The following is a 222052-nucleotide window of genomic DNA, read 5'->3' on the forward strand; positions in this document are numbered from 1 at the left end:
ACCGAGCAGCATCCATGTCGCCAGCATTCGCTCGTGTCCTGCTCAGGTCAGGCCCGGATGGCCAGGCGACGCCTGCGCGGGGCAGGCGTCGCTGGCGTGGTGCGAGGCATCGGAGGCGTTGACCACCAGTTGCGATACGTCATGCAGTTGGCGCGCGGTACCGGCGATTTCGCGAGTCGACTGGTGTATGCGCCCGCTCAGCCAGTTCTGGGTGTTGCTCGCGGTGACCTCGCCCATTTCCTGCAGGTAGGACTTCAGGTCCGCGCGGATGGCATTGCGCTGCAGGGAGTCGTTGTACAGCGTGAAGAGGGCAAGGGCGGCAAAAACCACCAGGGAAGCGGCCAGCAGTATTTTGTGGCTGAACGTCAGGTTCTTCATCATCGAGTCGTCCAGGAGGGGCCAGTGGTTGACGGGCTCGACGGTGAGCCCGAGTTCCGTGTTGGGTCCGCGCGGGGTGGGCGGCGGAGGTGGCCGGTCATGCGGGTGGCGGCCGGCCGGGTTGGCACTCTTGGCCGCGAAGCCCTTGTCCAGGGCTGGGGGGCCGGCTATTCGCGGCCTCCAGATTAGAAGTCGGCATTTTCTGTCAGAAGCTTTGGGTAGGTGGACGAACGGTAGCGGGCAGAGCTGAAGTGCAGAGAAAAGCGTTCGCGAGAACGAAGAGCAGATTCACCCGTTCCGAAGAAGGACGCGACAGTGTGAGAACACCCCACACACCGCTATTTCTCGTTACCGAACACCCCAGTGCCGAAAAGGCGCCCCTCTGATTTTCTTCGAGCATTTAAAAATACTATATTTTTCAATAACTTAATATTTATTGATGGTATGAATTCCGGCTGGCCCTTTATTTGCACATACTTGTATGTACATGTATAAATTTGAGATGCAGGGGGAACGGCCCCTTTGGGAGCCAGGTTCATGCCGCTTACCGCATGGAGTCCTCCTGCCGATGTGCATCACAAGGACCCCGCCCCTTGGCGGCCTATAAAGGAGACCCCTGATTTGGAACTTCACCTGACTGCCGGCAACCTTCAGCTAAGTGACCTGCGCAAAGCCTATCGCCAGCCTCTACGGGTTGTACTGAACGCCTCCTGCAATAACGCCATCAATGCCAGCGTTGCATGTGTGGAAGACATCATCGCCCAAGGCCGGACGGCCTATGGAATCAACACCGGGTTTGGCCTTCTAGCCTCGACGCGTATCGCCTCCGACGAGCTTGAAAAGCTGCAACGCTCATTGGTGCTCTCGCACGCCGCCGGCGTGGGCGAGGCACTGGATGATGCCATGGTTCGGCTGATCATGTTGCTGAAGGTGAATAGCCTTGCCCGGGGCCTCTCCGGCATCCGTCGCAAGGTGATCGATGCCCTGGTCGCGCTCATCAATGCCGAGGTGTACCCGCATATTCCCTTGAAAGGGTCTGTTGGAGCATCGGGCGACCTCGCGCCTTTGGCACACATGTCCCTGGTGCTGCTTGGAGAAGGCAAGGCGCGTTATCGGGGACAATGGTTGCCAGCGTGCGAGGCACTCGCCATTGCGGGCCTGGAACCCATGACACTCGCTGCCAAGGAGGGGCTCGCGCTGCTTAACGGAACGCAGGTTTCGACGGCATACGCCCTTCGAGGCTTGTTCGAGGCCGAAGATCTGTATGCGGCCGCTACTGTCTGTGGGGCGCTGAGCGTGGAGTCCATGCTCGGCTCGCGAGCGCCATTCGATGCCCGTATACACGATGCTCGAGGCCAGCCAGGCCAGATTGATGCCGCCGCGGCATATAGAAGCCTGCTGACCGAGAGCAGCGAGATCGGCAGCTCTCACGCGCAGTGCGAAAAGGTTCAAGACCCGTACTCTCTACGTTGCCAACCGCAAGTCATGGGGGCATGCCTGACCCAGCTGCGCAATGCCGCCACGGTCCTGCAGATCGAGGCCAACGCGGTTTCAGACAACCCTTTGGTGTTTGCCGAGCAAGCCGAGGTAGTTTCCGGCGGTAATTTCCACGCCGAGCCGGTGGCGATGGCCGCCGACAATATAGCCTTGGCGCTTGCCGAGATCGGCGCACTGTCCGAGCGGCGTATCTCCTTGATGATGGACCGCCACATGTCCCAGTTGCCGCCGTTCCTCGTCGAGAACGGTGGGGTCAATTCCGGGTTCATGATTGCCCAGGTCACCGCGGCAGCGCTTGCCAGCGACAACAAAGCACTCGCTCACCCCGCCAGTGTCGACAGCCTGCCCACTTCCGCCAACCAGGAGGACCACGTGTCGATGGCTCCGAACGCCGGCAAGCGGCTCTGGAGCATGGCGGAGAACGTCCGCGGAATTATTGCCGTCGAATGGCTTGGCGCGTGCCAGGGGCTGGACTTCAGGGAGGGCCTGAAGTCATCCCTGCCGCTCGAGGAAGCCCGTAGGCTCCTGCGGCACGAGGTTCCGTATTACCAGGAGGACCGCTTCTTTGCTCCTGACATCGAGGCTGCAAGCAGCTTGCTTGCCAGCGGCTGCCTCAATGCGCTGATGCCGGCAAAGCTTCTGCCAAGCCTCTAGGACTGACTGGCGCCCGCGAGGGCGCCTTGCAACCCTGTCCCATAAGAACAATCAGGAGAGCAAGGGAATGACAGCAAAAACTGAACTTCAACGTGGTCTGAGCGCCCGCCACATTCGCTTCATCGCCTTGGGGGCGGCGATCGGTACTGGCCTTTTCTATGGTTCCGCCTCGGCCATTCAGATGGCCGGCCCCGCCGTATTGGCTGCCTATGTCATAGCGGGCATCGCGGTATACATGGTGATGCGCGCACTGGGGGAGATGGCGGTTCGCAATCCCGCACCGGGCTCATTTGGCGAGTACGCCAGCACCTACTTGGGGCCACTGGCGGGTTTCATCACGGGGTGGACCTACGCTTTCGAGATGGTCATCGTTTGCCTGGCCGACGTGACGGCATTTGGGATCTACATGGGCTTCTGGTTTCCAGAAGTGCCTCGATGGATCTGGGTGCTGTCGATCATCTTCTTCATCGGGGCGTTGAACCTTTGCACCGTGAAGGTATTTGGTGAACTCGAGTTCTGGCTATCGCTCGTGAAGGTGGGGGCCATCGTAATGATGATCCTCGCCGGCCTCGGCATCATGCTCTTTGGTTACGGCCTGGCGGAGTCGGCAGCGGCCACCGGCGTCCAGAATCTTTGGGTTCATGGCGGCTTCATGCCCCATGGGATCGAGGGATTGATAGCTTCCTTCGCCGTTGTGGTGTTCGCCTTTGGCGGAATCGAGATCATTGGCGTAACGGCGGGAGAGGCCCGCGACCCGCAGCGCGTTTTGCCACGAGCCATCAACGCCGTGCCGGTGCGAATCCTGCTTTTCTACGTCCTGACGCTCTTCGTGCTGATGTCGATTTTCCCCTGGCCGCAGATTGGCACGCAGGGGAGCCCCTTCGTACAGATTTTCAGCGGGCTGGGCATCAACTCTGCAGCGGCGATACTCAACGTTGTGGTGATATCCGCGGCGGTGTCGGCGATCAATAGCGATGTTTTCGGGGCGGGGCGCATGCTTTATGGGATGGCCAAGCAAGGGCAAGCGCCCGCGGTATTTGCGCGGGTGTCCCGAAAAGGTGTGCCCTGGATGACCGTTGTCGTGATGGCGATTGCGCTGCTGCTTGGCGCAGTGCTGAATTACCTGATCCCGGAGAATGTTTTCCTGCTGATCGCCTCCACCGCCACATTCGCCACTGTCTGGGTGTGGCTGATGATCCTGCTGTCGCAGGTGGCGATGCGCAGGAGCATGAGCGCTCAAGAAGCCAAGGCACTGAAATACCGCGTGCCTTTATGGCCGTATGCCCCAGCTGCCGCAATCGCTTTCATGTTGTTCATCTTCGTCGTGCTGGGAGCCTTTTCCAAAACGCAAATGGCCTTATGGGCAGGGCTCGTATGGCTTGCGATCTTGACGGCCATTTTCTGGTTCCGCCTGCGCCCAGGCAACGCAGGGGAAGGCATTACCGATTGAGCCTGCTTTATCGCCGCCTGCCTTAGGCGCGTGAGGTCTGAAAAGCACGACGCCTGCACAGGGCAGGCGTCGTGAATGGGGCAGGCGTCGGCGGGGCCGTCAGTAGAAGCGCGAGGCCAGCCAGAACAGGCCGGCGGCCAGGGCCATGGAGGTGGGCAGGGTGAGGATCCAGGCCATCAGGATGTTGCGCACGGTGCCGCCCTGCAGGCCGCTGCGGTTGGCGACCATGGTGCCGGCCACGCCCGAGGACAGCACGTGGGTGGTGGACACCGGCAGGCTGTAGAGGTTGGCCATGCCGATCGCCGCGGTGGCGGTGAGCTGGGCGCTGATGCCCTGGGCGTAGGTCATGCCCTGCTTGCCGATCTTCTCGCCGACGGTGAGCACCACGCGCTTCCAGCCGACCATGGTGCCCACGCCCAGGGCCAGGGCCACCGCGATGATCACCCAGAAGGGCGCGTATTCGGTGGTGCTGGTCAGGTCCTTGCGCAGCTTCTCCAGGTCGGCCTTCTCGCGCGCCGGCAGGCTGTCGAGCTTGCCGACCTTCTTCGCGGTGTCGTCCAGGCACAGCAGGTAGCGGCGCACCTGCACGCGGCTGTCGGCGGACAGCTCGTTGTAGCTGGAGATGCCCTTGATGTCGCTCAGCAGGCCCTTGAGGGTGGATTCGGTCTGCTTCGCTTCGCAGCGGTACAGCTCGGGCATCTCACCGTCGGCGCCCTTGCCCAGGGCGAGCATGTCGCCGAGCACGTCGGTGTGGCGCTGGTAGAACTGGCTGAGGTGGATGGCGGCGTCGCGGGTGCGTTCGATCTGGTAGGTGGTGCTGTTGAGGTCGAGGACGAACTTGGCGGGGACGATGCCGATCAGCACCAGCATGATCAGGCCGATGCCCTTCTGGCCGTCGTTGGAGCCGTGGACGAAGCTCACGGTCATGGCCGAGAGCACCAGCACCAGGCGGTTCCAGAACGGCGGGTGCTTCTTCTCGTCGACTTCGCGGCGGGTTTCCGGGGTCTTGTGCATCTTCGACAGCGGGTACATCCACTTCAGGCCGATCAGCACCAGGGCCGCGACGATGAAGCCGGCCAGCGGCGAGAAGATCAGCGACATGGCGATGTCGATCGCCTTCTGCCAGTTCACCCCGTCGGCCAGCGGCACGCCGGTGATGACGGCGTTGGCCAGGCCCACGCCGAGGATCGAGCCGATCAGGGTGTGCGAACTGGAGGCTGGGATGCCGAAGTACCAGGTGCCCAGGTTCCAGGCGATGGCCGCGGCCAGCAGCGAGAACACCATGGCCAGGCCGTGGCCGCTGTTGACGTTGATCAGCAGCTCCACCGGCAGTAGGTGCACGATGGCATAGGCCACGCCGACGCCACCGAGCAGCACGCCGAGGAAGTTGAAGATGCCGGAGAGGATGACCGCGCGGTAGGGCGACATGGCCTTGGTGTAGATCACCGTGGCCACCGCGTTGGCGGTGTCATGGAAGCCGTTGATGAACTCGAAGGCCAGGACGAAGCCCAGCGCCAGCACCAGGCTGATGCCTACCCAGAGGTCGAGTCCGCTGAAGAGATCGAACATGAAGTTTCTGTGACCGGTCGGTGACGGGGCGGCGATTATGCCAGAAGCGATAGGATGTCGTCTGAAACCTGAAGCGATTCTCGGAATCCAGCGACACCCGGTCGCACGGGGCTTGCAGCGCTGCGGGCAATGCGCTGCAACGTTTTCGGGGGGCCGTCGCGGCTCAGTTCGCGTCCTGTTCGGCCTGGCGTTGCTGGGCCTTCTGCAGGTCGGTCTGCATCTTCTCCAGTTCCCGGTCGAAGGCCTTGTCCTGCACGGTCGGGCGCTTGCGCCAGGGCTTCTTGTCGGGGTCGGGCTGGGCGGCGTAGAGGGTGACCTCGCCGCCATAGACATCCTTGTAACGCTGTTCCTGGCGCTCCAGTTCGGCGCGCAGTTCGTCTTTCGTCACCTGTGTTCCTGATGGCGTGTGGCTGATGGGGGGATATGCGGGGAAAGCATAGCAGGCGCGATTATAACCGCTGGCGGGGCGCTGTCAGCCGTGACCGGGGCACGTGGGTGGGCTCGCACAAATGTAACAGCAGGCTACGCTCAGGAAGCGATCAACATTCGAGGAGACCGCTCCATGATCAAGCTCCGCCTTCCCCTGCTGCTGTGCGCGCTGTTGTTCTCGGTGCAGGGTTTCGCCGCCAACACCGCCCAGCAGGAAAAGATGAAGACCTGCAACGCCGACGCCACCGCCAAGTCGCTCAAGGGCGACGAGCGCAAGTCCTTCATGAGCACCTGCCTGAAAGCCGGCGGCGGCGACACCGGCAAGAAGCTGACGCCGCAGCAGGAGAAGATGGCCCAGTGCAACAAGGACGCCGCGGCCAAGGCGCTGAAGGGCGATGAGCGCAAGACGTTCATGAGTGGGTGCCTGAAGAAATAGCGGGGGCGGGGCGCAGGTGTGGCCGGGGCGTCCGGCGTGGCCGGTGAACCCGATCGCGGACAAGGTCCGCTTCTACGCCGGTAACCGTAGGAGCGGACTCCGTCCGCGATTCGGCGGATAACGCCGTACGCCAAGCCCACCGTAGGGCGTATAACCGTTCGCGGTTATCCGCCGCCACACCCAAGCCCCCAGCCAACGCCCAGGCCAGCCCCGGAGCCGCCGGGCGCCAAGGCCAAACGGCGGATAACGCGGAGCGTTATTCGCCCTACGGATTTCCAGAGAAACATCCAAGCGCACCGGAATGCCCCTTCAGAAGGCCGAGCGAAACCGGCGCTCAGGAGGTCATGCGACATGGATGTCGCGAGAGCCCCGATGGGCTACATGGACGTACCCTCGGGGCGGGCCTCCGTGGCGGGGGAGTTCGCGAGGGTAGCCCGACTCTGTCGGGCCCGTATGCGGGGCAAGCCTTTTTGGTTCCTTTTGTGGCGATTGACAAAAGGGACTCGCCCGAGGGGGCGAAACAAAAAATCTCCGCAGTCTCGGAGCGGCGCGCTACACCAAGCCCCCAAGCCACTGGCTTTCCACGTTCGCGGGAATAGCGAGGTGGGCGGTGCGAGAGGCCAAGGGCCACTCGTTCAAACCCCCGAACACAACAACCAGGCCACCGCCAGCAGATAGAACAACACCGACCCATCTTCGCTCAACGGCGACTGGACGTAATGACGTGCGTTCATGCCTTCACCTCCGCCGACCAGTAGCCCTGGGCATTGCGGAAGGGCTGCCGGGCCATCTGCTCCGGGCGGGTGATGCCGTTGGCGCGCAGGGCGTTGACCAGCGCCGAGAAGGACTTCGCGGTATAGCTCATGGCGGGCTCCTTGCGTTCCGTCAGTGGGGGACGGAGCTATGAAAACGCAACGGCCACCATCAACGGAAATGGAACTTCCTGCTTTCGACTATTGATGAAATCGATGAAAGACCCGGCTCACCAGTCCAACTGCAACTGGCTGTCGAACTGCCGCGGCCGGCCCGTCAGCGGATCGTCGAAGGCCAGGTGCCGGGCCAGCAGCTGCAGCGGGCGGGAATAGTCGTCGCTGCGCCGCTGCTCTTCCGGCAGCAGCTGTGGATAAAGCGGATCGTTGCGCAGCGCCGCACCCAGGGCGGCCATGTGCACGCGCAGCTGGTGGCGCTTGCCGCTCACCGGGTAGAGCGCGTAGCGCCACCAGTGCTCGCGGCGCCCCAGCACCTCGATGCGGGTTTCGCTGTTGATCGCGCCCTCGGCCTCGCGCATGAGGATGAAGGGCTCGCCGTCCACCAGGCGACTGCGCCGCACGTGAGGGAAGTCCAGCTGCGGCAGCGGCGGGGCGATGGCCTCGTAGCGCTTGTGCATGCGCCGCTCGCGGAACAGCGCCTGGTAGGCCGCGCGGCTGGCCGGGTTGGCGGAGAACAGCACCAGCCCGGCGGTAGGCCGGTCGATGCGGTGCAGCGGCACCAGCAGCGGGTTGTCCAGGCGCCGGGCCAGGCGCGCCAGCAGAGTCTGTTCGACGTACTGGCCGGAGGGCGTCACCGGCAGGAAGTGCGGCTTGTCGGCCACCACCAGGTGCTCGTCGACGTGCAGGATGCGTTCTTCGAAGGGGATCGGCGTTTCCGCCTCCACCTCGCGGAAGTAGTGCACGCGCAGGCCCTCGCGGTGCGGTGTGCTGGCGTCCAGCGGCTTGCCCTCGGCGTCCAGCACGCGGCCGCGGGCCAGGCGCTGCAGCCAGGTCTGGCGGGGGATCGCCGGGAAGCGCGCGCACAGGCAGTCGAGCACCGTCGACCAGGGCCCGGCCGGCAGGTGCAGGGTGCTGGCGCGGTGCTGGGCGGCGGAAAACGGCTTCTCGGACATGGTCGGCGGTGGCGGTCGGGGGCGTGCATTAGGCCGCAGATGGGAGTCGCCGTCAAAGGCCGCCCGGCGCTCAGTGGGACAGCCGCGCGGCCAGTTCGTCGACTTCCTCGGCCCAGTCCGAGTCCTCTTCCAGGGCCTCGCGGATGAAGGCCGCCTGGGCCTCGTTCCAGAAGGGCGCGTCGGCCAGGGCCTGGTCCGCGGGCAGGCGGTGCGCGGCGAGGAAGGCGTCGATCTCCTGGCGGCCGCTGGGCAGGCCCAGTTGCTTGAACAGTTCGGCGAAGGTGTGGGGTGTGGTGTCCATGGCGGGCCTCCTGTGGTCGGTCGTGCATCAACTATAGGCGTTCGGCGCGGGCCGGTCGGCCGCGGAATCGATAGGTGGCTTTCAATTTTCCCGGCATCGGGCAATGATGGCGCAGTCCCTGACATCCCCTCGCGCCAGGCCCGTTCATGAGCTCTCCCGAGCAGCGTCCGCACGCTGTCACCCTGCAGATCGTCTCGATCGTCGGTTTCACCTTCCTGCTGTTCCTGTGCATCGGCTTTCTGCTGCCGGTGCTGCCCGGCTTCGTCCACCACGACCTGGGCTTCGACGCCACCACCGCCGGCCTGGTGATCGGCGCACAGTACCTGGCGACCCTCGCCTCGCGGCCGCTGGCCGGGCGCCTGACCGACACCCTGGGGGCCAAGCGCGCGGTGATCTACGGCCTGTTCAGCCTGGCCGGCGGCGGGGCGCTGGTGCTGCTGGCCACCAGTCTGCAGGCGCTGGCCTGGACGAGCCTGGCGCTGCTGCTGGGCAGCCGCCTGCTGATCGGCTTCGCCCAGGGCCTGATGGGCATCGGCACGGCGAGCTGGGGCATCGCCCGGGTCGGCGCGCAGAACACCGCGCGGGTGATCTCCTGGAACGGCATCGTCTGCTACGGCGGCATCGCCCTGGGCGCGCCGCTGGGCGTGGGCATGGCCGCGCAGCTGGGGCTGTGGAGCCTGGGCGCCGGCATCCTGGCGCTGGCCGGGCTCGGCCTGCTGCTGGCCCGCGGCAAGGCGCCGGCGCCGATCATCGCCGGCACGCGCATGGCCTTCTTCGCCGTGCTCGGCCGGGTGCTGCCCTACGGTATGTGCGTGGCCCTGGGGTCCATCGGCTTCGGCAGCCTGGCCACCTTCATCACCCTCTACTACGGCAGCCGCGGCTGGGCCGACCCGGCCTGGTGCCTGAGCCTGTTCGGCATCAGCTTCGTCGGCGCGCGGCTGCTGCTGTCCTGGACCATCAACCGCTTCGGCGGCTTCAACGTGGCGGTGCTCTGCCTACTGGTGGAAAGCGCCGGCCTGCTGCTGTTGTGGCAGGCGCCGAGCCCGGCCTTCGCCCTGCTCGGCACGGCGCTGACCGGCGCCGGGCTGTCGCTGGTGTACCCGGCGCTGGGCGTCGAGGCGGTGCTGCGCATCCCCGCCGCCAGCCGCAGTTCGGCGCTGGGCGCCTACGCGCTGTTCTTCGACCTGGCCCTGGGCCTGGCCGGCCCGCTGATGGGCGCGGTGGCCGCGCACTCGGACTACGCCAGCATCTTCCTGGTGGCCGCGCTGCTGGCCGCCTGCGGCTTCCTCATCTGCCTCTGGCTGCTGCGCTTCACCCGCCAACGCCACGAGGAACTGGACTTCGACTAGACTGCGGCATCCCCCGCCGTGACCGCTTCCCATGGACATCGAACTGGCGCGCACCTTCCTGGAAATCGCCCGTGGCGGCAGCTTCGTCGCCGCCGCGCAGCGCCTGCACGTGACCCAGACCACGGTCACCGCGCGGGTGCACAACCTCGAGACGCAGTTGGGCTGCCGGCTGTTCCAGCGCAGCCGCGCCGGCGCCCGGCTGACCGATGACGGCGAGCGCTTCCTCGGCTACGCCAACCAGCTGGTGCAGACCTGGGACGCGGCGCGGCGCGACCTGCCGCTGCCGGCGGGCTACCGCGAGGTGCTCAACATCGGCGGCGAGCTGAGCCTGAGCAACCCGCTGATGCTCGCCTGGACGGTGCGCCTGCGCCAGCGCATGCCGGCCCTGGCCCTGCACGCCGAGATCGGCAGCGGCGAGCGCCTGCAGAAGCAGCTGGAGCTGGGCGTGCTCGACGCCGCGCTGGTCTACCGCCCGGACTACTGGCCGGGCATGCAGGTGGAGCAGTTGCTGGAGGAGAAGCTGATCCTGGTGCGCTCGACGCAGCAGCCGGAGCCCTACATCTACATCGACTGGGGCGAGGAATTCCGCCGCCAGCACGACGCCGCGCTGCCCGACCGGGCCCACGCCGCCACCAGCTTCAGCCTCGGCCCGCTGGCCCTGCAGCACCTGCTGCAATGCGGCGGCAGCGGCTATTTCCGCACGCGGGTGGTGCACAGCTACCTGCAGGCCGGGGTGCTGGAGCGGGTGCCGCTGGCGCCGGAATTCATCTACCCGACCTACCTGGTGTATTCCCGCGAGAAGGACTCGCCGGCGCTGCAGAACGCCCTGGCCATCCTCCGCGAGGTGGTGGCCGGGGACATCGACTGGTCGCAGCGCTGGGACTACGAGGCCTAGACCGCCACCTGCAGGGCGCGCTCGGCCTGCACCTGCGGCTGCAGCCAGAGGTGGCGGAAGGCGGCGATCAGGTCGGTCTGGCTGAGCATGCCGACCAGCCGGCCGGCGCCGTCGACCACCGGCAGGCAGTGGCGGCCCTGGTCGGAGAGCAGCTGGATCAGCTCCGGCAGCTGGGCGTCCTCGCGCAGCGATTGCACGCGGTGCGTCATCAGGTTGCCGACGCGCTGGCCGAAGGGCGAGCGCAGGCGGCGCTGGCCGCGGAACAGGTCGCTCAAGGTGAGGATGCCCACCAGGTGGCCGCGGTCGAGCACCGGCAGGGCCTTGAGGTGGTGCTTGTCGAGCAGGCCCCAGGCTTCCTCGATGCGCGCGTCCGGGCTGACCGAGCGGATATCGCGGGACATGATGTCGCGCGCGCGGATGCCGCCCAGCAGGCGTTCGCTGGCGTGCTTCTCGGCGGCCAGCAGCAGGCGTTCGAGGTCCTCGGGCGTCACGTCGACGAAGCCGCCGGCGCTGGCCAGGGCGCTTTCCAGGTCGTCGGCGTGCAGGCCCAGGCGCTCGCCGGGCAGCGGGTCGGCGGTCAGGTGCGGGTTGCTGGCCGGGACGGCGAGCTTGCGCGGGTAGGGCGCGCGGGTGAGGTTGTTGTAGACCAGGGCCACGCCGATCAGCGCCAGCGAGGCCACGCCTACCGGCAGCAGCAGGTGCAGCAGATGCTGGTCCACCAGCGGCCCGCCCACGGCCAGGCTGAAGGCCATGGCCGTGCTCGGCGGATGCAGGCAGCGCAGGCCGAGCATCAGCAGCACCGCCACCACCATGGACAGCGACGCCTGCGGCCAGCTGTGGCCGAGCCAGTGGCCGAGCAGCAGGCCCACCAGCGCGGCCACCAGGTTGCCGCCCAGCAGCGACCAGGGCTGCGCCAGCGGGCTGGACGGCACGGCGATGGCCAGCAGAGCCGAGGCGGCCAGCGGCGGGCCGATGCGCAGCATGGTGTCGACGCCGAACAGCCAGGCGCACAAGGGCATGCACAGGCCCAGGGCGAACCCGCAGCCGAGCACGGCGCGCAGCCAGTCGCGGTTGGACGAGGGGCCGGCGCAGGGCGCCAGGCGGTGCAGCCAGGCGCCGAAGGCAGCGGCTTTCATCGCGGCACCTCGCGGGAGGCGCCGGGAAGGGGGGCAGTCAATGGATGCATGTCACGCAGGCACCGCGCATCACGATTCCGGGCTGGGCCGGTCGGGCGGGCGCTTCCTTATGGTTGGTCGAGCGGCGTTCTGTCGCAGGGGCGAGGCCGACGGCCATCCTAGACAGCGTGACGATCCATATCCAATGAATGTTATTGCTGTTTGAGTGCAATATCGGTGAAGTGTGGGCTCGCCCGCGCGGGCCTCACACCGGCGGGAAGGCCTTGAACGCCTCCAGTGTCTCGGCATGGGCGGTCCAGTCGCGCAGGGCCGGGTAGTCGCCGGCGGCCACGCGCTCGGCGTGCACCAGCTGGATGAAGGTCCAGGCCACGGCGGCGCTCAGGCCGGCCTGGTCGAGGCGGCCGTCGCGCGGCAGCGGCTGCGTCAGCAGCTCCAGCTCCAGGCCCGCGCAGGCGGCGCGCAGCTGCTGGTCCACCCGGGCGTACCAGGCGGCGTCGCGGCGGACCTCGTCGCGCTGCAGCTCGTAGTACAGCTGCACGGCCTTCTCGCAGGCCGCCAGGGCCAGGCCCAGCAGGCGCGTGGCGCGCACCCGCTCGGCCGGCTCGGCGGGCATCAGGCTGCGCCCGGCCTGGTGTTCGGCCAGGTCGATGATCAGGCTCGAATCCATCAGCACCTGGCCGTCGTCCAGCACCAGGCTGGGCGCCTTGACCACCGGGTTGATGGCGCGGAACTCCTCGACGTGGCGAAACACCGAGAGCGAGCGGTGGCTGAAGTCGACGTCCAGCAGGCGCAGGCTGATGGCCACGCGGCGGACGTAGGGCGAGTCGAGCATTCCGATCAGTTGCATGGAGGCATCCTGTTATTGGAGATTACATGGGGTGGCCGGCCGAGAAGGCCGCATGGCTGCGCTGTTGTCGCTAAATCTAGCGGCTGGAAAGGCCGGAAAAAATCGACGATTTATAACTGCAAGGGTTAGCAGAACTTATATGAGCGCCTATCCACCCCTGTCCGCGCTGCGCAGCTTCGAGGCCGTAGCCCGGCTCGGCAGCGTGACCCAGGCCGCCGCCGAGCTGCACGTCACCCACTCGGCGGTCAGCCAGCAGGTACGCCAGCTGGAGGAACTGCTCGGCGTCACCCTGCTGCAGCGCGAGGGCCGCGGCCTGCGCCTGAGCGAGGAGGGCCGCCTCTACGCCCTGCAGGTGCGCCGCGCCCTGCGCGACATAGCCGAAGCCACGCGCCTGGCGCGGGCGCGGCCCAGCGAAGGCGAACTGGTGGTGGCGGTGCTGCCGTCCTTCGCCCAGCAATGGCTGCTGCCGCGCCTGCCGGGCTTCCGTCAGCGTCATCCCGAATACCGCCTGCGCCTGCTGGCCAGCCTGGAAGTGATCGACCTGCGCCAGGGCCTGGCCGACGTGGCCATCCGCATCGGCCAGGGGCACTGGGAGGGCCTGGCCCAGCAACGCCTGTTCGACGACGAACTGCTGGCGGTCTGCGCCCCGCACTTCAACGGCGGGCGCCTGCCGCGCACGCCGCAGCAGATCCTCGCCGGCCCGCTGATCCACGGCTTCGAGTCCTGGCTACCCTGGTGCCAGGCGGCGGGCGTGGCGCTGCCCGAAGGCGACGGCCTGTTCACCGTCAACGACTCCAACCTGGTGGTGGAAGCCCTGCGCCTGGGCCTGGGCATAAGCGTCGAACGCCGCAGCCTGGTGGCCGGCGCCCTGGCCCGCGGCGAACTGGTGCAACTGGGCGAGGTCAGTGCGCCCTACGCCTACCCCTACTGGCTGGTGTGGCCGCAGCGGGAGGAGACGCGGACCAAGGTGGCGGTGTTTGCCCAGTGGTTGGCGGAGGAGGTGGAAGAGTACCTGGGGCGGGGTGATTCGCGTCCATCGTAGGGCGGATAACCGTTCGCGGTTATCCGCCGTTTCACCCAGCTCATGCCCGGCTTCGCGGTCGAGCCCGGAGTGCCCGGAAGCAGGTGCTTCGTGGCCCAACCCGAAGCGCACCTGGGGTCGAGGTCAAACGGCGGATAACGCCGTAGGCGTTATGCGCCCTACGCCTGGCCCAGCCTTGGCGTAGGGCGAATAACCGTTCGCGGTTATCCGCCGTTTCACCCAGCTTATGCCTGGCTTCGCGGTCGAGCTCGGAGTGCCTGGAAGCAGGTGCTTCGTGGCCCGACCCGAAGCGCGCCTGGGATCGAGGTCGAACGGCGGATAACGCCGTAGGCGTTATGCGCCCTACGCCTGCCCCAGCCAAAGCACGCGCTTCGCGACACAGAACGTCGCCCCACCCCGATAAAATCCCCCCTCGCAGGAAAAACCCTCCCACCCCACCCCGGCTTCTGCTCAAATTGCCGGGCCCCCCGGCAAACCTGGAGAAACGATGAGCGAAGCCCTGAGCCCCGGCCTGATGGTCATCCACGGCAACCACCCCGAGGCGCTGCGCGACCTGCTGGTGGCCTGGATGGCGCGCTACCCGCTGGCGCCGCTGGAAAGCGAAACCATCCTGGTGCAGAGCAACGGCATCGCCCAGTGGCTGAAACTGGCCCTGGGCCGCGACGTCGCCGACGGCGGCTGCGGCATCACCGCGGCGCTGGACGTGCAGTTGCCCGCGCAGTTCCTCTGGCGCGCCTACCGCGGCGCGCTGGGCAAGGACCAGGTGCCGGAAGTCTCGGTGCTGGACAAGGCGCCGCTCACCTGGCGCTTGATGCGCCTGCTGCCGGCCCTCCTGGCGCGCGAGGAGTTCCAGGCCCTGCGCCGCTTCCTCGCCGACGACGCCGACCTGCGCAAGCGCTACCAGCTGGCCGAGCGCCTGGCCGACCTGTTCGACCAGTACCAGGTGTACCGCGCCGACTGGCTGGAGGACTGGAGCGAGCACCGCGACCAGCTGCGCACCGCCGGCGGCAACCTTCGCCCGCTGAACGACGACGAACGCTGGCAGGCCGAGCTGTGGCGCGCCCTGCTGGCGGAAGTGGGCGAGGACGGCCTGGCCGGCAGCCGCGCCGGCGTGCACCGGCGCTTCCTCGAACGCCTGCGCGAAGGCGCGCCGCCCAAGGGCCTGCCGCGCCGGGTGGTGGTGTTCGGCATCTCCGCCATGCCGGCGCAGACGGTGGAAGCCCTGGCCGCGCTGGCGCAGGTGGCCCAGGTGCTGCTGTGCGTGCACAACCCCTGCCGCCACCACTGGGCCGACATCGTCGCCGACAAGGACCTGCTGCGCCACGAGTACCGCCGCCAGCAGCGCCGCCCCGGCGTGCCGCTGCAACTGGACGACGACCTCCAGCACCAGTATGCCCAGCCGCTGCTGGCCGCCTGGGGCAAGCAGGGCCGCGACTACATCAACCTGCTCGACCAGTACGACAACCCCGAGAGCTACCGCAGCCGCTTCGGCGAGGTCAGCGGCGGGCGCATCGACCTGTTCAGCGAAGAGTCGCCGGCGCACCTGCTCGGCCAGTTGCAGGACGACATCCTCGAACTGCGCCCGCTGGCCGAGACCCGCGCGCAATGGCCGGCGCTGGAGCCGGCGCGGGACCGCTCCATCCGCTTCCACCTGGCCCACAGCGCCCAGCGCGAGGTGGAGGTGCTGCACGACCAACTGCTGGCGCGCTTCGACGCCGACCCCACGCTGCGCCCGCGCGACGTCATCGTCATGGTCCCCGACATCGACGCCTACGCGCCGCACATCCAGGCGGTGTTCGGCCAGCTCGGGCGCGACGACCGGCGCTTCATCCCCTTCACCCTGGCCGACCAGGGCCAGCGCGGCCGCGAGCCGCTGCTGGTGGCCCTGGAGCATCTGCTGCAGCTGCCCGACAGCCGCTTCGCGGTGAGCGAAATCCTCGACCTGCTGGACGTCGGCGCCCTGCGCGCGCGCTTCGGCATCGGCGAGGCCGACCTGCCGCTGCTGCAACGCTGGATCGACGGCGCCGGGGTGCGCTGGGGCCTGGACGGCGGGCAGCGCGAAGACCTCGGTCTGCCCGCCGCCGAAGAGGCCAACACCTGGCGCTTCGGCCTGCGGCGTATGCTGCTGGGCTTCGCGGTGGGCGAGGGCGAGGCCTTCCAGGGCATCCAGCCCTACGCCGAGATCGGCGGCCTGGACGCCGCCGTGCTCGGCCCCCTGGCCGGCCTGCTGCAACGCCTGGCCGAGGCCTGCGAGCGCCTGGCCGAGCCGGCGCCGCCCGAGGTCTGGCGCGAGCGCCTGCGCCAGCTGCTCGACGACTTCTTCCTGACCCGCGACGAGCACGACGAACTGCTGCGCCAGCAACTGCTGCAACTGCTCGAACGCTGGCTGGAAACCTGCGGGCGCGCCGCCTTCGGCGAACCGCTGCCGCTGTCGGTGGTGCGCGAGGCCTGGCTCGGCGGCCTCGACGCCGGCGGCCTGAACCAGCGCTTCCTGGCCGGCGCGGTGAGCTTCTGCACGCTGATGCCGATGCGCGCCATTCCCTTCCGCGTGGTCTGCCTGCTGGGCATGAACGACGGCGACTACCCGCGCCAGCAGCCGCCGCTGGACTTCGACCTGATGCGCAACGACTACCGCCCGGGCGACCGCTCGCGGCGCGAGGACGACCGCTACCTGCTGCTCGAAGCCGTGCTCTCGGCGCGCGACCAGCTCTACGTCAGCTGGGTGGGCCGCAGCATCCGCGACAACAGCGAGCGCCCGCCCTCGGTGCTGATCGGCCAGCTGCGCGACCACCTGGCGGCCGGCTGGTCGCTGGCCGGCCAGCCTGGCGACGGCAAGGCGCTGCTCCACGCGCTGACCACCGAACACCCGCTGCAACCCTTCAGCCGCCGCTACTTCGAAGGCCGGGGCGAGGGCGTCGACGGCTTCTACACCTACGCCCGCGAATGGCGCGAGGTGCACCGCGACGACGAGCCGGCGGCACAGGCCGAGGCGCCGCTGCCCGAACTGCTGCCGGACGCGCCCATCGGCCTGCGCGTGCTCGCCGACTTCCTCGCCAGCCCGGTCAACGCCTTCTTCCAGCAGCGCCTGAAGGTGCGCTTCGCCGAGGAAGACCTGACCGGCCACGACGAGGAAACCTTCGCCCTCGACGGCCTGCAGGTCTGGCAGCTGCAGTTCGAACTGTGCGAGCGCCTGCGCCCGTGGATCGAGCAGCACTGGGCCGACGGCGAACTGCCCGGCCGCATCGAGGGACAACTGGCGCGCCTGCGCGGCGAGGGGCGCCTGCCGCTGGCGGCCTTTGGCGCCTTCAGCGCCCGCGAGTTGAGCGCGCCGCTGGGCGAACTGCTGACGCGCTACCGCGAGGAACTGGAGCACTGGAGCGAGGCCGAGGAAGGCCAGCGCGAGCTTATCCACAGCCATGCGGCCAGCGGCGTGGAGCTGGGCGACTGGCTCGGCGGCCTGCGGCGCAACGCCGAGGGCCAGTGGGCCAGCGTGCAGCTGGTCAGTGGCAAGCTGCACGAAGGCCGCGGCTACAAGTGGCACAGCCTGGTACGCCACTGGGTGCGCCACCTGGGCCTGCAACTGTGCGGCGCGCCGGTGCGCAGCCTGCTGGTCAGCCAGACCGGCACCCTGGAACTGCCGCCGCTGTCCGTGGACATCGCCCGCGGCCACCTGGACGCGCTGATCACCGCCTGGCTCGAAGGCCTGCGCCGGCCGCTGCCGGTGGCCTGCAAGGCGGCCTTCGCCTGGCTGGGCGCCGCCGGTGACGAAGCCCGCGCCGCCAGCGAGGCGGCCAAGCGCTACGACGGCGGCTTCGGCAGCAGCGGCGAGGCGGCTTCCTCGCCGGCCCTGGCGCGGGTCTACCCGGACTTCGCCAGCCTCAACGCCAGCGGCGAATTCGCCACCTGGGCCGAGAACCTCTACGGCCCGCTGTACCAGCTGTTGCAACGCCGCGACGACGAGGAGCAAGGCCAATGAGCCGCGAACTGCGCGCCCTGGAATTCCCCCTGCACGGCAGCCGCCTGATCGAGGCCAGCGCCGGCACCGGCAAGACCTTCACCATCGCCCTGCTGTACCTGCGCCTGGTGCTCGACCACGGCGGCGAACTGGCTTTCGGCCGGCCGCTGAGCCCGCCGGAAATCCTCGTGGTGACCTTCACCGACGCCGCCACCCAGGAACTGCGCGAACGCATCCGCGCGCGCCTGGGCGAGGCCGCCAGCTGCTTCGCCGAGCCGGCGCTGCAGCACGACGCGCTGCTGGTGGAGCTGCGCGCCAGCTACCCGGAGCAGCGCTGGCCCGGCTGCGCGCGCCTGCTGCGCCTGGCCGCCGAATGGATGGACGAGGCCGCCGTGTCGACCATCCACAGCTGGTGCTACCGCATGCTCCGCGAGCACGCCTTCGACAGCGGCAGCCTGTTCACCCAGGACCTGATCACCGACCAGAGCGAACTGCTCGCCGAAGTGGTGCGCGACTACTGGCGGCGCAACTTCTACCCGCTGCCGGCGCCGGCGGCGAAGGTGGTCGGCGACATCTACAAGGGCGGCCCCGAGGCCCTGGCGCGCCTGCTGCAGCCCTTGCTGGCGCAGCAGGAGGCCGGCTTCCGCTATGCCGACCAGCCGCTGAGCGCGCCCGGCTCGCTGCGCGAGCTGCTGGAGGAAACCGGCGCCTTCTACGCGCGCCTGGACGAACTGGAGCAGCAGGCCCGCGCCGCCTGGGCCGCCGACGCCCAGGGCCTGCGCCAACTGCTGATCGACCTGCGCCCGCAGCTCAACGGCAACAGCTACCGCAACAAGGACGACGACGCCGTCTTCGAAGGCTGGCTGCAGGCGCTGGAAGCCTGGAGCCTGGGCGGCGTGGCGCCGGAAAACCTCCACCGCTTCGGCCAGACGCGGATCAAGGTGAAGGGCAAGACGCCGGTGCCCGAGCACGCCGCGCTCCAGGCCATCGATGCCTGGCTGGAGGCCGCCGAGCAGCAGCCGGACATCGCCCCGCAACTGCTGCTGCACGCCCTGGGCGAAGTCAGCCGCGCCCTGGAGGCGGAGAAGCAGCGCCGCGCCGAACTGGGCTTCGACGACCTGCTGGCGCGCCTGGACCGCGCCCTGGCCGGCCCCGGCGGCGAGCACCTGGCCGAGCGCATCCGCCTGCAGTTCCCGGTGGCGCTGATCGACGAATTCCAGGACACCGATCCGCTGCAGTACCGCATCTTCGAGCGCATCTACCGCATCGCCGACAACCCTAGGGATTGCGGCCTGTTCATGATCGGCGACCCCAAGCAGGCGATCTACGCCTTCCGCGGCGCCGACATCCACACCTACCTGCGCGCCCGCGCCGCCACCGCCGGGCGCCACTACACCCTGGGCACCAACTACCGCTCGACCCTCGCCGTGGTGGAGGCGGTGAACCACTGCTTCGCTTTCGCCGAGGGCCACGAACGCGGCGCCTTCCGCTTCGCCGCGCAGGGCGACAACCCGGTGCCGTTCCAGGCAGTGGCCGCCAAGGGCCGCGACGAGCGCCTGCTGATCGACGGCGAGGAAGCCGCGGCGCTGACCCTCTGGCAGCTGGAGAACGACGGCCAGGTGGTCGGCAGCCGGCTCTACCGCGAGCAGATGGCCGCCGGCGCCGCCAGCGCCATCCGCCACTGGCTGAGCCTGGCCCAGCAGGGCCGCGCCGGGCTGTACCAGGCCGATGGCACGGGCCGCGCGCTGCGTCCGGCGGACATCGCCATCCTGGTGCGCGGGCGCAGCGAGGCCGAGGCGGTGCGCGCGGAACTTGCGGCGCGGCGCCTGGCCAGCGTCTACCTGTCCGACCGCGACTCGGTGTTCGACAGCCCCGAGGCCGGCGACCTGCTGCACTGGCTGCGCGCCTGCGCCGAGCCGGGCAACGACGCCCTGCTGCGCAGCGCCCTGGCCACCCGCACCCTGGGCCTGGGCTGGCAGACCCTGGAGCGGCTGAACCAGGACGAACAGTTCTGGGAAGGCATGCTCATGCGCTTCCGCGACTACCGCAGCCAGTGGCAGCAACAGGGCGTGCTGCCCATGCTGCGGCGGCTGCTGGCCGACTTCGAACTGCCGGCGCGGCTGCTGCGGCGGGCCGACGGCGAGCGCAGCCTGACCAACCTGCTGCACCTGGCCGAATGGCTGCAGCGCGAGGCCGCCGAGCTGGACGGCGAGCACGCCCTGCTGCGGGTGCTGGCCGAGCAGCTGGCCAGCCCGTCGAGCGAGGAAATCCTCCGTCTGGAAAGCGACGCCGACCTGATCAAGGTGGTGACCATCCACAAGTCCAAGGGCCTGGAATACCCGTTGGTGCTGCTGCCGTTCATCTGCAGCTGGAAGGAGCTGGACGGCAAGAGCCAGACGCCGCCCAGCTTCCAGGGCGAGGACGGCAAGGTGATCGAACTGGCGCGCGGCAAGGACCTGGCCGAGGCGGCCTACCGCCTGGCCAACGACGAACGCCTAGGCGAGGACATGCGCCTGCTCTACGTGGCCCTGACCCGCGCCCGCCACGCCCTGTGGCTGGGCGTGGCGCCGCTGGTGGCGGGCAACGCGAAGAACCCCGAGCTGCACAAGGGCGCCTTCGGCTACCTGCTCGGCGGTGGCGCGGCCATCGCCCTGGACGGCTTCGCCGGCTGCCTGCAGGCCCTGGGCGGCGGCTGCCCCGGCATCCGCATCGAGCCCGTGCCGGCGGTGGACGCCACGGCCTACGACGAGGCCCGCGCCGGCCTGCTCGGCCAGGCCCGCGAGCCGCAGCGGCGGGTGGCGGAGAAATGGTGGATCGCCAGCTATTCCGCGCTGGCCACCCTGGACGCCGAAGGCGACGCCCCGGCACCGGCCAGCGAACCCATCAGCGCCGAGGAAGCCACCCTGCGCGAAGGCGACGCCGACAGCGCCGCGGCCGAACTGGCCCAGGCCGCGCCGGCCGCCGGCAGCCTGCACGCCTTCCCGCGCGGGCCCAACCCCGGCAGCTTCCTCCACGGCCTGCTGGAATGGGCCGCCGACGAGGGCTTCGCCGCCGTGGCGGAGCAACCCGAGGCGCTGCGCGACCTGATCGCCCGGCGCTGCCAGCTGCGCGGCTGGGAAGCCTGGATCGAGCCCCTGGCGCAGTGGCTGCCGGCCTTCCTCCAGGCCGAACTGGCGGTGCCCGGCGCGGCGCCGGTGCAACTGGCGGCGCTGGCCAGCTACCAGAAGGAAATGGAGTTCTGGTTCGCCGTGAAACCCACCGACAGCACCCGCCTCGACGCCGCAGTGCGCGCCCACGTGCTGCCCGGCGAGGCGCGCCCGGCGCTGCAGCCGACGCAGCTGGGCGGCATGCTCAAGGGCTTCATCGACCTGGTCTTCGAACACGAGGGGCGCTACTACGTGGCCGACTACAAATCCAACTGGCTCGGCCCCGACGCCGCCGCCTACACCGCGCCGGCCCTGCGCGCGGCGGTGCTGGAGCACCGCTACGACCTGCAGTACGCGCTCTACCTGTTCGCCCTGCACCGCCTGCTCAAGGCGCGCCTGGCGGACTACGACTATGACCGCCACGTGGGCGGCGCGCTCTACCTGTTCCTGCGCGGCGGCGAGCACGGCGTGTTCCACGAATGCCCGCCGAAGGCGCTGATGGAGGCGCTGGAAGCGCTGTTCAGCCAGCACGCCGAGGAGGTGCCGGCATGACCCGCGAGCAACTGCTGGAACTGCTCGGCCAATGGGCCGGACGCGGCTGGCTGCGCGAGCTGGACCGAGCCTTCGCGGCCTTCCTGGTGGAACAGGCGCCCGACGCCGAGCCGCTGCTGATCCTCGCCGCCGCCCTGGCCAGCCACCAGCTGGGCCGCGGCCACGTGTGCCTGGACCTGGCCGCGACCCTCGCCGACAGCCGCTTCGCCCTGTCGCTGCCGCCGGACGGCGAACTGGAAGGCACGCCGCTGACGCTGCCCGGCGAACTGCTCGACGGCCTCGACCTGGCCGCCTGGCAAGCCGCCCTGGCCGACCCGCGCCTGGTGGGCGAGGGCCCCGGCGCCACGCCGCTGGTGCTGGCCGGACCGCGCCTGTACCTGCGCCGCTACTGGCAGTACGAACGCGAGGTGCGCGCCGGCATCGACCAGCGCCTGGCCCGTGGCGAGGCCCTGCGCGCGGCGCTGCCGGCGGATGCCCTGCGCCAGGCCCTGGACGCGCTCTTCCCGAAACAGGCGAATGCCCCGGCGGACTGGCAGAAACTGGCCTGCGCCCTGGCCGCCGGCAACGCCTTCGGCATCGTCACCGGCGGCCCCGGCACCGGCAAGACCACCACCGTGGTGCGCCTGCTGGCGTTGCTGCAGAGCCTGGCCCTGGGCGGCGAGGGCGGACGGCCGCTGCGTATCCGCCTGGCGGCGCCCACCGGCAAGGCGGCGGCGCGGCTCAACGAATCCATCGCCAACGCCGTGGACCGCCTGGACCTCGGCGCCTTCGCCAACGGCGAGCAGATACGCCAGCAGGTGCCCAAGGAAGTCACCACCCTGCACCGCCTGCTCGGCAGCCGCCCGGACAGCCGCCAGTTCCGCCACCACCCCGGCAACCCGCTGGCGCTGGACCTGCTGGTGGTGGACGAGGCCTCCATGGTCGACCTGGAAATGATGGCCGCGCTGCTCGGCGCGCTGCCGGACAAGGCGCGGCTGATCCTGCTCGGCGACAAGGACCAGCTGGCCTCGGTGGAGGCCGGCGCGGTGCTCGGCGAACTGTGCAGCCGCGCCCGCGAGGGCCACTACCGTGCGGCGACCCGCGACTGGCTGGAGGCGGTCAGCGGCGAGCAGGTCGACGACGACCTGCTCGACGCCCACGGCCAGCCCCTCGACCAGGCCGTGGCCATGCTTCGCCACAGCCACCGCTTCAGTTCCGCCAGCGGCATCGGCCAGCTCGCCGAGGCGGTCAACGCCGGCGACGTGGCGGCCATGCGCGCGGTCTGGGAACAGGGCTACGCCGACCTGGCGCGCCTGGCCCTGGACGCCCGCGACGACCGCGGCCTGCGCGAACTGGTGGTGGAAGGCGGCGGCCGCTACTTCCTCGACGCCGCCGCCCGCCCGGATGTGGCCCCGCCCCAGGGCTACCGCCACTACCTGCAGGTGCTGCGCGACACCCGCCCGGCGCCGGACGCCGCCCAGGCCGAGTTCGACGCCTGGGCCGGGCGCGTGCTCGCCGCTCACGGCCAGTTCCAGGTGCTCTGCGCCCTGCGCCGCGGCCCCTGGGGCGTGGACGGGCTGAACCTGCGCATCGCCGACCTGCTGCAGGACGAGGGGCTGATCCAGCCCCACGGCGGCGCCTGGTACCTCGGCCGCCCGCTGCTGGTCACGCGCAACGACTACGGCCTGGGCCTGATGAACGGCGACATCGGCATCACCCTGGCGCTGCCGCGGGAGGAGGGCGGCGAGCGCAGGTGGCCGCTGCGGGTGGCCTTCGCCGACGGCCGCGGCGGCATCAAGTGGGTGCTGCCCAGCCGCCTGCAGGCGGTGGAAACGGTGTTCGCCATGACCGTGCACAAGTCCCAGGGCTCGGAGTTCACCCACGCCGCCCTGGTGCTGCCCGACGCGCTCAACCCCATCCTCACCCGCGAGCTGGTCTACACCGGCATCACCCGCGCGCGCAGCTGGTTCAGCCTGGCCTGCGCCGGACGTGGCCAGTGGGTGCTGGAGGCGGCCATCGAGCGGCGGGTGCAGCGGGCCAGCGGGTTGCTGGAAGCTTGAGGGGCAAAATTGCGATAGGCATCACAATTAGAATTGTCTGATGTCAGATTGAGGTCATTGCCTACAAGCTGGCGGAATGAAGTTAGGACAATTCCTTCGTCCGCTGGACGCCTCCTTTTCCACTCCCAGCGCCGCCCGCAAACTGCTGCGCCTGCTCAGCGGCGCGCTGCTGCTGTGCCTGCTGTGCAGCCTGGCGTTCGCCCTGAGCATGGCGTTCAACCATGAGGTGTCGATCCGCCGCCGCGACATGAACGCGGCCATGTACGAGGCGCAGCTGTACTTCAGCCAGCGCGAGTCGCTGCTCGACTACCTCGGCCGCGGCCATGTGCCGCTGGCCACGCCCGTCACCGCGGCCACGCGGCTACCCGCCTGGCCCGGCGAAGGGCCGGCGCCGTTGCTGCTGCCGCTGCCCGGCGCCGTGCGGGCGCTGCTGCTGTTCCCCGGCGACCTGGCTGAGCTGCGCGACAAGCGCCTGGGGCTGATCCACGTGGCGTCCGGCGCTACGCCGCAGGTCAGCCGGCTCAACGAGGCGGGCCACCCCGACGCCGCGCTGCCGGCCGGCGTGCTCGCCGCCCTGGCGGGCAGCTCCGGGGCGGGGCCGGGCACGCGCTGGCTGGCCGACCCCGGCGACCCGCTGGGGCGGCTGTTTCTGTTCAAGCGCCTGGATGACGGCTGGCTGGGTCTGGAAATCCGCGGCGACGACCTCGACGCGGCGCTGCAGCGGCCCGAGGCCGGCGACTACCTGCTGCTGGACCGCCGGCACCGGGTGGTGTTCTCCAGTCCCGCCGAAAGCCCCGACGGCGAAGTGTTCCGCAACCTGTGGAATGGCGACTGCTTCGACTTCGTCGGCCTGGGGCCGATTCCCCAGCAGGTGGCCCTGCTCAAGCACCTGGGCGCCTCGAACTGGGCGCTGGTCTACCACCAGGGCGTCGGCCAGCTGCTGGTTGCCCTCTGGTTGCCGATCCTGCTGGCCAGCGGCCTGGCGCTGGCCGCCGGCCTGCTGCTGCAGCGCCTGGGGCAGCGCATCGACCAGCGCCTGATCCGCCCGGCGCAGCAGCGCCTGGAGGCGCTCAAGGAAAGCGAAGCCTTCTCCCGCGCGGTCATCCGCGCCGCCCCCGTGGCGCTGTGCGTGCTGCGCCGCGCCGATGCCGCGGTGGTGCTGGAGAACCCCCAGGCCGAGCAATGGCTGGACGACGGCCAGGTGATCCCCCGCGATGGCGCGCGCTGGATCGCCCAGGCCTTCGCCAGTGACGGCGGCGCGGCCTGCGAGGAACTGGCGGTGGGCGGCGGGCGCCACCTGTACCTGAGCTACACGCCGACGCGCTACAACGGCGAGGACGTGTTGTTCTGCGCCTTCAGCGACATCAGCGCGCGCAAGCAGGCCGAGGCCGAGCTGTCCCGCGCCAAGCAGCTGGCCGACGCCGCCAACCAGGCCAAGACGCTGTTCCTGGCCACCATGAGCCACGAGATCCGCACGCCGCTGTACGGCGTGCTGGGCACCCTGGAACTGCTCGGCCGCACCCGCCTGGACCTGCAGCAGACCGGCTACCTGCAGGCCATCCAGCGTTCCTCCTCGACCCTGCTGCAACTGATCAGCGACGTGCTCGACGTGTCCAAGATCGAGGCCGGGCAACTGGTGCTGGAGCCGGAGGAATTCTCGCCCCTGGAGCTGACCGAGGAAGTGGTCCAGTCCTTCGCCGGCGCGGCGCGGGCCAAGGGCCTGCAACTGTTCAGCTGCATCGACGCGCAGCTGCCCCTGCGCCTGTCCGGCGACGCCACGCGCATCCGCCAGATCCTGGGCAACCTGCTGAGCAACGCGCTGAAGTTCACCGACAGCGGCCGCGTGCTGGTGCGCGTGCGCCAGCGCGGCGAGGAGGGCGGCAAGGCGATCCTGGACTGGCAGGTGATCGACAGCGGCTGCGGCATCGCCGCCGAGGAGCAGGTGCGGCTGTTCGAGCCCTTCTACCAGGTTGGCGGCAGCGCCCGCCAGGTGGGCGGCACCGGCCTGGGCCTGTCGATCTGCAAGCGCCTCACCCGCCTGATGCACGGCCGCCTGCGGGTGGTCAGCGACCTCGGCCTGGGCAGCAGCTTCACCCTGAGCCTGCCGCTGGAGCCGGTCGAGGCCGCGGCGCCGCAACCGATTCTGGAGGACGGCCCGGTGCTGGTGCTCTCGCCCATGCGCGAGCTGGGCGAGGCGCTGTGCGGCTGGATCGCCCGCTGGGGCGCGCGGGCGCGGATGGCCACGCCGCAACTGCTGGCCGAGGCCGACGACCAGTCGGTGCTGGTGGAGGTCCGCCTGCACGGCCCGGCGGCGCCGCCGCTGGAGGGCTGGCCGGGCTGCCGCGTGGTGCTCAGCGCCGAGGGGCACCTGCAGCCGGCGCGCCTGGGCTGCGACTGGCTGGTCGGCCTGCACAGCCTGGGCGCCCTGGGCCGGGCCATCGGGCTGGCCCAGGGCTGCCTCAGCGGCGGCGCCCAGCGCGAACGCCCGGCGGGTGCCGCGCGCGACCTGCAGGGGCTGCGCGTGCTGGTGGTGGAGGACAACCAGATCAACCAGCTGATCCTGCGTGACCAGCTGAACGCCCTGGGCTGCCGCGTGGAACTGGCCGGCAACGGCCAGGAAGCCCTGCAGCGCGGGCGCGCCGAAGACATCGACGTGGTCCTCACCGACCTCAACATGCCACGCATGGACGGCTACCAACTGGCCAGCGAACTGCGCCAGCGCGGCTGGCAGCAGCCGATCATCGGGGCCACCGCCAATGCCATGCGCGAGGAGCGCGAGCGCTGCCTCGCCGCCGGCATGGATGACTGCCTGCTCAAGCCGGTGGACCTGGAGACGTTGTACCGCTGCCTGGCGGCAGCGAAGGAGATTTCATGAACCCCCTGCCTTACCGGGTGCTGGTCGTCGAAGACCAGGCCTTCCAGCGCGAGTACCTGCTGGAGCAACTGCGCACCCAGGGCGTGTGCTACCTCGAGGCGGCCGCCGACGGCGCCGAGGCCATCGAGCGCCTGGAGCGCCAGCGCTTCGACCTGGTGCTCAGCGACCTGCTGATGCCGGGGATGGACGGCGTGCAACTGATCCAGCACCTGTCCACCCTGGAGTGGCGCCCGCAGCTGGCGCTGATGAGCTCGGCGCCGCAGCGGGTGCTCGGCGGCGCCTGCCAGGCGGCCCGGGCGCTGGGCCTGACGGTGCTCGACCTGATCGCCAAGCCGGCGCCGCCGGCGGCCATCGCGCGGCTGCTGGAGCGCCTCGGCCAGCGCCAGGGCGCCGCGCGCGAACCGGGCCGGCAGGCGACCTGCTTCAGCCGCTCGCAACTGCTGCTGGCCCTGGCGCGGGGCGAGCTGCAGGCCTGGTTCCAGCCGAAGAAGTCGCTGCGCGACGGGCGCATCGTCGCCGCCGAGGCCCTGGTGCGCTGGCTGCACCCGGAGCACGGCCTGCTGCTGCCCGGCGCCTTCATCGACGACCTGGCCCGCCACGGCCTGGAGCAGGTGCTGCTGTGGACCATGATCGAGCAGTCGCTGCGCGCCCAGGCCGGCTGGCGCCAGCAGGGCTACCGCATACCGGTGTCGGTGAACCTGCCTACGCACCTGCTGGACGACCCCGGCCTGCCCGACCGCCTGGCCGACTTCGTCGTGTTGCAGGGCGGCGAGCCGGCCTCGCTGTGCTTCGAGTTGACCGAAAGCAGCACCACGCGCCGGCCCGGCAACTACCATGCCGGGGCCTGCCGCCTGCGCATGAAGGGCTTCGGCCTGGCCCAGGACGACTTCGGCCAGGGCTACAGCTCGCTGTACAACCTGGTGTCGACGCCCTTCACCGAACTGAAGATCGACCGCGCCCTGGTGCACGGCAGCGTCGAGGACGAATCCCTTGCCGCGGCCCTGGAGAGCACCGTGGCCCTGGGCCACCGGCTGGGCCTGGAAGTGGTCGCCGAAGGCGTGGAGAGCACCGCCGAGCTGAGCCTGCTGCGGCGCCTGGCCTGCGACCGGGTACAGGGCTTCCTGATCTCCGAGGCGGTGTGCGCCGAGGCCTTCGACCGCCTGCTGCACGAAGACGGGCCGGCGGGGGCTCCCTGAGCCTCGTCCGGCGCCGCGCCGGCGGCGCAGCCTCGCGGGCTCGCCCGGGGCCATCTACAGTCAGCGAATCATGTTCTGCATGTTTCATGCGCGGAGCCCATTGCACCTTGGAACACAACGAAGGCTCGATCGGCAAGCTGGCCCGCAGCTCGCAGCGCCTGAACTTCTGGCTGTTCGGGCTGCTGGCGCTCAGCCTCGGGCTGGTGGGCGTGAGCTTCTGGGCGATCAAGCGCGTGCTGCAGGAGGAGTACGACAAGATCGACTTCCACTTCTCCCGGCTGATGGGCGACATCCGCGAGCACGAGGCGTTCCTGCTGCGCATAGCCCAGCAGAGCGACGAGGCCACGCGCAAGCGCGACCAGGACGTGGTGCCGCTGCAGCTCTCGCTGCAATGGCGCGAGGGGCCGATGGAGGTCTACGAGGGCCGCGAGTTCTCCTTCGCCATGCCCTTCACCCTGGCCGCCCGCGACCACGCGCCGGCGGACGGCGTCTCCACCGGGCCGTTCTCCCTCGGGGTGATGCTGGCGAACTTCTACTCCAGCGTCTGGAGCACTTCCAGCTACCCGGCGCCGCAGGCGCTGCTGTTCGACCTGGACGGCACCACCAGCATCGCGGTGCCGGCCCTGGCCAGCTCCCCGGGGCGCGGCGGGCTGGCCCGCGACACCTTCCTCGAAGTGGCCGCGCGGGTCGCCGCCGGCGTGCGCGAGCGCCCGCCCCCCGCGCACGACTACCAGGTGCACTGGGGCCGCGCCGACACCTACCACGGCGACAGCCGCGCGCTGCTCGGCTACGTCACCGTCGACCTGCCGGACAGCCTGTGGTGGGAAGGCGAGCGCGAGCGCCAGGTGATCGCCGCCAGCCTGCTCGACCTGGACCGCATCAACGACTACGAGCAGACCCTCCTGCGCCCGCTGTTCGGCCAGCTGACCCTGCTGGCGCCGGACGGCCGCCAGCTGATGGGCCCGCCGCGCCCGGCGGAGCTGGACGACGGCCTGAGCCTGGGCAGCCGCGGCATGCTGTTCAAGCTGCGCAGCCAGCCCCACGGCGGCTGGGTGGCCGTCTACGGGGTGGACTACACGCTGTTCTTCCGCAACCTGGAGTGGCTGTTGCTGAGCCTGCCGGCGCTGGTGCTGACGGGCGTGGGCATCGGCCTGTACAGCGTGCGCTGGTACGCGCGGCGGGTGGTGGGGCCGGCCAGCGCGGCGCACCTGCGGGTGGTGGAGAGCGACGCCTTCAGCCGCACGGTGATCGACACCGCGCCGGTGGCCCTGTGCGTGCTGGGCCGCCACGGCCAGCAGCTGATCATCCACAACCAATTGGCCGCGCAGTGGCTGGGCAGCGAGGCCGACATCCTCGCCCTGGCCCGCGACTGGCGGCTGTTCGACGGCGGCTGGCAGCACGGCGAGCTGTGCATCCGCAACGACGGCCTGTACCTGCAGGCGGCCTTCGCCGCCACCCGCTACCACGGCGAGGAAGCGCTGCTCTGCGTGTTCCGCGACATCACCGCCTACCACCAGGCCCAGGGCGCGCTGGCCGAGGCCAAGCGCGCGGCGGACTCGGCCAACGCCGCCAAGACGCTGTTCCTGGCCAACATGAGCCATGAGATCCGCACGCCGCTGTACGGCGTGCTGGGCACCCTGGAACTGCTCGCCCTCACCAGCCTGGACGTGCAGCAGCGCGGTTACCTGCAGGCCATCCAGGGCTCCTCGACGACCTTGCTGCAACTGATCAGCGACATCCTCGACGTGTCCAAGATCGAGGCCGGGCAGATGCTCCTCACCGAGGAGGACTTCAGCCCCCTGGACCTGGCCGAGGAAGTGATGCGCGGCTTCGCCGTCGGCGCCGCGGCCAAGCACCTGCAGTGGTACGCCTGCATCGACGCCGAGGTGCCGGCGCGCCTGCACGGCGACGCGGCGCGCCTGCGCCAGGTGCTGAACAACCTGCTGAGCAACGCGCTGAAGTTCACCGACGTCGGCCGCGTGGTGCTGCGCCTGAAGGTGCTCGGCCACGATGGGCCGCGGGTGCGCCTGCAATGGCAGGTCACCGACACCGGCATCGGCATTCCCGAGCACCTGCAGCCGCGCCTGTTCGAACCCTTCTTCCAGGTCACCGAGGGCCACGGTAGCCTGGGCGGCACCGGCCTGGGCCTGGCCATCTGCTCGCGGCTCACGCAACTGATGGGCGGCGAGCTGCGCCTGGTCAGCGAGCCGGGCCTGGGCAGCAGCTTCTCGCTGTTCCTCGACCTGCCCGAAAGCGGCGAGGGCGGCAGCGCCCTGGCCGAGGTGCAGCTGCAATCCGGGCCGGTGTACCTGCGCGGCGCCGTGCGCGAGCTGGCCGGCTGCCTGGAGGCCTGGCTGCAGCGCTGGGGCTGCCTGGTGCTGCCCGGCGAGCCGCCGCCCGGCAGCGAGGCGACGACGGTGCTGCTGGAGCTGTTTCCCGATGCCCTGGAGCGCTGCGACTGGTCGGGGCCGCGGGTGCGCGTCCTGGCCGAGGCCGCCGGCCAGCCGCAGTTCGAGCGCGGCGCCTGGTGCGTCAGCCCGCTCAGCCTGCGCGGCATCGCCCGGGCCCTGGCGCTGGCGCAGAACGGCGAGGAGCAGCTGCCGGCGGTTGCCGAGCCGCCGCGCTTCGGCAAGCTCGGCCTGCGGGTGCTGGTGGCCGAGGACAACCCGGTCAACCAGGTGCTGCTGCGCGAGCAGTTGGAGGAGCTGGGCTGCCAGGTGCGCCTGGCCGGCGACGGCCGCGAGGCGTTGCGGCAGTTCGAGGGCGAGACCTTCGACGTGCTGCTCACCGACGTCAACATGCCGCACTGCAACGGCTACCAACTGACCCGCGAATTGCGCGAGCGCGGCCTGGCGCTGCCGATCATCGGCGTGACCGCCAACGCCATGCGCGAGGAGGGCGAGCGCTGCCGGGCGGTGGGGATGAACGCCTGGCTGGTCAAGCCGCTGAGCCTACAGGTGCTGCACGACACCCTGCGCGCGCTGGCGGCGCCCGGCGTGGCGCCCGGCGCGGTGGCTGGCACTGCGCAGGCGCCGCAGGCCGCGGCGGGGCTGCAGGTGCCGGCGCACATGCTGCGGCTGTTCGTCGACACCATGCGCCAGGACCTGGAAAGCGCCGCCCAGGCCCGCCAGGCGGGCGACGCGGCAGCGCTGTGCCAGGCCCTGCACCGCATGGCCGGGGCCCTGGCGGTGGTGCGCGGGCAGGCCCTGGTGCGCAGCTGCCGGCTGCTGGAGGAGGGCCTCGGGGAAGGCCGCGTGGACTGCGACGATCCGCGGGTGGAGCGCCTGCTGGCGCGGATCGACGAGGCTCTGCGCAGCCTCTGAGGGCTAAGCTGAGAAGGACGGCCCGTCGCTGCGGCGGGCAACAGGCATGACCAAGAGACCGTTATGGAAAAACTCAGAATCGTGGTGGCCGATGATCATTCGATCGTACGGATGGGCGTGCGCGAAGTGGTGCAGGGGGACCCGCGCTTCTCCATCGTCGGCATGGCCGCCAACTCCAGCGAACTGGTGCGCCTGTACGGCGAGCTGGCGCCGGACATCGTCATCGCCGACTACAACATGCCCGGCGACGAGCAGTACGGCGACGGCCTCAAGCTGGTCGGCTACCTGCTGCGGCAGTTCCCGGGCACCCGCGTGCTGATCTACACCATGCTCAGCAACAACCTGATCTTCTCCAGCCTCTACGACCTGGGCGTGGCCGGGGTGGTGCCCAAGAGCAGCGACCCGGAGGAAATCCTCGCGGCGCTCGACGCCATCGCCGGCGGGCGCATCTACCGTGGCGCCTGCATGCAGGACCCGAACAGCGTGCTGCCCGGCGGCGACGACATCGAGGGGCGCATCGCCAGCCTCTCGACCAAGGAGTACGAAGTGCTGCGCCACTTCGTCTCGGGCCTGAGCGTGCGCGACATCGCCCGGGTGCTCAACCGCAGCGTGAAGACCGTCAGCGCGCAGAAGATCGCCGCCATGCGCAAGCTGGAGGTGGACAGCGACCAGGCGCTGCTGACCTTCTGCATCAAGGCCGAACTCTTCCAGTAAGAGCATGTAGGAATCTTCTCATTACATACATAGGAATAGTTGGAAATTTCTTTGAGATTCGTCTGATTAAAGCATTCTCGAGCACTCCCTAAAGTATGCGGCGTCGAGGCTGCCGGCCCTCCATCGCCACTGCGCTGGAAGGCGGTGGCGAGGAACCTTCGAGTGGCTCGGGTTCCTCGGGCGGGCCATTGCCGCTCGGCAGGCAGCCAGCGCAACCGCATTCAATTGGAGTTCGATCATGCACAAGAACCTGCTCGCCGCCCTGATCGTGGCCGGCGCCGGCCTGTCGCTAAACGCCCAGGCGGCCCAGACCGGGCAGATCCAGATCACCGGCAAGGTGGTGGACACCACCTGCTCGGTGGACGCCGGTTCGGGCAATGTCCAGGTGACCCTGCCCAACGTCGACAAGTCGCTGCTGCAGAACCCGGGCAGCAACACCGGCATCACCCCGTTCTCGGTCAAGGTCTCCGGCTGCACCGGCAGCTCCGGCGCTGGCGCCGACGTCGTGTCCGTCGCCTTCGTCCCGGATGCCAACGTCGACATGAACGGCAACCTGGTCAACACCGGCGGCGCCAGCGCCGTGGCGGTGCAGCTGCTGGACAAGAACCAGCAGCCGATCAACATCCACAACGACAGCTACAGCGCCCAGGTGGCCCGCGGCGAGTCCACCGACGTGTCCGGCGGCGACATCAACCTGAACTACTACGCCCGCTACTTCTCCGCGGCCGGCGGGGCTGGCGCGGGTGACGTCGCGACCCAGGCGAACTTCCAGCTGATCTACCAGTGATCCACCCGTGATCGACCTGCCCGAGGCTCCGCCCCGGGCATCGAGGTACCCATGAAACAAGTCTTCCCCTCGCTGCGGCCGGCCTGGCTGCTGGCCGGCCTCCTGCTGCTCGCCTTCGGCGCGCCCCTGGCCCGCGCCGGGGTGGTCATCGACGGCACGCGGGTGATCTACCCGGCGAAGGAACGCGAGGTCACCCTGCGCCTGACCAACCAGGGCAAACAGCCGGTGCTGATGCAGGTCTGGGCCGACCGCGGCGACGAACGCTCCACGCCGCAGACTGCCAACGCGCCCTTCCTCATCACGCCGCCGATCTTCCGCCTGGACCCGCAGAAGGGCCAGAGCGTGCGCCTGATGTTCACCGGCGAGAAGCTGCCGCAGGACCGCGAGTCGCTGTTCTGGTTCAACGCCCTGGAAGTGCCGCCCATGCCCCAGGGCGCCGAGGCCAACTACATGCAGATCGCCGTGCGCTCGCGGCTGAAGCTGTTCTACCGGCCGGCCGGGCTGCCCGGCGACGTGGGCAGCGCGGTGGGCCAGGTGCGCTGGCAGCTGGTGCGCCAGGGCGCGGGCTATGCCCTGCGCGGCGACAATTCCAGCCCCTACCACCTGTCCTACAGCGGCCTGACCCTAGTCCAGGGCGGCCGCGACTACAAGGCGGCGGGCGGGATGATCGCGCCCTTCGCCAGCCAGACCTTCGCCCTCGACGGCTTCGCCGGCGGTACGGGCGCCGGGCAGGTGCGCTACCGCTGGATGAGCGACTACGGCGCCGCCCCGGAACGAACCGCCAGCCTGCATTGACCCCGGCCGCGCCTGGCGCGCGAGGGCCGATCCGACAAGGTACATCGATGTCTCGTCATTCCCGCCGTATTCCGGCCGCGCGCCGGCGCGCCTGGCCGTGCCCGGGGCCGCTGGCCCTGGCCATCGCCGCGGCCTGGGCCGCCTTCCCGGCGGACGCGCCGCGGGCCGCCGAGGACGCGCTCTATGCCGCCTTCAACCCGGCCTTCCTGCGCGGCCCCGACGGCCGCCCGCTGGACGTCACGCGCTACGAGCACGGCAATCCGGTCACCCCGGGCAGCTACCGGGTGGACGTCTACGTCAACCAGACCTGGACCGGCCGCCAGGAACTGCGGGTGCGCGGCGGCGAGGGCGACGCCCCGCCCAGCTACTGCTTCAAGCGCAGCCAGTTGCCGGCCCTGGGCCTGGACAGCGCCCGGCTGCCGGACGCCAAGGCCACCGCGCGTGCCCTGGAGGACGCCGACTGCGTGGACGTGGTGCGCCTGGTGCCCGGCGCCCGCGCGGACTTCGTCCAGGGCGACCTGCGCCTGGACCTGAGCATTCCCCAGGCCTACCTGGGCCGGGTGTCGCGCGGCTACGTCGACCCGCGCGACTGGGACCGCGGCGTCACCGCGGCCTTCGTCGACTACAACGCCAACGCCTACCGCACCGAGGCCGGCGGCACCCAGGACCAGTACTACGCCGGCCTCAACGCCGGGCTCAACCTGGGCGACTGGCGCCTGCGCCACAACGGCAGCTACAGCCAGAGCCAGGGCGACCGGCAGAAGAGCACGCGGCACTACGACGCGATCAGCAGCTACGCCCAGCGCGACGTCACCGCGTTGAAATCGCAGCTGACCCTGGGCGAATACTTCACCCCCGCCGACCTGTTCGACAGCGTGCCCTACAGCGGCGTCCAGCTGGCCTCGGACGACCGCATGCTGCCCGACTCGCAGCGCGGCTTCGCCCCGGCCATCCGCGGCACCGCCGAGACCAACGCCAAGGTCACGGTGCGCCAGGGCGGCAACGTCCTCTACGAAACCAGCGTGGCGCCCGGGCCCTTCGTCATCGACGACCTGTACAACTCCGGCTACGCCGGCGACCTGGAAGTGACGGTGACCGAGGCCGACGGCCGCGTGCGCCAGTTCACCGTGCCCTTCGCCAGCGTCGCGCAGCTGCTGCGCCCGGGCGTGTCGCGCTACAGCGTCACCGCCGGCAAGTACCGCGACGACCGCCTGGACGACACCCCGAACTTCGTCCAGGGCACCTACCAGCGCGGCATCTCCAACCTGTGGACCGGCTACACCGGCAGCATAGTCGCGGAGAACTACCTGGCGCTGCAGGGCGGCCTGGCCCTGAGCACGCCGGTGGGCGCCTTCGCCTTCGACGTCACCCAGTCCCACGCCAGCGGCCTGAAGGCCGGCGACCAGGGCGGCAGCGCCAGCGGCCAGAGCTTCCGCCTGAGCTACAGCAAGCTGCTGGAGTCCACCCGCACCAACTTCGCGGTGGCGGCCTACCGCTTCTCCAGCGACGGCTACCTGAACTTCGCCGACTTCGCCTACGCGCGCTCGCCGGAAGACGCCAACTACGTCGCCTGGCGCCAGCGCAACCGCTTTCAGGTCAACCTCAGCCAGCCCCTGGGCGAACGCCTGGGCAGCCTGTACCTGAGCGGTTCGGCGCAGAACTACTGGAACACCGGCAAGGGCAGCGACATGAGTTACCAGGCCGGCTACTCCAACAGCTTCAGCTGGGGCAGCCTGAGCCTGTCGGCCAACCGCACCCGCGCGCTGTCCGGCGAGACCGACACCCAGTACATGCTCAACCTGTCGCTGCCGCTGGGGCGCTCCAGCCACGCGCCGTACCTGAACAGCACCACCACGCGCAACAGCAACGGCGATATCAACAGCCAACTGAGCGTGGCCGGCTCGCTGGGCGACTACAACCAGTTCAGCTACGGCGTGTACGGCTCGCGCAGCCGCATCGACGGGCAGAGCAGCAACACCGGCGGCGCCAACGTGCAGTACCGCGCGCCGCAGACCAACCTGTCGGCCAGCTACAGCGAAGGCGAGGGCTACCACCAGTACGGCCTGGGCCTGTCCGGCAGCGTGGTGGCGCACCCGGGCGGGATCAACTTCAGCCAGGCCCAGGGCGAGACCCGCGCGGTGATCGAGGCCAGGGGCGCGGCCGGCGCGGCGCTGGTCAACAGCAGCGGCGGCGCGGTCGGCGGCAACGGCTACGGGGTGGTCTCCAGCCTGATGCCCTACCGCGAGAACCAGGTGGCGCTCGACCCCAAGGGCCTGCCCGACGACGTCGAGCTGCAGACCACCGCGCAGAACGTGGCGCCGCGCTACGGCGCGGTGGTGATGCTCAAGTACCCCACCGTCAGCGGCCAGCCGCTGCTGCTGCGCCTGCTGGACGAGCAGGGCAACAGCCTGCCGGTAGGCGCCGAGGTGCTCGACGCCCAGGGCAATAGCCTGACCCTGGTGGGCCAGGGCAGCCGGGTGTTCCTGCGCCTGCGCGACACCAGCGGCGAGCTGCAGGTGCGCTGGGGCGATGGCCCGCAGCGGCAATGCCGGGCGCGCTACCAGGTGCCGGCCGCGGCCGGCGACGGCAAACCCTTCCTGCAGGCCGAGGCGGTGTGCGTGCGCCCGTCCGCCGGCGGTGAACTGGCGGCCCGCTAGGCGGCCGCGTTCGACGAGGTATCCATGAAGAAGATTTTCCTGTTCTGCCTGCTGCTGTTGCTCGGCGGCCTGTCGACCATGGCCTGGGCGAGCTGCAGCTTCGACTCCGGCTACATGACCTCGCAGCTGAACATCAGCCTGCCGGCGACCATCAGCGTGCCCGTAGACGCCACGCCGAACACCGAGCTGTGGAGCAGCGGCTGGGTCTCCGCCAGCGGCAACAACATCAGCTGCAACAGCACCGGCGTCGTCTCCGGCGTGCTGGCCGGCGGCATCGGCGCGGCGGTGCCGGGCTTCACCAACAGCAGCGGCTACCCCTCGGTGTTCAAGACCAACATCGACGGCATCGGCATCTCGGTCTACTGGTGCAACAACGCCAACTGCAACCCGAACTACAACAACGTGACGCCCATCGCCAGCCTGGCCTGGCCGGTGAGCGCCACCCAGTACCCGCTGAAGAACTCCTGGTGGGTGCGCCTGGTGAAGACCGGGCCGATCCTCAACGGCGGCCAACTGCAGGTCAGCGGCACCTCCACGGTGTCGTACCAGAACCTGCAGGTGGCGCAGCTGACCTTCACCGGCGCCACCGCGGTCACCTCGCGGGCCTGCGAGATCAACCCCGACAGCCAGGGCATCACCGTGCCGCTGCCGACCGTGCTCAAGAGCGACTTCCCCGCCGGCCCCGGCGTGCTGGCCGACAACGGCAAGGCCCGCGCCTTCCACATCAACCTGCGCTGCGACAGCGGGGTGCAGGTCTGGTACCGCATCGACGGCGCCAGCAGCGGCAACCAGGTCCTCGACAACGCCAGCGGCGCCGGCATGGCCGGCGGCGTCGGCGTCCAACTGTTCTATGGCGACGTCAGCAGCACCCTGGTGCAGCCCCTGGCCACCCGCGCGCTGCAGACCACCACCACGGGCGCCGGCCAGGCGGTGAGCATCCCGCTGGCGGCCAAGTACTACAAGACCGCCAGCACGGTGACGGGCGGGCAGGTGGCGGTCACCGCGACCTTCACCATGACCTACGAATGAGCGACCGTTCGTCCGTTGGCGGGGGATAAAACCGACCTGCTGTCGATCCCCTCCGGCCTGGCGCGACTATAGGTATCTGCGTCCCACCGCCGGAGGAGCCGAGGATGAAATACCTGTGCCTGATCTACCTGGACGAGAAAGCCGCCGCGCAGCTGCCCGCCCATGACTACCGCGCCGTGGTGGAAGAGTGCCTGGGCTACGAGCAGCAGCTGCGCGAGCGCGGCCAGCTGCTGGCGGTGGAGGCCCTGCAGTCGGTGGAGAACGCCACCACCCTGCGCCACCGCGACGGCCAGCTGTCGGTCACCGACGGGCCCTTCGCCGAGACCCGCGAGCAGCTCGGCGGCTTCTACCTGATCGAGGCGCGCGACCTCAACGAGGCCATCCAGATCGCCGCGAAGATCCCGCCGGGGCGCCTGGGCTGCATCGAGGTGCGGCCGATCCGCGACTGGGAGCAGCACTTCGCCGCCCAGGGCTGAGCCCCGCCATCCGCCGCGGCGGCGAGCCGCGCGAAGAGGAGAGCCAAGCATGAGCATCGACAACTTCACCCTGCCGCCCGTGGTGCCCCGCGAAGACTGGCTGGCCGCGCGCAAGCGCCTGTGGCAGCTGGAGCGCGAGGCCACCCACGCCCGCGACGCCCTCAACGCCGAGCGGCGCAAGCTGCCGCTGGTGCGCATCGACAAGGACTACCGCTTCGAAGGCCCCAGCGGCCCGCTGCGCCTGCTCGACCTGTTCGAGGGCCGGCCGCAGCTGATCGTCTACCACTTCATGTTCCACCGCGACCGCGGCGAGGGTTGCGAGGGCTGCTCCTTCCTGGTCGACAACCTCGGCCGCCTGGAGCACCTGCACGCCCGCGGCACCACCCTGGCCCTGGTGTCCCGCGCGCCGCTGGCGGAGATCGCGCCGTTCCGCGCGCGCATGGGCTGGCGGCTGCCCTGGTATTCGTCCTTCGGCAGCGACTTCAACTACGACTTCCACGTCACCCTCGACGAGAAGGTGGCGCCGATCGAATACAACTACCGCGACCTGGACGAGCTGCGGCGCCTGGGCCAGGACTACCACATCCAGGGCGAGCAGCCGGGGATGAGCGTGTTCCTGCGCGACGGCGATAGCGTCTACCACAGCTACTCCGCCTACGGCCGCGGGCTGGAGGCGCCGCTGTTCACCTACCACCTGCTCGACCTCACGCCCCTGGGCCGCGGCGAGGGCTGGGGCGGCATGGCCGACCTCGACGGCAAGGGCATGAACTGGCTGCGCTACCATGACCGCTACGACGACGAGCAACCGCCGCATGGCTGCTGCGCATCCTGAAGAGGAGGAATCGCCATGGGAAGTCCCATCGACCCGGCCATCCAGCGCCTGCTGGACGGCTGGCTGGAAGCGGTACAGGCCGGCGACGTGGCGGCCATCGTCCGCCACTACAGCGACGACGTGCTGGCCTTCGACGCCGTGGCTCAACTGCAGTTCGTCGGCCGCGAGGCCTACGCGCAGCACTGGCGCGCCTGCCTGCAGGCCTGCCAGCAGACGCGTTTCGAGCGCCACCACCTGGCGGTGGAGCAGGGCGGCGACGTCGCCTTCGGCCACTACCTGTCGTACTGCGGCGGCAAGGACGAGAAGGGCGAGGAGAAGGCCTCCTGGGTGCGGGCGAGCTTCGGCCTGCGGCGGGTGGACGGGGAGTGGAAGATCGTCCACGAGCATTTCTCCATTCCCTTCGACATGCACACCGGGCAACTGCTGTTCGACGCCCAGCCATGAGCCGGCCGCATGCATGACTACGCGCCGCCTTCGCTGCGCGATACGGTGGATGAAATCTACCGCCGCGAATCGCGGCGCGTGCTGGCCACGCTGATCCGCCTGCTGGGCGACTTCGACCGCGCCGAGGAGGCGTTGCACGACGCCTTCGCCGCCGCCGTGGAGCAGTGGGGGCGCGATGGCCTGCCGCACAACCCGCGGGCCTGGCTGGTCTCCGCCGGGCGCTTCAAGGCCATCGACCATCTGCGCCGGCGGGTGCGCTTCGACGCCTCGCTGGAGCAGATCGCCCGCCAGCTGGAGATCGACGCCCAGGGCGAGGAGGAGGCCGAGTACGAGGGGCTGGAGGACGACCGCCTGCGCCTGGTGTTCACCTGCTGCCACCCGGCGCTGGCCGCCGACGCCCAGGTGGCGCTGACCCTGCGCGAAGTCTGCGACCTGCGCACCGAGGAAATCGCCCGGGCCTTTCTGGTGCAGCCCGCGACCATCGCCCAGCGCATCGTCCGCGCCAAGCAGAAGATTCGCGATGCGCGCATTCCCTACCAGGTGCCGGAGCCGGCCGAGTTGCCGCAGCGCCTGGCCAGCGTGTTGCGCGTGGTGTACCTGGTGTTCAACGAGGGCTATGCGGCCTCCAGCGGCGAATCCCTGACCCGCGCCGAGCTTTCCGCCGAGGCCATCCGCCTGGGCCGGCAACTGCTGGAGCTGCTGCCGGAGCCGGAAGTGCTGGGCCTGCTGGCGCTGATGCTGTTGCAGGAGTCGCGGCGCGCCGCGCGCAGCGACGAGCACGGCGAGCTGGTGCTGCTGGAGCATCAGGACCGCTCGCGCTGGGACGCCGGGCTGATCGCCGAGGGCCAGCGCCTGGTCGGCCTGGCCCTGGCCAGCCGCCGCTTCGGTTCCTACACCTTGCAGGCGGCCCTGGCCGCGGTGCACGCCGAGGCGGCGGACCTGGCCAGCACCGACTGGCCGCGGATGGTGGCGCTGTACGACGCGCTGCTGCAACTGCAGCCCTCGCCGGTGGTGGAACTCAACCGCGCCGTGGCCCTGGCCATGCACGACGGCCCCGAGGCCGGGCTGGCAGCGGTGGACGCCATCCTCGCCCGCGGCGAACTGGCCGACTACCACCTGGCCCACGCCGCCCGCGCCGACTTCTGCCGACGCCTGGACCGCCCCGCCGAAGCCCGCGAGGCCTACCAGCGCGCACTGGCGCTGACGCGCCTGGAACCGGAACGACGCTTCCTCGAACAGCGCCTGCGAGAGTTGGAAACGTAACCGCGCCAAGCCCGACCACGACGTAGGGCGCATAACGCCTACGGCGTTATCCGCCGTTTGACCGTGGTCCAGGCGGCTCCAAGGCTGACCTTGGCGTGGCTGTGACCTGGGCCAAACGGCGGATAACCGCGAACGGTTATACGCCCTATGCCCAGCCCATCATTTACGTTTGCGCCGCCATCTCCCGCAGCCGCTCCAGCGAGACGATGCGCAGTTGCCGGTAGCCCAGCTCCAGCGCGCCGCCGGCCACCAGCTCGCGCAGTTCCAGGGACAGCGTCTGGCGGCTGATGCCGAGCATCATCGCCAGCTCGTCCTGGCTGATGCGCACCAGCTGGCGCTGCTCGCCGTCGATGCTGCCGTCGCCGCGCGCCAGCTGTTCCAGGCGGCTGGCGATGCGGGCGCGGGTGGAGCGCAGCATGGCGTCTTCCAGCAGGCGGTAGACCAGGCGCGTGTGCTGCGCCTGGAGCACGCAGACGGCGCGGGCGAAGCCGTTGTCGAGCATCAGCCGGTCGAAGGTCGCCTGGTCCACGCCCAGCACCTCGCTGTCGCGGCTGGCGAGCACGTCGTGGGTGCGCGGCAGGCCGTCGAGCATCGAGGCCTCGCCGAACCAGTGGCCGGGCTCCAGCACCGCGAGGATCGCCTCCTTGCCGTCCTCGCGCAGGGTCGAGGCCTTCAGCTTGCCCTGCAGCAGGGTGAGGAAGTGCTCGCCGCGGTCGCCCTGGCGGAACACGAACTCGCCGGCGCGCAGGCGCAGGCGCCGGCCCTCGGCGGCCAGGGCATGGCGCACCGCGGGGGCGAGGCGGGCGAACCAGGGGTTGGCGTCCAGCTGTTGCAGCAGCGCTTCGGTGTCGGTCATGGGGCGGGTTCGGGCAGTGGGTCGAGGCACTTTGACCGCCTTGCCCGGCCGCTGCAAGCCATGGCAATTGTCGGGTTTCCGGCAGTCCTGCGCCACGCGCTGGCCTAGCCTGCCTGGCAACGCGGGCGGCGTGCGCCCGCAGGCCAAGGAGAACAACAAGATGAGTTTCGCAGCCAAGGTAGTGTGGATAACCGGCGCCTCTTCCGGCATCGGCGAGGCGCTGGCGCTGGCATTGCTGGAGCAGGGCGCCGAGGTGATCCTCTCCGGCCGCCGCGTCGAGGCCCTGCAGGCGCTGGCCGGACGCGCCCCGCAGCGGGCCCTGGTGCTGCCCTTCGAAAGCACCGACTACGAGCGCCTGCCGGCCCTGGTGGAGCAGGCCTGGGCCTGGCGCGGGCGCATCGACCTGCTGGTGAACAACGCCGGCGTCAGCCAGCGCAGCCTGGCCCTGGACACCGGCCTTGCGGTCTACCGCCAACTGATGGAAGTGGACTACCTGGCCCCCGTGGCCCTGACCCAGGCCCTGCTGCCGCGCCTGGTGGAACAGCGCGGCGGGCAACTGGCGGTGGTCAGCTCGGTGGCCGGCAAGGTCGGCGCGCCGCTGCGCACCGGCTACTGCGGCGCCAAGCACGCGGTGGTCGGCTACTTCGAGGCGCTGCGCGCGGAAGTGGAGGCGGCCTACGGCATCGGCGTCAGCGTGATCCTGCCGGGCTCGGTGCGCACCGCCATCGCGCTGAACTCCCTGGAAGGCAACGGCACCCAGCGCGGCCGTTCGGACACCAACATCGACAACGGCATCGACCCGGCGGTGGCGGCCCAGACCATCCTCGCCGGCCTGGCTGCGCGGCAGCATGACATCGTGGTGGCCGAGGGGATGGAGAAGCTGGCCTTGCAACTGCGGCAGGCTGATCCGGAGAAGCTTTTTGCGCTGGTTGCGCAGGAGGGGGCGCGTCTGGCGCAGCAGCGGGAGGCGTTGGGGGCTGGGGCGTCTATCGATCCGGGGGATGTGAGTCGGTTGCAGGGGTGATGTTGTCTTGCTCGCGAATGGTGCTTCCAGGGGAGTGGGTGGTTGGGTTCTAGAGCGCCCTCTCCCCAGCCCTCTCCCTGAAGGGAGAGGGGGCTTGTCCGTGCCGGCGGAGAGAATGGCGTTCGCCGGCTGACTCAGGAGTACCCAAGCATGCCGAACGGTCCCCTCTCCCTTCAGGGAGAGGGTTAGGGAGAGGGGTGGAGCAAAACCACAGCACCGAACTCACCAGCAAGCACCAACCCCCTACACCCCCAACCTCTTTGCTAAGCTGCCGGGCGCCGCAATCCATTCGAGGTCCCGCCATGCGCCGTTCCCCCCTGTTCGCCACCCTTGGCCTGCTTGTCCTTCTCAACGCCCCCGCCGTCTTCGCCCACGCCCACCTGAAGAGCGAAACCCCCGCCGCCGACAGCACCGCCGCGCCCCCCAAGGAGCTGCGCCTGACCTTCTCCGAAGGCGTCGAGGCGAAGTTCACCAAGGTCACCGTCACCGCCGCCGACGGCAAGGCCGTGAAGGTGGCCGGCATCGCCACCACCGAGGGCGACGCCAAGGTGCTGGTGGTGACCTTCGACCAGCCGCTGCCCGCCGGCGAGTACAAGGTGGAATGGCACGCCGTTTCGGTGGACACCCACAAGAGCAACGGCAGCTACGCCTTCAAGGTCGCGCCCTGAACCATGAGCCGCATCCGCCATGGATGACGCCCTGGTCTTCTGCCGCTTTCTGCACCTTTCCCTGACCCTGACGCTGTTCGGCGTGGCGCTGTTCCGTGCGGTGCTGCGCCGCCAGGAGCCCGCCGTGCTGGCGGCGCTGGACGGCCGCGTGCTCGCTGGGCAACGCATCGCCGCCGCGCTGGCGCTGTTCAGCGGCCTGGCCTGGCTCGGCCTGGTGGCGGCGAGCATGGCCGGCGACTGGTCCGCCGCGCTGGACGGCCCGACGCTGCGGCTGGTGCTGGGGCAGACCTTCTTCGGCCAGATCTGGGCCTGGCACCTGCTGGCGAACGTCGCGCTGCTGGTTGCGCTGTGCCTGCCGCTGTCGGTGGACAACCCGCTACGCGTGCTGCTGTCTGGCGCCGTGCTGGCCAGCCTGGCGCCGGTGGGCCATGGCGCCATGCTCGACGGCTGGGCTGGTGTCGGACTGATGCTCAACCAGGCGCTGCACCTGCTCTGCGCCGGCGCCTGGCTCGGCGGCCTGCTGTTGCTGGCGGCGCTGCTGTACCGCGCGCCGGATTCCACCCATGGCGAGGCGCTGCGGCGCTTCAGCGGCGTCGGCTACCTGTTGGTGACCGGGGTTGCGGCCAGCGGGTTGGTGAACGTCTGGGCGCTGGTCGGGCAATGGCCGGACCCGCGCACTTCCACCTTCGGGCTGGTGCTGACGATCAAGCTGCTGCTGGTGGCGGGGATGCTCGCCCTGGCCCTGCTCAACCGCGTGGCGCTGGCCTTCCGTGAGAAGCGCCTGCTGGCGCTGCGGCGCAGCGTGGTGCTGGAGTGGGTGTGCGGGCTCGCGGCGGTGGCCGTCGTATCGTTGTTGGGGACGTTGTCACCGGCGGGGTAGAGGGACGCCAAGGTTGGCTCCGCGCGATGCGGGGCCAAGGTCAGGCGGCGGATAACCGCGAACGGTTATTCGCCCTACGTCAAGGTCGGGCCTGGCGTAGGGCGCATAACGCCTACGGCGTTATCCGCCGTTTGGCCTTGGTTCCCGGCGGCTCCGGGGTTGATCTGAGCGTTGGCTGAGGCCCCGGTGTATCGGCGGATAACCGCGAACAGGTGTTTCAACGCGCCGGCAGGATGACTCCGCGGCACTCGCCGAAGCCGATGCGCGGGTAGCCTTCGCGTTCGCACCAGGCGCGGAAGATCACTTCGTCGCCGTCCTGTAGGAAAGTGCGCTGCTCGCCGCCGGGCAGCTGCAGCGGCTGCTTGCCGCCGAAGGTGCTCTCCAGCAGGCTGCCGAAGGCTTCCGGCGCGGGCCCGGAGAGGGTGCCGGAGCCGAACAGGTCGCCGGCCTGCAGCTTGCAGCCGCCGACGCTGTGGTGGGCGACCATCTGCGCCACCGTCCAGTACATGTTCTGCGTGTTGCTCAGCGCCAGGCGCAGCGGCTCGATGCCCTGCTCGCGCATGGCGGCGGTCTGCAGCAGCACTTCCAACTGGATGTCGAACGCGCCATGGGCCTGGTCGTGCTCGTCCAGCAGGTAGGGCAGCGGCTGCGGGTCGCCTTCCGGGCGCGCCGGCTGGGCCTTGCGGAACGGCGCCAGGGCCTCGGCGGTGACCACCCAGGGCGAAACGCTGGTGGCGAAGTTCTTCGCCAGGAACGGGCCCAGCGGCTGGTATTCCCAGGCCTGCACGTCGCGCGCCGACCAGTCGTTGAGCAGGCAGTAGCCGGCCACGTGCTGCTCGGCCTGGCCGATGCCGATGGCCTCGCCCATCTCGTTGCCCGGGCCGATCCAGATGCCCAGCTCCAGTTCGTAGTCCAGCCGCTTGCTCGGGCCGAAGCCCGGGGCCTCGGCGCCCGGCGCCAGAGTCTGGCCGTTGGGCCGGCGCACCGCGGCGCCGGAGGCGACCACGGTGGAGGCGCGGCCGTGGTAGCCGATGGGCACGTGCTTGTAGTTGGGCAGCAGCGGGTTGTCCGGGCGGAACAGGCGGCCGACGTTGTTGGCGTGGTGGATGCCGACGTAGAAGTCGGTGTAGTCGCCGACCTGGGCCGGCAGGTGCAGCTGGCAGTTGGCCTGGGCCGGCAGCAGGCTGGCGCCCAGCTCCTGCATCCGCGCCTGCTGCGGGCTGCCTTCGGCCAGCAACGCCTGCAACTGCTCGCGCAGCACGCGGCGCGGGCCGGCGCCCAGGGCGAAGAAGGCGTTGAGGCTGGCGCCGCTGGCGGCTTCGGCGGCGTGGCGGGCCTCGGCTTCGAACAGGTCGGCGGCCAGCGCCGCCTTCAGGTCGAGGATGTGCTCGCCGATGGCCACGCCGCCACGCGGTTCGCGGCCGGGGCTGCTGAACACGCCCAGCGGCAGGTTCTGCAGGGGGAAGTCGGGGTGGCCGTTGGCGGAGTCGAGCCAGCTGCGGCGGGTGTCTGCCTGGTTCATGGGTTCAGTTCCTCTGGAAGGTCTTGGCCATGCCGCTCCAGCAGGCGTCGTAGTCGCGCTGCAGTTGCGGGCATTCGAGAGCGTAGCGGCTCGGGCGCAGCACGCGGCCGGTCTCGAACATGAAGGCCATGGTGTTTTCGATCTTGTGCGGTTTCAGCTCGGCGGCGATGGCCTGCACGGTGCTGGCGTTGTCCGGGCCGTGGGCGCTCATGCAGTTGTGCAGCGAGGCGCCGCCGGGGGCGAAGCCGTCGGCCTTGGCGTCGTAGGCGCCCTGGAGCAGGCCCATGAATTCGTTCATCAGGTTGCGGTGGAACCACGGCGGGCGGAAGGTGTTCTCGGCCACCATCCAGCGCGGCGGGAAGATCACGAAGTCGACGTTGGCCATGCCGTGGGTGTCGCTGGGCGAGGTGAGCACGGTGAAGATCGACGGGTCCGGGTGGTCGTAGCTGACCGTGCCGAGGGTGTTGAACAGGCGCAGGTCGTACTTGTAGGGCACGTTGTTGCCGTGCCAGGCGACCACGTCCAGCGGCGAGTGGTCCAGCTCGCAGGCCCACAGCTCGCCGAGGAACTTCTGCACCAGCTGCACCGGCGCGTCGATGTCTTCGTAGTGGGCCACCGGGGCGAGGAAGTCGCGCGGGTTGGCCAGGCCGTTGCTGCCGATCGGGCCCAGGTCGGGGATGCGCAGGGCGGCGCCGTGGTTCTCGCAGATGTAGCCGCTGGCGGTCGCATCCAGCAGTTCGACGCGGAACTTCATGCCGCGCGGGATCACCGCGATCTCCAGCGGCTCGACGTCCAGCCGGCCCAGCTCGGTGGCCAGGCGCAGGCGGCCCTGCTGCGGGACGATCAGCAGCTCGCCGTCGGCGTCGTAGAACACCCGGTCCATGGAGCGGTTGGCGCGGTACAGGTGCACGCTGACGCCGCTGGCCTGCTCGGCGTCGGCGGTGGCGGCGAGGGTCAGCAGGCCGTCGAGGAAGTCGGTGGGCTCGCCGGGGATGTCCTGGGGGTTCCAGCGCAGGCGGTTGGGGTTCACCTGGCCCGGCTCACGGCCGGGAATCTGCCGCGCCAGGCGCTCGAAGCGTGGGTGGCTGGCCGAGGGCTTGATGCGGTACAGCCAGGTGCGCCGGGCCTCGCTGCGCGGCACGGTGAAGGCGGTGCCGGAAAGCTGCTCGGCGTAGAGCCCGAAGGGCACCTGCTGCGGCGAGTTCTGCCCCTGGGGCAGGGCGCCGGGCAGGGCTTCGCTGCTGAACTGGTTGTTGAAACCCGACAGGTAGGTGAGCGATTCGGCGGACGACATGGCGACCTCGTTGTTTTTGTAATCGAATTACGAATAACGTAATTTGAACGCCGGAAGGGGTCAAGCTATAACAGCGCCTCCATCGACGAACGAGTCATTGCATGGCCATTCCCAGGGACACCGGCGACGCGCCGAAACGCCAGAAAGTGCAGGCCGCCGAAGTCGGCACCGACATCCTCAAGGGCCTGGCCGACCTGGCCCCGGCCACTTCGCTGTCGCGCCTGGCCGAGCACGTGGGCATGCCCGCGGCCAAGGTCCACCGCTACCTGCAGGCGCTGATCGCCAGCGGCTTCGCCGAGCAGGACGCGGCCACCAACCACTACGCCCTGGGCCCGGAGGCGCTGTTCGTCGGCCTGGCCGCCATCGGCCGGCTGGACGTGGTGCGCGCCGCCACGGCGCACCTGAGCGCGCTGCGCGACGAGCTGAACGAAACCTGCTTCCTCGCCGTGTGGGGCAACAAGGGGCCGACCGTGGTGCAGGTGGAGCAGCCGCTGCGCGCGGTGACCCTGGTCACCCGGGTGGGCTCGGTGCTGCCTCTATTGGGCTCGTCCACCGGCCTGGTGTTCAACGCCTACCTGCCCGACGGCGAGACCGCGCCGCTGCGCGAGGAGGAGAAGGGCATGCCTGGTGCGCTGGACGATGCGGAACTGCACAAGCAGACGGCGGAAATCCGGGCTTCCGGCTTGCACCATGTGCATGGGCTGTTGATGCCGGGGGTGAATGCGCTGTCGGCGCCGGTGTTCGCGGTGGGTGAGCAACTGGCTGGGGTGGTGACGGTGGTGGGGGCGGCGAGTGCCTTCCGCGCCGAGACCCAGGGGCGGGCGGCGGAGTTGCTGAAGGACGCGGCGGCCGCCATCACCGCGCGGATGGCGGGGCGTAGGCCGGAGTAGGGCGGATAACCGTTCGCGGTTATCCGCCGTTGGCCGGAACACCGTTGCCGGGGACGATGGCGGATAACGCCGTAGGCGTTATGCGCCCTACGGGGCCAAACAAAGCTCCGTAGGATGGGTTGAGCGAAGCGATACCCATCACCGTGGCCCGATGGGTATCGCAAGCTCAACCCATCCTACGAGAGCGCTTCGGAGCGGTGGGTCTGGCTCACTTCGTCTCCAACACCCCACGGCGGATCTGGTCGCGCTCGATCGACTCGAACAGCGCCTTGAAGTTGCCTTCGCCGAAGCCGTCGTCGCCCTTGCGCTGGATGAACTCGAAGAACACCGGGCCCATCAGGGTTTCCGAGAAGATCTGCAGCAGCAGCCGGCGGCTGCCGCCCTCGGAGGTGCCGTCGAGGAGGATGCCGCGGTTGCGCAGTTCCTCCACCGGCTCGCCGTGGTTGGGCAGGCGCTCTTCGAGCATCTCGTAGTAGGTCGCCGGCGGCGCGGTCATGAAGCGCATGTCCAGGCCCTTGAGGGCGTCCCAGGTCTTCACCAGGTCGTCGGTGAGGAAGGCCACGTGCTGGATGCCCTCGCCGTTGAACTGCATGAGGAATTCCTCGATCTGCCCGGCGCCCTTGGAGGACTCCTCGTTGAGCGGGATGCGGATCATGCCGTCCGGCGCGGTCATGGCCTTGGAGGTCAGGCCGGTGTACTCGCCCTTGATGTCGAAGTAGCGGATCTCGCGGAAGTTGAACAGCTTCTCGTAGAAGTCCGCCCAGTAGGCCATGCGCCCGCGGTACACGTTGTGGGTGAGGTGGTCGATGATCTTCAGGCCGGCGCCTTTGGGGTGGCGGTCCACGCCTTCGATGAACTCGAAGTCGATGTCGTAGATCGACGAGCCCTCGCCGAAGCGGTCGATCAGGTACAGCGGCGCGCCGCCGATGCCCTTGATCGCCGGCAGGCGCAGCTCCATCGGCCCGGTGGGGATTTCCACCGGCTGCGCGCCCAGCTCCAGGGCGCGGGCGTAGGCCTGGTGGGCGTTCTTCACGCGGAAGGCCATGCCGCACACCGAGGGGCCGTGCTCGGCGGCGAAGTAGGCCGCCAGGCTCTTGGGCTCGTTGTTGAGGATCAGGTTGATCTCGCCCTGGCGGTACAGGTGCACGTCCTTGGAGCGGTGGCTGGCCACCTTGGTGAAGCCCAGGCTGGCGAAGATGGGTTCCATCACGCCGGGGGTGGGGGAGGCGAATTCGATGAATTCGAAGCCCATGAGGCCCATGGGGTTGTCGAAGAGGTCTGCCATGTTCGTGTTCCTCGCGGTGGACGCGCTTCTGGTATGCGTCCGGGATTCGGAAAGTCGTGGGGAGTCAGCTACGCGGCTGGCGCGGCGGCGAGCAGGGCACGCCGCGTACGCTGCGGGCGAGGAAGTCGCCGATGGTGACTTTGAATCCGAGGCTTTGCATGGCGCGCTCCTCAGGCCGGCTTGTCGGCCTGGACGTCCGGGTGGGCCTGGCGGAAGGCCGGGTGCTCCAGGGCCAGGCGCTCTACCCTGAGTATGCGCGGGAATGGGCTCAGGTCCACCTCGAAGCGGCGGGCGGCGTACAGCTGCGGTAGCAGGTAGACGTCGGCCAGGCCCGGCTGCGGGCCGCAGCAGAAGCCTTGGTCGCCGATCAGCGCTTCCACGGCCTTCAGCCCTTCGCCGATCCAGTGGGCGATCCACTGGTTCACGCCGTCCTCGTCTATGCCCAGGGCGCGCAGGCGGTTGAGCACGGCGACGTTGTGCAGCGGGTGGATGTCGCAACCGATGAGCGCCGCCACGCCGCGCTGGTGGGCGCGCTGCAGGGCGTCGGCCGGCAGCAGGGCGGGCTCGGGGTAGCGTTCTTCCAGGTATTCGATGATCGCCGGCGACTGGATCAGCAGTTCGCCTTCGTCGGTGCGCAGGGCCGGCACGCGGCCTTGCGGGTTCAGCGCCAGGTAGGCGCCTTGGCGGTGCTCGCCCTGCAGCAGGTTGACCGGGACGTGCCGGGGCTGCAGGCCCTTGAGGGCCAGGGCGATGCGCACGCGGTAGCTGGAGGTGGAGCGGTAGTAGGTGTAGAGGTCCATGGACTCTCACTCGCAGGCAGCGTGCGCGTCGTGGCGGGCACTGTTGTTTTCGTAATTGCCTTACACTCTGCGTAATTTTTCCGCCGAGGGCAAGCCCCCGCGCTCCTTCGGGGGCTCGCCGCGCTGTCTTCAGTCGATGCGTTCGAAGGGCAGGCCGACGTAGTTCTCGGCGATGCAGGTGCGCCCGGCCTGGGAGTCGAGGAAGTAGGCCAGTTCAGTATCGAGCATCTTCTGGGTGAAGGCGTCGTTGTCGGGGAATTTGTGCAGCATGCTGGTCATCCACCAGCTGAAGCGCTCGGCCTTCCAGATGCGCCGCAGTGCAACTTCCGAGTAGCGCTGCAGCAGCTCGACGCGGCCTTCGCCGTAGACCTTGACGAGGATGCGGTACAGGGCGTCGACGTCGCTGGCCGCCAGGTTCAGGCCCTTGGCGCCGGTGGGCGGGACAATGTGCCCGGCGTCGCCGACCAGGAACAGCTTGCCGTATTGCAGCGGCTCCACCACGAAGCTGCGCAGCGGGGCGATACTCTTCTCCAGCGACGGGCCGGTGACCAGGCGCGCGGCGGCGTCGGCCGGCAGGCGGCGCTTGAGTTCGTCCCAGAAGCGCTCGTCGGACCAGTCCTCGACCTTCTCCTCCAGGCCCACCTGCAGGTAGTAGCGGCTGCGGGTGGCCGAGCGCATGCTGCTGAGGCTGAAGCCGCGCTCGCTGCTGGCGTAGATGAGTTCGTGGTTGACCGGCGGGGTATCGCTGAGCAGGCCGAGCCAGCCGAAGGGGTAGACGCGCTCGTAGATCTTCAGCTTGTCGGCCGGGATGGTCTGCCGCGACACGCCGTGGAAGCCGTCGCAGCCGGCGATGTAGTCGCAGTCCAGGCGCGCTGTCTCGCCGTCCTTGCTGAAGGTGACGTAGGGCTTCTCGCCCTGCACCTCGTGCAGCTGCACGTCGCCGGCTTCGTAGATGCTCAGGGCGCCGCTGGCCTGGCGGGCTTCCATGAGGTCGCGGGTGACTTCGGTCTGGCCATAGACCATCACGTTCTTGCCGCCGGTCAGGCCCTTGAGGTCGATGCGCTCGCGGCGGCCGTCCAGCACCAGTTCGAAGCCGTCGTGGGGCAGGCCTTCGGCGTCCATGCGGGCATTGGCGCCGGCCTCGCGCAGCAGGTCCACGGTGCCCTGTTCCAGCACCCCGGCGCGGATGCGCCCGAGCACGTAGTCCGGGCTCTGGCGTTCGAGGATGACGTTGTCGATGCCGGCGCGTTGCAGCAGTTGGCCGAGCAGCAGGCCGGAAGGGCCGGCGCCGATGATGGCAACCTGGGTTTTCATTGTTGTTTTCCTCGTCGTCGCGGGCCGGGGCCTGGTCGTAGGCACGCCCCCTGGCCGCGTAGTTGTTATTGGCACCTGCATTTTTGGTGGATGAATCGCCGCGCAGAAGGCAATATCCAACAGATAACCTGGATTTTTCGTGGATAGCCCCGGCGGCCTATAAATGCACAAGACGCCCGCTTCGAATCCGGTCCCGGTGTTCCAGCTGTACGGCGAGACCCACGCCTGGCCGACACCCGACCCCCTGCACTGCGAGACCATTCCGTCGCGCAGCAGCCTGTACGACTGGGAAATCCGCCCGCACCGCCACGCCGACCTGGTGCAGCTGCTCTACGTGCGCGCCGGCGAAGCCGAGCTGGAAGTGGAGGGCAGCGTCACCCGCGTGCGCGAGGCCACAGTGCAGGTCTCGCCGCCCCTGTGCGTGCACGGCTTCCGCTTCACCGCGCAGATCGACGGCTACGTCCTCAGCCTGGCCCAGCCCTTCGCCGAGGAACTGCTGCGCCAGTTCGACCGCGCCGTGCTGGAACAGCCGCAGTGCTACGCGGTGGGTGAGGACGAGCGCTACCTGAGCACCCTGTTCGACTCCATCGAGCGCGAATACGCGCGCCAGGAGCCGGGCCGCGAGCTGATGCTGCGCTCGCTGGTCAGCGCCCTGCTGGTGTGGCTGGGGCGCCGCCACCTGCAGGCCAGCCACGCCGCCAGCGCCGCGCCGGACCGTGGCCGCGAGCACCTGCAGGCGTTCCGCCGGCTGGTGGAGAAACACTTGCGCGAGCACCTGCCGATCGAGCGCTACGCCGAGCGCCTGGGCATCAGCGCGGCGCACCTCAACGCCCTGTGCCGGCGCCTGGCCGGCGTCTCGGCGCTGCAGCTGATCAGCCAGCGCCTGCTGCTGGAGGCCAAGCGCAACCTGGTGTACACGGACATGACCGTGCAGGAGGTCTCCGACCAGCTGGGCTTCTCGGAGCCGGCGTACTTCTCGCGATTCTTCAAGCGCGGCACCGGGCAGTCGCCCAGGGCCTTCCGGGGTAACCGATGAACATCGACTCACGCATCAAGTTCCGCCACCTGCTGTGCTTCCTCGAAGTGGCCCGCCTGGGCAGCCTGGCGCGCGCCGCCGACCGCCTGGCGGTGAGCCAGCCGGCGGTGTCGAAGACGCTCAAGGAGCTGGAGGAAGTGCTCGACGCCAGCCTGTTCGAGCGCGGCAAGGGCGGCGCCGTGCTGACCGAGGCCGGCATCGCCTTCCTGCGCTATGCCGGGCCCTGCGTGCAGGCTCTGCGCGACGGCGTGGAGAGCCTGCGCGGCGGCGAATACGCGGCCAGCAGCGCACGCCTGGGCGTGCTTTCCACCGTGGAGGGCGCCTTCCTCCCGGAAGTGGTGCGGCGCCTGCACGCGCGCCACGGGGCGCTGGTGGTCAGCGTGGTCACCGGGCCCAGCGCGCACCTGCTCTCGCAACTGCGCGTCGGCGAGCTGGACCTGGTGGTCGGGCGCATGACCGACAGCCCGCAGATCCAGGGCCTGACCTTCGAGCACCTGTACAACGAGCCGCTGACCCTGGTGGTGCGCGCCGGCCACCCGCTGCTGGGCCGGCCGCTGGACGCGGCGGAACTGGAGGAATACCCGCTGGTGCTACCCACCGCTGGCACCACCATCCGCAAGCGCGTCGACAGCCTGTTCGTCGAGCACGGCCTGCGCCAGTCGTCGCGGCGCCTGGAAACCCTCTCGCTGAGCCTGAGCCGGCGCTACGTCGACGACAGCGACGCGGTCTGGATGGCGCCGCTGGACGCGGTGCGCGCGGCCCTGGGCAAGGGCGAGCTGGCCGAGCTGGCGCCGCAGCTGCAGGAGGCCGGCGGCTCGGTGGGCATCTGCAGCAACGCCTCGCTGCCGCTGTCCCTCGGCGCGCACTGGTGCCAGGAGGTGCTGCGCGAGGTGGGGCAGGAGTACCGCGAAGGGGTTTATCCATAACCAGTTGGTTAAGGATGGCGGGCAGCTTTTCAATTTTCCTGCGCGTCGAGCTGGCGGAAACTGCGGAGCACATGCCTGGTGCTCTACAGGCTCCTATAACTCCAACAACAGGAGACCGCCATGTCCGAAGTGGACAGCAGCCGGTTCGTCATCCGTGACCGCAACTGGCACCCCAAAGCCCTCACCCCCGACTACAAGACCTCCGTCGCCCGCTCCCCGCGCCAGGCGCTGGTAAGCATCCCACAGTCGATCTCCGAGACCACCGGCCCGGACTTCTCGCACCTGAAGTTCGGCGAGCACGACAACGACCTGCTGCTCAACTTCAACACCGGCGCCCTGCCCATCGGCGAGCGCATCGTCGTCCACGGCCGCGTCGTCGACCAGTACGGCAAGCCGGTGCCCAACACCCTGGTGGAAATGTGGCAGGCCAACGCCGGCGGCCGCTACCGGCACAAGAACGACCGCTACCTGGCGCCGCTGGACCCGAACTTCGGCGGTGTCGGCCGCGCCATCACCGACAGCGACGGCCGCTACATCTTCCGCACCATCAAGCCCGGCCCCTATCCGTGGCGCAACGGCCCCAACGACTGGCGCCCGGCGCACATCCACTTCTCCATCAGCGGCCCGTCCATCGCCACCCGGCTGATCACCCAGCTGTACTTCGAGGGCGACCCGCTGATCCCGATGTGCCCCATCGTCAAGTCGATCGCCAACCCCGAGGCGGTGCAGAGCCTGATCGCGCGCCTGGACATGGGCATGGCCAACCCCATGGATTGCCTGGCCTACCGCTTCGACATCGTCCTGCGCGGCCAGCGCCAGACCCACTTCGAGAATCGCTGAGGAGGTTCGCCATGCCCGTTCAACTGCTCCCCGAAACCCCCTCGCAGACCGCCGGCCCGTATGTGCACATCGGCCTGGCCCTGGAAGCGGCCGGCAACCCGACCCGCGACCTGGAAATCTGGAACCAGATGGCCAAGCCCGGCGCCGCCGGCGAGCACATCCTGCTGCTGGGCAACGTCTACGACGGCAACGGCCACCTGGTGCGCGACTCCTTCCTGGAGTTCTGGCAGGCCGACCACGAAGGCAACTACGACAGCCGCTACGATGCCGAGAAGGCGTTCAACGGCTTCGGCCGCACCGCCACCACCTTCGATGCCGGCGAGTGGACGCTGAAGACCATCAAGCCGGGCGTGACCAAGGCCGCCGACGGCCGCCCGCAGGCGCCGCACATCAACGTGTCGCTGTTCGCCCGCGGCATCAACATCCACCTGCAGACGCGCCTGTACTTCGAGGACGAGGCCGAGGCCAACGCCAAGGACCCGGTGCTCAACCTGATCGAACAGGCGCCGCGCCGCGAGACCCTGGTGGCCCGCCGCTGCGAAGTGAACGGCCAGCTGGCCTATCGTTTCGACATCCGCATCCAGGGCGAAGGCGAGACGGTGTTCTTCGACTTCTGATGCGTTCCGACGCCTGAACGGGCGGGCCGCGCGAGCGGTCCGCCCGTCGGCGTTCACGGCATGGCGTAGGCTGTGCCTGATGACGAAGAAAACTGGAGCCCTTGCGTGAGCAACCGACTTTTCGACGCCTACTTCACCCAGCCGGCGATGCGCGAGCTGTTCTGCGACCGCGCGCGCCTGCAGGGCATGCTCGACTTCGAGGCCGCCCTGGCCCGCGCCGAGGCGCGCTGCGGGGTGATCCCGGCCGCCGCGGTGGCGCCCATCGAGGCCGCCTGCCGCGCCGAGCTGTACGACTTCGACGCCCTGGCCACGGCCATCTGCAGCGCCGGCAACTCGGCCATCCCCATGGCCAAGGCGCTGGGCCGGCAGGTCGCCGCGACGGACGTGGAGGCCGAGCGCTACGTGCACTTCGGCGCCACCAGCCAGGACGCCATGGACAGCGGCCTGGTGCTGCAACTGCGCGCCGCCGTCGGCCTGCTGGAAGACGACCTGGCGCGCCTGGGCGCGGCCCTGGCCGAGCAGGCGCGCCAGCACGCCGACGTGCCCATGGCCGGGCGCACCTGGCTGCAACACGCCACCCCGGTGACCCTGGGCATGAAGATCGCCGGCTGGCTCGGCGCGGTCACCCGCCACCGCGAGCGCCTGGCCGAACTCAAGCCGCGCCTGCTCAGCCTGCAGTTCGGCGGCGCCTCCGGCAGCCTGGCGGCGCTGGGCGACGACGGTTTCGCCGTGGCCGAGGCGCTGGCCGAGGAGCTGCGCCTGCAACTGCCGGAACAGCCCTGGCACACCCAGCGCGACCGCCTCGTCGAGTTCGCCGCCTGGCTCGGCCTGGTGGCCGGCAGCCTGGGCAAGCTCGGCCGCGACCTCAGCCTGCTGATGCAGACCGAGGCCGGCGAAGTCTTCGAGCCCTCCGCGCCGGGCAAGGGCGGCTCCTCGACCATGCCGCACAAGCGCAACCCGGTGGGCGCCGCCGTGCTGATCGGCGCCGCCACCCGCGCGCCGGGCCTGGTGGCGACGATGCTGAGCGCCATGCCCCAGGAACACGAGCGCAGCCTCGGCCTGTGGCACGCCGAATGGGAAAGCCTGCCGGAGCTTTGCTGCCTGGTCTCCGGCGCACTGCAGCAGGCGCTGCTGGTGGTGCCGGGCCTGGAAGTGGACGCCCAGCGCATGGCCCGCAACCTCGACCTGACCCGCGGCCTGGTGCTGGCCGAGGCGGTGAGCATCGCCCTGGCCCGGCGCATCGGCCGCGACGCCGCGCACCACCTGGTGGAGCAATGCTGCCGCCAGGCCGTAGCCGAAGGCGCGCACCTGCGCCAGGTGCTGGGCGGCAACGCCGAGGTCTGCGCGCAATTGAGCGAAGCCGAGCTGGACCGGCTGCTGGATCCGGCCCACTACCTGGGCCAGTGCCGCCGCTGGGTGGAACGCGCCCTGGAAGAACACGCGCGCCTCGGCTGAGGCGCGACAGACAAGCGAGAGAGAACCCGATGGACGAGAAACAACGCTACGAAGCCGGCATGCAGGTCCGCCGCGCGGTGCTGGGCGACGCCCACGTCGACCGCAGCCTGCAGAACCGCACCGCCTTCAACGAAGAATTCCAGGAAATGATCACCCGCCACGCCTGGGGCGACATCTGGACCCGCCCCGGCCTGCCGCGCCACACCCGCAGCCTGGTGACCATCGCCATGCTCATCGGCATGAACCGCGAAGGCGAACTGAAACTGCACCTGCGCGCCGCCCGCAACAACGGCGTTAGCCGCGAGGAGATCAAGGAAGTGCTGCTGCAGAGCGCGATCTACTGCGGCATCCCGGCGGCCAACGCGACCTTCCACCTGGCGGAGGAAGTGTGGAACGAGCTGGGGACGGAGTCGCTGGAGGGGGGAGCCCGATCTAACGGCGTATAACCGCGAACGTTTATACGCCCTACGTTATGGCGCTTTTCGTAGGAGCGAGCTTGCTCGCGAATGGAGTTTGTCGGTGGCTGCGGTGTTGGGTTCAAGAGCCCCCTCTCCCCAGCCCTCTCCCTGAAGGGAGAGGGGGCTTGTCCGTGCCGGCGGAGGCTATGGCGTTCGCCGGCTATTTCCGCAACTGCCGGCTAACTCCAGCGTTCCCGTTTCTGCCCAACGGTCCCCTCTCCCTTCAGGGAGAGGGTTAGGGAGAGGGCGCTCTTGAGGGTGCACGCCGAACCGCCCGGTAGAACTCCATTCACCAGGCGTAGGGCGGATAACGTTCCACGTTATCCGCCGCTTGGCCATGGTTCCCGGCGGCTCCGAGGCTGACCTTGGCGTTGGCTATGGCTTCGGCGTATCGGCCTATAACCGCGAACGGTTATACGCCCTACGGCATCCGATCTGCCACGAAATCCGCCTCCGAACGCGCCTCCAGCTGCCCCTTGCGACAAGCTCGCTGGAACCGCTCGAAGTCCCGCTCGTTCTGCAGCGCGTAAGCCTTGGCGTAATGCACCAGCGCATCGTTCAGCGCATCGCTCTTGCCGATGTAGCCGGCGATCCTCGCCGCCTGCCCGCCGGACTTGGCGTGGGCGCAGGCCAGGGCGCGGCCGCACACGCGGGCGTAGGCGAGGAAGGCGTTTTCGTCGAAGGTCTCCAGTTCCGCCGAGACCTTCATGTCGCGCAGCTGGCGCACGTAGAAGTGGCGGCCGCCGGGGCCGGTGGTCCAGCCGAGGAAGAGGTCGCTGGCCGACTGCATCAGGCGCTGGCCGTCCACCACCCGCTGGCCCTGGTGGCGGGTGCGCAGCTTGCTGCGCACGTAGCCGGCCAGCACCGAGGGACGGGCTTCCTTGTACTGCAGGAACAGCGGCTGTTCCTGGGCGTCGATCAGCAGCGCCACCAGGCAGCGGGTGCCGACGCTGCCCACGCCTACTACCTTGAACACCAGGTCCTGCACCTCGAAGCGGTCGAGCAGGTCGCGGCGGTCGGCCTGCAGGGTGGAGCGGTAGTCGCGCATGAAGGTGTCGTGCAGGTCCTGCCAGTGCTCCAGGTCCATCCAGTCGTCGTCCTTGTCCAGCAGCGAGGTCGAGGCGTGCAGGTGGAAGATTTCCGGCAGGTCGTCGCGGATCTGCAGGCGGCCCTTGGCGTCGCGCTCGGCGATCTTCGGCAGCAGCTCGGCGTGGGTGCGCCGGTTGGCCTTCTCGATGGCGCGCTGCACGTGCTCGCGCAGGTCCTTTTCCTTCTCCTGCTCCAGCGCCACCTCGTAGTCGATGCGCCCATACCACAGCTCCAGGGCGCCCATCTCGGCGCACTCGGCCATGTTCTGCTGGTAGGAGGCGACCAGCTCGTGGCAGGCGTTCTCTTCCACGCTCTCGCCGTGGCGCAGGTCGCGGGCGGCGATGAGGAAGCTCGCCACCAGGCGCTTGAGGTCCCATTCCCAGGGGCCGGGGTGGACCTCGTCGAAGTCGTTGACGTTGAACAGCAGGTTGCGCTCGGGGGAGGCGAAGCCGCCGAAATTCATCAGGTGGCAGTCGCCGCAGATCGGCAATTCCATGCCCATGTCCGGGGTGCCCGAGAGGTCGTGGGCCTGGAGCAGGGCGCTGCCGCGGAAGAAGGTGAAGGGCGACACCAGCATGCGCCCGTAGCGCAGCGCCACCAGCGACTGCACGCGGCCGGCGCTGGAGGCCTCGATCAGCGGCAGCGGGTCGCGGTCGATTTTCCCGGGTTCGGAGTGGCTGCTGCGCGGGCACTTATCGCGGGCGTCCTTGCCCTGCTTGCGGAGTTCCTTGATGTCCATCGTTCACCTCCAATCCCGGGGCCATGAGTTCGAGCTTAGAGGCTGGCCAGGGGCCTGCAAGTCGGCGCCTTGGGCTGGCCTGGAAAGGGCATTTCTGCGATGGTCGCGGCGTCTCGTCGTCAGGAAGCGTCCATGTCCGCCATCGCCATTGTGCTCGCCCGTCCCGCCAAAATGCCCTGGCGCGCCCTGGGCATCGCCCTCGGCCTGCTGGCCCTGGCCGGCTGCAGCTCGCAGTCCGCCCGCCAGGCGCCGGAGCCGACGCCGGCGCAGGTGCGCGCCACCCTGGCGCAGTTGCTGCCGGCCAAGGCGAGCGACCGCAGCGGCTGGGCCACGGACATCCAGGCGGCCTTCGCCGCCCAGCGCATCCGCCCGAGCACCGAGAACCTCTGCTCGGTGCTGGCGATCACCGAGCAGGAATCCAACTTCCAGGCCGACCCGCAGGTGCCGGGCCTGGGCCGCATCGCCCGCGGCGAGATGCAGAAGCGCGCCGCGCGCCTGCACATCCCCAACTTCCTGCTCGACGCCGCCCTGGCGCTGAAGTCGCCCACCGGCAAGAGCTACAGCCAGCGCCTGGACGCGGTGCGCAGCGAGCGCGAGCTGAGCGCCATCTTCGACGACTTCATCGGCATGGTGCCGCTCGGCCAGCAGCTGTTCGGCCGCTTCAACCCGGTGCGCACCGGCGGGCCCATGCAGGTCAGCGTGGCCTTCGCCGAGCAGCACGCCGAGGGCTACCCGTACCCGCTGAAAGGCAGCGTGCGCCAGGAAGTGTTCAGCCGCCGCGGCGGCATGTACTTCGGCATCGCCCACCTGCTGGGCTACCCGGCGGACTACCAGCGGCCGCTGTACCGCTTCGCCGACTTCAACGCCGGCTGGTACGCCAGCCGCAACGCCGCCTTCCAGCGCGCGGTGAGCCTGGCCACCGGCATCCCGCTGGCGCTGGACGGCGACCTGATCCGCTACGACTCCAGCGCCGCCGGCGCCACCGAACTGGCGGTGCGCACCCTGGGCCCGCGCCTGGGCCTGAGCGACAGCCAGATCCGCCGCGACCTGGAGCAGGGCGAGCGCGCCGAGTTCGGCGAGACGAAGCTCTACGCCAAGGTCTTCGCCCTGGCCGAGAAGAACGAAGGCAAGCCCCTGGCCCGGGCGGTGCTGCCGGGCATCACCCTGCACAGCCCGAAGATCACCCGCAACCTCACCACCGCCTGGTTCGCCCAGCGTGTGGACGAGCGCTACCAGCGCTGCCTGGCGCGCGCTGGCAAGCGCTGACCGCCGCAGGCCGCCTTGCGCTGGCCACCCGGCGCCGCGAATAATCCCGGGCCCACTCCCGACGAGGCGCCCAGTATGCCCGCATCCTTCCCTCCCGTCCTGCTCGATGCCCTGCGCCAGGCGCGGCACCTTGTGGTGTTCACCGGCGCCGGGGTTTCCGCAGAGAGCGGTATCCCCACCTTCCGCGATGCCCTGAGTGGCCTGTGGCAGCGCTTCGATCCCGCCCAGTTGGCCACCCCTGAAGCCTTCGCCGAAGACCCGGCTCTGGTCTGGGGCTGGTACGAATGGCGGCGCATGAAGGTGCTGGCCGCGCAGCCCAACCCGGCGCACCGGGCCATCGCCGAACTGGCCACGCGGGTACCGCGCCTGAGCCTGGTGACGCAGAACGTCGACGACCTACACGAACGCGCCGGCAGCCCGGCGGTGATCCACCTGCACGGCAGCCTGCACCAGCCGCGCTGCGTGGCCTGCGGCCGGGCCCACGACGGCCTTTCGACGAGCCTGCGGGAACCGGAAGAGGGCCGCCGTCTGGAACCACCACGCTGCGTCCATTGCGGCGAGCGGGTGCGCCCCGGCGTGGTGTGGTTCGGTGAAATGCTCCCGGAAGCCGCATTGGAGGAAGCCTTCGCCGCCGCCAGGGCTTGTGACTGCCTGCTCTCCATCGGCACCTCCGGCGTGGTCCAGCCCGCCGCGATGATTCCGCAACTGGCCGCGGAAAGCGGCGCCGTGGTCGCCCACGTCAACCCGCAGCCGGTGAGCGTGCGCGGGCCGCGGCAGTTCAGCCTGGAAGGGCCTGCCGGGGTGGTGTTGCCGGCGTTGAGCGAGGCGGCTTTCGGTTATCGGAGGCAGGTCTGAAGGAGGGGGGGCTTCGGGTAGCTACCAGGAGTCATAGGGAATGCCGTGCTGGTCGATATAGTCCTTGGTGGCTGGCTCCAGGGATGGCCATGCATACTGCCCGTTGGTCTTGCCTTGCGATGGGCCGAGTTTTTCAATCACCGCCTTGTAGCGGCCGATTTCCTTCTCTTCTAGGCAGGGGCCGCCGACCCAGGCCTTGGCGATGCCGCCAGGGGCCATGCCAATGGAGATCATCTTTCGGTAGTCGGTTTCCCAACTTTTGGTGCCCAGGCAGTAGGCCTGCTGGGGTTTGAGCATCTCATCGCGGACCCACTGCGGGATGTTGATGCGCACGTTGTAGGTCTGGGGTTCCACGAGGGACTGCCAGCGGACGAAGATGATTTCCGGCAGATCGACGCCCATAACGGGCTTCATCTTGCCGCTGCCGTTCCACCAGCCCGCGGTCTTGTTGTTGTAGGCCACGACGCCGGCATGAACGCGTTCATAGGCCAGCCCGCGCCTGTCCACCACATCGACGCTTTCGACCCAGACTTCCATGTATTTCGGCGCACCTATGCCGACGTACCAGGCGTTGTAGGGCAGCTTGGGGCGACCTTGGCTTGTGCTGCAGCCCGTAAGCGTGGCTGCTGTAATGCAGAGCAGGAGCGCGTTCGTGATGAGGGGTCTCCTTTGACGCCGATTACCAGGAGTCATAAGGAATGCCTTGTTCTCGAATATAGGCTTGGGCGGCTTCGGTCGGCGGGCGGTAATAGATCCCCTTTGAATGCCCTTCATAGGGGCCCCGCTTATCGATGACTCCCTTGAAACGCCCGATTTCCTTCTCCTCGAGGCAGGGGCCGCCGACCCAGGCCTTGGCGATGCCGCCAGGGGCCATGCCGATGGAGATCATCTTGCGGTAGTCAGTTACCCAACTCCTGTCGCCCAGGCAGTAGGCCTGCTGGGGTTTGAGCATCTCATCGCGGACCCACTGCGGGATGTTGATGCGCACGTTGTAGGTCTGGGGTTCCACGAGGGACTGCCAGCGGATGAAGATGATTTCCGGCAGATCGACGCCTGTTACCGGCTTCAATTTGCCCATGCCGTTCTTGGGCCAGCCGACAGGGCTTCCGCTGTAGCCGACGACCCCCCCATGTACGTGTTCGTAGGCCAGCCCGCGTCTGTCCACCACATCGACACTTTCGACCCAGACCTCCATGTATTTCGGCGCACCTATACCGACGGACCAGGCGTTGTAGGGCAGCTTGGGTCGACCTTGGCTTGTAGCGCAGCCAGTAAGCGAGACTGCAATTAGGACGAATAGGAGCTTTCTCATTCCGGGTAACCCTGCTGCGGTTTGTTGCTATAGGACAGCCGCCGATTCGGTGCGGGTTTGTTGACCATCACTCCGCTGCTGGGAGTCCAGTGGGCCGACAGGTGTATGTAGCGTATCCGTAGCAGGCGATTGTCTTCCTTGCTCAAGCGAAGAGGGGCGCCTTGGGCATAGGCCTGGATTTTGGTGGCGATAGAGTGAAGCTCGCCGGGTATTTCAAAGCGGCGATCTTCGGCGTTGAGAGTGTCGAAAGGTGCACCATGTTGTAAGGCCAATTCACGCATCACCCGAAGCGCCACCCGTGACAGTTCGCCTCGTACCCGACGCTGAATGGCTATGGCAACCAACGCCCTTTGCGACACGTCATGTTCATTGGCGTTGGGGAAATGCCAGCCGACCGGCTCCATCTGGCCATCGCCGGGCAGTCCGTCCAGTTCCAGCCGGGCGACTTCAAGCTGGGCCTCCCGCCATACCGAGCTGCGTTCCAGGGGCATGTTGGGGCTGACCCGGGTGGCGCGTGGCCGGCTCAGCAACAGTTTCTCCTGCATCAGGGCCGGGTAGCCGCCGCCGATGTCCGAATGTGCGCCGGGCAGGGAAATCTCCTGGTGGTGCGGGGCTACGCTTGTCAGGGGAAAGTTCCAGCGGCGTTCGTCGGCCGCGGTCAGTTGTACGACCTTGCGCGCGCAACCGGGGGGCAGGTAGAGGTTGATGCCGGGGTTGAGGTCGTTGGCTGGGCTCCAGTCGCCGCGCAGTGGGTCGACGATGGCGGCCACGGTATCGAACAGGCCGATGAAGTTGATGCGGACGTCGGTAGTCCAGTCGAAATCCGCCAGCAGGCCGAACTGCCCGGGCTTTAATACTTCGCCCAGGATGCCGCCATCGGGCTTGAGCACTTCGTTGGCGAAGTGGCGGGCTGCCGCCGCGCCGCGGCTGAAACCGAAGAGGTCGAATTCGAGACGGGCTATACGGGGGGCTGGGTTGGTTCTTATGAACAGCCGTAGTTGCTCTTTGATCGTTGCGGGGCTTTGTATTACGCGTTGCAGTACGCCGGTTTCTCCCAGCCCCGTTGCTTGGCTGACGCGTGAGTCCGGCGCGCCGCTGGTGGTGCCTATGCCTTCGATGTAGAAAGGCACGAAAGCCATGGTGGCATCGGGTTCTAGTGGGTCCCGTGCATGGTCTGGGTAGAGTTCGGATAGCAGGGCCACATTGCTCGGTGCATTCCCGTAGCTGTCATTCGGATGGCTCTGGAAGACGCCATGCTCGTCCGGGGCGCTGAAGCCGAAGCGTTCGCAGATGGCGATGGTGTCCAGCAGGGTTTCCTCGCCGAGCTGCTGACGGTCGTCTTGGCGGCAGCGCTCGGTCAGTGCCGCGTTGGCCAGGTTGTTGCCGGTGCCGTCGAAGAAGGCTGCCAGGCGCAGGGTCAGGCCTGGCGTCTCGTCCAGCTCTTCTTCTTCGTCTTCCTCTTCCGGTTCTTCCTGGTCAGTGGCTACTCGCACGGCCTGGCCGTCGAGCTCGAGTTGCTGGAATGCCTGCAAGGCCTCCAGGCTGGGGAAGCGCAGGTGTACGCCGCTGGCCATTTCGCCTGGCGGCTGCCAGTCCAGGCCGACGCTTTCCTCGGCCATCAGGGTGTGGGTCTGGCTGGCGATCAGTCGATGGCTGCCGGGCGGGCAGCCGCAGCTGACTACATGGTCATGGCCGGCCACCGGTTCACCGTTGGCCAGCCAGGTAGGGTTGCCTTCTGCGATCAGCCCGACGCTGCCACATCTCGGACAGCGCACCGGGTCGTTGCGCCGCGCAGCGAGGCGATGGCCGATGATCAGGTCAGGGGAGCCGGCGAGCACCTGGCCGCCGGTGGTAGTGCTGTCGTCCTTGCGAACGACGAAACGCTGGCCCATGTTGCAACTCCTGCAAGCATTCGGATGAGTCCGGCTGGCAGGAAATGCCTTTGTCGAGGGTTTGGCTGTCGGTGGTTTCTTGGCTGGGTGAGAGGCTTTTCCGGTTGCTTGCAGATTCGATCACAGTGCTCAGGCAATGCCGTCCGGCCGGGCGATTTCCAGCTCCGGCAGCGGTTTGCCCAGCAGCCCCGACCAGTACGGCGAACGCCAACGCGGCCACGCCGGCGACGGCCTTGCGCAGCAACCGGGCGCTGTGCGCGGCGAGCATGCCGATGGCCAGAGTCGGTGCTGCGGCGCATCAGCCAGCCACGGGAGAACTACCGGCGCTTCGAGAAGGCGCCGGCAGTGGCGCGCTACATCGAGCGGGTGCGCCTAGCCGCGGCCCAGGCGCGTCAGTAACGCGGCCTTCACCGCCGGCCATTCGTCGTCGATGATGCTGAAGCGCACCGAGTCGCGCTTGCGCCCGTCGGGCATGATCCGTTCGTGGCGGACGATGCCTTCCTGCACCGCGCCCAGGCGCAGGAGGGCGGCGCGGGACTTCTCGTTGAGCACGTCGGTGGTGAACTGCACGCGCACGCAGTGCATGACTTCGAAGGCGTATTCCAGCAGCAGGAACTTGGCCTCGGTGTTGATCGCCGTGCGCTGCGCCGAGGCGGCCAGCCAGGTGTGGCCGATCTCCAGCTTGCGGTTGGCGCGGTCGATCTTCCAGAAACGCGTGCTGCCGACGATGCGCCCGCTGCGCCGGTCGCGGATGGCGAAGGGCAGCACCGTGCCGGCGTCGCGCCCGGCCAGGGCCTTGTCCAGGTAGGCGTCGATGCTGTCCGGCCCCGGCACCACCGTGACCTTGAGGCTCCACAGCTCGCCGTCGGCCGCCGCGGCGAGGAGTTCGCCGGCCTGGTCGCGGGCCAGGGGCAGGAGTTCGGCGTGCTCGCCGGTGAGGCGTGGCTGGGGCTCGGGGGCGGTCATGGCGGTTTCCTTGGCTGGGCCCCCGAGCTTGCCGCGTTCGGGCGCGGAAGCAAAGCCGCACGCTAGACGTGGCTCAGCTGCAGGTCATGGATGATGCACACCGAACCGTCCGTGGCCAGGGTGGCGCTGGTGTAGTCGACCTGGTTGTACACCCCACCGTGGAAGTCGAAGGCGTGGCCGGCCCAGTCCGGGTCGAGGGTCATGGGCGCGAGGTTGGAGGTGCGCCCGTTGCAGCTGGCCTGCACCGTGATCACGGCCGAGGCGGTGGCGTGGATGAGGATGCTGAAGCGCGCGCCCAGCGGCACCTTGTCCAGCACCGTGCTGTTCACCGGGTCGGGCTGGTCGAAGTGCTGGCGAAAGCCCAGGGTGATCTTGCCCTTGTTCCAGAACACCTTGACCACTGGGCTGTCGTCGTTGAGCACGTGCATCTGCGAGATCACCACCTTCTGCGCCGAGTTCACCCGCGTCAGCGTCATCTCCTGGCGGTTGCTGTGCTCGCGCGCGCTTTCCAGCAGCCAGTACTTCGCCTCCTTCCATTCGCAGCGGGTGCGCTGGGTGCCCTTGCTGGATGCGCCGAGGGTCGGCGCGGTGAACTGCACGCTGCCGTCGGGCTGGCGCGTGACCAGCTCTGGGTACTGCTGCAGCGCCTGGCTGCCGGGGATCTCCAGGGCCACCGGGTTGGTGGCCGAGCGGGGGACGGGCAGGCCGATGGTCAGGTTGTCGATGTTCACGCTCATGTCGTCAGTCCTCTGCTGTGGGAAGGGCGCAAGCGAAAAGGCAGGCGCGGGGCCTGCCTGATGGATGCGACTGACGACGGCGGCGAATGCTCAGGATTTCCGCATGAGCGGTAGCCCGGGGCAGGGCGTCGCCCTGCCCGTGTGGCGGCTCAGCGCCCGCCCAGCTGGCCGCGGCGGTATTCGCCCTGGCGCTCGAGCATCCAGCCGGGGTACTCGGCCGGCAGCGCGCTGACCTGGGCGAGGGTGGCCAGTTCTTCGGCGTTCAGCTCGACCTGGGTGGCGGCGATGTTGTCCTCGAGCTGCTCCAGGCGCTTGGCGCCGATGATCACGCTGGTCACCGCTTCCTGATGCAGCAGCCAGGCCAGGGCCACCTGCGCCACCGACACGCCCTTGGCCTCGGCGATGCCGCGCATGGCGTCGATGCAGTCGTAGGCGCGTTCGCGGTTCACCGGCGGGAAGTCGAACTGGGTGCGCCGGCTGCCGGCCTCGGCCTGCTGGTCACGGCCGTACTTGCCGCTGAGCAGGCCACCGGCCAGGGGGCTCCAGACCATCAGGCCGACTTTCTCGCTGCGCAGCAGCGGCACCAGTTCGCGCTCCAGGTCGCGGCCGGCGATGCTGTAGTACGCCTGCAGCGACTCGAAGCGGGCCAGGCCGAGGCGCTCGGCGGTGCCCAGGGCCTTCATGATCTGCCAGGCCGCCCAGTTGGAGACGCCGACGTAGCGCACCAGGCCCTGGCGCACCAGGTCGTCGAGGGCGCGCAGGGTTTCCTCGATTGGCGTGGCCGGGTCGAAGCCGTGCACCTGGTAGAGGTCGATGTGCTCCAGCTGCAGGCGCTCCAGGCTGGCCTGCACGCCGCCGGCGATGTGGTAGCGCGACAGGCCGCGGGAGTTGGCGCCGCGGGTGCCGGTCTCGCCGAACACCTTGGTGGCGATCACCACGTCCTCGCGGGGCACGCCGAGGTTCTTCAGGGCCAGGCCGGTGATGACCTCGGAGCGGCCCTCGGAATACACGTCGGCGGTGTCGATGAAGTTGATGCCGGCCGCCAGGGCCGCACCGACCAACTGCTCGGCCTCGGCCTGCTGCAGCTTGCCGATCTGGCTCCACAGCTGGCCTTCGCCGCCGAAGGTCATGGTGCCCAGGCAGAGTTCCGAGACGAACAGACCGGTGTTGCCGAACTTTCTGTAGCGCATGGCGAGCAATCCTCGGGAAGGGGCAGGGAAGGCGCCGCTGCCTCGCGCAGCGGCGGACGCCACCAGTATGGGCGCCGCGCCCTGGAAGGACGGCGCTCGATGCTGCCGCATTCTTGCCTATTGCTGCCGGCGCCCGCCTCAGGCCATGGGCGGCAGGCGGCGCTTGACCGGGGTCTTCTTGACGATGGCGGTGCTGGTCTCGGCGTAGGCGTTGAGGCGGTCGAGCAGGGTGTCCAGCTGCTCCATGTCGCGCACGCACAGGCGGGCGACGAAGCAGTCGTCGCCGGTGATCTTGTCGCACTCGGTGAACTCGGGGATGGCCTGGATCTGCCGTTCCACCTCGTGCAGCCGGCCGGGCAGCGGGCGCACGCGGACGATGGCCTGCAGCAGGTAGCCGAAGGCCTTCGGGTCCACCTCCAGGGTGTAGCCGCGGATCACCCCGCGTTCCTCCAGCTTGCGCAGGCGTTCGCCGACGCTGGGCGCGGAGAGGCCGCTGACCTGGGCCAGGGCCTTGAGCGACAGGCGCGAGTCTTCCATCAGGGCGGCGATCAGCAACTGGTCGATTTCGTCGGTCATTTTTGGCCCGTTAGGCGATTGCGGGTGGATGCCTTGATAGTAAAGGCGATATTTGGCGGATGCCTTCCGTTTGCGATGGAAGGACGGGGTGACGCCTTGCCATGCTGTAGGCACTCCTTGCAGGAGGAAGCCCCATGGACAAGTCCCTTCAACGCGGCACCCTGGAGATGACCGCGGCCATGCTGATCTGCGGCACCATCGGTTGGCTGGTGCTGGTGTCCGGCCAGCCGGTGCTGGACGTGGTGTTCTGGCGCTGCGTGTTCGGCGCCGCCACCTTGCTGCTGGCCTGCGCCCTGCTCGGCCTGCTGCGCCCGGGCGTGCTGAGCCTTGCCGCCTTCGGCCTGGCGCTGCTCAGCGGGGTGGCCATCGTCGGCAACTGGGTGCTGCTGTTCGCCTCCTATTCGCGGGCGTCCATCGCCATTGGCACCGCGGTGTACAACACCCAGCCCTTCATGCTGGTGCTGCTGGCCGCGGTGTTCCTCGGCGAGAAGCTCAGCGCGCGCAAGCTCGGCTGGCTGGCGCTGTCCTTCGCCGGCATGCTGGCCATCGTCAGCGCCCACGGCAGCGGCGGGCCGGGCAGCGACTACCTGGGCGGCATCGCCCTGGCCCTGGGCGCGGCGCTGCTGTATGCCTTCGCCGCGCTGATCGTCAAACGCCTGCAGGCGGTGCCGCCGCACCTGATCGCGCTGGTGCAGGTATGCAGCGGCGTGTTGCTGCTGGCGCCCCTGGCCAACCTCTCGGCGCTGCCGCAGCAGCCGTCGGCCTGGGCCTGCCTGGCCACCCTCGGCATCGTCCACACCGGGCTGATGTACGTGCTGCTCTACGGCGCCATTCAGAAACTGCCGACGGCGCTGACCGGCGCGCTGTCGTTCATCTACCCGGTGGCGGCGATCCTGGTGGACTGGGTGGTGTTCGGCCACCGCCTGGGCCTGGCGCAGTGGCTGGGCGTGGCGGCCATCCTCCTGGCCGCGGCGGGCATGCAGCGCGACTGGGGGCTGCCGCGGCGGCTGGCTGCGCGCTTCGCGCTGCGTGGGACGGATTACGGAAAGCGCTGAGGTATGGGAATTTTTCCCTTAGCGCTGACTCAAACTCCCACCAAGTCACGCCATGGGTGAATGATGAACTACAAGCTGTTGCCAATGATCGGTGTCGCGGTGCTGCTCGGCGCCTGCGGCGGCAAGGAAGCGGAAGTGTGCGCCAGCAAGGACATGCGCGACCAGTTGGTGAAGGTGTTCACCGACGGCCCGCTGTCCGGCCGCGGCGACCTGCTCAAGGACGTGGAGCTACGCGACGCGGCCATCCTCGAGAAGGACCCGGACAGCGGCGTGCTCGAATGCGTGGCCACCTTCCGCGTGCCGGTGGGCCAGCAGGTGGTGCAGGGGCCGCTGGAGTACCGCATCGCCCCGGCGGCGAAGTCCGATCATGATTACCTGTTGCTGTTCACCAAGAGCGAGCGGGCGTTGGCGCTGGCCGATCGGATTCAGCGGGTGTTCCCGGCGGCGGGGACGTCGCAGTGATGATGGGAGTGTAGGAGCGAGCTTGCTCGCGAAGGGTGCTTCCTTGCGACTGCGGTGTATTCGGTTGACTCCGTTCCCTCACCCCAGCCCTCTCCCGGAGGGAGAGGGGGCCGTTTGGCGTGAGTGGTGAATCCAGAGTCAGCCTGAAATGCCTGTCTGTCCCTGCGTTCGCGGGAATGGTGAAGGTAGGAGCGAGCTTGCTCGCGAAGGGTGCTTCCTTGCGACTGCGGTGTATTCGGTTGACTCCGTTCCCTCACCCCAGCCCTCTCCCGGAGGGAGAGGGGGCCGTTTGGCGTGAGTGGTGAATCCAGAGTCAGCCTGAAATGCCTGTCTGTCCCTGCGTTCGCGGGAATGGTGAAGGTAGGAGCGAGCTTGCTCGCGAAGGGTGCTTCCTTGCGACTGCGGTGTATTCGGTTGACTCCGTTCCCTCACCCCAGCCCTCTCCCGGAGGGAGAGGGGGCCGTTTGGCGTGAGTGGTGAATCCAGAGTCAGCCTGAAATGCCTGTCTGTCCCTGCGTTCGCGGGAATGGTGAAGGTAGGAGCGAGCTTGCTCGCGAAGGGTGCTTCCTTGCGACTGCGGTGTATTCGGTTGACTCCGTTCCCTCACCCCAGCCCTCTCCCGGAGGGAGAGGGGGCCGTTCGGCGTGAGTGGTGAATCCAGAGTCAGCCTGAAATGCCTGTCTGTCCCTGCGTTCGCGGGAATGGTGAAGGTAGGAGCGAGCTTGCTCGCGAACCTCCTGGCGGTTGCGGTGTATTCGGTTGACTCCGTTCCCTCACCCCAGCCCTCTCCCGGAGGGAGAGGGGGCCGTTTGGCGTGAGTGGTGAATCCAGAGTCAGCCTGAAACGCCTGTCTGTCCCTGCGTTCGCGAGAGTGGCGAAGGGGAAGGATGGTGCCTGACCTCCAGGCCGCTCAGGACAGCCCCCTCTCCTGCTTGCGGGAGAGGGTTGGGGAGAGGGTGCTCTTGAGCCTGGCACCTGCGCCACCGGCAGCTTCCATTCGCGAGCAAGGACCAGGCGTCCCCCTTGCTCCTACGAAAAGCCGCGCTCGCCTGCAACGTAGGCGCAACTGTCTTGGCGGCTGCGCCGAAGCGCGCCTCAACGGATGGGTTGAGCCTTGGCGAAACCCATGCGGTGGTGGTGATGGGTATCGCTTCGCTCAACACCATCCTACGAAAAGCCATGCTCGCTTATCCGCGAATCACGCCGATATCACCGGCTATCGCGGACGCGCAGGCAACTGCCAGCCTCTGCAGTGGCCCGAACGCCGCACAAACGAAAAAGCCGCTCCCCCATGAGGAGGAGCGGCTTTTTCATCAGCGCCTTTCGGCGCCCGCTCAGGCAGCGTTGCCGTAGCGGGCCTGTTTCTTCTTGACCTGCTGGCGGCACGCGTCGCCGAAGGCCTGGAAGATCTTCACCGAATCGGGGTTCTTCAGCGCCTGCCATTCCGGGTGCCACTGCACCGCGAAGAGGAAGGGCGACAGGCTCGGCGCGTGGACCGCCTCGACCAGGCCGTCTTCGGCGTGGGCGATGGGCTCCAGGCCCTTGCCGAGGGTCTTCAGGCCCTGGCCATGCAGCGAGTTGACCTGGATCGAGTCGGTCTGCAGCAGCTTGTGCAGCCAGGTGTTCTGCGCCACGCGCACGCTGTGCGCCGGGGCGTACTGCACCTCGACCGGGTCTTCGGGGTTTTCCCGGTGGTCATTGAATCCGGGCTCGGCGTAGACCTTCTGGTAAATGTCGCCGCCCAGCGCCACGTTGATTTCCTGCATGCCGCGGCAGATGCCGAAGATCGGCAGGCCACGGGCGATGGCGGCCTTGATCAGGGGCAGGTCGAAGAGGTCGCGCTGCTTGTCCTGGGCCTTGCCGGGGGTTTCGTTTTCCTGGCCGTAGAGGGCCGGGTCGATGTTGCTGCCGGCGCCGGTGAGGTAGACGCCGTCGGCCATGTCGAGGTACTGCTCGAGATCGTCGGTACCGCAGCAGGTCGGCACCAGGACCGGCACGCAACCGGCGATGTCGGTGATCGGGGTGATGTACTTGTGGGTCATCACCTGATAGTCGTGGCCCTTGCGTTCCTGGGCGCCCATGGACATCAGGACGACGGGCTTGCGGAGTTTCTGATTGTTATTGCCAATGTTGCTGTTGGACATATGTCACCTTGGGACAGGCTCGGCCTGTCGTTTATGTGCAGGCGCGGCCGGGAGGGCGCTACCTGGGGCTCCGAGCACTGCCGTAGCGGGGCTGGAAGCGCCCGCAAACGGTCGAAGCCTGCCCACCAGCCTGCCAGAGCCGTAAAATATGTCAAACAATTTCGCTTTCGATCGTTAAAAATAATGGCCGAAATTCATGGCGATTTCATTTTCAACTCACTGTATTTAAAGGATTTTCTCTTTAATTCGATAAATATCGGTCCATTATTTTTTACGGACCAGGCCTTTTCGTGAAAATTATACTGAACATTTTCACGGAAGATCGCCGGGCACGCGCCGGCCGTGCCCTTGAGCGGGTGCCGCGTCTGAAGCTTTCCTGCGGGGGGCGCTGGCGCCCGGCCCGTCAGCCGGGCAGTTCGACCTTGCCGGGCGGCAGCGGCGCCTTGGCCGGGTCGCCGCTGAAGGCTTCCACCCGGTTGCGCCCGCCGTGCTTGGCGGCGTACAGGGCCACGTCGGCGTTGCCCACCAGGGCTTCCTGGCTGGCCACCGGGCCCTGGGCGGTGGAGGCCACGCCGATGCTCACCGTCAGGTGGCCGCGGGCGGCCCAGGCGTGGGGCAGTTGCAGGGCCTCGACGGCGGCGCGGATGCGCTCGCCGATGGCGCAGGCGCTGGCCAGGTCGGCGCCGGGCATGACCACGGTGAACTCCTCGCCGCCGAAACGCGCGACGAAGTCGCAGTGCTCGCGCACGTTGTCGCGGATGGCCTCGGCCACGCGGCGGATGCCGACGTCGCCGGCGAGGTGGCCGTAGCCGTCGTTGTAGAGCTTGAAGTGGTCGATATCCAGCATCAGCACGCTCAGCGGCTCGGCGTGCCGCGCGCAGCGGTGCCATTCGCGCTTGAGCGTCTCGTCCAGGTGGCGCTTGTTGGCGATGCGGGTGAGGTCGTCGGTGCGGCTGAGCACCGCCAGCTCCTGGTTGGCCAGCGCGTACTTGTGCGCCAGCACCTGGTGTTCCCAGGCCAGCTTGAGCGCCTCGTTGAAGCGGATCTGCAGGCGCCGGCCCATTTCCGCGATGAACGGGCAGACCACCCAGGCGGAGACCGCCAGGAAGGTCGCCTGGGGTTCGGGGTCGCGGAAATAGGCGATGCCCAGGAAGAAGAACATGGGCACGTGGAAGGCCAGGTGCGCCGGCCAGTAGGACACGTTGCTCATGGCCACCATCACCGAGGCCAGGGCGATGCAGCCGTAGATCACGTCCTCGTAGGGCGTGCCGTAGCTCATCAGCCAGATGGCGCCGATGCCCCAGGCCAGCCCCACGGCGCCGCACTGCAGCATGGTCAGGCGCGCCCAGGTCTGCGGCGCCAGGCGCTGCGGGTTGCGCCGCCAGGCGTACACCAGGCCCAGGCGCACGCTCATCAGCAGCACCAGCACGGCGAGCCACAGGCAGCGCCCGAGCAGGGGCGCGCTGGCATGGTAGACGCCGAACACCATGGTGCCGGAGAACACGTTGCCCACCGCGGTGGACGGGCTGGTGGAGAACAGCGTGGCGACGCGCTCGGCCAGGTAGTCCTCGGCGGGGCGCTCGGGCAGCGGTGGCGGGTTGGTGTCGGGGTAGGCGGTCATGCCTGGGCTCCTGGGTGCGCCCCGGGACGGTGCGGCGGGGGCGGGCGCAGGCACGCGCCGGCCCGGCGCGCTGGCGCCTCGGTCCATGGCGGTGCGCTTGCCCGGCCCGACCGATGGCTTCCGTTGCGCGGGAAAATGCAGTGATGTCTCGACGCCATCATGCCTGGAGTACGATGGGAATTCGAGCCCGCGGACGACGGAAGGCAGCGCCGCCGGGCGGGAAGCGGAAAGCGAGACGCCCCCTCTCGCTGGGCGAAAAGGGGGCGTTTTTCTTGCCATTGCACCATCCTGGTGCGTTATCTCCCGGGTGCGGCTTACTTGCCGGTCTTGATGGTGGTCCAGCTGCGGGTCATCAGGCGCTGGGTGTTGGCCGGCAGGTCCGGGAAGGCGTACAGCTTCTTCATCACCTCTTCCTTCGGATAGATGCCCGGGTCGTTGCGGATTTCCTCGTTCACCAGCGCGGTGGCGGCAGCGTTGCCGTTGGGGAAGGAGGTGACGTTGCTGATCTCGGCGATCACCTGCGGCTCGAGCAGGAAGTTGACCCACTGCAGCGCGCCTTCGGGGTTCTCGGCGTCCTTCGGAATGGCCACGGTGTCGAAGAAGGCGCCGGCGCCTTCCTTCGGAATGTTGTAGAGCACGTGGACGTTGTTCTTCGCTTCCGCGGCGCGGGCCTTGGCCTGGTAGACGTCGCCCGAGTAGCCGACGGCGACGCAGATGTTGCCGTTGGCCAGGTCCGAGATGTACTTGGAGGAATGGAAGTAGGTGATGTACGGGCGGATCTTCTGGTACAGCGCGGTGGCCGCCTTGATCTCCTTCGGATCATTGCTGTCGGGCTTGTAGCCCAGGTAGTGCAGGGCCGCCGGCAGCATCTCGGTGGGCGAGTCGAGGAAGCTCACGCCGCACTGCTTGAGCTTCTGGATGTTCTCGGGCTTGAACACCAGGTCCCAGGAATCCACCGGGGCGTTGTCGCCGAGCACGGCCTTGACCTTGTCCGGGTTGTAGCCCAGGCCGATGGTGCCCCACATGTAGGGGATGGCGAACTTGTTGCCCGGGTCGCTGATCTCGAGGGTCTTCATCAGGTCCGGGTTGAGGTTCTTCCAGTTCGGCAGCTTGGACCTGTCCAGCGGCATGTAGACGCCGGCCTTGATCTGCTTGGCGAGGAAGTTGTTCGACGGCACCACCACGTCGTAGCCGGACTTGCCGGCCAGCAGCTTGGCTTCCAGCACTTCGTTGCTGTCGTAGACGTCGTAGACGACCTTGATGCCGGTGGCCTTGGTGAACTTGTCGACCGTGTCAGGGGCGATGTAGTCGGACCAGTTGTAAACGTGCAGCACTTTGTTGTCCGCCTGCGCCATACCAGCCACAGCGCCCGCCAGAGTCACGGCGAGCAGGGTCTTGCCGAAGGTCTTGAACATGCAGGTTGCTCCGATTTTCTTCTATCCGTGCGTAAGTTGGGTCTTCCGCACGGATCGACAGCAAGAACCATTCCCGATAATGGCCCCCGGCCATTTACCGGCGGCCGGCCCCCGGTGGCTCTAGCCTGGCGCCAAGGGGCGGGAGGAGGGCAGGCGGGCGCGGCGACGGAATCCCGGCGCGGGCTGTTACAAGGCGTACCGTCGTGCCAGGTGGCTCAATCGAGCCGGTAACGCGCGAGGTCCTGCGCGGAAAGCACGCGCATGCGCCCCGGCTCGATGGCCGCCATGTCGTCCAGCAGGGCGACGGGCACATCCATCTCGCGCAGGTAGGCGGCCGGGCTGTAGCGGCTGGCGCCGTCGGCCAGCCAGGAATCGCCGCCGGGGAAGTAGGGACGGTGCAGGCCGACATAGCCGCGCACCCGGCGCGCATGCCCGGCGGCCAGCAGGTAGACGCAGGTGCCCTGGCACACGCTGTTGCGCGGCACCCAGGTATCGAACCCGGCCTCGCGCAGCAGCCGGCCCATCTTGATGGCCTCGCCCAGGCTGCCGCCGATGGAATCGAGCAGGGCGATCTTGCGGGCGAACTTGCCGGGGTTGCGCTTCAGCCCCTGCAGCAGGCGCTCGTAGTCCCCCGGCGCGATGTCCTCGGTGACGCGCACCGCCAGGGTGAGCCCCAGCGACTTGTTCTGCACCGGCGCAACCTCGACCCGCGCGAGAGCCGCCGTCGAACACAGCACCGAAAGACCGAGCACGGCCGCGCGCACCAGGGTATTGCCCATGAACCTGCCTCGCCTTGAACCCAGCGGGAAATCGATGGGAGCGGAAGATACCGCCGATGCTGGCATTTGGCATCCCCCGGCACAGCCGAATCGGCGAATGCCCCGAAGTGCAGCACCAAGGCTTCACTCCGCCCGCGCCTTCTGGTAAAAAGGCACCCCCAAGCGGGCGTCGTATAATGGCATTACCTGAGCTTCCCAAGCTCATGACGAGGGTTCGATTCCCTTCGCCCGCTCCAGATTCCACGGGCTTCTCAGCGGCCCAGCGAGACCTTCGCGAACAGCTGGGGGCCGTTTCGGGGGCCGTTTCTGTGAGTCTGTGCCAGCGTGCGCCGGTGTGTGAGCGCGGCAGAGTGGACCAGGCTTACAACCCAGCGGCCGAAGGCATGACCTTCGTTTTATGTTGACCCATCGAAATTGGGTAATTTTGGTAATTTCATTTTTGAAATGCCGTTTTTCCATTTGTTTTCAATGGGTTGAAACGATTTCTTAAAGGTAATAATAGGGTAATTTTAGGGTAATCGAATTACCTTTCCCCAAGGTAAGTTTTCGGTTTTATCAAGCCCTTGTAAATCAATCACTTACAGAAAAATTACCTTTCCAATTACCTCAAATTACCTTTCAAGGTAATCGTCCAAAGCCAGTAACGACGCGGCTTCCAGGGATGTTCGAACCCCGAATTACCAAAATTACCTTTTTCCGAGGCCTCAACCGAAAACACGGCCTGGGACAGCCCTCTGCCGCGCCCAGGAAAAGGGGCTCCGGTGCAGGGATTCGCAGGTATTCCCCACCGCCGAAACGTGCAGCCAGCGCCCTGCCTGGGCCGCCTGGAGGGCTGCGCAGGGGTGAAGAAAAAGTGCCCCCTTTAGCCCGCAGGCGTGGCGGGGGGACGACTGCGCGCGCCGGGTGCTGCCAGGCCCTGTCCGGCCGGAAATACTGGCTGTCCATACAGTGCTTTTCCGCCCCCTCATGGCCCCCACCCTGCCCCGACCTGGCCCGCTGGCACCGGCTGCTCAACGATGCCGGCGAGCGCATGCGCAATCCCCCTGGTGTGACACACACCACTGGTCGCCAGCCCAGTAAAGACGGGGCTTTCAGCCCGTTTCTGCTGGCCTGGGAATGGTGAAAGTGGTATGTTTTAGTGGGGTTTTTCGTATTGCTGAACGGCGAAAATCCTCGCCTGCAGGACAGAAAAAAGCCGCCTCGAGGGCGGCTTTGTCGTTTCAGTCTGGCGCTACGCTGGCAAGGCGGACTCGCGGAACCGCATCACCTCTTCCCCCACCCAGTCATTCACCTGGCGCAGCCGCGCCTGCAGCGGCGCCAGTTCGTTCGCCTCCCACACCGCCGTCGCGGCCGTGATCGAGCCGAAGCCGCCGGCATTCTGCGGCACCACACCCAGCAGCTGCGGGTAGACGCGCAGCGCGGCGAGCTGGTCGTCGCGACTGATGTTCTTGATCGCCCCGAAGTCGTCCTTCGCCGCCACCTCGCTGACCGGGATCAGTTGGATCCCCTCCTTCTTCCCGTTGGGCGCGTAGATGAACAGGTTGCGGAAGTTGCCCGGGCCCTTTGCGTTCTTCAGTGCTGTGCGCAGGTTGTCGATGTCTGCCTGGTCCTGTGCGGCGTCGGTCATGTAGAGGATGAAGCCGGCGTGACTGCCGTTGTCAGACTTGATGAGCGAAGCGGCGCCCGCGCCGGCAGCGGTGATCAACGCCTGCGATCCCAGGTACTGCTGGGCGTTGCTGCGGCGCTCGCCCGAGACGCACGGGATGCCGTAGGGATCGCTGATCCAGCTCAGGCCGTCCAGCAGACTGGTGCTGTCCTGGCTTCGACTGCGCTTGCCGTCTTCCTCCGGCACCGTGCGGATGGTGCCGTCGCTGAACACGAAGGTGATGGAGCGGACCTGCCCACGCACGCACGAGAGCGTCCAGTCGCCCGAGGCCGTGCCGCTGACCACCGCACCGGCCACGTCGGGAATCTCGATGCCGTTGGCCGCCAGGTTGTCGGCCCCGATCAGCACCTTGAAGGGAAACGGGTCGTTGACGGTGCCGTCGATGGGAATGCGCCCGATCAGCGCGGTCATGGCGACCGAGCCCATGAGTGTGGCATTGGCGGGCACCGTATAGACCGCCCGGGTGGTGTCGGCAACGGCCTGCGCCGTCCTGTCTCAGCAGCCACTTCAACAGGGGATTACTCCTCATCGGACGTCCTCCCCGCAGCGGCGGCCGGCGGCAAGTTCGTGCCGGCATCGATGGGGCTGAGCACCGGCATCAGGGACTCGGCCAGGCCGCGGCCGCGCGTGACCAGATAGACCATCGTGGTGTCGGTCGAAGCGCCCGCTGGCCCCAGGTCGGGATGCTGGAAGGTCGCGGCCACGAAGTCGCCTTGCAGCGCCCTTGGATCGAGATCGATACGGTGAGGCGAGGTGTTGGTCAGGCGCACCGCGGTGACCCACTGGTCTTCGAGTCGCCAGGCTGCCAGCGCCCGCGCCTTGAGCGGCAGCGTTGGCAGCAGTGTGTCCAGCGCGAGCGGGCGCCGCAGCGGCACGCGCCCGATGCCGGCCACGGGCTCGACGGTGCGCAGCGGTGCGTAAAGGTTCTGCGCAGCGTAGCGCGTCAGGACAACGGCTACCGGCGTCTGCCGACGCTTGGCGGGTTGCGCTGCTTGGCTCGGACCGGCGGCGGTGTCTTTGCTGGCCTCCGCGGCGGCGTCCTGCAGGACGATGCGTACAGGCTCCAGCGGCTGCTCGCCTTCCCGGGCGTCCGTGGCGGCGATGTCGACCAGCACGATGGCACCGGATTCCACGTCCTGCAGTTGCAGCCGCGTCGGCGCGATGGTCTCGCTGGCGCGCAGGTAGATGGCTCCACCCGCGCTCTGCACGCGCAGCCGCTCGCCCAGGCTCGGGGGCAGGCCGACACGCACGTTGCGGTCGATGAAGACCACGCGCTCCTGGCCGACGACCAGCGGGACGGCCAGCGGCAGCCGCTGCCAGCGCAGGATCTCGATGGCATGGCTGTCCGGTACCAGGCCGAAGCCAAGGGCCAGGCTCGCCACGATGGTGAAGACGTGGTGTTTCAAGGGTTGCCTCCCTGCGAAAGGCCGCCGCCGGGCGTGCCGGACGGAGGCACTGCCTGCGACGGTGCCTCGATCCGCTGCGGCGCGCCGTCATAGCAGTCCAGCGCAAGGCCGAAGGGGTTGCGCGGGGGATCGACGTCCAGCCGCACTACTTTCAGTGGATAGCGCACCAGGGCCCGCTTGACCTGCTCGGCGCCGTAGTACTCGTCCGCGCTGACATCGAGCGTGACGATCCAGTCGCGACTGGAAACCGTCTTTACCCGCATCGTGGGGTTGTCGCCGAAGCCGCGCCCCGGAATCTCGTAGATGCCGCGCACCCGCTGGCGCAGTTCGCCGCTGCTGCGCCGGTGCTCGTAGTCCTGGCGCAGGAAGGCCTGGCAGGCCGGTGTGAAATAGGCCGACAGCGCGTGGAGGTTGCGCGGGTAATCCTGTTCGCCATCCGTCGGCCAGCGCTGGACCTGCTGCCAGACGTAGAAGGCGAAGGCATAGACACTCTCGGGCGGCACATCCCACCAGGCGCGGGTGCTGCCCGAGCGCAGATCGGGGGGCACATGGATCGTCAGTTGCCTCCCTGGCGCCCGAGCAGGGTGAACAGCCGGCTCAGGTTCATGCCGATCAGCCAGTCGGCGCGCGATCGGGCGAGTGCGGAGAATACAGTGGCAGCGTCTCGGCGGACGGTTTGAGCGCGCCCAGCGCCTTGCGGATCGACACATCGTTGAGCGCCGACAGCCACAGGCGCTGAATCGGCCCGTGGTAGCCGCACAGGTCGATGATCTCGCGGACGATCATCTCGCCCTCGCGGTTGGCGTCAGTCGCGATCACCAGTTCGCTTGCCTTGGCGACGAGTTGCCGCACGACCTTGAATTGCGCCGCGGTCGCCGCCTTGGGCTCGACACGCCAGCGCTCGGGAAGAATGGGCAGTTGCTCGATGGCCCAGCGCTTGTATTGTTCGCCGTACCCTTCGGGCGGAACCGCCTCGACCAGATGACCGATGCACCAGGTCACGACGACCGCGGCACCGCTGTAGCAGCCGTTGCCGCGTTGGCCAGCGCCCAGCACACGGGCAATGTCCTTGCCCTGGGACGGCTTCTCGCACAGGAATACGCGCATGAAGCCTCCTCGGAAATATGCGGTTCATCGGATGGGCGTCAGCTTGGCAGGGCCAGGAGATGCCGGCAGCAAGGAAGCCGATTGAAGCAGGCGCCGCTTTGTGATCGGCAGGCAGTCCGTTGCCGCAGCGGTGCGCATAGACCGCAGGATCTGGCGCAGCAAGGACGTCGTTTCGGGAGGGGCGGCTGGAACTCCGTGGACGACCTTGGAGCCCCCCTGGGGATGGCTCGCTGGTGCATCGCGGGCGCATGACGGTTGCTACAGCCGCCCTCGGGGGAACGGCTATGGGCGAATTACTGTCCGGCGGCGGGCCTGGCGCTGAGCGCCACCGACTCGATGCGGTACGGCAGGATGCCCACGCGCCGCGCCTCGACCTTGAACGTGACGCGCTCGTTCTCGTCGGCGTCCTCCCATTCGTCGCGCACGGTGCGGCCCTCGACCAGCACCCGCATGCCTTTCTGGTACAGCGTCTTCCAGTGCTCGGCGTCGCGATGCCACAGCTCGACCGGTGCCCAGTAGCCGCCGCGATCTTCGTACTCGCCGTCCTTCTTCGGGATCGGGTTGTCGAAGTAGACGTTCAGGCGAAGCAGCCGGCGCGGCTCGTCGTTGCCGTTCGGAAATTCGCGATAGTCCGGCGCAGAACCGATGTTGCCCTCGCCGACGAAGTGCGTGCTCATGGTGACTCCTTGGTGGTGGGTGGAACGGCCGCGGTATGCCCGTGGACACGCCGCAGGTAAGCCGCTTCCGCCTGGGCGGCCTTGCTGGCGCATTCCAGGGCTTGGCGAGCGATGCTGTGGGTCAGGCTGATCTGCATGTTCAGCACGATGCGCTGCAGTTCCATCGCGTACAGTTCGTCGATCAGCGACGCCGGCGTCGCGGGGTTGGCCAGCAGGGCCTCCCACAACGACACGCCCATGGAGGAACGGTCCAGATTGCGCCAGCGCAGGAAGGTCGTCCCTGCGCCAGTGGCCTGCTGGGCCAGTTGCACGTCGAGCAGGCTGAAGGGAAGGCCTTTTAGGTAGCCTGCGTGTTCCAGCCGCTGGAAGTCCGCCTGTTCCAGCGCCACGAAGCGCGTGGAGTGGCTGATGGGGGGCGATGCGGTCATGCGCCAGCCCCCTTGTCGCCCGCCGCACCATCGGCTGCGCCGTCCGTGGGAACCGGCGCATCGGGCTCGATGGCAGGCGTAACAGGCGGCATTCCGGGCTTGGTTGTCCGCCGCGCGATCGGTGGCGCGAAGCGCGAGCGGCGCGTGCCTTCCAGCACGTCCTGCGGCAGTTCGCCGAACTTCTCCAATGCCGCTCTCGCCGCGGCGTTCTTCGCCGCGAAGTCGTCGCGCGTCGTGCCCGAGTAGCGGTACTGCTGGGCCAGCGAGAAAAGGCTGCGCAACGCGTGCGCGCCATCATTGAGCCAGCGCTCCAAGGTGCTGCGGTCGATCAGCGCCGTGTGGTGCGCCAGGATGAGTTTGCGTGCCAGGTCGTAGTAGTCGGCCAGCAGGTACACCGCCATGAAGCCGAGTTGGGCGTTCACGAACAGCGGCAGCTTCACTGGCTGCACGTTCATGTTCTCGCCCAGCGACAGCGCCGGGGGTACATCGGCCAGCGCCTGGTCCACCTGCTCGCGCAGCGCCTGCAGCGTACTCTTGGTCTGCTCCAGCTTGTCTTCGATACGCAGCATCCAGAAATCGGAGTACGGATCATCCTGCTCGGAACCGCGCTTCATCTTGTTCATCGCGCTGATGAAGCCGTTGAGGCCGATGATGCCGGCGCGTCCCTCCGCCGGTGCGCGGCCGTGCCAGATGCGCGAAGCGTGATGAGTGTGCAGCGTCAGCGACATCGCGCTGCGCAGCGATCCGAGATTCAGTTGCAGGGGTTCTGTGCGTTCGTTGGCCATGGGAGCGACTCGCGGTGAAGGGGCGAGTCGCCAGCATCGGCATCGGCAGGAAGGCCGTCAGTCAACAAACCGCAGCCCATGCGCGCCCGGTTTGTTCCGCATGGAAGGCTGTGTGTGCCGGCTATCCCCTGGGGATAGGTGTGCCGCAGGAGGTGCCGGTTATTCCCAGGACGCCTCGGGGTCGAGGTGTCGTGCCAGCTCCATCGCGTCGTGAAGCACACGACCGACGACGGTCACGTCGGTCTCCGTGCGGTAGATCAGGAAATGCCGCGGCCGACGTACGATGCCGCTATCGGTGCGGCCACGCTCCCGGCTCAAGTGCAGATGCCAGGAGCGCACGCCGTCGCCAAGCTCCGGTCGTTCGATACTACCGGGCCGGTCAGGTTGGGCGGAAACATCGCGCAACGCGGCCACGATCAACGCCTCGTAGCGCTTGCGTGCTACGTCGCCGAAGTGTTCGTGCGTCCAGGCCAGGATGTCGATGAGGTCTGTCTGTGCCGCAGCGGATAGTCGATATCGCGCCATCAGCGAGCTGTCTGCACCCGACCGGCGGCTTGTTGCCCCAACTGCCCGATGAAGTCTTCGAGCTTGTCATCGTCCACATCCGTATAGCGGCCGGCGGCCACATCGGCCCAGCCCGTCTTGGCGGCTTTCTGCAGCGCCTTGAGCTTGGTTTCTTCGAGTTGCTCGCGCCGCTCGATCAGGCGCAGGCCTTCGCGCAGCACTTCGCTCGCGTTCTGGTAACGCCCGGACTGAACCAGGGCCTCGACAAAAGCGTGTTGATGCTCACTGAGCACCACATTGCGGGTGGGCATGGTCTTGGCCTCCACGATGAAACAGCGTCAGAATAGCAGTGTTGGCATTTTATGCCAATGAGCCTCCCGGAAGGCTCCCTGTCCCAGCCATCCCCTGGGGATAGCCCGCTCGGTCAGGGGTCGCGCAGCGCCGCCCGCAGCCGTGCCAGGTGGGCACGCACCACCTCGGGGGATGCCGGTGCCGGTGCCGGTGCGGATGGCGGTGGACGAACTGCTGGCGCTACTGTGGCACCGTCGCCCGCCCACGCCTTGAACTCCCCGCGGATCGCCTTCTGGATGATGCCGAAGAGATAGCCGGCCGGGTTGCGCACCGCGCCGTTTCGGCAGCGTGCCGCCCACTCGTCGAGTACGGCCTGCCGCTGGGCCTCGTCCACCTGCTGCAGTGCCACCAGCGCACCGGCCTGCTGCTCGTCCTTCAGGCGCAGGAAACGCTCGGGTAGCCGCAGGTTCTGCAAGGCCCTTGCGCGCGGTACTGTACGTACTTCATTTATACGATCACTACGTACTGTACGGTCCTCCTTCGGAATCCGAAGAGAGCCGTCCGGCGCGGGTTTCGGCCCTGCTTCGGATTCCGAAGACGGGCGCGCAGCATTCCGAAGATGGGCTTCCTGGCCTTCTTCGGATTCGTGGTCCGCACCCTCCTGTGGATAACCTGGCGTCGTCCGGCCATGCAGCGCCATGCGCTGCGCCAGCACCTGCAGGCGGGTCGGCAGCGTGCGGCCGCTGAGCAGCGGGTCTTCGGCAATCTCCTTGAGCGTGTTCATGCCCACGATCTGCACCGCCTTGGCGGCGTGGGTCAGCGCCTGGCTGACCAGGCCGAGGTAGTCGGCATCGAGCTGCATCGCCTCGAAGGGCGACAGCGGTTCGTCGTGCAGCACATAGAGGTTGCCTTGGATGCGGCCGGTCTTCGGGTCGCGCCGTCGTCGCACCAGGCTCAGCCAGCGCGTCAGCCGCAGCAGCGTCAGGGCGCGCGCCACGGTCTCGTGCGATGCCTGCGCCGCGCAGGGCATCGAGGCCAGGTAGGGGCGCAATTGGTCGTAGGTGGGAAAGGCGGTCACGCCGTCGTCGTTGAGCTGCAGGCGGAACACCTGCCAGGCGTTGCGCTCCAGCGGGGTCAGGCGCCGGTCGAGGAACAGTCGGCGCGGCACGCTCTCATGGCGGTTGCCGCTGTAGAGAAACCCGTCCTGGCTTGGCGCCGTGCCCTGCGCCGGTTCCTTCGGCTCAAGGTGCCGCAGCGCCTCGTCGAACACCGCCTTCGCCTGGCCCACAATTGGCGTCGCGCAGACGAATCCGATGCCGCCGACACTGGCCTCGATGTGGTCGGCGACCGCCGCTTCCTCGCCGATCTCGCGCGCGAACTGCGCGATGTGCACGCGCAGGCGATCCGGCGCGTCCAGCCCCGGCTCGATGTACCAGACATCCGAGATGGGAAAGAGACCCCCTGCCTGCACGGGGACAGCGCGCAGCGCGTCGGTCTCGAAGTCGGGCAGCTTGTCGCCGAGATGGTCGGCGACCAGCCCCGTCCACTGGATGGCCGCCTCGATCGGACGGTAAAAGACCTTGGCTTGGGGGCCGGATGAAGGTGGCTTTCGCATGGCTGCTCCCTGGTAACCGGATTCAGGACATCTGTTTCCCTCGTTGATTGGAATCGCTGCCGGCACGCACCTTCACGGCGCGAGACGGTGGCGGCTTGGCTTGTGGGAAAGGCCGGGATGACGGATGTTCACCAGAGCAGCCGCCTGTCGATATGGCACTTGTCCACCAGCACCGAGCCTCTGCGTGGCGGTATGCTTCAAGGGGTTGACTGCTCATGGCAGGATGGCTCGATAACGAGGTTTTGCTACAGACGCCATCAAGGCGAAAGACGGATTCGGTCTTCTCGCGTTAGAGCCTGGTCGTCACCGGCATGCAAGACAGCGACGGTCTGTCAGCAGACGCGGTTCGGGCGGAATCAGGTGTAGTGATGCCGCTTAGACGGGGTGCGACGAGGTTTCGGGCAAGACTCCAGCGGTCTGCCTCCAGATCGACAAAGCATGCCCCCCGTTTCTCGCACGCGTGCGAAAGAGCCGTTTGGTGGCTCCTGCAACGCAATCGAGCGGTGAAGAGGCGAGATCACCCGTCGGATTTCAAATGGTGCTGGCAGCCCGTTGTTACCTCCCCCGAACAGGACCGCTCGCAATGGAACAGCGCGGTCACCGGAACTGCAAGGGGCAGGCATGGGCTGGATTGACCGCCCTCCATTTTTGCGTTCAAATATGAACGATTATTTGGTAAATAAGCTCATATTTGAGGCCGTAAAAGATGTCTTCTTCCGAGCAAAAGCGTTCTGGCGCGCAGGTGGCGATGCCGCAGCCTGTCGCGCGCGCATTGCGCCGCCTAGGGCAGGACATCTCGGCGGCGCGGCGCATGCGCCGCCTGAGCCAGGAAGACCTTGCTCAACGCATCGGCACGTCCCTGAGCACCGTCAGGCGCATGGAAGATGGCTATCCCGGCACCGCGCTGCACACCTTCCTGCGCGCGCTGCACGTGCTGGGCCGGCTCGATGAACTGACCCAGGCGATGACCCTGGAGAACGACGCGCTCGGCATGGAACTGGTGCGGGAGCAACTGCCGCAGCGGGTACGCACCTCTGCCGGCAGGAAGCGGCAGGCAGCCCCCGTCGTCGACAAAGGCGATGTGCCCGCGCCGGCCGATGACCTGAAGGGATTCTGATGGCAGCGCCTCGGCCCACACGACGTCCGGACCTCGAAGTCCACCTGGGGGCGAGCGGCCTGGTCGTGGGGCGCCTACATCTGGGCAGCGGCCGGCGCAGCGCGTTCAGCTACGACGAAGGCTGGCTGCGGGATGCCCGTTTCTTCACGCTGTCGCCCGATCTCCAGCCGGTGGCCGGCGTGCAGCACCCCCGGCAGGTGTTCTTCCTCGCGCTGGAGGACACCGCGCCCGACGCCTGGGGCGAGCGCGTGATCCGGCGCGCCCATGCGAAGCTGCGGCAGGAAGACCGCGACACGCCCGCCCTGGACCCGGTGGACTTCGTGATGTGGGTGGATGACGAGGCGCGCATCGGCGCGCTGCGCCTGTTCGATCCGCAATCTGGCGCCTACCTGCGCGCCGGAGGAGCGAATCGGCGTGTACCGCCCCTGGTGGAACTGGACAAGGTGCTCCACGCGGCCCGCGCCCTGGAAGACGGAACGGAAAGCGTGCAGGACCTGCGCTACCTGCTGGGGCAAGGCACCTCGCTGGGTGGTGCCAGGCCCAAGTCCACGGTGCGCGATACCGATGGATGCCTGGCGGTCGGCAAATTTCCCAGCCAGGCGGATCGGCGCGACGTGATCCGGGGCGAAGTGCTGGCCATGCAACTGGCGGACGAGGCCGGCATCCGCGTGGCGCCGGCGCGCGTGGAAGTGATCGGCGGCACGGCGGTCGCCGTCATCCGGCGTTTCGACCGCACCGACGACGGCGCTCGCATCCCCTACGTGTCGGCTGCGACGATGCTCCAGTCCGATGGCCGAGACGCGACGCATGCCTACACCGAACTGGTGGATGTGCTGCTCCAGACCGGCGCCGATCCGATTGCCGACATCCATGAGCTGTGGCGCCGGCTGGTCTTCAATTTCCTGATCTGCAACACCGACGACCACCTGCGCAACACCGGCTTCCTGTACGACGCGCGCCAGCGCGGCTGGCGCCTGTCGCCGGCCTTCGACCTGAACCCGATGCCGGGCGACCGTCGGGAGAGCAAGACCTGGCTGACCGAGGATGCGGGCGTCATCGATAGTCGGGACATGCTGATGGCCGCGGCGCCGTATTTCAGGCTGGATCCAGCGCAATCGGGAGCGATCTGGAACGAGGTGGCCCAGGCCGTGGCGGGCTGGCGCGCGGTGGCCCGGGGCTTGGGCATGCGCGGCACCGACCTGCTGGACTTCGAGCCGGCGTTCGTCGAATCGACCACGCCCTGACAACGCCGGCAGGAAATGCCGCTACGGCCGGAAATCGTCCCGGACTGTTGCGACCAACGCCGCGCACAGCCAGCGATAGCCGATGCGTTCCTGTTCCAGCCGCAGTTGTGGCCGGATTCGATCACCGCGCAAGTCGTCGTAGAGAGCGGGTTCATCATCGACCAGTCGGGACAAGGGCAACGTATGGCGTTTGTCGAGGGGCTCCTCACCCCATTGAAGTGCGTGGGCCATCAGGGTGGAGCGGTCCATGAGAAACGAAGCGGCCAGCGGGAAATACTTGCGCAGGCTGTCCAGAATGGCAAAGCCATGGGTATCGATGTCTCCCCAATAGTGCAGAGAGGCGCGATGCAGCCAGTCGGCCCGGGCGAGCGCTCCCCAGCCATAGCCAGCACCGAACACGACGATGGCACCGGACACCGGCGGAAAGGCCAGGAAGTTCACCTCGTTTTCGGTGATGAAGACACGCTGCGCAGGCAGTGCGAGCGCGGCGAAGCTGTCCTCATCCAGGGTGATGTCGGTCAGGCCGGTGCAGCCGGGAAGTTGGGGCAGTTGCGGATCGAGCAAGCGCAGGCGGATGCGAACGGGCTTTTCCAGAAAGCCGTAGCGACGGGCAAACCCGGTCATCCCGGTTGCAGCAGGCTCAATGGCTTCAGTCGGCAAGGCCAGGTCCAGCCACTGAGCCAGCGTACCGCGATGCGCTTCAATGAACTTGCTGTCCACGCCCGGAGCATCGACCTGCCGAAGATAGACGCCGGGGCGCGGATGGGTTTGCACCCAGGCCACCACGGCCAGCAGGCGCGGCCAGTGTTCGGCCAGTGCCAAGGTCTGCAACGGTGCTCTGTGCAGCCACGGCAGCAGTGCGGGTTGCGCTTCGGCAGTTTGCTGCCAGAGCGCCTGGAATCGGTGGGCATCGCCGGTCTTACCGATCATCGCCAGCGCGTCTTCCAGCGTATCGATCCAGAGCGTATCCGGCAGGCGCTGCCGTCCCTGCACCCGGTGCGTCCACTCGCGCCATTCGATGCGCACGAGTGGCATGGCGCTGATGTCGCGCACCCAGCCGCGCGCGGCATCGAAACGGTTGCTGAGATCGGCGGCGGACGGCGATTTCAGCGACAGACGCAACGGCCAGCCCAGCGTGCCGTCGCCGACCACGGCACGCAGCAACTCGCCGCGCTGCCACAGCCGTTCGATCTGCGCGCGAAGGTCGGCGGGCTGGCTCCATGTCATACAGCGCCGCCCCTGGCGGCAGCCTTCTGTGCCCGGTATTCCTCGATGCTCAGGCTGCGCAGCCGCGACTCACGGCCGCCTTCGTTGTGCACGAAGCCGACGCTGGACACGTATGGCTCGATGATGTGGATCTTCTGCAGCGGCGTGATGATCAGCAGTTGCAGGTTGAGCTGGCGGAACAGTTCCAGCCCATACTGGGCCGATTCATCCGAGCCGCGCCCGAAGGCTTCGTCGATCACGACAAAACGGAACGAGCGAGAGCGCACCGCCCCCCATTCCAGGCCGAACTGGTAGGCCAGGCTGGCGGCCAGCACGGTATAGGCCAGCTTCTCCTTCTGCCCGCCGGATTTGCCGCCGGAGTCGGAATAGTGTTCGTGCTCGGCATCGTCCTCGCGCCAGCGCTCGCTGGCGGAAAACAGGAAGCCGTTGCGCACGTCGGTCACCTTCTGCATCCAGCGCCGGTCGATCTCGGCCAGTCCCTCACGCCCCCGGAAGCGGTCGATGATGGCTTTGACCTGCAGGAACTTGGTCTCGGAATACTGTTCGTCTTCCGAGCCGCTCAGCGCGCCTTCGGTGCAGGCACGCAGATCCTGCAGGAAGTCGCGGATCTCCGCATCGGGGCTGGGTTGCGCCAGCAGCCGGATGTAGCGTCCGGGGTTGTAGTCGATCACCTGCAAGGATTGGTTGATGACATCGACCCGCTCCTTGATCGTTTCCCGCTCGCGCGCGAGCTGGGCATTGAAGTTGGCGATCTCGTTGATGGTATTGACGTTGAGCAGTTCCTTGAAACGCGCTTCGAAGCGCGGCAGGTCGTCGTGCTGCAAATCCTTCATCAGTCGCTCGAACTCGGGCAGCGCGGCCAGGCTGATGTCGATCTCGGCGGTCTCTGCCTTGAAGGCCTCCTTGAAACCGCGCATGGCGTTGATGATGCGTTCGGTCAAGCGTGAGAGACGCTTGTCTTCGGCATCGATGCGCGCCTGCAAGCCATTGCGCACGTCCTGTTCGCGGTTGTCGCAGGATTCCACCGTGAGCTGGTGGTCGCCCAGGACTTCGGCGCGCCAGCCCTCAAGAGATTGCAGCAACATGTCGTCGAGTGCGGCTTGCGTCTGGATTTCGAGAGCCTGCGCATGCTGTGCCTGGGCAGTTTCGTGTTTGCTGCGGATTTCTCCGCGTTTGCCTTGTGCCTCGCCAAGATCGTCTTCGATCTCCTTCAGGCGCTCAACGACCTGCGCCAGTTGGCTTTCCAGTTCCCGCAGGGTATCGGAGGCCGCCTTGAGGCGGTCGCGTTCCTCGGTCAGCCGGGCAATCTCGCGTGCCGGTGCCTGCCAGTCGATTTCGCTGTAGCGGGTGAAGACTTCGAGCTTGGCCAAGGCCTCCAGTTGCGCCTGGCATTGCCCGCGCAATCGCTGTGTGTTGGCAATGCGCAGACCGATGTCGCCCAGTTGCTGTTCCAAGCCCTCGCGTTCGTCGCGCAAGATGCGCAGCTTGTCGGCGTTGCTCCAGCCCAGCACGTAGCGGCTGCGGTCGTCGATGCGGCGGCGGTCGTCCTTTTCGTGGCGTCCGCTCGGGTCCTTGATCTGTCCGGCGCGGGTGATGGCGCGGGTCTCGCGGCGGAACTGCTCGGTGTTGTCGCAGCAGGCCAGGTCGAAGCGGTGGTGCAGTTCGCGTTCCAGCCAATCGTAGTGCTGCGTGTCGGGCTTGATGAGCAGCTTGCGCACCAGCGACTGGGGGGGCAGGCTGACGGCCTGCGTGGACTTGCGCGCACGCACGTGGAAGTACACCAGACGCGTGCCAAGGTGCTGGCGTTCCACCCAATCGGCCACGTCCTTGTAGTGCACATCCGGCACCAGCAGGGACAGGCCGAAGCCATGCAGCAGGCGTTCGGCCGCGCCCTCCCAGTCGCGTTCGTCCTCGCGCACCTGGATCAGTTCACCGGCAAAGGGCAGGTCTTCCTCTGCGATGGACAGGGCGGTGCACAATGCCTCGCGGATACGCACTTGGGCCGCGTCGATATTGCTCTTGCGACGCGCAAGGCTGTCGATCTCGTCGCTGAGCGCTTTGTGTTCTTCCTGACCCCGCCGCAGCGCATAGCCGTCTTCATTGATCTGCGTATCGTGGTCCGCAATGCTTGTACGCAGCGCTTCGGCGTGTTCTCCGATGGTGGATCTTTGTGTCATGAAAGCAGCTTCGTCTCCCGGCGCTGCTTCGCCAATGCGCGTCAATAGCGTGGTGTACGCGTCGGCTTTCTCCTGCCGTTGCTGTTTCTCGGCCTCCTGCTGCTGAATGGCGGCAGCGAGTTGTTGCAGCCGGTCGCCGCCGTTCTCGCGCAGTGCGCCTTCGAGTTTCCCCTGCTCGATTCGGGCGTTGTCTCGTTGCTCTCCCAATTGCTTGATGCGGGCATCCCAGCGCGTCGCATCCTGAGTCAACAATTCCAGGCGCCTCTCCAGCAATGCTGCCTTCAAACCGGCAAAGTACGGGCGTAATGCATCGCGTCCTTGGCGCAGCGCCTGGATCTCGCCGGTGATTTGCCCGTGGCGAAGGCCATCCTCCACCAGCGGAGCCAACAACTCGATCTGGCGCTTGGCCTTGAGTACCGACTGGTGGGCGCGGTCGAGGTCATCGAAATGGCCGAGCAGTGCCTCGATGCGGCGCCCTACGTCGAACGGTTCGAGCATGTGGCTGCGCACGAAATCGGTCAGATTGCCAACCGATTTCATGGAAACCGTCTGATGGAACAGTTCCAGTGCCTGCTCGTGCTCGATGCCGAAGCGGCGGCGGAACCAGGCGCCGTAGGGCGGGAAGCTGTCGTTCAGTTCGCAGCCCATCGCGCGTAACTTCTTGCGCAGGCCGTTGATGTCGCTGCCGAATCCGGAAAAGTGCTCGGTGATGGACAGTTCCCGCTCTACAGCCACGAACAAGCGCGCAGGCTGGCCCTGTGGTTCGCGAAACCAGAAGACTTGCGCCAGTGTGACCGCCTGGCCGTAGCCTTCGTTGCGGAATACACCCAGGATCACGCTGTAGCTGGTGGTGTCGCGTAGCGCCACCGGGCGGGTGCTGCCGGTGGTTTCGTTGCGCTCGCTCTTGTAGTGGCCCAGCACGTAGGACCGCAGTGATCGTTCACGCGTCTCGGCGCCTGCAGCCTTGTTGTAGGCGATGCGTTGCGCCGGCACCAGCAGCGTGGTGACGGCATCGACCAGGGTGGATTTGCCCGAACCGATGTCGCCAGTCAGCAGGCCGTTGCGCCCATCGAGTTCATAGCGCCAGACACGCCGGTCGAATGTGCCCCAGTTCAGGACTTCCAGCCGCTGCAGGCGAAAGCCGACGCGGCTGTCGTCGGCCACGAAATCGAGCTCCTGTGGCGAAAAATCGTTCATCGGCCGGCTTCCTTGTCGCGATCGGCACCTGACAATGCGGTGCGATAGCCCTCCAGGCGTGCATCGAAGTCGGCCAGCCACTGTGCATCGACGAACGCCTTGAGGATGCGCCGTACCTCGTAGCGAGTTGCCTGCTGAGCTGCGCCAGCAGCGGGCTTGAGCTTGCGCAGATAACCCAGTTCCACCACCTTGGTGATGGTCGAATCCACTTGGTCGATGAGGCGCGCCTCGTTGGTGCCGTCCGGCAGGAACACGCGCATCAATTCGGCGATCTCCTCGCGCGACAGCACCAGCCGGGTATCGCCGCCGCTGGCGTCGGATTCGGCCATGCGCTTGCGCAGCAAGGCCAGCATCAGGCTGACCGGGTAGGACAGCGGCCGTCGCGCGATCAGGCGTGGCGGACGGGGTGTGGCGTCCGCATGCTCCGGCTCCGGCTGACTTTTGAGGAAGGCGTAACCCTCGGCTTCGTCCAGTACCAGATCCAGCAACAGCACCGCCGCCTGCTCCCGCACCCGCGCTTGCAGGCTCAGCAGGCTGGCCCACAGGCGCTCGTCGTCCTGACGGTACAACACGCCTTTGAGCAAATGCACCATCAGTTGCGAGAGTTCCGCGACAACGGGCGGGCGGGACTCGGTACTGCCTTCTGGATCATCCTGGTGCATGTCGTTCATGGCTCTTCGCTCTATCCGTCGCAGCTTGCATTCAACGCGCAAAAATAACGCGGGGCATTCGCGCCCGCCGTCGTACCGTTGAGCCATCGCTGTCCTGCATGGCCCATTCGACGATCTCCTGCACATCGTCATCCACCGTGGCCCTGAGGCCATCCAGCCCGCGGCTGCCCGCGTGCGCCAGTTCCAGCCAGGTCACCAGCTCGGCCAATCCCTGTTGCAGCGGCTGCGTCTCCAGCAACGCGCGCAAGCTGATCTGCGACTGCTGCCGCAATGCCTGCCGCAGGGCCTGACGCAGGCGGGTCTTGTCCACGACGTGCTGGTCGAACAGGCGTGCGGTGTCGATGTCGTCGTCACCGTCCTCAAGGACCAGTTCCGCCAGGCGTGGCTTGGCATGAAGCGCGAACAGGGGGCGTTCCTGCGGCAAGGCGATGTCCGCGCCCATCTCGTCGAGGCGTATCACGTCGCCGGCCGGAGGCATGTCGCGCAAGGCCAGCGCCTTGGTTTCGATGCCGTGCAAGAGTTCGAGGATGCGGCGGTTTTCCTGGAAGGCCCGGTCATCCAGGAAGCGGCGCAGTTGTTGCGACAACTGCGCTACCGTGCGTTGGGTATGTTCGCCCGCTTCCAGCCAATCGTGGTGCACCCGGCGGGTGCGCGGCTCCGGCTTGAGCGCAACCACGGCGGGCAGGCCGAGGATCTGGTCGAGCCGTGCGGACAGTTCTTCCTGGCGACGGCTGGACATCAGGAAGTCCCAGAATGCACGGAAGCTGCGCCCCTGGTCGGAATCCCCGATGGCGTCGCGCTCGCCCATGACCTCGTCGAGCAGCGCCCCCTTGCTCCCGTCCCACAACGCGATCTTCTCGCGGACGCTGCGGTCGAGTTGGCGGAAGTTGTGTTCCACCTGGCGAAAATCGCTCAGCAGTTCGCGCGCCAACTGCTGGAATTGCAGGAAGCGATCCTTGATGGCCGTGTCATCCATGAGCGGCACATCGCCGGACAGGACGCGGCCAATCTCGGCGTCGATCTCATCGCGCTTGCGGCGCAGTTCCTCCAGGCGCTTGGCTGGATCGGCCTCGCTTCCGGTGCTGATCTGCTCCAGCAGCGCGAACAAGGTCAGCAGGCGCGATTCGGTACCGACGAAAGGCCGTTCGGTCAGCGACACCAGCCAGGCGATGGCCTTTTCCGTGGCAGGGGTGAGATCGAACTGGGCCTCGTCGGTGCCGGGCTTGTAGAATTTGCGCAGCCAGCCCTTGTCCGGCGCGCACCAGTCATTCAGGTATTCGGTTGCGGCTTTCGGATACGCCTCGGCACCGAGCTGTTCGCGCAGGGCAAACAACTCGTCTTCCAGCATTTCGGCCAGATCCGCTTCGCTCGTCAGCCGCACGTTCGGTGCAACGAACACCCGGTACAGGAAGCTTGCTACCAATGGCGCATGTGGCGAGGCGAGCAATCGCCATGCAGGATGCCGATCGCGGTATGTCGTGAGCGTGAGGTGGTCCAGTGCCATGATGGGCTGCCTATTCGAGCCGTTCGTTGACAACGACGTCTCGATCCGAATTTACGGATCGGCTCGCCCGGCAAGCGTGAATCAAGGCAGCGTGGTCACTCATGCGAAACCGCCTCCAGGTAAGGACGCATGACATTTGCGACCCGACAGACCTTGGCATGGCGCCATAGGTCATCGGCTGAAGCCTTGCGTGTCCTCCAGGCAGCTGCCTCAATGGCCACGTCCAGGCCGATCTGGTTGCGGTGCTTGAAGCAGTCCGCCACGGTTTTTGCGGCACTGTAGATCCGCAGTCTAGCGCCGTCGCGTTCGTGCTCATCAATGCCCGAGGCATAGGCATCACCCGCCATCTGCACCATCTTGATCGGCGGCTGCTCGATACGTGGGGTGTGGCTGCCGCGAGGCATGGCAATCCAAACCTGGCGAGGCAGTTGCGTGGTCAGTTCGTGGAACTGGAGTGCCGTCAGCAAGCAGAACACGGCTTTGGGAACCTTGACTGCAATCGTGGCAAGGTCCTCGTGCTCGGACATGGGGGTGCCTGGCAAACGGTAGAGGCCGCGCCCGACACGCTCCAACTGCCCGGAAGTAGACAGACGTGTCAGCACCACCCGCGGCGCGGCGATGGTGTCCAAGTCGCTGGTGCGCAGGAAGCCCTGCTTGTGGAGCAGGGCAAGAGCGCGCTGGGCATGTGAGGATCTTTCCATCGTCCCAAAGGTGTTCCTTGATTTCGTTGATCTTATACATCAAACGATAGAATGAAACTCGCCTGCCTGGAGCGCGCGTTGATGACTGATCGCGAATGTCCGCAGACAAATGCGGACAGTATCTGGTTGCCGATGCGGTTCGACCGGTACATGATCTGGCCTGATTCCGTAGCGCCAACGGAATAAACCCGTTATCAATCAACGATATGAGTGCGGCGTGATGTTCCCTTCGCCCGCTCCAGAACACCCTGCCAAGCCCCTGAAATGCCTAGCGTTTCGGGGGTTTTGCTTTTTGGGGGGCGGGAAGGTGTCGAAAAAGTGTCGAGGCATACTTGCTCATACGCACTCGGGCGCAGAGAGCCATCACCCGATAGGCCCCACCAAGCAGTAGCGAATCAATTGCTGTTCCACACTCTGCTTCTGGCGTAAGACCAGGATAACCGCGACCTCGCCTTGCTCTTCGTGTAGTTCGTAAAAGACGCGATAAGGGCCGGTATTGAGTTCGCGATAGTTCAACACCCCCAAAAGGCTTGCCTGCTGGCTGATTGGGTAACCTTGGGGTGTAAGAGAAATCTTCTCTTCAATCTCATCCAAAAGGCTCAGCACCGATTGGAGTGCAGCCTGCGAACCTTGGAATTGAGCCAAGTGGTGTACTTGGTCTTCGATGCTTTGTTCTGCGGTATCGGTGAGACGGATGACGACCTTGGACATCGAACCTCCTTATTCTGGTTGATCGAACCTCCTGGAAAGACGAGCTTTCAGATCATCTACAGAGCGATGTTTGCCTTCTGCGTATTGACGAGAGCCAATCGCAAGCAGCTTCACCAACGCAATTGCTTCGTCACGTTGCTTTCGTTCTGCATATGACTCAATCACGTAGGCAGGAACACCGTTCTGTGTGACGACCATTGGCTCGGATAAATCCAGGTCGGCCGCATGGCGTTTCAAATAACTAATTGTCTCGACTCGCATGAGTCGGTACCTCCATTGCTGTGGGAACACTCAAGGCCTGGAACTCAGGTTCTACGGTGTTCGAACTCCACCAGGCTCCATATCCAGGCAACCGATGGGATTCACACGTCGACAGCTAAATCTGTCGATCGGTTTCGTATCGTAGCCTGAATTCGGACCGAATTTGAACCGTCTGCGGACGCTTTTTTCTTTGCCTCTGCCAACACTGTGACGTTCAGCCTATGAGCGGGTTGAATCGCGCATCACTACCCACATGGCGATCTTCAATGAGCAGCGCGGCTCCGACTGCACCGAGTCCTTCGGCTATCCCTCATCTCTTGCTGTGAACCCAGTTCACAGCCCCTATGCCACCAACGGGGATTATCACCCCGCCCCCGGCTCCCTACCCTGCGCAGACCAAGGCCCATGAGGCCCTGGACAATCACAAGAACAATCCTGCGTGCCGAGGTGCTGTCGATGAACGCGACGCCTGAGAACCCACCCAAGAACCGCCTGGGCCACGGCCTGAAGAGCCGCCAGGTGACCATGATTTCCATCGGCGGCGTGATCGGCGCCGGGCTTTTCGTTGGTTCCTCCAATGCCATCGCCACTGCCGGGCCGGCGGTGTTGCTGGCCTATCTGCTGGCTGCGGTCATCGTCGTGCTGGTGATGCAGATGCTCGGCGAGATGGCCACCGCGCGGCCGGACACCGGCTCCTTCTCGTCCTATGCCGACCAGGCCATGGGGCGCTGGGCCGGGTTTTCCATCGGCTGGCTGTACTGGTGGTTCTACGTGCTGGTGATCAGCATCGAGGCCATAGTCGCCGGCAACATCCTCGCGCCCTGGCTGGGCGTGGCGCCCTGGGTGGCGGCGCTGGGCATCACCCTGGCGCTGACGCTGTGCAACTGCCTGAGCGTCGGCAACTTCGGCGAGCTGGAGTACTGGCTGGCGTTGTTCAAGGTGGTTTCCATCGTCGGCTTCATCGTCCTCGGCGTGCTGGCGATCTTCGGCTTGCTGCCGGGTTCTTCCACTTCCGGCGTGCAGCATCTGTATGCCGACGGCGGCTTCATGCCCAAGGGGCCGGTGTCGGTGGTGGCGGCCATGCTCACCGCGATGTTCAGCTTCCAGGGCAGCGAGATCGTGACCATCGCCGCCGCCGAGACCAAGGAGCCGCGCGCCAATATCCGCAAGGCTATCCGCGCCGTGGTCTGGCGCCTGGGGCTGTTCTATCTCGGCTCGATGCTGGTGGTGGTGTGCCTGGTGCCGTGGAACGCGCCGGGGCTGGCGCAGGGTTCCTACCAGTCGGTGCTGGCGGCGATGAACATTCCCTACGCGCCGCAGATCATGAGCGTGGTGGTGCTGGTGGCGGTGAGCAGTTGCCTGAACTCGGCGATCTACACCGCCTCGCGCATGGCCTACTCGCTGGCCTACCGCGGCGATGCGCCGCGCGCCTGGGGCCGCACCAACCGCCGCGGCGTGCCGCTGGGCGCGGTGCTGAGCACCGCCGGCGCGGCCCTGCTGGCGCTGGGCGCGAACTACCTGCTGCCCAAGGAGGTGTTCGACTTCCTGCTCGCCTCCAGCGGCGCCATCGCCCTGCTGATGTACCTGGTGATCGCCATCACCCAGCTGTGCATGCGCCGCAAGCTGCGCGCCAGCGGCGAGCCCCTGGCGGTGGAGATGTGGGCCTTCCCCTGGCTGACCCTGGCGACCATCGCGCTGATCGTCGGCATCCTGGCGATCATGTCGGTGTTCCCCGGCCACCGCGGCGAGCTGCTCACCACCCTGGGCCTGAGCGCCGTGCTGGCGGGCATCGGCCTGTACCTGCAGAAGCGCCAGCCGCAGCTCTCCGCGCAGCGCGCGCAGGGCGGCTTCGGCGAACTGGCGGCGCTGTGACGCCGCTTCACAACGCCTGTGCCGGCGGCCCGGTTTTTCCGCCGCCGGCGCACACCTAACCTGCCCGTGGCGCGGCTCGCCGAGCCCGCCGTGGCCTTCCCCAACCGCCTGATAGAGAGTGATCGATGAGCATCGCGATGAAGCCGGACGAACTGGCGATTCCCTACCAACTGCCGCAGGTGCCGTTCATGGCGCCGGACATGGTCCTGCCCGGCGTGCTGGACCAGTGGCTGGAAGACGACCGGCTGTGGGTCCCGGTGACCGCCAGCGTCTCCTTCAAGCCGCTGCTGCTGAGCGTGAGCGGCGGCTACTACATCAACCTGCTGCGCGTGCGCCAGAGCGGCGTGCTGTCGCGCCATCGCCACACCGGCGGCGTGCACGCGCTGGTGCTCAAGGGCCGCTGGTGGTACCTGGAGCACGACTGGGTCGCCGAGCAGGGCTCCTTCGCCTTCGAGCCGCCGGGCGAGACCCACACCCTGTTCGTGCCCGAGGACGTCGAGGAAATGATCACCTGGTTCCACGTCCAGGGCGGCTACACCTACGTCGACCCGCAAGGCGTGGCGGTGGGCTACGAGGACGTCTTCACCAAGCTGGAGGCGGCGCGCCGGCACTACGCGTCCATCGGCCTGGGCGAGGACTACGTCGAGCGCTTCATCCGCTGAGGCGGGCCGGCGCGGCGGGCGCTATGCTCGCCGCCACGGCGCATCGAGGACCGGACATGGACAACTATTCGCAACTGCTGGCCTTCATCTGGGCGGTCGAGCACGGCAACTTTTCCGCCGCGGCGCGCGCCCACGAGATGACCCCTTCGGCGGTCAGCAAGCTGATCAGCCGCCTGGAGGACCGCCTGCGGGTGCGCCTGTTCCAGCGCGGCACGCGGAGCCTGACGCTGACCGAGGAGGGCGCCGCCTACCTGCGCAGCGCCCGCGCCGTGGTGGAGGCGATGGCCGAGGCGGATTCGCTGGCCGAGGCGCTGCCGACGCGGGTCAGCGGCACCCTGCGCATCCACACCATGACCACCTTCGCCAAGCACCAGATCGCGCCCTGGCTGCCGGAATTCCTCGACCGCTACCCGGCGCTGCAGGTGGAGATCCAGGTCGGCGCCCAGTACGTCGACCAGTTCGAGCAGGGCCTGGACCTGGCCATCCACAGCGGCGTGCTGCCGGACTCCAGCCGGGTGACCCGGCGCCTGGGCGAGACGCAGTGGATCACCTGTGCCGCCCCGGCCTACCTGGCGCGCTGCGGCACGCCCCGCCACCCGCAGGAGTTGCTGCGCCACCGCTGCTTCCAGTTCAGCTTCGACAGCCCGTGGAACCGCTGGAGCTTCCGCGCAGGCCCGGAGCGCCTGAGCGTGCCGGTGACGCCCGCGGCGACCTTCGCCCAGGGCGACCTGCTGCGCGACATGGCCCTGGCCGGCGCCGGCATCGTGCGCCTGGCCGACTTCCATATCGGCGCCGACATCCGCGCCGGCCGCCTGGTGCAGGTGCTGGAGGAATACCCTTCGGACCTGCGCGAGCCGGTGTACCTGATCTATGCCAACCGCAAGCACCTGAGCCCGAGGATCAAGGTCTTCCGCGACTTCCTCGAGCAGCGCCTGCGGGAGGCACCCTGGAGCCTGTCCTAGGGCAGGCCGTTACGACCCTTTCACGAGGCGCCCGCATGGCGGGCGCGATGCAGGAGTAGACCATGGCCCATCTGGTGGGTGACGTATCCAGCGCCGCGCGCATTCTTCCCGACCTGGACGGCGAGAAGCTGTTCATCCAGCGGGGCAGGGGAGCCTACCTCTGGGATGCCCAGGGGCGGCGCTACATCGATACCGCGCTGGGCTTCGGCGCGGTGCTGCTCGGCCATTCCGAGCCGGCGGTGATCGAGGCGGTGGGCGCTGCCCTGCAGGATGCCGCCGCGCCGTCCTGGGCCCACGTGCGCGAGCATGCCGCCGCCGACTGCCTGGCGCGCCACGGCGGCGCGCTCGACAAGGTGATCTTCACCAACTCCGGCAGCGAGGCGGTGCACCTGGCCTGCCGCGCGGCGCGCGCCTATACCGGCCGGCCGCGCATCGCCAAGATGGCCGCCGGCTTCGACGGCTGGTTCGACGAGGTGACCCTGGGCAACGTCGGTTCCGCCGAAGCCACCTTCGCCCCTGGCGAGCGCCCGGCGAGCGAGCGCCTGACGCTGCTGCGCTACAACGACTTCGACGACGTCGAGCGGCTGTTCGCCGAGCACCACGACATCGCCGCCGTACTGCTCGAACCCATGCTGGCCAACGCCGGCTGCATCATGGCCGCGCCCGGCTACCTGGCGCACGTGCAGCGCGTGGCCCACGCCCATGGCGCGCTGGTGATCAGCGACGAGGTGCTGATGGGCTTTCGCCGTCACGCCGGGCTGAGCAGCCTGTACGAGGGGCTGGACCCGGACCTGGCCAGCGTCGGCAAGGCCATCGGCAATGGCGTGCCGGTCTCGGCGGTGCTGGGCAAGGCGCACATCCTGGCCGGCTTCGAGGAAGGCCGGGTACTGCGCGGCGGCACCTTCAGCGGCAACCCCATGGCCTGCGCGGCGGTGCAGGCGACGCTGGCGCAGCTCGAAGACGCCGACTACGCCGCGCTGATGGCGCGTGGCGAGGCGCTTCGCAGCTGGATCGAGCGGCTGTTCCGCGAACATGGCATGCCCCTTTCCACCAGCGGCTACGGCAACGTCTTCGGCCTCTGGCCGGCAGAGCGGGCGCCGCGGGATTTCGACGAGGCCGCGAGCATCGCCAATCCCGCCTTCAGCAAGGCGCTGCACCTGGAACTGCGTCGCGCAGGCCTGCTGCTGATGCCCTCGCCCTATGGCCGGCTGTACCTGTCCTTCGCCCATACCGATGCGGTGGTCGAGGAGATGAAGGCGGCGTTCGAGCAGGCGGTGGGGCGCTTGGCCGAGGTGCTCTTGTAGGAGCGAGCTTGCTCGCGAACAAACGTGGTGCCATGCGGTTCGCGAGCAAGCTCGCTCCTACGAAAAGCCGTGCTCGCCTGCAACGTAGGAGCGGAGCTTCTCCGCGATAGCCGGACGTATCGGCGCGCTTCGCGGATGAGATCCGCTCCTACGCTGCCCCACCTACGCCATTCCCTTGTAGGAGCGCGCCCTGCGCGCGATTTCGCGGGCAGGGGCCGTGGTGTTTTTCCCGTAGGAGCGGAGCTTCTCCGCGATAGCCGGACGTATCGGCGCGCTTCGCGGATGAGATCCGCTCCTACGCTGCCCCACCTGCGCCATTCCCTTGTAGGAGCGCGCCCTGCGCGCGAAATCGCGGGCAGGGCCCGTGCGGGAATGCGTGGTGTTTTTCCCGTAGGAACGGAGCTTCTCCGCGATAGCCGGAGGCTCCGGCGCGATTCGCGGATGAGATCCGCTCCTACGCTGCCCCACCTGCGCCATTCCCCTGTAGGAGCGCGCCCTGCGCGCGAAATCGCGGGCAGGGCCCGCTCCTACAGGTTGTGGGCTTTCAGGCTTGCTGGCGGGCGCTTTCCTGCAGCCGCCGGGGCTCGGCGATGGCTTCTTCCCCGGCCAGCTTCTGCGCCGCCGGCTCGTCGTCGGCGTTGACCGAGCGGCGGAAGCCCTTGATGGCTTCGCCGAGGTCGCTGCCCAGGTGTTTCACCCGCTTGCTGCCGAATACCAGCAGCGCCACCAGCAGCAGGACCAGCCAGTGTTTCCAGTCGAATATGCCCATCACCATGTCTCCAGATCGCGGTTCGGTTGTTGTTATTGGCGCCTGCATTTTTGGTGGGTGGGTTCTGGGGAAGAAGGCACTATCCAACAGATAACCTGGACTTTTCGTGGATCGTGCGGGTGGCCGATCTACGGCGGGAGGGCAGGGCTGGAGACTTTTCCGCGAGGAGTGGAATTTTCTTAAGAGTATTCGCTTGGCTTGTCCGCTGAATATTTATAACTAATTGATTTTTAAGTGTTTAACTCGTGGCATGGTAATTGATTGGGGATCGCCGGCGCGGCACGCAAGTGGCCGCGCGCCAATCCGATAACAACAAAAGGCCGGCACTCCCATGTTCGATCAATCCGTTCGCCTTCGCGTATCCCGCCTCGCCTGCGCCATGCTCCTGGCCGGCGCCGCCACCTCGGCCCTCGCCACGGAGGGCGGCACCTCCTCCTGGCCCATGGGCATCGAGATCTACGGGATGGGCATCCTTCCACCGCCTGGCACCTACGCCCAACTGTTCGCGGGCAACTACCTGGCCGATACGTTGCGCGACAACGGCGGCCACAAGGCCGCCGACATCGACCTGCGGGTCTCCACCCTGGTGCCGCGTTTCGTCTGGGTGACGGAGCAGAAGGTGCTGGGCGGCGACCTCGGCTTCCATGCCCTGCTGCCGCTCACCGACATGCGCCTGAACATCAAGAATGGCCCCCACGACCACAAGCGCGGCATCGGCGACGCCCACCTGGGGCCGGTGATCGGCTTCCACCCGAGCGAGAAGTTCCACGTGGCCACCGGCGTCGACTTCGTGCTGCCCACCGGCAGCTACGACAAGGACGACATCATCAACCTGGGCACCCACTACTACACCGTGCAGGCGGTGCTGGCGATGACCTACGTGGACCCGGCGGGGCCCAACGCCGACATCCGCCTGATGCACGACTACAACTTCGAGAACCGCGCCACCGACTACCAGTCCGGCCGCGAACTGCACGCCGACTACACCCTCGGCTGGGGCATGGGCAACGGCTGGGTGCTCGGCGTCGGCGGCCACGCGTACCAGCAGATCAGCGACGACAAGCTCGATGGCCATAGCGTCGAGGACTCCCGCGGGCGGACTTTCTCCATCGGCCCGGCGGTGCAGTACGCGAGTAAGGATGGCTGGTTCTTCAGTGCCAAGTGGCAGGACGATACGGGCGTGCGCAACCGGCCGGATGGGCAGACGTTCTGGTTCAAGTTCACTACGCCGCTCTAAAAGCCCGAGGGCTTTTCGTAGGAGCGGAGCTTCTCCGCGATAGCCGGAACCATCGGCGCGATTCGCGGATGAGATCCTACGCTGCCCCGCCTACGCCATTCCCCTGTAGGAGCGCGCCCTGCGCGCGATTCGCGGGCAGGGCCCGCTACGGTAAACATGACGCCCCGTAGGATGGGTTGAGCCTGCGATACCCATGCGGTCGTGGTGATGGGTATCGCTTCGCTCAACACCATCCTACGAAAAGCCATGCTCGCCCATGCGGTAGGAGCGGAGCTTCTCCGCGATAGCCGGGGCCACCGGCGCGATTCGCGGATGAGATCCGCTTACGCTGCCCCGCCTACGCCATTCCCCTGTAGGAGCGCGCCCTGCGCGCGAATCGCGGACAAGGTCCGCTTACGGTAAACATGACGCCCCGTAGGATGGGTTGAGCTTGCGATACCCATGCGGTCGTGGTGATGGGTATCGCTTCGCTCAACACCATCCTACGACGGTATGCGCAGCTGCAGGCCCCCGCCTCAGCGCCCCTTCAACCGGTAGCTGACCTGGGCGCGGCTCATGCCGAGCATCTGCGCGGCGGCGGTGATGTTGCCGCCGGTGCGTTCCATCGCCACCTGCACCAGGCGTCTTTCCACGTCTTCCAGGGAGATGCCGAGGGTCGGGTTGCGGCCGGAGACGAAGGCGAGCAGGCTGGCCAGTTCGGGTTCTTCCACGGCCTTGCCGGGCGCGGCTTCGGGCGTCGCTGGCGCCTGCGCGGGCGGTTCGCTGCCGGTTTCGGCCAGGGGGCGGGACAGCCGGCCTTCCGCCGTCAGCCCTATGGGCGCGGCGATCGGCTCGGCGCCGCCTTCGGCCAGGTGGATGACGTCCATCACCTCGCCATCGGCGGCGGCGATGACGCCGCGTTCGATGAGGTTCTGCAGCTCGCGGATGTTGCCCGGGAAGCGGTAGGTCAGCAGCGCGTTGACCAGGCGCGTGCTGAAGCCCGCCAACTGCCGGCCGTGGCGCAGGCTGAACTTGCGCAGGAAGTAGCTCATCAGCAGCGGGATGTCTTCCCGGCGCTCGCGCAGCGGCGGCAGGTGGATGGGGAAGACGTTCAGGCGGTAGAACAGGTCCTCGCGGAAGCGCCCGGCCTCCACCTCGCGGCGCAGGTCGAGGTTGGTGGCCGCGACCACCCGCACATCTACGCGGATCGCCGTGGTGCCGCCGACCCGCTCCAGCTCGCCTTCCTGCAGCACGCGCAGGATCTTGCTCTGCGCGGCCAGGCTGAGGGTGGCGATCTCGTCGAGGAACAGGGTGCCGCCGTTGGCCCTTTCGAAGCGCCCGGGCCGCGAGCGCTCGGCGCCGGTGAAGGCCCCGCGCTCGACGCCGAACAGCTCGGCCTCCACCAGGTTCTCCGGCAGGGTCGCGCAGTTCAGCGCCACCAGCGGCCCCTGGCTGCGCTTGCTGGCCTGGTGCAGGGTGCGGGCGAAGAGTTCCTTGCCCACGCCGGATTCCCCGGTCAGCAGCACCGTCGCCTGGGTCGGCGCCACGCGCTGCAGCAGCTGGCTGGCGGCCATGAAGGCGGCGGAGATGCCGACCATCGGCTGGTCTTCGTCGGGGCTGGGCAGCGTGGCGACCGTGGTCGCCTGGCTGCTGCCGTAGGTGCTGCGGCCGAGGAAGTCGCTGGCGTCCAGGTGGGCCAGGTCGGCGTCGATGTCCTCCCATTCCTCCGCCGGCTTGCCGATGATGCGGCAGGCGTGGTGGCCCATGGCGCGGCACTCCACCTCGCGGAACACCACCAGGCGCCCGAGCAGCGACGAGGCATAGCCGCTGGCGTACCCGATGCCCATCCAGCACGAGGGCTCGCTGCCCAGGCCGTAGGTGGCGATGTGCTCGTCGGCCTCCAGCGAGTTGTGCCAGAAGAACTCGGAGTAGAAGTGGCCGATGCTGGTGTCGATCTCGAAGTTGATCGGCTCGACGTTGACCATCCCTTCGAGCATGTGCAGGCGCGGCCCGGCGCTGTACAGGCTGGCGTGGTCGCCCTCGGGCCACTGCTCGCTGACCTGCGCCGCGTCGCGCGCGCCGGCCTGCCAGCCGATGCGGGTGAGCAGGCCGCGGGCCTTGTCCAACCCCTGGGCCTCGATCAGTTCGCGGCGGATGGCGCCGAAGGCGGAGCCCTGCAGCAGCATCATGCGCTGGCCGCACAGCCAGATGCTGCCATCCTGCGGAGAGAAGGCCACGGTCTCGGCCAGTTGTTCGGCAGAAGGCAGGCCCCGTGGATCGAATTGGCAGGCGCGGTCGACGATCAGGCGTTTCTGCCGGCTGAGCATGTGCCGGAAGAACTCTTCGTCCACCGCGCGCCCGTGCTTGCCCGGATTTGTAATAGTCATAAGGCAGTTCAAGAAGACGCAGGCTGGTCTGGGGAGTATGCCGGCCCGGCCACGGCGGTCAATCGGATTCCAGTCTTACGGGGAGGGGCGGCGAGCGCAAAATGTACGATAACCGCACGAAATCCCGTTTTTGGCCGCGTCCGTCGAGCTTTCTCCAGCGCCGCGATTTTCTCTGCACAAAATTCCGCGGCCGCCGCGCCGCCAGCGCGAAAGGCGCCGTAGAAATCCCTCGATAAAATATCAACTATCTGTTTTTAAAGGATATTTTTAAAGAAGACGCAGCTGGCACGATAGTTGTTAATGCCGAAACACTTGCAACTGAAAAATCCATAACAAGAAACCGGTGATTTCGACATGAACATCCTCCGCGCTTTCCGCCATGCCCGTGCACTAGCCCATCCCGCCCTTGCCCGGCGCCGCCCGGCCCGCCCCGGCGACTGACCTTCGCCCAGCCCGTTTCCCTGTTTCCGTGGCCTTCGCCCAGGCCGGCGGCGGCCGTCCCTCGTCCAGACAAGAGGCACCAGCAACGATGAGCACCAGACCCCAGCCCTACCAGAACCTCGACCTGCAGCCGATCGCCGGCGCCTGGCGCGCCGGGAGCAGCGGCCGGCACATGGAGGTCCTCGACCCCTACACCGGGCAGAGCCTGCTGCGCCTGGCCCTGGCCGACCGCGCCGACCTCGACGCCGCCTATGCCAAGGCCGCCGAGGCCCAGGTGGCCTGGGCCGCCACTGCGCCTGCCGAGCGCGCCCGGGTGATGCTCGAAGCGGTGCGCATCCTCGATGCGCGCCGCGAGGAGATCATCGACTGGCTGGTCCGCGAATCCGGCAGCACCCTGCTCAAGGCGCAGATCGAATGGGGCGCGGCGCGCGCCATCACCCTGGAGGCGGCCAGCCTGCCGAACCGCGTGCACGGACGCATCGTCGCCTCCAACGTGCCAGGCAAGGAAAGCCGCGTGTACCGCGTGCCGCTCGGGGTGGTCGGGGTGATCAGCCCGTGGAACTTCCCTCTGCACCTCACCCAGCGTTCGCTGGCCCCGGCCCTGGCCCTGGGCAACGCCGTGGTGGTCAAGCCGGCCAGCGACACCCCGGTGTCCGGCGGCCTGCTGCTGGCGCGCGTGTTCGAGGAGGCCGGGCTGCCGGCCGGCGTGCTCAGCGTGGTGGTCGGCGCCGGCAGCGAGATCGGCGACGCCTTCGTCGAGCACCCGGTGCCGGCCTTCATCTCCTTCACCGGCTCGACCCAGGTCGGGCGCAACATCGGCCGCATCGCCAGCGGCGGCGCGCACCTCAAGCACGTGGCCCTGGAACTGGGCGGCAACAGCCCCTTCGTGGTCCTGGCCGACGCCGACATCGAGCAGGCGGTGAACGCCGCGGTGGTGGGCAAGTTCCTCCACCAGGGGCAGATCTGCATGGCGATCAACCGCATCATCGTCGAACAGCCGGCGCTGGAAGCCTTCACCCGGCGCTTCGTCGAGCGCGTCCAGGCGCTGCCCTACGGCGACCCGCGCAAGCCGGAAACCGTGGTCGGCCCGGTGATCAACGACCGCCAACTGCAGGGCCTGCGCGAGAAGGTCGCCAAGGCCCTGGACGAGGGCGCGCGCCTGCTGGTCGGCGGCGAGCCCCAGGGTAACGTCATGCCGCCCCACGTGTTCGGCGACGTGCACGCCGGCATGGAGATCGCCCGCGAGGAGATCTTCGGCCCGCTGGTGGGCATCCAGGCCGCGCGCGACGCCGAGCATGCGCTGGAGCTGGCCAACGGCAGCGAATACGGCCTGTCCAGCGCGGTGTTCACGTCGAGCCTGGAGCGCGGCGTGCAGTTCGCCCAGCGCATCCACGCGGGCATGACCCACGTCAACGACATGCCGGTCAACGACGAACCCAACGCGCCCTTCGGCGGCGAAAAGAACTCCGGCCTGGGCCGCTTCAACGGCGACTGGGCGATCGAGGAATTCACCACCGACCACTGGATCACCCTGCAGCACTCGCCGCGGCCCTATCCCTTCTGAGCGGTCGCCGGTCCCACCAATCCAATAACAAGATGGAGTACGAAATGTCCTTATCCTTCGACAGCCCGGCTGTGAAACGGACCTTCGCTGCTTGCCTTTGCGTGCCCTTGCTCGTGCTGGCCGGTAGCGCCTTCGCCGACGGCGACGGCGTGTGGAAAGGCGGCGCCAACGTCTACGAGAAAGTCTGCGGCCGCTGCCACGAGACCGGCATCGGGCCGGAGCTGAAGGGGCGCCAGCTGCCGTCGCCCTACATAGTCGCGGTGGCGCGCAACGGCCTGCGGGCGATGCCGGCCTGGCCGGCTTCCTTCATCGACGACAAGGCGCTGCAACAGGTCGCCGACTACATCTCGCAGGCGCCCGCGCCGGCGGCCAAGCCCTGAGGAGCGCGCCATGAATCTCGAACGTCGTTCCCTGCTCAAGGGCATGGCCCTGGGCGGGCTGGCGGGCATCGCCATAGGCGGCTCCGGCCTGGCCCTGGCGCGTGGCGTCGCCGGCAGCGCCGTGGCACAGCCGACGCTGGTGCTCATCAGCCCGGCGGTGGCCGGCTCGGCCTTCCTCCAGGGCCTCGCTGCCAACCCGGCCGCGGCCCGGGCCGAGGTGCTGCGCAGCGATGCCAGCCTGGCTTTCGTCCGTGAACTGCAACAGCGCCTGGAGGCCGGACGGCCGCAGCGCATCGTCGGCCTGCTGGACGACGCCAGCGCCGCGCTGGTGGTCGACCTGGCGCGCAGCGCCGGCGCCCGCGTGCAGTGGCTCGGTGAGCACAGCGCCGATGCGCGCGCCTCGCGGCACCGGCTGATCACCGCGGACGCCGCCCACGGCCACGCCCTGCAACTGGGCCTGCAGCTGGACGCCTGCGGCGCCGGCTTCGACCTGCGCGAGCAATGCCCGCTGGGCAGCCGCCAGCCCCTGCGCCTGGGCGCAGCCGGCCGCAGCGCCGGCAATGCCGAGCAATGGGCCGCCACCCTCGGCTACGGCCTGGCCTCGCTCGGCGCGCAGCCGCCGGCGTCCGCGCCGCTGGTGGCCGGCCGCCCGAGCCCGCTGGCCGGGCATTTCGTTTCGTTCTCGATCCAGGCTTGAAGGAGCACCTCCCATGACTGACGCAACCAACAAGGCCGTGCTCCCGCGCGGCGTCGACGCCAGCCACTTCCAGCAGGCGCTGGCCAAGTTCCGCAAGCTGCTGGGCGAGGAGAACGTCCTGGCCAAGGACGACCAGCTGATCCCCTACGGCAAGATCATGATGCCGGTGGACAACGCCGAGCACGCGCCTTCCGCCGCCGTCACCGCCACCAGCCTGGAGCAGGTGCAGGGCGTGGTGAAGATCTGCAACGAGTTCAAGATCCCGCTGTGGACCATCTCCACCGGCCGCAACTTCGGCTACGGCTCTGCGGCCCCGGCGCAACGCGGCCAGGTCATCCTCGACCTGAAGAAGATGAACAAGATCATCCACGTCGACCCGGAGCTGTGCACCGCCCTGGTCGAGCCCGGCGTCACCTACGGCCAGCTCTACGACTACCTGCAGGAAAATAATCTGCCGCTGATGCTGTCGTTCTCCGCGCCCTCGGCCATCGCCGGCCCGGTGGGCAACACCATGGACCGCGGCGTGGGCTACACCCCCTACGGCGAGCACTTCCTCATGCAGTGCGGCATGGAAGTGGTGCTGGCCAACGGCGACGTCTACCGCACCGGCATGGGCGGGGTGCCCGGCGACAAGGCCTGGCAGGTGTTCAAGTGGGGCTACGGCCCGACCCTGGACGGCATGTTCACCCAGGCCAACTACGGCATCTGCACCAAGATGGGCTTCTGGCTGATGCCCAAGCCGCCGGTGTTCAAGCCCTTCAGCATCGTCTACGACGACGAGGCGGACATCGCCGACATCGTCGAGATGATCCGCCCGCTGCGCATCGCCCAGATCATCCCCAACGCGGTGGTGATCGCCAACGCGCTGTGGGAGGCCGGCGGCATCAGCGTGCGCCGCTCGGACTACATCAAGGAGAAGGGCGCAACGCCGGATTCCGTGGTCCAGCAGATCGTCAAGGACAAGGGCCTGGGCCAGTGGAACGTCTACGCGGCGCTGTACGGCACCGCCGAGCAGGTGGAGGTGAACTGGAAGATCGTCACCGAGACCGTGAAGAAGTCCGGCAAGGGCCGCATCGTCACCCAGGAACAGGCCGGCGACACCCAGCCGTTCAAGTACCGCGCCGAGCTGATGAGCGGCGTGCCCAACCTGCAGGAATTCGGCCTGTACAACTGGCGCGGCGGCGGTGGCTCGATGTGGTTCGCCCCGGTCAGCCAGGCGCGCGGCAGCGAGTGCGACAAGCAGAAGGTGCTGGCCAAGCGCATCCTCAACAAGCACGGCCTGGACTACACCGGCGAGTTCATCGTCGGCTGGCGCGACATGCACCATGTGATCGACGTGCTCTACGACCGCACCGACCCCGAGGAGACCCAGCGCGCCCACGACTGCTTCGCCGAGCTGCTGGACGAGTTCGCCAAGGAGGGCTACGCCGTGTACCGCGTGAACACCGCCTTCCAGGACCGCGTGGCGCAGATCTACGGCCCGGTCAAGCGCAAGGTGGAACACGCCATCAAGCGCGCCCTGGACCCGAACAACATCCTCTCGCCGGGCAAGTCCGGCATCGACCTCGCCAACAACTTCTAGCAACCGCAACGGCCCCTCCGGCAATCGCCGGCGGGGCCGTTTCGTACAGCTGGATCAACAGGCCCGTTCCGCGCACGCCGGGTGCCGGGGGCCCCGGAACGGGAGCGACTCGCGCCATGCGCAACTGGTTTGACAACCTCGGCGTCACCTACAAGCTGGGGCTGGGCTTCGGCCTGGTCCTGTGCCTCACCGCGCTGCTCGCGGTGGGCGACTGGATCAGCCGCGAGAGCCTGTTGCAGCGCAGCCGGGCCCAGGAGGTCTACGGCGCGCTCAACGAAGCGCTGGCGGAACTGCGCCTGTCGCTGCAGGACTATTTGCTGGACGGCGCCAAGGCGGCCAGCGAGCAGCGCCTGGGCGCGGCGCTGGACGACTTCGAGCGCCAGCAGGCGGCGATGCGCGCGCGCAAGCTGTTCGCCCGCGCGGACCTGCTCGCCCTGGAGCAGCAACAGGGCGAACTGGTCGGCGACTACCACCAGGCCCTTGGCAAACTGCAGGCCGCCAACCATGCGGCCAGCGCCGTTCGCGACGAGATGGCCGAGCGCGCCGAGCGCGCCTTCAAGGCGCTCAGCGCCCTGCAAGCGCTGGCGGCGGGCCTGGACGAACACGACGAACGCCGCTTCGCCTACTACCAGGCCGGCACGCAGCTGATGCAGGACCTGCTGCTGGTCCGCTACCGCGCGGCGGGCTACGTGGCCCACCCCGGGCCGGAGTCCGAGCGGCTGCTGAACGAACAGATGCGCCTGGCCATGGAAAACTTCCCGCGCCAGGCCAAGGTCTTCGGCGCACAGCCCCCCGCCGAACTGCTGGCGGTGGCGGCGGACCAGCAGAGCTACGCCAAGTGCATCGAGGCCTACCGGGCCGCCACCGCCACGGTGGAACAGGCCCGCCAGGTGCTGGTCAAGGTCGCCGAGCAGACCCGCGAGATCACCCAAGAGCTGACCCGCCAGCAGATCGAACTACGCGACGAAGTGGCGGCCTTCAGCCGCATGGCCCAGGCCTGCGTGGCCCTGCTGGCGATACTGGCCAGCGCCCTGGCCGCCTGGTTCATCACCCGCCGCATCACCCGGCCGCTGCACGACACCCTGCAGGTGGTCGAGCGCATCGCCTCGGGCGACCTGTCGCAGAACATCCAGGTCCGCCGCCGCGACGAGCTGGGCAGCCTGCAGCAGAGCATGCAGCGCATGAGCTGGAACCTGCGCGACCTGATCGGCGGCATCCGCGATGGCGTGACGCAGATCGCCAGCGCCGCCGAGCAGCTTTCGGCGGTTACCGAGCAGACCAGCGCCGGCGCCAACAGCCAGAAGGTCGAGACCGACCAGGTGGCCACCGCCATGCACGAAATGTCCGCCACCGTGCAGGAAGTGGCGCGCAATGCCGAGCAGGCCTCCCAGGCCGCGTCCGCCGCCGACCGCGAAGCCCACGACGGCGACCGCGTGGTGAACCAGGCCGTGGAACAGATCGAGCGCCTGGCCGAGGAAGTGGAACGCTCCGCCGACGCCATGCAGCGCCTGGAGCAGGAGAGCGAGAAGATCGGCAAGGTCATGGACGTGATCAAGTCGGTGGCCGAGCAGACCAACCTGCTGGCCCTCAACGCCGCCATCGAAGCCGCCCGCGCCGGGGAAGCCGGCCGCGGCTTCGCCGTGGTGGCCGACGAAGTCCGCGCCCTGGCCCAGCGCACCCAGCAGTCCACCGAAGAGATCGAAGCCCTGGTCGCCGGCCTGCAGAGCGGCACCCGCCAGGTCTCCAGCGTCATGCTCGGCAGCCGCGAGCTGACCGCCAGCAGCGTGGCCCTGAGCCGCCAGGCCGGCGAATCCCTGGGCAGCATCACCCGCACCGTGTCGAACATCCAGGCGATGAACCAGCAGATCGCCACCGCGGCCGAGGAACAAAGCGCCGTGGCCGAGGAAATCAGCCGCAGCGTGGTGAGCGTGCGCGACGTGTCCGAACAGACCGCCGCGGCCAGCGAAGAAGTCGCCGCCTCCAGCGTGGAGCTGGCGCGCCTGGGCGGCGAGCTGCAGGCGCTGGTCGGCCGCTTCCACGTCTGAGCCCCGAACGCCGCCGGGGCCCGGGCACGTCTTCAGCCGTGCCCGTCGTCGTGGCCCCGGCTGGGGACCATCCCGGGCGGCACCAGGCCGTCGGGCAGCCAGAGCCGCTCCAGGTTCCTGAAGCCCCAGCGCAGCGGGTCCTCGCGCTGGACGATGCGGTCGTAGATGCGCACGTCGGCCAGGTCGCGCAGTTCCTTAGCGATGGCCTGGCGCCGGTGGCTGCAGAAGAACACCTGCACCTGCGGGCGCGTCAGGTTCTCCGGGTTCTGCTGGACCACCACCCCAAGGTGGCCGGACTCCAGGCGCACCAGGCTGCCGATGGGGTAGATGCCGATGGTCTTGACGAAGGCCTGGAACAGCTGCGGGTCGAAATGCCCCTCCCAGCTGGCCATGCGCGCCAGGGAGCCGGCGGCTTCCCAGGCGCACTTGTACGGGCGGTCCGAGGTGATGGCGTCGTAGACGTCGCAGATCGCCGCCATGCGCGCCAGCAGGCTGATCTGGTTGCCGGCCAGGCGGTGCGGGTAGCCGGTGCCGTCGTAGCGCTCGTGGTGGTGCAGGCAGACGTCCAGCACCTGGGGCGACAGCCGGGTGTGCTGGCGCAGCATCTCGTGGCCGCGTTCGGGGTGGGTGCGCATGATGGCGAGCTCGGCCTCGTCGAGCTTGCCGGGCTTGTTGAGGATCGCCGGCGGCATGGCCATCTTGCCGATGTCGTGGAGCATCCCGGCCAGGCCGGCCTCGCGCTGGGCCTCGACATCCAGGCCGAGCTGGCGGGCCAGAGCGACCATCAGCGCGCACACCGTCACCGAGTGCATGTAGGTGTATTCGTCCTTGTTCTTCAGCCGCGCCAGGCTGATCAGCGCCGAGGCGTCGCGGGCCAGCGAGGCGCAGATGTCCTCCACCAGCGGCAGGCACAGGTCCAGGTCGATCGCCCGGCCCATGCGCGCCTCGCGGAACAGCTCCATCAGCGTCAGCTTGGAGCGTTCGAGGATGCGCGCGGCTTCGAAGAACTCGTTCGGATAGATGGCCGGCGGCGCCTCGCAGGCCAGCGCCACGACCGGCTCGGCGATGCCTGCGGCGGGCGCCGCGCCGGGGTCCTGCGCCGCCGGCGCGACGGCGTCGGTGACGCCCAGGCCGCGGGCGTCGTCGATCCACAGCCATTGCACGCCGCTGTTCTGCAGGGCGCGCAGGTCGCCGGGGTTCTCCAGCATGAAGCGGGTCTTCCAGAAGGGGTGGGACAGCCAGCTGCCCTCCAGCGACTGGATGAACATGCCCAGGCGAACCTGGTCGGTGCGAATCCGCTTAAGCATGGGGCAGGCTCCGTGGCGGCGGCGCCGGGCTGCGGCAGCCCTCCGGGGAACGCCGGCCGGGGCGGGCGGGCGAGACAGTCACGCACTCTGCTGGCATGGGGTACCTACGGGCCAAGGGGCCTCTCCTTCGTTCGGTGCCATTATCTCGGCGCCAGGAAGTAGCGCTTCTGCTGGAGTGCCGTGGCCCTTTGCCAGCAGGCAAAATATTTTCGTCGTATACGGAAAATTCCCTCTGTAATGGCAAAGTAACGGTCGGGCGGGGACTGACGTGTAGGAACTCATCGGAATGCCGAGCTTTATTCCCGATGCGCTGGAGGGGCAGCGCATCCTGGTCGTCGATGATCTGGAGAGCGAACGTCGCCTGCTCGCCGAATACCTGCAGCAGCAGGGCTGCCGCATCTACCTGGCGAGCAACGGCCAGGACGCCTTCAAGAAAGTCCAGATGATCAACCCGGACCTGGTGCTGATGGACGTGCTGATGCCCGTGTGGGATGGCCTGACCTGCTGCCGGATGATGCAGGCGAACACCCATACGCGGGATATCCCGGTGGTGTTCCTGAGCGGGGCGAACACCCCCGAGGAACGCGTCCAGGGGCTGCTGGTGGGCGCCGTCGACTACATCGCCAAGCCCTTCAACCTCGAAGAAATCCGCCTGCGCCTGGCCATCCACCTGCGCCGCTGGGGCACCGACCGGCAAGCCTCGCCCATGCCGCCCAGCCACGCCGGCAACCTCGACAGCATCCTCTTCCAGTCGGCCCGCCAGGTGCTGCTGCGCGCGCTGTCGCACACCCCGGAACTGCAGGAGCTGGCCGAGGCCGTGGGCACCAACAGCAAGCGCCTGAACGAGGCCTTCCGCCAGTGCGTGGGCGTGACGGTCTTCGAGTACCTGCGCGAGGAGCGCATGAAGGAGGCCTGCGTGCTGCTCAGCGGCACCGGCCTGCCGATCCAGGCCATCGCATTGGAGGTGGGTTTCACCAGCGGGGCCAACTTCTCCACTGCCTTCCGCGAGCGCTATGGCCTCTCGCCCAGCCAGTTCCGCCAGTCGCGCCTGGACCTGGAGCCCGGCGATGCGCCCTGACCCGCGCGCCGCCTTCACGGCCCTGCTGGGGAGCCTGGCGCTGCTGCTGGTCATGGGCGTGTCGCTGTTCCTCAACCGCGGCGACCTGCAGGCGCCCTACATCGACCTGACCCGCAGCGCCCAGGTGTTCGAGGAGGCCCCCGGCCAGGCGCTGACGCCCGAGCAAGCCTGGCGCCAGGCCGACTGGCGGCCGGCCGATGCCAGCAGCCTGGCGGCGCCCCGGCGGGAGTCGACGCTCTGGCTGCGCCTGCGGCTGGAAAACCCCGACGCCAGCGCCTGGGAGCGCTGGCTGGAAGTGGCGCCCTGGCGCGTCGGCGAGGTCGATCTGTACCGCCTGGACGCGGCCGGCGGGCGCGTCGACGGGCACTGGCGCATCGGCCTGTCGGTGCCCCTGGCCGAGCGTTCGCTGCACAGCCGGCGCAACCTGCTGCCGGTGGCGCTGGCCCCCGGGGAGAGCCGCGAGCTGCTGCTGCGGGTGCGCAGCGAGAGCCGCCCGAGCCTGGCCCTGAACCTGTGGGACATGGGCGCCGTGCTGGCCCAGGACAATGTCGAGCAACTGACCCATGCGATGCTGTTCGGCTGCGTGCTCACCCTGACCGTGCTGCTGTTGCTGCGCCTGGACTGGAGCTTCGCCATGCTCGCCGTGTGGCTGGGCGCGGCCTACGCCCTGGAGGCGGAAAAGGAGGGCTACCTGGCCTTCCACCTGTTCAGCGGGCAGTTCATCCACGGCCCGGGCATGCGCATCGCCTTCTGGCTGGTTTCCCTGGTCGGCTTCCTGGTCGCAGCCCGGCGCCTGCTCGGCCTGGCCGGGCAGGGCGCATGGCGGCGCCTGTACCTGGCCGGCGTGTTCGCCTGCCTGGCGCTGGTCGTCGCCCTGCCGCTGCTGCCGAACAACCTGGCGCGCACGCTGAACCTGTCGCTGAGCTTCTGCCTCCTGGCCTGCTGGCCGCTGTCGCTGTTCTCGCTGCGGCTGCGCGGCGACTTCTGCCGGCAGGTGCTGGCGGGGCTGTTCCTGCTGAGCTGGGCGGAAAGTTCCTGGTTCATCCTTCGCCACCTGCTCAACCTGGGCTACAGCGGGCAGTTCAGCGTGGACGTGGTGATGCTCAGGCTGAGCATCATCATCGGCATCATCGGCCTGTTCACCCTGCAGCAGCAGATGCGCAAGCAACGCCTGGAAACCGAGAGCCTGCAGAGCGAGCGCCGGCAGAAGGCGCAACTGGAAGAGGCGGTATCCCGGCGCACCGCGGAGCTGCAGGCCGCGCTGGTGAAGGCCAAGGACGCCAACCAGGCGAAGATCGACTTCCTCGGGCGCGTCAGCCACGACCTGCGCTCGCCGCTGACCTCCATCATCGGCTATGCCCAGCTGCTGCAGGAGGAGGGCGGGCGCGGCACCCGCAAGGCCGGTGTCATCCTGCGCAGCGCCGGCCACATGCTGACCCTGATCAACGACCTGATCGACCACGCCCGCGGCGTTTCCAGCGACCGCCTGGACATCCAGCCGGTGTACATCCACGGCCTGCTCGACGCGGTGGCGATGGACGCGCACATCCTCGCCCAGCGCAACCGCAACGCCTTCCGCCTGACGCTGTGCGGCGACATTCCCACGGTGCTGCAGCTGGATGCCAAGCGCCTGCGCCAGGTGCTGACCAACCTGCTGGACAACGCCGCCAAGTTCACCCGCGACGGGCGCATCGCCCTGCAGGTGCAGGCCGCCGGGCAGCCGCCGCAGACGGGCCTGGCGCAGCTGCGCTTCTGCGTCAGCGACACCGGCTGCGGCATCCCCGAGCAGGACCTGCCCAAGCTCTTCACCCCGTTCTTCCGCTGCGACGCCACCGGCGTGGAAGGCGCCGGGCTCGGCCTGGCCATCGTCGAGCACTGGGTCCAGCTCATGGGCGGGCGGGTGACGGTGCAGAGCGCGCCCGGCGAAGGCACCCGGGTTTCCTTCGAGCTGACCCTGGCCGTCGGCACCGAGCAGGACATGGCCCAGCCGCAGCTGTTCGACCTGCCGATGAAGAGCCTGCCGGTGCGCGGCGAGGGGCAGCTGGTGTGGGTCGTCGAGGACAACGCCGATATCCGCGACATGCTGGTGGACCTGCTCGAGGCCAGCCGCTTCCGCGTCGAGGCGGCCGTCGACGGGCAGGACTGCCTGGAGCGCCTGATGGGCCCGGGCGGGCAGCGGCCGGACCTGGTCCTGACCGACTACCTGATGCCGCGCTGCAACGGCGGCGAGCTCCTGCTGGCGCTGCGCGAGCGCTGGCCCGGGCTGCCGGTGGTGCTGATGTCCGCCACCCAGCAGACCATGCAGTCCCTCGGCCAGGCGGGCGGCCTGCCGTTCGACGCCAGCCTGGTGAAGCCCATCAGCCTGGCCGACCTGGGCGTGACCCTGGCCCAACTGCTGCGCCTGCGCGGCGGCCTGGCCGGCGTGACCGAAAAGCCTGACCGCCGTCAGCAAGCGCTGGCCGGACAGTTGGAATCCTTGAGCCGAGGGCAGCGGCAACAGCTTCAGGCGCTCGTGGAAGCGGGCGCCATCACCGACCTCATCGAATGGAGTCGAACACTCGCCGATGCCTCTGGGGAGTTGGCGGTGTACTTGCGAGAACTGGCAGAAACAGGGGACTTGGACTCCATGGAAGAAATGATGGGGTTACTGGGAAGCAACCCGTGAAGTCCCGCGTTTTATTTTTGGAAAGGAAAGGCCCTGGCGGCTTGCGGGCTTAGGGGGCGAGTGTGGGGAGTCAAATGAAAAACAAACAACGCCGGGCGTTCGAGGTGCTCGTCATCGACGATGAGCCGCTGGTCGCATCGGAGCTTTCCGAAGTGCTGGAGAGCGTCGGTTTCTCCTCGGTCGGTTGCAGTTCCATCGCCGAGGCGGTCGCGCTGTTCAAGAAGAACGCCAAGTTGCGCATCCTGGTGTGCGACCTGAACCTGGGCAGCGAATGGGGCCTGGACGCCATCAAGGAAATCCACGGCGCCGTGGGCGACGACTACCTCTTCGAAGTCATCGTCCTCACCGGGTACGGCGAAAGCGACAAGGTGGTCGAGGCGATGCGCGCCGGGGCCTCGGACTTCCTGATGAAGCCGGTGTCGCCGCAGGAGCTGATCGAGTCGGTGGAGCGGGTGGAGAACAAGCTGCTGCAGAGCATCCGCCGGCAACGCAGGATCCTTCACCTCAATGGCCGGCTGGAGCATATCGCGGAGTCGCTGAACTCGCTGTTCCAGGACGTCAGCGCGATAAAGATGGACGTCCACGGCGGCCCGAACGTCTTCGACCTGGACGATGACGAGCACACCGCCCCGGACAAGGTCGACATCAGCAGCCCGCTGTTCTTCAACCTGACGCAGCGCCAGCAGGAAGTCGCGCAGTTGATCTGCAAGGGCTATTCGAACTACCGGGTGGCCCATGAGCTGGGCATTTCCGAGAACACGGTGAAGCTCTACATCACCCAGATATTCAAGCTGCTGCGGGTCAGCAACCGCACCCAGCTGGCCATGCTGCTGGCCGCCTCCTCCGGCGCGCCTGGAGGCTTGGATGCCAGGGGGGCGCTGAGGTAATCCGCAATAAGCGGGCGCCTACAGGTCGTGGTTCGCCTTGCGCCTGGGCGATGACTTGAGCGCCAGCTGCGTGCGGTTGCTCAGCCCGGTGAGGCGCAGCGACTGGGAGACGTAAAGCTTCACCGTATGCTCGCTGATGCCCAGCTTGCAGGCGATCTGGTAGTTGCTCAGGCCCTTGCCGATCAGCCTGACCACGTCGAGCTGGCGCAGGGAGAGCTTGGCGAAGAAGGGGTTGGCCAACTGGTCTTCCGGCGTGTTCAACAGGGCCTCGTCGTCCTTTGAGGGCTCGCCCCTGGCGGGCCTGGACGAGGTGCTGGCGTAATTGATGGCCTTCTTCGCATCGCTGGCCAGGGACTTCAGGCTCTCGGTCAGCACGTCCAGGCGCGACTCCGCGCGGATGACCCGCTGCCGGTCGCGGGCCCGTTCCTCCAGCTTTTCGGCCAGCTTCTCCAGCGCGGCCAGCAGGTGCTCGGGGTTCAGCGGCTTGGCGAGGAAGTCGCAGAAGCCGCTGCGCAGCACGTCGATCAGTTCGTCCTTGCCGGCCCGCCCGCTGATGGTGATGGCCTCGAACAGCCGCTCGCTGCCGGCCAGCGCCTGCATGCGCTCCAGCACCCGCGGGCCCTGGCTGTCCTGCAAGTCGAAGTCGAGGATCAGCATGTCGATGCCGGGGTTGGCCTGGAACAGCGCCAGGGCCTGTTCCGCCGTGTGCGCGCCCAGGCAGGGGTAGCCGGCGCAGTTCAACAGGTCGACGACCTCTTCGACGATGTCGGGCTCGTCGTCGAGGATGAGTGCCTGGTGCCCGTGCAGGTTCGCTTTTCTTGTCGTAGCCACTGTGTTCAGACCTTGTTGCGCAGGCGCCGGGCCCCGGCGGTTCAGCTGGATTGCGTGAGGTTCCGCGAGCGCAGTTCCAGGTATTCGCTCAGGTCCTGGAGCCTGTCGCGCTCCAGCTTCCTGCGCATGTGCGACCTGATCCGGCTGACGAAGGTGCGGGGCTCCACCGGCTTGGGGATGAAGTCGGCCGCGCCCAGCTCGAAGCCCTCCAGCTCGGCTTCGGTGGTGTCCTCGCCGGTGAGGAAGATGATGGTGATGTCGCGGGTGCGCGCGTCGGACTTGATTGCTTCGCACAACTGATGCCCGTTCATGCCCGGCATGCCCAGGTCGGCGATGACGATGTCCGGCAGGGGCGTTTCCTCCAGCGTGCCGAGGGCTTCGTGGCCGGAACCCGCGGTTTTTATATTGAAGAGACTTTCGAACAACTCCGCCGTCGAGGCCAGTGCGTCCGTGTCGTCGTCAACGAGCAATATCAGGGGAAGTTCCGATCGGGTCAGCATCGCTTTTACCGAAGTTCTGCGGAGAGTGGTATTCGCCTGTTTCCTTTTGCATTTCCGCTGGGCAGGTCTTATTGATTGAACCTGCCCAGTGCGCGCGCGGATATTCATGAATTTGCCCCACCTCGATTGCGGATATGAAGTGGGGCGGTGCTATTGCCGCGGCGGGAAATCAGAGCGAGTTGGTGATCTTCTCGAAGACCGAGACCAGCTTGGGACCTAGCAGCTTCAAGGTGGCGATGATGGCCACGGAGATCAGCCCGGCGATGACCGCGTACTCGATCGCGGTGGCCCCTTCCTTGTCCTTGGCGAATGCCTTCATGGAAGAGACGAGTTTGTGGATTTTCAACTTGAAGTTCATGGTGCCTCCGTTGCGGGTATATCTTCCGATTCTTTTATGGGGAGTAACTTTTTACAACTAGTAGGAAGGGCCTAGTAGCTTTTGGTCGTTTTATTTATCGGGGCGCCAAGGTAGCTTGCCGGCCTTCTCGCGAGATCGACGAGTCTGCTTTCGATACTTGCTTCCCGAATGTGCTTTCCGCTGGCTGCAACGAAATAATCATCATGAAAAGTAAATTGTTGATGGCGTTTGCCGGGCTTCTGTTACTGGGGGCGGTGGTGGTCGGTTACCTGGGGTTGTCCATCGGCAGGCCCGAGGCGCCGGTGGTCGCCAGCGAACCCGTTCCTGCCGTGCTCCCCACCGACCCGGACAAGCTGCAGCGCACCCCCGTGGTGGTGGTCACCCGCGACCTGCCGGCACTGGCGCTGCTGGGCAAGGACGACCTGCGCCTGGAATACCTGCAGACCGCGCCGGCGGGCAGCTATCCCAAGGTCGAGGCCTTGCTCGGCCAGCGCGTGTGGGTGTCGGTGGCGGCCGGCAGCATCCTCTCCGGCGCCGTGCTCGAACCCGGCGGCCCGCTGGCGCGGACCATCCGCGCGGACGAGCGGGCCATGGCCATCGCCGTGGACGACGTGGTCGGCGGCGGCGGCTTCGTGCTGCCGGGCGACTACGTCGACGTGGTGCTCTACGTCGCCGACCAGCAGGGCATCCAGCGCGACGTCCGCGCCCAACTGGTGCTGCCGGGCGTGCGCGTCCTCACTTATGGCGAGCAGATCGCCGTGGCCGGCGACGGCCAGGCGCGCAACCCCGGCGACGGTCAGGACAAGGAACGCAAGGTGGCGCGCACCGCGGTGCTGGCGGTGCCGGCGAACGCCACCGCGCGGCTGATGCTGGCCAGCCAGGCCGGCTCGTTGCGCCTGGCGGTGCGCAGCAAGGACGAGAAGCTCTACGAGAAAGAGCAGCAGGGCAGCTACCAGCACACCGCCCTGAGCGCCGCGAACACCGAGTCCATCACCTTGGAGCAACTGCTCGGCCGCCGCCAGCCGGTGGCCGCGGCGGCTCCGCGCAGCCCGGCCCGGCCGCGGGCCGCTGCGGGCGTGACGGTCTACCGCGGCGGCACGGTCGCCCACGAGGCGCCTTGAATCAGCCCCTGAAGCAGGGAGAGGGAGTAGTTAGGATGGCTTGCAATATGGGATACCGGCGTCCGGCTGGTGGGGTGGGCGTTTGCCTCGCGGGCGTCATGGCATGGGCGCTGCTGGGTTCGGCGCAGGCCGCGCCCAAGGCCTGCGAAGGGCTGGCGCAACTGCCGCAGAAGCTGGTGCTGGCGCTGCAGCAGGGCGCCCAGCAGGACCAGCAGCTGCCGCTGCCGATCAAGCGCCTGGCCATTGGCGACCCGCAGATCGCCGACGTGCAGCTGCTGGACAAGCGCAACTTCCTGGTCACCGGCAAGGCCCAGGGCGAGACCAGCCTGCTGGTCTGGACCGGCTGCCCGGGCGACCCGCTGCGGGCCCAGGTGCAGGTGGCCGGGCGTTCGATCCGCGACGTGGGCGCGACCAGCGACGCCGTCGCCGCCGCCAACCTGGCCAGCCAGGTGCAGACCGACATCCGCTTCGTCGAGGTCAGCCGCAGCAAGCTCAAGCAGGCCAGCACCTCGCTGGTGCGGCGCGGCTCCAACCTGTTCATGCTCGGCGCGCCGGGCAGCCTGAGCGGCATCAGCGTAGGCTCCGACGGCGGCGTGACGGGCAACTTCGGCACCAGCGACAGCGGCTTCAATGTCATCTGGGGCGGCGGCAGCAGCAAGGTGCTGGGCTTCCTCAACATGCTCGAAGGCAGCGGCTTCGCCTACACCCTGGCGCGCCCCAGCCTGGTGGCCACCAGCGGGCAGAGCGCGTCCTTCCTGGCCGGCGGCGAGTTCCCCATCCCGGTGCCCAACGGCGATAACAACAACATCACCATCGAGTACAAGGAATACGGCGTGCGCCTGACCCTGACGCCGACGGTGATGTCCACCGGGCGCATCGCCCTGAAGGTGGCGCCGGAGGTCAGCGAGCTGGACTTCTCCGCCGGCATCCAGACCAACGGCATCGCGGTGCCGGCGCTCAACGTGCGGCGCACCGACACCAGCGTGATCCTCGCCGACGGCGAGAGCTTCGTGATCAGCGGCCTGATCAGCAGCAACACGGTGAGCAACGTCGACAAGTTCCCCGGCCTGGGCAACCTGCCGGTGCTGGGCGCGTTCTTCCGCTCCTCGCAGCTGGACAAGGACGACCGCGAACTGCTGATGGTGGTCACCCCGCACCTGGTCCAGCCGCTGGCGGCCAATGCCGCGCTGCCCAAGCTGCCCGGCGAGGGCCTGCGCAACTACGACCCCGGCTTCGGCGAGTTCTACTTCCTGGAGAACGGCCAGTACGACGGCCGCGCTTCGGCCAGCGGGATGTCCCAGTGATGGCCGGCGATCCGCTGGGCCGCAGCGGCAGCCGCGTGCCCGCCGCGCAAAGCCGCAACGCCGCCCAGACCTTCGTCGCGCTGACCCAGCACGCCGGCGAGCTGGAGTGGCTGCAGAGCAGCCTGGCCAGCGCCGGCCAGGTGGTCGCCGCCACCAGCGGCACCCTGGAGGAGCTGCTGGCGCTGCTGGAAGTGACCGGCGCCGGCGTACTCTTCATCAGCCTGAACAAGGCCAACCTGATGGTCCACGGCGCCCTGATCGAGGGCCTGGTGTCGGCGCGGCCGATGCTGGCGGTGGTGGCCGTGGGCGATGGCCTGGACAACCAACTGGTGCTGGCGGCCATGCGCGCCGGCGCCCGCGACTTCGTCACCTACGGCGCCCGCGCCAGCGAACTGGGCGGGTTGGTCCGGCGCCTGGGCGGACGCCTGCCCAGCGTGCCGGTGAGCGCCGTGCAGCAGGGCGAACTGTTCGCCCTGGCCAGCGCCCGGCCGGACGCCGACGGCGCCTTCGTCGCCCTGCACCTGGCGTTGGCGTTGCAAGCCCAGGAGGGCAACCGGGTGCTGCTGGTGGACATCGGCCAGCCGGCCGGCGAAGCCCTGGCCATCCTCGGTATGGACGCGCCCTTCACCTTCGCCGACGCCATGCGCAACCTGCGCCGCCTCGACCAGACGCTGATCGACAGCGCCTTCAGCCGCCACGACTCCGGCCTGCGCCTGCTCAGCCTGACCGACGAGCCCGGGGTGCTGGAGCGCATGACCACCGCCGAGCTGTACCTGCTGCTGGGCAACCTGCGCACGGCCTTCAGCCACGTGCTGATCAACTTCACCGCCATGCCCGAAGGCGAGCTCGCCCGCCAGTTGCTGCAACAGGCCAGCCGCGTGCTGTGGCTGGTGGACCAGAGCGTGCCCTCGTGCAAGAAGGGCCTGGAAAGCCTGCGCCGCCTGCGCGAGAACAGCCAGGCGCTGCCGCGCATCGAACTGCTGGTGGAGCGCTACCTGCCCGCGGTGCCGCCGGACGAGCAGGCCCTGTGCCGCATGTTCGGCCTGGAACTCTTCGGCGTGCTGCCGGCCTCGGCCGAGGCGCGCCTGCGGGCGAAGAACCTCGGGCGCAGCCTGTTCGAGGTGGCCCCGCGCGACCCCCTGGCGCTCAAGCTGCGCGCCCTGGCCGAGCCGCTCGGCGCGGTGGGCGGCCAGGCGCGGCGGCGCTTCCCCTGGTTCGGCCGCTTCCGGGGCGCGCGTCCATGAGCTACGCCAGCAGCCTCGGCGCGCACGAGCAGGAAATGCAGCTGCTGAAGATGCGCCTGCACCGCTACATCATCGACGAGATCGACGAAGACGGCGTGAACCTGCTGGAGGGCGCGCGCCCGGCGGTGGCCCAGTACGTCGCCGAGAAGGTCGGCGAGTACGCCGCGCGGCGCCAACTGGCGATCTCCCGCTACGAGCTGGACCGCCTGGCCGAGGAAGTGGTGGACGAGCTGACCGGCTTCGGCCCGCTGGAAGTGCTGCTGCGCGACCCGGACATCAGCGAAATCCTGGTCAACGGCCCCGACCGCGTCTTCATCGAGCAGCGCGGCCGCCTGTACCAGAGCGACCTGCGCTTCATCGACGACCACCACGTGTACCGCGTCATCCAGCGCATCCTGGCGCCCCTGGGGCGGCGCCTGGACGAATCCAGCCCGATGGTCGACGCGCGCCTGCCCGACGGCAGCCGGGTCAACGCCATCATCCCGCCGGTGGCCCTGGACGGCCCGTGCATCTCCATCCGCAAGTTCAGCAAGGAGCTGCTGCAGAGCGCCGACCTGCTGGCCTACCAGAGCGTCGACGAGGCGCTGCTGGGGTTCCTCCGCCAGGCCGTGGAGAACCGCTGCAACATCCTCATCAGCGGCGGCACCGGCACCGGCAAGACCACGCTGCTCAACGTGCTGAGCGGCTTCATCGACGCGCGCGAGCGCATCGTCACCATCGAGGACACCGCCGAGCTGCAGCTGGGCCACGACCACGTGGTGCGCCTGGAGACGCGCCCGCCGAACGCCGAGGGCTACGGCGAGGTGACCGCCCGCGACCTGATCCGCAACGCCCTGCGCATGCGCCCGGACCGCATCATCCTCGGCGAAATCCGCGGGGTGGAAGTGCTGGACGTGCTGCAGGCGATGAACACCGGCCACGACGGCTCGATGAGCACGGTGCACGCCAACTCGGCGATGGATTCGCTGCTGCGCATGGAAATGCTGGTGGGCCTGGCCGGGCACAAGCTGCCCGAGCAGACGCTGCGGCAGATGATCTGCGCGGCGCTGGACATCGTGGTGCAGATCACCCGCCAGGCCAACGGCCGGCGCTGCATCAGCGAAGTGCTGGAAGTGCTGGAGGTGCGCGACGGCATCTACGTCACCAACTCGCTGTTCAGCCTGGACCGGCGCGCCAGCGGCAGGTTCGTGCGCACCGGCGTGCCGTCGGGGCTGAAGCTGCGCCAGGTGGCGGCATGAGCGCCGGGGCGCTGTTGCTGGCGGTGGCCAGCCTGGCGCTGGTGGGCCTGGCCGTGCTGCTGCTCGGCCTGGGCCTGCGCGCACGCAACAACGAACAGGTGGTGCGCCGCCTGGTGCCCGGCCAGGCCCTGGGCGACCTCGCCGCGGCGCGGCCGCGCACCCAGCATTGGCTGGTGCGGCGCATGCGCCGCGCCGGCATCGTGCAGATGCGCCCCTGGCTGGTCGGGGCGGGGCTGGCGATGCTGGCGCTGGCCGTGCCGGGCTGGCGCCTGCTGAACGTGTTCGGCGTGCTGCTGGCCGTGCCGCTGGTGCTGCTGCTGTTCAACGGCCTGCTCGGCCTGCTGTACCAGCGCCGCCTGCAGAAGATGATCCGGCAGATGCCGGCCTTCCTCGACCAGGTGGTGCGCAGCCTGCAGGCCGGGCGCACCCTGGGCGACGCCATCGAGCAGGCGGTGGCGGCGGCCGACGACCCGCTGCGCTCGATCTTCGCCCGCGCCAGCAGCCACGTGCAGCTGGGCATCAGCCTGCCCGAGGCGCTGCAGGACATCGCCGAACTCTACGACGTGGAAGAGCTGCACATCCTCGCCCTGGGCGTGACGGTGAACTACCGCTACGGCGGCAACACCACGGACCTGCTGGACAACATCATCAAGGTCATCCACGAGCGCGAGAAGATCGGCCGCCAGCTGCGCGCCATGACCGGCGAGACGCGCTTCAGCGCCCTGGTGCTGGCGGTGCTGCCGCTGGGCCTGGGCATGTACATCCTGGCCAGCAACCCCGGCTACCTGATGGCCATGTGGAGCGACGGCTTCGGCCGCACGCTGCTGCTGACCTCGCTGGGGCTGCAGGCGGTCGGCTGCGTCACGCTGTGGCGCATGCTCAAGAGCGTGTAGGAGACGGACATGGACGCAACCTGGTACGTACTCCTGGCCCTGCTGCTGTTCGGCGCGGCGCTGGCCCTGCTGGTGTCGCAGAGCCGCGCGGCCAACCGCGAGCAGCACCTGATCGAACAACGCCTGGGCGCCGCCGCGCAGGGCGGCGAGGACACCGCGCGCTGGGGCGCCCGGGCCATCGAACGGCTCGGCGACGGCCCGCTGGGGCGGCGCCTGCAACCGGGCGACCAGGAGGTGCGCGACCTGCTGGCCCGCGCCGGCTGGAACGGCAACCTGCCGCGCAGCCTCTACCAGGCCGCGCAGCTGGCCGCGCCGCTGCTGGCCTGCGCCCTGGTGGCGCTGGCCGGCCTGCTGCGCGGCGACGCCCTGGACGACCTGCTGCTGCCGCTGGCCTTCGCCGCCGGTCTCGGCTTCCTGCTGCCCAAGCGCGTGCTGGCGCACCTGGCGGACAAGCGCTGCCGGCGCCTGGCCGAGGAAGTCATCGTCTTCATCCAGCTGATCCGCATCCTCTTCGACACCGGCCTGACCGTGGAACAGGCGTTGCGGGTGGTGCAACTGGAGGGACGCAACATCGTGCCGCTGCTGACCCAGGAGCTGGACCTGGTGCTGGCCCACGCCGACAGCGGCCTGGACCTGGCCGACGAGCTGGATCAGCTGGCCAGGCGCCTGCAGGTGGCCGAGCTCGCCGACTGCTGTGGCGTGCTACGCCAGATGCTGCGCCAGGGCGGCAGCGCGCGGGCCTCGCTGGCGACGCTCAAGGCCCTGTTCGAGGACCGCCGGCTGACCTCGCTGCAGGAAAAGATCAGCAAGCTGGCGGCGAAGATGAGCCTGGTGATGATCACCCTGCTGTTCCCGGCGCTGCTGATCATCCTGGCCGGGCCGGGGTTCATGGCCATCACCAAGGCACTGGGGGGAATGTGATGAGGACGTTGTGCTTGCTGGGCTTTATCGGCCTGGCCCTGGGCGGCTGCGCCAACCTGCCGGACGACCTGCGCGGCAACCTGGCGGAGAACTTCCCGGCCCTCGGCCAGAGCTGCGGCAGCCGCCTGAGCCAGGACCAGGAACTGCAGCTGGACATGGCCCGCGGCATGTTGCGCGAGGGCCGCCTGCACGCCGCCCTGGCGCACCTGCAGACACTGCCGGCGCAGTCGCTGGACGTGCGCGAAAGCAAGGCCGTGGCGCTGCGCCGCATCGGCAGCCCGCAGGCCAGGGCCGAGTACCAGGCCCTGCTCGGCACCTGCAAGGCCGGCGAGGCGCACCACGGCCTGGGCCAGATCGCCCTGCGCGAGGGGCGCATCGCCGAGGCCGAGCGCGAACTGCGCGTGGCGGCGCGGTTGCAGCCCACCGACCGGCTGGTGCGCAACGACCTGGGCGTGGTGCTGCTGCGCAAGGGCGACCGCGAAGGCGCGCGCTTCGAATTCCTCACCGCCCTGGAGCTGGACGGCGACGACAAGCTGCCGGCCAGCAACCTGCTCAGCCTGTTGCTGCTGGAGGGCAAGACCGCCCAGGCCACGGCGCTGGCCGAGAAGGCGCGGCTGTCCGACGAGCAGGTGCGCCAGGCCCGCCAGCGCGCCGATGCGCTCAGGAGCGGCGCACCGGCGCCGCGGGTGGCTCAAGTGGCAGCGCCGCTGCCAGCCGTGCCGGCGGCGGACGGCGCCAGCGTGGCCCAGGTCCGCGTGCAGGCGCAGCCCCTGCCGCAGCCGCTGGTGGAACAGCAGATCAGGTAATCGACGGCGGGCGCCCGGCCGCAAGGCGGCCAGGGCCCGCGATGGAAACGGAGACTAGCTATGAAACGGATCATCCTCAGCGGCCTTCTGCTGGCCGCCCCCCTGGGCCTTGGCGCCACCGAGTCGGCGCGGCCGCAAGCGGGCAGCAGCGCCCGCGACCAGTGGGAAGTCGACCACTGGCTGCAACTGCAGCGCAGCGGCCAGCAGGCCTCGGCCAACCGCCAGGCCGCCACCGCGGCCGAGCGCGACCGCGCCTACCGGCGCTACCTGGACAGCTACAGCCACCCGATCCCCGAGTACCTGCTGGACGAGAACCAGGGCTTCAACACCGGCAGGAAGTGATCCCCGACGTCAAGGAGATGTCCATGTTCGGCAAGCGGCAGCGCGGCGCTATCGGTGTGCTGGCGGCAGTCACCCTGCTGTTGGTGCTGATCTGCATGGCCCTGGTGGTGGACACCGGGCGCCTGTACCTGGAGCAGCGCAAGCTGCAGCGGGTGGCAGACATGGCGGCGCTGGAGAGCGCCACCCAGAGCGGCATGTGCGCTACCCAGGCGAACGCCGACGTGCAGGCGCTGGCGATCACCAGCGCGCGGCGCAACGGCTTCGCCGACGACGGCCGGCTGGTCGCAAGCCTGGGCGACGTGGTCTTCGACGGCAGCGGCCAGCGGCGTGTATTCCGCGCCGCCAATAGCAGCTGGAACGACTCGGTGCAGGTCGTCGCCAGCCGCACGGTGCCTTCGAGCCTGGTGCTGAACGTCGCCTCGGTGTTCGGCGCCGGCACGCCCACCAGCGTCACCCTCCAGGCCCAGGCGGTGGCCCGGCGCCAGGCCATGGCCGCGCTGTCGGCGGGCAGCGGCCTGCTGCGCCTGGACAGCAGCAATTCACCTCTGCTCAACGCCTTGCTCGGCGGCCTGCTGGGCACCCGGCTGAACCTCGACCTGGTGACCTACCAGGGCATCGCTGGCGCCAACGTCAGCCTGTTGGCGCTGGGGCAGGGGCTGCAGGCGGCCAAGGTGAACCTCAACCTCGGCTCGGTGGACAGCCTACTTCAGACCGATATCAGCGTGTTGCAACTGGTCACGGCGATGGCCAATGCCGCCGATGCCTCGCAGGTGGTTGGCATCAACACCGGCCTGCTGCGCACAGCGTTGGCGAAGGTGGAGGTGCCCAGCGCACGACTGACGCTAGGCCAGATCATTTCGGTCATCGCACCAGACGCGGCGCGCAATTCGGCCCTCGGGGCGGACGTCAACCTCGGCGACCTGCTGATGGCCACCGCCATGCTGGCCAACAAGGGACATGCGCTGGAACTGCCCAACCTGAGCATCGGCATCGCCGGCGCCAAGGCCACGGTAACGCTGGAAGTGATCGAGCCGCCGCAGATCGCCATCGGCTATCCCGGCAAGGATGACAGTGGCCAGTGGCGTACCGTCGCCAAGACGGCCCAGGTGCGGCTGGGGGCGACAGTGGATGCCGACCTGCTCAACCTGGGGCTGGTGCAGGCGCATATCGGGCTGGGTGTGCGGGTGGCGCAGGGCAGCGCCGCCTTGGACAGCATCCAGTGCGGCAGCGTCGGTCACTACGGCTCGGTCACGGTGCAGGCCACGCCGGGCATTGCTTCCATCGACAAATTGGAGCTCAAGGCCCATGCCCTCAGCAACCTGCTGAACGTCGAGACCGACGTTGCCACCATTGCGGGCGTGCAGATCGCCGCTTCGCCGATACAGCTCACCTACGATATCGCCGACGCCGACGACCTGCCCAGCACCGTGCAGCGCGCCTCCACCCCCCTGGGCCAGTCGCTGGCCAGCGCGCTTGGCGAACTGGGCAAGTCACTCAAACTGAAAATCACCCTAGGCAAGGACTCGAGCTGCAGGGGTTTGCTGTCCTGCCTGCTAGGAAGCGTGTGGGACAGCCTGAACAAGGTGCTCGCTGGCATCACCGATACGCTGGAGGGGCTGGTTCAGCTACTGACCGGGGCGCTGTCCTCACTGCTGGGGGCGTTGGGCCAGGCATTGCTGGACCCCCTGCTGCAACTGCTGGGCATCCAGACCGGCACCCTCGACGTGCGCATCATCGACCTGCGCACCCCGGGCGCCCAACTCCTGATCTAGGCCACGGCCGTCGCCAGGCAACCACGACTCTACCCGGGGGAACCCATGCAGCAGAAACACCCGAGCCGCCAGCGCGGCGCCGTGACCATCGAGTTCGCCGCCGCCTTCATCCTGTTCTTCACCGTGATGTACGGCGTGCTGGCGTATGGCATCCCCATGCTGGTGCTGCAGTCGTTCAACGACGCCGCGGCCGCTGGCGCGCGGGTGGCGCTGTCGGTGAACGACTCGCTGGGCTCGCAGCAGTACCAGGCGGCCCTGCAGGACACCGTGGCCCAGGCCGTGTCGAGCCGCCTGGGCTGGATGCCGAGCCGCTGGTACACCGGCTGCAGCGGCGGCAAGTACGTGGCCGCGCCGGTGGCCGAGGGCCGCTACACGCGCATCACCGTCTGCGTGCGCTACCCCGCTGATGCCACCCCGCTGGTGCCGGTGCTGACACTGCCGGGCATTGGCCCGGTGCCGCGGCTGCCCGCGGTGCTGCAGGCCCAGGCCAGCCTGCTGCTGTGAGGTCGACGATGCGAGGACTGTTCCGTGGCCACTCCAACGACAAGGCCGCCCCGGTACCCGGTGGCGATGCGCTGATGCAAGAGACACAGAGCGGCCTGGACGAGCCGTTCTGGCAATGGAGCCAGGCGCACTGGGACCTGTGCATCGAACTGGATGCCGAGGACCGCGTGTGCCGCCTGGGCGGGCGCCGCGCCCGCTGCCTGGCGCAGCCGACACATGCCGGCACGGCGCGCCTGGGCGACTACCTGGAGCGCAGGTCCCGGCCCGCCGGGGCGCCGCTGGAATTGCGCCAGGGCCGCCAGGTGGACCTGGCCCTGCGCAGCCTCGACCAGCAGCCGCTGGTCTTCCGCGTGCAGGTCAGCCCGCTGGCCGGCCGCGGCTGCCTGCTGCTGGGCACCGACATCTCCGACCTGAACTGGCAGAGCGACCGGGAAAAGTCGCAGATGCAGTGCTTCAACGTGATCAAGCAGTTGCTCTCCCGGCTCAGCCACGTCGCCCTGGCCGAGCTGCCGGGGGCGCTGGGCGAAGTGCTGGAGGTCATGGCCAACAGCTTCGCGCTGCAATCCATGGCGCTGGTCCTGGCGGAGCCGGGCGGCGGCGGGCGGGTGTTCGCCTGCTACGTCCGCCCCGGCGCCAACAGCCTGCTGCGCGAAGGCCTGGCCCTGCCGGATTGCGGGCTCGCCGCCCTGGCCGACAGCACCCTGCTCGGCGCCGGCGGGCCCGGCTCGGCGTTGCTGAAGCAACTGTGCTGCGAACACCTGCGGGTGGTGCCGGCGACGCCGCAGGGCGGGCAGGGCGCCTGGCTGATCGGCGAACCGGACGGCCTCGACGAAGGCCGCGCGGGACTGTCGCCCGGCGACTGGCAGTGCCTGGCCGAACAACTGGCGCTGCAGGTCTTCGGCCGCCTCGAACGCAAGCGCCTGCGCGATGCCCTGCACCGGCTGAACCTGCTGGAGAGCAGGGTGCAGGGCGGCTACTGGCGCTACGACGCGGCGCGCGAAGGCTTCCAGTTCTCCGCCGCGGTGGCGGCCATCCTGGAATTGCCCGAGGGGCAGACGCGGCTGTCGCGGGAGGAACTGCTGCAGCGGCTGCACCCCGCCGATGCCGACGAACTGCTGATACGCCTGCGCCAACTGGGCCCCGGCGGGGAGCTGGCGCAGGACCTGCGCCTTTGCCCGGATTCCTGGACCCGCATCCGCCGCTGGCTGCACCTGCAGGGGCGCTGGCAGGGCGGCAGCGAGCACGGCTTCCTTGACGGCGTGCTGCTCGACGTCAGCGAGGCCCGCCAGCAGGCGCAGCAGGCCGAGGCCACCCATGCGCGCCTGCGCAACCTGATCGACAAGGCGCCGGTGGTGATCTACGTGCAGCGCGTGGAAGACGGCCAGCTGATTCCGGAGTTCTACAGCGAAAGCGCCGGCAACCTGCTGGGCCTGGACCTGCAGGCGAACAGCTGGCAGGCCCTGGCCGAGCGCGTGCACCCGGACGACCTGGGCAGCTTCTTCGAGCGCGGCCGCACGCTGCTGCGCGAAGGGCGTGTCAACGCCGAATACCGCCTGCGCGACGGCGCCGGGCAATGGCACTGGCTGTACGACGAGGCCAAGCTGCTGCGCGACGCCCAGGGCCTGCCGCGGGAAGTGGTGGGCCTGTGGCTGGACGTGACCGAGCGGCACCAGGCCGCGCAGCGCATCGCCGAGAGCGAGGAGCGCTACCGGATGCTGGTGGAGGATTCGCCGGCGCTGATCTGCCGCTATTCGGCCAGCCTGGTGCTGACCTTCGTCAACCACACCTTCGCCGGCTTCCTCGGCGAGCCGGTGGAGGCCCTGCTGGGGCGGCGCCTGGACTACTGGCTGTCCGAGCGCGATTGCAGCGCCCTGCGCGCCCGCCTGGTCGAAGGGGCCGGCGGCGGCGTCGAGGAATCCTGGGAACTGCGCTTCAACCTGCCCGGACGCGAGTGCCGCTGGCTGATCTGGAGCGACCGCCTGCTGTTCGACGAGCAGGGCCGGCTGCGCGAAGTCCAGGCGGTCGCCCGCGACAACACCTCGGTGCGCCATTCCCAACAGCAACTCGCCCAGGGCGCCAAGATGGCCGCCCTGGGGCAGATGGTCAGCGGCATGGCCCACGAGATGAAGCAGCCCCTGCACGTCATGCGCCTGGCGCTGTTCAATGCCTGGCAGCGCCTGGACGACCCGCAGTACCTGGGCGAGAAGCTCAAGCGGGTGGATGCCCAGGTCGACCGGCTGACCCGCGTGGTCAACCACATGGGGGTGTTCAGCCGCAAATCCGACCTGGACATGGCCCCGTTCGATCCCCAGGCCTGCTGCGAGGCGGTGGTGCTGCTGCTGGGCGAGAGCATGACCCAGCAAGGCATCACCCTAGAGCTGGAGGCGCCCCAGGCGCGGCCGAAGGTCATGGGCTTCGCCGACCAGCTGGAGCAGGTGCTGGTGAACCTGCTGGCCAACGCCCGCGACGCCTTGCTGGAAAAGCGCGAGGGCGACAGGTGGATCCGCCTGGGCCAGCGCCCTTGCGCCGAGCCCGGGTGGCTGGAACTGCACGTGTGCGACAGCGCCGGAGGCATCGAGCCGGCACTGCTGGAACGCATCTTCGAACCCTTCTTCACCACCAAGCCGGTGGGGCAGGGCACCGGGCTGGGCCTGTCGGTGAGCCACGACCTGATCCGCAACATGGGCGGCAGCCTGTGCGTGAGCAACGCCGAAACGGGGGCGCTGTTCGTCATTCGCCTGCCCCTGGCGGAAGGCTGAAAGTTCCGGGGTGATGATCGCCGGCGAAGAAGTTCGCCGGTTTTTTCTTGCGATGTAGAAATAGATTCCGATGTTGGGCAAAGTTGCCCCCGGGGCATACTTTGTTTTCCATCATTCGAAGAACGATTGATTGCGACGATGATATAGCGAGGGCATTGATATGCTGTTGGCGATTCTTGCTGGCGTGCTTGTTGTTATTGTCCTTGAGTTTCTCCGCGTATTGAGAAACTCCGCCCGTAGGCGGCGCAATCCTGAAGACGAATGAGGTAGAAAAGGCGGGAGGCTGTCCCTGCAACGGGGGCGGCCAGGTGTTGCTCAGGGGCGCGCGGCTAGGAACGTAGAGGCTGCGCGAAGGGGGCGAGGTTGCGCGCCGGGCTAGCCGGCCCGGGCCCTGGAGAAGCGGATCTTCTGCCAGCTGACCGAGCTTCTGAAGTCACCGGTATCGCCCAGCAGCTTGAAGCGCATGCTGCGGTACAGGGCGGTGGGGAAGCTGCAACCTATTCTTCTGAGATGACCATACATCCAGACCAGGCCGGAGTCCTCGTATTGAACTTTTGCTTGCATGGCATTCCTTGAATGAAGGATGAGTCGTTCTTCTGGTTTTGCATAGGGCTCGACTTTTGAATTATGGAAGTGGGTGGATGAATTGGATATATCCACATGGAACTAGTTGCTTCGTCTAGTTATTGAGTAGGCGCGACTTTCCCGGGGTTATCCCGGTGGGATATCGGCGTGGGTTCTCGGGCGGCGGGTGTACTACGCAAAGGGAAGGCCTGCGCCTCCCCGGTCACCGGGCGTTCATTCCCCTGGCGGGAGCAGCGTGTCGATCTCGCGGAAGATCGCCTGCCATTCCGCCTCGCTCATCTCCATCAGGCCGAAGGAGCGCAGCAGGAAGGCGCCCTTGGCGGCGAGGAAGGCCAGGCGGGCGTTGCGGCTGCGCTCGTCGTCGCCGCCGTCCTGGATCAGCAGGGGGCGGTACCAGTCGCTGGAGCGCTGGCGCAGCTCCTCCCGGCTGAGCATCGCCGCCAGCACCGCCGCGGCGCGCTTGCCCAGGGCCTCGTCGCTGGCGGCCAGCAGTTGCACGTGGGCGCGCAGGTTGTCGAGCGGTTCCGCTTCGTCTGGGGCGTTGTCGCGCACAGCCACCTCGAACTCCGCTTTCCATCGGTTGAACATGGCCTCGATCAGCCCATCCTTGGTGCCGAAGCAGGATTGCACGCCACCCTTGCTGATGCCGGCGGCCTTGGCCACCTCGCCGATGGACAGCGCCGCAACGCCTTCGCGCATGACCACGCCTTCGGCGGCATCCAGGACCTTGCCTCTATCAATGACGGGGCGCTTACTCATCGGGTCTCTTCTGCATTAGAATACGGTCGTATTTTAAGGTTGGCCAGCCGTGCGCCCGCCCGTGCCGGTTGTGCCCCGCTGCGCCTGGCAGCCTGGGGACGGCACGGTCCTTCTCGATTCGCAGCAGCCGCTAGAGCTGCGCGCGTGCGGTAATGGCCAGGGACCCTGTCCGGCAGGGAGGCGGTGGCTTCCATTCCTGACCGATTCGTCAACGCTTGCCACCCGCTCGGCGAGGGGCAAGTCATCAATGTTCATGGCAATGGCGTTTTTTTGACATTGCCGGTCTTGCGGGTGAACGTCGCCGCTATGTGGACGGAAGGCTGACGCTTTCACCCAATGGGGAAGCATAACGCGCCCAGCGGGAAAGGCACGTCAGACATGCTGGCAATTTACAGGCGCCATTGCCGATGCCGCCTGTCGACCCTTCGCCGAAGGCCGTCTCTGGATTGATGTATGGAAATGGAAAGCAGTACTTGCGCCGGTATCGCCTTCGCCAGGCGCATCTACGCGCCACGCAGCCTGGGCTGTGGTCTCAGCTTCGTTTTCATCGCGGTGCTCACCTATCCTGGGCACCCCGCGCTCTGGGCCTGGATGCTGGTCAACGGCTTCCTCTGGCCGGGCCTGGCCCGCTTCATCGCCGTGCGTGCCGCCGAGCCCTACCGGGCCGAACTGCGCAACCTGCTGCTGGATTCGCTGTTCGCCGGCGGCTGGGTGGCGCTCATGCACTTCAGCCTGCTGCCCTCGGCGCTGCTGCTGTCGATGGTCACCATGCACAACGTGGCGGCCAACGGCCCCGGCTTCATGCTCAAGGGCCTGCTGGCCAACGCGGCGGGCATCCTGGCGATGGGCTTGCTGACTGGCTACCAGGTGGACCTGGAGACGCCCGGGCGGGTGATCTGGGCCTGCCTGCCGATGCTGTTCTTCTACCCGCTGGCGGTGGGCTGGACCAGCTACAGCCTGGCGCGCCGCCTGCACGCCCAGCGCCGCGCCTTCTCCCTGGTGGACTGCTTCGACCAGCAGTTGCTGCTGTCCTACGACGTCTGGCTGCACCGCCTGGCCCAGGAATTCGGCCGCTGCCGGCGCGGCGGGCCGCGGGCGACCCTGGCGCTGATCCGCATCGACGACCACGCCCGCCTGCGCCTGCGCTACGGCAACCTCACCGCCGAAGCCCTCAGCGTGCGCCTGGGCCACCTGATCAAGGCCGAGGTGCGCAACACCGACCACGTCAGCCGCAAGCACCCGGACGAATACCTGGTGCTGTTCCGCCAGACCCACGGCGCCGGCGCCCGGGCCTGCGTCGAGCGCATCGCCCAACTGTTCGGCAACTTCGACGAAGCCTCGCTGCCGCCGCTCTCGCTGAGCATGGGCCTGGCCGACTACTCGACCGACTTCGCCAGCGAACACGACTGGATCGAACACGCCCGCCAGGCCCTGGCGCCGTGCGCCGCCGCCGAGGACGCAGCCCCGTAGGAGCGGGCCCTGCCCGCGAATCGCGCGCAGGGCGCGCTCCTACAGGGGGAATGGCGCGGGTGGGGCCGCGCGGATCCCATCTGCGAACCGCGCCGGTGGTTCCGGTTATCGCGGATAAGATCCGCTCCTACGGGGGAGGAATACCGTGCTCCCCAGCAACCTGTAGGAGCGGGCCCTGCCCGCGAAATCGCGCGCAGGGCGCTCTCCTACAGGGGAATGGCGCGGGTGGGGCAGCGTAGGAGCGGATCCCTTCCGCGAACCACGCCGGTGGTTCCGGTTATCGCGGATAAGATCCGCTACGGGGGAGGAATACCGTGCTCCCCAGCAACCTGTAGGAGCGGGCCCTGCCCGCGATTTCGCGCGCAGGGCGCGCTCCTACAGGGGAATGGCGCGGGTGGGGCAGCGTAGGAGATCTCATCCGCGAACCGCGCCGGTGGTTCCGGTTATCGCGGATAAGATCCGCTCCTACGGGGGAGGAATACCGTGCTCCCCAGCAACCTGTAGGAGCGGGCCCTGCCCGCGATTTCGCGCGCAGGGCGCGCTCCTACAGGGGAATGGCGCGGGTGGGGCAGCGTAGGAGATCCCTTCCGCGAACCGCGCCGGTGGTTCCGGCTATCGCGGACAAGGTCCGCTCCTACGGGGGAGGAATACCGTGCTCCCCAGCAACCTGTAGGAGCGGGCCCTGCCCGCGAAATCGCGCGCAGGGCGCGCTCCTACAGGGGAATGGCGCAGGTGGGGCAGCGTAGGAGCGGATCCCTTCCGCGAACCGCGCCGGTGGTTCCGGCCATCGCGGACAAGGTCCGCTCCTACGGGTAACTCTGGATTTGCCATTCGCTCCGAACGGCCCCCTCTCCCTTCAGGGAGAGGGTTGGGGAGAGGGCGCTCTTACCCCCAACACCACAGTCACCGGGAAACTCCCTTCGCGAGCAAGCTCGCTCCTACGAAGAGCGCCTCGGCGCGATGCTCAGCCGGCTGGTATCCACCAACTCCAGCGCCCGCGCCCGCAACTGCCCGCAACCGCCATCCACATCCTGCCCGGCGCTGTTGCGCACCTTGGTCAGCACGCCGCGGCTGTGCAGGTAACGCACGATCTCGACGATGCGCCCGCCGTCCGGGCGCTGGTAGGCGTCGCCTTCCAGGGCGTTGAAGGGAATCAGGTTGAGCACCGCGAACTTGCCCCTGAGCAGGCGCAGGATGCCATCCAGCTCATCCTTGCCATCGTTCACGCCCTTGAGCAGCGTCCACTGGTACTGGATGGGGTAGCCGACCTGGCGGGCATAGGCCTCGCCCAGTTCCACCAGTTCGTCCGGCGTGAGCTTCGGTGCCTTGGGCAGCAGGTGTTCGCGCAGGCCCGCGCGGGTGGTGTGCAGCGACAGGGCCAGGGCCGGTTTCACCCGCTGTTGCGGCAGGCGCTCGAACACCCGCGGGTCGCCCACCGTGGAGAACACCAGGTGCTTGTGGCCGATGCCGCCGTCGCTGCCGAGGATGTCGATGGCCTCCAGCACGTTGTCGAGGTTGTGCGCCGGCTCGCCCATGCCCATGAACACCACCTTCTTCACCCGCCGCAGGCGCCGCGCCAGCACCACCTGGGCGACCATCTCGGCGGCGCTGACCTGGCGCAGCAGGCCGCTGCGGCCGGTCATGCAGAAGCGGCAACCCACCGCGCAGCCGACCTGGCTGGACACGCACAACCCATCGCGCGGCAGCAGCACGCTCTCCACCATCTGCCCGTCGGCCAGGCTCACCAGCAGGCGCTCGGAACCGTCCCCGGCGGGGTGGCGGGAATGCAGGCGCGCCAGGCCTTCCAGCTGCGCGGCCAGTTCCGGCACGGCGTTGCGCACCGCCAGCGGCAGGAAGTCCTCGCTGGCCTGGCGCTTGGTCCCGGCATCCAGCGCCTGGCCCTGCAGCCAGGCACGCAGCATCCGCCCGCGGTGGCGGGGCAGGGCGCCGAGGTCGGCGAGGCGTTGGTCGAAATCGGTCAGGCGCATGGGGCGCGCATGCTAACACCGGCGCGGGGTGTGGCGAAGGTGGGGTGATGGGCGAGCAGGTCCGTCCGGACCATGCCCCGAACAGCGTTTCGGAGGCTTCCCACATGGCTATCCGTTACGGGCTTACATTGCGTCTCTCTATCCTCCGCCGGTCACGGTCGATCCCGTGGCCGGGTTTGACGACCCGTGGAACAGGCGCGATCGCGCCGATGGCGTATGCGAAAACGGCGTAGCGTTTTTTGCAGGCCCCCGTGCGCAGTTCGATCCATCTGCCACGCTTCATGGCGGATCGCGCGGGGAGGCCTTCGGGCCTGCCGGTACCTGTTCCCGGTTCGTCAACCCCGCGCGGTCCGCCTCCCTTCGTTTGACGACGTAGCGGCGGACTCCCCCTCTCTGAACAGGAGTTCCCAGCATGCATGATGCCTATACCGCCACCACCTTCCTCCGCCACAACCGTCCCCTGCGCGGCCTGCTGATCGATGACCAACCCTGGTTCGTCGCCCACGACCTGGCGCGGCTGCTCGGGCTGCATCATCCACAGGCGCTGGCGCGGCGGCTGGATGCGCACGAGGCGCGCTCGGTGCTGTTGTGCGCGGCCTCCGGCGCCGAGGAGTGGCTGGAGGTGGTCAACGAGGCCGCGCTGTACAAGGCGCTGATCCGCTTCGGTCACCCGGAGAACCGAGCCCTGGGGCGTTGGCTGGGCGAGCAGGTGATTCCGCTGCTGCGCGACCAGGGCCGCGTCGATCCGCAACGGCCCCGGCGGGTGCTGATGAGCTGGCGCTCGCAACGGGTGACGCTGCTGGACTGGCAGGGTGAGCTATGGGTGCCGCTGCAGCAATTGCCCACCTTCAGCCCTTGCAGCGGCGAAGGAAGTGGCTGGCTGGGGCGCCTGCGAGCTTCGCTCTAGCCTGCGTATGCGAACGGGGCCGCCTGGTTTTGTCGTCATCCGGCAGGCTGCGGCCACAGCCTGCCGGTCAGGAAAGGCTTGCCCTGGCGGCTGGACGTGGCAAGCTAGCGGCCCTCCCGTCCACCCCTTCCGCATCATGTCGCTCAATCGCAAAGTCGTTCTCGCGGGCGTGCTCATCGTGGCCTGGCTCGGCATCCTGTTCGCCGCCTTCTGGTCGTTCCACGGCCGCTACCTGCGCAGCTATCCCGATACCACCCAGCTGTTCGATGGCCAGGTGCTGCAGCTGCCGGCGCAACTGGCCGGCCCGGGGCACATCCGCGTGGTGCATTTCTGGGACCCGGAATGCCCGTGCAACGTCGCCAACCAGCAGCACCTGGCCTCGCTGATCAAGCGTTTCGAACCCCAGGGCGTGGATTTCTACGCCTACCGCAAGCCCGGCACCCAGGGCCGCCTGGCCAGCGAGCTGTGGGGTCTGAAGCCGCTGCCGGAATTCCCCTCGCCGCCGCCCATCGCTGCCAGCCCCTCGGTGGCGGTGTGGGACCGCGACGGCAAGCTGGCCTACTTCGGCCCCTACAGCGAAGGCGCCACCTGCACCTCGGCCAACAGCTTCATCGAGCCGGTGATCCAGGCGCTGGTCGAAGGCCGCCAGGTGAAGTCCCCCAGCACCCTCGCCACCGGCTGCTACTGCGACTGGTAACGGCGCTGGGCGTGACGTAGGGCGAATAACCGTTCGCGGTTATCCGCCGATACACCGGGGGCTCAATCAACGCCAAGATCAACCCCGGAGCCGCCGGGGACCAAGGCCAAACGGCGGATAACGCCGTAGGCGTTATGCGCCCTACACCAGCCCTGACCGTGGCGTAGGGCGGATAACCGTTCGCGGTTATCCGCCGATACACCGGGGTCTCAATCAACGCCAAGATCAACCCCGGAGCCGCCGGGGACCAAGGCCAAACGGCGGATAACGCCGTAGGCGTTATGCGCCCTACGCCGGGCCCGACCTTGACGTAGGGCGAATAACCGTTCGCGGTTATCCGCCGTTTGACCTTGGCCCCAGGGCGCGCCGGATTCGAACCCGAAGCTCCCGTTTCCGAGCGCTCCAGGCTTGACCAGGAGGCCTGCGTCGAGATGGGTGTAACGGCGTACAGCCGCGAACGGTTGTACGCCCTACAGCGTCAGCGTGAAACGCTCCACCAGCGCCCCCGGCAGCAACTGGGTGGCCGCGCTGCGGCGTCCGTAGGTGTTGGTGTCGATGCGCAGCGAGCGTTCGCGGGTCAGCGCCTGCAGGTGTTCGCCGAGCAGGCTGTAGAGGCTGTTGTCGAAGCGCATGCTGGCCAGGGGCGTGACTATCCGGCCGTCTTCCACCCAGAAGCTGGCGAAGCGCGTCATGCCGGTGATGCGCGCGGCGGCCAGGTCCGAGTAGTTCAGGTACCAGAGGTTGCCGATGTACAGGCCGGTGCCCAGGCGCGCCAGCACTTCGTCCTCGGGCAGTTCGCCGGCGGCCATGACCAGGGACTGCGGTGTCTCGTGGCTGTTGGCGCCGTAGGCGGGCAGGTTGAACTCCTTCGCCGAGCGCGGGCTGACCAGTTGGCCGACCATGCGCCCGCCTTCGATCAGCGCCTGGTCGCGGCGCAGGAAGCCGTCGCTGTCGAACAGCGGTTCCAGGCCGGCGCTGGCCGCTTCCTCCAGGCTGACCTGCGGCGACAGGCTGGCATGGCCCAGGTGCAGCGACAGCAGCGGGCTCTGGCGGGTGGCCAGTTCGCGGGCGGAGAAGCCGCCCCAGCACAGCAGCGAGATGATTTCTTCCAGCGCCGCTGGCGCCAGGTAGGCGCGGTAGGCGCCGGGTTGCAGCGTGCGCCGTGGGCGCTGCAGGTAGGCCAACTGCTCGCGGGCGCGGGCGAAGGCCTGGCCCAGGGCGGCGGCATTCCAGTCGCGCGCGGCGTAGGTGGTCTTCACCGCCTCGCCGTTGCTGGCGAACAGGCTCCAGTCCAGGCTGGCGCTGCCGGCGGCGTGCCAGCCGAAGCTGCCGCGGGTGTTGGCGAAGCCGCGGTACAACGGGCCGCCGGCGTAGATGCCGACCAGGTCCAGGCCTTGCGCCTGGGCGTCTACCTGGTCGATCACCTCGCGGACTTCCGGCAAGCGGCCGGGGGCTTCCTGGATGTGGGTCCAGGGCTCATCTTCCAGCAGCAGGTACGGGTCTTCCGGGACCACTTCCAGGGTGCCGCGCAGTTGTTCCAGGCCTTGCTGCAGGCGCTGGCGGTCTTCCTCCGCGCTGCCGGTCAGGCTCAGCTCCAGGCTGGCGTGGCGTGCGCCGCGGATCAGCCGCAGCTGCGCCTCGATCTGCAGCACGCGGGTGGCCTGGCGCACCCGGGCGTGGTTGAAGCGTACGAAGTCGGAATCCTCGGCGGCGAGCCACAGGCTGAATTCCTCGTCGCCGCGCAGCCGGCCCTTGAGCCAGTCGGCGAGTTCGCGCAGGTGGTCGGGGGACAGTCGCAGTTGCATCAGGCCTGCCCTCCGAACACGGTGATGTCCTTGAACACGCAGGCCGGCGAGGCGTGGCCGACGGTGATCGCCTGGTTGGGCTCGCCCTTGCCGCAGTTGGCGGTGCCCAGCACGCTGAGGGTGGAGGCGTCGCCCACCGCGCCCAGGCTGCGCCAGAACTGCGCGGAGATGCCGCGGTAGTTGGGGTTGCGCACCACGCCGGCGAGTTCGCCGTTCTCTATCAACTGGCCCCATTCGCAGCCGAACTGGAATTTGTTGCGCGCGTCGTCGATGGACCAGGAGCGGTTGGTGGCCATGAGGATGCCTTTCTCGATGCCGCCGATCAGTTGCGCCAGGCTCTGGTCGCCGGGCTCGACGTTGAGGTTGGCCATGCGGTCGATGGGCGCGCGGTTCCAGCTGCTGGCGCGGCTGTTGGCCACCCCGGCGAGCTGGCTGCGGGCCTGGGACAGGGCGCCGCCCAGGGGGCGCTGGAGGATGCCGCCGGCGATCAGCAGCTGGCGCTCGGCGGGCGTGCCTTCGTCGTCGTAGGCGTAGCTGGCCAGTTCGTCGGGCACGTCCGGGGCGAAGCTGACGTTGAGCAGCGGCGAGCCGTACTGGTAGTGGCCGAACATGTCCGGCGTGACGAAGCTGGTGCCGGCGTAGTTGCGCTCGTCGCCGAGGATGCGGTCCAGCTCCAGCGGGTGGCCGATGGATTCGTGGATCTGCAGGATCATCTGGTCGGGCATCAGCAGCAGGTCGCGGGTGCCTTCCGGGGTGTTGGGCGCCAGCAGCAGTTGCAGGGCCTCGTCGGCGACGCGCGCGGCGGCGCCGGCGAAGCCGCTGTGCAGCACCACCTCGGCACCGCCCTGGCGCGCCACGTCGAAGGTGCGCGTCTGGCTCTGGCGGCCGTCGAAGGCGGTCACCGAGAGCCAGGGGTAGAGGCGCTGGGTCTCGTGCAGCAGGTCGCTGCCGTGGCGGTCGAGGTACAGCTGTTGCTCGCGCACCACGCGCAGGCTGGCGCTCCAGTCGACGATGCGTTCCTCGCGCGGCACCGCGGCGCATTCCGCGCGCAGCAGGTCCAGCCATTGCGCCAGATCCGGCAGCGGGGTGTCGAGGTTCGGGCTGCTGCGCCGCTGGCGGCCGAGGTCGGCGCCGGCCTGGGCCGGGCGCGGCAGGGCACGGGCGGCGATGCCGGCGGCAAGCTGGCGGGCGCGTTCGAAGGCCTGGCGCAGGCCCTGTTCGCCGAGGTCGCTGGTGGCGGCGAAGGCTTCCACGCCATCGACCTCGGCGCAGAGCATGGCGCCCTGGTCGAGGCCGTGGCGCACCGGGTCGGGTTGGTCGCGGGTCACGCCGCAGTCGAGGCTGTGCCGCTGCACCAGGCGCAGGGAGCGGAAGGCCGGGTCGTGGCGCAGAGTGGAAACGAAGTGGCGCAGGGCCGCATGCAGGCTGTCGGGCATCCGGGGGCTTCCTGGGGAGGGGCGAACCTTGGATTGTGCTCCTGCCGCAAACTTCATTGCCAGTGTGAAAAAGGGGGAGGGGCGGAGGGGATGGCTTTGGCTTTTGGGCTTTTTGGCTTTTCGTAGGAGCGAGCTTGCTCGCGAACAGGGGTTACCGGTGGCGTAGGTGTTGGGTTTCAGAGCGCCCTCTCCCCAACCCTCTCCCTGAAGGGAGAGGGGGCTGTCCTGAGTGGGCTGGAGGTTAGGCACCGTCCTTACACATCGTCATTTCTGCGAACGGTTGTATGACCTATGGAGATGGGCCTGGCGTAGGGCGGATAACCGTTCGCGGTTATCCGCCGTTTGACCTTGCTCCCCGGCGCGCCTCGGTTACGGGTAATGCTCCAGCAGATAACGCAGCGACGCCGGCAACATGGGCCCATGCCCCAGACCATCGAACCGCTGGTACTGCACCTGCAGGCCCGGCACCTTGGCCAGGTCGGCGCTCAGTTCGCGGGCCGGGCGTTCGGCGTCGCCTTTCAGCGGGCCGCGTGGGTTGCCCGGTTCGTCGCCGCCGCGCATCAGCAGCAGGCGCGGGCGGCTTTCGCCCAGGCGCTGTTGCAGGCCGGCGGCTTCGCGGACGATGGCGCCGTCGTGCCACCACAGCGAGGGGCTGGCGGCGGCGTAGGCGCTGAACTCGCCGGGGCGGGTGAACAGGGCGTGGAGCACGGCCAGGCCACCGTAGGAGTGGCCCCAGAGGGTCTGCCGGCTGGCGTCGATGGGGGCGACGGCGGCGACCATGGGGCGCATGCGTTGGCGCAGCAGGTCGAGGAAGGCGTCGACGCCGCCGCTGGGCTGGCCGGTCAGCGGGTCGAGTTGCCTGGCCTCGCCGGGCAGCGGCGGGGTGTAGTCGTAGGTGCGGGCGTTGCGTTCGATGCGCTGCTCGGTCTGGTAGCCGACCGCGACCAGCAGCGGCGCCTGGCCGCTGGCGAGCCTGTCCAGGCTGGCGGCATCGAGCGCGCCGAGGGCGGCGTTGCCGTCGAGCATCCACAGCACCGGGTAGCCGGCGCCGGGCGCCGGGCGCTCGGGCTTGCCGACCCACAGGCGGTAATGGCGCTGGCCGTCGGCGGAGTCGAGGTCCAGTTGGGTGAAGCGGTAGGCCAGGTCCTGGCGTTGCAGCAAGGTGGTGTCCATCTTCTGGTCCGGCGCCGGTTGCGCCAGGGCCACCGGGGCCGGCGCGGCCAGTGCCAGCGCCAGGACCAGGGGCAGGGTGGTGGTTTTCATCAGGCTATCTCGTCTGCCGGCCCCCGCCGGGAGCGGGGCCGGGTGGTCCTCAGAAGGACGCGGTCAGGCTGGTGTAGAGGGTGCGGCCGGGCTCGTTGTAGGTGGCGGCGCCGGCGCCGGCGATGTTGGCCACGCCCTGGGCGTTGCCGGCGCGGTACAGGCGCTTGTCGAAGATGTTGTCGACGCCGGCGGTGACGCTGAGGTTCTTGCTGAGCTTGTAGGTGCCGCTGGCGCCGGTCAGCGCGTAGGGCGAGAGCTGGTCGTTGGCGCTGCCGGTCACGCGGTTGCCCTGGTAGTCGTACTTCTTCGGCTTCTGCTTGCCGTACCAGGCCACGCTCAGCTGCAGCGAGAGGTCGTCGCTGGCCTGCCAGTCGAGCATGGAGTTGAGGGTGTACTTCGGCGTCACCGAGAGCACGTCGCCGGTTTCCTTGTTCTTCGACTGCAGCATGTAGGTGAAGTTGTTGTTCCAGGTCAGCTGCGCGGCCAGCGGGATGCTCAGGGTGCCTTCCAGGCCCTCGACCAGCGCCTTGGGCACGTTTTCCCACTTGTAGATCGAGGCGTTGGCGTAGCTGCCGGTGCCACCGCTGGCGTTGCCCACCGGGGTCAGGCCGGAGTCGATCTTGTTCTTGTAGTCGTTGCGGAAGTAGGTCAGCCCGGCGACCCAGCCGTCGTCCTTGAACTCGATGCCCAGTTCCTTGTTGACGCTGGTCTCGGCCTTGAGGTTCTCGTTGCCCTGCAGGTAGCAGCTGGTGCTCTGCCCGTAGCAGCCCTGGCCGCGGCTGTAGAGCAGGTAGTCGGGGTTGAGCTGGTACAGGTTCGGCGCCTTGTAGGCGCGGGCGATGCCGGCCTTCAGGGTGAGGGTGTCGGTCAGCGCGTGGGACAGGTTGAGCGACGGGCTCCAGTTGTCGCCGACGATGCTGTGGTGGTCGAAGCGCAGCGCCGGGGTGAGCATGGTGCCGGGCAGTATCTCGATGTTGTCTTCGGCGAACAGCGAGAAGATCTGCGCCTGCGAGGTGGTGTCGCGGCCGCTGCTGGTCAGGCCTGCGACCGAGCCGCCCTCGGTGGTGGTCTGGGTGTTGGCGCTGGGGTCGTCGAGCTTCTGCTGGTTCCACTCGCTGCCCAGGGTCAGGGTCTGGTCGCGCCAGGCGTGCAGCGGCAGGTTGACCTCGCCGTGGGCGGTCAGGTCGCGCAGGGTCGAGGTGTAGAAGTCGGTGTTGCTGAAGATGCCCTCGGTGCCGCCGGCCAGGCCTTCGTTGATGCGGCTGTTGCGCGTCTTCTCGTACTGCAGGTAGGCCATCGAGCTGCCGAAGTCCCAGTCGCCGCGGTGGGTGAGCGAGTAGTTCTCGCGGTACATGATGTTGGTCTCGTGACCCAGCATGCTCTTCACGTTGGCGTTGCTGTTGGTGTTCTGGGTGTCGCCGGTGTAGATGTTGCCCTGGCGGCTGAAGCCGCTTTCGAACTCGAGGCTCTGGTTGGGCGCCAGTTTCCAGTTCAGTTGGCCGTTGATGTCCTTGTTGCGCACGCCTTCGCGGCCGGCGGGGAGGGTGCCGGCCTGGTTGCCGGTGCGCGCCGATTCGTGGCCGGCGTTGATGTCCCAGTCGTCGGCGTCGGTCTTGGCCAGGTTGCCGTAGACGCGGTAGCTGAGGGTATCGGTCAGCGGGCCGTTGAGGCCGAAGCTCACGCGCTTGCTGGCGCCTTCGTCGCCGTGCTGCGGGAAGTTCTGGTAGACGGTGAGGTTGCCGTGGGTTTGCTTGGCCGCCTGCTTGGTGATGATGTTCACCACCCCGCCCATGGCGCCGGAGCCGTAGCGCGCCGCCGCCGGGCCGCGGATGACTTCGATGCGCTCGACCTGGTCGGCCGGCACCCAGTTGGTGTCGCCGCGGGTGTCGCGCTCGCCGCGCCAGCCGTAGCGCACCGAGCTGCGGCTGCTGACCGGCTTGCCGTCGACCAGGATCAGGGTGTTCTCCGGGCCCATGCCGCGGATGTCGATCTGCCGGTTGTTGCCGCGCTGGCCGCTGGTGGAGTTGCCGGTGAGGTTGACCCCCGGCATGGTCCGGATGATCTGCGACAGGTCGTTGGCCGGCGGGCGCTTGGCGATGTCCTCGGCGGTGATGACGGACACGCCCGGGGCCTGCTTGGTTTCTTCCTGGGCGGTGGCGACCACGGTCTGGCTGTCCAGTTCGACGGGCTGCTCGTCCTGGCTGGCGGCGTGGACGGCGCTGGCCAGCAGGCAGCTGGACAGCAGCAGGAAGGGGACTAGGGGTTGGGCACGGGACGACATCTTCGATCTCCGGAAGTTCAGCCTGAAGGCGAGAGATCGAAGATGATAATTACTCACAATTGCGAGTAAAGCGCATTAACTTTCTAAACACTTCCAGGCCGCCGGCAACAGCAGGTGCAGGCACAGGCCGGGGTGGGCGTTGGTGGCCCACAGGCGGCCGCCCTGCAGCTCGATGGCGCGGCGGGCGATGGCCAGGCCCAGGCCGAAGCCGGCGCCGCTGCCTTCCAGGCGCTGGTAGGGCTCGAAGATGCGCTCAAGGTCGGCCTCGGCCACGCCGGGGCCCTGGTCGCGCAGGCACAGGTGCCAGTGCCGGCCTTCGCGCCAGCCGTCGAGGCTGACTCGGCCGCCCGCCGGCGAGTGGCGGATGGCGTTGCGCAGCAGGTTCTCCAGGGCCTGGGCCAGGCTGTCCAGGTGCACCTGCACGCTGCATTCGGTGCCCAGCGAGCAGGGCAGGCGCGCGGGCTCCCAGCCGCTTTCGAAGCAGGCGTCCTCGCGCAGCGCTTCCCACACCGAGAGCACCAGCACCGGTTCGGTGGGCAGTTGCGGGCGCTCGGTGTCCATCCAGGCCAGGTCGAGGGTGTCTTCCAGCAACCGCTGCATGTCGGCCACTTCGCGGCCCAGGCGCTGGCGCAGCTGTTCGGGCGGCAGCTCGCCGTCGTGGGCGATGCGCAGCCGCGCCAGGGGCGTGCGCAGTTCGTGGGACAGGGTGCGCAGCAGCAGGCGCTGCTGGGCCAGGCTCTGGCGCAGGCGCGCGGCCATGTGTTCGAAGGCCTGGGCCAGTTCGCCCAGTTCGTCGCGGCGCTCCTGCAGCGGCAGGCCGGGGCTGTCGAGGTCGTCGGCGCGCAGGGCGTCGGCGCGGTCGCGCAGGCGGTTCAGCGGCACCACCAGGTGGCGGTACAGGGCCAGGCCCAGCAGCAGGGCCAGCAGGGTCGGCGCCACGCCGTGGGTGATGACGTGGGTCCAGGGCGTCAGGCCGCTGGGCAGCAGGCGCTCGGGCAGCTGGATGACCAGGCGGCCGTCCTCGGGGCGTTCGGGGAACTCGATGCTGACGTAGGGCAGCTCGTCCTGCAGGCGCCGGCTCATGGGCCAGTCGAGCTTGCGCATGAAGGTCAGGTGGCTGGCCTCCTCGGCGCTCAGCGGCGTGGTGCCGAGGCTTTCCAGGCGCGGGCCGACCAGGGCGACCCAGGTGTCTTCCTCGCGCTCCAGCTGGCGGCGGAAGGCTTCGGCGCCGGCCGTGCCGCCCTGGCGCCAGGCCTGCTCAGCCTGCTGGGCGTAGCGCGCGAGGTAGAGGCGGTCGGCTTCGTCGAGGAAGTAGGTGCTGCGTTCCACCGACAGGCCCCAGTTCCAGATCAGCCAGGTCAGCGTCAGGCAGAAACCCACCTGCAGCAGGGCCAGCTTCCACAGCAGCGGGTGGCGGCGCATCAGGCGCCGTCCGTTTCGACCAGCACGTAGCCCTGGCCGCGCACCGCCTGGATCTGCAGGTGCTGCGCGCCGATGGCGGCGAGCTTGCGGCGCAGGTTGCAGACGTGCACGTCCAGGCCGCGGTCCAGGCGGGTGTAGGCGCGGTGCAGCACGCTCTGGTAGAGGAAGGCCTTGCTCAGCGCTTCGCCGGGGTGTGCGCGCAGGGTCGCCAGCAGGCGGTACTCGGAGCCGGTGAGGCCGGCGGCGCGGCCCTGGTGGGTGACGTCGCGGGCCTCCTCGTCGAGGGTCAGCTCGCCGTCCCGGGGGGCCTCGGCCGGGCGCCGGTCGAGGGCCACGCGGCGCAGCAGGGCGTCGACCCGGGCGTCCAGCTCGGCCAAGCTGAAGGGCTTGGGCAGGTAGTCGTCGGCGCCGCGGGTGAAGCCGCTGATGCGGTCCTGCTCGGCGCCCAGGGCGGACATCAGCATCACCGGCACGGTCTGCCGGCGGCGCAGTTCGTCGAGCAGGCTGAGGCCGTCGACGCCGGGCAGCATGATGTCCAGCAGCACCAGGTCGAAGCGGCCCTCGCGCAGCGCGGCCAGGCCCTGGGTGCCGGTCTCGCAGGCGCGCACGGCGAAGCCGCGGGCCTGGAAGTGGCGTTCCAGGGCCGGGCGCAGGTGGGCGTCGTCTTCCACGAGGAGTAGTTGCGGTGACACGTGATCAGCCATGAATGAGAACAAAAAGCAATTGCAAATGATCCCACTGGCGGTGGGGGCGGGGCAATGGTTGGGTGCTGGCATTTCGTCGCATCTGAGGTGCTGGGGGGATGGTGCTTTTCGTAGGAGCGAGCTCACGAACAATGGCGTCAGGTCTTGCTCCGGAGCGATGTCGAAGCCCGTCCCCTCTCCCCAGCCCTCTCCCTGAAGGGAGAGGGGGCTTGTCCGTGCCGAGAGGAGGGCGGTTTCAGCCTGTAGCCACCGTGCCTGCCGGCTGACTCCAGAACATCCGTGTCTGCCCAACGGTCCCCTCTCCCTTCAGGGAGAGGGTTAGGGAGAGGGTGCTCTCAGTCTTGGCGCCGAAGTCCCCGGAAGACCCATTCGCGAGCAAGAACTAGGCGTCCCCCTCGCTCCTACGAAGAGCAGGCTCGCACCCGACTGGCCCCAACGATCAGTGGCGTGCCGCTGTACGGATCGCTCAACAACGTACAGCGCACGCCATACAGCGCCTCCACCAGCTCCGCCGTCACCACCCGGGCCGGCGCGCCTTCGGCCAGCACCTGGCCGCCTTTCATCGCCACCAGGTGGTCGGCGTAGCGGCAGGCGCTGGACAGGTCGTGGACCACCATCACCACCGTCTTGCCGGCTTCGGCCAGGTGGCGGATCAGTTCGAAGACCTCGATCTGGTGGCCCAGGTCCAGCGCCGAGGTGGGTTCGTCGAGCAGCAGCAGCGGGGTGTCCTGGGCGATGGCCATGGCGATCCAGGCGCGCTGGCGCTGGCCGCCGGACATGGATTCCAGCGGCCGCTCGGCCAGCTCGCCGAGGTCGGCGGCGGCCAGGGCGGCGTCCACCACCTGCTGGTCCTCGGCGCTCCATTGCTGGAACAGGCCCTGGTGCGGCTGGCGGCCGAAGCGGATCAGCTCGGCCACGGTGAGGCCGTCCGGGGCGCTGGCGTCCTGGGGCAGCAGCGCCAGGCGCCGCGCCACTTCTTTCGACGGCAGGCTGGCGATGGCCTTGCCGTCGAGCAGCACGGCGCCGCCGCTGGGCTTCTGCAGGCGCGCCAGGCCCGCCAGCAGGGTGGATTTGCCGCAGCCGTTGGGGCCGACGATGGCGGTAACCTGGCCGGCCGGCAGGCGCAGGTCCAGGCCTTCGATGATCGGCCGCTTGCCGTAGGCCATGCACAGGCCGCGGGTTTCCAGCGGGGCGACGGGGTTCGGGTTCATGGCTGTCTCCCGGAGGGTTGGCGCAGGATGATCCACAGCAGGTAGGGCGCGCCTATCACCGCCATGACGATGCCCACGGGGATTTCGATGGGCGCCAGCAGGGTGCGTCCCAGCCAGTCGGCCAGCAGCGTCAGCAGGGCGCCGGCCAGGGCCGCGTTGAGCACCGGCACGCCGTGTTGGCCGCCCAGGTAGCGCGCTGCCTCGGGGGCGATCAGCGCCACCAGGCCGACCGGCCCGGCCACCGCCACGGCCAGCCCGGTGAGGGCCACGCTCAGCGCCAGGGTGGCGATGCGCATGGCGCCCAGGCGCACGCCCAGGCCGATGGCGACGCTGTCGGAGAAGCGCATCGTCGTCAGTGGCCGCGTCAGCAGGCGCGCCGCCGGCAGGCCCAGGGCCAGGCCGCCGGCCAGCAGCCACACGGCCAGCGGCGGGCGGGCGTTGAGGCTGCCGACGGTCCAGGGGTAGGCGGCGTTGGCCGCGTCTATGTCGGCGCGGGCCAGCATCAGGTTGGTCAGGGCGCCGAACAGCGCGCCTATGCCCAGGCCGACGACGATGAAGCGATAGCCGCGGGCGCCGGCCCCGGCCGCGAGCAGGAAGGTCAGCGCGGCAGCGCTGGCGGCGCCGGTCAGGGCCAGCGCGGAGGGCGCCAGGCTGGTCGGCACCGCGACTATGGAGGCCACGGCGAAGGCGGTGGCGCCGTTGTCCAGGCCGACCATGCCCGGGGTGGCCAGGCGGTTGCGCGCCAGGGTCTGCATCAGGCAGCCGGCGGCGCCCAGGGCGGCGCCGCTGAGCAGGCCGGCGAGCAGGCGCGGCAGGCGCAGTTCGCGCACCAGCAGTTGCTGGAAGGGGTCGCCCTGGCCGAGCAGGGCGGCGATGGCCTGGCCGGCGCCGAGGCCGTCGCCGCTCAGGCAGAACACGAAGGCGGCGGCCAGTGTTGCCAGCAACGCCAGGCCGACCATGAGGCTGCGGCGGTGCCAGAGCAGCGACAGCCGGCCCAGGCGCAGCAGGCCGTAACCGTGGGGAGAGGGCGCGTTCATTGGCGTTGCAGCGTCGGCAGGCGGTGCGAGCGCACCACGGCGATGAGGATGGGCGCGCCGACGAAGGCGGTGACCACCCCTACCGGCATCTCGTAGGGGCGCACCAGCAGGCGCGCGATTATGTCGGCCAGCAGCAGTACGCAGGGCCCCAGCAGCAGGCACAGGCCGAAGCAGCTGCGGATGTCGCTGCCCACCAGGCGGCGGGCGATGAAGGGCACGATCAGACCGAGGAAGGCGATGGGGCCGGCGGCGGCATTGGCCGTGCCCACCAGCAGCGCCACCGCCAGCAGGGTGGCCAGGCGCACCCGCTGCGGGTGGTGGCCGAGGCCGCTGGCCACGCGTTCGCCCAGGGCCAGGGCGGCCAGCGGGCGGACCAGCGGCAGCGCCACCAGCAGGCCGAGCAGCAGCCCCGGCAGGCTCCAGTGCAGGGTGTCCAGCGGCCGGCCGGCGAGGCTGCCGACCACCCAGAAGCGCACTTCGTCGGCGGTGCGCTGGTCCCACAGCAGCACCAGGCTGCTCAGGGCGGTGAGCAGGCCGGAGAAGGCCACCCCGGCCAGCACCAGGCGCACCGGGTCGTCGCCCACCCCGCGCAGGCGCGACACCGTCAGCACCAGCAGGCAGCCGCCCAGGGCGCCGAGCACGGCCACCGCCAGGTTGAGGCCGGCGGCGGTGGCGCCGAGGTTGATCGCCAGGGTCACGGCGAAGGCCGAGCCGGCGCTGACGCCCAGCAGGCCGGGCTCGGCCAGCGGGTTGCGCGTCACCGATTGCAGCAGCAGGCCGGCGGCGCCCAGGGCCACGCCCACCAGCAGGGCCAGCTCGGTGCGCGCCAGGCGCAGCACGCCGACGACGAAGCGGGTGTCTTCGTCGGCGCCGCCGAACAGGGCTTGCAGGCTGGCCCAGGGCCCGGCGTCGCCGGCGCCCAGCAGCAGGCTGGCCAGGCACAGCAGCAACAGAAGCGAAGCCGCCAGCCCGAGGGCCAGCGGCAAGGGCAGGCGCGCGGGCAGCATCAGTTGGCCAGCGCCTTCTCCACGTCATCCAGCACCTGCTGGGCGGCCAGGTAGCCGGAGCTGCTGCTCCAGATCTGCCCGTCGACGCTGGCCAGGTGCCCGGCCTGCACCGCTTTCAGGCGGGTGAAGGCGGGTTGCTGGCGGGCTTCGGCCAGGGCCTTCTCGCCGTCGGGGTTGAGGGTGGCGAGGAAGATCCAGTCGGCATCGGCCTTGGACAGGTTCTCCAGGCTGAGGATGTCGGTGTGCGGGCGCTGGGTCTGCTGCGCCGCCAGCGGATTGGGCCGCAGGCCCAACTGGTCGAGCAGCTGGCCGGCGAACAGGTGGCTGGACATCATGATCGGCCCCTGCGGGTTCCAGCGCACCACGCTGAGGCTGGTGTTGGCCGGCAGGCGCGGGCGCAGCCCGGCGATGCGCTGGTCGAGTTCGTTCAGGCGCTGCTCGGCCTCGGCGTTCCTGTCCAGGGCCGCGGCATAGGTGCGGAAGGCTACGCGCCAGTCGTCCAGGGCGCCGCCCTTGGGCACCACGGTGGGCGCCATCAGGCTGAGCTTGGCGTACTGCTCGCGGGTCAGGCCGGGGCTGGCCAGGATCAGGTCCGGGCGCAGCTTGAGCACGGCTTCCAGGTTGACCTCGCGCACGGTGCCCACCAGCGGCAGCTTGCCGGCCTTGGCCTTGAGGTATTCGGGAATGTCGCTGCCGCCGCGGCTGGCCAGCGCGCCCAGGGGTTGCACGCCCAGGGCGAGGGCGGCGTCCAGGGTGTTCTCGCCCAGGGCCACTACGCGCTGCGGGTGGTCCTTGACCTGCACCGGGCCGAAGGCGGTGTCCAGGGTGGCGGCGCTGGCGCCGGTGGGGTGGAGGAGCAGGAAGGCGCTGGTGACGGCGGCGGCCGCACTGGCCAGCAGGCGGCGGGAGAGGGGAAGGGCTCGGGCGTGCATGAAGGTTTTCCTGATGCGCCGAAAGTGGCGGGCGGGTGGAAAATGCCCATAGATACGACAGAAGCGAGTTGGAATCACTCGCATTTACCGTTTTTTTACAACTGCGATGATTTGTGTCAAAGCCGCGCGGCAGAGCGCCGTGCGGTTCGCCCAGGTCAGTGGCCGGCCCACACTGCCCGGGGAATGCACACCTGGCCGTCGAACAGCAGGCGTGCGCTGCGCACCAGGCCGCAGCCGGCGATGCGCCCGTCGTGCAGGCGGATTTCCACGCTGAATTCGCCGCTGGGATGTTCCACCGCCAGGCGCCGCACCTCGCCTTCGCCAGCGTGAGCGACGTCTTGCGCTACCGAGCCTTGCACCAGGCAGGCACTGGCCACGCTCACCGCGCCGAACACGCCGATGGAGGCGTGGCAGCGGTGCGGGATGAACGAGCGGGTGTTGATCGCCCCGCCCTGGCGCGGCGCCGAGACCAGGCACATCTTCGGCACGTTGCGCTGGCCGACGTCGCCCAGGTTCATGCGCGGGCCGGCCTGCAGGCGGATGGATTCCAGGCGTGCCTTCAGCTCGGTATCGGCGTCCAGTTCCTCTCGGCTCTCGCAGCCGCTGCGGCCCAGGTCCTCGGCGCGCAGCAGCACCACCGGCATGCCGTTGTCGATGCAGGTGACTTCGATACCGTCGAAAGTGTCGCGGACGTTGCCGGTGGGCAGCAGGGCGCCGCAGCTGGAGCCGGCCACGTCGGCGAACTCCACCACCAGCGGCGCGGCGCTGCCGGGCACGCCGTCGATGCGCGTGTCGCCGGCGTATTCCACCTCGCCATCGGGCGTGAGGACGTGCGCCACGGCGATCTGCCCGGTGTTCTCCATGAAGATGCGCACCGCCGTGCTGGCGCCGCGCACCGGCACCAGGCCGCGCTCGATGGCGAAGGGGCCGACGCCGGCGAGGATGTTGCCGCAGTTCTGCCCGTAGTCCACCCGCGCCTCGTCCACCAGCACTTGGGCGAACAGGTAGTCGACGTCGGCGTCGTCGCGGCGCGAGGCGCGGACGATGGCGACCTTGCTGGTCAGCGGGTCGGCGCCGCCGAGGCCGTCGATCTGGCGCTTGTCCGGCGAGCCCATCACCGCCAGCAGCACGCGCTCGCGCAGGACCGCATCGGCGGGCAGGTCGGTGCTGAGGAAGTAGGCGCCCTTGGAGGTGCCGCCACGCATGAGCAGGCAGGGGATGCGGGTCTGGCCCATGTTCAGCCTCCCAGTTCGTCGAGGCTGTCCACGTAGCGCAGGCCCTTGGCGGCCAGGCGCGGGCGCATCTCGTAGATGTCCAGGCCGAGTTCGCCGGCGGCCAGGCGCAGGCGCTTCTGTTCTTCCAGGTCGGCGCGCTTGCGCGCGGCTTCCAGCACCTGGGCCGCTTCGCCGTGGCGCACCACGACCACGCCGTCGTCGTCGGCGACGACGATGTCGCCGGCGTTCACCAGTTGCCCGGCGCACAGCAGCGGCAGGTTCACCGAGCCGAGCACCTCCTTCACCGTGCCCTGGGCGTTGATGGCCTTCGACCAGACCGCAAAGCCCATCTCGCGCAGGGTGTGGCTGTCGCGGATGCCGGCGTCTATCACCAGGCCGCGCACGCCGCGGGCCTTGAGCGAGGTGGCGAGCAGGTCGCCGAAGTAGCCGTCGCTGCACGGCGAGCTGGGCGCCACCACCAGCAGGTCGCCGGGGCGGCACTGCTCGACGGCGACGTGGAACATCCAGTTGTCGCCCGGCGCCACCAGCACGGTCACCGCGCTGCCGGCCACCGCCACGCCCTGCTGGATCGGGCGGATGCCGGTGTTCAGCAGGCCCTTGCGGCCCTGGGCCTCGTGCACGGTGGCCACGCCCAGGCGGCCGAGTTCGTCGATGGTTTCCTGCGCGACACGCGGGATGTTGCGCACCACGATGCCGGTCTTGCCGATCAGCGCGCTCATGCCAGGTTCTCCGTCACGCGCGGGAAGATGCTCTGGAAGCCTTCGGCGTAGACGATGTTGCGCGTGCTGGTGATGCCGACGTTGCGCTTGGCCTGCACGCCGCGCTGCAGGGCGACGCGGGTGTAGTACTCCCACAGGTGTTCCTGGCCGGCCATGCACTGGATGGCGGCGTACTTCCTGTCCCACACGCCGGTGATGTCGAGGAAGGTGTCCGGGCGCCATTCGCACTGCTCCGGCTGGTGCGGCTCGAAGGCGTACACCGGCGGCGCGCCGACGATCTTCTCGCCCGGCTTGTAGCCCTCGGCCTGGGCGATGATGCGCGCCTCCTGGGCGAGGTTCATGGCCAGCGGGTGGTCGTAGTTGTACGGGTCCTTCAGCGAGTGGCTGAGGACGAATTCCGGCTGCACGCGGCGGAACACGTCGGCCAGGCGGAACAGGGTGTCCTTGTCGGCGCGCATCGGGTAGTCGCCGATGTCGAAGAACTCGACGCTGGCGCCGAGGATTTCGGCGGCGGCCAGGGCTTCCTCGCGGCGCGCGGCCTTGACCTTCGCTTCGCTCATCTCGCCCTTGCGCCACAGCTTGGCGGATTCGCCGCGCTCGCCGAAGGACAGGCAGACGATGTGCACGGCGTAGCCCTGCTCGGCGTGCAGGGCGATGGCGCCACCGGCGCGCCAGACGAAATCGGCGGAATGGGCGCTGACCACCAGGGCGGATTTTTGTGCTGCGTTCATGTGGGTGGGCTCCGGTTGGGAATGTGTCGAGGATGTCACCGAGGGCCGTGGCGGACTAATGCGTTCAGTTGTTGGAGGTATGCGTTCTGCTTATTGCGCTTGTCCGGAGGGCTGGGCATAGTCCCGTCGGAGTAGGGCTGCGCGCCGGGAGGGGATATGAGCGACTTCGAGCTGCCGAACCTGATGCAGGTCCGCGCCTTCGTCCGCGTGGCGGACCTGGGCAGTGTGTCGCGGGCCTCGGAAGCGCTGTTCCGCGCGCAGTCGGTGGTCACCCGCGCCATTTCCGAGCTGGAGGCGCGGCTCGACGCGCCGCTGTTCGAGCGCCACGCCAACGGCATGCGCCTGACCGACTACGGCGACTGCGTGCTGCCCCGCGCGCGCCGCGTGCTGGCCGAGCTGGAGAGCGTGCCCAGGGTGCTGGGCGCGGCGCCGGTGGAGCCGCTGTACCTGTTCCAGGGGCGGCGCCTGGAGGTCTTCGTCAAGCTCTGCGAGACGCGCCACATGCAGACCGTGGCCAGCCACTTCGGCCTCAGCCAGCCGGCGGTCAGCTCGGCGCTCAAGGTGCTGGAGGGCGGCTGCGGCCGGCCATTGTTCGAGCGCACCCCGCGCGGGCTGCAGCCGACGCGGGCGAGCCACGAGATCCTCTTTCCGATCCGCCGCGCGCTCAACGAACTGCGCCACATCGAGACCGACCTCAGCGCCATGCGCGGCAGCCTGCGGGGCGTGGTGCACGTCGGCGCGCTGCCGCTGGGGCGCACGCGCATCCTGCCCGAGGCCATCGTCCGCCTCACCGCCGAGCATCCCGGGGTGCGGGTGATCACCAACGAAAGCCCGTTCGACCTGCTGGCTACCGAGTTGCGCGCCGGCGACCTGGACTTCGTCTTCGGCGCCCTGCGCTCGGCGGACTACGCCAGCGACCTGGCCGGCGAGGCGTTGCTCACCGAGGAAATGGTGCTGCTGGCGCGCCGCGGCCACCCGCTGCTGGAAGGCCCCCGCGAGCTGGCGGAACTGCAGCAGGCGCGCTGGGTATTGCCGCGCGCGGGCTCCCCGGCCCGGGGCCTGCTCGACGCCTGCTTCGCCGCCTCGGGCATGGCCGCGCCCTGGCCGGTGGTGGAGAGCGGCGACCTGGCGACCATCCGCGGCCTGCTGCTGCGCTCGGACATGCTCGCGGCGGTGTCGGCGCACCAGCTGGAACACGAGATAGCCTCCGGCGAGCTGTGCCGCCTGCCGGTGCAGCTGCAACAGACCACCCGCGCCATCGGCCTGACCTGCCGCAGCGGCTGCCTGCATTCGCCGGTGTCGGCGGCGTTGATGCAGAGTATCCGCGAGGTGATCCAGGAGACAGGGGCCCATACCCTGTAGGCGCAACTGTCTTGCGCCGAGGTGCTCTTCGTAGGATGGGTTTCGCAAGCTCAACCCATCCTACGAAGGCGCCTCGGCGTGGGGCCTACAGCAGGCTCAGCGGATAGCTGACGATCAACCGGTTCTCGTCGAAGCTGTTGGTCCGCCCCCAGTCGCGGCGCATGTTGGAATTGCGCCATTTGACGTTCAGCGTCTTCAGCGGTCCGGACTGCACGGTGTAGGCCAGCTCGCTCTCGCGGGCCCATTCGGTGCCGTCGTCGGTGCTGGCGTTGTGCACGTTGTCGCCGTGGATGTAGCGGTTCATCAGGGTCAGGCCGGGTACGCCCAGGGCGGCGAAGTCGTAGTCGTGGCGCAGTTGCCAGGAGTGCTCCTTGGCGCTCTCGAAGCTGGAGCCGAAGGCGTCGTTGGCCAGGGTGCCGCCGCTGGCGCCGTTGACGCGGAACCACTCGTCATCGCCCATGACCTTCTGCAGGCCCAGGTAGAAGGTGCCGGCGCCGTACTTGGCGGAGAACAGCCCGGAGGCGGTGCGGTTGTCCAGGTCGCCGGCGCGGGCGCTGCCGTCTTCCTTGCCCCGGAAGTAGCCGAGGTTGGCGCCCAGCACCCAGTCGCCCACGGGCTGGAAGTGCTGCACCTGCAGGTACTGCTGCTGGTAGATGTCCTTCAGCTCGGCGTTCCACAGGCCGACCAGGGTGCGCTCGTGGTTGAAGCGGTATTCGCCGCCGACGAAGTCGAAGCGGTCGGAGGTGTAGGCCGTGCGGTTGAACAGGCTCATGTCCTCCATGCTGGCGTCGTTGCGCGGGCTGTTCTGGCGGAACTGGCCGCCGTAGAGGGTCAGGCCGGCGATTTCCTTCGAAGTGAGCTGCGCGCCCTGGAAGGTCTGCGTCAGCGAGCGGCCGTCGTCGGAACGCAGGATCGGCAGCGCCGGGGCCCATTCGCCGACTTTCAGCTCGGTCTTCGATATCCGTGCCTTGCCGGCCACCGCCAGGCGGCCGAAGTCGTCGGCCGGGCGGCCATCGTCGTGCACCGGCAGCAGCTGGGTGCCGGCGGTGCCGCGGCCGCCATCGAGCTTGATGCTGTACAGGCCGAGCACATCCAGGCCGAAGCCGACGGTGCCTTGGGTGAAGCCGGACTTGAAGTCGAGGATGAAGCTCTGCGTCCATTCCTCGGCCTTGCCCTGGGCGGCATCGCCGGTGTAGTCGCGGTTCATGTAGAAGTTGCGCAGGGTCAGGCTGGACTTGGCGTCGTCGAGGAAGCCTTCGGCCAGCGCCTCCAGCGGCAGGGCCGAGGCCAGGGCCAGGGTGCAGACGAGACGGTGCTTGTGGGACGGGCGGATCATTGTTGTTGTTCTCCGTTTCTTGGGCAAAGCGTCGCCGGCCAGCGGCGCGGTGGCGTCGCTGGTGGGCGGTGAAGCTGGGGGGAGCGGGGTTAGCGCGGGGCCTTGCCGGCCACCGAGTAGCGCACCTGCTGGTTGCGCGTCTTCATGAAGTCTTCCAGGCTCTGGCCGCGCATGGCGGCGTAGATGTCCAGGTTGGAGACGCCGAGCACGGCGCCGAGTTTCTCCAGCACGAAGAAGATCACCCCGTAGTGGATCAGCCCGCGCCAGTCGCGGCGGCGCAGCAGGTCGCGCTCTTCCTCGCTGAGTTCGGCCTCGGCGTACAGCGCCTCGGGCTCGGTGAGGAAGCGCTGGCGCCACTGCGGCTCGATCATGCGGTGCAGGAACTTGTTCAGCCGGTAGCCCTTGGCGCTGCGCTCCAGGGTGTAGGGGTAGGTGCCTTCCAGCTTTTCGGCGCCAGCCAGTTGGTGCTGCATGTGCTGGCGATGGCGCTCGATGGCCGGGGCCGGCAGGCGCTGGTCGCGGTTCTGCAGCAGCAGGGTGGCGATGCCGGTCATGGACGGCAGGTAGTAGTCCTGGTGCAGCTTGTCGACGCTGGCGGACAGCGCGCCGCGCATGATCAGCCAGGTGATCACCTCGGCGCCCTCCATGCCGCCGAGGGTGGCGTATTCGGCGACGGTCATCTCGGTCAGGCGCTCGGGGTCGTTGACCAGCAGCTCGATGAACTGCGCGTCCCACTCAGGGTTGTTGAAGCCGCAGCGCTCGCCGTGGACCTGGTGCGACACGCCGCCGGTGGCGACGATGGCGACCTTGAGGTCCTCCGGGTAGCTCTCGATGGCGCGGCGCAGGGCCTGGCCGAGCTTGTAGCAGCGCCGCGCGCTGGGGATCGGCAGCTGCAGCACGCCGACCTGCAGCGGCACTATCTGCAGCGGCCAGCCGTCGGCGCAGGGCAGCAGCGCCGACATCGGCGAGAAGAAGCCGTGGTCCAGCGGCTTGTCGCGGAAGAAGCTCATGTCGAACTCGTCGGCCATCAGGCTTTGCCCGATGTGCCGCGACAGCGCCGCGTGGCCGCCCACCGGCGGCAGCTCGCGCGGGTTGCCGCCCTCGTCGGCGACGCCATAGCGGTCGTCGACGCCGAGGGTGAAGGCGCTGTAGTGGTCGAAGAAGAACGAGGTGACGTGGTCGTTGAAGATGTAGAAGAGCACGTCTGGGCGCTGTTCCTGGAGCCAGGCGCGGATCGGCTCGAAGCTCTTGAAGATCGGCGCCCAGGCCGCCTCTTCCTGTTTGTCGTGGTCGACGGCGAAGCCGATGGTCGGGGTGTGGGAGACGGCTAGGCCACCAATGATGCGTGCCATGACGGGGTCCTCTGGTTCAGGTTACTGCGTGGCCAGTACCTGGCTCGCGCGGCGCCGGGCGTGGCCGTTGGCCAGGATCGCCAGGGCCGCGACGAACGCCGGCAGGCCGAGGAAGGTGAACAGCAGCGGCAGGCCCAGGCCGAGGCTGAGCACCGCGCCGCCGATGAGCGAGCCGAAGATGGCGCCGAAGCGGCCGATGCCGAGCATCCAGCTTACCCCGGTGGCGCGGAACTCGGTGGGGTAGTAGCCCGGGGCGAAGGCGTTGAGGCCGGTCTGCGCGCCGCTCATGCAGAAGCCGGCGGCGGTGACGCCGACCACCAGCAGGCTGGATTCCAGGCTCAGCGCGCCGAGGCTGACGATGCACAGCCCGCCCAGGGCGTAGGCGATGGCGATGACGCGGTTGGGGTTGCGCCGGTCCATGATCCAGCCGACCACGATGGCGCCGACGGTGCCGCCGATCTGGAACAGCCCGGTGATGGTGGCGGCGCGTTCGATGGACAGGCCGCCGTCGCGCAGCAGGGTGGGCAGCCAGCCCATGGTCAGGTAGATCACCAGCAGGCCCATGAAGTAGGTGGCCCACAGCGCCAGGGTGCCCAGGCGGAAGCGCCCGTCGAACAGCTGGCGCACCGGCGCCTTGTGCTGCACCGGCGGCTCGCTGACGCTGAAGCGGGTGCCTTCGGCGAAGTGCCCGCCGAGCTTGGCCAGGGCGGCGGCGATCTGCTCGGCCGGGGCCTTGCGCGCGGCCATGAAGCGCGCGGACTCGGGCAGCAGCCACAGCAGCAAGGGCAGCAGGGCCAGCGGCAGCAGGCCGCCGGCGAGCAGCACCGCCTGCCAGCCGTGGTGCGGGATCAGCCAGGCGGCGAGGAAGCCGCCCAGGCCCGAGCCCATGTTGAAGCCGGTGAACATGATGGTGATCAGCAGCGAGCGGCTGCGCTCGGGCAGGTACTCGGCCAGCAGCGTGGTGCTGTTGGGCATGGCCGCGCCCAGGGCGACGCCGGTGAGCAGGCGCAGGAAGGCCAGTTCGTAGGGGCTGCGGGCGAAGGCGCAGGCCAGGCTGAGCAGGCTGAAGCCGGTCACCGCGATCAGCAGCACCTTCTTGCGCCCGAGGCGGTCGGCGTAGGGGCCGGCGGTCAGCGCGCCTATGGCCAGGCCGATCATCCCGGCGCTCATCACCGGGCCGAAGGCGGCGCGGGACAGGCCCCACTCCTGCATCAGCGACGGGGCGATGAAGCCCATCACGGCGACGTCGAAACCGTCGAACAGGACGATGAGGAAGCACAGCGAGAGGATGAGCCACTGGTAGGCCGAGATCGGCCGGTTGTCGATCCAGTCTTTGACGTCGACGGTTTGCTTGAGCATTCGCGTTCACCTTTTGTTCTTGTAGTGGTGAAAATTCCAACAGGCTTCGAAAACGATGATGACCGGCAGGAATCACCTCGCCGTTTTTCGGCGTGGGGCGACTGTAAGGCTCAAGGGGCGGGGCCTGCCTCTGGGAAATCCTTAAGCGGGTATCGGTTTTGTTTATGGGGCGCTTGCGCAGGCGTTGCCGGGGCCGGCGACGCCTGGCGGGCGGGTTTCACTGGCTGAGTTCCTCGTGGTAGTCGGCCTGGCCCTGGCGCCAGTAGGCGGCGACGCGCATGGCTTCCTTCGGCTGGCCCTTCTCCAGCAGCAGGTTGCGCACGCGGACCATGGCCGCGGCCTCGCCGGCGCCCCAGGCGAAGCCTTCGCCGGCGGGCAGGTGCAGGGCCTCGACGGCGGCCAGCAGGGTTTCGCCGTCATCGAACCAGCGCAGTTCGAGGTCGGCGGCAGTGGTGAACTGGCGACGGTCGGCCGCTTCCACCTGCAGCAGGACGATGGCGCGGGTGCCAGCCGGCATTTCCTCCAGGCGCCGGTGCACGGCGGGCAGGCCGGTGGCGTCGGCGACGAACAGGTGCCAGTCGAAGTCCAGCGGGACGATCATCGAGCCGCGCGGGCCGCCGATCACCGCGTTGTCGCCGACCTGGGCGTGCTCGGCCCACTGGCAGGCCTTGCCGTGGCCGTGCAGGGCGAACTCCACGGTCAGCTCGCGGGCCGAGGCGTCGAAGCGGCGCGGGGTGTAGTCGCGGCGCACGATGCTGCCGTCGTCGTCCTCGAACATGAACTTGACGTGGTCGTCGAAGCCGGCGGAAACGAAATCGGCCAGGGCCTCGCCGGCGAAGGTGAGGCTGACGAAGTGCGGGCTGAGCTGTTCGCGGCGGGCGACCTGCACTTCGCGCATGCGCAGTTCGTGGCGGACGCGTTGCACGCGGCGTTGTTGGGTGGCTTGAGTCATGGGTGGCCCTCTTGGGCTATGGTTGATAATATCAACGATCATAAGAATCATTAGTTGATAAAGTCAACCGTATAGCCATGAAAGCCGACGACGTTCTCGAAACCATCCACTCCGTCATGCACCTGTACCGTTCGCGGCAATACCGTGAACTGCGCGACGGCCCCCATGACCTGACGCACATGGAATTCAAGGTGCTGGCCTTCTTCGCCCGCCGCCCGGGCGCCACCCAGCGTCAACTGGTGGAACACAGCGGCCGCGACAAGGCGCAGATCGCCCGGCTGATCCAGGGCCTGCGCAACCGCGGTTTGCTGGAGGGCAGCGCCGATGCATTGGACAAGCGCAGCGTGTGCCTGAGCCTGAGCGCCGCTGGCCAGGCGGTTTACGCCGAGGTGGAAGGGCAGGGCCGGCATTTGTCGGAGGTGGCGGTGCGGGGGTTCAGCGCGCAGGAGCGGGAGCAGTTGCAGGGGTTGTTGGCGCGGGTGGAGGCGAACTTGCAGGGGGAGTGAGGGGTGTTTTTTGTGGGGGCTCGCCGGTGGTTTCGGTGGGGTGGGTGGGGCCGTTCCCTCTCCCCAGCCCTCGGCTGCGCGCCCCGCCCTGAAGGGAGAGGGGGCTAGTCCGTGCCGAGAGAAGGCCAGGTTTCAGCCGGTAGCTTTCGGTGTTGCCGGCTAACTCCAGAACATCCGTATCTGCCCAACGGTCCCCTCTCCCTTCAGGGAGAGGGTTAGGGAGAGGGCGCGGAGGTTGGCATGGCAGCGGAGCCGCCGGTTACCTCGTTCGCGAGCAAGCTCGCTCCTACGAAAAGCTGGCCAATACCCGAGCGCAATAGCGGCTCCCGTAGGAGCGGGCCCTGCCCGCGATTCGCGCGCAGGGCGCGCGGCGCAACTCAGCCCTCCACCACCCGATAGCACGGCTCATACGCCGCCCCACCCGGCAGCTTCATCCGGTGCTGCTTGACGAACGCATGCAGCAGTTCGTCCAGGCGTCGCATCAGCGCGGGTTCGCCGTGGATTTCGTAGGGGCCGAATTCCTCGATGGCGCGCACGCCCTTTTCCTTGACGTTGCCCGCGACTATCCCGGAGAACGCCCGGCGCAGGTTGGCGGCCAGTTCGTGGGCCGGCAGGTCGGTGCTCAGTTGCAGGGCGGCCATGTGTTCGTGGGTGGGGTCGAAGGGGCGCTGGAAGCCGACGTCGATCTTCAGCAGCCAGTTGAAGTGGAAGGCGTCGTTGCGCTCGCGGCGGAACTGCTTGACCTCCTTCAGGCCCTGGGCCATGTGCCGCGCCACTTCGGCCGGGTTGTCGACGATGATCTGGTAGCGCCGCTGCGCCGCCTCGCCCAGGGTGGCGCCGACGAAGGCGTGCAGTTGCTCGAAGTAGGCCGAGGCGCTGCGCGGCCCGGTGAGCACCAGGGGGAAGGGCAGGTCCTGGTTGTCCGGGTGCATGAGGATGCCTAGCAGGTAGAGGAATTCCTCCGCCGTGCCGACGCCGCCGGGGAAGATGATGATGCCGTGGCCGACGCGGACGAAGGCCTCCAGGCGCTTCTCGATGTCCGGCAGGATCACCAGTTCGTTGACGATCGGGTTGGGCGCCTCAGCGGCGATGATCCCCGGCTCGGTCAGGCCCAGGTAGCGGCCGCCGTGGTGGCGCTGCTTGGCATGGCCGATGGTGGCGCCCTTCATCGGCCCCTTCATCACGCCCGGGCCGCAGCCGGTGCAGACGTCCAGGTTGCGCAGGCCCAGCTCGTGGCCGACCTTCTTGGTGTACTTGTACTCCTCGGTGCTGATGGAGTGGCCGCCCCAGCACACGACTATCTTCGGCTCCACGCCCGGGCGCAGGGTGCGCGCGTTGCGCAGCAGGTGGAAGACGTAGTCGGTGATGCCTTGCGAGGTGTGCAGGTCGACGCGCTGGTTGTCCAGCTCGTTGGCGGTGTAGACGATGTCGCGCAGGGCGCTGAAGAGCATCTCGCGGGTGCCGGCGATCATCTCGCCGTCGACGAAGGCGTCGGCCGGCGCGTTGACCAGTTCCAGGCGCACGCCGCGGTCCTGCTGGTGGATGCGCACCTCGAAGTCGCGGTAGGCGTCGAGGATGGTCTTGGCGTTGTCGATGCGCGCGCCGGTGTTGAGGATGGCCAGGGCGCACTGGCGGAACAGTTGGTAGACGCTGCCCGAGCCGGCTTCGCTGAGTTGCTGGACTTCGCGCTGGGACAGGGTTTCGAGGGTGCCCTTGGGGCTGACCGAGGCATTGATGGTGGGTCTGGGGGACATTACAGCTTCCATTGGTGCGGATGCCCGGGAGGGCACCTGGGTACTCGACCGCGCGGGTGGCGGTGTCCTGCCCCGAGATGGCCGCAAGGGCGGCCCGGTGAGGGTGGGGCTTAAGCGGATAGTAGTGCGTGGGGAGCGAGGCCGCGAGCCCTGCGGATTGCCATCACGGCTGCGGGAAGGCCTCGGCCACCCGCCGGGAAGGCGGGAGCCGGACGACGGGACGGGGCGTTCAGCCGGCCAGGGCGGCCAGCGGAATGCCTTCGTGGTTGGGCAGGTAGCCGTTGCCCAGGGACAGGCTGACCGGCTGGCGCTGCGGCTTGAGGAAGCCGAGCAGGGCATCGCGGGTGTCCTGCCAGCCCTGCTTGTGCTCGACATCGATGAAGTGCCCGGCATTGCGGATGGTGCGGAACTCGCAATCGCGGATCAGCTGCTGGAACAGCTTGGCCTCGGCCGGCGTGGTGTAGAGGTCCAGCTCGCCGTTGAGGAACAGCAGCGGGATGTCGATGGCCGCGAACTTCTCCATGTAGCTCTCGGCGCTGAGCTTGAGCACCTGGCAGACGTGGAAGTGCATCTGCCGGTACTCGTGCTCGTCCAGGCCGGCGACGTGGCGGAAGTTGTAGCGCTTGAACAGCTGCGGCAGATAGCGGCCGATGGTGTCGTTGACCAGGTTGGCGATGTTCGGCCGGTCGCAGGCGCCCAGGTAGTCCAGGCCGCGGTGCAGGTAGTCGAGCATCGCGGCGTTGAGCAGCGGCGAGAAGGAACTGATCACCGCCTTGCGGATGCGGCTCGGGCGCTGCGCCAGGGCCAGCAGGGTGGCCACCCCGCCCCAGGAGAAGGACATCACCACGTCGGCGCGGTAGTGCTCGATCAGCCCGAGCAGCAGCTGCGCCTCGTACTCCTTGCTGATGAATTCGCGGCAGTCGTTGTGCGCCCTGGACCGGCCGGCATAGGGCTGGTCGTAGCAGACCACGTTGAAGTGCGGTTGCAGGTATTTCACCGTTTGCGCAAAGGAGGCGGTAGTAGCCAGCGAGCCGTTGACCAGGATGATGGTCTGGCGTGCTTCCCTGTTCGCGTGGAACTCCGTGTAGACCCGGTGTTGCAGAATTTCGACGACGGCGGTTTCCGGCCTCATGTCGCTTCCTCCATACGCAGCTCGAATGGATGCACCCACGATTGGGTACGAGAGAACTACCAGGCAGAAGGAAAGCGCCTTGAGGTGACAGCTTCATGTCACCTGGCGAAAGTTAATATTTCTTTTATTTTCAACAGCTTATAAGTGCAAAAGCGAAGCGCCGAACCTCTTCGGGAGGGCCGTGCGCGGGGCTTTCGAGGCAGGTAGGAAAGGCTGGGCGAGAAGTGCCGAGCGGAAAAAATCTTCTTGGACGTGATGCGTGACCGATGAGTCACGCATGGGCCAGAGTTAAGCAGGACGGTTCGGCCGCCGCAAGCCTGTGTCGGGCGTTTTCCCGCCGCCGCCGGGGTGGAATCCGACGAACTGCGTTTTTCCGGCAAAAGGCCAGCCTCCTATTACACTTTCCTACAGCTCTTTCTTACTAATTCTCCTGCCGCGGAAGAGGTCGTTGCGCTCCTCCCTGGCCGACACAACGGATGGGTCGGATTCATGGTCGTGCACCCTGTTTTGCGAACCGGGCTGGTTTTCGCCGTGCTGGCCTGCGCGGGTCCGCCCGCGGTCGCGGATGACCTCTACGGCTGCGCGCAACCGGTGCGCCTGGCGTTCTACCGCAACCAGGTGTTCTACCACGATGGCAAGGGCCTGGACGCCGACCTGGTGGCGGAGTTGGCGCGTCGCACCGGCTGCGCCTTCGAGGTCTCGGTGCGGCCGCGGGCGCAGATCTGGACGGCCCTGCAGCGCGGCGAACTGGACATGGCCACCAGCGCCGTGGCCACCGTCGAGCAGCGCCGCTACGCCTACTTCGTGCCCTACCTGCGCCTGCGCGAACGGCTGATCGTGCCGCTGGACCTATCCGCCGACCTGCACAGCCTGGACGACTTCCACGCGCTGCCGGGCGTGCGCCTGGGCGCGGTCGCCGGCTACAACCACGGCCCCTACCTGGACGCCATGCTGCGCATCCTGCGCAGCGAGGGGCGGGTGCGCGAATACGTCGACGAGACGGCCTGCTTCAACGCCCTGCTGGGCGGCGAGGTGGACGGGCTGATCGGCCACGAACTGAGCCTGGCCGGGCTGCTCCACGAGCCGGCGCTGCGCCACCGCTTCCGCGGCATCGACGTGGCCCGCGGGCCCGGCGTGCCGCGTAGCCTGGTGCTGGCCCGCGGGCGCTTCAGCGCGGCGCAGAGCGCGCAGTGGCAGCGCCTGTTCGAGGACCTGCGGCTGGACGGCTCGCTGGTCCGCATCTTCCTGCGCAACGCGCCGCTGGACGTCGCCGCGGCGCTTCTCGACAACGGCTACCGGCCGACCCCCGACGGGCAAGGCGGACAGGACGAGGCACCATGAGGGCAGACAAACGCGGCATCCCCCTGCAGGTCCTTGTGACCGGCGCCATCATCCTGAGCATGCTGGTGCTGGCCGTGTCCCTGCTGGTGCAGGGCTACCGGGGCGTGGAAGGGGCGTTGGTGACGGCGGCGGGGGAATCCGCAGCGCAGCTCGGGGTGACGGTCAACGAGCGCATCCGCCGGCTGCTCGACCCGGCGCAGAACACCCTGCGCCTGCTCAGCTACGACGGCATCTCGCAGACCGACAACCTGCCGGCGCGCCTGGAACGCCTGCCGATGCTGGCCGAGAACCTGCGCGCCAACCGTACCCTCAGCGCGCTCTACGTCGGCTACCCGAACGGCGAGTTCCTGCTGATCCGCGCCCTGCGCACGGCCAAGGCGCGGCAGGCGCTCAAGGCCCCGGAGAAGACCTTCTACCTGGTGCAGAGCCAGACCCTCGGCGAGCAGGGCGCGCTGGTCGGCGAGTGGCGCTTCTACGACGCGCGCCTGCAACTGCTGCAGCGCCAGGAACGCCCCGACTACCGCTACGACCCGCGCCAGCGCCCCTGGTACAAGGACGCCTATGCCGGCAAGGGCACGGTGCTGACGCAGCCCTACGTGTTCTTCACCACCCAGGAGATCGGCCTGACCCTGGCCCTGCGCAGCGTCGACGGCGCGGCGGTGATCGGCATGGACGCCTCGGTGGACGACCTGGCCACCGAGATGGGCGGCCTGCGCCAGACCGCCAACACCGAGCTGGCGGTGCTCGGCGCGCAGAACACGGTGATCGCCTACCCGGACCTGGAGCGTTTGCTGCTGCACCGGGGCGACGAAGTGCGCCTGGCCCATCTCGACGAACTCGGCGTGCCCGCCCTGGAGCGCCTGGTCGAACTCGGTGGCCCGCCCGGCACGCCGCAGCGCTACCAGGTGGCGGGCCAGGACTGGTACGGCATCTGGGTGCCGCTGGTGAGTTTCGCCAGCGGCCAGGCGCGGGTGCTGATCGGCATCCCGGCCGACGAACTGCTGGCCGGCGCGCGGCAGATGCTGCTGCACCAGGCCGCCTGGAGCGGCGCGCTGCTGCTGGCCCTGCTGCTGCTCGGCTGGCTGATCGGCCGGCGCATCGCCCGCCCGCTGCGGGCCCTGGCCGACCAGGTGGGGGCGCTGGCGGCCTTCGACTTCGCCCGGCCGGTGGGCGTCGACTCGAAGATCCGCGAGGTGCGCGAGCTGAGCCGGGTGCTCGGCGGCATGTCGCGGACCATCCACAACTTCCAGGGCATCACCCTCAGCCTGAGCCGTGAGACGCGCCTGGACAGCATGCTCGCCGAAGTGCTGTCGCGCCTGGTGGTGGCCACCGGCGTGCAGGGCGGCGCGGTGTACCTGCTGCAGGAGCAGGACAATCGCCTGGCGCAGGCCTGCGCGGTGAACGGCGAGCACTACCCACAGTCGCTGCTCATCGAGGGCTTCGACGAGGCACAGTTGGCCAGCCTGCTGGACCAGGCCCTGAGCGGCCGCGGCCGGCACATGGAGGTGCCGCTGCGCAACCGCAGCGAGGAACTGCTGGGCATCCTGGTGCTGCAACTGCAGGAGGAGGGCGAGCGCCGGCGCACGCCGCGGCGGCCGTTCAAACGCTTCGTCGAGGAGCTGTCCGGCGCCGCCGCCGTGGCCATCGAGACGCGCCAGCTGATCGAGGCCCAGCAGCGCCTGCTGGACGCCATCATCAAGCTGCTGGCCGACGCCATCGACGCCAAGAGCCCCTACACCGGCGGCCACTGCGAGCGCGTCCCGCAACTGGCCGACATGCTGCTGCAGAAGGCCATCGACGACCGCGATGGACCCTACGCGGCCTTCGCCATGAGCGACGCCGAGCGCTACGAATTCCAGATCGCCGCCTGGCTGCACGACTGCGGCAAGATCACCAGCCCCGAGTACGTGGTGGACAAGGCCACCAAGCTGGAAACCCTGTACAACCGCCTGCACGAAGTCCGCATGCGCTTCGAGGTGCTTTGGCGCGACGCCGACATCCGCTACTGGCGCGGCCGCGCCGAGGGCGGCGAGGAAAGCCAGCTGCGCGAGCGGCGCGATGCCGAGCAGCAGGCGCTGCGCGAGGACTTCGCTTTCGTCGCCCAGGCCAACGTCGGCGGCGAGTTCATGAAGGACGAGGACATCGAGCGCCTGGCGCGCATCGGCGAGCGCCGCTGGTGGCGGCATTTCGACGACCGCATCGGCATTTCCCACGACGAGGCCGAGCGCCTGGCCGCGACGCCGGTCGAGCCGCTGCCGGCGGAGGAACGCCTGCTGGCCGACAAGCCCGCGCACCAGGTGCCCTGGGGCGAACGCAAGCCGCCGGTGGCCAAGGACGACCCGCGCAACACCTGGGGCTTCGACATGCGCCTGCCGGCCTTCGCCAGCCACTACGGCGAGCTGTACAACCTGGGCATCCGCCGCGGCACCCTGACCGACGAGGAGCGCTTCAAGATCAACGAGCACATCGTCCAGACGCTGATGATGCTCAGCGCGCTGCCGTTGCCCCGGCACCTGCGCCGGGTGCCGACCATCGCCGCCAACCACCACGAGAAGATGGACGGCACCGGCTATCCGCGGCGGCTGTCGGGCGAGGCGATGAGCATTCCCGAGCGGATCATGGCCATTGCCGACATCTTCGAGGCGCTGACCGCCGCCGACCGCCCCTACAAGGCGCCGAAGACGCTGTCCGAGTCGCTGAAGATCCTCGCCTGCATGGCCCGCGACCGTCATGTGGACGCGGGGCTGTTCCGGCTGTTCGTGGCCAGCGGCGTGTACCGCGAGTACGGCGAGCGCTTCCTGCGGCCGGAGCAGATGGACGTGGTGGACGAAGCGGCGGTGCTGGCCATCGTCGAGGCGGGGCAGGCGGAGAAGGCCTGAGCCGCGGCGTAATGCTGATCACTACGGCGTTATCCGCCGAATCGCGGACAGAGTCCGCTCCTACGGGGGAGGCATGCCGTGCTTCCCGGCAACCTGTAGGAGGCCCTGCCCGCGAAATCGCGCGCAGGGCGCGCTCCTACATGGAAATGGCGTGGGTGGGGCTGCGTAGGAGCGGATCTCATCCGCGAATCGCGCCGGATCGTCCGGCTATCGCGGACAAGGTCCGCTACGGGGGAGGCATACCGTGCTTCCCAGCAACCTGTAGGAGCGGGCCCTGCCCGCGATTCGCGCGCAGGGCGCGCTCCTACATGGAAATGGCGTGGGTGGGGCAGCGTAGGAGCGGATCTCATCCGCGAATCGCGCCGGATCGTCCGGCTATCGCGGACAAGGTCCGCTCCGGGGGAGGAATACTGTGCTTCCCGGCAACCTGTAGGAGCGGGCCCTGCCCGCGATTCGCGCGCAGGGCGCGCTCCTACATGGGAATGGCGTGGGTGGGGCAGCGTAGGAGCGGATCTCATCCGCGAATCGCGCCGGATTGTCCGGCTATCGCGGACAAGGTCCGCCTACGTGCTTCCCGGCAACCTGTAGCGGGCCCTGCCCGCGATGGGATTCACCGGCACGAACAACGGGGCGGCGTCAGCGCGGCGAGTCCAGCGCCACGCTACCCTCGGCCTGGAACAGCACCAGGTGGTCGGCGGCCACGCCGATGCCGACTTCATCGCCCGGCTGGTGGTCGGCATGGCTGGGGAAGATCGACTCCAGCAGGGTGCCGGTGGCCAGTTGCAGGCGGTACAGGGTGGCCGCGCCGAGGAACGACTTGCCGACGATGCGCGCCTTCAGGGTGCCCTGGGGGGCGTAGACGAGGTCGTCCGGGCGCAGCAGCACGTCCACCGCGCTGCCCTGGGGCAGGCTGTAGGCGCGGTTGCCGCGCAGCACGCCCAGTTCGGTCTGTACGCTGTCCGGGTCGAGCATCTGCCCGCGGATGAAGTAGCCCTGGCCGATGAAGCTGGCGACGAAGGGCGTCTGCGGCTCGTGGTAGAGGTTGAAGGGAGTGTCCCACTGCTCCAGGTGACCGTGCTTGAACACGCCGACCTGGTCGCTGACGGCGAAGGCCTCTTCCTGGTCGTGGGTCACCAGCACGGCGCTGGTGCCGCGCGCCTTGAGGATTTCGCGGACCTCGTGGCTGAGCTTGCGGCGCAGCTCCACGTCGAGGTTGGAGAAGGGCTCGTCGAGCAGCAGCAGCAGCGGCTCGGGGGCCAGCGCGCGGGCCAGGGCCACGCGCTGCTGCTGGCCGCCGGACAGCTCGTGGGGGTAGCGCCGGCCGAGCTTGTCGAGCTTCACCAGTTCCAGCAGCTCGGTGACGATGCGACGGCGTTCGGGGTGCTTGCGGATGCCGAAGGCGACGTTGTCCTCCACCGTCAGGTGCGGGAACAGCGCGTAGTCCTGGAACACCATGCCGATGCGGCGCTTCTCCGGCGCCAGGGTGAAGCCGGGGCGCGAGATGGTCTCGCCGGCCAGGTGGATCTCGCCTGCCTGCACCGGCTCGAACCCGGCGATGGCGCGCAGGGTGGTGGTCTTGCCGCAGCCGGAAGGGCCCAGCAGGCAGCCGATGTCGCCGGCGTTCAGGTGCAGGCTGACATCCTGCACCACGCTCTGCTGCCCATAGCCACAGGAGAGGTTTCTGAGTTCGAGCAACAGCGGTCGGGTCATGGATCGGGCCGTGGAGAAAGAAGCGGAGGCAGAGAGTTTACACGTGGCGAATGAGAATTACTCGCCGGCGCGAACGCGGCGACCCCGTGCCGCACGGCGGGCCGGGGCCGTGCGGCTGGGTGAAGGTCAGGCGTAGTGGGCGTGCTCGACCAGCAGTTCGAGCAGCGCCTTCTGCGCGTGCAGGCGGTTCTCCGCCTGGTCCCAGGCCACCGAACGCGGGTCGTCCAGCAGGTCTTCGCTGATCTCCTCGCCACGGTGCGCCGGCAGGCAGTGCATGAACAGCACGTCCGCGGCGGCGCCGTCGAGCAGTTCGCGGCTCACCTGGTAGGGGCGGAAGGTGCGCAGGCGCGCCTGGGCTTCGTCTTCCTGGCCCATGGAGGCCCAGACGTCGGTGCTTACCAGGTGCGCGCCGGCCACCGCCTCGCGCGGGTCACGGACCACGCGCACGCGCTCGCCGGCCAGTTCCTGCAGCGCGGCGCTGGGCTCGTAGCCTTCGGGGCAGGCCACGCGCAGCTGGAAGTCGAAGCGGATGGCCGCCTCGATGTAGCTGTTGCACATGTTGTTGCCGTCGCCGATCCAGGCCACCGTCTTGCCGGCGATGCTGCCGCGGTGCTCGTGGAAGGTCTGCATGTCGGCCAGCAACTGGCAGGGGTGCAGGTCGTCGGACAGGCCGTTGATCACCGGCACGCGGGAGTTGGCGGCGAACTCGGTGAGGGTGCTGTGGGCGAAGGTGCGGATCATCACCGCGTCGACCATGCGCGACATCACCTTCGCCGCGTCGGCGATGGGTTCGCCGCGGCCCAGCTGGGTGTCGCGCGGGGAGAGGAAGATCGCCTGGCCGCCGAGCTGGATCATGCCGGCTTCGAAGGAGATCCGCGTGCGGGTGGAGGCCTTCTCGAAGATCATGCCCAGCACGCGGTTCTTCAGTGGCTCGTAGAGCACGCCTCGGTCGCGCAGGTCCTTCAGCTCGCTGCCACGGCGGATCAGACCGAGGAGTTCGTCGGTCGTGTAATCCAGCATCGAGAGGAAGTGCCTTGCGCTCATGATTCAGTACCTACTGCTTGTTCTCAGAGTTGCGACCGAGGGTCTGGCCGGCTTTTCGAGAAAAAACGGACTGAACCTGCGGCCTGACCGCATGCAGCGGAAATTTAGGGGGAAGACGCGATCCTATAAGGAAATTACGCATCCACGCAAGTTTGCCGCGGAGAGCCCCGCCGGGCCCGGTGACGGCGGGTTTCGGAACATTTCGCAAACGAACGGAAAGGTCCTATTGGGTCTGGCGAGCGGGACTACATAAATGCCCGCGTCTCCCTTGATAGTTTTTCGCCGCCGCCGAGTCCGGCGGCACAAGCCATTAGGAGAAGCTTTCAATGAAGAAACTATGGATGAGCACCGCCCTGGCAGCGGTGATCGTGACCGCCAGCGGTTGCACCAGCTACAACGTCAACCAGCCGTCGGCGCCCATGGATGGCGTGGTGAGCACCGACCTCAAGGCCGACGTCCGCGTCGGCGAGCCGATCACCGGCCAATCCTCGGTGAACATCCTGTTCGGCTTCCTCAAGTTCGGCGGCGACAACCAGTTCGCCGACGGCGTGGCCTACGGCGGCACCGACGGCGGCTCGCTGCTGTCCTTCGACCCGGTGTCCAGCGTCAAGTCCGCCGCGGCCTTCAAGGCCGTCAAGAGCTCCGGCGCCGACCTGATCGTTGCGCCGCGCTACGAGGTGTCGGTACAGGACTACTTCGTGTTCAAGAAGGTCGACGTCAAGGTCACCGGCAACAAAGGCAACATCGCCGGCATCCGCTGATGCCGGCACGGTCGGCATCCCCCCTCTGCCGACCGTCGTCCCCTGGTGGAGGGCCGGCCTCGTGCCGGCCCGATTCACGTCTATATCCCTCGATTCACTGCACTTAGGCTTGTGGCGTTCGCCGCGGCGCGGTTCCATAGTGCTCGCTCTGGTAACGACCGGCCCATGAAGGCCGGCGCAACAACAAGAGGCGAGCCATGAGCAAGACCCTCCACCACCGTGCGTGCCACCTGTGCGAGGCCATCTGCGGCCTGACCATCGAAACCGAGGAGCAGCGCATCCTGTCGATCAAGGGCGATGCGCAGGACAGCTTCAGCCGCGGCCACATCTGCCCCAAGGCAGTGGCCCTGCAAGACATCCAGAACGACCCCGACCGCCTGCGCCAGCCGATGCGGCGGGTCGGCGGCGAGTGGCAGCCGATCGCCTGGGACGAGGCCTTCGAGCTGGTCGCCGCGCGCCTGGCGGAGATCCGCGAGCGCCACGGCAACGACGCGGTGGCCGTGTACCAGGGCAACCCCAGCGTGCACAACTACGGGCTGATGACCCACAGCAACTACTTCCTCGGCCAGTTGAAGACGCGCAACCGCTACTCGGCCACCTCGGTGGACCAGCTGCCGCACCACCTGGTCAGCCAGCAGATGTTCGGCCACGGCCTGCTGATCCCCATCCCGGACATCGACCACACCGACTTCATGCTGATCCTCGGCGGCAACCCGCTGGCCTCCAACGGCAGCATCATGACCGTGCCGGACGTGGAGAAACGCCTCAAGGCCCTGAGGGCCCGCGGCGGCCGCCTGGTGGTGGTGGACCCGCGGCGCACCGAGACCGCGGCGCTGGCCGACCAGCACCTGTTCATCCGTCCGGGGCAGGACGCGGCGCTGCTGCTGGGCATCCTCGACGTGTTGTTCGGTGAGCACCTGGGGCGCGCCAGCCACCTGCCGGTGGTTGGGCTGGAGGAGGTGCGCGCGGCGCTGGCGCCCTTCGGCGTCGAGGCCATGGCGCAGCGCTGCGGCGTGCCGGTGGCGAGCATCCGCGAGCTGGCCCGGGACTTCGCCGCCGCCGACAAGGCGGTGTGCTACGGGCGCATGGGCGTTTCCACCCAGCGCTTCGGCACCCTCTGCCAATGGCTGGTGCAACTGATCAACCTGGTCACCGGCAACCTCGACCGCGTCGGCGGCAGCCTCTGCACCACGCCGGCCGTGGACCTGGTGGCGAGCACTTCCGGCGGCGCCTTCGGCCGCTGGCGCAGCCGGGTGTCCGGCCTGCCGGAGTACGGCGGCGAGCTGCCGGTGGCGGCCCTGGCCGAGGAAATGCTCAGCGAGGGCGAGGGCCAGATCCGCGCGCTGATCACCGTGGCCGGCAACCCGGTGCTCTCCACCCCCAACGGGCGGCGCCTGGAGCAGGCCCTGGACGGCCTGGAGTTCATGCTCGCCATCGACCTCTACATCAACGAGACCACGCGCTACGCCGACCTCATCCTGCCGCCCACCGCGCCGCTGGAGCACGAGCACTACGACAGCACCTTCAACGTCTTCGCGGTGCGCAACGTCACCCGCTTCAACGAGGCGGTGCTGCCCAGGCCCGCCGGCGCGCTGCACGACTGGGAGATCTTCGTCGGCCTGGCCAAGGCCTATGCTGCGCGCCAGGGCACCGAGCTGAAGCCGACCGTGGCGCCGGAACAGATGATCGACATGGGCCTGCGCTTCGGTCCCTATGGCGATGCCAGCGAGCACAAGCTCAGCCTGGCGCGCCTGCGCGAGCATCCCCATGGCCTGGATCTTGGCCCGCTGCGGCCGAACCTGGCGGCGCGCCTGAAGACCCCCAGCCGGCAGGTGGAAGCCGCGCCGGCGTTGTTCCTCGCCGACCTCGGGCGCTTCGCCGACACCCCGGCGCCGGCCGAGGGCCAGTTGCTGCTGATCGGCCGCCGTCACGTGCGCAGCAACAACTCCTGGATGCACAACTACCACCGCCTGGTGAAGGGCAAGCCGCGCCACCAGTTGCTGATGCACCCCCAGGACCTGGCCAGCCGCGGCCTGGTGGATGGCCAGCGGGTGCGGGTGCGTTCGCGGGTGGGCAGCGTCGAGATCGAGGTGGCGGCCAGCGACGAGGTGATGGCTGGCGTGGTCAGCCTGCCCCACGGCTGGGGCCATGCGCGCCCCGGCGTGCAACTGGCCATCGCCAGCGAGCAGGGCGGCGCCAGCGCCAACGACCTGACCGACGAGCGCCACCTCGACGCGCTGTCCGGCAACGCCGCGCTCAACGGCGTGCCGGTGGAGGTGGAGGCGGCCTGAGGCGCGCGGCAAAGCCGAGCGCTGTGCTCGGCTTTCCGGTACACTGTCGGCAAAGTACCGGCTGCATTGCCGGGCAGTAGCGAAGTTCAGCCGAGGTTAGCCAATGGACATCATCGATACCATCAAAGAGCAGATCGCCAACAACCCCATCCTGCTGTACATGAAAGGTTCGCCGAACGCTCCGCAGTGCGGTTTCTCCGCCCGCGCTGCGCAGGTGCTGATGGCCTGCGGCGAGAAATTCGCCTACGTCGACATCCTGCAGAACCCGGAAATCCGCGCCAACCTGCCGAAGTACGCCAACTGGCCGACCTTCCCGCAGCTGTGGGTGGGTGGCGAACTGGTCGGGGGCAGCGACATCCTCGTCGAGATGTTCGAAAAGGGCGAACTGCAGCCGCTGATCAAGCAGGCCGTCGGCAACGCCGAAGCCTGATCGCAGGCGTAGTCGCCGTAGCGAAGAACCCCGCGCCAGCGCGGGGTTTTTCATTTGTGCGGAGAAAGGATTCGAACCGATGGACGACCGCAAGAGAGCCCGCGCGGCCCGCTGGGCCTGCGCCTTCTGCTTCGGCGCCGGCGGGCTGGTGCATGGCAGCGCCATGGGGCGCATCCCGGCGCTGAAGAACCTCGCCGGCGTCGACGAGCAGGGCCTGGGCCAGGCGCTGCTGGGCGCCGGGCTCGGCGCATTGCTGGCGTTCTCCTTCGCCGGCTCCCTGGTGCGGCGCCTCGGCAGCCGGCGGGTGACCCTGGCCAGCGCCGCGGCGCTGCTGCTGGTGTTCCCGCTGCTGGGGCTGTGCCAGAGCTGGTGGGCGCTGGCTCTCGCGCTGCTGCTGGTAGGGCTGACCTTCGCCACCCTGGATGTGGCGATGAACACCCAGGCGGTGGAGGTGGAGCGCCTGCTGGGCCGGCCCTGCCTGTCCAGCCTGCATGGCATGTACAGCCTCGGCGGCCTGCTCGGCGCGCTGGGCGCGGCCTTGCTGGCGGGGCTCACGCCGTTCTGGCATTTCAGCCTGCTCGCCGTGCTGGCGCTGCTGGCGCTGCCGCTATTCGGCCGGCGCCTGCTGGAAGGGCGCAGCGAACCACAGGCCGACGCGCAACCGCGCCGGCGGGGGCTCCGGCTGCCGCCGGCGGCGCTGGTCGGCCTGGGGCTGCTGACGCTCTGCGCCTTCGTCTCCGAAGGCGCGGTGGCGGATTGGAGCGCGCTGCTGCTGCATAGCGTGCTGGGCGCTTCGGAGCGGATGGCCGCGCTAGGCTTCGCCGCCTTCTCGGCGACCATGGTGATCGGCCGGCTGTTCGGCGACCGGTTGCGCGTGCACGTCGCCGACGTCGCCCTGGTGCGCGGGCTCAGCCTGCTGGCCATCGCCGGCATGCTGCTGGCGCTGTTCGGCGGCCGCGTCGAGCTGTCGGTGGCGGGCTTCGCCCTGGTCGGCCTGGGGCTGTCGGTGGTGGTGCCGATCCTCATCGGCGCGGCCGGCAACCGGCCGGGCGTGGAGGCATCGAGCGGGGTCGCGGCGGTGGCGTCGTTCGGCTATGGCGGGCTGCTTCTGGGGCCGCCGCTGATCGGCATCCTGGCCGAGCACATCGGCCTGCGCCAGGCGTTGCTGGTGGTGGTGGGGCTGTGCGCGGGGCTGCTGTTCTGGGCGCACCTGGTGCGCCGCCCGCAGCAGGCGGGGTAGGGAAGAACGGGGGCGCCGCGCGAGGCGGCGCCCGCAACCGTCAGTCGTCTTCGTGCATGTGCGACTGCAGGTAGTTCTCCAGGCCGACCTTCTGGATCAGGCCGAGCTGGGTCTCCAGGTAGTCGATGTGCTCTTCCTCGGACTCGAGGATGTTCTTGAGCAGGTCGCGGCTGACGTAGTCATGCACGCTTTCGCAATGCACGATGGCGTCGCGCAGGTCCTTCGCGGCCTTGAGTTCCAGGTTCAGGTCGCACTGCAGCATTTCCTGGGTGTTCTCGCCGACCAGCAGCTTGCCCAGGTCCTGCAGGTTGGGCAGGCCCTCGAGGAAGAGGATGCGTTCGATGAGCTTGTCCGCATGCTTCATCTCGTCGATCGACTCGTGGTACTCGTGGGCGCCGAGGCGCTTCAGGCCCCAGTCGTTCCACATGCGCGAGTGCAGGAAGTATTGGTTGATGGCGATCAGCTCGTTACCGAGGACCTTGTTCAGATGCTGGATGACTTTCTTGTCGCCTTTCATGCCGAGTCCTGCCGTGTGGAGTGGGTAGGACTGGAATTTTCGCCCTCTTATAACCGGATGTCAAACGTAAGCTATTGATTTAGTTATAAAAAGGAATATGAATACGAATGTTTTCATTCCGCAGTTAGGCGCTAAATCCTTGAATTGCGGGCATAAAAAAACCGGGCCTGGGCCCGGTTCTTCTGGCGTATGCCGAATCGGCATCGCTCAACTGGCGGCATAGGCCAGCGAGTAGTTCATCGTTTGCGCGCCCTGCAGGTCGCCGAGTGTCTCGCGGACCACCTGCTTGGCGAGGCAGGCGCACTTGCCGCACTGAGTGCCGACGCCGGTGCTTTCACGCACTTCGCGGTAACTGCAGCATCCCTCATAGATCGCGTCGCGGATCTGGGTATCGGTAACACCTTGGCAGAGGCAGACGTACATGGATGGCACTACTGGTGTGGGGTTGTTGGCGTCGATACTAATGTTAATGAGAATGATTGTCAAAGCTTGAGAAGAGACTTTTTGGCGTGTCGACGAACGGTCTTTTGAAGGGGCGGAAGGGCCCAATCGCGGACGGAGTCCGCTCCTACGGTTCCAGGAAGCATGGCTTTTCGTAGGATGGCGTTGAGCGAAGCGATACCCATCAGCGCAACTGCATGGGTTTCGCAAGCTCAACCCATCCTACGAAGAGCACCTCGGCGTAAGCCTGAGGTTCAGGGAGGTACGGGCGTAGGAGCGGACTCCGTCCGCGATGGGGTTCACCGGCCACGCCGGACGTCCCGGTGGCACGAACAGCCCCAGGCATCGATCCAATAAAAAAGCCCCGCATCGGCGGGGCTTTCTCATAGCAAAGGGCCAAGAACAAGGATCAGTCCTCATCCTCCATCCACCCACCGCATTCCTTCCAGCGGTTGACGATCCCGCAGAACAGCTCCGCGGTCTTCTCGGTGTCGTAGCGCGCCGAGTGCGCCTCGCGGTTGTCGAACTCCATGCCGGCGGCCTGGCAGGCCTTGGCCAGGACCGTCTGGCCGTAGGCCAGGCCGGCGAGGGTGGCGGTGTCGAAGCTGGAGAAGGGGTGGAACGGGTTGCGCTTGATCCCGGTGCGGTTCACCGCGGCGTTGAGGAAGCCCAGGTCGAAGCTGCTGTTGTGGCCGACCAGGATCGCCCGCTTGCAGCCGTTGGCCTTCAGCGACTTGCGCACGCCACGGAAGATCTCGGTGAGCGCCTGCTCCTCGGCCACCGCCATGCGCAGCGGGTGGTCGAGCTTGATGCCGGTGAACTCCAGGGCCGCCGGCTCGATGTTGGCGCCTTCGAAGGGCTCGACGCGGAAGAAGTGGGTATGTTCCGGGAACAGGTAGCCGTTCTCGTCCATGCCGATGGTCACCGCGGCGATTTCCAGCAGGGCGTCGGTGGCGCAGTTGAAGCCGCCGGTCTCGACGTCCACCACCACCGGCAGGTAGCCGCGGAAGCGGCGCGCCATGGGGTGACGCGGGCCGGGGGGGAAGTTGCCGTCGAACTCCTCTTCGTAATGCTCCTCGCTCATGCGCCGGCCTCCAGCAGGCGCCAGCGCAGTTTTTCGCCGGCGCGCAGGGGCACCACCTCATGGTCGCCGAAGGGCAGGCTGGCCGGCGCCTGCCATTCCTCGCGGACCAGGGTGATGCTGTCGGCGTTGCGCGGCAGGCCGTAGAAGTCCGGGCCGTGGAAGCTGGCGAAGGCTTCCAGCTTGTCCAGGGCGTTGCGCTGCTCGAAGGCCTCGGCGTACAGCTCGATGGCGGCGTAGGCGGTGTAGCAGCCGGCGCAGCCGCAGGCCGCTTCCTTGGCGTGGCGGGCGTGGGGCGCCGAGTCGGTGCCGAGGAAGAACTTCGGGCTGCCGCTGGTGGCGGCGTCGAGCAGGGCTTCCTGGTGCACGTTGCGCTTGAGGATCGGCAGGCAATAGAAGTGCGGGCGGATGCCGCCGACCAGCATGTGGTTGCGGTTGTACAGCAGGTGGTGGGCGGTGATGGTGGCGCCGACGTTGGCCGGGGCGGCCAGGACGAACTGCGCCGCATCGCCGGTGGTGATGTGCTCGAACACCACCTTGAGCGTCGGGAAGCGCTCGACCACGCGGGCCAGGTGCTCGTCGATGAAGCGCTTCTCGCGGTCGAATACGTCCACCTCGGCGCGGGTCACCTCGCCGTGCACCAGCAGCGGCAGGCCGACCTCGGCCATGGCTTCGAGCACGTGGAAGATGTTGTCGATGCTGGTCACGCCGGAATCGGAGTTGGTGGTGGCGCCGGCCGGGTACAGCTTGGCCGCGTGGACGAAGCCGCTGGCCTTGGCGTTGCGCACGTCCTCGGCGCTGGTGCGGTCGGTGAGGTAGAGCACCATCAGCGGTTCGAAGCGGCTGCCGGCCGGGCGCGCGGCGAGGATGCGCTGGCGGTAGGCGTCGGCTTCGCCGGCGTTGCGCACCGGCGGCACCAGGTTGGGCATGACGATGGCGCGGCCGAAGGTGCGCGCGGCATCGCCGACGGTCTGGGCGAGGGCGGCGCCGTCGCGCAGGTGGATGTGCCAGTCGTCGGGGCGCAGCAGGGTCAGGCGGTCGGACATGGGGATACCAGAGGACGATTTGCAGCGGAATTGAAGTGGGGAAATGCTACCGGAAAAGCCCGCCGCCGGCACTCGCTATCAAGTTTCGCCGGGACCGTCCGATATCTCCTGGGTACTTTCCAGCATTACCCGGAGCCGTCCGTGCGCCATTCCTACTTTCTCCTGCTCGGCCTGTGCGCCAGCCTGCCGGCCTGGGGGCTGACCTTCCAGACGCGCCTGGAGAACGCGCGCTGGACGGCGGCGGGCGACCAGTTCGAATGCCGCCTGTCGCAACAGGTGGACGGCTTCGGCGTCGGCGAGTTCGTCTGGCGCGCCGGCGAGCAGCCGACCTTCCGCCTCAAGCCGCAGCGCAACTGGGCCGGCGGCGGCTCGGCGACGCTCCTGGCGGCGGCGCCGCCGTGGCGGCCGACCCAGGGCGACATCAACCTGGGCTCGGTGGCCCTGGTCGCCGGCGAGGTGCCCTTTACCAGCAGCCAGCAGCAGGCCGGGCGCCTGCTCGATGGCGTGCTGGAAGGGCGCAGCCCCGAGGTGCGCCTGCGCGCCATGGGTGGCCAGGACCTGCGGGTGCGCCTGCTGCCGGCGCGCTTCGCCGATGGCTACGCGCAGTTGCAGGATTGCTCGACGAAGATGCTGCCGGTGAACTTCGAGCAGGTGCGCCAGGCGCAGGTCGGCTTCCCCGGCGGCGGCGACGCCCTGGACGCCGTGGCCCGCGCCAAGCTGGACATCGTCCTGCAGTACCTCAAGGCCGACCCGACGGTGAACCGCATCGAGCTGGACGGCCATTCCGACAACAGCGGCAACCGCCTGAGCAACCGCGACATCTCGCGGCGCCGCGCGGTGGCGGTGATGGAGTACCTCAAGGCCCACGGCGTGCCCGAGGAGCAGATCACCGTGCGCTTCTACGGCGAGCGCTACCCGCTGGTGAAGAACAACTCCGAGGCCAACCGCGCGCGCAACCGCCGGGTGACCCTGCACCTGTCCCGCGAGGCCGTGCCGGAAACACCGCCGGCGCCCACCGCCGCGCCCAGCGCGCCGCCGCCCGCGCCGCCAGCCCCTGCGCCCGCGGCCCCGCAGGCCAAGACACCGGCCGGCAATGCCCCGGCTTCGGCGCCGCCGGGCCAGTCGCCAGCACGCGGCGCCTAGTCGCACTCACGATAGAATCTGTCGCTTTGTCGTCAAAAGCTGTCGCGCCTCTGTAATTTCCTGAAGCGCGGCAGTAGAATCGGGGGTTTTCGTGACAACCCCCCGTGGAGTGATGGCATGGCGGACGTGAAGAAGGTAGTCCTGGCGTATTCCGGTGGCCTGGATACCTCGGTGATTCTCAAGTGGCTGCAGGATACTTATAACTGCGAAGTGGTGACCTTCACTGCCGATCTCGGCCAGGGCGAAGAGGTCGAGCCTGCCCGCGCCAAGGCCAAGGCCCTGGGTGTGAAGGAAATCTACATCGAGGACCTGCGAGAAGAGTTCGTCCGCGACTTCGTCTTCCCGATGTTCCGCGCCAACACCATTTATGAAGGCGAGTACCTGCTGGGTACTTCCATCGCCCGTCCGCTGATCGCCAAGCGCCTGATCGAGATCGCCAACGAGACCGGCGCCGACGCCATCTCCCACGGCGCCACCGGCAAGGGCAACGACCAGGTGCGTTTCGAACTGGGCGCCTATGCGCTCAAGCCGGGCGTCAAGGTCATCGCCCCCTGGCGCGAGTGGGACCTGCTGTCCCGCGAGAAGCTGATGGACTACGCCGAGACCCACGGCATCCCGATCGAGCGCCACGGCAAGAAGAAGTCGCCGTACTCCATGGACGCCAACCTGCTGCACATCTCCTATGAGGGCGGCGTGCTGGAAGACACCTGGACCGAGCACGAAGAGGACATGTGGAAGTGGACCGTCTCCCCGGAGAAGGCCCCCGACGCTGCGACTTACATCGAGCTGACCTACCGCAAGGGCGACATCGTCGCCATCGACGGCAAGGAAATGACCCCGGCGCAGGTGCTGACCGAGCTGAACCGCATCGGCGGCGCCAACGGCATCGGCCGCCTCGACATCGTCGAGAACCGCTATGTCGGCATGAAGTCCCGCGGCTGCTACGAGACCCCCGGCGGCACCATCATGCTCAAGGCCCACCGCGCCATCGAGTCGATCACCCTGGACCGCGAAGTCGCTCACCTGAAGGACGAGCTGATGCCGCGCTACGCCAAGCTGATCTACACCGGCTACTGGTGGAGCCCGGAGCGCGAGATGCTGCAGCAGATGATCGACGCCTCCCAGGAGTACGTGAACGGCGTGGTGCGCCTGAAGCTGTACAAGGGCAACGTCATCGTGGTCGGCCGCAAGTCCGACGACTCGCTGTTCGACGCCAACATCGCGACCTTCGAGGAAGACGGCGGCGCCTACAACCAGGCCGACGCCGCGGGCTTCATCAAGCTCAACGCGCTGCGCATGCGCATCGCCGCGAACAAGGGCCGCAAGCTGTTCTGATAAGCTGAGCCAGACAAGCCCCGGCCACGAGCCGGGGTTTGCTTTTATGCGCCCGAAACGGGCCGGATGAGGAGAACGACCCCCATGAGACTGCTGCATACCATGCTGCGCGTCGGCGATATGGACAAGTCCATCGCCTTCTACACCGAAGTCCTGGGCATGACCCTGCTGCGCCGCAAGGACTACCCGGACGGCCAGTTCACCCTGGCCTTCGTCGGCTACGGCGCCGAGGACGAGAACAGCGTCATCGAGCTGACCTACAACTGGGGTGTGGACAAGTACGAGCTGGGCACCGGCTACGGCCACATCGCCCTGGAAGTGGACGACGTCTACAAGGCCTGCGAGGACATCCGCTCGCGCGGCGGCAAGATCACCCGCGAGCCGGGCCCGATGAAGCACGGCACCAGCATCCTGGCCTTCGTCGAGGACCCGGACGGCTACAAGATCGAGCTGCTGTCGCCGCAGCGCAAGGACTGAGCCGGAAAGACGAAGCCCCGCCACGGCTACGGCGTTATCCGCCGAATCGCGGACGGAGTCCGCTCCTACGACTCCAGGAAACGCGGCTTTTCGTAGGATGGCGTTGAGCGGAGCGATACCCATCACCACGGCAGCATGGGTATCGCAAGCTCAACCCATCCTACGAGGAGCCCCTCGGCGTAAGCTTAAGGTTCAGGGAGGCGCGGACGTAGGAGCGGACTCCAGGAAGCGCGGATTTTCGTAGGATGGCGTTGAGCGGAGCGATACCCATCACCATGGCAGCATGGGTATCGCAAGCTCAACCCATCCTACGAAAAGCACCTCGGCGTAAGCCTAAGGTTCAGGGAGGCACGGGCGTAGGAGCGGACTTTGTCCGCGATTGGGCTCACCGGCCACGCCGCACGCCCCGGAGGCACGAACAGCCAGAGGGCTGGGGCGAGGGGGCGGAGCCAGGATCAGGCGCCATGGCCGCGCCAGAAAAACGAAGCCCCGCCAAGTGCGGGGCTTTTTTCAGCTTGGGCGCAAGGTTCAGAGGTCGAAATCGTAGTCCGACAGCTGGCGCTGCAGGCGGCGCTCTTCGAGGTAGTTGTCGATGATGCGGCGCTTAGTGAGGTTGGTCTTGGCGACTTCGACGACGGCTTCGACGCTGTCGTCGGCATCGTCGGTGCTCACTTCGTCTTCGAGCTCGAGATCTTCTTTATCGGCCATAACGATCACTCCAACGTGCGGGGTGTGCTTGGCGCCCCTTATAGCGACAAAGCTCGGGGCGGTAAAAAAGATTTTTTCAATGAGCGGCGATGCTTTTGACGATAGCGCTCAATCGTCGGAAGTCTTGTGCTTGTACTCGCACAGGTCCTCGATGCGGCAGCTGCCGCACTGCGGCTTGCGCGCCTTGCAGACGTAGCGGCCATGCAGGATCAGCCAGTGGTGGGCGTCCAGCAGGTATTCCCTGGGCACGAACTTGAGCAGCTTGCGTTCCACCTCCAGGACGTTCTTCCCCGGCGCGATGTTGGTGCGGTTGGCGACGCGGAAAATATGCGTGTCCACCGCCATGGCCAACTGGCGGAAGGCGGTGTTGAGCACCACGTTGGCGGTCTTGCGCCCGACGCCGGGCAGGGCCTCCAGGTCCTCGCGGTTCTCCGGCACCTTGCTGCCGTGTTTCTCGATGAGGATGCGGCAGGTCTCGATGACGTTCTTCGCCTTGCTGTTGTACAGGCCGATGGTCTTGATGTACTCCGACAGCCCGTCCACGCCCAGGGCGTAGATGGCTTCGGGGGTGTTGGCCACCGGGTAGAGCTTGGCCGTGGCCTTGTTCACCCCGACGTCGGTGGCCTGGGCGGAGAGGATCACCGCGATGAGCAACTCGAAGGGCGAGTCGTAGGCCAGCTCGGTCTTGGGGTCGGGGTTGTCTTCTCGCAGTCGGCGGAAAATCTCCGCGCGCTTGGCGGCATTCATTCGATCACTCCGGTCACGCGGACGCGCTGGCGCTCTGCGGCGGGTACGTTGCCCGCCTGCGCCTTGGCGCGTTCCGCCAGGCTTTCATCGATACGGTTCTTCAGGGCTATCAGCAGGCCCAGCAGGAGGAAGGCGCCGGGCGGCAGCACGGCGAGCAGGAAGCCCTGGTAATCGGCTATCTGCAGCTTCCAGCCGGCGGCGGCCGGACCGAACAGCAGGTTCATGTCGGCCAGCAGGGTGCCGTGGCCGATGAGTTCGCGCAAGGTGCCCAGCACCAGCAGCACCAGGGCGAAGCCGGTGCCGGTCATCAGGCCGTCGAAGGCCGCGCGGGCCACGCCGTTGCGCGCAGCGAAGGCCTCGGCGCGGCCGAGGATCACGCAGTTGGTGGTGATCAGCGGGATGAAGATGCCGAGGATCTGGTACAGCTCGTAGGTCCAGGCCTGCATCAGCAGTTCGATGCAGGTGGTCAGCGCGGCGATGATCAGCACGAACACCGGCAGCCGCACCGCCTCGCCGACCCAGCGCCGTGTCGCGGAGATGGCGGCGTTGGAGCAGGCCAGCACGAAGATGGTCGCCAGGCCCAGGCCCAGGGCGTTGACCATGGAGTTGCTGGTGCCCAGCAGCGGGCACAGGCCCAGCAGCTGGACCAGCCCGGGGTTGTTCCGCCACAGGCCCTGGCGGGCGATTTCGCGGTAGCTATTCATGTTGTTCGCCTCCGGCCGCCGGCGCCAGCAGCGCGGCCTTGTGCGCATCGAAATACTGCAGCGCCTTGTGCGTGGCCTTGACCACGGCGCGCGGGGTGACGGTGGCGCCGGCGAACTGGTCGAACCGGCCGCCGTCCTTCTTCACCTTCCAGCCGGCCTCGTCCGGGTCGGCCAGGGAGCGGCCGTCGAAGCCGTGCAGCCAGTCGCTCTTGCCCGGCTCGATCTTGTCGCCCAGGCCCGGGGTTTCCTTGTGCGCCACCACGCGCACGCCGAGCAGGCGGCCTTCGGCGCTGACCCCCACCAGCAGCTCGATGGCGCCGCTGTAGCCGTCCGGCGCGGTGGCCGGGAGTATGACGCCGGTGGCGCGGCCCCGCAGGCGGGCGACGAAGGCCTGGGCCGGCTGCGGCTTGCCCAGCAGCTTGGGCTCGAAGACTTCGACGGGGGCGTCCAGCGGGTGGTTGTCGTAGCTGCCCGGCGGCAGCAGCTCCAGCAGCAGGCGCCCGCGCGCCTCGCGCTGGGCCTGCTCGATGCGCGCCTGGGTGAACTGGTGAACCACCGCCACCAGGCCGACGCAGAGCACCGCGAAGGCCCCCAGCAGCAGGGCGTTCTTCAACATGGAACGGCGGCTGTCGGCCATCTCATTCCCCCAGCTTGAAGCCGCGCTTGGGCTTCTTGTGCCCGTAGGTGCGCGGGCGGGTGTAGTAGTCGATGGTCGGCGCGGCCAGGTTCATCAGCAGCACGGCGAAGGCCACGCCATCGGGGTAGCCGCCCCAGGCGCGGATCACGTAGGTGACGATGCCCACGCCGAGGCCGAACACCAGGCGCCCGCGGTTGCTGGTGGCGCCGGAAACCGGGTCGGTGACGATGAAGAACGCGCCGAGCATGGCCGCGCCGCTGAACAGGTGGAACAGCGGCGAGCCGTGGGAATCCGAGCCCGAGCCGTTCCAGAACAGCAGGCTCATGACGAACAGGCCGCCGAGCATGCCCACCGGCGCATGCCAGGTGAACAGCTTGCGCCAGAGCAGGAACAGGCCGCCGGCGAGGAAGGCCAGGTTGACCAGTTCCACGCCGCGCCCGCCGACATGGCCGAAGGCCGTGCTCTGCGTCAGCAGCTCGTCGATGGTCAGGCTGTGGTTGTTCTTCAGCACGTCCAGGGCGGTGGCGCCGGCCCAGGCGTCCGGCGGCGGCGCGCCCAGGCCGAGGATGCGCGACAGGCCGTCGACCAGGCCGAGGCCGGCGTCCGGGCTGGGCCAGCGCGTCATTTCCAGGGGGAAGGACACCAGCACCACCACGTAGCCGAGCATCGCCGGGTTGAACGGGTTCTGCCCGAGGCCGCCGTACAGGTGCTTGCCGAACACCAGGGCGAAGGCAGTAGCCAGCAGGCTCAGCCACCAGGGCGCGTAGGGCGGCAGGGCCAGGGCCAGGAGCACGGCGGTGACCAGCGCGCTGCCGTCCTTGAGGAACACCGCCAGCGGGCGCTTGCGCAGGTGCAGCATCAGCGCTTCGGTGCCCAGGGCCACGGCGCTGCACCAGAGCAGGTTGAACAGCGGGCCGACGCCGTACAAGGCGATCAGCGCCAGGGCGCCCGGGGCCAGCGCGGCTAGCACCTGCAGCATGACCTTCTGCGTGCGATTGGCGCCGGTGGCGTGGGGCGAGGAAAAACGCGGCAGGGCCATGGTCACTCCGTATCGCGCGCGGCCAGCGCGTTTTCCGCCGCCGCCAGGCGCTCGCGCGCGGCAGTTAGGCGGGCTTCGTCGGCGCCTTCGCGTTCGAGCTTCTTGAGATCGGCGCGGGCGTAGGCCAGTTCGGTCTTGAGGGCGCGAGTGGCGGCGTCCACCGGGCGCTTGTCGATGCGTTGCAGGTTCGGCGCCGGCTTGCCGCTGGCGTCCTCGGCGGCGTGCAGCTGGCGCTCGGCCTCGACCAGGGCTTCGCGCAGCAGGGCCAGTTCGGCATCGCCGGCACCGTCCTGCTCGGCTTTCCTCAGCTCGGCGCGGCGGGTGACCAGGGCGATCTTGGCCTTCTTCAGGTTCGCCATGCCGTCGCCGGCGGGTTCCGCCTTGGCTTCGGGCGCTGTCTGCAATTGCGCCAGGTGACGCTCGGCCCGTTCGGCGGCTTCGCGCAGCTGGGCGAGGGTGGCCTGCTGCTGTTCGTCTGGCGCTTCGCCAAAGGCTTTCTCGGACTTCTTCAATTGGGCGCGGGCCATGGCGGCGTCGATCTTCGCCTTCTTCAGGACCGCTTCGTCGCCGATCGCTGGTTTGGGAGCGGCGGGGGCTGGTTCGGCTTCGGCGGCTTCCAGGGCCTGGCGGGCCTGCTCGGCGGCCTGGCGCAGCGTCTCGACCTGGGCGCGCAGTTGCTCGGTGTCGTGGGCGGCCAGTTGCTTCTCGGCCTTCTGCAGGGCGACGCGGGCCATGCTGGCTTCGATCTTCAGCCGCTTGAGGTCGGCGCCGGCGTTGCCCACGGCCTTCTCCGCCTTCACCCGTTCGATGACCGACTGCGGTGCTTCCGCCACTGGCGCGGCAGCCTGGGCTTCGCGGGCGCGGGCGGCGCGTTCCAGGCGGGCCTGGCGTTCCTCGGCCTTGCGTTGCTCCTCGCGGCGCAGGCGTTCCTGGCGGTGCTCGAAGCGCAGGCGCGAGTGTTCGGCCTTCTGCTGTTTCAGCTGCAGTTCGCGGATGTCCGCCTTGGCCGCGCGGTAGTACTGCACCAGCGGGATGCTGGAGGGGCAGACGTAGGCGCAGGCGCCGCACTCGATGCAGTCGAACAGGTTGTAGGCCTGCAACTGCTCGTGGTCGTCGCCCTGGGCGAAGAAGTACAGCTGCTGCGGCAGCAGGCTGGCCGGGCAGGCCTGGGCGCAGTCGCCGCAGCGGATGCACGGCAGCGCCGGCGGCGGCGCCGGCAGTTCCTCGGCGGTCGCGGCCAGCAGACAGTTGGCGGTTTTGATCAGCGGGGCCTGCAGGTCGCCGAGGGTGATGCCCATCAGCGGGCCGCCCATGACCAGGCGGCCGAGCCGGCCGCGGTCCAGCCCGGCGAATTCCAGCAGTTCGCCCACCGGCGTGCCGAGCAGTGCCTCGACGTTCATCGGCCGCGCGAGGGCGGCGCCGGTCAGGGTGGTGATGCGCGAGATCAGCGGGCGCCCGAGGATCAGCGCGTCGCGCAGCGCCACGGCGGTGCCGACGTTGACGCAGACCATGCCGATGTCCGCCGGCAGACCGCCGCTGGGCACCTCGCGGCCGCTGAGCAGCTGGATCAGTTGGCGTTCGCCGCCGGAGGGGTACTTGGTGGGGACCACCCGCAGTTCGATGGCGCGCTCGCCGATGGCCTGGCGCAGGGCCTCGATGGCCTGGGGCTTGTCGTCCTCGATGCCGAGCAGCACCTGCTGCGGTTGCAGCAGGTGGATGAGAATCTCGATGCCTTCCACCAGTTCGGCCGCGCGTTCGCGCATCAGCATGTCGTCGGCGCTGATGTAGGGCTCGCACTCGGCGCCGTTGATCACCAGGGTGTGCAGGTCTTCGGCGGCGCGGGCGGCCAGCTTGGCGGCGGTGGGGAAGCCGGCGCCGCCGAGCCCGGCGATGCCGGCCTGGCGGATGCGCTCCAGCAGGGCGGCGGGGCTTTCCTGGCGGTAGTCGGGGCAGAGCTGCAAGGGCGCCCATTCGTCCAGTCCGTCGGCGTCGATGACGATGGCTTCGGCCAGCAGGCCGGAGGGATGTGGATAAGGCTGCTCGCCGATCGCCACCACCGTGCCGGAGGTCGGCGCATGCACGGCGGCGCTGATGGCGCTGCCGGGGCTGGCGATCATCTGGCCCTTGAGCACGCGCTCGCCGACGTCCACGCAGAGCAGGGCCGGCGCGCCGGTGTGTTGCTGCAGCGGCAGGATCAGCCGGCTGGGCAGCGGCGCCCGGACGATGGGGCCGGCGGTGGATTGCGCCTTGTTGGGCGGCAGATACAGGCCGCCGGGGAAGTCCCAGGCCTTGGCGTTCATGCGGCCTGCTCCCGGTCGCTGGCGATCAGCCGGGCATCGGGCAGCGGCCATTTCCAGTCGCGCACGCCGACTTCCAGGTCGAGCATGTCGATGCAGTCCACCGGGCAGGGCTCGACGCACAGGTCGCAGCCGGTGCATTCGGCGGCGATCACCGTGTGCATCTGCCGCGCGGCGCCGACGATGGCGTCCACCGGGCAGGCCTGGATGCACTTGGTGCAGCCGATGCACTCGGCCTCGCGGATGAAGGCCACGCGCGGCGGGGTTTCCTCCGGCGCGTCCAGGGGCGGCGCCTCGACGTCGAGCAGGTCGGCGAGGGCGGCGATGGTGGTGCTGCCGCCGGGCGGGCACTTGTTGATCGCATCGCCCTGGGCGATGGCTTCGGCGTAGGGCTTGCAGCCGGCATAGCCGCATTGCCCGCACTGGGTCTGCGGCAGCAGGTCGTTAACCTGTTCGGCCACCGGCTCGCCCGCGACGCGGTAGCGCACCGCCGCGTAGCCGAGCAGGGCGCCGCTGGCCAGGCACAGGGCCAGCAGCACACCGACCGCGAGCAGCACGGCAGTCATAGCTTGATCAGCCCGGTGAAGCCCATGAACGCCAGGGACATCAGCCCGGCGGTGATCATGCCGATGGCCGCGCCCTGGAACGGCTTGGGCACGTCGGCGATGGCGATGCGCTCGCGCAGGGCGGCGAACAGCACCAGCACCAGGGAGAAGCCCAGCCCGGCGCCGAAGCCCTGCACGCTGGACTGCAGGAAACCGTACTCGGGCTTGTTGGCGTTGAGCAGGGCCACGCCGAGGACGATGCAGTTGGTGGTGATCAGCGGCAGGAAGATGCCCAGCACGCGGTACAGCAGCGGGCTGCTCTTCTTCACCAGCAGCTCGGTGAACTGCACCACCACGGCGATCACCAGGATGAAGCCGATGGTGCGCAGGTACTCCAGGTCCAGCGGCCGCAGCACGTAGCGCTGCAGGATGTAGCTGCAGATCGAGGCCAGGGTCAGCACGAAGGTGGTGGCCAGGGCCAGGCCGATGGCCGTCTCGATCTTGCGCGACACGCCCATGAACGGGCACAGGCCGAGGAACTGCACCAGCACGAAGTTGTTGACCAGGATGGCGCTGACCAGGATCAGGGCGAGTTCGGTCATGGCCGGGCGCCTCGGGCCGGGCGGTGGCGGAGCTTGGGCATGCTCAGATTCCCGTGATCAGCAGGTCGATGGCGGCGATGATGTCCAACCGCAGGTGCGCCAGGCTGCCCACCGGCTCGCCCAGCTCGCGGCGGGCGATGCCGGCCATCTGCGGGGTGAGCAGCAGCAGCGTTTCGCCCCCCACCGTCACCTCGGGCATCAGCCGCTCGATGCCGGCCAGGCCCTTGCCGCGGCTGAGCGGGATCACCACGCGGGTGTTCAGCGAGGCGAGCAGGTCGCTCTGCACATCCAGCAGCAGCGGGATGTCCTCGCGGCTGCGCGGGCTGGGGTTGCGGTACAGGTCGAACTGCGGCATCAGAAGCTCCGCAGGTCGTCGGCGAACACGCCGGCGCCGTCCACATGCTGATTGTAGGCGTCGATGGCCTGGCGGTTCTGTTCCAGCCAGCGTTGCCGCAGGCGTTCGCGCACTACGTCGGCCAGCGCTTCCTCCAGCACCGCCGAGAGGTTCACGTCCAGCTCGCGGGCCTGCTTGAGCAGGTCGCTGTTCAGGCTGAGGTTGGTGGCTTTCTTCGGGGCTTGGGGATCGTAGGTCGTGTGCATGGGAACCTCCGAGGCGGATGCGCATAGGTTATGCGCATGGTCTTGCCCGGGCAAGGCAGAAACGACGACGCCGGCCCCGGGGCCGGCGTCGCGTTCGGCGCGTGCCGCTTACTTCACGCGCTGGCCCGGCTTGGCGCCGCTGTCCGGGCTGAGCAGGTAGATTTCCTCGCCGCCGGGGCCGGCGGCCAGGACCATGCCTTCGGAGACGCCGAACTTCATCTTGCGCGGGGCCAGGTTGGCCACGTACAGGGTCAGGCGGCCTTCGAGCTTGCTCGGGTCCGGGTAGGCGCTCTTGATGCCGGAGAACACGTTGCGCTTCTCGTCGCCGATGTCCAGGGACAGGCGCAGCAGCTTGTCGGCGCCCTCGACGAACTCGCACTTCTCGATCAGCGCGATGCGCAGGTCGACGGCGGCGAAGGCGTCGAAGTTGATTTCCGCGGCCAGCGGGTCCTTCACCAGTTCGCCGTTGCCAGCGGGTTTGTTGGCGGCGGCGAGGTCTTCCTTGGAGGCTTCGATCATGGCTTCGATTTTCGCGGGCTCGATACGGGTCATCAGCGGGTTGAACGGGTTCAACTGGTGGTTGGCCAGCAGTTGCTCGTGGTCGCTCCACTTCAGCGGGGCGACGTTGAGGAAGGCTTCGGCGGCCTCGGCCAGCTTCGGCAGCACCGGCTTGAGGAAGATCACCAACTGGCGGAACAGGTTCACGCCCAGGGCGCAGATGGCCTGGATCTCGGCCTGCTTGCCTTCCTGCTTGTTCAGCGCCCAGGGCGCCTTGTCGGCGATCCAGGCGTTGGCCTGGTCGGCCAGGGCCATGATTTCGCGCATGGCGCGGCCGAAGTCGCGGGCTTCGTAGGCGGCGGCGATGCTCGGCGCGGCGGCCTTGAAGGCTGCGACCAGTTCCGGCGCCGGGTCGGCGTCCACCAGCACGCCGGCGTTGCCCTTGTGGATGAAGCCGGCGCAACGGCTGGCGATGTTGACCACCTTGCCGACCAGGTCGGAGTTGACCTTCTGCACGAAGTCCTCGAGGTTCAGGTCGAGGTCGTCGACGCCGCGGCCGAGCTTGGAGGCGTAGTAGTAGCGCAGGTATTCCGGGTCCAGGTGGTCCAGGTAGGTGCGCGCCTTGACGAAGGTGCCGCGGGACTTGGACATCTTCTGGCCGTTGACGGTCAGGTAGCCGTGCACGTTCAGCGCGGTGGGCTTGCGGTAGCCGGCGCCTTCGAGCATGGCCGGCCAGAACAGCGCGTGGAAGTTGACGATGTCCTTGCCGATGAAGTGGTACAGCTCGGCCTTGGAATCCTTGTTCCAGAAGGTGTCGAAGTCCAGCTCCGGGCGGCGCGCGCAGAGGTTCTTGAAGCTGGCCATGTAGCCGATGGGCGCGTCCAGCCAGACGTAGAAGTACTTGCCCGGGGCCTCGGGGATCTCGAAGCCGAAGTAGGGCGCGTCACGGGAGATGTCCCATTCCTGCAGGCCGGCGTCCAGCCATTCGGCGATCTTGTTGGCCACCGACTCCTGCAGCGCGCCGCTGCGCGTCCACTGCTTGAGCATGGCGTCGAAGTCCGGGAGCTTGAAGAAGTAGTGCAGCGACTCCTTGAGCACCGGGGTGGCGCCGGAGATGGCCGACTTCGGGTCCTTCAGCTCGGTGGGCGAGTAGGTGGCGCCGCAGGCTTCGCAGTTGTCGCCGTACTGGTCGGCGGTGCCGCACTTCGGGCAGGTGCCCTTGATGAAGCGGTCGGCCAGGAACATCTGCTTTTCCGGGTCGAAGTACTGGGTCACCGGGCGCGTGGCGATGTGCCCGGCGTCGCGCAGCTTCAGGTAGATGGCCGAGGACAGCTCGCGGTTCTCTTGCGAATGGGTCGAGTAGTAGTTGTCGAAGTCCACCAGGAAGTCGGCGAAGTCGGTCATGTGCTCGGCGCGCACGGCGTCGATCAGCTGTTCCGAGGTGATGCCTTCGCGCTCGGCGCGCAGCATGATGGCCGAGCCGTGGGCATCGTCCGCGCAGACGTACACCGCCTGGTTGCCACGCATCTTCTGGAAACGCACCCAGATGTCGGTCTGGATGTATTCCAGCATGTGGCCCAGGTGAATGGAGCCGTTGGCGTAGGGCAGGGCGCTGGTGACGAGGATCTGGCGGTTTTCGGACATGATGCTCAGGCCATTGGGGCAAAACGAGGGAAGTCGGTAACTATAACAGGCTGCAGGCAGCAGGCTATAGGCTACAGGTAGGAGCGAAGAGCGATCGGTGCCTGAAGTCTGAAGCCTGAAGCCTGAAGCTTGAAGCCTGAAGCCTGAAGCCTGAAGCCTGAAGCCCGAAGCCCGAAGCCCGAAGCCTGCAACCTATAGCCTGCCGCTGCTGTTAATATTCCCGCCTACCGTGCTCAGCCTTTTTTCGGGAGAACCCATGAGCGTCGTCACCCGCGCCACGGTGGAGGCCGTCCTCCGCCAGATCACCGACCCGCATACCGGCCAGAACCTGCTCGACGCCGGCTACCTGCGCGACCTCGACATCCAGGGCGGGCGCATCGCCCTGGGCCTGGAGCTGGGCTACGCCTGCGGCCTGTTCAGGAATGGCCTGGCGCAGACCGTGCAGATGGCCCTGGAAGCCCTCGACGGCGTGGACTCGGCCCAGGTGAAGGTGGACGTGAAGATCGCCGCGCACAAGGCCCAGGCCCAGGTGCCGGGCATGAGCAACGTGAAGAACATCATCGCCGTGGCCTCCGGCAAGGGCGGCGTGGGCAAGTCCACCACCGCCGCCAACCTGGCCCTGGCGCTGGCCCGCGAAGGGGCCAAGGTGGGCATCCTCGACGCCGACATCTACGGCCCCAGCCAGGGCATCATGTTCGGCATTCCCGAGGGCACCCGGCCGAAGGTGCGCGAGCAGAAGTGGTTCGTGCCGCTGGAGGCTCATGGTGTGGAAGTCATGTCCATGGCCTTCCTCACCGACGACAACACCCCGGTGGTGTGGCGCGGGCCGATGGTTTCCGGCGCGCTGCTGCAACTGATCACCCAGACCGCCTGGAACGACCTGGACTACCTGGTGATAGACATGCCGCCGGGTACCGGCGACATCCAGCTGACCCTGGCGCAGAAGGTCCCGGTGGCCGGCGCGGTGATCGTCACCACCCCGCAGGACCTGGCCCTGCTCGATGCGAAGAAGGGCGTGGAGATGTTCCGCAAGGTCAACATCCCGGTGCTGGGCGTGGTGGAGAACATGGCGGTGCACATCTGCTCCAACTGCGGCCACGCCGAGCACCTGTTCGGCGAGGGCGGCGGCGAGAAGCTGGCGGCGCAGTACGGCGTGGAACTGCTGGCTTCGCTGCCGCTGTCCATGGCCATCCGCATGCAGGCCGACGGCGGCAAGCCGACGGTGATCGCCGACCCGGAAAGCCAACTGGCGATGATCTACCAGGAAATGGCCCGCTGCGTGGGCGCGCGCATCGCCCTGAGCGAGAAGGACGCGCCGGCGATGCCGAGCATCTCCATCAGCGAGGACTGATCAAGGGCGCGGCCTGGCGGCCGCGCTCGTCATTTGCCGGACGCCATGGCCGCGGTGGCCTCAGTTGACCTTCAGCTTGCCGCCACGGCCGAGTCCGCCCTCGACGCTCTGGGCCTTGTAGTCCTGCAGGGACACGACCATCTTGTTCCAGGCATCGATGAAGGCGACCACCGTGGCCTTGCCTTCGGGCGTGCGGGAAAAGCCGCCCAGCCCCCCGCCGACGCCACCGCCGAAGCCGGCCAGCGCGGCTCCGTAGTTGGTCGCGGTCGAGTTGCCTTCGGCTGCGGCGATCTGCACCGAGGAGCGAATGTCGAACAGCGAGAGCGTGACCACCGAGGCCTTGGTTTGCAGCGCGCCGGCGAGTTGGCCGATGGCGGCGTTGCCGATCAGCCCGCCGAGGGTTCCGGCCAGGCCGCCAATGGCGGAGTCGTTGATGATGATCTGCGGTTCCAGGTAATAGTCGGCGGCGACCCGCTGGCCCTTGTGCTGTTTCGAACCGGCGCGGTATTCGCCGGATAGCCGCTGTATCTCGGTGATGCGCGAGAGGCGGGCGTCGGATCGCTGGTTGCCGATCGAGGTGATGACGAAGCAGTTCGATTGCTGTACCGCCAGGCGCAGCAGGGGTTCGATGGAGGTCATCTGCGTGGCGCTGCCGAAGGGGCCGTACCAGTCGGCCTCGCGCCCGTCGTCCACGGCGATGGTGCCCAGTGGCCTGTCGCAGCGCTGCAGCGATTGCTGCGCGCCGTTGCTGTTGCCGCCGGCCGCCGCGCCGGAAACCCCGGCATGCTGTCCCCCCGGCGAGAGCAACCCCCCGCCCAGTGCCGCGCATCCATTCAATGTGCCGGCAATGGCCGCGCCCAGCATGTATTTAACAATGCTCTTCGATTTTGATTTCATGTTGTTTTGCCGTTTGGTGTTGGGGGGTGTTTGTTCTTCTGCCAGTTGCCGTTGCGGAAACTTTCGACTTGTGACTTCCAGCTAGCGCCAGTGCCAGTCGTCATCCCGCCAATAACTGCGATAGGGATAGGCCGAGTACCAATAGCGCAGGGTCATTTCCCGCCAATCGGTCTTCCACTTGAAATAGGCGGCTTCGGAACTTTTGGCGGCGCGGGCCTGGGCCAGGAGTTGCATCGACTCCTGGTCGCCTCGGCCCGCGGCCATCGCCAGCCATTTCTCGGCTTCCTGCGGGTCGGCGCCCATTTCCTCGAGGCCGCCCAGGTAGAGGCCGCCGAGGGCCTTCTGCGCCTCCAGGTCCCCGCGCTCCGCGGCGCTGCGCATCCACTGCAGCGCCTGGTAGCTGTCCTGGGCCACGCCATCGCCGCGGAAATAGCGCAGCCCCAGGTCGTAGGCCGCGCGCGGGTCGGTGGCGGCGAGGGACAGGAGCGCGCTCGAGGCTCGGTCCGCGTCGATATCCGTGGAGTCATTGCCGGCAACTGAGGATGACGCTGGGGGCTGTTGTGCTCCACAGCCTTGTTCATCGCAAACCGGTTTCGGGTCGTTTGTCGTGCACGCAATCAGCAACAAGGGAAACAGCAGGAGGGGAATCTTTGGATTCATGGGAGTTCCCTGCGGGGCGTTTATTGTGATTTCCGCTGTAGGCAACTTATGGCGGGGCAGGGGACAAAGTATCTTTCACGTCCGGTTCAAGGTGCAGGTGAGGTTTCTTTTGAGTCTTGTGAGATTTTTCTTAAAAATTCGGAAGTATCTCGGCAATATCTGAAATACGCGTTGGCCCGCTACTCTCGTGGCCTGCATTCGTGCATTGCTGGAAGGTCTTCGGCGGCCCTGTGCGCAACGTGTTCTCGACGTTGGTCATGCAGCCTTTGCTGCCGACGGGCGCTGCCGGTAAGATTCGCGTTTCTTTTTCAGCAGCTACGGGACGCCCGCCATGAGCATCAAATCGGACAAGTGGATTCGCCGCATGGCCCTGGAGCACGGGATGATCGAGCCCTTCGTCGAGCGCCAGGTGCGCGGCGCCGACGACAGCCGGGTGATCTCCTACGGCGTCTCCAGCTACGGCTACGATGTGCGCTGCGCGGCCGAGTTCAAGGTGTTCACCAACATCCACTCGGCGGTGGTGGACCCGAAGAACTTCGACGAGAAGAGCTTCGTCGACATCAACAGCGACGTCTGCATCATCCCGCCGAACTCCTTCGCCCTGGCGCGCACCGTGGAGTACTTCCGCATCCCCCGCGACGTGCTGACCATCTGCCTGGGCAAGAGCACCTACGCGCGCTGCGGCATCATCGTCAACGTCACCCCGCTGGAGCCGGAGTGGGAAGGCCACGTGACCCTGGAGTTCTCCAACACCACCAACCTGCCGGCGAAGATCTACGCCCACGAGGGCGTGGCGCAGATGCTGTTCCTGCAGTCGGACGAGGCTTGCGAAGTGTCGTACAAGGATCGTGGGGGCAAGTACCAGGGGCAGACTGGGGTGACATTGCCCAAGGCTTGAGGCTTGAGGCGATGCGAGAAACCGGGCTCTGGCCCTAATGCCAGTCAGTTAAGCTGACTGGCATTTTCATTTTCGTGTCGAATATTTTGCTGGTCGCTGCTTCACCGTTCTCGGGAACCAGCGATCAGGTCGCCGATGAGGTAGGACATACTGCGCCGCTGAGGCCTGCAAATCTGCCAGAAATCCTGGCAAGTTACCGGGATGGTTCAGCGACGTGCCATGCAGCAAGCCCAGGATTGCCCAACTGCAGGCGGTAAAACTCATTTCGCATGGGTATACCCCCGGGCACTGCCTCGACATCTGTACCATCTGATAACGTAACAGGTTGTAGCCCAGCAGCACGCCCCACAGTTCTTGCGCAATCATCTCCGGAGTCTTGCTTCTCAGGGTGTATTCGCCGCCCAAAAGTCCTTGCTTGATCTCCCGATAGCCCAGTTCGATTTCCCAGCGCTGACTGTAAAGATCGACGATCTCATCGCCAGGGAAACGCAGCGGATCGGTCATTGAGGTCAAGACGCTCACCACCTTTCCTTTGATCGTTTTGCTCAGCAACCTCGCTCGAATTTCCAACGGCAAGTCTGGCCATTGTTTGCGAGCCTGAGGCGATGTACGCAGAACGACCTGGGCATCATTGCGCCCAAGCTTGTGCTCTACCTCATACTGAGTGCCCTTTTTCAAAGGGATCAGCCAGTGTCGATGCTCGCCGTGCGATTGCCAGTGATGCAGCAAGCCCAACGAGTAGAAACCTTTGTCGAACAGGGTCAACGAATGATTCGGCGTGGTGGCGATCAGCTGTTCTGCCAGCTTCATTTCGCTACTGTGATAGCCCTCGAAAGTGCTGCTTATCAGTAGATGGCTGGTCAGCTCCATCTGACAGACCATCCGAACTTGAGGAAAGCTGCCGTCACCATGCTGGTTGGTCGCGCTGCCGTAGCACGCACGATTTTCTGCGGTATCAGGCGTATTCCAGACAACGCCGTCCACGCCAAGCAGCGTCAATCCCAACCACTGCGGATGTTTGGTTTCTTCGTGCCATCGCTGCTGGGTCAGCGTAAAGACTTCGCGTACAGCTTCGCTACCCAGCCGCTGCCGCCCTTGCACAACAGCGCTGGGCGCCACCAGCGGCCGCTTGCCCGGTAGCATGATGTCCATGTGGTTCACGACATCCCAAGCCGACATCCGGCGGAACAACGCCATGCCGATGATGCACCACACCAGGCTTTCAAGCGGAAGACGACGCTTGCGAATGGTCGAGACACCTGCAGTCTCGAAAGCCTGTTTCACGATGTCTGGATCGAGCAAAGCTCCCAGCCCCTCCAGCGCATGAGGCCGCGATGCCATTTCGTGAGTGAGGGACAGGGCTTGTGACAGGCGCATAAAAAATCCGATGCTCGTTTCCAAGCATCGGATTTTGCGGCCTGCAGACTAAAGGTCAATGTGTCAGCCTTAACTGACTGGCATTAGGCTCTGGCCCGGTTTTTTGTTGCCGGCTGACTCTTGACCTTCAGCCTGCTCAGGACAAGCTCCCTCTCCCTTCAGGGAGAGGGCTGGGGAGAGGGGACGGACTTCGACGATACGCCGGCGCTGGGCTTGGCCCCGTTCCCCCTCCCTAACCCTCCCCCGCAAGCGGGAGAGGGGACCGTTCGGTGTGAAGCGGGGCTACATCGCTGCGAGACTATGGCGTTGCCGGCTGACTCCTGACCTTCAACCTGCTCAGGACAAGCCCCCTCTCCCCTCAGGGAGAGGGCTGGGGAGAGGGGACGGACTTCGACGACACGACGGAGCCGGGCTCGACGCCGCTCCCCCTCCCTAACCCTCCCCCGCAAGCGGGAGAGGGGACCGTTCGGTGTGAAGCGGGGCTACATCGCTCCCTGCAAGCCTACAAGTTGCCGGCTGACTCCTGACCTTCAACCTGCTCGGGACAAGCCCCCTCTCCCTCCGGGAGAGGGCTGGGGTGAGGGGAACGGATTCCGATGGCACGCCAGCGCCGAGCCTGGCACCACCCCTACTTCAGATTCCCACTGAGAAACTGCCGCAACCGCTCGCTCTTCGGCTGGCCCAGCACCTCCTGCGGCGGCCCCTGTTCCTCGACGCGGCCTTGGTGGAGGAACAGCACCTGGCTGGAGACCTCGCGGGCGAAGGCCATTTCGTGGGTCACCAGGATCATGGTGCGGCCTTCCTCGGCCAGGGCCTTGATCACCTTGAGCACCTCGCCCACCAGTTCCGGGTCCAGCGCCGAGGTGGGTTCGTCGAACAGCATGATCTCCGGCTCCATGGCCAGGGCGCGGGCGATGGCCACGCGCTGCTGCTGGCCGCCGGAGAGGAAGGCCGGGTACTTGTCCTCCACCTGGGTCGGCAGGCCGACCTTGGCCAGGTAGCTGCGCGCGCGTTCCTCGGCTTCCTTGCGCTCCACGCCCAGGACGCGGCGCGGGGCCAGGGTGACGTTCTCCAGCACCGTCATGTGGCTCCACAGGTTGAAGTGCTGGAACACCATGGCCAGGCGCGTGCGGATGCGCTGCAACTGCGCCGCGTCGGCCACGCGCATGCCGCCGGGGCTGGCGACCATGCGGATTTCCTCGCCATCCAGGCTCATGCGGCCTTCGTCGGGCTGTTCGAGGAAGTTGATGCAGCGCAGGAAGGTGCTCTTTCCCGAGCCGCTGGCGCCGATCATGCTCACCACGTCGCCGGTGCGGGTCTCCAGGGACACGCCCTTGAGCACCTCGTTGTCGCCGTAGCGCTTGTACAGGCCTTCGATCTTCAGTGTGGTCATGGAGTCCTCAGGTTACGACCGCCGCGCGGCCGGGATGGGTTCAGCCATGGCTGGGGCCGAGGAAGGCCAGCCAGCGGCGTTCGGCGAGGCGGAACAGGCCGACCAGGGTGAAGGAGGTCACCAGGTACAGCGCCGCGGCTATGCCGAAGGACTGGAAGGAGAGGAAGGTGGCGGCGTTGGCGTCGCGGGCGATCTTCATGATGTCCGGCACCGTGGCGGTGAAGGCCACGGTAGTGGAGTGCAGCATGAGGATCACCTCGTTGCTGTAGTAGGGCAGCGCGCGGCGCAGCGCCGAGGGCATGATCACGTAGCGGTACAGGCGCCAGCCGCTCAGGCCGTAGGCGCGGGCCGCTTCCACCTCGCCGTGGGCGATGTTGCGGATGGCCCCGGCGAATATCTCGGTGGTGTAGGCGCAGGTGTTCAGGGCGAAGGCCAGCAGCGTGCAGTTCAGGCCGTTGCGGAAGAAGGCGTCGAGGATCGGCTGCTCGCGCACCGCCGCCACGCTGTAGATGCCGGTGTAGCAGACCAGCAACTGGATGTAGAGCGGCGTGCCGCGGAACACGTAGGTGTAGAACTGCACCGGCCAGCGCAGCAGCGGGTTGCGCGAGACGCGGGCGATGGACAGGGGAATGGCGAAGGTGAAGCCGAAGGCGATGGACACCGTCAGCAGCCAGAGCGTCATGGCCAGGCCGGTGATGTGGTAGCCGTCGTTCCAGAGGAAGGCCTTGCCGTACTGCTGCAGCAACTCGATCATCGCAGGGCCTCGCGCACGCCGATGGCGTAGCGGCGCTCAAGGGCGTTGAGCACGATGTTGGAGACGGTGGTGAAGAGCAGGTAGATGGCCGCCGCCACCAGCAGGAAGAACAGCAGGCGGTAGCTGCTCTTGCCGGCATCCTGGGCGGCGCGCACCACGTCGGAGAGGCCGATGATGGAGACCAGCGCGGTGGATTTGATCAGCACCATCCAGTTGTTGCCCACCCCCGGCAGGGCGAAGCGCATCATCTGCGGGAAGAGCACGAAGCGGAAGCGCTGCAGGCGCGTCAGGCCGTAGGCGCTGGCCGCCTCCAACTGGCCGCGCGGCACGGCGAGGATGGCGCCGCGGAAGGTCTCGGTGAAGTAGGCGCCGTAGATGAAGCCGAGGGTGATGATGCCGGCGCTGAAGGGGTCGATCTCGATGTAGTCCCAGTCCATGTAGTCGGTCAGGTCCGCCAGCCAGGTCTGCAGGCTGTAGAAGATCAGCAGCATCAGCACCAGGTCGGGCACCCCGCGGATCAGCGTGGTGTAGCAGGTGGCGGGGAAGCGCAGCAGCCTGGAGCCGGACAGCTTGGCGCTGGCGCCCAGCAGGCCGAGGGTCACCGACAGCAGCAGCGAGCAGATCGACAGCTTGACGGTCATCCAGGTGCCGTCGAGGAGGATGGAGCCGTAACCCTTGAGGCTCATGGTCTCGGCCAGGGTACGGAAGAAGTCCTGGAGCATGCGCAGGAAACTCCTTGTGCCTTGTCAGCAGAATAGACCGCACCCGGCCGTCTTGACGGCAGCCGGGTACGGTGGGCGCGGGTCAGTCGTTGTAGATGTCGATGTCGCCGAAGTATTTCTTCTGCAGCTTGTCGTAGGTGCCGTCGGCGTGGATCGCCTTGATGCCCTTGTTGATCATCTCGCGCAGTTCGTTGTTGCCCTTCTTGATGCCGATGGCGATGTCGGCCGGCATCAGCGGATCATGCACCGGCTTGCTGATCTCGAAGCCCTTGCCCTGGTCGGTGGTGAGGAAGCCCTGCTCGGCCTGCAACATGTCCTGCAGCGATACGTCCAGGCGCCCGGACACCAGGTCGGCGTAGACCTGGTCCTGGTTCTGGTAGCTCTTCACGTTGACCCCGGCCGGCTCCAGCTTGGCCTTGGCGAAGGTTTCCTGGATGGTGCCCTGCTCGACGCCGACGGTCTTGCCCTTGAGCGATGCGGCGGTGGCCTCCAGGCCCGAACCCTTCTTGCTGATCATCGCGGTGGGGCTGGTGAACAGCTTGTCGCTGAAGTCGATTTCCTTCTGGCGCGCCTCGGTGACGGTCATCGAGGAGATCACGCCATCGAACTTGCGAGCCTTCAGGCCCGGGATCATGCCGTCGAAGTCGTTGGCCATCCACACGCACTTGACCTTCAGGTGCTCGCAGATGGCGTTGCCCAGATCGATGTCGAAGCCGACCAGGCTGCCGTCAGGCGCCTTGGATTCGAAGGGCGCGTAGGACGGGTCGGTGGCGAAGCGGATTTCTTTCCATTCCTTGGCCTGCAAAGCTCCGGCGCCAGCCAGCAGCACCAGGGCGGAGAGGGTCAGCCATGCTTTTTTCATCGGTTGGAATCCTTGGTGGTTGATTCAAGCAGTGGAACCAAAGGCATAACATCAATGTGACAGCAAGTTTCGAACCAGAGGCGCAACCACGGGCCTCGGCGGTAGGAGACGGACGACAGGCGCGTTCCTACGACAGGTATAGCAGCCGGTCGGGGAAGGGATGCCCCATGACGGGGCGAGGAGGCGGGGTTTTCGGTAACAGCCTGGTGCGCCGGTTGTGGCGTGGGCAGCAAAAAAAGGCACCCGAGGGTGCCTTGAAGATGATCATGGAGTAAGTCGACAGATCCGACCCGCCGGCGCGGCGGAAGTTCCGCGCCGCGCGCTCATTTCTGCGGGACGAGGGTCAGGCGCTTGCTGCCGTAGACGCGGTCGAGGTTCTGGCTCTGGAACGGGAAGCTCATGTAGTCGCCCTTCAGCCAGGCGTCGATGCCGTCGGCGTAGTGCGGGCTGGCCGGGTTGCCGGACTGGCCGCTGCTGTTGAGCCCGAGCATGGGCTCGCTCTGGCCGAAGTCGACGACGATGCGCATGGCCGGGATCAGCCAGGTGTCGAAGTTCTGGCCCCAGTTGTAGGCGGAAACGTTCAGCGTGCTGTGGTCGCCGCCGGCCGGGTAGGGGCCGCGGTCCAGGTAGCCCTTGATGGCGCCCAGGCCGGCGCGCTGTCCGGCGTCCAGGTAGGGCGCCATCTTGGTGCTGTCGCTGACCCAGTTGTAGGTGTGCAGCTTGCCCCACTGCCAGGCATGACGGTCGCTGCCCAGCTTCTGCTCGCAGAAGGCGGTGGCGGCGGCCAGGCTGCGCGCGAGGATGGCTGGCTTGTCTTCCTTCTGCGGCGTTTTCACGTCGTCCCAGAAGGGGCTGTCGTCGCGGCCCAGCAGGTGGTCGGCCTGGGCCGAGTAGGAGAGGTCGGCGTTCTGCACGAAGGCCTTCCAGGCCGGGCTGTCTTCCGGGCCGAGTTCGTCGAGGAAGATCTGCTTCGCGCTTTCCTGCAGGAAGGCCTCGTAGAGGGCGGCGTCGGCGGAGCTGGCGGAGAGCTTGCCGTCGAAGGCCATCAGCCGGTCCAGGGCCTCGCGGGCGCGCTCGCGCTGGCCCTCGGGCAGCGCCTGGATCGCCTGCTTCAGCGGCGCGGCCATGCCGGGCGCGTCGAGCATGCCCTGCAGCTTGGCGGCGAAGGGCGTGGTCTGGTCGTACTGCATGGCGATCATGCTGCGCGCGTCGTGGCGGTTGCTGGCGTTGGCCAACTGGGCGATGCGCTCGGCGCGTTCGGGGTAGTACCAGGAGCTGGACAACTGCGCGCCATAGCCGGGCTGCACCGTGCGGTTGTTGGCGGTGCCCAGCCAGCCCTGCTGCGGGTCCTGGTCGGAGGGGTGGAGGATCGGGTCGGCATAGCCGTCCCAGTCGTAGCGCCCGTCCCAGCCGGGGGAGGGCAGCAGGCCGCGGCCGTCCTTGCGGTTGGGGAAGCGCCCGGTGACCTGCCAGCCGATGTGCTTCTCGTCGGCGAATACGATGTTCAGCGGCATGGCGCGGACTTCGCGGGTGGCGTCGAAGGCCTGCTCGACGCTCTTGGCCCGGGACAGGTCGAAGAAGGCGTCCAGGCTCTTGTCCGACACCGCCTGGATGCTCTGGTAGGCCAGGCCGTAGCCGCTGGACAGCGGTAGTGGCTGCAGGTCGTTCTTCTTCGCACCCAGCAGGGCGCTGTTGAGCAGTGGGCCGTGGCGCGTCTCGTAGATGGTCTCGCGCACCGGGCGCTGGCCCTTGATGAAGAAGGTCTCGACGCGCTCGCTGGCCGGCTTCCACTGGCCGTCGGCCAGGTAGTAGAGCTTGCCGCCCTGGCGCCGTACCTGTTCGAGGAAGACGTCCTGGTTGTCGCCCATGACCATGGTCATGCCCCAGGCCAGCTTGCCGTTGAAGCCGGCCACCACGCCGGGCACGCCGGCGATGGTGACGCCCGCGGCGCTGTACTTCGGCGAGCGGATCTGCATGAAGTTCCAGATCGACGGCATCGACAGCGGCAGGTGGGTGTCGTTGGCCAGCAGGCTCTTGCCGCTGCGGCTGCGTTGTGGGGCGATGGCCCAGTTGTTGGAGGCGGCCACACCGAGCATCTGCAGCCCGGCCACGGCCTCGGCGGCGCCACCGACCTCGGCCAGGCCGGGAATCTGCCCGGCGAGGTTCAGGCCCTTGAGCTTGTCGGCCTCGGCGAAAGGCAGTTCCTCGTCGGGGTAGATGGGCGTGAGCCAGGCGAGCTTCCCGGCGCCGACCTTCTGCGCGAGCACCAGCGAGTCCAGTTCCTCCTGCAGGTTCACCGCCAGGCCGAAGTTGAGCAGGGCGAAGACCAGCGCCGAATCCTCGGGTTTCCAGTATTCCGGGCGGTAGCCGGACTCGGCGATGTCCATCGGCAACTTGTCGCGGTAGCGGAACAGGTAGGCGTTGACGCCGCGCGCGTAGGTTTCGAAGAAGCGCTTCAGGCGCGGCGAGGAGCCGGTGTAGAGGGCATTGGCGGCCTGCCTGAGGTTGACCGTGCGCATGAAGCGGTCGATCTCCAGGGCTCCCGGCCCGACCATCTCCGACAGCCGCCCCTGGGCCATCAGGCGCAGGCCGACCATCTGGCCGATGCGGTCGCTGGCATGCACGTAGCCCATGGCGAAGAGCGCGTCGTGGAAGGTGCTGGTCTCGATCAGCGGCATGCCCAGGGCATTGCGGCGCACCGACACGCTTTCGGCCAGGCCCTTGATCGGTTGCACGCCGGAGGTGGGCGGCAGGCTGTCGGCGTAGCGGTCGTTCAGCCAGGTCTGACAGCCAGTCAGGCTGACGGCGGCGCTGAGGGTGGCGGCGAGGCCGAGTCGGGGAAGCGGGCGGAAGGCTCGCGAGGCCATGGAAGTGTGCTCCTGCACAGGGGCTTGCGGAAAGCCGCTACGTTAGAGAGCCGCGCACCTTCGCGCAAGCCGCGGGGGCAGGGAATTCGCGGGGTGTGGGTGGTTCGGGAGGGTGGGCGCGGGGATGCTCGCGATGGGTGTTCGTGCCGCCGGGGCGTCCGGCGTGGCCGGCGAGTCCAATCGCGGACGGAGTCCGCTCCTACGCTGCCCCACCCGCGCCATTCCCATGTAGGAGCGCGCCCTGCGCGCGATTCGCGGGCAGGGCCCGCTCCTACAGTTCCCAGGAAAGCTCCGTAGGATGGGTTGAGCGAAGCGATACCCATCACCACGGCAGCATGGGTATCGCAAGCTCAACCCATCCTACGAAGAGCACCTCGGCGCAAGACAGTTGCTCCTACCCCACCGGCACACAAGGCCTCGTAGGATGGCGTTGAGCGAAGCGATACCCATCACCACGACCGCATGGGTTTCGCCGAGGCTCAACCCATCCTACGAAAAGCGCCTTGGCGCAGTCGGCACTACGATCACCGGGGAGGCATGGCATTTCCCTCGTGGGAGCGGATTGCTCCTATAGGGGGCTTTTGTGCCCGCCGGAAACGAAAACGCCGTTTCCCCTCACGGAAGAAACGGCGTTCTCACCTAGCCCACCCGCCTCAAGCGCCGTGGCACTTCTTGAACTTGGCGCCGCTGCCGCAAGGGCACGGATCGTTGCGGCCAACGTCCTTCAGCGGATTACGCACCGGCTCGTGGCTGTGGTTGCAGTGCGGGCCGTGCACGTGGTGATGATGGTCATGATCATGGTCGTGGTTGCAGTCGGGACCATGTACATGGGGTTCCTGGCTCATGGGTGCCTCACTCCGGGATGAAATCGCCGGGGATTATCTCGCCATTGCGCGCGATATGCACGGTGCGGCCGAACAGCAGGCCGGTCTTCACGTCGCCTTCGAGGCTGTAGCGGATCGGCTTGTCCGGGTCTTCCAGCAGCTTGACGATGTACTTCATGTGCCGCCAGAGGTTGGTCTGCACCGGCACCTCGAAGAACTGCCGGCCATTGGCGGGCACGGTGAACCAGACGCTGGATTCGCCTTCGGCCAGGTCGACGTCGTTCAGCTTGACCTTGTAGGCCAGGCCGCGCACCGGCAGGCTGAAATCGTTCGGGTTGTCGATACGGAAGTGCAGTGTGAACTGTTGCTCTAGCAGGCGGGCTTTCACCACGTCCACTTTCATCAGCTTCACGTCGGGGCTTTCGAAGCTACCGGTCATCCAGCTGCAACCGGAGAGGAGCGCGAAAATCCAGACTAGGCTGATAATTCTTATCGTTTGCGCCTGATAATTCATTTCAATCCCCCAAGACGTCCCAGTGTACCAAGCGGCTGCTTGGCCGCAAGTTGTTGTTGCGTTAAAAGAAGTTGTCCCATACTGGGCCGCCCGTCGGCAGACGGGAGAACACAGGAGTGTGATGGATGAGCCGTTACGAAATCGTCTTTTCCGGTCAGACGCTTCCAGGCGCCGATCCGGAAGCGGTGAAGGCCAACCTGGCCAAGCTGTTCCAGGCCGATGCGCAACGCATCGCCCTGCTGTTTTCCGGCCGCCGCCTGGTGCTGAAGAATAACCTCGACGCCGCCGCCGCCGACAAGTATCGCGCCGCTCTGGAACGGGCCGGCGCGCGCGTCGAGGTGGTGGACATGGCCCCCGCGGTGGAGGAGATCGAACTGGCCCCGCCGCCCGCCGTCGAGCCCGCTCCGCCTCCGGCGCCGGCCGCGGCTAAGCCGGGACGGCTGAAGGTGGCCCCGCGCGACGAGTACATGGCGGCCTTCGCCGAGGTGGACGCGCCGGACTTCGGCCTGGCCCCGGTGGGCGCCGACCTGCAGGACGACAAGGCCGAGCCGCGCGCGCCGCAGGTCGATCTCAGCCAGTTCAGCCTGGCGCCGGTGGGCAGCGACATGGGCCAGGCCAAGGCGGACCCCGCCGCGCCGGCGCCCGACACCAGCCATCTGAAGCTGGCCGACTGAGCGCTCAGCCGTTCTGCTGGGGATCGTCCTTGTAGACGAACTTGGGCATTTCCCAGTGGAAACGGATCGCCAGCAGGCGGAACAGGAAGCCGGCGAACAGGGTGATCAGCATGGCCTGCTCGTTGGGCAGCTCCAGCTGGATGCAGATCAGGTAGCACCAGGCGCTGGCGAAGGACACGCTGGCGTACAGCTCGCGGCGGAAGATCAGCGGCACGTCGTTGCAGAAGATGTCGCGCAGGATGCCGCCGAACACCCCGGTGATCACCCCGCTGACCGCGGCGATCAGCAGGCTGTGGCCCATCTCCAGGCCGACCTGGCAGCCGATCAGGGTGAAGGCCACCAGGCCGATGGCGTCGAGCACCAGGAACAGCGAGCGCAGGTGGCGCATCAGCGGCGCGATGAACACCGTGACCAGCGCGGCGCCGGCGGTGAGCGCCAGGTATTCCGGGTGGCGCACCCAGGTCAGCGGGTAGTGCCCCAGCAGCATGTCGCGCATCGAGCCGCCGCCCAGGGCGGTGACGCAGGCCACCAGCACCACGCCGAACAGGTCCATGCTGCGGCGCCCGGCCGAAAGCGCGCCGGTCATGGCCTCGGCGATGATGGCGATGATGTAGAGGGTGGTCAGCAGCATGGCGGGGCCCGCGGAAAAGCGCGCATTCTAGCCGATGGGCCCGATGCACCCAATGGGTGCATGCGGTGTCCCTTTTTGGTGGCAATGAATCCTTTGCTATCCACGCACGCCGGAAGGCCGCTGGCTACCGGTGCAAGAGAAACGCTGACGTAGGATGGGTTGAGCTTGCGATACCCATCACCATGGCCGCATGGGTATCGCTTCGCTCAACCCATCCTACGAGGCACGCCCCGGTGCGTCCGCCGTGTCAACCGATCCACGGCCCGCAGCATTTCTTCAGCTTGCCGCCGGCGCCGCACGGGCAGGGATCGTTGCGGCCCAGCTTGAGCGGCACCGTCGGGTCGAGGAAATACCAGCGGCCGTCGCGCTGGACGAAGCCGGAGCATTCGCGGTGGCTGTGCTCGCCGTTGGCGTCGTGCCAGCGCGCGGTGAAGGTGACGCGGGCATGCTCGGGCGTGCCGCCGAGCACCTCGTGGCTTTCCACCTCCAGGCCCAGCCAGGTGCTGCCCAGGCTCCAGGCGCGGATGGCCTCCAGGTCCAGGCCGGGCTGCTGGGCCGGCAGCGTGGTGTCGCGCAGGTAGTCCACCAGGCCCAGGGCGTAGGCGCTGTAGCGCGAACGCATCAGCGCCTCGGCGGTGGGCGCCGGCTGGCCGGCGTGCAGGCGGCCGCAGCAGTCCGCCAGGGACAGGCCGCTTCCACAGGGGCAGCAGGGCTCGGTCATGGTCACCACCAGTACTTGCCGAAGTTTTCCGGGTTGGCCCAGAACTTGGCGTTCAGCCAATCCGGGACCTGCTTGTATTCACGCAGATCGTAGGTGAACAGTGTGAGTGTCTGATCGTCGCGCTGGAAGCGTTCGCTGGCCTGCATGCCCAGGGCGTAGAAGTCGATTTCGGCGACGCCGGCTTCGGCCAGGTCGACCAGCACGGCGACGCGGCTGCTGTTGAGGTTGCGGATGCCGCCGACCAGTTGCAGCGCCGCGCGGCGCTCCAGGTGTTCCAGGCAGTCGGCCAGCAGCGCCAGGTCGTAACGCTGCGCCGCCAGTTCCGCCGGCAGCTCGCCCGCGGCGGCGCCGTGCACCTGGCAATCGGGGTGGGCCTGGCGGAAGGCTTCCACGGCGGGAATGCCGCTGGCGCCTACCAGCAGCAGGCGTTGCGGGGCGTAGCGGTCGAGCAGGGCGGCCAGCGCCTGCTGGGGCGTGCGATCGGAAATCATCGGTGTGCGGAAACTCTCGTTCGGAATGCGCAGAGACTAGCCTGTGAACCCCTTCATGGCCTAGTGCTGGCGTATTCGTGCATCGCCGTCTTTACTCGGTAATTGTCGGTTCAGACCCATCTCACAGGAGAGACTGATATATGAGCATCAAAAGGACCGCTTTACCCCTGCTGCTGGTAAGCACGCTGCTCACCGGGTGCGCAGGGTTGCAGAAGTCCGACTGGCCGACCTGCGCATTGGTCGGTGGTGTAGGGGGCGCTGGCCTGGGCTCCATCGAAAGCAGTGCCTGGGCGGGCTGGGGCGCGCTGATCGGCGGCGTGCTCGGCGCGTCCTACTGCTGGGTGCATGGCGAAGGCGAGAAGGTGGTCGAGGCGCCGCCGCCCGCACCGGCTCCCGAACCGGCTCCGGCACCGCTGCCGAAGGAAGAGACCATCGTTGTCAGGGACCTGCACTTCGCCTTCGACTCGTCGAAGATCGACAACCGTGACAAGGACAAGCTCGACACCATCGCCACCCGCCTGAAAGAGGAAGCCTCCACCACCACGCTGGATATCTCCGGCCACACCGACAGCGTCGGCACCGACGCCTACAACCAGAAACTGTCCGATCGCCGCGCCCATGCGGTGGCCAACTACCTGGTGGATGCCGGCGTGCCTGCCAGCAGCATCAAGTCGGTGGAAGGCTACGGCGAAAGCAAACCGGTCGCCGACAACAAGACCAAGGAAGGCCGCGCGGAAAACCGTCGCGTGGAAATCCTGATCAAGCGCCAGTGACACCCGGCGTGTGCTGAAGCGAAAGGGGCCTATGCGCCCCTTTCGTGTTTCCGCCGCCTATGGAAATCGTCACCGCCTCCGGAGTATGGTGCCGGCACAAGAAACCGGGGGAGCATCTACATGAAGGCTTTTGTGGGGCTGGGCAAGCTGGTTGCCCTGTTGTTCTGGCTGGCGGTGCTGGCCAATCTGCTGCATCCCTTCGCCCATCCGTTCGCGACCCTGCTGAAGGTCGCCGGGGGCCTCATCCTGCTGATCCACATCCTTGAACTGCTGGCGCTCGGCGCACGCCTGAAGGGGCGTTCGTCCCCCTGGCTGGACCGCATCCAGGTCCTGCTGTTCGGCATCTTCCATTTCCTCTCGCTGCCGGCACCGGTCAAGGAGGGCGGCCATGCGTAAGCTGCTGTTGGGCCTGATGCTGCTGGCGCCGATCGAGGCCGCCAGCGCCGCCTCGGTGCAGGTGGAGGCCAATACCGTGCTGCGCCTGCCGGTGAAGGGCGAATCCCTGAGCCTGGAACACGTCCGCGTGGCGGAGGGCGGCGCGCTGCTGATCCCGTCGCGGGTGAAGGTGCTGCACATCGACGAACTCGACCTGCAGAAGAACGCCCGCCTGGGCGTGTTCCCCGGCGAGCAGCCGCTGCGCATCGAGGTGGCCCGCGGGCACCTCGCCGATGGCAGCGTGATCGCCGCCCAGGGCGCTTCCGGCAGCTTCCATCGCCCGGCCAGCGCCGGACGCACCCTGACCCTGCGCCTGCAGGACGTGCAGGTGGAGAACCTGCTGGTCGACGTGCGCGGCGGTGTCGGCGCGCCGGGCTACGACGGCCTCGACGGCGCCCACGCGCGCAGCGGCGGCTGCCTGTGGGGCGGCGCGGAACAGGGCGGCGACGGCCAGGACGCCGGCGATGGCCAGACCGGTGGCGCCGGCGGCGTGGTGCGCCTGGAAGTACCCCAGCAATTCCCCGTGGAACTGGTCAAGGTGCGCCTGGAAGGCGGCGCCGGCGGTGCCCCGGGCAAGCCGGGCAAGGCCGGCGCGCGCAGCGGCGAGAAGGGCTGCCTGCTGTACTCGGTGGACGGCGGCAAGGCCGGCCACGACGGCAACGCCGGCAAGCCCGGCCCCAGCGGTGCCCAGGGCCGTCTGGACGTCGTGCGTTTCTGATTGAAACCGGCGCGGGCCCCGCGGCCCGCGCCAATGTTCACCAGTGCGGGCGCGCGGCGACTATCGCCACCAGCGCCATGCCCAGCAGCAGGTTGCCGCCCACGGTGCGGCGGATGCGTCCCAGCGCCGCGCCGCCGGCGGGCCAGTCGGACGCCTCGATGGCGCGGCGCAGCTCCGGCAGCTGCAGCGCCTGCACCCGCAGGAACAGCGCCAGCATCGCCACGTACAGTCCCATCATCACCTGCACGTAGCGCGGCGCGCCGGCCACGCCATTGAAGCTCAGCTGCAACATGCCGATACCAGTCACCGGCAGCGCCAGCACCGCCACCCAGACCCAGACGAAGAAGCGCCGGAACACCTCGGCCCACAGCTTCAGCCGCGCCGGCGCATCCAGCGCGGCGACGGCCGCAGGCCGCAGGATCATCCAGGCGAAGAACATCCCTCCGACCCAGACCAGGGCGGCCAGGACGTGCAGGGCATAGACGGGGGCAAAGGCGGTCATTCGGCGATCTCCGCTGGCGGTTGAAAATAAGCGCGCTATCATAGCCGCCCCACAGGGTCTGTTGACGTTTTGTCGCGAGCCGCGTTGCAGCGACAAATGGCGCCAGGCTAGGCGCGGGACGCAGGCAATGGCGTTCCCTTGGCAAGTCCCGCAACGACGCATGGCGCCATTTGCCGCGCAACCCGAAGGGACGGGCCCTTTTTTGCGTGGTGCCGCGTTACTCGTCGTTCATTTGGAATGACCAAACCGCTCTCCTCGCGCCTTGCCCCACGCAAAAAATGGCTCCGTCGCGGTCGTGACAAAACGCCAACAGACCCTGCTACCACTGAAAATTTATCCAGCATCCGGACATGTCCCGATGGACAGTCCCGCATGCCCGGGAATTCCATGCTCAGCAACGAACTCAAGGCCACCATCCAGGGCGCCTACACGCGCTTCCTGGAAGCCAAGGAACTCAAGCCGCGCTACGGCCAGCGCCTGATGATCGCCGAAGTGGCCAAGGTCCTGGGCGCCATCGAGACCGACGAGGAAGGCCAGCGCAGCGGCGAGCCCGCGGTGGTCGCCGTGGAGGCCGGCACCGGCACCGGCAAGACCGTGGCCTACAGCCTGGCCGCCATCGCCTGCGCCAAGGCCGCCGGCAAGCGCCTGGTGATCGCCACCGCCACGGTGGCGCTGCAGGAGCAGATCGTCCACAAGGACCTGCCCGACCTGCTGCGCAACAGCGGCCTGGCCTTCAGCTTCGCCCTGGCCAAGGGCCGCGGCCGCTACCTGTGCCTGTCCAAGCTCGACCACCTGCTGCAGGAGGGCCAGGCGCAGAACGCCACGGCCCAGCTGTTCGAGGAAGAAGGCTTCCGCATCGACGTCGACGAGAGCGGCAGCAAGCTGTTCAACCAGATGATCGAGCGCCTGGCCGGCAACCGCTGGGACGGCGACCGCGACTCCTGGCCGGAGGCCATCGAGGACGCCCACTGGGCGCAGCTGACCACCGACCACAGCCAGTGCACCAACCGGCATTGCCCGAACTTCCAGCAGTGCGCCTTCTACAAGGCGCGCGAGGGCATGACCAAGGTCGACGTCATCGTCACCAACCACGACCTGGTGCTGGCCGACCTGGCCCTGGGCGGCGGCGCCATCCTGCCGGACCCGCGCGAGACCCTCTACGTCTTCGACGAAGGCCATCACCTGCCGGACAAGGCCATCGGCCACTTCGCCCACTTCACCCGTCTGCGCGCCACCGCCGACTGGCTGGGGCAGGTGGAGAAGAACCTGAGCAAGCTGCTGGCGCAGAACCCGCTGCCCGGCGACCTCGGCCGGCTGATCGAGCAGGTGCCGGAGCTGGCCCGCGAGCTGCGCACCCAGCAGCAGTTCATGTTCACCGCCTGCGAGGAGATCGGCGACTTCCGTGCCGGCGAGGATATGGAAGGCCGCGAGCGCCCGCGCCACCGCTTCGTGGGCGGGGTGGTCCCCGAGCACATCCGCGAGATGGGCATCGAGCTGAAGAAGGGTTTTTCCAAACTCACCGACCTCTTCACCCGCCTCACCGAACTGCTCAAGCAGGCCATGGACGGCGAGGGCACCGCCGGTGTCGCCAGCTACCAGGCCGAGGAGTGGTACCCGCTGTTCGGCAGCCTGCTGTCGCGCGCCCAGGGCAACTGGGAACTGTGGACCGCCTTCACCTGCGAGGACCCGCAGGACAGCCCGCCCATGGCGCGCTGGCTGACCCTCGCCGAAAGCGGCAGCTTCTACGACATCGAAGCCAACGCCAGCCCGATCCTCGCCGCCGAGACCCTGCGCCGCAACCTGTGGAACGTGGCCTACGGCGTGCTGGTGACCTCCGCCACCCTGACCGCCCTGGGCACCTTCGACCGCTACCGCATGCGCGCCGGCCTGCCGCGCGCGGCGGTCACCGCCGTGGTGCCCAGCCCCTTCCACCACGCCGATGCCGGCCTGCTGCGGGTGCCGGACCTGAAGGCCGACCCGCGCGACGCCGCCGCCCACACCGCGGCCATCGTCCGCGAACTGCCGGCCATGGTCGAGGGCACCCGCGGCACCCTGGTGCTGTTCGCCTCGCGGCGGCAGATGCAGGACGTGTTCGACGGCCTGGAGCGCGACTGGCGCAAGCGCGTGCTGATCCAGGGCAACCTGTCCAAGCTGGAGACCCTCAACAAGCACAAGGCCCGCGTCGACGACGGCGAGCCCAGCGTGCTCTTCGGCCTGGCCAGCTTCGCCGAGGGCGTCGACCTGCCGGGGGCCTACTGCGAGCACGTGGTGATCGCCAAGATTCCCTTCGCGGTGCCGGACGACCCGGTGGAAGCGGCGCTCTCGGAGTGGATCGAGGCGCGCGGCGGCAACCCCTTCATGGAGATCGCCGTGCCCGACGCCTCGCTGCGCCTGGTGCAGGCCTGCGGGCGCCTGCTGCGCACCGAGCAGGACCGCGGCACCATCAGCCTGCTGGACCGCCGTGTGGTGACGCAGCGCTACGGCAAGGCCATCCTCAACGCGCTGCCGCCGTTCCGCCGCGAGATCGCCTAAGGCGCGGCATCCGTAACAGGGGCGGCGCGCCGTCCCAGGTCGCAAATCCCGGTGGCGCCCGGCGCCGCCCCAAGGACAAGGTTGCATGCGTTCACTCCGTTGGCATCTGCCCCTGCTGTTCAGCCTGAGCCTCGCCTGCGCCCCGCTGTGGGCCGCGCCCAGCGAGGACGTCCTGTTCAACTTCGTCAAGCCGATGGCGGTGGTCAGCGTCGGCCTGCAGGACGCCGACCTGCCCAGCGCCACCGCCGAGGCCACGCCCGAGGGCGAGATCCTGCGGCGGGTGAAGTTCCATCCGGCGGCGCGCCCCACGCTGACCCTCAAGCCCGCCGGTGGCAGCTGGGACTGGTCGCGGGCCGACGCCATGAGCCTGCGCATCCAGAGCGCCATGGACTGGGCGCTGACCCTGGAGATCGACATCGACAACCTCGACGGCACGCCTGGCCTGCACGCCAGCGTCGCACTGCCCGCCGGGCCGGCGCAGACACTGCTGGTGCCGCTGCAGGCCACCGCGCCGCAGCTGTTCGGAATGCGCGCCGGGGTGCCGATGCCGATGAGCCTCGACGGCCAGCGCGTGCTCATCGCCCCGGTGGTCACCGGCGAGCTGCAGCGCAACAAGGTCGGCGCGGTGCGCCTCTACCTGAACGCCCCGAAGGCGGCCCAGAACATCCTCGTCGGCCGCTTCGGCACCCGTTCCGGCGGCGACGAGCTGCGCAAGGCCTACACCGGCATCATCGACGCCTACGGCCAGTCGACCCGCAGCGACTGGCCGGAGAAGGTCAGGAGCGTCGAGCAACTGGCCAATGCCTGGAAGGCCGAGGGCGAGCAACTGAAGAAATGGCAGGCCCAGGCGCAGCCCACCGACACCTTCGGCGGCCTGCCGGAAGGCCCGGACTTCCAGGCCACCGGCTTCTTCCGCACGGAGAAGCGCAACGGCCGCTGGTGGCTGGTGACGCCGGACGGGCACCCGTACTGGTCCCTGGGCGTGAACACGGTGAACAGCGAAAGCAGCCAGACCTACGTCGAAGGCCGCGAATACATGTTCACCGAACTGCCCGCCGAGGGCGAGCCGCTGGCCGACTTCTACGGCCAGAGCGACGACCGCGACGGCGTCGGCGCCCAGCAGGGCAGGGCCTTCGGCCACGGCCGCTGGTACGACTTCTACGCCGCCAACCGCTACCGCGCCACGGGCGGGCTGAGCGGCCAGCCGGCCGCCGACGCCTGGCTGGAGCGCACCCTGGCGCGCCTCGACGCCTGGGGCTTCAACGGCCTGGGCAACTGGAGCCAGCCGGCCTTCGCCGGCGCCTCGCGGATACCCTACAGCCTGCCGCTGGCCATCGGCGGCGACTACGCCACGGTCAGCACCGGCTACGACTGGTGGGGCGCCATGCCCGACCCCTTCGACCCGAAATTCGCCATGGCCGCCGAGCGCGCCATCGCCATCGCCACCCGCGACCACCGCGAAGACCCCTGGCTGCTCGGCTACTACGCCGACAACGAACTGGCCTGGGCCGGGCAGGGCAGCGAGCCGCGCAACCGCTACGCCCTGGCCTTCGGCACCCTGGCGCTGTCCACCGACAGCCCGGCCAAGCGCGCCTTCATCAAGCAACTGAAGGACAAGTACCACGAGCACGAGGCCCTGGCCGCAGCCTGGGGCGTCGAACTGGGCGCCTGGGAAGACCTGGACGCGCCGGGCTACCAGGCCCCCGAAGTGCAGGCCGAGCACCCGGCCATCGAGCAGGACTACAGCGCCTTCCTGCGCCTGTACGCCGACCAGTACTTCAAGACCCTGCGCGACTCCCTCAGCTGGCACGACCCCAACCACCTGCTGCTGGGCGGGCGCTTTGCGGTGAACACCCCCGAGGCGCTGGCCTCCTGTGCGCAGTATTGCGACCTGCTGAGCTTCAACCTCTACGCGCCGACGCCGCAGCAGGGCTACGACGCCGCCTACGTGCGCAGCCTCGACAAGCCGGTGCTGATCAGCGAGTTCCACTTCGGCTCCCGCGACCGCGGCCCGTTCTGGGGCGGGGTTTCCGAGGTGTACAACGAGCAGCAGCGCGGCGAGCGCTACCAGCAGTTCCTCGCCGCCGCGGTGAAGGACCCGCAGATCGTCGGCGCGCACTGGTTCCAGTACCTCGACCAGCCCGCCAGCGGCCGTCTGCTCGACGGCGAGAACGGCCACATCGGCCTGGTCGGCATCACCGACCTGCCGTTCGCCGGCTTCATCGACGCGGTGCGCAAGGGCAACCAGCAGGTGATGAAGACCATGCTGGAGGAGGCCCGCGCCGCCGCCAAGGCGGCGCCCGAGGCGCCCACCCCGCGGGTCGATCCGGACGCCACCGCCAGCGCCGCGCCGGAAGCGCCGGCGGTGCAATAGAGCGGCATTCGCCGCGGCCATGATGGCCGCGGCCCTACCCTGGTCGGGTTCACAAGCCGGCAGGGGGCTGGAAGAATGCGTCTTTCGCCCACAGCCCGGAGTGCCCCATGACCCTGCAAGGCCATTGCGACAGCCGCTTCACCCCCGTAGCCGACGCCTTCGCCGCGCTCTTCGAGGACCCGCAGGAGCGAGGCGCCGCGCTGTGCATCCAGGTCGGCGGCGAGACCCTGGTGGACCTCTGGGCCGGCAACGCTGGCAAGGACGAAGGCCAGGCCTGGCAGGCCGACACCATCCTCAACCTGTTCTCCTGCACCAAGACCTTCGCCGCGGTGGCCGCCCTGCAACTGGTGGGCGAGGGCCGCCTGGAGCTGGACGCCCCGGTGGCGCGCTACTGGCCGGAGTTCGACGCCGCCGGCAAGCAGGCCATCACCGTGCGCCAGTTGCTCTGCCACCGTGCCGGGCTGCCGGCGCTGCACGAGATGCTGCCCGCTGAGGCGCTGTACGACTGGCAGGCGATGACCACCGCTCTGGCCGCCGAAACGCCCTGGTGGACGCCGGGCAGCGAGCACGGCTACGCGCCCATCACCTACGGCTGGCTGATCGGCGAGGTGATCCGCCGGGTGGATGGCCGCGAGCCCGGCGCCGCCATCGTCGAGCGCACCGCCAGGCCCCTGGGCTTGGACTTCCACATCGGCCTGGACGACGCCGAGTTCCCGCGCGTGGCGCACATCGCCCGGGCCAAGGGCAACCTCGGCGACGCCGCGGCGCAGCGCCTGCTGCGCACAATGATGAGCGAGCCGAACGCGCTGACTACCCGCGCCTTCACCAACCCGCCGTCGATCCTCACCAGCACCAACAAGCCCGAGTGGCGGCGCATGCAGCAGCCGGCCGCCAACGGCCACGGCAATGCCCGCGCCCTGGCCGGTTTCTACGACGGCCTGCTGCAGGGCAAGCTGCTGGATGCCGCGCTGCTCGCCGAGCTGACCTGCGAACACGCCCGCGGCGAGGACCGCACCCTGCTCACCGGCACCCGCTTCGGCCTGGGCTGCATGCTCGACCAGCCGGAACTGGCCAACGCCACCTACGGCCTCGGCCCGCAGGCCTTCGGCCACCCCGGCGCCGGTGGCTCGGTGGGCTTCGCCGACCCCGAGCGCAGCCTGGCCTTCGGCTTCGTCACCAACACCCTCGGCCCCTACGTGCTGATGGACCCGCGCGCGCAGAAGCTGGCGCGCATTGCCGGCGACTGCCTGTAGGAGCCCGGGCCAGACGCCGCGCAGCGCCTGGCCGACGAAGCGGCGGAACCTTCCGCCGCGGCTCCGCTCGAATGGCGACTTCATGGGGAAACCGCGCCGGGTTTCGTCGCGGTTTTTCCCCCGCTGATACGGCCGGGGTTCCACCGCTCGTCAGTTGAAGAGCAAAATACCCATTTCCCTTAGTAAGTTATGTACGAATCTTGATTCGTGACATTAACTTGTGTCCGTCCCTGTTGCCCAAGACCGTCCAATGGAAGTCCGCCCATGAGACTGCTCAAGCTTTCCACCCTGACCCTCTGCGTCACCCTCGGCGCCTGCAGCCACTTCCAGTCCCAGGACGCCGCCGCGCCGGCGCCCAGCCAGGCCAAGGCCGACGGCGGCAGCCACTGGTGGTGGCCGTTCGGTAACAGCGCAGCCAGCGCCCAGGCCGAGACCAAGGCTCCCGCCGCGGTGCCCAAGCCGGTGGTGGCCCAGGTGGACGCGGCCACCGACAAGTCCGCCGGCGGCCACTGGTGGTGGCCCTTCGGCGATTCCGCCTCGGCCCAGGCCAAGGCGGAAAACCCGGTGGCCGCGCCCAGCGCCCAGGACACCAAGGCCTGGCTGGACCAGCACGAAGCCGCCGTGCGCGCCGCCGTGGCCGGCAGCAAGTTCAGCGTCGAGCGCCGTGACAACGCCCTGGTGCTGACCGCGCCGGTGGACGGCTCCTTCAATCCCAAGCGCCAGGAACTGTTGCTGCCGATCACTCTGGCGCCGCTGGCCAACGTCGCCAAGATCGTCGAGAAGGACCCGCAGGCCGGCGTCTTCATCCTCGGCCACAGCGACAGCAGTGGCGACAAGGCGGCCAACGACAAGGTCAGCCAGCAGCGCGCCGTGGCCATCGCCGCGATCTTCCGCCTGAGCGGCCTGGGCAACGACCGCCTGCGCTACAAGGGCGTGGGCGACGCGCAGCCGATCGCCGACGACAAGACCAAGGCCGGCCGCGCCAAGAACCGCCGCGTCGAAGTCATGCTGACCCCGCGTGGCGGTCTGCTGGCCCTCGCCCAGAGCAACTGAAGCAGCGCGGCGCTTGTCGCCGGTCAAGCAATCTCGCCGGCCACTGGTTAAGCTAATGCACTGGCTTTTTCGAGGAGACGACGATGGCCCAGACCCTGGCCGACATGCGCCGCGAATACACCCGGGACGGACTCAACGAGGCCCAGGCGCCCGCGGAGCCCTTCGTACTGTTCCAGCAATGGTTCGAAGACGCGGTGAAGACCGAGCAGTTGCCGGTCGAACCCAACGCCATGACCCTGGCCACGGTGGACGCCGACGGCCAACCGCATTGCCGCGTGCTCCTGCTCAAGGGGCTGGACGACCGCGGCTTCACCTTCTTCAGCAACTACGACAGCGCCAAGGGCGACCAACTGGCGGCCAACCCGCGCGCGGCCATGACCTTCTTCTGGCCGGCGCTGGAGCGCCAGGTGCGCATCGAAGGCCGGGTGGAGAAGGTTTCGCCGGAAGAGTCCGACGCCTACTACCGCGTGCGCCCGCTGGGCAGCCGCCTGGGCGCCTGGGCCTCGCCGCAGAGCCGGGTGATCGGCAGCCGCGAGGAACTGGAGCGGATGCTGGCGGAAACCGAAAAGCGCTTCATGGACGTCGCCCCGCACTGCCCTGACCACTGGGGCGGTTACCGCCTGCTGCCGCAGCGCATCGAATTCTGGCAGGGCCGCCCGAGCCGCCTGCACGACCGCCTGAACTACCGCCTGGTGGACGGCGCGTGGCAGCGCGAGCGCCTGGCGCCCTGATCCCGCACGGTGCTTTTCGTAGGATGGGTTGAGCTTGCGAAACCCATGCGGTCACGGTGATGGGTATCGCTTCGCTCAACGCCATCCTACGGCGGCTCGTACAAAGCTCCGCGCCCTTCCATGTAGGAGCGCGCCCTGCGCGCGATTCGCGGGCAGGGCCCGGCGGGCACGGCTTCTCGTAGGAGCGAGCTTGCTCGCGAACAGACTCCGCTGGGGGGCTCATTCGCGAGCAAGAACTAGGCGTCCCCCTCGATCCTACGAAGAGCGCTCCGGCATGAGTCCGAGTGGGATACGGCCAAGGTCAAGCGGCGGATAACGCCGTAGGCGTTATGCGCCCTACGGGGAAACCCTGGGTAATGCGGTGTAGGATTCCTCCTCTCGCCTTGCCCACGGACCCACCCATGAAACTCGTCATCGCCCCCGACTCCTTCAAGGAAAGCCTGTCCGCCCCCGAGGTCGCCGCCGCCATCGCGCGGGGCTGGTTGCGGGCGCGGTCGCTCGACGAGATCCTGCTGCGGCCCATGGCCGATGGCGGCGAGGGCACCGTGGATGCGGTGCTGGCGGCCACCGGCGGCGAGCGCCGCGAATGTACGGTGCGCGGGCCGTTGGGCGCGCCGGTACAGGCTCACTGGGGCTGGCTGGAGGAGGGCGCCGCGGTGATCGAGATGGCCGCCGCCAGCGGTCTGCACTGGGTCGCCCCGCAGCAGCGCGACGCCACCCGCACCACCAGCTACGGCACCGGCGAGCTGATCCGCGCGGCGCTGGAGGCCGGCGCGCGCAAGATCATCCTCGGGCTCGGCGGCAGCGCCACCAACGACGGCGGCATGGGCCTGCTGCAGGCGCTGGGCGTGCGCTTCCTCGACGAACGCGGCGAGCCCCTGGGCGACGGCGGCGCGGCGCTGGCAGGACTGCACGCGATCGACCTGGCGAGCCTGGACCCGCGCCTGGCCGGGGTCGAAGTGGAAGTCGCCGCCGACGTGAACAATCCGCTGTGCGGCGAGCAGGGCGCCTCGGCGGTGTTCGGCCCGCAGAAGGGCGCCAGCCCCGAGCAGGTCCGCCAGCTCGATGCCGCGTTGGCGCGCTACGCCGAAGTCGCCGCGCGCACCCTGGGCCAGGACCACAGCCTGTTCCCCGGCGTCGGTGCGGCGGGTGGCCTGGGCTTCGCCGCACGGGCCTTCCTCAAGGCGCGCTTTCGTCCCGGCGTGGAACTGGTGGCCGAGGTTTCCGGCCTCGCCGAGGCGCTGCAGGGCGCGGACCTGGCGATCACCGGCGAAGGCCGCCTGGACGAGCAGAGCCTGCACGGCAAGACGCCCATCGGCGTGGCTCGGCTGGCACGGGAGGCAGGGGTTCCGTTGATCGCCCTGGCCGGCAGCCTGGGCAAGGGCTATGGCCGCCTGCACGAGGCGGGCATCGCCGCGGCCTTCAGCCTGGTCCCGGGGCCGATCAGCCTGGCCGAGGCCATGGCCGGCGCCGCGGGCGAGCTCGAGGCGCGCGCCGAAGAACTGGCGCGCCTGTGGAGCCTGGCTCAGCCGGCGCGGTAGTCGTCGGCGGCGCGCTGTAGCCAGGCCGGCAGCTCGCTGCGCGACACGCCTTCGTCGCGGGCCAGTTGCAGGCACTGCAGCAGGTACTCGCGCTTGTGCGGGTCGTCGCCGGCCAGCGACAGAGCCAGGTCGCGGTCCATCCAGCGGCGGATGCGCACGAACAGCCACCAGTGGAAGTACAGGCCGGCGGCGGTGGTGACGACGATGATGAAGTAGTCCATGGGCCTTCCTCGTGGGGATGCTGACCTTACCCCAGGCGGGATGGGGGAATGAACGCGCGCTTTTGCCGCAGCTGTAGGACGAAGCTGTACGGCGGCTGAATCGAACGAAAACTTTGACCTGGCCGGCGTGACAGCAAGTGGCGCGGCAGAGTCTAATATTCACATATCTATCCGGAGGTTCCCGTATGCGTAAATCCGCCTTCCTGCTCGCCGGTTTCACTGCAGTGGCCCTGGCCCTCGGCGGCTGCCAGTCCAGCCTGACCGGCGACACCTACAGCCGTGACGAGGCCCGCACCGTGCAGAACGTGCGCTGGGGCACCATCGAAGCCCTGCGTCCGGTGAAGATCGAGGGCACCAAGACGCCGATCGGCGCCGCGGCGGGCGCCGCCGTGGGCGGCATCGGCGGCAGCGCCATCGGCGGCGGCAAGGGCAGCTACGTGACCGCCATCATCGGCGCCGTGGCCGGCGGCCTGCTGGGCGCGGCCACCGAAGAGGGCCTGACGCGCACCCAGGGCGTGGAGATCACCGTCCGCGAAGACGACGGCAGCTCCCGCGCCTACGTGCAGGAAGTCGACCAGGGCGCCATCTTCCGCGTCGGCGAGCGCGTGCGCATCCTGACCGTCAACGGCACCAGCCGCGTTTCCCACTGATCGGCCTGCTCCGCCCACCCGGGCGGCAGCCTTTCCTGGCGCGCGACACCGGTTTCCGGTGTCGCGCGCTATCGTTTCCGGGTAGCGCTTTTTCCCGCGCCCAGCCTTTCGTAATAGTTCTATCCAAGACGCGCATTCGATAGATATGGATAATCGCCCGGTTCCATGGCTTTCCTGGTAAGTCAGCCATGTCTGAAGGATTAAGGAGAAGGTGATGATGCTGGCGCTGTTGATCGCGCTGCCTTTCCTGGGCTGTTGCCTGCCGGCGCTGTTCGAGCGCCTGGGCCGCAACGCCTGCGCCGCGGCGGCGGCCGTCGCGCCCTTGCTGGGCCTGGGGATTCTGTTCGGCCAGCGCGGCGTGCTCGGCGGCGAGCGCCTGCTGGCGCGCTACGACTGGCTGCCGGAGCTGGGCCTGAACCTCAGCCTGCGCCTGGACGGCCTGGGCTTCCTGTTCGCCCTGCTGATCCTCGGCATCGGCCTGCTGGTGATCCTCTACGCCCGCTACTACCTCTCCGAGCGTGAGCCCACCGGGCGCTTCTACGGCTTCCTGCTGCTGTTCATGGGCTCCATGCTCGGCGTGGTGCTCAGCGAGAACCTGCTGCTGATGCTGGTGTTCTGGGAGCTCACCAGCCTGTCGTCGTTCCTGCTCATCGGCTTCTGGAGCCACCGCTCCGACGCCCGCCGCGGCGCGCGCATGGCCCTGGCGGTCACCGGCGGCGGGGGCCTGGCGCTGCTCGCCGGCATCCTGCTGATCGGCCAGGTGGTGGGCAGCTTCGAGCTGAGCGACGTGCTCGCCGCGCGCCAGGTGCTGCAGGCCAGCGCGCTGTTCCCGCTGATCCTGGTGCTGGTGCTGCTGGGCGTGTTCACCAAGTCGGCGCAGTTCCCCTTCCACTTCTGGCTGCCCCACGCCATGGCGGCGCCCACGCCGGTGTCGGCCTACCTGCACTCGGCGACCATGGTCAAGGCCGGGGTGTTCCTGCTGGCGCGCCTGTACCCGGCGCTGGCCGGCAACGACCTGTGGTTCTACCTGGTCGGCCTGACGGGCCTGGCGACCCTGCTGCTGGGCGCCTTCCTGGCGCTGTTCCAGAACGACCTCAAGGGCCTGCTGGCCTACTCGACCATCAGCCACCTGGGCCTGATCACCCTGCTGTTCGGCCTGGATTCGCCCATGGCCAACGTCGCGGCGATCTTCCACATCATCAACCACGCCACCTTCAAGGCCTCGCTGTTCATGGCCGCCGGCATCATCGACCACGAGACCGGCAGCCGCGACATGCGCCGCATCAACGGCCTGTGGAAGTACATGCCGCACACCGCGGTGCTGGCCATGGTGGCCTCGGCGTCCATGGCCGGGGTGCCGCTGCTCAACGGCTTCCTCAGCAAGGAGATGTTCTTCGGCGAGACCCTCTCGCAGAACATGGCCGGCGCCTTCAACTGGCTGATCCCGACCCTCGCCACCGTGGCCACGCTGTTCTCGGTGGCCTATTCGGTGCGCTTCATCCACGACGTGTTCTTCAACGGCGAGCCGGTCGACCTGCCGAAGACGCCCCACGAGCCGCCGCGCTACATGAAGGTGCCGGTGGAGGTGCTGGTGGGCCTGTGCCTGCTGGTGGGCATGGCCCCGGCCTGGACGGTGGCGCCGCTGCTGTCGGCGGCCGCCTCGGCGAGCCTGAACGGCGCGCTGCCGGCCTACAGCCTGGCGATCTGGCACGGCTTCAACGCGCCGCTGGCGATGAGCCTGATCGCGCTGGTCGGCGGCATCGCCCTGTACCTGCAACGGCAGCCGCTGTTCGCCTGGTTCGCCGGCCTGCCGGCGGTGGACGCCAAGGCGGTGTTCGAGGCGCAGGTGCAACGCCTGGTGCGCTTCTCCAGTGGGCTCACCGGGCTGCTGGAGAACGGCTCGCTGCAGCGCTACGTGCTCTGGCTGCTGCTGGCCGCGGTGGTGGTGGTCTGCGCCGGCCTGGCGGGCCTGCCCGCGCTGGCCGGCAGCCGCGCCTTCGTCGAGGTCGACGCCGTCACCGCCCTGTGCCTGGCGCTGCTGGCCCTGGCCGGGCCGCTGACCATGGTGTTCCACCGCCAGCGCCTGGTGGCGCTGGTGCTGCTGAGCATCGCCGGGCTGCTGGTGGCCCTGGCCTTCGCCCGCTTCGCCGCGCCGGACCTGGCGCTGACGCAGTTGGCGGTGGAAGTGGTGACCATGGTGCTGCTGATGCTCGCGCTCTACTACCTGCCGCAGCGCACGCCGAAGGAAAGCAGCAGCCTGCGTGGCCTGCGTGACTTCCTGGTGGCGCTGGCCTGCGGCGTGATGGTGGCGCTGCTGGCCTACGCGGTGTTCAGCCGGCCCTACGACAGCATCGCCGGCTACTACCTGCAGCACAGCGTTTCCGGCGGCGGCGGGCACAACGTGGTGAACGTCATCCTGGTCGACTTCCGCGGCTTCGACACCCTGGGCGAGATCAGCGTGCTGGCCATCGCCGCGGTGGGCATCTTTGCCCTGCTCGACGGCCTGCGCCTGCCGCGCCGCGCCCGCGACGCCGAGGGCCTGGCCTGGTCGGCCGACGTCCATCCGCCGATCCTCGCCACCCTGGCCCGGCTGCTGCTGCCGCTGGCCCTGCTGGTGGCGGTGTTCATCTTCCTGCGCGGGCACAATCTGCCGGGCGGCGGCTTCATCGCCGGGCTGGTCACCGCGGTGGCGCTGATCCTCCAGTACATCGCCTGCGGCAGCCGCTGGGTGCATACCCGCCTGCCGCTGAACTACTCGCGCACGGCCGGCCTGGGCGTATTCGTCGCCGGCCTCACCGGGCTGGGCAGCTGGGCCTTCGGCTATCCCTTCCTGACCTCGTCCTTCGGCCACTTCCAGCTGCCGCTGGTGGGCGAGTTCGAGCTGGCCACGGCCATGCTCTTCGACCTGGGCGTCTACCTCACGGTGGTGGGCGCGACCCTGCTGATCCTCGCCGGCCTCGGCGAGCTGAACGCGCCGCCGCAGCCGGCGCCGGCCAAGGAGGCCCGCTGATGGAAGCGCTGTTCGCCATCACCCTCGGCCTGCTCACCGCCAGTGGCGTGTACCTGCTGCTGCGGGCACGCACCTTCCCGGTGGTGCTGGGCCTGACCCTGATCTCCTATGCGGTGAACCTGTTCCTCTTCGCCATGGGCCGCCTGGCCGGCGAGCCGGCGGTGCTGGGCCAGGTGGCCAACCCCGGCGACCCCATTCCCCAGGCGCTGGTGCTGACCGCCATCGTCATCGGCTTCGCCATGACCGCCTTCGTCATCGTCCTGGCCCTGCGCGGCCTGGCCGAGACCGGTGACGACCACGTCGACGGCAAGGCGCGGGAGGAGGGCGAATGAATCACCTGCTGATTGCGCCAGTCCTGCTGCCGCTGTTCGCCGGCTGCCTGCTGCTGCTCGCCGGGCACGCCTCGCGCGCCGCGCGGGGCATCTCGCTGCTGGCTACCCTGGCGCTGCTGCCGCTGGCCGCGCTGCTACTGCAACAGGCTGCCGGCGGCCAGGTGCAGTTCTACGCCCTGGGCAACTGGCAGCCGCCGTTCGGCATCATCCTGGTGCTCGACCGCCTGAGCGCGCTGATGCTGTTGGCCAACGCGGTGCTGGCCAGCTTTGCCTTGCTGTACGCGCTGCGCGGCGACGACCGCCGCGGCAAGCACTTCCACGCGCTGTTCCAGTTCCAGCTGCTCGGCCTCAACGGCGCCTTCCTCACCGGCGACCTGTTCAACCTCTTCGTGTTCTTCGAGATCCTGCTGATCGCCTCCTACGCGTTGCTGCTTCACGGCGGCGGGGCAGGGCGGGTGCGCGCCGGCGTGCACTACGTGGTGCTCAACCTGGTGGGTTCGGCGTTCTTCCTGATCGCCGTGGGCACGCTCTATGGCGTCACCGGCACCCTGAACATGGCCGACATGGCCGTCCGCGTAGCCCAGCTGGGGGCGGCCGACGCGCCGCTGGTGCGCGCCGCGGCGCTGCTGTTGCTGGTGGTGTTCGGCCTCAAGGCGGCGCTGCTGCCGCTGTACTTCTGGCTGCCGCGGGCCTATGCCGAAGCCAGCGCGCCGGTGGCGGCGCTGTTCTCGATCATGACCAAGGTGGGCATCTACTCGATCCTGCGGGTGTACACGCTGATCTTCGGCGACCACGCCGGCGAGCTGGCCAACCTGGCCCAGGCCTGGCTGTGGCCGCTGGCCCTGGCCGGCATCCTGGTCGGCACCTTCGGGGCGTTGGCGGCCACCCGTCTGCAGGGCCTGCTGGCGTACCTGGTGGTGATTTCCGCCGGCACCCAGCTGGCGGTGCTGGCGCTGGGTTCCGCGCAATCCCTGGCGGCGC

Annotated in this window: 191 protein-coding genes, 1 tRNA gene and 5 pseudogenes (2 of these 197 only partly in view); 93 read left to right on the plus strand and 104 right to left on the minus strand. The window is 68.2% G+C overall.

What is annotated here, in order from left to right:
* Window positions 1–27: the 5' portion of a prepilin peptidase gene (locus tag PcP3B5_RS06180; RefSeq protein WP_061560797.1), read on the minus strand. It extends 450 nt beyond the left edge of the window; the window shows 27 of its 477 coding nt (coding positions 1–27); the start codon lies at window positions 25–27; its stop codon lies off the left edge, out of view.
* A 159-nt stretch (window positions 28–186) separates the two neighbouring features.
* Window positions 187–381: pseudogene (locus PcP3B5_RS31310) on the minus strand (chemotaxis protein); the annotation flags it as partial.
* A gap of 618 nt (window positions 382–999) precedes the next feature.
* Between PcP3B5_RS31310 and hutH the strand changes: the two are divergent.
* Window positions 1000–2529, plus strand: a complete 1530-nt coding sequence (gene hutH, locus PcP3B5_RS06190; protein WP_061560799.1) for a histidine ammonia-lyase — start codon at window positions 1000–1002, stop codon at window positions 2527–2529.
* A 67-nt stretch (window positions 2530–2596) separates the two neighbouring features.
* Window positions 2597–3979 (plus strand): amino acid permease, encoded by a 1383-nt coding sequence (locus tag PcP3B5_RS06195; RefSeq protein ID WP_061560800.1) that lies wholly within the window; start codon window positions 2597–2599, stop codon window positions 3977–3979.
* Window positions 3980–4078: 99 nt separating this feature from the next.
* Here the strand turns inward: PcP3B5_RS06195 and PcP3B5_RS06200 are convergent, their stop codons facing one another.
* Together PcP3B5_RS06200 and PcP3B5_RS06205 are read right to left on the minus strand one after the other, a co-directional pair.
* Entirely contained in the window at window positions 4079–5548 is a 1470-nt protein-coding gene (locus PcP3B5_RS06200) for an inorganic phosphate transporter (RefSeq protein WP_009617996.1), read from the minus strand.
* A 163-nt stretch (window positions 5549–5711) separates the two neighbouring features.
* Window positions 5712–5936, minus strand: a complete 225-nt coding sequence (locus tag PcP3B5_RS06205; protein WP_009617998.1) for a hypothetical protein — start codon at window positions 5934–5936, stop codon at window positions 5712–5714.
* 174 nt (window positions 5937–6110) lie between these two features.
* Here PcP3B5_RS06205 and PcP3B5_RS06210 point away from each other — a divergent pair, with 174 nt between their 5' ends.
* Window positions 6111–6413 carry a PsiF family protein gene (locus tag PcP3B5_RS06210; RefSeq protein ID WP_061560801.1) on the plus strand — a complete coding sequence of 101 codons (303 nt, stop codon included), beginning with the start codon at window positions 6111–6113 and terminating at the stop codon, window positions 6411–6413.
* A 730-nt stretch (window positions 6414–7143) separates the two neighbouring features.
* On the opposite strand, the gene PcP3B5_RS32310 is transcribed toward PcP3B5_RS06210, so the two are convergent.
* The 3 genes from PcP3B5_RS32310 to PcP3B5_RS06220 form a co-directional block, all read right to left on the minus strand.
* Window positions 7144–7278, minus strand: a complete 135-nt coding sequence (locus PcP3B5_RS32310; protein ID WP_009618002.1) for a hypothetical protein — start codon at window positions 7276–7278, stop codon at window positions 7144–7146.
* 117 nt (window positions 7279–7395) lie between these two features.
* On the minus strand, window positions 7396–8295 hold the full coding sequence (locus tag PcP3B5_RS06215; RefSeq protein ID WP_061560802.1) for a pseudouridine synthase: 900 nt from the start codon (window positions 8293–8295) through the stop codon (window positions 7396–7398).
* Between the two features lie 70 nt (window positions 8296–8365).
* The gene (locus PcP3B5_RS06220; protein ID WP_009618004.1) at window positions 8366–8596 is read right to left on the minus strand and encodes a DUF2789 domain-containing protein; all 231 of its coding nucleotides are present in this window, start codon (window positions 8594–8596) and stop codon (window positions 8366–8368) included.
* Window positions 8597–8742: 146 nt separating this feature from the next.
* Between PcP3B5_RS06220 and PcP3B5_RS06225 the strand changes: the two genes are divergently transcribed.
* Entirely contained in the window at window positions 8743–9945 is a 1203-nt protein-coding gene (locus tag PcP3B5_RS06225; protein ID WP_043272398.1) for an MFS transporter, read from the plus strand.
* A gap of 31 nt (window positions 9946–9976) precedes the next feature.
* On the plus strand, window positions 9977–10840 hold the full coding sequence (locus tag PcP3B5_RS06230) for a LysR family transcriptional regulator (protein ID WP_043272399.1): 864 nt from the start codon (window positions 9977–9979) through the stop codon (window positions 10838–10840).
* Here the strand turns inward: PcP3B5_RS06230 and PcP3B5_RS06235 are convergent.
* Together PcP3B5_RS06235 and PcP3B5_RS06240 are read right to left on the minus strand one after the other, a co-directional pair.
* Window positions 10837–11976, minus strand: coding sequence for an HPP family protein (locus PcP3B5_RS06235; RefSeq protein WP_058488632.1), 1140 nt, complete (start codon window positions 11974–11976; stop codon window positions 10837–10839). The genes PcP3B5_RS06230 and PcP3B5_RS06235 overlap by 4 nt on opposite strands.
* A 244-nt stretch (window positions 11977–12220) precedes the next feature.
* On the minus strand, window positions 12221–12823 hold the full coding sequence (locus PcP3B5_RS06240) for a glutathione S-transferase family protein (RefSeq protein WP_061560803.1): 603 nt from the start codon (window positions 12821–12823) through the stop codon (window positions 12221–12223).
* A gap of 139 nt (window positions 12824–12962) precedes the next feature.
* Here PcP3B5_RS06240 and PcP3B5_RS06245 point away from each other — a divergent pair, with 139 nt between their 5' ends.
* The 16 genes from PcP3B5_RS06245 (at window position 12963) to PcP3B5_RS06320 (ending at window position 39948) form a co-directional block, all read left to right on the plus strand.
* A complete protein-coding gene (locus PcP3B5_RS06245) occupies window positions 12963–13865 on the plus strand; it encodes a LysR substrate-binding domain-containing protein (RefSeq protein ID WP_061560804.1) in 903 nt (300 codons plus the stop codon).
* Between the two features lie 487 nt (window positions 13866–14352).
* Complete coding sequence (recC, locus tag PcP3B5_RS06250; protein ID WP_061560805.1) at window positions 14353–17841, plus strand: exodeoxyribonuclease V subunit gamma; 3489 nt, start codon at window positions 14353–14355, stop codon at window positions 17839–17841.
* A complete protein-coding gene (gene recB / locus PcP3B5_RS06255; RefSeq protein WP_061560806.1) occupies window positions 17838–21518 on the plus strand; it encodes an exodeoxyribonuclease V subunit beta in 3681 nt (1226 codons plus the stop codon). Before recC ends, recB begins: the two co-directional genes overlap by 4 nt.
* The gene (recD, locus tag PcP3B5_RS06260) at window positions 21515–23557 is read left to right on the plus strand and encodes an exodeoxyribonuclease V subunit alpha (protein WP_061560807.1); all 2043 of its coding nucleotides are present in this window, start codon (window positions 21515–21517) and stop codon (window positions 23555–23557) included. Before recB ends, recD begins: the two co-directional genes overlap by 4 nt.
* 76 nt (window positions 23558–23633) lie before the next feature.
* Window positions 23634–26432, plus strand: a complete 2799-nt coding sequence (locus tag PcP3B5_RS06265; protein WP_061560808.1) for an ATP-binding protein — start codon at window positions 23634–23636, stop codon at window positions 26430–26432.
* Complete coding sequence (gene pvrR / locus PcP3B5_RS06270; protein WP_043272406.1) at window positions 26429–27628, plus strand: response regulator cyclic di-GMP phosphodiesterase PvrR; 1200 nt, start codon at window positions 26429–26431, stop codon at window positions 27626–27628. The genes PcP3B5_RS06265 and pvrR overlap by 4 nt, the downstream gene beginning before the upstream one ends.
* Window positions 27629–27735: 107 nt before the next feature.
* Window positions 27736–30951, plus strand: a complete 3216-nt coding sequence (locus PcP3B5_RS06275; RefSeq protein ID WP_237143072.1) for a hybrid sensor histidine kinase/response regulator — start codon at window positions 27736–27738, stop codon at window positions 30949–30951.
* Window positions 30952–31014: 63 nt separating this feature from the next.
* Window positions 31015–31665 carry a response regulator gene (locus PcP3B5_RS06280; protein ID WP_043272408.1) on the plus strand — a complete coding sequence of 217 codons (651 nt, stop codon included), beginning with the start codon at window positions 31015–31017 and terminating at the stop codon, window positions 31663–31665.
* A 238-nt stretch (window positions 31666–31903) separates the two neighbouring features.
* On the plus strand, window positions 31904–32452 hold the full coding sequence (locus tag PcP3B5_RS06285) for a fimbrial protein (protein WP_051879123.1): 549 nt from the start codon (window positions 31904–31906) through the stop codon (window positions 32450–32452).
* Between the two features lie 51 nt (window positions 32453–32503).
* On the plus strand, window positions 32504–33247 hold the full coding sequence (locus PcP3B5_RS06290) for a fimbrial biogenesis chaperone (protein WP_043315172.1): 744 nt from the start codon (window positions 32504–32506) through the stop codon (window positions 33245–33247).
* Window positions 33248–33294: 47 nt separating this feature from the next.
* Complete coding sequence (locus tag PcP3B5_RS06295; protein ID WP_082816258.1) at window positions 33295–35904, plus strand: fimbria/pilus outer membrane usher protein; 2610 nt, start codon at window positions 33295–33297, stop codon at window positions 35902–35904.
* A gap of 24 nt (window positions 35905–35928) precedes the next feature.
* Window positions 35929–36933: a fimbrial protein gene (locus tag PcP3B5_RS06300; RefSeq protein ID WP_061560810.1), complete on the plus strand. Its 1005-nt coding sequence runs from the start codon at window positions 35929–35931 to the stop codon at window positions 36931–36933.
* A 104-nt stretch (window positions 36934–37037) separates the two neighbouring features.
* On the plus strand, window positions 37038–37409 hold the full coding sequence (locus PcP3B5_RS06305; RefSeq protein ID WP_061560811.1) for a YciI family protein: 372 nt from the start codon (window positions 37038–37040) through the stop codon (window positions 37407–37409).
* A gap of 49 nt (window positions 37410–37458) precedes the next feature.
* Entirely contained in the window at window positions 37459–38241 is a 783-nt protein-coding gene (locus PcP3B5_RS06310; RefSeq protein WP_082816259.1) for a DUF899 domain-containing protein, read from the plus strand.
* Window positions 38242–38256: 15 nt separating this feature from the next.
* Window positions 38257–38685, plus strand: a complete 429-nt coding sequence (locus PcP3B5_RS06315) for a YybH family protein (RefSeq protein ID WP_061560812.1) — start codon at window positions 38257–38259, stop codon at window positions 38683–38685.
* A gap of 9 nt (window positions 38686–38694) precedes the next feature.
* Window positions 38695–39948: an RNA polymerase sigma factor gene (locus tag PcP3B5_RS06320; RefSeq protein ID WP_082816260.1), complete on the plus strand. Its 1254-nt coding sequence runs from the start codon at window positions 38695–38697 to the stop codon at window positions 39946–39948.
* A 163-nt stretch (window positions 39949–40111) separates the two neighbouring features.
* On the opposite strand, the gene PcP3B5_RS06325 is transcribed toward PcP3B5_RS06320, so the two are convergent.
* Entirely contained in the window at window positions 40112–40804 is a 693-nt protein-coding gene (locus PcP3B5_RS06325) for a Crp/Fnr family transcriptional regulator (RefSeq protein WP_009618028.1), read from the minus strand.
* Between the two features lie 160 nt (window positions 40805–40964).
* Between PcP3B5_RS06325 and PcP3B5_RS06330 the strand changes: the two genes are divergently transcribed.
* The 3 genes from PcP3B5_RS06330 to copD all read left to right on the plus strand — a co-directional run bounded on the left by PcP3B5_RS06330 (window position 40965) and on the right by copD (window position 43376).
* A complete protein-coding gene (locus PcP3B5_RS06330) occupies window positions 40965–41828 on the plus strand; it encodes an SDR family NAD(P)-dependent oxidoreductase (RefSeq protein WP_061563208.1) in 864 nt (287 codons plus the stop codon).
* Between the two features lie 302 nt (window positions 41829–42130).
* Window positions 42131–42496, plus strand: a complete 366-nt coding sequence (gene copC, locus PcP3B5_RS06335; RefSeq protein WP_061560813.1) for a copper homeostasis periplasmic binding protein CopC — start codon at window positions 42131–42133, stop codon at window positions 42494–42496.
* Window positions 42497–42515: 19 nt separating this feature from the next.
* Window positions 42516–43376, plus strand: a complete 861-nt coding sequence (gene copD / locus PcP3B5_RS06340; RefSeq protein ID WP_061560814.1) for a copper homeostasis membrane protein CopD — start codon at window positions 42516–42518, stop codon at window positions 43374–43376.
* A gap of 217 nt (window positions 43377–43593) precedes the next feature.
* Here the strand turns inward: copD and fahA are convergent, their stop codons facing one another.
* Together fahA and hmgA are read right to left on the minus strand one after the other, a co-directional pair.
* Window positions 43594–44898 (minus strand): fumarylacetoacetase, encoded by a 1305-nt coding sequence (gene fahA, locus PcP3B5_RS06345; RefSeq protein ID WP_061560815.1) that lies wholly within the window; start codon window positions 44896–44898, stop codon window positions 43594–43596.
* A gap of 4 nt (window positions 44899–44902) precedes the next feature.
* Window positions 44903–46192 (minus strand): homogentisate 1,2-dioxygenase, encoded by a 1290-nt coding sequence (hmgA, locus tag PcP3B5_RS06350; protein ID WP_061560816.1) that lies wholly within the window; start codon window positions 46190–46192, stop codon window positions 44903–44905.
* 101 nt (window positions 46193–46293) lie between these two features.
* Here hmgA and PcP3B5_RS06355 point away from each other — a divergent pair, with 101 nt between their 5' ends.
* The gene (locus PcP3B5_RS06355; protein WP_061560817.1) at window positions 46294–47082 is read left to right on the plus strand and encodes an IclR family transcriptional regulator; all 789 of its coding nucleotides are present in this window, start codon (window positions 46294–46296) and stop codon (window positions 47080–47082) included.
* 208 nt (window positions 47083–47290) lie between these two features.
* On the opposite strand, the gene hppD is transcribed toward PcP3B5_RS06355, so the two are convergent.
* The 3 genes from hppD to pobA form a co-directional block, all read right to left on the minus strand.
* Window positions 47291–48367 (minus strand): 4-hydroxyphenylpyruvate dioxygenase, encoded by a 1077-nt coding sequence (gene hppD, locus PcP3B5_RS06360; protein ID WP_009618038.1) that lies wholly within the window; start codon window positions 48365–48367, stop codon window positions 47291–47293.
* Between the two features lie 170 nt (window positions 48368–48537).
* Window positions 48538–49167 carry a maleylacetoacetate isomerase gene (gene maiA, locus PcP3B5_RS06365; protein ID WP_009618041.1) on the minus strand — a complete coding sequence of 210 codons (630 nt, stop codon included), beginning with the start codon at window positions 49165–49167 and terminating at the stop codon, window positions 48538–48540.
* 129 nt (window positions 49168–49296) lie between these two features.
* Window positions 49297–50481 carry a 4-hydroxybenzoate 3-monooxygenase gene (gene pobA / locus PcP3B5_RS06370; protein WP_043272422.1) on the minus strand — a complete coding sequence of 395 codons (1185 nt, stop codon included), beginning with the start codon at window positions 50479–50481 and terminating at the stop codon, window positions 49297–49299.
* A 163-nt stretch (window positions 50482–50644) separates the two neighbouring features.
* Here pobA and PcP3B5_RS06375 point away from each other — a divergent pair, with 163 nt between their 5' ends.
* The 6 genes from PcP3B5_RS06375 to pcaC all read left to right on the plus strand — a co-directional run bounded on the left by PcP3B5_RS06375 (window position 50645) and on the right by pcaC (window position 55801).
* Window positions 50645–51517, plus strand: a complete 873-nt coding sequence (locus tag PcP3B5_RS06375; protein WP_043272423.1) for a helix-turn-helix domain-containing protein — start codon at window positions 50645–50647, stop codon at window positions 51515–51517.
* Window positions 51514–52443, plus strand: a complete 930-nt coding sequence (gene pcaQ, locus PcP3B5_RS06380) for a pca operon transcription factor PcaQ (RefSeq protein ID WP_043272424.1) — start codon at window positions 51514–51516, stop codon at window positions 52441–52443. Before PcP3B5_RS06375 ends, pcaQ begins: the two co-directional genes overlap by 4 nt.
* A 120-nt stretch (window positions 52444–52563) precedes the next feature.
* A complete protein-coding gene (gene pcaH, locus PcP3B5_RS06385; RefSeq protein ID WP_058072712.1) occupies window positions 52564–53283 on the plus strand; it encodes a protocatechuate 3,4-dioxygenase subunit beta in 720 nt (239 codons plus the stop codon).
* Between the two features lie 11 nt (window positions 53284–53294).
* The gene (gene pcaG / locus PcP3B5_RS06390) at window positions 53295–53900 is read left to right on the plus strand and encodes a protocatechuate 3,4-dioxygenase subunit alpha (protein WP_061560818.1); all 606 of its coding nucleotides are present in this window, start codon (window positions 53295–53297) and stop codon (window positions 53898–53900) included.
* A gap of 147 nt (window positions 53901–54047) precedes the next feature.
* Window positions 54048–55355, plus strand: a complete 1308-nt coding sequence (locus tag PcP3B5_RS06395) for a 3-carboxy-cis,cis-muconate cycloisomerase (protein WP_237143099.1) — start codon at window positions 54048–54050, stop codon at window positions 55353–55355.
* A gap of 29 nt (window positions 55356–55384) precedes the next feature.
* Window positions 55385–55801 (plus strand): 4-carboxymuconolactone decarboxylase, encoded by a 417-nt coding sequence (gene pcaC, locus PcP3B5_RS06400; RefSeq protein WP_061560820.1) that lies wholly within the window; start codon window positions 55385–55387, stop codon window positions 55799–55801.
* Between the two features lie 433 nt (window positions 55802–56234).
* Here the strand turns inward: pcaC and PcP3B5_RS06405 are convergent, their stop codons facing one another.
* The gene (locus tag PcP3B5_RS06405) at window positions 56235–57641 is read right to left on the minus strand and encodes a DUF2252 domain-containing protein (RefSeq protein ID WP_061560821.1); all 1407 of its coding nucleotides are present in this window, start codon (window positions 57639–57641) and stop codon (window positions 56235–56237) included.
* Window positions 57642–57812: 171 nt separating this feature from the next.
* Between PcP3B5_RS06405 and PcP3B5_RS06410 the strand changes: the two genes are divergently transcribed.
* Together PcP3B5_RS06410 and PcP3B5_RS06415 are read left to right on the plus strand one after the other, a co-directional pair.
* Window positions 57813–58907, plus strand: coding sequence for a DUF1615 domain-containing protein (locus tag PcP3B5_RS06410; RefSeq protein ID WP_061563209.1), 1095 nt, complete (start codon window positions 57813–57815; stop codon window positions 58905–58907).
* A gap of 75 nt (window positions 58908–58982) precedes the next feature.
* Window positions 58983–59762 carry an SIR2 family NAD-dependent protein deacylase gene (locus tag PcP3B5_RS06415; protein ID WP_061560822.1) on the plus strand — a complete coding sequence of 260 codons (780 nt, stop codon included), beginning with the start codon at window positions 58983–58985 and terminating at the stop codon, window positions 59760–59762.
* A gap of 21 nt (window positions 59763–59783) precedes the next feature.
* On the opposite strand, the gene PcP3B5_RS06420 is transcribed toward PcP3B5_RS06415, so the two are convergent.
* The 7 genes from PcP3B5_RS06420 to PcP3B5_RS06450 form a co-directional block, all read right to left on the minus strand.
* Window positions 59784–60455 (minus strand): DUF2931 family protein, encoded by a 672-nt coding sequence (locus PcP3B5_RS06420; protein ID WP_081884702.1) that lies wholly within the window; start codon window positions 60453–60455, stop codon window positions 59784–59786.
* Window positions 60442–61074: a DUF2931 family protein gene (locus PcP3B5_RS06425; protein ID WP_043272429.1), complete on the minus strand. Its 633-nt coding sequence runs from the start codon at window positions 61072–61074 to the stop codon at window positions 60442–60444. The genes PcP3B5_RS06420 and PcP3B5_RS06425 overlap by 14 nt, the downstream gene beginning before the upstream one ends.
* Entirely contained in the window at window positions 61071–62966 is a 1896-nt protein-coding gene (locus PcP3B5_RS06430; protein ID WP_043272430.1) for a PAAR domain-containing protein, read from the minus strand. Before PcP3B5_RS06430 ends, PcP3B5_RS06425 begins: the two co-directional genes overlap by 4 nt.
* 372 nt (window positions 62967–63338) lie before the next feature.
* Window positions 63339–63932 (minus strand): GNAT family N-acetyltransferase, encoded by a 594-nt coding sequence (locus tag PcP3B5_RS06435; RefSeq protein WP_061560823.1) that lies wholly within the window; start codon window positions 63930–63932, stop codon window positions 63339–63341.
* A gap of 62 nt (window positions 63933–63994) precedes the next feature.
* Window positions 63995–64669: a polysaccharide lyase family 7 protein gene (locus tag PcP3B5_RS06440; protein ID WP_061560824.1), complete on the minus strand. Its 675-nt coding sequence runs from the start codon at window positions 64667–64669 to the stop codon at window positions 63995–63997.
* Between the two features lie 149 nt (window positions 64670–64818).
* On the minus strand, window positions 64819–65859 hold the full coding sequence (locus PcP3B5_RS06445; RefSeq protein WP_061560825.1) for an aldo/keto reductase: 1041 nt from the start codon (window positions 65857–65859) through the stop codon (window positions 64819–64821).
* Window positions 65860–65997: 138 nt separating this feature from the next.
* A complete protein-coding gene (locus PcP3B5_RS06450) occupies window positions 65998–66435 on the minus strand; it encodes an Lrp/AsnC family transcriptional regulator (RefSeq protein WP_043315156.1) in 438 nt (145 codons plus the stop codon).
* Window positions 66436–66569: 134 nt separating this feature from the next.
* Here PcP3B5_RS06450 and PcP3B5_RS06455 point away from each other — a divergent pair, with 134 nt between their 5' ends.
* Window positions 66570–67490 carry a DMT family transporter gene (locus tag PcP3B5_RS06455; protein ID WP_061560826.1) on the plus strand — a complete coding sequence of 307 codons (921 nt, stop codon included), beginning with the start codon at window positions 66570–66572 and terminating at the stop codon, window positions 67488–67490.
* Between the two features lie 60 nt (window positions 67491–67550).
* Window positions 67551–67952: a hypothetical protein gene (locus PcP3B5_RS06460; protein ID WP_009618073.1), complete on the plus strand. Its 402-nt coding sequence runs from the start codon at window positions 67551–67553 to the stop codon at window positions 67950–67952.
* A gap of 1334 nt (window positions 67953–69286) precedes the next feature.
* Here the strand turns inward: PcP3B5_RS06460 and PcP3B5_RS06465 are convergent.
* The 4 genes from PcP3B5_RS06465 to PcP3B5_RS06480 all read right to left on the minus strand — a co-directional run bounded on the left by PcP3B5_RS06465 (window position 69287) and on the right by PcP3B5_RS06480 (window position 73911).
* The gene (locus PcP3B5_RS06465) at window positions 69287–70096 is read right to left on the minus strand and encodes a gamma-glutamyl-gamma-aminobutyrate hydrolase family protein (RefSeq protein ID WP_061560827.1); all 810 of its coding nucleotides are present in this window, start codon (window positions 70094–70096) and stop codon (window positions 69287–69289) included.
* Between the two features lie 403 nt (window positions 70097–70499).
* Window positions 70500–71717 carry a GGDEF domain-containing protein gene (locus PcP3B5_RS06470; protein WP_009618077.1) on the minus strand — a complete coding sequence of 406 codons (1218 nt, stop codon included), beginning with the start codon at window positions 71715–71717 and terminating at the stop codon, window positions 70500–70502.
* 314 nt (window positions 71718–72031) lie between these two features.
* Window positions 72032–73132: a polyamine ABC transporter substrate-binding protein gene (locus tag PcP3B5_RS06475; RefSeq protein WP_009618079.1), complete on the minus strand. Its 1101-nt coding sequence runs from the start codon at window positions 73130–73132 to the stop codon at window positions 72032–72034.
* Window positions 73133–73347: 215 nt separating this feature from the next.
* The gene (locus PcP3B5_RS06480) at window positions 73348–73911 is read right to left on the minus strand and encodes a COG3904 family protein (RefSeq protein WP_061560828.1); all 564 of its coding nucleotides are present in this window, start codon (window positions 73909–73911) and stop codon (window positions 73348–73350) included.
* A 162-nt stretch (window positions 73912–74073) separates the two neighbouring features.
* Between PcP3B5_RS06480 and PcP3B5_RS06485 the strand changes: the two genes are divergently transcribed.
* Window positions 74074–74147 (plus strand) — tRNA-Gly (locus tag PcP3B5_RS06485).
* A 1406-nt stretch (window positions 74148–75553) separates the two neighbouring features.
* Here the strand turns inward: PcP3B5_RS06485 and PcP3B5_RS31315 are convergent.
* From PcP3B5_RS31315 to PcP3B5_RS06540, 10 genes and pseudogenes are all read right to left on the minus strand, one after another.
* A pseudogene (locus tag PcP3B5_RS31315) lies at window positions 75554–76057 on the minus strand (TIGR03752 family integrating conjugative element protein); the annotation flags it as partial.
* A 38-nt stretch (window positions 76058–76095) separates the two neighbouring features.
* Complete coding sequence (locus PcP3B5_RS06500; protein WP_043272435.1) at window positions 76096–76983, minus strand: TIGR03749 family integrating conjugative element protein; 888 nt, start codon at window positions 76981–76983, stop codon at window positions 76096–76098.
* A pseudogene (locus PcP3B5_RS06505) lies at window positions 76980–77549 on the minus strand (PFL_4703 family integrating conjugative element protein); the annotation flags it as partial. The gene PcP3B5_RS06500 and the pseudogene PcP3B5_RS06505, both read right to left, overlap by 4 nt.
* Window positions 77546–78090 (minus strand): annotated as a pseudogene (locus PcP3B5_RS06510) (toprim domain-containing protein); the annotation flags it as partial. The pseudogenes PcP3B5_RS06505 and PcP3B5_RS06510, both read right to left, overlap by 4 nt.
* Window positions 78091–78383: 293 nt before the next feature.
* Window positions 78384–78767 carry a single-stranded DNA-binding protein gene (locus PcP3B5_RS06515; protein ID WP_061560830.1) on the minus strand — a complete coding sequence of 128 codons (384 nt, stop codon included), beginning with the start codon at window positions 78765–78767 and terminating at the stop codon, window positions 78384–78386.
* Complete coding sequence (locus PcP3B5_RS06520; RefSeq protein WP_061560831.1) at window positions 78764–79195, minus strand: DUF3158 family protein; 432 nt, start codon at window positions 79193–79195, stop codon at window positions 78764–78766. The genes PcP3B5_RS06515 and PcP3B5_RS06520 overlap by 4 nt, the downstream gene beginning before the upstream one ends.
* Entirely contained in the window at window positions 79192–79980 is a 789-nt protein-coding gene (locus tag PcP3B5_RS06525; protein ID WP_061560832.1) for a PFL_4669 family integrating conjugative element protein, read from the minus strand. The genes PcP3B5_RS06520 and PcP3B5_RS06525 overlap by 4 nt, the downstream gene beginning before the upstream one ends.
* 159 nt (window positions 79981–80139) lie before the next feature.
* Window positions 80140–80505: a type II toxin-antitoxin system RelE/ParE family toxin gene (locus PcP3B5_RS06530; RefSeq protein WP_043315149.1), complete on the minus strand. Its 366-nt coding sequence runs from the start codon at window positions 80503–80505 to the stop codon at window positions 80140–80142.
* Complete coding sequence (locus tag PcP3B5_RS06535) at window positions 80505–80795, minus strand: type II toxin-antitoxin system ParD family antitoxin (protein ID WP_009618238.1); 291 nt, start codon at window positions 80793–80795, stop codon at window positions 80505–80507. Before PcP3B5_RS06535 ends, PcP3B5_RS06530 begins: the two co-directional genes overlap by 1 nt.
* A gap of 113 nt (window positions 80796–80908) precedes the next feature.
* Window positions 80909–82090, minus strand: coding sequence for an STY4528 family pathogenicity island replication protein (locus PcP3B5_RS06540; protein WP_061563210.1), 1182 nt, complete (start codon window positions 82088–82090; stop codon window positions 80909–80911).
* A 1006-nt stretch (window positions 82091–83096) separates the two neighbouring features.
* Here PcP3B5_RS06540 and PcP3B5_RS06545 point away from each other — a divergent pair.
* Together PcP3B5_RS06545 and PcP3B5_RS06550 are read left to right on the plus strand one after the other, a co-directional pair.
* Window positions 83097–83507: a helix-turn-helix domain-containing protein gene (locus PcP3B5_RS06545; RefSeq protein WP_009618242.1), complete on the plus strand. Its 411-nt coding sequence runs from the start codon at window positions 83097–83099 to the stop codon at window positions 83505–83507.
* Window positions 83507–84751: a type II toxin-antitoxin system HipA family toxin gene (locus tag PcP3B5_RS06550; RefSeq protein WP_061560833.1), complete on the plus strand. Its 1245-nt coding sequence runs from the start codon at window positions 83507–83509 to the stop codon at window positions 84749–84751. The genes PcP3B5_RS06545 and PcP3B5_RS06550 overlap by 1 nt, the downstream gene beginning before the upstream one ends.
* Before the next feature lie 21 nt (window positions 84752–84772).
* Here PcP3B5_RS06550 and PcP3B5_RS06555 read toward each other — a convergent pair whose 3' ends face one another.
* From PcP3B5_RS06555 to PcP3B5_RS30540, 7 genes are all read right to left on the minus strand, one after another.
* Window positions 84773–85978 carry a DUF3322 domain-containing protein gene (locus tag PcP3B5_RS06555; RefSeq protein WP_061560834.1) on the minus strand — a complete coding sequence of 402 codons (1206 nt, stop codon included), beginning with the start codon at window positions 85976–85978 and terminating at the stop codon, window positions 84773–84775.
* The gene (locus tag PcP3B5_RS06560) at window positions 85975–89352 is read right to left on the minus strand and encodes an ATP-binding protein (RefSeq protein ID WP_009618248.1); all 3378 of its coding nucleotides are present in this window, start codon (window positions 89350–89352) and stop codon (window positions 85975–85977) included. The genes PcP3B5_RS06555 and PcP3B5_RS06560 overlap by 4 nt, the downstream gene beginning before the upstream one ends.
* Window positions 89349–90023 (minus strand): DUF4194 domain-containing protein, encoded by a 675-nt coding sequence (locus PcP3B5_RS06565; protein WP_009618249.1) that lies wholly within the window; start codon window positions 90021–90023, stop codon window positions 89349–89351. Before PcP3B5_RS06565 ends, PcP3B5_RS06560 begins: the two co-directional genes overlap by 4 nt.
* A gap of 31 nt (window positions 90024–90054) precedes the next feature.
* Window positions 90055–91527, minus strand: a complete 1473-nt coding sequence (locus PcP3B5_RS06570; protein WP_009618251.1) for a DUF3375 domain-containing protein — start codon at window positions 91525–91527, stop codon at window positions 90055–90057.
* Between the two features lie 95 nt (window positions 91528–91622).
* Window positions 91623–92228, minus strand: a complete 606-nt coding sequence (locus PcP3B5_RS06575; protein WP_009618253.1) for a type IV toxin-antitoxin system AbiEi family antitoxin domain-containing protein — start codon at window positions 92226–92228, stop codon at window positions 91623–91625.
* Window positions 92229–92591: 363 nt separating this feature from the next.
* Window positions 92592–92939 carry a type II toxin-antitoxin system RelE/ParE family toxin gene (locus tag PcP3B5_RS06580; RefSeq protein ID WP_043272446.1) on the minus strand — a complete coding sequence of 116 codons (348 nt, stop codon included), beginning with the start codon at window positions 92937–92939 and terminating at the stop codon, window positions 92592–92594.
* Window positions 92940–92948: 9 nt separating this feature from the next.
* Window positions 92949–93200 (minus strand): type II toxin-antitoxin system Phd/YefM family antitoxin, encoded by a 252-nt coding sequence (locus tag PcP3B5_RS30540; protein WP_081884705.1) that lies wholly within the window; start codon window positions 93198–93200, stop codon window positions 92949–92951.
* 456 nt (window positions 93201–93656) lie between these two features.
* Between PcP3B5_RS30540 and PcP3B5_RS06585 the strand changes: the two genes are divergently transcribed.
* The 4 genes from PcP3B5_RS06585 (at window position 93657) to PcP3B5_RS06600 (ending at window position 98000) form a co-directional block, all read left to right on the plus strand.
* A complete protein-coding gene (locus PcP3B5_RS06585; RefSeq protein ID WP_061560835.1) occupies window positions 93657–95072 on the plus strand; it encodes an amino acid permease in 1416 nt (471 codons plus the stop codon).
* 125 nt (window positions 95073–95197) lie between these two features.
* Window positions 95198–95734, plus strand: coding sequence for a 2,4'-dihydroxyacetophenone dioxygenase family protein (locus PcP3B5_RS06590; protein ID WP_061560836.1), 537 nt, complete (start codon window positions 95198–95200; stop codon window positions 95732–95734).
* A 56-nt stretch (window positions 95735–95790) separates the two neighbouring features.
* Complete coding sequence (locus tag PcP3B5_RS06595; RefSeq protein ID WP_061560837.1) at window positions 95791–96696, plus strand: LysR family transcriptional regulator; 906 nt, start codon at window positions 95791–95793, stop codon at window positions 96694–96696.
* Window positions 96697–96758: 62 nt separating this feature from the next.
* Complete coding sequence (locus tag PcP3B5_RS06600; protein ID WP_061560838.1) at window positions 96759–98000, plus strand: aspartate aminotransferase family protein; 1242 nt, start codon at window positions 96759–96761, stop codon at window positions 97998–98000.
* 544 nt (window positions 98001–98544) lie between these two features.
* Here the strand turns inward: PcP3B5_RS06600 and tatA are convergent.
* Window positions 98545–98769 (minus strand): twin-arginine translocase TatA/TatE family subunit, encoded by a 225-nt coding sequence (gene tatA, locus PcP3B5_RS06605; protein WP_043315140.1) that lies wholly within the window; start codon window positions 98767–98769, stop codon window positions 98545–98547.
* Window positions 98770–99100: 331 nt separating this feature from the next.
* Here tatA and PcP3B5_RS06610 point away from each other — a divergent pair, with 331 nt between their 5' ends.
* Window positions 99101–100006 carry a SphA family protein gene (locus PcP3B5_RS06610; RefSeq protein WP_061560839.1) on the plus strand — a complete coding sequence of 302 codons (906 nt, stop codon included), beginning with the start codon at window positions 99101–99103 and terminating at the stop codon, window positions 100004–100006.
* Window positions 100007–100521: 515 nt separating this feature from the next.
* On the opposite strand, the gene PcP3B5_RS06615 is transcribed toward PcP3B5_RS06610, so the two are convergent.
* The gene (locus PcP3B5_RS06615; RefSeq protein WP_061560840.1) at window positions 100522–102372 is read right to left on the minus strand and encodes a sigma-54-dependent Fis family transcriptional regulator; all 1851 of its coding nucleotides are present in this window, start codon (window positions 102370–102372) and stop codon (window positions 100522–100524) included.
* Window positions 102373–102901: 529 nt separating this feature from the next.
* Here PcP3B5_RS06615 and PcP3B5_RS06620 point away from each other — a divergent pair.
* The 6 genes and pseudogenes from PcP3B5_RS06620 (at window position 102902) to PcP3B5_RS32530 (ending at window position 109081) form a co-directional block, all read left to right on the plus strand.
* Window positions 102902–104377, plus strand: coding sequence for an aldehyde dehydrogenase family protein (locus PcP3B5_RS06620; RefSeq protein WP_061560841.1), 1476 nt, complete (start codon window positions 102902–102904; stop codon window positions 104375–104377).
* Window positions 104378–104421: 44 nt separating this feature from the next.
* Window positions 104422–104757: a c-type cytochrome gene (locus tag PcP3B5_RS06625; protein WP_009618272.1), complete on the plus strand. Its 336-nt coding sequence runs from the start codon at window positions 104422–104424 to the stop codon at window positions 104755–104757.
* A gap of 10 nt (window positions 104758–104767) precedes the next feature.
* A complete protein-coding gene (locus PcP3B5_RS06630) occupies window positions 104768–105454 on the plus strand; it encodes a hypothetical protein (protein WP_061560842.1) in 687 nt (228 codons plus the stop codon).
* 13 nt (window positions 105455–105467) lie between these two features.
* Window positions 105468–107036, plus strand: a complete 1569-nt coding sequence (locus tag PcP3B5_RS06635) for an FAD-binding oxidoreductase (protein WP_061560843.1) — start codon at window positions 105468–105470, stop codon at window positions 107034–107036.
* Between the two features lie 116 nt (window positions 107037–107152).
* Window positions 107153–108223 (plus strand): annotated as a pseudogene (locus PcP3B5_RS32525) (methyl-accepting chemotaxis protein); the annotation flags it as partial.
* Window positions 108218–109081 (plus strand): methyl-accepting chemotaxis protein, encoded by an 864-nt coding sequence (locus PcP3B5_RS32530; RefSeq protein ID WP_420820165.1) that lies wholly within the window; start codon window positions 108218–108220, stop codon window positions 109079–109081. The pseudogene PcP3B5_RS32525 and the gene PcP3B5_RS32530, both read left to right, overlap by 6 nt.
* A 32-nt stretch (window positions 109082–109113) precedes the next feature.
* Here PcP3B5_RS32530 and PcP3B5_RS06645 read toward each other — a convergent pair whose 3' ends face one another.
* On the minus strand, window positions 109114–110388 hold the full coding sequence (locus PcP3B5_RS06645) for an HD-GYP domain-containing protein (protein WP_061560845.1): 1275 nt from the start codon (window positions 110386–110388) through the stop codon (window positions 109114–109116).
* Window positions 110389–110674: 286 nt separating this feature from the next.
* Here PcP3B5_RS06645 and PcP3B5_RS06650 point away from each other — a divergent pair, with 286 nt between their 5' ends.
* From PcP3B5_RS06650 to PcP3B5_RS06660, 3 genes are all read left to right on the plus strand, one after another.
* On the plus strand, window positions 110675–111466 hold the full coding sequence (locus tag PcP3B5_RS06650; protein WP_058070500.1) for a response regulator transcription factor: 792 nt from the start codon (window positions 110675–110677) through the stop codon (window positions 111464–111466).
* Window positions 111456–114131 carry a hybrid sensor histidine kinase/response regulator gene (locus tag PcP3B5_RS06655; RefSeq protein WP_061560846.1) on the plus strand — a complete coding sequence of 892 codons (2676 nt, stop codon included), beginning with the start codon at window positions 111456–111458 and terminating at the stop codon, window positions 114129–114131. The genes PcP3B5_RS06650 and PcP3B5_RS06655 overlap by 11 nt, the downstream gene beginning before the upstream one ends.
* 74 nt (window positions 114132–114205) lie before the next feature.
* Window positions 114206–115018, plus strand: a complete 813-nt coding sequence (locus PcP3B5_RS06660; protein ID WP_061560847.1) for a response regulator transcription factor — start codon at window positions 114206–114208, stop codon at window positions 115016–115018.
* 18 nt (window positions 115019–115036) lie between these two features.
* On the opposite strand, the gene PcP3B5_RS06665 is transcribed toward PcP3B5_RS06660, so the two are convergent.
* The 3 genes from PcP3B5_RS06665 to PcP3B5_RS32365 all read right to left on the minus strand — a co-directional run bounded on the left by PcP3B5_RS06665 (window position 115037) and on the right by PcP3B5_RS32365 (window position 116707).
* Window positions 115037–115849, minus strand: coding sequence for a response regulator (locus PcP3B5_RS06665; protein ID WP_070065487.1), 813 nt, complete (start codon window positions 115847–115849; stop codon window positions 115037–115039).
* Window positions 115850–115890: 41 nt separating this feature from the next.
* Window positions 115891–116274 carry a response regulator gene (locus PcP3B5_RS06670; protein ID WP_051879135.1) on the minus strand — a complete coding sequence of 128 codons (384 nt, stop codon included), beginning with the start codon at window positions 116272–116274 and terminating at the stop codon, window positions 115891–115893.
* A gap of 244 nt (window positions 116275–116518) precedes the next feature.
* Window positions 116519–116707 (minus strand): Flp family type IVb pilin, encoded by a 189-nt coding sequence (locus PcP3B5_RS32365; protein WP_009618286.1) that lies wholly within the window; start codon window positions 116705–116707, stop codon window positions 116519–116521.
* A 203-nt stretch (window positions 116708–116910) separates the two neighbouring features.
* On the opposite strand from PcP3B5_RS32365, the gene cpaB reads away from it, so the two are divergent.
* From cpaB to PcP3B5_RS06730, 11 genes are read left to right on the plus strand one after another with little or no spacing between them, the layout of a single operon-like run.
* Window positions 116911–117828, plus strand: coding sequence for a Flp pilus assembly protein CpaB (cpaB, locus tag PcP3B5_RS06680; protein ID WP_061560850.1), 918 nt, complete (start codon window positions 116911–116913; stop codon window positions 117826–117828).
* 35 nt (window positions 117829–117863) lie between these two features.
* Window positions 117864–119132, plus strand: a complete 1269-nt coding sequence (locus PcP3B5_RS06685; protein WP_081884708.1) for a type II and III secretion system protein family protein — start codon at window positions 117864–117866, stop codon at window positions 119130–119132.
* Window positions 119132–120376, plus strand: a complete 1245-nt coding sequence (gene tadZ / locus PcP3B5_RS06690; RefSeq protein WP_070065488.1) for a type 4b pilus Flp biogenesis protein TadZ — start codon at window positions 119132–119134, stop codon at window positions 120374–120376. Before PcP3B5_RS06685 ends, tadZ begins: the two co-directional genes overlap by 1 nt.
* A complete protein-coding gene (gene tadA / locus PcP3B5_RS06695) occupies window positions 120373–121614 on the plus strand; it encodes a type 4b pilus Flp biogenesis ATPase TadA (RefSeq protein ID WP_009618290.1) in 1242 nt (413 codons plus the stop codon). Before tadZ ends, tadA begins: the two co-directional genes overlap by 4 nt.
* Window positions 121611–122507, plus strand: a complete 897-nt coding sequence (locus PcP3B5_RS06700) for a type II secretion system F family protein (protein ID WP_061560851.1) — start codon at window positions 121611–121613, stop codon at window positions 122505–122507. The genes tadA and PcP3B5_RS06700 overlap by 4 nt, the downstream gene beginning before the upstream one ends.
* A 9-nt stretch (window positions 122508–122516) precedes the next feature.
* Window positions 122517–123428 carry a type II secretion system F family protein gene (locus PcP3B5_RS06705; RefSeq protein ID WP_061560852.1) on the plus strand — a complete coding sequence of 304 codons (912 nt, stop codon included), beginning with the start codon at window positions 122517–122519 and terminating at the stop codon, window positions 123426–123428.
* Complete coding sequence (locus PcP3B5_RS06710) at window positions 123428–124234, plus strand: tetratricopeptide repeat protein (RefSeq protein WP_061560853.1); 807 nt, start codon at window positions 123428–123430, stop codon at window positions 124232–124234. Before PcP3B5_RS06705 ends, PcP3B5_RS06710 begins: the two co-directional genes overlap by 1 nt.
* Window positions 124235–124294: 60 nt before the next feature.
* Window positions 124295–124576 carry a DUF3613 domain-containing protein gene (locus PcP3B5_RS06715; RefSeq protein ID WP_061560854.1) on the plus strand — a complete coding sequence of 94 codons (282 nt, stop codon included), beginning with the start codon at window positions 124295–124297 and terminating at the stop codon, window positions 124574–124576.
* Window positions 124577–124599: 23 nt separating this feature from the next.
* On the plus strand, window positions 124600–126348 hold the full coding sequence (locus tag PcP3B5_RS06720; RefSeq protein WP_061560855.1) for a pilus assembly protein TadG-related protein: 1749 nt from the start codon (window positions 124600–124602) through the stop codon (window positions 126346–126348).
* A gap of 45 nt (window positions 126349–126393) precedes the next feature.
* A complete protein-coding gene (locus PcP3B5_RS06725) occupies window positions 126394–126852 on the plus strand; it encodes a TadE/TadG family type IV pilus assembly protein (protein WP_009618307.1) in 459 nt (152 codons plus the stop codon).
* A gap of 8 nt (window positions 126853–126860) precedes the next feature.
* Window positions 126861–129611 (plus strand): PAS domain-containing sensor histidine kinase, encoded by a 2751-nt coding sequence (locus tag PcP3B5_RS06730; RefSeq protein ID WP_082816266.1) that lies wholly within the window; start codon window positions 126861–126863, stop codon window positions 129609–129611.
* 375 nt (window positions 129612–129986) lie between these two features.
* On the opposite strand, the gene PcP3B5_RS06735 is transcribed toward PcP3B5_RS06730, so the two are convergent.
* Together PcP3B5_RS06735 and PcP3B5_RS06740 are read right to left on the minus strand one after the other, a co-directional pair.
* On the minus strand, window positions 129987–130175 hold the full coding sequence (locus PcP3B5_RS06735; protein ID WP_061560856.1) for a hypothetical protein: 189 nt from the start codon (window positions 130173–130175) through the stop codon (window positions 129987–129989).
* A 234-nt stretch (window positions 130176–130409) separates the two neighbouring features.
* Window positions 130410–130955 (minus strand): TetR/AcrR family transcriptional regulator, encoded by a 546-nt coding sequence (locus tag PcP3B5_RS06740; RefSeq protein ID WP_061560857.1) that lies wholly within the window; start codon window positions 130953–130955, stop codon window positions 130410–130412.
* Between the two features lie 459 nt (window positions 130956–131414).
* Between PcP3B5_RS06740 and PcP3B5_RS06745 the strand changes: the two genes are divergently transcribed.
* A complete protein-coding gene (locus PcP3B5_RS06745) occupies window positions 131415–132425 on the plus strand; it encodes an MASE2 domain-containing protein (protein WP_160326816.1) in 1011 nt (336 codons plus the stop codon).
* Window positions 132426–133363: 938 nt separating this feature from the next.
* Here PcP3B5_RS06745 and PcP3B5_RS06750 read toward each other — a convergent pair.
* Window positions 133364–134413: an RNA methyltransferase gene (locus PcP3B5_RS06750; RefSeq protein ID WP_061560858.1), complete on the minus strand. Its 1050-nt coding sequence runs from the start codon at window positions 134411–134413 to the stop codon at window positions 133364–133366.
* Window positions 134414–134825: 412 nt separating this feature from the next.
* On the opposite strand from PcP3B5_RS06750, the gene PcP3B5_RS06755 reads away from it, so the two are divergent.
* Window positions 134826–135320, plus strand: a complete 495-nt coding sequence (locus PcP3B5_RS06755) for a BRO-N domain-containing protein (RefSeq protein ID WP_043272468.1) — start codon at window positions 134826–134828, stop codon at window positions 135318–135320.
* Between the two features lie 136 nt (window positions 135321–135456).
* Complete coding sequence (locus PcP3B5_RS06760; RefSeq protein ID WP_061560859.1) at window positions 135457–136017, plus strand: DUF6436 domain-containing protein; 561 nt, start codon at window positions 135457–135459, stop codon at window positions 136015–136017.
* Between the two features lie 470 nt (window positions 136018–136487).
* Here the strand turns inward: PcP3B5_RS06760 and PcP3B5_RS06765 are convergent, their stop codons facing one another.
* The 13 genes from PcP3B5_RS06765 to galB form a co-directional block, all read right to left on the minus strand.
* Window positions 136488–137822, minus strand: coding sequence for a TldD/PmbA family protein (locus PcP3B5_RS06765; RefSeq protein ID WP_061560860.1), 1335 nt, complete (start codon window positions 137820–137822; stop codon window positions 136488–136490).
* Window positions 137822–139258: a TldD/PmbA family protein gene (locus tag PcP3B5_RS06770; RefSeq protein ID WP_061560861.1), complete on the minus strand. Its 1437-nt coding sequence runs from the start codon at window positions 139256–139258 to the stop codon at window positions 137822–137824. Before PcP3B5_RS06770 ends, PcP3B5_RS06765 begins: the two co-directional genes overlap by 1 nt.
* 369 nt (window positions 139259–139627) lie before the next feature.
* Entirely contained in the window at window positions 139628–140521 is an 894-nt protein-coding gene (locus tag PcP3B5_RS06775; protein ID WP_061560862.1) for an alpha/beta hydrolase, read from the minus strand.
* Between the two features lie 49 nt (window positions 140522–140570).
* Window positions 140571–142802: a TonB-dependent siderophore receptor gene (locus tag PcP3B5_RS06780; protein WP_061560863.1), complete on the minus strand. Its 2232-nt coding sequence runs from the start codon at window positions 142800–142802 to the stop codon at window positions 140571–140573.
* A 75-nt stretch (window positions 142803–142877) separates the two neighbouring features.
* Window positions 142878–144224 carry a HAMP domain-containing sensor histidine kinase gene (locus PcP3B5_RS06785; protein ID WP_061560864.1) on the minus strand — a complete coding sequence of 449 codons (1347 nt, stop codon included), beginning with the start codon at window positions 144222–144224 and terminating at the stop codon, window positions 142878–142880.
* Window positions 144224–144916, minus strand: a complete 693-nt coding sequence (locus PcP3B5_RS06790) for a response regulator transcription factor (protein WP_141766164.1) — start codon at window positions 144914–144916, stop codon at window positions 144224–144226. The genes PcP3B5_RS06785 and PcP3B5_RS06790 overlap by 1 nt, the downstream gene beginning before the upstream one ends.
* Before the next feature lie 413 nt (window positions 144917–145329).
* On the minus strand, window positions 145330–146139 hold the full coding sequence (locus PcP3B5_RS06795) for an ABC transporter ATP-binding protein (protein ID WP_043272474.1): 810 nt from the start codon (window positions 146137–146139) through the stop codon (window positions 145330–145332).
* Window positions 146136–147176 carry a FecCD family ABC transporter permease gene (locus tag PcP3B5_RS06800; RefSeq protein WP_043272475.1) on the minus strand — a complete coding sequence of 347 codons (1041 nt, stop codon included), beginning with the start codon at window positions 147174–147176 and terminating at the stop codon, window positions 146136–146138. The genes PcP3B5_RS06795 and PcP3B5_RS06800 overlap by 4 nt, the downstream gene beginning before the upstream one ends.
* On the minus strand, window positions 147173–148183 hold the full coding sequence (locus PcP3B5_RS06805) for a FecCD family ABC transporter permease (protein WP_203228539.1): 1011 nt from the start codon (window positions 148181–148183) through the stop codon (window positions 147173–147175). Before PcP3B5_RS06805 ends, PcP3B5_RS06800 begins: the two co-directional genes overlap by 4 nt.
* Entirely contained in the window at window positions 148183–149115 is a 933-nt protein-coding gene (locus PcP3B5_RS06810) for an ABC transporter substrate-binding protein (RefSeq protein WP_061560865.1), read from the minus strand. The genes PcP3B5_RS06805 and PcP3B5_RS06810 overlap by 1 nt, the downstream gene beginning before the upstream one ends.
* Before the next feature lie 155 nt (window positions 149116–149270).
* A complete protein-coding gene (locus tag PcP3B5_RS06815) occupies window positions 149271–150350 on the minus strand; it encodes a 4-oxalomesaconate tautomerase (protein WP_061560866.1) in 1080 nt (359 codons plus the stop codon).
* A gap of 2 nt (window positions 150351–150352) precedes the next feature.
* On the minus strand, window positions 150353–151069 hold the full coding sequence (locus PcP3B5_RS06820; protein ID WP_009618359.1) for a 4-carboxy-4-hydroxy-2-oxoadipate aldolase/oxaloacetate decarboxylase: 717 nt from the start codon (window positions 151067–151069) through the stop codon (window positions 150353–150355).
* Entirely contained in the window at window positions 151066–151800 is a 735-nt protein-coding gene (galB, locus tag PcP3B5_RS06825) for a 4-oxalmesaconate hydratase (protein WP_061560867.1), read from the minus strand. Before galB ends, PcP3B5_RS06820 begins: the two co-directional genes overlap by 4 nt.
* A gap of 156 nt (window positions 151801–151956) precedes the next feature.
* On the opposite strand from galB, the gene PcP3B5_RS06830 reads away from it, so the two are divergent.
* Window positions 151957–153162: a LysR family transcriptional regulator gene (locus PcP3B5_RS06830; RefSeq protein WP_061560868.1), complete on the plus strand. Its 1206-nt coding sequence runs from the start codon at window positions 151957–151959 to the stop codon at window positions 153160–153162.
* Between the two features lie 85 nt (window positions 153163–153247).
* Here the strand turns inward: PcP3B5_RS06830 and PcP3B5_RS06835 are convergent, their stop codons facing one another.
* The 4 genes from PcP3B5_RS06835 to PcP3B5_RS06850 form a co-directional block, all read right to left on the minus strand.
* A complete protein-coding gene (locus PcP3B5_RS06835; RefSeq protein ID WP_061560869.1) occupies window positions 153248–154498 on the minus strand; it encodes an OprD family porin in 1251 nt (416 codons plus the stop codon).
* An 89-nt stretch (window positions 154499–154587) separates the two neighbouring features.
* Window positions 154588–155850, minus strand: coding sequence for a gallate dioxygenase (locus tag PcP3B5_RS06840; RefSeq protein WP_061560870.1), 1263 nt, complete (start codon window positions 155848–155850; stop codon window positions 154588–154590).
* A 21-nt stretch (window positions 155851–155871) separates the two neighbouring features.
* Window positions 155872–157209, minus strand: coding sequence for an MFS transporter (locus PcP3B5_RS06845; RefSeq protein WP_061560871.1), 1338 nt, complete (start codon window positions 157207–157209; stop codon window positions 155872–155874).
* Window positions 157210–157426: 217 nt separating this feature from the next.
* Window positions 157427–158161, minus strand: a complete 735-nt coding sequence (locus PcP3B5_RS06850) for a siderophore-interacting protein (protein WP_061560872.1) — start codon at window positions 158159–158161, stop codon at window positions 157427–157429.
* Window positions 158162–158238: 77 nt separating this feature from the next.
* On the opposite strand from PcP3B5_RS06850, the gene PcP3B5_RS06855 reads away from it, so the two are divergent.
* Complete coding sequence (locus PcP3B5_RS06855; protein ID WP_009618373.1) at window positions 158239–158667, plus strand: MarR family winged helix-turn-helix transcriptional regulator; 429 nt, start codon at window positions 158239–158241, stop codon at window positions 158665–158667.
* Between the two features lie 377 nt (window positions 158668–159044).
* Here the strand turns inward: PcP3B5_RS06855 and ppnN are convergent, their stop codons facing one another.
* Both ppnN and PcP3B5_RS06865 read right to left on the minus strand, forming a co-directional pair.
* Window positions 159045–160421 (minus strand): nucleotide 5'-monophosphate nucleosidase PpnN, encoded by a 1377-nt coding sequence (ppnN, locus tag PcP3B5_RS06860; RefSeq protein WP_009618376.1) that lies wholly within the window; start codon window positions 160419–160421, stop codon window positions 159045–159047.
* Window positions 160422–160650: 229 nt separating this feature from the next.
* Entirely contained in the window at window positions 160651–161553 is a 903-nt protein-coding gene (locus PcP3B5_RS06865) for an alpha/beta fold hydrolase (protein WP_009618378.1), read from the minus strand.
* Window positions 161554–162084: 531 nt separating this feature from the next.
* On the opposite strand from PcP3B5_RS06865, the gene PcP3B5_RS06870 reads away from it, so the two are divergent.
* Together PcP3B5_RS06870 and PcP3B5_RS06875 are read left to right on the plus strand one after the other, a co-directional pair.
* Entirely contained in the window at window positions 162085–162894 is an 810-nt protein-coding gene (locus tag PcP3B5_RS06870; RefSeq protein ID WP_237143074.1) for a substrate-binding periplasmic protein, read from the plus strand.
* Complete coding sequence (locus PcP3B5_RS06875; protein ID WP_061560874.1) at window positions 162891–165773, plus strand: HD domain-containing phosphohydrolase; 2883 nt, start codon at window positions 162891–162893, stop codon at window positions 165771–165773. Before PcP3B5_RS06870 ends, PcP3B5_RS06875 begins: the two co-directional genes overlap by 4 nt.
* Window positions 165774–166409: 636 nt before the next feature.
* On the opposite strand, the gene PcP3B5_RS06880 is transcribed toward PcP3B5_RS06875, so the two are convergent.
* Entirely contained in the window at window positions 166410–167483 is a 1074-nt protein-coding gene (locus PcP3B5_RS06880; RefSeq protein ID WP_061560875.1) for an ABC transporter ATP-binding protein, read from the minus strand.
* Between the two features lie 126 nt (window positions 167484–167609).
* Window positions 167610–168527: an ornithine carbamoyltransferase gene (argF, locus tag PcP3B5_RS06885; RefSeq protein ID WP_009618386.1), complete on the minus strand. Its 918-nt coding sequence runs from the start codon at window positions 168525–168527 to the stop codon at window positions 167610–167612.
* 326 nt (window positions 168528–168853) lie between these two features.
* On the opposite strand from argF, the gene PcP3B5_RS06890 reads away from it, so the two are divergent.
* From PcP3B5_RS06890 to PcP3B5_RS06905, 4 genes are all read left to right on the plus strand, one after another.
* The gene (locus PcP3B5_RS06890; RefSeq protein WP_009618388.1) at window positions 168854–169288 is read left to right on the plus strand and encodes a hypothetical protein; all 435 of its coding nucleotides are present in this window, start codon (window positions 168854–168856) and stop codon (window positions 169286–169288) included.
* 197 nt (window positions 169289–169485) lie between these two features.
* Entirely contained in the window at window positions 169486–171579 is a 2094-nt protein-coding gene (locus PcP3B5_RS06895) for a molybdopterin oxidoreductase family protein (protein ID WP_061560876.1), read from the plus strand.
* A 103-nt stretch (window positions 171580–171682) separates the two neighbouring features.
* Window positions 171683–172009 (plus strand): Grx4 family monothiol glutaredoxin, encoded by a 327-nt coding sequence (gene grxD, locus PcP3B5_RS06900; RefSeq protein WP_058070522.1) that lies wholly within the window; start codon window positions 171683–171685, stop codon window positions 172007–172009.
* Between the two features lie 79 nt (window positions 172010–172088).
* The gene (locus PcP3B5_RS06905; protein ID WP_061560877.1) at window positions 172089–173249 is read left to right on the plus strand and encodes an MFS transporter; all 1161 of its coding nucleotides are present in this window, start codon (window positions 172089–172091) and stop codon (window positions 173247–173249) included.
* 40 nt (window positions 173250–173289) lie between these two features.
* On the opposite strand, the gene bfrB is transcribed toward PcP3B5_RS06905, so the two are convergent.
* The 4 genes from bfrB to pyrC all read right to left on the minus strand — a co-directional run bounded on the left by bfrB (window position 173290) and on the right by pyrC (window position 176334).
* On the minus strand, window positions 173290–173766 hold the full coding sequence (gene bfrB / locus PcP3B5_RS06910; protein WP_009618404.1) for a bacterioferritin BfrB: 477 nt from the start codon (window positions 173764–173766) through the stop codon (window positions 173290–173292).
* A 207-nt stretch (window positions 173767–173973) separates the two neighbouring features.
* Window positions 173974–174189, minus strand: coding sequence for a bacterioferritin-associated ferredoxin (locus tag PcP3B5_RS06915; protein WP_009618406.1), 216 nt, complete (start codon window positions 174187–174189; stop codon window positions 173974–173976).
* Window positions 174190–174616: 427 nt separating this feature from the next.
* On the minus strand, window positions 174617–175291 hold the full coding sequence (gene rnt, locus PcP3B5_RS06920; protein WP_009618408.1) for a ribonuclease T: 675 nt from the start codon (window positions 175289–175291) through the stop codon (window positions 174617–174619).
* Window positions 175288–176334, minus strand: a complete 1047-nt coding sequence (gene pyrC, locus PcP3B5_RS06925) for a dihydroorotase (RefSeq protein ID WP_061560878.1) — start codon at window positions 176332–176334, stop codon at window positions 175288–175290. The genes rnt and pyrC overlap by 4 nt, the downstream gene beginning before the upstream one ends.
* A 141-nt stretch (window positions 176335–176475) precedes the next feature.
* On the opposite strand from pyrC, the gene PcP3B5_RS06930 reads away from it, so the two are divergent.
* From PcP3B5_RS06930 to gloA, 3 genes are all read left to right on the plus strand, one after another.
* Window positions 176476–177477 (plus strand): flagellar protein MotY, encoded by a 1002-nt coding sequence (locus tag PcP3B5_RS06930; RefSeq protein ID WP_061560879.1) that lies wholly within the window; start codon window positions 176476–176478, stop codon window positions 177475–177477.
* 117 nt (window positions 177478–177594) lie between these two features.
* Entirely contained in the window at window positions 177595–178812 is a 1218-nt protein-coding gene (locus PcP3B5_RS06935) for an argininosuccinate synthase (protein WP_061560880.1), read from the plus strand.
* Window positions 178813–178896: 84 nt separating this feature from the next.
* Entirely contained in the window at window positions 178897–179289 is a 393-nt protein-coding gene (gene gloA, locus PcP3B5_RS06940) for a lactoylglutathione lyase (RefSeq protein ID WP_009618415.1), read from the plus strand.
* Window positions 179290–179817: 528 nt separating this feature from the next.
* Here gloA and PcP3B5_RS06945 read toward each other — a convergent pair.
* From PcP3B5_RS06945 to metG, 11 genes are all read right to left on the minus strand, one after another.
* On the minus strand, window positions 179818–179997 hold the full coding sequence (locus tag PcP3B5_RS06945) for a PA3496 family putative envelope integrity protein (protein ID WP_009620730.1): 180 nt from the start codon (window positions 179995–179997) through the stop codon (window positions 179818–179820).
* A 108-nt stretch (window positions 179998–180105) separates the two neighbouring features.
* Window positions 180106–180744: an endonuclease III gene (gene nth / locus PcP3B5_RS06950; protein ID WP_009620729.1), complete on the minus strand. Its 639-nt coding sequence runs from the start codon at window positions 180742–180744 to the stop codon at window positions 180106–180108.
* Complete coding sequence (locus PcP3B5_RS06955) at window positions 180741–181448, minus strand: electron transport complex subunit E (protein ID WP_043272495.1); 708 nt, start codon at window positions 181446–181448, stop codon at window positions 180741–180743. Before PcP3B5_RS06955 ends, nth begins: the two co-directional genes overlap by 4 nt.
* Window positions 181441–182085 carry an electron transport complex subunit RsxG gene (rsxG, locus tag PcP3B5_RS06960; protein ID WP_061560881.1) on the minus strand — a complete coding sequence of 215 codons (645 nt, stop codon included), beginning with the start codon at window positions 182083–182085 and terminating at the stop codon, window positions 181441–181443. The genes PcP3B5_RS06955 and rsxG overlap by 8 nt, the downstream gene beginning before the upstream one ends.
* Window position 182086: 1 nt before the next feature.
* A complete protein-coding gene (locus PcP3B5_RS06965; RefSeq protein WP_061560882.1) occupies window positions 182087–183124 on the minus strand; it encodes an RnfABCDGE type electron transport complex subunit D in 1038 nt (345 codons plus the stop codon).
* 2 nt (window positions 183125–183126) lie between these two features.
* Window positions 183127–185424 (minus strand): electron transport complex subunit RsxC, encoded by a 2298-nt coding sequence (rsxC, locus tag PcP3B5_RS06970; RefSeq protein WP_061560883.1) that lies wholly within the window; start codon window positions 185422–185424, stop codon window positions 183127–183129.
* Window positions 185421–185987, minus strand: a complete 567-nt coding sequence (gene rsxB / locus PcP3B5_RS06975) for an electron transport complex subunit RsxB (RefSeq protein ID WP_061560884.1) — start codon at window positions 185985–185987, stop codon at window positions 185421–185423. Before rsxB ends, rsxC begins: the two co-directional genes overlap by 4 nt.
* Window positions 185984–186568, minus strand: a complete 585-nt coding sequence (rsxA, locus tag PcP3B5_RS06980) for an electron transport complex subunit RsxA (protein ID WP_043315811.1) — start codon at window positions 186566–186568, stop codon at window positions 185984–185986. The genes rsxB and rsxA overlap by 4 nt, the downstream gene beginning before the upstream one ends.
* Window positions 186569–186611: 43 nt before the next feature.
* Complete coding sequence (locus PcP3B5_RS06985) at window positions 186612–186923, minus strand: CcdB family protein (RefSeq protein ID WP_061560885.1); 312 nt, start codon at window positions 186921–186923, stop codon at window positions 186612–186614.
* Window positions 186923–187168 carry a type II toxin-antitoxin system CcdA family antitoxin gene (locus PcP3B5_RS06990; protein WP_043272502.1) on the minus strand — a complete coding sequence of 82 codons (246 nt, stop codon included), beginning with the start codon at window positions 187166–187168 and terminating at the stop codon, window positions 186923–186925. Before PcP3B5_RS06990 ends, PcP3B5_RS06985 begins: the two co-directional genes overlap by 1 nt.
* A 108-nt stretch (window positions 187169–187276) precedes the next feature.
* Window positions 187277–189310: a methionine--tRNA ligase gene (gene metG, locus PcP3B5_RS06995; RefSeq protein WP_061560886.1), complete on the minus strand. Its 2034-nt coding sequence runs from the start codon at window positions 189308–189310 to the stop codon at window positions 187277–187279.
* Between the two features lie 256 nt (window positions 189311–189566).
* Here metG and apbC point away from each other — a divergent pair, with 256 nt between their 5' ends.
* Entirely contained in the window at window positions 189567–190661 is a 1095-nt protein-coding gene (apbC, locus tag PcP3B5_RS07000) for an iron-sulfur cluster carrier protein ApbC (protein ID WP_058488715.1), read from the plus strand.
* A gap of 60 nt (window positions 190662–190721) precedes the next feature.
* Here apbC and PcP3B5_RS07005 read toward each other — a convergent pair whose 3' ends face one another.
* Both PcP3B5_RS07005 and PcP3B5_RS07010 read right to left on the minus strand, forming a co-directional pair.
* Window positions 190722–191558, minus strand: a complete 837-nt coding sequence (locus PcP3B5_RS07005; protein WP_061560887.1) for a hypothetical protein — start codon at window positions 191556–191558, stop codon at window positions 190722–190724.
* An 81-nt stretch (window positions 191559–191639) separates the two neighbouring features.
* The gene (locus tag PcP3B5_RS07010; protein WP_061560888.1) at window positions 191640–192218 is read right to left on the minus strand and encodes a tetratricopeptide repeat protein; all 579 of its coding nucleotides are present in this window, start codon (window positions 192216–192218) and stop codon (window positions 191640–191642) included.
* 331 nt (window positions 192219–192549) lie between these two features.
* Here PcP3B5_RS07010 and dcd point away from each other — a divergent pair, with 331 nt between their 5' ends.
* Window positions 192550–193116, plus strand: a complete 567-nt coding sequence (gene dcd, locus PcP3B5_RS07015; RefSeq protein ID WP_009620709.1) for a dCTP deaminase — start codon at window positions 192550–192552, stop codon at window positions 193114–193116.
* Between the two features lie 66 nt (window positions 193117–193182).
* Here dcd and PcP3B5_RS07020 read toward each other — a convergent pair whose 3' ends face one another.
* The 8 genes from PcP3B5_RS07020 to PcP3B5_RS07050 form a co-directional block, all read right to left on the minus strand.
* Complete coding sequence (locus tag PcP3B5_RS07020) at window positions 193183–194493, minus strand: IS4 family transposase (protein ID WP_043268243.1); 1311 nt, start codon at window positions 194491–194493, stop codon at window positions 193183–193185.
* A 628-nt stretch (window positions 194494–195121) separates the two neighbouring features.
* The gene (locus PcP3B5_RS07025) at window positions 195122–195886 is read right to left on the minus strand and encodes an ABC transporter ATP-binding protein (RefSeq protein WP_009620708.1); all 765 of its coding nucleotides are present in this window, start codon (window positions 195884–195886) and stop codon (window positions 195122–195124) included.
* Window positions 195887–195926: 40 nt separating this feature from the next.
* Window positions 195927–196640 (minus strand): ABC transporter permease, encoded by a 714-nt coding sequence (locus tag PcP3B5_RS07030; protein WP_061560889.1) that lies wholly within the window; start codon window positions 196638–196640, stop codon window positions 195927–195929.
* On the minus strand, window positions 196637–197362 hold the full coding sequence (locus PcP3B5_RS07035; RefSeq protein ID WP_043272507.1) for an ABC transporter permease: 726 nt from the start codon (window positions 197360–197362) through the stop codon (window positions 196637–196639). Before PcP3B5_RS07035 ends, PcP3B5_RS07030 begins: the two co-directional genes overlap by 4 nt.
* Window positions 197363–197444: 82 nt before the next feature.
* A complete protein-coding gene (locus tag PcP3B5_RS07040; RefSeq protein ID WP_009620702.1) occupies window positions 197445–198224 on the minus strand; it encodes an ABC transporter substrate-binding protein in 780 nt (259 codons plus the stop codon).
* Between the two features lie 323 nt (window positions 198225–198547).
* Window positions 198548–201091 carry a penicillin acylase family protein gene (locus tag PcP3B5_RS07045; RefSeq protein ID WP_061560890.1) on the minus strand — a complete coding sequence of 848 codons (2544 nt, stop codon included), beginning with the start codon at window positions 201089–201091 and terminating at the stop codon, window positions 198548–198550.
* Between the two features lie 653 nt (window positions 201092–201744).
* Entirely contained in the window at window positions 201745–201936 is a 192-nt protein-coding gene (locus PcP3B5_RS30545; protein ID WP_009620699.1) for an SEC-C metal-binding domain-containing protein, read from the minus strand.
* A 7-nt stretch (window positions 201937–201943) separates the two neighbouring features.
* Complete coding sequence (locus PcP3B5_RS07050) at window positions 201944–202429, minus strand: LEA/WHy family protein (protein WP_009620697.1); 486 nt, start codon at window positions 202427–202429, stop codon at window positions 201944–201946.
* A 125-nt stretch (window positions 202430–202554) separates the two neighbouring features.
* On the opposite strand from PcP3B5_RS07050, the gene PcP3B5_RS07055 reads away from it, so the two are divergent.
* Window positions 202555–203103 carry a hypothetical protein gene (locus tag PcP3B5_RS07055; RefSeq protein ID WP_061560891.1) on the plus strand — a complete coding sequence of 183 codons (549 nt, stop codon included), beginning with the start codon at window positions 202555–202557 and terminating at the stop codon, window positions 203101–203103.
* Between the two features lie 4 nt (window positions 203104–203107).
* On the opposite strand, the gene PcP3B5_RS07060 is transcribed toward PcP3B5_RS07055, so the two are convergent.
* The 3 genes from PcP3B5_RS07060 to PcP3B5_RS07070 all read right to left on the minus strand — a co-directional run bounded on the left by PcP3B5_RS07060 (window position 203108) and on the right by PcP3B5_RS07070 (window position 204946).
* Window positions 203108–203734: a trimeric intracellular cation channel family protein gene (locus PcP3B5_RS07060; protein ID WP_009620693.1), complete on the minus strand. Its 627-nt coding sequence runs from the start codon at window positions 203732–203734 to the stop codon at window positions 203108–203110.
* 247 nt (window positions 203735–203981) lie between these two features.
* On the minus strand, window positions 203982–204455 hold the full coding sequence (locus PcP3B5_RS07065) for a YchJ family protein (RefSeq protein ID WP_043272511.1): 474 nt from the start codon (window positions 204453–204455) through the stop codon (window positions 203982–203984).
* 2 nt (window positions 204456–204457) lie between these two features.
* A complete protein-coding gene (locus tag PcP3B5_RS07070) occupies window positions 204458–204946 on the minus strand; it encodes a DUF6231 family protein (RefSeq protein WP_009620689.1) in 489 nt (162 codons plus the stop codon).
* 140 nt (window positions 204947–205086) lie between these two features.
* Between PcP3B5_RS07070 and PcP3B5_RS07075 the strand changes: the two genes are divergently transcribed.
* The 3 genes from PcP3B5_RS07075 to PcP3B5_RS07085 all read left to right on the plus strand — a co-directional run bounded on the left by PcP3B5_RS07075 (window position 205087) and on the right by PcP3B5_RS07085 (window position 206872).
* A complete protein-coding gene (locus PcP3B5_RS07075; RefSeq protein WP_009620687.1) occupies window positions 205087–205719 on the plus strand; it encodes an OmpA family protein in 633 nt (210 codons plus the stop codon).
* Between the two features lie 120 nt (window positions 205720–205839).
* The gene (locus tag PcP3B5_RS07080; protein ID WP_043272512.1) at window positions 205840–206115 is read left to right on the plus strand and encodes a DUF1145 domain-containing protein; all 276 of its coding nucleotides are present in this window, start codon (window positions 205840–205842) and stop codon (window positions 206113–206115) included.
* Window positions 206108–206872, plus strand: a complete 765-nt coding sequence (locus PcP3B5_RS07085; protein WP_009620683.1) for a hypothetical protein — start codon at window positions 206108–206110, stop codon at window positions 206870–206872. The genes PcP3B5_RS07080 and PcP3B5_RS07085 overlap by 8 nt, the downstream gene beginning before the upstream one ends.
* A 37-nt stretch (window positions 206873–206909) precedes the next feature.
* Here PcP3B5_RS07085 and PcP3B5_RS07090 read toward each other — a convergent pair whose 3' ends face one another.
* Window positions 206910–207374, minus strand: a complete 465-nt coding sequence (locus PcP3B5_RS07090; RefSeq protein ID WP_061560892.1) for a CopD family protein — start codon at window positions 207372–207374, stop codon at window positions 206910–206912.
* Window positions 207375–207761: 387 nt separating this feature from the next.
* On the opposite strand from PcP3B5_RS07090, the gene dinG reads away from it, so the two are divergent.
* The 6 genes from dinG (at window position 207762) to PcP3B5_RS07120 (ending at window position 216858) form a co-directional block, all read left to right on the plus strand.
* Window positions 207762–209906: an ATP-dependent DNA helicase DinG gene (gene dinG, locus PcP3B5_RS07095; protein ID WP_061560893.1), complete on the plus strand. Its 2145-nt coding sequence runs from the start codon at window positions 207762–207764 to the stop codon at window positions 209904–209906.
* 85 nt (window positions 209907–209991) lie between these two features.
* Window positions 209992–212280 (plus strand): beta-galactosidase, encoded by a 2289-nt coding sequence (locus PcP3B5_RS07100; protein ID WP_061560894.1) that lies wholly within the window; start codon window positions 209992–209994, stop codon window positions 212278–212280.
* Window positions 212281–212387: 107 nt separating this feature from the next.
* Window positions 212388–213533, plus strand: coding sequence for a serine hydrolase domain-containing protein (locus PcP3B5_RS07105; protein WP_058070169.1), 1146 nt, complete (start codon window positions 212388–212390; stop codon window positions 213531–213533).
* A 264-nt stretch (window positions 213534–213797) separates the two neighbouring features.
* The gene (locus tag PcP3B5_RS07110) at window positions 213798–214586 is read left to right on the plus strand and encodes an OmpA family protein (RefSeq protein WP_061560895.1); all 789 of its coding nucleotides are present in this window, start codon (window positions 213798–213800) and stop codon (window positions 214584–214586) included.
* Between the two features lie 83 nt (window positions 214587–214669).
* Complete coding sequence (pdxH, locus tag PcP3B5_RS07115; RefSeq protein WP_058488727.1) at window positions 214670–215317, plus strand: pyridoxamine 5'-phosphate oxidase; 648 nt, start codon at window positions 214670–214672, stop codon at window positions 215315–215317.
* Between the two features lie 401 nt (window positions 215318–215718).
* Complete coding sequence (locus PcP3B5_RS07120) at window positions 215719–216858, plus strand: glycerate kinase (RefSeq protein ID WP_061560896.1); 1140 nt, start codon at window positions 215719–215721, stop codon at window positions 216856–216858.
* Here the strand turns inward: PcP3B5_RS07120 and PcP3B5_RS07125 are convergent.
* Complete coding sequence (locus tag PcP3B5_RS07125; RefSeq protein ID WP_009620668.1) at window positions 216843–217079, minus strand: hypothetical protein; 237 nt, start codon at window positions 217077–217079, stop codon at window positions 216843–216845. The two genes, PcP3B5_RS07120 and PcP3B5_RS07125, sit on opposite strands and share 16 nt — an antisense overlap.
* Before the next feature lie 185 nt (window positions 217080–217264).
* Here PcP3B5_RS07125 and PcP3B5_RS07130 point away from each other — a divergent pair, with 185 nt between their 5' ends.
* The 4 genes from PcP3B5_RS07130 to PcP3B5_RS07145 form a co-directional block, all read left to right on the plus strand.
* On the plus strand, window positions 217265–217729 hold the full coding sequence (locus PcP3B5_RS07130) for an outer membrane lipoprotein (RefSeq protein WP_009620666.1): 465 nt from the start codon (window positions 217265–217267) through the stop codon (window positions 217727–217729).
* 214 nt (window positions 217730–217943) lie between these two features.
* On the plus strand, window positions 217944–220739 hold the full coding sequence (locus PcP3B5_RS07135; protein ID WP_061560897.1) for a monovalent cation/H+ antiporter subunit A: 2796 nt from the start codon (window positions 217944–217946) through the stop codon (window positions 220737–220739).
* The gene (locus tag PcP3B5_RS07140; protein WP_061560898.1) at window positions 220739–221071 is read left to right on the plus strand and encodes a Na+/H+ antiporter subunit C; all 333 of its coding nucleotides are present in this window, start codon (window positions 220739–220741) and stop codon (window positions 221069–221071) included. The genes PcP3B5_RS07135 and PcP3B5_RS07140 overlap by 1 nt, the downstream gene beginning before the upstream one ends.
* Window positions 221068–222052: the 5' portion of a monovalent cation/H+ antiporter subunit D gene (locus tag PcP3B5_RS07145; RefSeq protein ID WP_061560899.1), read on the plus strand. It continues 515 nt past the right edge of the window; 985 of the gene's 1500 nt are visible here — the first part of the coding sequence; it begins with the start codon at window positions 221068–221070; the stop codon falls past the right edge of the window. Before PcP3B5_RS07140 ends, PcP3B5_RS07145 begins: the two co-directional genes overlap by 4 nt.

The sequence above is a fragment of the Pseudomonas citronellolis genome (genome assembly GCF_001586155.1).
GTDB classification, from domain to species: Bacteria; Pseudomonadota; Gammaproteobacteria; order Pseudomonadales; family Pseudomonadaceae; genus Pseudomonas; species Pseudomonas citronellolis.

Bases quoted from the DNA above. Each gene is read 5' to 3' on its own strand.
- PcP3B5_RS06195 (WP_061560800.1), top strand. From the start codon at position 2,597: ATGACAGCAAAAACTGAACTTCAACGTGGTCTGAGCGCCCGCCACATT.
- PcP3B5_RS06200 (WP_009617996.1), bottom strand. From the start codon at position 5,548: ATGTTCGATCTCTTCAGCGGACTCGACCTCTGGGTAGGCATCAGCCTG.
- PcP3B5_RS06210 (WP_061560801.1), top strand. From the start codon at position 6,111: ATGATCAAGCTCCGCCTTCCCCTGCTGCTGTGCGCGCTGTTGTTCTCG.
- PcP3B5_RS32310 (WP_009618002.1), bottom strand. From the start codon at position 7,278: ATGAGCTATACCGCGAAGTCCTTCTCGGCGCTGGTCAACGCCCTGCGC.
- PcP3B5_RS06215 (WP_061560802.1), bottom strand. From the start codon at position 8,295: ATGTCCGAGAAGCCGTTTTCCGCCGCCCAGCACCGCGCCAGCACCCTG.
- PcP3B5_RS06220 (WP_009618004.1), bottom strand. From the start codon at position 8,596: ATGGACACCACACCCCACACCTTCGCCGAACTGTTCAAGCAACTGGGC.
- PcP3B5_RS06225 (WP_043272398.1), top strand. From the start codon at position 8,743: ATGAGCTCTCCCGAGCAGCGTCCGCACGCTGTCACCCTGCAGATCGTC.
- PcP3B5_RS06230 (WP_043272399.1), top strand. From the start codon at position 9,977: ATGGACATCGAACTGGCGCGCACCTTCCTGGAAATCGCCCGTGGCGGC.
- PcP3B5_RS06235 (WP_058488632.1), bottom strand. From the start codon at position 11,976: ATGAAAGCCGCTGCCTTCGGCGCCTGGCTGCACCGCCTGGCGCCCTGC.
- PcP3B5_RS06240 (WP_061560803.1), bottom strand. From the start codon at position 12,823: ATGCAACTGATCGGAATGCTCGACTCGCCCTACGTCCGCCGCGTGGCC.
- PcP3B5_RS06245 (WP_061560804.1), top strand. From the start codon at position 12,963: ATGAGCGCCTATCCACCCCTGTCCGCGCTGCGCAGCTTCGAGGCCGTA.
- recC (WP_061560805.1), top strand. From the start codon at position 14,353: ATGAGCGAAGCCCTGAGCCCCGGCCTGATGGTCATCCACGGCAACCAC.
- recB (WP_061560806.1), top strand. From the start codon at position 17,838: ATGAGCCGCGAACTGCGCGCCCTGGAATTCCCCCTGCACGGCAGCCGC.
- recD (WP_061560807.1), top strand. From the start codon at position 21,515: ATGACCCGCGAGCAACTGCTGGAACTGCTCGGCCAATGGGCCGGACGC.
- PcP3B5_RS06265 (WP_061560808.1), top strand. From the start codon at position 23,634: ATGAAGTTAGGACAATTCCTTCGTCCGCTGGACGCCTCCTTTTCCACT.
- pvrR (WP_043272406.1), top strand. From the start codon at position 26,429: ATGAACCCCCTGCCTTACCGGGTGCTGGTCGTCGAAGACCAGGCCTTC.
- PcP3B5_RS06280 (WP_043272408.1), top strand. From the start codon at position 31,015: ATGGAAAAACTCAGAATCGTGGTGGCCGATGATCATTCGATCGTACGG.
- PcP3B5_RS06285 (WP_051879123.1), top strand. From the start codon at position 31,904: ATGCACAAGAACCTGCTCGCCGCCCTGATCGTGGCCGGCGCCGGCCTG.
- PcP3B5_RS06290 (WP_043315172.1), top strand. From the start codon at position 32,504: ATGAAACAAGTCTTCCCCTCGCTGCGGCCGGCCTGGCTGCTGGCCGGC.
- PcP3B5_RS06295 (WP_082816258.1), top strand. From the start codon at position 33,295: ATGTCTCGTCATTCCCGCCGTATTCCGGCCGCGCGCCGGCGCGCCTGG.
- PcP3B5_RS06300 (WP_061560810.1), top strand. From the start codon at position 35,929: ATGAAGAAGATTTTCCTGTTCTGCCTGCTGCTGTTGCTCGGCGGCCTG.
- PcP3B5_RS06305 (WP_061560811.1), top strand. From the start codon at position 37,038: ATGAAATACCTGTGCCTGATCTACCTGGACGAGAAAGCCGCCGCGCAG.
- PcP3B5_RS06310 (WP_082816259.1), top strand. From the start codon at position 37,459: ATGAGCATCGACAACTTCACCCTGCCGCCCGTGGTGCCCCGCGAAGAC.
- PcP3B5_RS06315 (WP_061560812.1), top strand. From the start codon at position 38,257: ATGGGAAGTCCCATCGACCCGGCCATCCAGCGCCTGCTGGACGGCTGG.
- PcP3B5_RS06320 (WP_082816260.1), top strand. From the start codon at position 38,695: ATGCATGACTACGCGCCGCCTTCGCTGCGCGATACGGTGGATGAAATC.
- PcP3B5_RS06325 (WP_009618028.1), bottom strand. From the start codon at position 40,804: ATGACCGACACCGAAGCGCTGCTGCAACAGCTGGACGCCAACCCCTGG.
- PcP3B5_RS06330 (WP_061563208.1), top strand. From the start codon at position 40,965: ATGAGTTTCGCAGCCAAGGTAGTGTGGATAACCGGCGCCTCTTCCGGC.
- copC (WP_061560813.1), top strand. From the start codon at position 42,131: ATGCGCCGTTCCCCCCTGTTCGCCACCCTTGGCCTGCTTGTCCTTCTC.
- copD (WP_061560814.1), top strand. From the start codon at position 42,516: ATGGATGACGCCCTGGTCTTCTGCCGCTTTCTGCACCTTTCCCTGACC.
- fahA (WP_061560815.1), bottom strand. From the start codon at position 44,898: ATGAACCAGGCAGACACCCGCCGCAGCTGGCTCGACTCCGCCAACGGC.
- hmgA (WP_061560816.1), bottom strand. From the start codon at position 46,192: ATGTCGTCCGCCGAATCGCTCACCTACCTGTCGGGTTTCAACAACCAG.
- PcP3B5_RS06355 (WP_061560817.1), top strand. From the start codon at position 46,294: ATGGCCATTCCCAGGGACACCGGCGACGCGCCGAAACGCCAGAAAGTG.
- hppD (WP_009618038.1), bottom strand. From the start codon at position 48,367: ATGGCAGACCTCTTCGACAACCCCATGGGCCTCATGGGCTTCGAATTC.
- maiA (WP_009618041.1), bottom strand. From the start codon at position 49,167: ATGGACCTCTACACCTACTACCGCTCCACCTCCAGCTACCGCGTGCGC.
- pobA (WP_043272422.1), bottom strand. From the start codon at position 50,481: ATGAAAACCCAGGTTGCCATCATCGGCGCCGGCCCTTCCGGCCTGCTG.
- PcP3B5_RS06375 (WP_043272423.1), top strand. From the start codon at position 50,645: ATGCACAAGACGCCCGCTTCGAATCCGGTCCCGGTGTTCCAGCTGTAC.
- pcaQ (WP_043272424.1), top strand. From the start codon at position 51,514: ATGAACATCGACTCACGCATCAAGTTCCGCCACCTGCTGTGCTTCCTC.
- pcaH (WP_058072712.1), top strand. From the start codon at position 52,564: ATGTCCGAAGTGGACAGCAGCCGGTTCGTCATCCGTGACCGCAACTGG.
- pcaG (WP_061560818.1), top strand. From the start codon at position 53,295: ATGCCCGTTCAACTGCTCCCCGAAACCCCCTCGCAGACCGCCGGCCCG.
- PcP3B5_RS06395 (WP_237143099.1), top strand. From the start codon at position 54,048: ATGCGCGAGCTGTTCTGCGACCGCGCGCGCCTGCAGGGCATGCTCGAC.
- pcaC (WP_061560820.1), top strand. From the start codon at position 55,385: ATGGACGAGAAACAACGCTACGAAGCCGGCATGCAGGTCCGCCGCGCG.
- PcP3B5_RS06405 (WP_061560821.1), bottom strand. From the start codon at position 57,641: ATGGACATCAAGGAACTCCGCAAGCAGGGCAAGGACGCCCGCGATAAG.
- PcP3B5_RS06410 (WP_061563209.1), top strand. From the start codon at position 57,813: ATGCCCTGGCGCGCCCTGGGCATCGCCCTCGGCCTGCTGGCCCTGGCC.
- PcP3B5_RS06415 (WP_061560822.1), top strand. From the start codon at position 58,983: ATGCCCGCATCCTTCCCTCCCGTCCTGCTCGATGCCCTGCGCCAGGCG.
- PcP3B5_RS06420 (WP_081884702.1), bottom strand. From the start codon at position 60,455: ATGACTCCTGGTAATCGGCGTCAAAGGAGACCCCTCATCACGAACGCG.
- PcP3B5_RS06425 (WP_043272429.1), bottom strand. From the start codon at position 61,074: ATGAGAAAGCTCCTATTCGTCCTAATTGCAGTCTCGCTTACTGGCTGC.
- PcP3B5_RS06430 (WP_043272430.1), bottom strand. From the start codon at position 62,966: ATGGGCCAGCGTTTCGTCGTTCGCAAGGACGACAGCACTACCACCGGC.
- PcP3B5_RS06435 (WP_061560823.1), bottom strand. From the start codon at position 63,932: ATGACCGCCCCCGAGCCCCAGCCACGCCTCACCGGCGAGCACGCCGAA.
- PcP3B5_RS06440 (WP_061560824.1), bottom strand. From the start codon at position 64,669: ATGAGCGTGAACATCGACAACCTGACCATCGGCCTGCCCGTCCCCCGC.
- PcP3B5_RS06445 (WP_061560825.1), bottom strand. From the start codon at position 65,859: ATGCGCTACAGAAAGTTCGGCAACACCGGTCTGTTCGTCTCGGAACTC.
- PcP3B5_RS06450 (WP_043315156.1), bottom strand. From the start codon at position 66,435: ATGACCGACGAAATCGACCAGTTGCTGATCGCCGCCCTGATGGAAGAC.
- PcP3B5_RS06455 (WP_061560826.1), top strand. From the start codon at position 66,570: ATGGACAAGTCCCTTCAACGCGGCACCCTGGAGATGACCGCGGCCATG.
- PcP3B5_RS06460 (WP_009618073.1), top strand. From the start codon at position 67,551: ATGATGAACTACAAGCTGTTGCCAATGATCGGTGTCGCGGTGCTGCTC.
- PcP3B5_RS06465 (WP_061560827.1), bottom strand. From the start codon at position 70,096: ATGTCCAACAGCAACATTGGCAATAACAATCAGAAACTCCGCAAGCCC.
- PcP3B5_RS06470 (WP_009618077.1), bottom strand. From the start codon at position 71,717: ATGACCGCCTACCCCGACACCAACCCGCCACCGCTGCCCGAGCGCCCC.
- PcP3B5_RS06475 (WP_009618079.1), bottom strand. From the start codon at position 73,132: ATGTTCAAGACCTTCGGCAAGACCCTGCTCGCCGTGACTCTGGCGGGC.
- PcP3B5_RS06480 (WP_061560828.1), bottom strand. From the start codon at position 73,911: ATGGGCAATACCCTGGTGCGCGCGGCCGTGCTCGGTCTTTCGGTGCTG.
- PcP3B5_RS06515 (WP_061560830.1), bottom strand. From the start codon at position 78,767: ATGAGCACGCACTTCGTCGGCGAGGGCAACATCGGTTCTGCGCCGGAC.
- PcP3B5_RS06520 (WP_061560831.1), bottom strand. From the start codon at position 79,195: ATGACCGCATCGCCCCCCATCAGCCACTCCACGCGCTTCGTGGCGCTG.
- PcP3B5_RS06525 (WP_061560832.1), bottom strand. From the start codon at position 79,980: ATGGCCAACGAACGCACAGAACCCCTGCAACTGAATCTCGGATCGCTG.
- PcP3B5_RS06530 (WP_043315149.1), bottom strand. From the start codon at position 80,505: ATGGCGCGATATCGACTATCCGCTGCGGCACAGACAGACCTCATCGAC.
- PcP3B5_RS06535 (WP_009618238.1), bottom strand. From the start codon at position 80,795: ATGCCCACCCGCAATGTGGTGCTCAGTGAGCATCAACACGCTTTTGTC.
- PcP3B5_RS06545 (WP_009618242.1), top strand. From the start codon at position 83,097: ATGTCTTCTTCCGAGCAAAAGCGTTCTGGCGCGCAGGTGGCGATGCCG.
- PcP3B5_RS06550 (WP_061560833.1), top strand. From the start codon at position 83,507: ATGGCAGCGCCTCGGCCCACACGACGTCCGGACCTCGAAGTCCACCTG.
- PcP3B5_RS06555 (WP_061560834.1), bottom strand. From the start codon at position 85,978: ATGACATGGAGCCAGCCCGCCGACCTTCGCGCGCAGATCGAACGGCTG.
- PcP3B5_RS06560 (WP_009618248.1), bottom strand. From the start codon at position 89,352: ATGAACGATTTTTCGCCACAGGAGCTCGATTTCGTGGCCGACGACAGC.
- PcP3B5_RS06565 (WP_009618249.1), bottom strand. From the start codon at position 90,023: ATGAACGACATGCACCAGGATGATCCAGAAGGCAGTACCGAGTCCCGC.
- PcP3B5_RS06570 (WP_009618251.1), bottom strand. From the start codon at position 91,527: ATGGCACTGGACCACCTCACGCTCACGACATACCGCGATCGGCATCCT.
- PcP3B5_RS06575 (WP_009618253.1), bottom strand. From the start codon at position 92,228: ATGGAAAGATCCTCACATGCCCAGCGCGCTCTTGCCCTGCTCCACAAG.
- PcP3B5_RS06580 (WP_043272446.1), bottom strand. From the start codon at position 92,939: ATGTCCAAGGTCGTCATCCGTCTCACCGATACCGCAGAACAAAGCATC.
- PcP3B5_RS30540 (WP_081884705.1), bottom strand. From the start codon at position 93,200: ATGCGAGTCGAGACAATTAGTTATTTGAAACGCCATGCGGCCGACCTG.
- PcP3B5_RS06585 (WP_061560835.1), top strand. From the start codon at position 93,657: ATGAACGCGACGCCTGAGAACCCACCCAAGAACCGCCTGGGCCACGGC.
- PcP3B5_RS06590 (WP_061560836.1), top strand. From the start codon at position 95,198: ATGAGCATCGCGATGAAGCCGGACGAACTGGCGATTCCCTACCAACTG.
- PcP3B5_RS06595 (WP_061560837.1), top strand. From the start codon at position 95,791: ATGGACAACTATTCGCAACTGCTGGCCTTCATCTGGGCGGTCGAGCAC.
- PcP3B5_RS06600 (WP_061560838.1), top strand. From the start codon at position 96,759: ATGGCCCATCTGGTGGGTGACGTATCCAGCGCCGCGCGCATTCTTCCC.
- tatA (WP_043315140.1), bottom strand. From the start codon at position 98,769: ATGGGCATATTCGACTGGAAACACTGGCTGGTCCTGCTGCTGGTGGCG.
- PcP3B5_RS06610 (WP_061560839.1), top strand. From the start codon at position 99,101: ATGTTCGATCAATCCGTTCGCCTTCGCGTATCCCGCCTCGCCTGCGCC.
- PcP3B5_RS06615 (WP_061560840.1), bottom strand. From the start codon at position 102,372: ATGACTATTACAAATCCGGGCAAGCACGGGCGCGCGGTGGACGAAGAG.
- PcP3B5_RS06620 (WP_061560841.1), top strand. From the start codon at position 102,902: ATGAGCACCAGACCCCAGCCCTACCAGAACCTCGACCTGCAGCCGATC.
- PcP3B5_RS06625 (WP_009618272.1), top strand. From the start codon at position 104,422: ATGTCCTTATCCTTCGACAGCCCGGCTGTGAAACGGACCTTCGCTGCT.
- PcP3B5_RS06630 (WP_061560842.1), top strand. From the start codon at position 104,768: ATGAATCTCGAACGTCGTTCCCTGCTCAAGGGCATGGCCCTGGGCGGG.
- PcP3B5_RS06635 (WP_061560843.1), top strand. From the start codon at position 105,468: ATGACTGACGCAACCAACAAGGCCGTGCTCCCGCGCGGCGTCGACGCC.
- PcP3B5_RS32530 (WP_420820165.1), top strand. From the start codon at position 108,218: ATGAGCTGGAACCTGCGCGACCTGATCGGCGGCATCCGCGATGGCGTG.
- PcP3B5_RS06645 (WP_061560845.1), bottom strand. From the start codon at position 110,388: ATGCTTAAGCGGATTCGCACCGACCAGGTTCGCCTGGGCATGTTCATC.
- PcP3B5_RS06650 (WP_058070500.1), top strand. From the start codon at position 110,675: ATGCCGAGCTTTATTCCCGATGCGCTGGAGGGGCAGCGCATCCTGGTC.
- PcP3B5_RS06655 (WP_061560846.1), top strand. From the start codon at position 111,456: ATGCGCCCTGACCCGCGCGCCGCCTTCACGGCCCTGCTGGGGAGCCTG.
- PcP3B5_RS06660 (WP_061560847.1), top strand. From the start codon at position 114,206: ATGAAAAACAAACAACGCCGGGCGTTCGAGGTGCTCGTCATCGACGAT.
- PcP3B5_RS32365 (WP_009618286.1), bottom strand. From the start codon at position 116,707: ATGAACTTCAAGTTGAAAATCCACAAACTCGTCTCTTCCATGAAGGCA.
- cpaB (WP_061560850.1), top strand. From the start codon at position 116,911: ATGAAAAGTAAATTGTTGATGGCGTTTGCCGGGCTTCTGTTACTGGGG.
- PcP3B5_RS06685 (WP_081884708.1), top strand. From the start codon at position 117,864: ATGGCTTGCAATATGGGATACCGGCGTCCGGCTGGTGGGGTGGGCGTT.
- tadZ (WP_070065488.1), top strand. From the start codon at position 119,132: ATGGCCGGCGATCCGCTGGGCCGCAGCGGCAGCCGCGTGCCCGCCGCG.
- tadA (WP_009618290.1), top strand. From the start codon at position 120,373: ATGAGCTACGCCAGCAGCCTCGGCGCGCACGAGCAGGAAATGCAGCTG.
- PcP3B5_RS06700 (WP_061560851.1), top strand. From the start codon at position 121,611: ATGAGCGCCGGGGCGCTGTTGCTGGCGGTGGCCAGCCTGGCGCTGGTG.
- PcP3B5_RS06705 (WP_061560852.1), top strand. From the start codon at position 122,517: ATGGACGCAACCTGGTACGTACTCCTGGCCCTGCTGCTGTTCGGCGCG.
- PcP3B5_RS06710 (WP_061560853.1), top strand. From the start codon at position 123,428: ATGAGGACGTTGTGCTTGCTGGGCTTTATCGGCCTGGCCCTGGGCGGC.
- PcP3B5_RS06715 (WP_061560854.1), top strand. From the start codon at position 124,295: ATGAAACGGATCATCCTCAGCGGCCTTCTGCTGGCCGCCCCCCTGGGC.
- PcP3B5_RS06720 (WP_061560855.1), top strand. From the start codon at position 124,600: ATGTTCGGCAAGCGGCAGCGCGGCGCTATCGGTGTGCTGGCGGCAGTC.
- PcP3B5_RS06725 (WP_009618307.1), top strand. From the start codon at position 126,394: ATGCAGCAGAAACACCCGAGCCGCCAGCGCGGCGCCGTGACCATCGAG.
- PcP3B5_RS06730 (WP_082816266.1), top strand. From the start codon at position 126,861: ATGCGAGGACTGTTCCGTGGCCACTCCAACGACAAGGCCGCCCCGGTA.
- PcP3B5_RS06735 (WP_061560856.1), bottom strand. From the start codon at position 130,175: ATGCAAGCAAAAGTTCAATACGAGGACTCCGGCCTGGTCTGGATGTAT.
- PcP3B5_RS06740 (WP_061560857.1), bottom strand. From the start codon at position 130,955: ATGAGTAAGCGCCCCGTCATTGATAGAGGCAAGGTCCTGGATGCCGCC.
- PcP3B5_RS06745 (WP_160326816.1), top strand. From the start codon at position 131,415: ATGGAAAGCAGTACTTGCGCCGGTATCGCCTTCGCCAGGCGCATCTAC.
- PcP3B5_RS06750 (WP_061560858.1), bottom strand. From the start codon at position 134,413: ATGCGCCTGACCGATTTCGACCAACGCCTCGCCGACCTCGGCGCCCTG.
- PcP3B5_RS06755 (WP_043272468.1), top strand. From the start codon at position 134,826: ATGCATGATGCCTATACCGCCACCACCTTCCTCCGCCACAACCGTCCC.
- PcP3B5_RS06760 (WP_061560859.1), top strand. From the start codon at position 135,457: ATGTCGCTCAATCGCAAAGTCGTTCTCGCGGGCGTGCTCATCGTGGCC.
- PcP3B5_RS06765 (WP_061560860.1), bottom strand. From the start codon at position 137,822: ATGCAACTGCGACTGTCCCCCGACCACCTGCGCGAACTCGCCGACTGG.
- PcP3B5_RS06770 (WP_061560861.1), bottom strand. From the start codon at position 139,258: ATGCCCGACAGCCTGCATGCGGCCCTGCGCCACTTCGTTTCCACTCTG.
- PcP3B5_RS06775 (WP_061560862.1), bottom strand. From the start codon at position 140,521: ATGAAAACCACCACCCTGCCCCTGGTCCTGGCGCTGGCACTGGCCGCG.
- PcP3B5_RS06780 (WP_061560863.1), bottom strand. From the start codon at position 142,802: ATGTCGTCCCGTGCCCAACCCCTAGTCCCCTTCCTGCTGCTGTCCAGC.
- PcP3B5_RS06785 (WP_061560864.1), bottom strand. From the start codon at position 144,224: ATGCGCCGCCACCCGCTGCTGTGGAAGCTGGCCCTGCTGCAGGTGGGT.
- PcP3B5_RS06795 (WP_043272474.1), bottom strand. From the start codon at position 146,139: ATGAACCCGAACCCCGTCGCCCCGCTGGAAACCCGCGGCCTGTGCATG.
- PcP3B5_RS06800 (WP_043272475.1), bottom strand. From the start codon at position 147,176: ATGAACGCGCCCTCTCCCCACGGTTACGGCCTGCTGCGCCTGGGCCGG.
- PcP3B5_RS06805 (WP_203228539.1), bottom strand. From the start codon at position 148,183: ATGCTGCCCGCGCGCCTGCCCTTGCCGCTGGCCCTCGGGCTGGCGGCT.
- PcP3B5_RS06810 (WP_061560865.1), bottom strand. From the start codon at position 149,115: ATGCACGCCCGAGCCCTTCCCCTCTCCCGCCGCCTGCTGGCCAGTGCG.
- PcP3B5_RS06815 (WP_061560866.1), bottom strand. From the start codon at position 150,350: ATGGGCCAGACCCGCATCCCCTGCCTGCTCATGCGTGGCGGCACCTCC.
- PcP3B5_RS06820 (WP_009618359.1), bottom strand. From the start codon at position 151,069: ATGAGCGCGCTGATCGGCAAGACCGGCATCGTGGTGCGCAACATCCCG.
- galB (WP_061560867.1), bottom strand. From the start codon at position 151,800: ATGAACGCAGCACAAAAATCCGCCCTGGTGGTCAGCGCCCATTCCGCC.
- PcP3B5_RS06830 (WP_061560868.1), top strand. From the start codon at position 151,957: ATGAGCGACTTCGAGCTGCCGAACCTGATGCAGGTCCGCGCCTTCGTC.
- PcP3B5_RS06835 (WP_061560869.1), bottom strand. From the start codon at position 154,498: ATGATCCGCCCGTCCCACAAGCACCGTCTCGTCTGCACCCTGGCCCTG.
- PcP3B5_RS06840 (WP_061560870.1), bottom strand. From the start codon at position 155,850: ATGGCACGCATCATTGGTGGCCTAGCCGTCTCCCACACCCCGACCATC.
- PcP3B5_RS06845 (WP_061560871.1), bottom strand. From the start codon at position 157,209: ATGCTCAAGCAAACCGTCGACGTCAAAGACTGGATCGACAACCGGCCG.
- PcP3B5_RS06850 (WP_061560872.1), bottom strand. From the start codon at position 158,161: ATGACTCAAGCCACCCAACAACGCCGCGTGCAACGCGTCCGCCACGAA.
- PcP3B5_RS06855 (WP_009618373.1), top strand. From the start codon at position 158,239: ATGAAAGCCGACGACGTTCTCGAAACCATCCACTCCGTCATGCACCTG.
- ppnN (WP_009618376.1), bottom strand. From the start codon at position 160,421: ATGTCCCCCAGACCCACCATCAATGCCTCGGTCAGCCCCAAGGGCACC.
- PcP3B5_RS06865 (WP_009618378.1), bottom strand. From the start codon at position 161,553: ATGAGGCCGGAAACCGCCGTCGTCGAAATTCTGCAACACCGGGTCTAC.
- PcP3B5_RS06875 (WP_061560874.1), top strand. From the start codon at position 162,891: ATGAGGGCAGACAAACGCGGCATCCCCCTGCAGGTCCTTGTGACCGGC.
- PcP3B5_RS06880 (WP_061560875.1), bottom strand. From the start codon at position 167,483: ATGACCCGACCGCTGTTGCTCGAACTCAGAAACCTCTCCTGTGGCTAT.
- argF (WP_009618386.1), bottom strand. From the start codon at position 168,527: ATGAGCGCAAGGCACTTCCTCTCGATGCTGGATTACACGACCGACGAA.
- PcP3B5_RS06890 (WP_009618388.1), top strand. From the start codon at position 168,854: ATGAAGAAACTATGGATGAGCACCGCCCTGGCAGCGGTGATCGTGACC.
- PcP3B5_RS06895 (WP_061560876.1), top strand. From the start codon at position 169,486: ATGAGCAAGACCCTCCACCACCGTGCGTGCCACCTGTGCGAGGCCATC.
- grxD (WP_058070522.1), top strand. From the start codon at position 171,683: ATGGACATCATCGATACCATCAAAGAGCAGATCGCCAACAACCCCATC.
- PcP3B5_RS06905 (WP_061560877.1), top strand. From the start codon at position 172,089: ATGGACGACCGCAAGAGAGCCCGCGCGGCCCGCTGGGCCTGCGCCTTC.
- bfrB (WP_009618404.1), bottom strand. From the start codon at position 173,766: ATGAAAGGCGACAAGAAAGTCATCCAGCATCTGAACAAGGTCCTCGGT.
- PcP3B5_RS06915 (WP_009618406.1), bottom strand. From the start codon at position 174,189: ATGTACGTCTGCCTCTGCCAAGGTGTTACCGATACCCAGATCCGCGAC.
- rnt (WP_009618408.1), bottom strand. From the start codon at position 175,291: ATGAGCGAGGAGCATTACGAAGAGGAGTTCGACGGCAACTTCCCCCCC.
- pyrC (WP_061560878.1), bottom strand. From the start codon at position 176,334: ATGTCCGACCGCCTGACCCTGCTGCGCCCCGACGACTGGCACATCCAC.
- PcP3B5_RS06935 (WP_061560880.1), top strand. From the start codon at position 177,595: ATGGCGGACGTGAAGAAGGTAGTCCTGGCGTATTCCGGTGGCCTGGAT.
- gloA (WP_009618415.1), top strand. From the start codon at position 178,897: ATGAGACTGCTGCATACCATGCTGCGCGTCGGCGATATGGACAAGTCC.
- PcP3B5_RS06945 (WP_009620730.1), bottom strand. From the start codon at position 179,997: ATGGCCGATAAAGAAGATCTCGAGCTCGAAGACGAAGTGAGCACCGAC.
- nth (WP_009620729.1), bottom strand. From the start codon at position 180,744: ATGAATGCCGCCAAGCGCGCGGAGATTTTCCGCCGACTGCGAGAAGAC.
- PcP3B5_RS06955 (WP_043272495.1), bottom strand. From the start codon at position 181,448: ATGAATAGCTACCGCGAAATCGCCCGCCAGGGCCTGTGGCGGAACAAC.
- rsxG (WP_061560881.1), bottom strand. From the start codon at position 182,085: ATGGCCGACAGCCGCCGTTCCATGTTGAAGAACGCCCTGCTGCTGGGG.
- PcP3B5_RS06965 (WP_061560882.1), bottom strand. From the start codon at position 183,124: ATGGCCCTGCCGCGTTTTTCCTCGCCCCACGCCACCGGCGCCAATCGC.
- rsxC (WP_061560883.1), bottom strand. From the start codon at position 185,424: ATGAACGCCAAGGCCTGGGACTTCCCCGGCGGCCTGTATCTGCCGCCC.
- rsxB (WP_061560884.1), bottom strand. From the start codon at position 185,987: ATGACTGCCGTGCTGCTCGCGGTCGGTGTGCTGCTGGCCCTGTGCCTG.
- rsxA (WP_043315811.1), bottom strand. From the start codon at position 186,568: ATGACCGAACTCGCCCTGATCCTGGTCAGCGCCATCCTGGTCAACAAC.
- PcP3B5_RS06985 (WP_061560885.1), bottom strand. From the start codon at position 186,923: ATGCCGCAGTTCGACCTGTACCGCAACCCCAGCCCGCGCAGCCGCGAG.
- PcP3B5_RS06990 (WP_043272502.1), bottom strand. From the start codon at position 187,168: ATGCACACGACCTACGATCCCCAAGCCCCGAAGAAAGCCACCAACCTC.
- metG (WP_061560886.1), bottom strand. From the start codon at position 189,310: ATGTCCGAAAACCGCCAGATCCTCGTCACCAGCGCCCTGCCCTACGCC.
- apbC (WP_058488715.1), top strand. From the start codon at position 189,567: ATGAGCGTCGTCACCCGCGCCACGGTGGAGGCCGTCCTCCGCCAGATC.
- PcP3B5_RS07005 (WP_061560887.1), bottom strand. From the start codon at position 191,558: ATGAAATCAAAATCGAAGAGCATTGTTAAATACATGCTGGGCGCGGCC.
- PcP3B5_RS07010 (WP_061560888.1), bottom strand. From the start codon at position 192,218: ATGAATCCAAAGATTCCCCTCCTGCTGTTTCCCTTGTTGCTGATTGCG.
- dcd (WP_009620709.1), top strand. From the start codon at position 192,550: ATGAGCATCAAATCGGACAAGTGGATTCGCCGCATGGCCCTGGAGCAC.
- PcP3B5_RS07020 (WP_043268243.1), bottom strand. From the start codon at position 194,493: ATGCGCCTGTCACAAGCCCTGTCCCTCACTCACGAAATGGCATCGCGG.
- PcP3B5_RS07025 (WP_009620708.1), bottom strand. From the start codon at position 195,886: ATGACCACACTGAAGATCGAAGGCCTGTACAAGCGCTACGGCGACAAC.
- PcP3B5_RS07030 (WP_061560889.1), bottom strand. From the start codon at position 196,640: ATGATCGAGTTGCTGCAGCAGTACGGCAAGGCCTTCCTCTGGAACGAC.
- PcP3B5_RS07035 (WP_043272507.1), bottom strand. From the start codon at position 197,362: ATGCTCCAGGACTTCTTCCGTACCCTGGCCGAGACCATGAGCCTCAAG.
- PcP3B5_RS07040 (WP_009620702.1), bottom strand. From the start codon at position 198,224: ATGAAAAAAGCATGGCTGACCCTCTCCGCCCTGGTGCTGCTGGCTGGC.
- PcP3B5_RS07045 (WP_061560890.1), bottom strand. From the start codon at position 201,091: ATGGCCTCGCGAGCCTTCCGCCCGCTTCCCCGACTCGGCCTCGCCGCC.
- PcP3B5_RS30545 (WP_009620699.1), bottom strand. From the start codon at position 201,936: ATGAGCCAGGAACCCCATGTACATGGTCCCGACTGCAACCACGACCAT.
- PcP3B5_RS07050 (WP_009620697.1), bottom strand. From the start codon at position 202,429: ATGAATTATCAGGCGCAAACGATAAGAATTATCAGCCTAGTCTGGATT.
- PcP3B5_RS07055 (WP_061560891.1), top strand. From the start codon at position 202,555: ATGAGCCGTTACGAAATCGTCTTTTCCGGTCAGACGCTTCCAGGCGCC.
- PcP3B5_RS07060 (WP_009620693.1), bottom strand. From the start codon at position 203,734: ATGCTGCTGACCACCCTCTACATCATCGCCATCATCGCCGAGGCCATG.
- PcP3B5_RS07065 (WP_043272511.1), bottom strand. From the start codon at position 204,455: ATGACCGAGCCCTGCTGCCCCTGTGGAAGCGGCCTGTCCCTGGCGGAC.
- PcP3B5_RS07070 (WP_009620689.1), bottom strand. From the start codon at position 204,946: ATGATTTCCGATCGCACGCCCCAGCAGGCGCTGGCCGCCCTGCTCGAC.
- PcP3B5_RS07075 (WP_009620687.1), top strand. From the start codon at position 205,087: ATGAGCATCAAAAGGACCGCTTTACCCCTGCTGCTGGTAAGCACGCTG.
- PcP3B5_RS07080 (WP_043272512.1), top strand. From the start codon at position 205,840: ATGAAGGCTTTTGTGGGGCTGGGCAAGCTGGTTGCCCTGTTGTTCTGG.
- PcP3B5_RS07085 (WP_009620683.1), top strand. From the start codon at position 206,108: ATGCGTAAGCTGCTGTTGGGCCTGATGCTGCTGGCGCCGATCGAGGCC.
- PcP3B5_RS07090 (WP_061560892.1), bottom strand. From the start codon at position 207,374: ATGACCGCCTTTGCCCCCGTCTATGCCCTGCACGTCCTGGCCGCCCTG.
- dinG (WP_061560893.1), top strand. From the start codon at position 207,762: ATGCTCAGCAACGAACTCAAGGCCACCATCCAGGGCGCCTACACGCGC.
- PcP3B5_RS07100 (WP_061560894.1), top strand. From the start codon at position 209,992: ATGCGTTCACTCCGTTGGCATCTGCCCCTGCTGTTCAGCCTGAGCCTC.
- PcP3B5_RS07105 (WP_058070169.1), top strand. From the start codon at position 212,388: ATGACCCTGCAAGGCCATTGCGACAGCCGCTTCACCCCCGTAGCCGAC.
- PcP3B5_RS07110 (WP_061560895.1), top strand. From the start codon at position 213,798: ATGAGACTGCTCAAGCTTTCCACCCTGACCCTCTGCGTCACCCTCGGC.
- pdxH (WP_058488727.1), top strand. From the start codon at position 214,670: ATGGCCCAGACCCTGGCCGACATGCGCCGCGAATACACCCGGGACGGA.
- PcP3B5_RS07120 (WP_061560896.1), top strand. From the start codon at position 215,719: ATGAAACTCGTCATCGCCCCCGACTCCTTCAAGGAAAGCCTGTCCGCC.
- PcP3B5_RS07125 (WP_009620668.1), bottom strand. From the start codon at position 217,079: ATGGACTACTTCATCATCGTCGTCACCACCGCCGCCGGCCTGTACTTC.
- PcP3B5_RS07130 (WP_009620666.1), top strand. From the start codon at position 217,265: ATGCGTAAATCCGCCTTCCTGCTCGCCGGTTTCACTGCAGTGGCCCTG.
- PcP3B5_RS07135 (WP_061560897.1), top strand. From the start codon at position 217,944: ATGATGCTGGCGCTGTTGATCGCGCTGCCTTTCCTGGGCTGTTGCCTG.
- PcP3B5_RS07140 (WP_061560898.1), top strand. From the start codon at position 220,739: ATGGAAGCGCTGTTCGCCATCACCCTCGGCCTGCTCACCGCCAGTGGC.